Source organism: Ahrensia sp. 13_GOM-1096m, assembly GCF_000620605.1.
Classification (GTDB): Bacteria; Pseudomonadota; Alphaproteobacteria; order Rhizobiales; family Rhizobiaceae; genus Ahrensia; species Ahrensia kielensis.
In genome coordinates, this window is sequence record NZ_JIAX01000009.1 from 1 (window position 1) to 230686 (window position 230686).

Here is a 230686-nt window from a genome sequence, read left to right on the forward strand (position 1 = left end):
GGAACTCGTAGCTAATGTGATGGAACAGACGTCAACCTGTCCTGTGTCGCATTTCTAAATTGCCCAGACCGATGCATCTGTATCTTGCCCTAACATTGTATGTAGCGCCCATTTAGTAATGTCTCACTTTGAATCGTGCAGAAATTGTTGAGACTAAACGTCTTGATGCCGCACTTGAGGTGGTCGCAGCTATGCAGGCTGAACGTGATGTTAAACGCAGTGGCATTGCACCTCGAAGAACTGGGCAAACGGGTCATATGTTTTGATGTTCGGGATATACGGTATAGGCATATTGCTTTATCAAGTTATGATGAACCTAAACCTTATATAAAGACATCCATAAATTGAGTATGATTGAGACTTACCCTTATATAGTACATACAAACAGAGAATTAGAACTTATGTTGAAAGGCACGAAGCCTTTATCTGTGTTTTGTGTGGATAATATCCAAGGCAAAGAACAGTTTACAATTGAGATGGCGCAATCAAATCAAGACTTTAATAGCCATGTTGAAGCTGGAACGTTTTTCATGGATCGGATGAAATTAACGGAAACACGCCAAAGTGATGGTGTCGTTTTTGTTTCTGACTACTATGCATATACTTTAGTGGGAGAACGGTGGCGAGCACCGGCATATTTTGAACTTACGCGAATGTTGAAACAAAAACGTTGGTGTCAAAATCTCGAACGGTTTGAGGGTACTTTGTTGGGGTATACCGAAGAACAGAATAACTACCATATCAATCAAAAATATCCTGATAGCTGTAGCCAGAAAATGAATAACGGCTGAGGAGGCTAAAGCGAAGTGGTGCCATCCTCCCGTATCGGCGGGTACATTGGCTTTGACTCTTGCGGTCACGCCCATGCCCTGACCCGCCTCCACTAACTTGTGAAGTCACCAAGTGAGACATTTCTATTTAGCCCAAGGAGAGCCATTTCTAACTGGGTTTGACATTGTATGTAGCTGCAATACCCTGATGAATAAACGTAAGGATACTGATGTCAAAGAGCGTGAAACGTGTCGAACAAGCCATCCTTGATCTAAAGCTTGGTGCTTCAGTGCAGCGAATGCCAGAAACAACACGAACGGCAAAAGATGCTGCTGTAGCGTGCGATTGCAGTGTTGGGCAGATCGTGAAGTCCATGGTCTTCGAAGGTGTGGATACCGGTACGTTGAAGCTGCTTCTTGTCAGTGGCCAGCACGATTTTGATCTCAATAAGGCTCCGGAACTGTTTGGAGAACCATTGATGAGAGCCGACCCGAAGCGTGTCCGTTCAGAGACAGGTTTTGCAATTGGCGGTGTGTCGCCCATTGGCCATTTATCTGAAACAGAGACATGGATGGACGACAAGCTTTTGGACTATGAGATCGTTTGGGCAGCAGCGGGTGCGCCAAATGCTGTTTTCAGTGTTTCTCCTGCGGATTTGAGAATGGCCACGAAGGCTAAGACTTTTAAGATTGCCTGATTTCAATTGTTGATTTGAGCTCCCTCTCCTGCTTTTGAGCAAGCGTCACAAGAAGTTCGTCTAGGCGTTCCAATGTAGACTTCGATCACTAAGTTTCAAATTCTACATAATGGACGTTTGGGTTGACCCGTTGTTCAGGTCGATGAACTTGAGATTTTCATGAGAATGATCCCTGCCAAGATTAAAGCGCCAGCAGTCAATCGCATCGGTGTCACACTTTCTCCAAGTACCACGATGCCCACAATGAATGCGCCAACTGCGCCAATTCCTGTCCAAATGGTATAAGCAGTGCCCAATGGCAGTGAGCGCATTGCAATCGAAAGCAATGCAAAACTAGCGATCATTGTGATGATGGTGATCGTGCTGGGCACAAGCAGCGTAAAGCCTTCAGACTTTTTCATGAAGAATGCCCAAACGATTTCGAACAGCCCTGCCAATACCAGATATATCCAAGCCATTTTATACCCCTTAATTGATGGGGTCGTCCCCGAATATTTCTGATAAGGCGCAGGTCGTCCTGCGCGTCCTCATCATAAAAATGAATATTTAAATATTCAAGATGGTGTATGGTTTTAGCGGCGATAAGCCAGAATAAACCCAAAAGGCGGCCTTTTATATATCTTTGGATGATTTGCGCATCGTCGTTGCATCTAATTGTATTGTTTTTTAAGGGCCGTTAAAGATTGCTCAGCAAATAATTCTTTGGAGAATAAACGTCCATGACACAATCAAGCACTTTGAATGTCGCTGCTAACCCGCTTAACCTTCAACAAAGGTCCCTCGCCTGGCAAGTAACTGCCGTAGTCCTCGGTACGGTCTTTCTCGCGGTTTCTTCATATATCGAAGTGCCAATGGTGCCTGTTCCAATCACAATGCAAACATTCGCTGTCGCATTGGTTGGCGCTCTTTATGGCTGGCGCTTGGGCGCAATCACAGTCACAGCTTGGCTTGTTGAAGGCGCAATGGGTTTTCCTGTTCTTGCAGGTGGCGCGGGCGGTCTTGCTCATTTTGCAGGTCCAACAGCTGGCTATTTGTTTGCCTTTCCAATTGCTGCTGCGGCCGTTGGCTGGCTCGTTGAAAAAGGTTGGAACGGCAACCACTTGTTCCTAGCGTTTCTCGCTATGCTCATTAGCAATGCAATTTGCTTGGTGCTTGGCGCGACATGGCTGTCCTTTATGATTGGTGCGGAAAAAGCGATTGCTTTTGGCGTAACACCATTTTTGTTGGGTGCAGTGCTTAAATCAGGTTTGGGTGCAGCCACACTTAAATTCGCCACATGGGGCAGTGCTCGTCAACGCACATGACCGTTAGGCTTCGCTCACACCACCTCCTCTGCCTGCTTACCTATGTGGGCAAAGGATATAGCGATGCATTTATCGAAAATTACGATAAGATTGCAGAGCGGCTTTGTGATGGCGAAGATATTATAATCGTTGCGGGGCCAGATGATATTTGCGCCCCGCTTCTCGATGACACTGATGCCCATTGCTGGCGAGACAGTGTCGTTTTGCGCGATAAAGCGGCGGCCACAGCACTGACTGCAGAGCTCGGCACACCTGTTGAGGTTGGCGCAACGATTTCTCTTGAACCTTCAGCTTTGCGCAAAATGCGTGATGGCTTTGCCAAAGGCACAGTCAGGCAAGCATGCACCGAATGTGAGTGGTATGATTTGTGTACGAATGTCGCAGCATCAAATTATGAAAATGCCAAAGTCGACAGATAAAACTCAGACCGCTTTTGACGGCTTTTTTGTCTGCCTGAGTGCGAAGCCAATAAATCCAGTCGCGAGCAAGAGTGCCAAGCCGAATAGGCTTAAATGGTCGGGTACTGTGTCAAAAATGATGATTCCCAAAATAGTGGCAGAGAGCAATTGCACATAAACAAGCGGTGCTAGCCGTGATGCATCTGCCATTTTAGTTGCAGTTACATATAATAAATTTCCAATGGCTGAAAATGCTGCGCTTAAAAAGACAAGCATGCCTATATTAAAATCAATCTGCGGCGTTGCAGGAATTCCCCACGGTGCCAAGAGCACAGCACCAACGACAAGATTTGATAAAAGCAGGCTGCGTGAATTTGACAAATGGGAGAGCCATTTAGTTGAAACCAGAAAGCAGCCATAAAGCAGGCCAGCAGTGACAGCCCATACATGGCCGATTGTTAAACCAAATCCTGGCTTAACGACAAGCAACACACCGCAAAACCCGACAAAAAGAAGCGCTGTTCTTGTGCCCGATATAGGCTCTTTTAAAAGCCAGCCTGCTAGAAAATAAGAGATAATCGGCCCGATGAAAAATGCTGCGAAAACATCGGCAATGGGCGTCGTTGAAAGTGCGGTTAATATGCACACCACGCCAAGCATTAGAAAAATGCCGCGGAGCCAAATGCGCCAGTCGGTCATGATTTTAAAATCAAATTGGCGTCCTGCATAAGCTGCAATGATTAGAAGTGACCCAAGTGCAAAGCGGCTCCAAGCAACAAAAACCGGTGCAATAGCCCCCTGCTGCGTCATGCCTGATGTCATCCATTTGCCTGCGGTGTCACCGGCAGGAATAAACATCATGCCAAGGGACATTATGAGTGCGGCTTTGACCAACATTGTTTTATTCATCAGATGCCGCACGCTCACGCTGTTCTTGTAAAGCGCATTTTTGCCACATCAAAAGCAACTTTCACAAGGTCCATTAAACCTCATTCAGTACGCTCACAGCACATTGTAATGGCAAGCCCCATAGGTCTTTGGACAAACTGCGTTAGGGCGTGACAAACGCGTTAATTTCGTCAATCTAAGGATATGGAACCTTCAAATGATATAAAGCGTCTCATCGACATTATGGCGCGTTTGCGCGATCCGCAAAATGGCTGTGCTTGGGATGTTGAGCAGACCTTTGAAACAATTATGCCTTACACGATTGAAGAGGCTTATGAAGTTGCTGATGCCATTGAACGCGGCGACATGGATGATTTGGCAGACGAGCTTGGCGATCTGTTGTTGCAAGTCGTCTATCATGCACGGATAGCCGAGGAAGCAGGCTTGTTTGCCTTTGGCGACGTTGTTCATGCGGTCACAGACAAGATGATCCGCCGCCATCCGCATGTGTTTGGTCCAGAAAATACCCGCAGCATGACAATGGCCAAAGGTATGTGGGAGAAGGTCAAGGCGCAAGAAAAGGCTGCCAAAGCACAGCGACAACTTGAATCGGGCGCAATTGAGAAGCGCCCCTCTCTGCTGGATGATGTGCCACGCGTGCAGCCATCGCTGATGCGTGCTCTTAAAATGCAAAAGAAGGCCGCGACAGTTGGTTTTGATTGGTCCGAGGCGGAGCCTATTCTCGACAAGATTAGTGAAGAGATGGATGAGCTGCGCGAAGCAATGCAGAGCAAGGATCAGTCACATATTGCCGAGGAATATGGTGATCTTCTTTTTGCGATGGTCAATCTGGGTCGTCATCTGGGCATTGAGGCAGAGACAGCGCTTGCAGGAACGAATTTGAAATTTAGCAGGCGGTTTGCATTCATCGAAGATCAATTGGAGCAACAAGGCAAACCAATCAAAGATGCCAGCTTGGATGAGATGGAAACGCTTTGGCAGTTGGCTAAAACCGAATTGAAGCCTTTATAGGCCGCTCTTGGCTTTATCTTTGTTTCGAGCATCGTGCAGGTCAAAACCAGCTTCGATTAAAGCTGCCTGTACGATTGACCAAATTTGATCAGCGATTTCTTCGACGGTGCCTGATGCATCAACAACTTTGCAGCGTTCCGGTTCGGCTGATGCAATTTTTAAAAATGCTTCTCTGCGTGCTTGATGCTTTGCCAGCGTTTCGCGTTCAAAGCGATCAACATCAACATTGTCGTCTCGTCGTTCTGCTGCACGTGCCAGACCAATCGCAGGGTCCATATCTAAGATGAGCGTAATGTCAGGGCTTGTTTCATTGATTGCGACACGTTCCAGTGTTGATAAAAAGTCCTGATCTAAATCGTTGGATGCGCCCTGATAGACACGTGTTGAATCCATAAAACGGTCAATGATGACCACATCACCGCGTTTCAATGCTGGCTTAATGACGCTCTCGACATGGTCAAGGCGCGCAGCTGCAAAAAGCAATGCTTCCATTTGAGGGCCAAATGGTTCTGCGGCCGCTTTATCGAGCACGACATGGCGCACAGCTTCTGCACCTGCTGTGCCGCCCGGCTCACGCGAGATCGTTGGTGAGAAATCCAGTTCGGCTAAGCGCTGGGCAAGTTTGCGTATCTGCGTGGTTTTGCCAACGCCTTCGCCGCCTTCAAAGCTAATGAAAAAACCGGACCGTTTTCGTTTGTTTGTATTCTTGCTCAATTCTTGATCCAGCCAATCGCAAGTTCAGTGATCGCATCAAGCGCTTGTCTGTGAATTGGACCTTTGGCAATAGATTCAGCTGTAAACAGTGGTGCTTGTTGCGCCAATTGATCACCAATATAGACTTTCAAAGTCGCGATTTCGACGCCTTCTTCAACCGGAGATGCGATTGGTCCTTCATAGACAATGCGCGCTTTGAGTTTATCGCGATTTGTCAGCGGCACTAAGATCGTAACCTTGTCATGGGTCTTTAATGGGACATGAAGCTGCGCACCGCCATAAAGACGTGCCTGCCCTATGACTTCGTCCTTATTAAACAATGTGTAAGGCTCAAAGGCACGAAGCCCCCATTGAAGCATGCGGCGTGATTCTTCTGCGCGATCTCGATCACTCTCAAGGCCGCTCATGGCGACGATTAAACGGCGACCATCTTGCTTAATGGAACCAACGATTGCGTAGCCTGAATCTTCTGTAAAGCCTGTTTTAAGCCCGTCAGCGCCAATACCCATGTTGATCAATGGATTGCGGTTGCGCTGCCGTATCTTGTTCCAAGTGAATTCCGTTTGAGAATAATATTTGTAATATTCGGGATATTCCCGCTGAAGATGCAGCGCCAATTTTATCAAATCGCGCATAGAGGTTTTTTGATCTGTATGCGGCAAACCTGTCGAATTGTAGAATATAGAATCTGTCAGACCGATCTGTTTCGCGCGTTCGCTCATCAGGCCTGCAAAAGTTTCTTCTGATCCCGCCATCCCTTCCGCGATAATGATGCAGCCATCATTGGCAGACTGTACAATGACGCCTTGAATCAAATCTTCTAATGGAATGGAGGATTTGAGTTCTGCAAACATCGTTGATGTGCCCGATGGTGCCCCGCCTGTGCGCCAAGCGTTTTCGCTAACATAAAATTCGTCTGTTAGGCTCAGTCGGCCGGTTTTTAAGGCGTTAAAAACGACCTCCATCGTCATCAATTTGGCAAGTGATGCGGGCGGTATCTGTTCAGCTTCGTTTTTTGCGAAAAGAATAGAGCCTGTTTCAACGTCAATTAGCATTGCTTGTTTGGCGCGCGTTTCAAACAATTGCGCATGCGCCCCCGTAGAAACGGCAAAAAGCATGATTAAAGCGAGTGAAAGTGCCGCAACAAGCCTCTGCAAATGGCTGTTTGACGTTAGGAAACTAGATTTAAGTGAAGTAATCATAATTAATCAGGAACACTCTGAAGCACAGGAATGTCCCTTGTAGCGCGTGCCAGATCAGCATTGCAAATATCAATTTTAGTTTTGGTTAGTTGCGCGCGTTCATGCGTTTCCAAAGAAGGCTGGCTTTTTCGGTTTTATAAATGTCGAAAGCGGCACTAACGCGCTGTGTTGCGTAGGCAGATACAGGCACATGCGGGCGCGGTGCTGGTATATTCGAGCCAGATGCTGTCAGAACATTTGCATCAACGCCCGGCAAAGGCATAATCGGATTTCCGGGCAGTCCTTGCATAGAGGCCATCAAATAATCATCATCGCGGCCGTGCAATGGTGCTGGTCCGACATATTCGACTTTCACTTGAGCTGTGCCCAGAAGCGTGTAGTCCAAGATTTCGGCCGCGCGTTTTGAAAGATCGATTACGCGGTCGTTGGAAAATGGGCCGCGATCATTCACACGAACAATAACGGAATGACCATTTTTAACATTTGTTACACGGGCATAGCTCGGCAGCGGCATAGTTTTGTGTGCTGCCGTTAAATGGTTCATGTCATAGACTTCACCATTGGCTGTTTTGCGTCCGTGAAATGCTTTTCCATACCAAGAAGCACGCCCAAATTGAACTGGCTTTGGGGTTTCCGTCGGATGGTAGCGTCGGCCTTTTACAACATAGGACGAGCCGATTTTCAGATATCCGCCGCCCCTCGGTAATTTGGTGCCGGTTGCAACACGTGGGCTGGCAGAAACACCATAGGCGCTTTCGGTGAAGTTTTCTTCACCTGAAGTTGCGCCATTGTCGATTGCGCCGGGCGTTGCAAAGTCAATCTTTGTGCGCGGCGTACCGGATTTCGTGCCAATATGGGACGTGGATGATGTACACGCAGACAAAACGGCGCTGCCCAATATAAGGCATGCCCAAGATTTGATTCTATTTTTATATAATTTGTCCACCATCGATGGTTGGCATACACAAAAGCCTGTTTTTAGCCAAGTCTAAAAGACCACAGCTTAAATCACATTTTCTAACAGGGTTATTTTGTTATTAATGAGCAGCCATGCGCGCTTTATCCGTCTAGTCGCCTTCGCAAACTCATTTCAGTGCTCTCTTGGTTCTATATTCCAATGGAAATTTACCGCCAAGAGAATGATTCAAATGAATATTTTGCCAAATAAGAGGCTTTTAAAAGCCATGCCGCTCAATTGTTTGCCTGCATGTACTGTGTTGGTAAGCAAAATGATTCTCCAAAATGCGCTGGCCCCTGTAATTTCATTCAACATATGTCCGTTCAGTTGCGCATATTGGCAATATTTACGCCCTTAACACACTCCGGATCCTCTGGATTTGAAGAAAATCAAAAAAATCTTGCATCAATGGCGGATTGATCTTGCGGTCATCGAATTGTCATGCCATTAGGAGCGCGGTTTGGAGGGGTGGCCGAGCGGTTTAAGGCACCGGTCTTGAAAACCGGCGTGCGTGAGAGCGTACCGTGGGTTCGAATCCCACCCCCTCTGCCATTTATTTGGCAAACCAAAATCAAAGCGTCCTTCGGGGCGCTTTTTTTGTGCAATTTATCCATTGTGTGCAATCGTCCCGTTTACGCCCCGTAAAAGTCTGCCTGCTAAACAGGTTTGAATGTTATAAATGGTAGGAACGCAATATGCTAAGTAGCATTAGAACCGGCGCTTGGATTGATAAAGACAGATTGCTTTTCTATCCGGCAGTGATCGTCGTGTTTACGATTGCTGCAATGACATATGTGCTTGCTTCCAACGGGTGGATGTTGCCCAGCGGTGCACCTTATGGTTCTGACTTTATCAGCTTTTGGACTGCTGCGCGTGAGGCTGTTGCGGGCAATCCACTCGTTCCCTATGAGCGCTCATTGTTCGAGCCAGCTCAATTGGCCTTATTCCCCAAAAGCGTTTACTTCGCCTTTTTCTACCCACCGCATTACTTGATGTATTTAATGCCGCTTGGTGGACTGTCATATTATGCAGCTTTTGCGCTCTGGATGGTTGCAACATTTGGGGCTGCATTTTGGGTGCTTGTTCACATCGCAGGAAAACCCAAACATTTGTTTTTGCTGGCGCTCGCCTTCCCTGCAACTTTTTTGACAATCTCACATGGACAAAACGCGTTTCTTTCTGCGGCTTTGTTTGGCGGCGGACTTCTTTTGCTGGAGCGACGCCCCATTCTCGCAGGTGTGTTGTTCGGGCTTTTAACATTTAAACCGCAATTAGGTTTGCTTATTCCTATAATTTTACTCGCTGGCGGTCATTGGCGCGTGATTATTTCTGCCTGTGTCACGCTTGTTTTATTGATGCTTCTTTCAGCTCTTGTGTTTGGCATTGAGGTATGGGGATCGTTTTTTGCGCAGGCAGATTATGCCGTTTTGACAATGCGCGAAGGGCTCGTGAGCTGGGCAAAAATGATCTCTATTTATGCTGGATTACGCATCTTTGGGTTCGGTGATTCTATTGCCAGTATTTTGCATTGGCTTATCGCTGCCTTTGTCGCCGCGGTTACATTCTGGGCATGGTTGCCGCGCAACAAGGTTGATCACAGCCTTAAGAAAGCGCTGGTTTTAACGGCAGCTTTAATCGTGACGCCTTTCGGGCTTAATTACGATATGTTTTTGCTGGCACCGGCTATTGCTTTTGTTGTTGTGCACGGCATGGAAGCAGGTTTTATGCCTTATGAAAAATCAACATTAGCGCTGATATATTTCTCACCGATATTTGTTTTACTATCCATGGCAGGCGGCTTTTCACTCGCGCCAATCTTCCTAATTCTAATGTTCGCTCTGATTTTAAGAAGCATGCGTTCTGACGCCAAACATAACGCAGCAGAAGCAGTTTTATAGCGGCCAAATAAAAAGGCGCCGCACTTACTGCGACGCCTTTAAAATCAGATATATCTAAATCTTATTGCGGCAACTTATCGTCAACGCCCTTGATGTAGAAGTTCATGCCCAACAATGTTCCAACATCGGCTTTGTCGCCTTCTGCAAGCCATTCAGAGCCGTCTTGCTTTGTGATTGGGCCTGTAAATGGCTCCAATTCGCCAGACTTGATTTTCTCTTCAGTTTCTTTTGCCATCGCAGCGACATCATCAGGCATGTTGGCATATTCTGCCATGACAACATTGCCTTCAGCCAAGCCGTGCCACACATCCTGTGATTTCCATGTGCCATCAAGCACTGCACCAACGCGCTCTACATAGTATGGCGCCCAATCGTCAATAATCGCAGTTAGCTGTGTTTTCTTGCCAAATTCGATCATGTCTGATGCTTGACCAAATGCTTTAATGCCACGCTCTTCTGCAACTTGCATCGGTGCCGTTGAGTCTGTGTGCTGTGTGATAATATCAACACCTTGGTCGATGAGTGATTTTGCTGCGTCAGCTTCTTTGCCTGGGTCGAACCATGTGTTGGCCCATACAACTTTCACTTTGAAATCTGGGTTTACAGATTGCGCGCCCAACATGAATGAATTGATGCCGCGTACAACTTCTGGAATTGGGAAAGAGCCAATATAGCCTGCTTCACCTTTTTCAGACAATTTAGCTGCGATCTGGCCCTGAATGTAACGGCCTTGGTAGAATTTAGACGAATATGTCGCCACATTTTCTGTGTCGCGCTTGTAGCCTGTTGCATGTTCAAATTTCACATCAGGAAACTTTGCAGCAACCTTGTTGGTTGGGTCCATGTAACCAAATGATGTTGTGAAAATGATGTTACAGCCCGACCGTGCGAAACGCTCAATGGCGCGCTCTGCGTCAGCACCTTCTGGAACGCTTTCTAGGTAAGCCGTTTCAACTTTATCGCCATAGGCTTCTTCGACAGCCAAAAGACCTTGGTGGTGCTGATAGCTCCATCCGAAGTCGCCAATTGGTCCAACATAGATAAAGCAAGCTTTAGCATCGGCCGCCATCGCGCTGCTGGCGAATAAAGTAGCTGCTGCTGCTCCCAAAATTGTTTTTGTAATTTTTTTCATTTCAAACCTCTGTGGTATAATTTCATTTTGTATCAGTGCCTTACGGTTGCGGCTTTTGCCCTACCCCGTCTATCTCTTACCGATCAGGCACAAATGGCTTGCCCAGCGATGCTGGTGTGTTTTTCATCGTCATGCGCTTGTTCGTGGAAATCAAGACCAGAACGATAATTGTTGCGATATATGGTAAGGAAGAAAGCAATTGTGAAGGAATTGCAACACCTTGCGCCTGCGCATGGAACTGAGCAATCGTAACCGCGCCAAATAAATAGGCGCCTGCAACAATGCGAAGCGGTCGCCAAGATGCGAACACCACAAGTGCCAGCGCAATCCAGCCGCGCCCTGCGGTCATGTTTTCTGTCCATTGCGGTGTGTAAACCAGCGATAGATGCGCGCCAGCAAGTCCGGCGCAGGCACCGCCAAACATAACGGCCATGTAGCGCACTTTTAGCACATTGATGCCGAGCGCATGGGCCGATGTGTGATTGTCACCGACAGAGCGCAGCGTTAGCCCTGCCCGCGTTTTGAAGACGAAATACCAGATGGCAATTGTGAGCAAAATTGAAATGTAAAAAATCAAATCTTGAGCAAATAATAATCTGCCTATCACAGGAATATCGGAAAGAAACGGAATTTCGATAGCCTTGAGCTTAATGCCCGGTAATCCGATAAAGTTTTCGCCAATCATGCCCGATGCGCCAAGCCCTAAAAGGGTGAGTGATAGTCCCGTCGCAACTTGGTTGGTCGCAAGTGACAGCGTCAACACACCAAAGAGCAGCGAGAACAGTGCGCCGCAAATGATGGCCGCTAATAAGCCAAGATAGGCAGAACCGGTAATTTGCGCTGCGCCAAAGCCAGTAACAGCGCCCATAACCATCATGCCTTCTACACCGAGGTTGAGAACACCGGAACGCTCCACAACGAGTTCACCAAGCGCTGCAATTAAAAGCGGCGTCGCGGCTGTTGCGATTGTTAAGAAGATAGCTATCGCGATTTCAGGGGTCATAATGCCGCCTTTCCGCGCATGGTTTTGACGATTTTTATTTTGTAGTGGATGAGCGTGTCACAAGCCAACACTGAAAAGAGTAATAAGCCTTGGAACACTGCTGACACCTTATTGGAGACACCAATCGAAATTTGTGCTGCTTCACCGCCAAGATAGGAGAGCGCGAGAATAAGCCCTGCGGCGATGATACCGAGCGGATTAAGCCTTCCTAAGAAAGCAACAATAATCGCAGTAAAGCCGTAGCCAGGCGATATAACGGGACGTAGCTGGCCAATTGCGCCCGATACTTCGCTGATGCCCGCTAGTCCGGCAAGACCACCTGCAACAATGAATGCGGTGTAAATCATTTTGTTTTCGGAAAATCCTGCAAATCGCCCTGCCCTTGGGCTAAGGCCAAGCACACGCACTTCAAAGCCTTTGAGCGTTTTGTTCAAGACGAACCACATCAACACAGCGATAATAATGGCGAAGGCAAAACCCCAATGGGCGCGGCCAGAAGCAAACCAGATTTCTGGTAAAATTGCGTCTGCGTGAAAGCTACGTGATTCTGGAAAATTAAAGCCTTCTGGATTGCGCCAAGGACCACGCACCAGCCAATCTAAAAACAATTGAGCAACATAAACCAACATGAGGCTCGATAGAATTTCATTGGTGCTGAATTTTGCTTTCAGAAATGCGGGTATTGTCGCATAGGCGGCACCGCCAATAACGCCCATGATTAGCATGAGCGGCAGCACCATCGGGCCTGTAAATTCAGGATATAAAATAGGAAGTGCGGAGCCAAATATACCGCCTAGAATGAATTGCCCTTCGGCGCCAATATTCCAATTATTTGATAAAAAACAAATGGATAGCCCCGTTGCAATTAAGATGAGCGGCGCAGCTTTGATCATCAGCTCATGGATTGACCACATGTCGGTCAATGGCTCTATAAAATAGGAATAGAGCGCAGCTGTTGGCGATTTTCCAAGCAGCAAAAACATAATTGCACCAAGCGTCGCTGTAATTGCGAGCGCGATTAAGGGCGATGTGAGGCTAAAAATTGCCGAATGTTGAGCGCGTTTTTCAAGTTGAATACGGATCATGCCGCTTGCCCCGCATTTGCACCGCCCATCAAGAGCCCCAATGTTTCCCGCGTGACGGTGGATGCTTGTTGCGGTTCAGACATTTGCCCTTCGGACATAACGGCAATCCGGTCGCACATTTCCAACAATTCATCCAAATCTTGACTGATCACAACCACCGCTGAGCCAGATTTTGATAAATCGATCAATGATTGGCGGATACGGGCCGCAGCACCAGCATCAACACCCCAAGTGGGCTGGTCGACGATCAACAATGATGGTTGGCGATCAAATTCACGACCCAGAATGACTTTTTGTAAATTGCCGCCTGAAAGTGTTCCTGCATCTGGGTTTTCTCCAGATTTGCGCACATCCATTGCTTCTACAATACGCGACAGCGTTTTTCGCAAAGCACTTGGTTTGGCAATTTTCAACATACCGCCGGAAAGATAGACATTCGCATCGCTGGCATGGCGCGACAGCAAAATATTGTCGGCTAAAGATAAGGTGGCGATCGCGGCATGACCAAAACGCTCTTCTGGCGAGAAAGCTGCCCCAGATTTTCGGCGCTCATTGATTGTTTTATGGCCGATAGGATCATTGCGCAATGTGATCATCGCGGCATCTTTTTGCATCCGCTCGCCTGACATGGCTTCGAACAATTCGAACTGGCCATTGCCTGCAACACCTGCAATGCCAAACACTTCGCCTGAAGGAACGTCAAAGGAAATGTCCTTCAGCGCCGTTGAAAATGGCCCCGTTGGTTTCTGTGAAAGATTTTTAACAGACAGCACAATTTCGCGGTTCTTGTCTGTTTCATCAGCGACTTTGCGTATGGTATGGATGCTTTCACCCACCATCATCGCGGCAAGGCTTGAAGGCGTTTCGTCCGCTGGAATGCAATGACCAACCACTTTGCCGTGACGCAGCACTGTCGCGCGGTCGCATAGACGTTTTACTTCGTCTAGCTTGTGCGAAATATAAAGGATCGATTTGCCTTCACTGCGCAGCGTTTCCAGTGTTTCGAATAAACGGTCTGATTCCTGCGGTGTGAGCACCGATGTTGGCTCATCGAGAATGATCAGATTGGGTTTTTGCAGAAGACAGCGGATGATCTCGACGCGCTGACGCTCGCCGACGGACAGGTCGCCAACCATTGCCTCTGCATTGATAGAGAGGCCATATTTGTCCGCAACACGTTCAGCTTCTTCAGAAACTTTTGACAATGGTGTCGAGGCATCCAATGAAAGTGCAATGTTTTCGGCAACACTTAATGAGTCAAAGAGTGAAAAATGTTGGAAGACCATTCCAATGCCGAGTTGTCGCGCAAAAGAAGGCTTTGTGATAATTTGTGGTTTGCTGCGCCATAGGATTTGGCCGCCATCTGGTTGTAATGTACCGAAGAGCATTTTGACAAGGGTTGACTTGCCAGCGCCGTTCTCGCCTAGAAGTGCGTGAATCTCGCCTTCGTCAATATCGAAATCAACGCCGTCATTTGCTTTTAGTGTTCCGAAAACCTTTGTCAGATTTTCAACTGCTAAGAGTTGTTTTCTTTGCGCAATTTCTGATGCAGCCACACATGCTCTCCCTATCCCAAGCTACTTTAACCAAGTCTTGCACACACGCAATACGCATAAAAGCTCAAAAGACTTTTCCCCAAGCTAGATTGTATTTAAACGTAAAATTTAATGTGCGGCATCATGCCGGTGGACACTGCGCCGCTGCTGCACCATTTTAAACGCAGTTGAATAATGATGGAATAAGATACCATGTCCCATTCAAGTGCAGATATCGTTGTTGTTGGCGGCGGCCCCACAGGCATGGCTGCCGCACTTAAATGTGCCAGCCATGGACGCAGTGTCATTATTCTTGCGCCGTCGGGCTCACATGTTGATAGCGATGCGCGCACCACAGCACTTATGGTGCCGAGTATTGATCTCATTAAAGCCATGGGCGTTTGGAGTGACTGCGCGCCTCATGCTGCGCCCTTGCGCACATTGCGTATTGTCGATGATACCAAGCGCCTGCTACATGCGCCGACAACCGACTTTAAAGCCGAAGAGATCGGCGAAAATGAATTTGGCTTTAATATCCCCAACCGGATATTGAATGCAGCTTTGCAAAAAGCGATTGATGGCACGCCAACTATTCAGCAAATGGATATTTCCCTGAGCGCCGTTCACTACAGTGAGGATGCGGCAGAGCTGACATTGTCAGATGGAAATAAGATTACAGCTCAACTTGTTGTGGGTGCTGATGGCGCGCAATCTATCGTGCGTCAATCGGCAGGTATTGATGTTCGCCGCTGGGATTATCCGCAAACAGCGTGCGTTATGGCGTTTGATCATGCGCGCAGCCATAATTTTGTTTCATCTGAGTTTCATACTGTAGAAGGCCCGTTTACGCAGGTCCCTCTTCCTGGAAAGCGATCAAGTCTTGTGTGGGTTAGAAAGCCTGAAGAAGTGCAAACGCTCATGGCAATGGGCGATGATGAGCTTTGCCTCGCCATTGAGAAGCAGATGCAATCCATGCTTGGGAAAATCAGTAACCCGACCAAGGTTCAGGCTTGGCCGCTATCGGGTTCATTGGCGCATCAATTTGCTAAGCGCCGGTGCGTACTTGTTGGTCAAGCAGCACATGCTTTTCCGCCAATTGGCGCGCAAGGGCTTAACCTTGGTTTTCGCGATGTTGAAGATTTGGGCGCAGCTTTATCAAGCGAACCTAAGGATGCTGGCGCGAGCAGTGTGACAAGCCATTATGATCGCAAACGCCGCACTGATATTTATTTGCGTACTGGCGCGGTTGATTTACTCAACAGATCATTGCTGAGCGGGTTTGTTCCGCTTCATATGGCGCGTGCGCTGGGCATGGGCGCGTTGAAATATGGCGGCCCTCTTCGCGGTATTTTTATGCGCGAAGGCATTAAGCCGGGCAGCAGTTTTTCCAACGTCCTAAGCAGCTTGGTGGATAAGCGAAAAGCAGTGAGTAGTCCAAGTTAAGTGATTATCTTTACAGCGGAATTAAGTTGTTCTTTGCCAGATAAAGCAGTGCCGTGACTGTAAATACAGACAAAACGGTGGTGATAAGCACCATTGCTGACGCGCGTTCCACCCAGATATTATATTGCTGAGCGATAACAAAGACATTGGTTGCGCTTGGCAGTGCTGCCAAAAGCATTGCGCAATAAACCCAAATTGGCGGAAAATCGCCGATTGAAGTCACCAATATATATACGATTATCGGCTGTATGATGAGTTTCATCGGGGCGATAAATATCGCTTCTTGCGGCACACGTTTTAGCGGCCTGAGTGCGAGCGAAACACCCATGGCAAATAGTGCGCAGGGCGCAGCTGCATTGGCAAGATAATCAATCAATGTGCCGATGGCTATTGGCGGCTGGACTTCAAATATAGCGGCTAAAACACCGACAATTGTTGCCAAAATGAAGGGATGTAACAAAATGCGTTTTGCAACCTGCCCAACGAGTTGAAGCTTGGAGATATTTTGGTCGCCGCTGCCTGACAGTGCCATGAGCAAGGGCGCTAAAACAAAGTGTAATGTGTTATCAAAACAAAAAATTAGCGCGACAGGCACAACAGCAGCTTCGCCAAATGCCAGCAAAGCTAGGCCCGGTGCCATATAGCCAATATTGCCATAAGCACCTGCAAATCCCATAATCGCACTTTCGGCGACATTGCCTTTGCTGCGCCAAATGCCGAGCGCAAAGACCAATGAAAAAGCGATATAGGTGGAAAATGTCGTTGCTAGAATGTAACGCCACTGCGTTAATTCTTCGATGGGCGTCTGCGACAATAGCTTGAAAAACAATGCAGGCAGCGCAATATAGATGATGAACGTATTCATCCAACCAAGCGCTTCAAGCGGCTGTTTGGTCAAGCGTGCAGTTGCAAATCCGAGTGCTATCAGGCCAAAAAATGGCAGTACAAGCGCGATAATGCTTGCCATTATTGTTCCTCACAGACGAAAATACGGGCTATTTAAGGCTTAAAGCGCGCGCAGATTGATGGTCAAGCCCTTGAAAAGCCCGATTGAACAGGTCATTTAAACTATATGGGTAAAAGAGCTACAAAAATTGTTGAAACACGCTATGCAATCGGACAAGTCGTCAAACATCGGCTCTATCCGTTTCGCGGAGTTGTTTTTGATGTTGATCCGGAATTTGACAACACCGATGAGTGGTATGATTCAATTCCTGAAGACGTGCGCCCTTCAAAAGAGCAGCCTTATTATCATTTGCTCGCCGAAAATGACGATTCTGAATATGTCGCCTATGTTTCAGAGCAAAATTTGGTGCTGGATGAATCAGGCACGCCCGTTCGTCATCCGCAAGTTGAAGAGATATTTGACTGGAACTCTGAAAAAAACCGTTACATGACGCGCGACAATTTCGGACACTAAATGTTTGGGTGGAGGGCTTTTATAGCCCCTCACCGGCAGCAATCTTTTTAATCGCCATTGCCAATGTTTCTGGCGCTTGCGCACCCGAAACGCCGTATTTTCCATCAAATATAAAGCACGGTACGCCGCTCACACCGATTTGTTGTGCGTGGTCGATGGCTTGTCTCGTTTCCAAAAGACCATCTTCAGATTTTAATCTTGCGGCAATTTGCTTTGCGTCCATTCCAGCTTCAATCGCAATTTCGGTCAGAACAGCATGGTCACCGATATTTTTGCCATCTTGGAAATAGGCTTTGAACAGCAATTCGACCATTTGATTTTGCGGTTCATCGCCTTGCTGACCAGCCCAAGCAATTAAACGGTGTGCATCAAGTGTGTTGGGAGAGACTTTTATGGCATCAAAGTCGAAATCTATCCCCTCACCCTCGCCTGCTTGCTTTATCGTCTGGTAAAACTTGTCAGCATTTTCTTTTCCGCCAAATTTATCGGATAGATAAAGCTGTCGGTCTTTGCCCTCTGGCGGCAATGTTGCATCCAGCTGAAACGGCAGCCAGTTAATCTCGACACTAATATTCGGATCGGTATTTTCGAGTGCTTTTTCAAGTCGTCTTTTGCCGACAAAGCACCAAGGGCACATAACATCTGAAACGATGTCGAGTTTTACAGTATTTTCCGCAGCGCTCATTCTTCGATCCACCATGTTGGTAATTGGTAGCCGTATAGAGGGCTGTAATCCGGCTGTTTGATGCGTGATCTATGCGCCACGCGTTTTTCGCTGAGGTGGTATAGTGGGATCACATAATGTCCCGATATCAGTAAGCGATCATAAGCGCGCACGGAGGCTGCAAAATCTTCGCGTTCACGCGCATTCACAAGTGCATCAATCATCGCGTCAATGCCTTCAGATGAGCCACCGGAATAGTTAAATGTGCCTTCAGGTTCGACAGATTGTGAACCCCAACGCCAGATTTGTTCTGCGCCGGGTGACAGAGATGCCGACAGTGCACCTGCAACCATGTCATAATCCCATGTCTGGCGGCGCTTTTGAAATTGTGCATCATCAACAGCGCGAATGCCAACATTGATGCCTACGGCTTCAGCCGTGCGCTGATACGCCAACACCATGCGCTCGATTTCACTTTGTGATGCACCGGCGACACTGCCGATAAGCACTTCAAACGACAATTGCTTGCCGTCTTTCATCATCTTGCCGCCTTCAATTATGTATCCAGCCTCGCTGAGCTTTTTAACCACATCACGCATAATTTTGCGATCACGGCCCGAACCATCCGTTTTAGTTGGCGCATAGGTGCCATCCATAACACTTGGCAAAACATCACCCATGAAAGGTGCAAGTAGCTCTTTCTCTTTGTCATCCGCAGGGCGGCCAAGAGCAGATAGTTCTTTCGAATTTTGCCAATAGGAGCCAGTACGTGTGAAACGATCATTGAACAGGTTTTTGTTGACCCATTCAAAGTCAAACAGCATGGACAATGCTTCACGCACTTCGCGCTCTTTAAAAATTTCACGGCGTGTATTGAAGAAAAAACCAACCATCCGCTCAGGTTCATCGGATGTGAATGTGGATTTTATTATTTTGCCTTCGCTGACAGCTGGAAAATCATAATTGTTTTCCCATTTTCCTGGGTCCGTTTCAGGATAGATGTCAAACACACCTTTCTTGAAAGCTTCGAATTGCGCTGTCGTATCGCGGAAATATTCAACTTTGATTTCGTCATAATTATCGACCCCAACTTTTGATGGGATATCTTTGCCCCAATAGTCAGGGTTTCGTTTATAAGCGATGCTTGTGCCCGGTTTCACTTCACCCACCAGATATGGCCCGCTGCCAATTGGTGCTTCAAGTGTAGATTGCTCAAATGTTTCAGGGTCAATGGCGTGTTTTGGCAGAACAGGCGTTAGGCCAATAATGAGCGGATATTCACGGTTTGATTTTTCATTGAAGGTGAATTTAACTTTGCGCTCACCGGTTTTTTCAATCTTTTCGATACGGGCCATTCTACCATCATAAGGTGGGCGGCCCTTCTCGGTTAAGATTTCATAGGTGAAGATAACATCTTCTGGTGTGACAGGCACACCGTCAGACCATTTTGCATCTGCATTAAGCGTAAATTCGATCCATGTGCGCTCGTCGTCGGTTTCAACCTTCTCGGCTAGCAATCCGTACATGGTAAACGGTTCATCGTAATTGCGTTGAAGCAATGATTCATAAACAAGATTGCCGAATTCTGGATCCCATATGCCTCGCGCAGTTGTGCGCATGCTTTTTAACACAAAGGGGTTGAGGCTATCGAAAGTGCCAACGACACCATAAGCCATGGAGCCACCCTTAGGCGCATCTGGATTTACATATTGGAAGTGTTTGTAATCAGCGGGTAATTGTGGCTCTCCATGCATTGCAATGCCATGTTTAGGCTCGGCGACTGCGAATGAAGTTGTTGCAAGTAATATGGCGCCAACAGCTAAGCAGCTTTGAAATTTAGCAAGCAAAAGGTCTCTCCCAAGGCTGGTATTAATGAGTCGTAACACTATCATTGTGCAATTGTGCCGTCCAACCCAAGCGATAAATTCTATCAAGTCTATTTGTGGGGCTGGAAATTACGTGTCCATTTGTGTAAACGGGCGAGAACAAATGACATTTTGCGGCCTTATTTCAAGCCCAGAGCGTCGAGAACACAATTTGAAGTATCTAAAAGGACAAGCTCGCTTATGCGTTCACTCATGAATAAAACAGTTTTCGGTTTTGCTGCCCTCGCAGCTACTTCCATTATGACGCCTGCATCTGCACAAGATGCTGCTCAACAACAGCCGCAAGGTTGGTTTAAAGTATGTACTCAGCAAGGTGAAAATAACATCTGTAATGTACAAAACATTCGCCAAGCCAATACTGGCCAGCTTTTGACAGCCGTGAACCTCATCCAGATCACAGGTAAAACAAACCGTGCTCTCTTCCAGATTGCCGTTCCAACTGGCCGCGTTATTCCAGCCGGTGTTGGCATGCAAATCGACGGTGGCACAGCCAAGAAGATTAATTACTCAATCTGCTTGCCAGACCGCTGTGTTGCTGAAGCTCCATTGACACCGGAATTGGTTGCTTCTTTGAAGCGTGGCGGTGAATTGACATTGACGACTGTTAATTTCCAAAACCAGCCAAACCCAATCAAGATCACTTTGGAAGGTTTTACATCAGCATTTGATGGTGAGCCACTAAAGCAGTCTGAATTGCAAGATCGCCAGCAAGAACTTCAAGCTGAGATCGTAAAGCGCCGCGAAGAATTCCAGAAAAAGCTCAAAGATGAGCAGGAAAAAGCGAAAAGCGCGCAGTAAAAACTGCTTAAGTTTCTTTATTAAAAATCAAAGCCGCTGGATAAAACCAGCGGCTTTTTTGTATTTAGTTGTTTGAAGCTTCTGCGATTTTGGCCAGCTTATTGATGATGACCGCTGCCCCTTTGAGGCGTTTTTCTGCACTTGGCCAATCACGGGCAAAGACAATCGACTGATCCGGACGGATACGGGCCAAAGTGCCCTGCTCGCCAATCCATTTGACAAGACCTGCCGGATCCACAAACGTTTTCTCACGGAATGTAACAACTGCGCCTTTTGGCCCTGCGTCAATTTTCTCAACATTAGCCTTGCGGCAAAGTGCTTTGATATAAACGATTTTCAGTAAGTGCTCGACTTCGCTTGGTAGCGGACCAAAGCGGTCGACCATTTCAGCGCCGAATGCATCAATTTCCTGCAATTCTTCAAAATCACCAAGGCGCCTATAGAGCGACAAACGCAATGACAGGTCAGCAACATAGCTTTCCGGTATCATGACTGGTGTACCGATTGTAATTTGCGGCGACCATTCAGATGATTGCGGGCTGTTATCGCCTTTGAGTTCTGCGACCGCCTCTTCCAGCATTTGCTGATAAAGCTCAAAACCGACTTCTTTGATATGGCCGGATTGTTCATCGCCAAGCAAATTGCCCGCACCGCGAATATCCAAATCATGGCTTGCCAATTGGAAGCCAGCACCAAGCGTGTCCAGTGATTGCAAGACTTTAAGGCGGCGCTCAGCATTTTTCGTCAGCGTTTTATTGACCGGAAGCGTAAACAGCGCATGGGCGCGCAGTTTCGAGCGGCCAACACGTCCACGCAATTGGTAAAGCTGTGCAAGGCCGAACATATCGGCGCGGTGCACGATCAATGTGTTTGCAGATGGAATATCTAGTCCCGATTCGACAATCGTGGTTGCTAAAAGCACATCGTAAGAACCGTCATAAAACGCGTTCATGACATCTTCCAGCTCGCTCGATGCCATTTGGCCGTGGGCGATTGCAACGCGCAGTTCTGGAACATCGCTTTCGAGAAAAGCTTTCACATCAGCGATATCTGAAACGCGTGGGCAGACATAAAAGCTTTGGCCGCCGCGATATTTTTCGCGCAGCAACGTCTCGCGAATAATCAGCGAATCAAACGGCGACACGAAGGTTCGCACCGCTAAACGGTCAACGGGTGCCGTTGTGATAAGCGACAATTCGCGCACGCCCGTTAGCGCCAATTGCATGGTGCGCGGGATTGGTGTTGCCGATAGGGTCAGCACATGAATGTCTGATTTAAGCTCTTTTAAACGCTCTTTATGTTTCACACCAAAACGCTGCTCTTCATCGATAATAAGCACGCCAAGATTTTTAAAGCTGATGGTTTTTGCTAGCAGCGCATGGGTGCCGATCACGATATCAACAGTGCCGTCCGCAATGCCTTTTTTCGCTTCAGACAAAGCTTTGGAGCCTGCAAGCCGTGATGCATGCGCAACCTTGATGGGCAGGCCAGCGAAACGTTCAGAAATTGCTTTGTAATGCTGACGGGCAAGCAATGTCGTTGGTACAACAACCGCGACCTGAACGCCGTTCATGGCACCTAAAAAGGCTGCCCGCTGTGCAACTTCTGTTTTGCCAAATCCAACATCACCGCAAACCAAGCGGTCCATGGGTTTTCCAGCGCCTAGATCATCAATGACGGCATCAATGGCGCTCTGCTGATCTTCTGTCTCATCATATGGGAAACGTGCTGCAAATTCATCATAAAGACCATCTGGCGAGCGCAATATTGGCGCATCGCGCATTTGGCGTTCAGCGGCAATGGCAATGAGTTCCCCTGCCATCTCAAGCAGTTGCTTCTTAAGCTTGGCTTTGCGTGATTGCCATGCGCCGCCGCCTAGGCGGTCAAGCTGTGCTTCTGCGCTATCCGAACCGTAGCGCGATAAAAGCTCGATGTTTTCAACTGGTAGGAACAGGCGATCATCGCCGTGGTATCTAATTTCGAGGCAGTCATGCGGTGCGCCCGTCACATCAATGGTTTTCAGGCCTGCAAAGCGGCCAATACCGTGATCAACATGAACAACCAGATCGTCCACATTTAGCGATGCGACTTCGGAGATGAAATCAGAGGCGCGTTTTTTGCGGCGGCGGCGCACTAATCTGTCGCCCAAAATGTCCTGTTCGGCTAAAACAATTGTACTTGGTGTTTCAAAACCGTGTTCAATATTTAATACCGCAGTCGCAGTGACACCATTTTGAACATTGGCAATATCTGATGCGCGCTCAATGGGCTGAAAACCGCCCAGACCATGCTCTTCTAGTATCTGGCGCAAACGGCCAAGTGAACCGTCCGACCAACCGGTCAGCAGCGTGCGCTTATTATCTGCGCGACGATCTGCAATATAGCGCGCCGCAATTTCAAAGACATTTAGATTAGGCGTGGCGCGTTCAGCTGAGAAGTTACGGCCAGTTTTCGCATCTAGCGATACAATTGATCGTGTATCGCTTTCCGGCTCATCAAAAGGGGTGATGTTAATGCGTGTGCGGCCTGTTAGGCTGGATTCAAATTCACTCTTACCGACATAAAGCAGATCAGGATCAAGTGGTTTATAAGGCGTGCCCTGCCCACTTTTAGAATTTTCCAATGATGTTTTGCGCGAATCATAATGGTCATCGACCTGCGCTCTGCGCTCTGCAATCGAATCCTTCGCCAGATGCTCAAAAATGATCGGCGCGTCATCTAAAATTAACAGCGGTTCGTCCAGCACCTCATAAAAAAGAGGCAGCCAGTGCTCCATGCCAGCAAAACGGCTTTGCGCTGTAATGGCTTCATAAAGTGCATCGCCGCGCTGTGTGGCGCCAAATGTCTCCAAATAACCCGATCTGAAACGTGCAATCGTCTGCGCGTTGAGCGTGACTTCGCTCATAGGTTGGAGCGAGAATGATTTAAGCTGTGTAATTGTGCGCTGTGTTGCGGGATCAAATGAGCGAATTGTTTCCAGCGTATCGCCAAAAAAGTCCAACCGGACAGGTGCATCGCTGCCTGGTGCGAAAAGATCAAGAATACCGCCGCGCACAGCAAATTCACCAATTTCGCGCACAGTGCTAACCCGCTCAAAGCCATTGCTTGAGAGTTTGCGCGTGATTTCATCCATTGCGATAACGGAGCCGGGTTTGGCCGAAAACATCTGCTGTGCGACAGATTCAATCTTTGGAACGCGTTGCAAGACGGCGTTGGCCGATGTGATGATAATAGCCGCTTTGGGCGTTTCTTTTAACGCACCAATTGCTGCCAATGCCATCATGCGCTGCGCTGAGACTTCTGCGCTCGGTGACACGCGGTCATAGGGCAAACAGTCCCAAGCGGGAAAATTGATGACTTTCAAGTCCGGCGCTTCAAACGCAATAATCTGCGCGAGCTCAGCCATATGTGCGCCATCGCGCGCTACATAATAAACGGGCGCTTTGAGCGTCTGCGCATATCGGGCAGCAAATAGTGCTTCTATGCCATCAGCGGCATTGGCAAGTGTAACCTCGCCTGCATCTTTGGGAATATGCGGCAGGTCGAACAAAATAGCTTTATCGTTCATGACAGATCTATTTTATGAAAAGCACAAATTTTGTGAAACACAGGCGTGTTAAATTCGTCAGGCACTGGGCCTTCGCCTGTGAACCATTTGAAAAGATCACGGTCGAGACTATCCATCAAATCTTCAAGAATTGTCAGATCTGATTCTGATATATCGTTGATATGTGCATCGGCGTAACCGCCCAAGATCATATCCATCTCTTTCATGCCACGGTGCCAAGAACGAAATCGTGCGCGTTTGCGCCGTGCATCAAGTGATATTGCTTCGGTCATGCCTTGCCTTTAATTCGCTTTGATATGCTTTTTTCAATCTTTGCTAGAGTTGGCGGTATAACGCTACACTATTGGTTTGTCAGCCTTGATCTGTCAGCAATTTCGAAACAAAGATAAGTCATGCGCCCTTCTATTCTCGATCCATTGTTTGCACCCGTTACCACGCTTGAGGGCATTGGTAATAAAGTGGCTATTCTTTTGGGCAATCTGCTGGGTAACAGTGGAGAGCTTAATGTGCCGCGCGTAAGTGCCTTGGCATTTCATTTGCCGCACTCTTTGATTGACCGCCGCTCGCGCCCGGGCATTGCCTTTGCTGGCGGCGGCATCGTTACGCTTGCGCTTTATATTGACCGGCACCAGCCCACACCGCGCGGTCAGCCGCGTGTGCCATACCGTGTTTTTGGACATGATGAGACAGGCGAAATCAGCCTCACGTTTTTCAGAGCAAAAGGCAATTGGCTGGAAAATGCGCTGCCTGTTGGTGAAAGAGTCATCGTGTCTGGCCGTGTGGAATGGTTCAATGGTCGCGCTTCTATGGTGCATCCAGACTATATGGTGCTTGAAAGTAAATCGCATGAATTGCCATTAGTTGAGCCAATATATGGACTTACGGCTGGTCTTTCATCTAAAGTGTTACGAAAAGCTGTGACGCAATCTGTAGAACGCGTACCAGAAATGCCCGAATGGATTGACCCAACTCTTCTGGCGCGTGAACAGTTTCCGCCATTTAAGCAAGCACTTGAGACATTGCATAATCCTGATTCGGAGGCTGATCTTGCGCTGGATACTTTGCCGCGTCAGCGCCTTGCTTATGATGAATTGCTGGCAGGACAGCTCGCGTTGGCTTTGGTTCGCAAAACGATGAAGCGCAGTGCCGGACGTAAATTGGCTGGCGACAACACCATAAATCAGCGCGTTCTTGAGGCATTTCATTATCCGCTTACCGGTGCGCAAAAACGGTCAATTGATGAAATCAAAAAGGATATGGCGTCTGACGAGCGCATGCTTCGCTTGCTGCAAGGTGATGTTGGTAGCGGCAAAACGATTGTGGCTTTATCTGCGCTTAGCACTGCCGTTGAAGCGGGCACGCAAGGAGCTTTGATGGCACCAACTGAAGTGCTGGCGCGCCAACACTTTGCGACGATTAAGCCGATTGCAGAGCGTGCAGGCTTGCGCGTCGACCTGCTCACGGGCCGCGAAAAAGGTGTCGTGCGCCGCGATTTGTTGGCTGCGCTGGCTGCTGGCGAGCTTGATATTCTCATTGGAACCCATGCGATTTTTCAAGAAGGTGTTGTTTTTAAAGACCTTGGCCTTGCCGTTGTGGATGAGCAGCACCGTTTTGGCGTTCACCAACGCCTGCTCTTGGCGTCTAAAGGGCAAGCAACGGACATGCTGGTTATGACAGCAACACCGATACCGCGCACATTGGTTCTTACGCATTACGGCGATATGGATGTTTCACGGCTTGATGAAAAACCTGTTGGCCGCAAGCCGATTAAGACGGTTGCGCTGCCGCTTGGCCGGATTGAAGAAATTACCACCCGTATGGGCGATGCGATCAAAGAGGGACAAAAAATCTATTGGATTTGCCCTCTTGTGGAAGAAAATGACGATCTGGATCTGACTTCAGTGGAGCAACGGCACAAAGAACTGAGTAGCCGCTTTGGCGGCGATGTTGGACTTGTTCATGGGCAAATGAAGGGTGCAGAAAAAGACGCTGCAATGGCTGCGTTTAAATCTGGCGAAACGCGTATTCTTGTTGCAACAACGGTTATTGAAGTTGGCGTTGATGTGCCTGATGCAACGATTATTGTGATTGAACATGCGGAACGCTTTGGCCTGTCGCAATTGCACCAGCTGCGCGGCCGTGTTGGCCGCGGCGATCAAGATTCCAGCTGTTTGTTACTCTACAAAGATCCGCTCGGCGAAACATCGCGTGCACGCCTAGAAGTGATGCGGCAAACCGAAGATGGGTTTCGCATTGCTGAAGAGGATTTGCAGCTTCGCGGCGAAGGTGAAGTTTTGGGCACACGGCAGTCCGGAATGGCAGGTTTTCGCTTGGCACGAATGGAAGCGCATGGACATCTTTTGGAGATCGCACGCGACGATGCGCGGCTGATAATCCACAATGATCCAAAGCTGGAAACGCAGCGCGGCCAAGCGCTACGCACCCTGCTCTATTTGTTTGAGCGCGATAGCGCGATCCGGCTTTTGCAAGCAGGTTAGGTTTTCTTTGATGCTTCTTTCATCGCTTTGATACGCGCGCGTAATTTTACAGCCAGACCCAGTTTGGTTTCTTGACGTGCGCGGCCAAAACCAACGGCATCTACTGGAATATCATTCGTGATGACCGAACCTGACGCGATATAGGCATTGTCGCCGATTGTTAATGGCGCTACCAATGAGGAGTTGGAGCCGATAAATGCGCCCGAACCAATCGTCGTCTTGGCCTTATTCATGCCGTCATAATTGCAGGTAATTGTGCCTGCGCCGATATTTGCGCCAGCACCAATAGAGGCATCACCAATATAAGTTAGATGATTGACCTTCGCCCCTTCGGCAATGTCAGCATTTTTAACTTCGCAGAAATTGCCAACCTTAGCCTTTTCGCTCAAATTTGCCCCAGGCCGGAGGCGCGCAAAAGGTCCAACTTCGGCATTTGTGCCAATTTGAGCACCTTCCAGATGGCTAAAGGCACGAATCCTTGCGCCTTTATCAATGCTTACTTTCGGCCCGAAAAACACATTAGGTTCGATCACAACACCAGATTCGATTTTAGTGTCATGATGGAAGAAAACAGTATGCGGAGCGGTCATGCTGACCCCGTCTAGCAAATGTTTCTCGCGTATGCGCTCTTGCCAAATTTGCTCAACATTGGCCAGTTCTACGCGATTATTAACGCCAAGCACATCTTCTTCAGATGCAATCATTGCTTCAACATGCAGCCCTTGAGCATTGGCAACAGCAACAGCATCGGTCAGATAAAATTCACCCTTGGCATTTTTATTGTCGATCTTATCCAGCAGCCCGCCAAGTTTGCGGCCGTTAAATGCCATCAGCCCGCCATTGCAGAACGTAATTGCACGTTCAGCTTCATTGGCTTCTTTTTCTTCGACAATAGCGGTTAACTGACCCTCTTTGACAACCAAACGGCCATAACCGAATGGATTATCCGTTTCAAAGCCGATCACAACGACGTCGGCACCAGCTTTTAGTTTTTCACGTGCGTCAGCCAGTGTTTCAGGTTTTACCAATGGCGTATCGCCAAACATAGCGATGACATCATCAAAGCCTTCATCAATAACGCTGCGCGCTGCATCAACGGCATTGGCGGTGCCTAATTGTTCTTTCTGGATACATGTTTGCGCGTCCACACCGTGCGACTTCAGCGCCTCGTCAAGCAGTTCTGCGCCGTGCCCTGTCACAACCGCCAGCCTGTCCGTACCAGCTGTTTTTGCAGCATTGATCGCATGCATAACCATTGGTAGACCGCCAACAGGATGAAGCACTTTTGGCAAATCGGATTTCATGCGCGTACCCTTGCCTGCTGCAAGGATGATTGTGAGGCATTTTCGCGTCATATGGACGGCTCCATCGGTCGGATAGTCAATTATGACCATCATTTATAGGTGCGCCTTGATTTCATGGCAGGACACATAGCGCAAGATATGGCTTGAAGAATATTGTGTTGCGTGAGATTGCGCTAGAATGAGCACACAGTCTTCTTCAAATTGGTTCCCGATCATCGTGATGATCCTTGCGCCGGTTGCTTTCTCAACGAATCTTATTTTCGGGCGTTATGTTGCACCGGAATCGGACCCTTTTATATTGGCATTTATTCGCTGGGCGTGCGTTGCGATTATTCTTTTGCCATTTGCTATTAAAAGCGGCGGTGCGCAAATGGTGCGTTTAATGCGAACTGAGTGGCCCTTCTTCTTGTTTTTGAGCTTTTTGGGCATGGGGATTTCTGGCAGCGGCGTGTATTTAGGCCTTCAATCGACAACCGCGACCAATGCAACGCTGATTTATTCCACAGCGCCGATTCTCATCATTCTGCTAGAGCGTGTGTTTGCGGCACGTAAGTCCAACCCACGTGAAGGCTTGGGAATCGCCGTGGCATTTGTGGGCGTTGTTATTATTGTGGCTAAGGGTAGCTTTAATACGATTGCGCAGTTTGCGTTTAACCCTGGCGATTTGCTGATTGCTTTGGCCGCTTTGTCATGGGCTGGATATTCCATCCTCTATCGCTCTGAGCGCTTTAGCGGAGTTTCCAGTGTTACGCTTTTCGGGATAATCGCTATTTTCGGCGCGATCATCAACTTACCCGTTGCAGCCTATGCTTTTTATACAGGCGCGCAATTGCCTCACTCGGCTTCTGCATGGAGCGCTGTGGCAGGGATTATTGTTATTTCATCTTTGATTGCGTTTTCAGCTTATCAATATGGGGTGCGCGCGCTTGGTGCATCCATTGCCGGATTGTTTATGTATCTGATGACGCCTTACGGCGTGCTGATGGCAGTGATCTTTCTTGGCGAAGAATTGCTACCATTTCACATCATTGGCATTATTTGCGTCATGGTCGGCGTAACAATGGCGACTTTTCCCAAATCCATGCTTGATAAGTTTAAGCGAAAAGCAGCTTAACCAAGGCGTCCGAGCGCTGGAAACTCTTCAAGCAGCCAAAAGGCCATGCTTTGCATGCCGCCGGTCAAGAACAACACGCCGGCAATGATCAGAAGAACGCCCATTACTTTTTCGACCAAACCCATTTTGCTGCGAAAACGGCTCAAGAATCGCATGAATGCGCCAGAGAACAGTGCTGCAATTAAAAACGGGATGCCGAGACCTGCTGAATAGACCGCCAGCAGCATTGCGCCGTCTGCTACGCTGTCCTTTGCGCCTGCGAGCGTAAGGATTGGGCCGAGCACGGGCCCGATGCACGGTGTCCAGCCAAATGCGAAGGCAAGGCCCATAATATAAGACATGAAGGGATTGGCTGGTTTTCCTTGCGCTTGAAACCGTGCTTCGCGCGATAATATCGACAAGCGGAAAACGCCAAGGAAATTCAAGCCCATGATAATGATCACGACACCGGCCGCGATTGCCAGTTCTTGCTGATATGCACGCAAAAAGCCGCCGATCGTGCTGGCCCCTGCTCCAAGCGCCACGAATACGGTTGTAAAGCCTAAAACAAAGGCAAGCGAAGCGGTGATGAGTGCGCCGCGTATGACGATGGCTTTTTTCTCTGCCGCCTCACCGCGAAATTCATCCACAGTAACGCCGGCCATGTAGCACAGATAAGGTGGTACAAGCGGTAAAACGCATGGTGATAGAAATGATAAGGCGCCTGCACCCAGTGCCGTTGCGTAAGAAATGTCCAGTGCCATGCAGCTTAATCCGTGTGATTCTCTAATTTAGGGCTTAAGCGGCTTATTTGGTTTGTTTACAAGGTGGTTAAACCGCGCACCCTTTGAAATTAGGGGCACAAATAGGCTGTAAAACGATCACAAGCCAATCACCATTTCGCGTGTGTGGAAAAATACTGAATTTTTCTACATTTCAACGCAAAAACGCGGTTGACCGCGCGATAATGTATCCCTATACCTCGCGCCGACCAGAAGGATATTTTCTGATTTATCCAATCAAATTTGGTTTCCCTTTTGGGAGCGCGTAGCTCAGTTGGTAGAGCAACTGACTTTTAATCAGTAGGTCCAGGGTTCGAATCCCTGCGCGCTCACCATACTCTCTCATAAAATTACATTGATGAATGTTTGAGTGTTTCCATTGAGTTCGAATGGAATGCTAACGCGTTCTAATGTTTGCTTTGCGGAAACCTCAAATGCGTCCTCAGTAAACCTTTTATGGCTTAATTGTCCATTTTATCCGCGCTTTAGAGTTGTTTTGGCGTCTAGGTAGTAAATATCCCCGCTCAATCTTTTGTTATTAATACTAATACGCGTTATATTTATTCATGCGTTTTAATTCTATGTGTTTATGTTAACTTATATTAAATATAGTTCGAATTAATGCATAATTATATTAATCAGTATTTGATAATTTATATCAAACCTGTTTTATATTTCCGCCTGCGTTTGCGGAGCCTCATGACCACCCAGAAGCTCTACTTAATAGTAAGTACTTGGCATCTCTTAGCGCCATACCTTGCTTCTAAAGCTGCTTAAAAAGCGAAGATGATGGAAGCGTCATGATGGGCGGTCTGCACGCAAATTTTCTTGGGCGGGATATCTGCAGCTAAATAAAAGCGGGAACCACCGACATGATTTTAGTAACAGGCGCAACAGGTAATGTCGGCTCGAAATTAGTGCGGCGGCTGACAGACAAGAACATCGCCTTTAAAGCGCTTACACGCGATCCAGTGGCAGCAAAATCAGCATTTCCTGACGGTACGCAGATTGTAAAAGGGGATTATACAGATTTGGGCAGCCTCAAAGAGGCAACAATGGGTGTTGAGGCTGTCGTCCTCATTTCTCCTGCGCATCCCGATATGGTTGCTCACCAAACAGCTATTATTGATGCCGCGAAAGCCAATGGTGTAAAAGACATCATAAAATTGTCTGTTCTTGGCGCGAATCTTGGCGCGCCTATTCGACTTCCAAAACTTCATGCGCAAATAGAGATCTACGCCCTAGACAAAGGTTTGCGTGTCACAACAATACGTCCCAATCTTTTCATGCAAGCTCTGTTTGGCAATCAGGATAGTATTTCATCGACGGGAAAGATTTATGCCCCTGCAAGTGATGGCGCTATTTCCTTCACAGATGTTCGCGATATTGCCGATGTATTTATCGGCGTGATTCGAAAAGAGGCTTTGCGCGGCCAGATTCACGAAATTACTGGTTCCGAAGCACTGACTTATGCGCAAATCGCCAAGAAGATTGGCAAGGTAGCTCGCCATAATGTTGAGCATGTTGATGTGTCCGAGGACACCGCGCGCCAATCCATGCTGTCTATGGGGATGAACCCATGGGTGATTGAAGCCTTTCTTGAGCTTTTCGGCATTTATCGTGCTGGATATGGCGCTGCTATTCATGCGGACAACATTGCCAAAATAACGGGATCACCTGCCCGTAAATTTGATCAATTCGCGTTCGACTTCAAAGACAAATTTGCACTGCGTGTATAATAAATTCTGGCAAAATGAGCCTTATTATAGGCTCAAAAGTTGCGTAGGCATGATCTCCAACACCATTTAAATCGCGAGATATTCATTTCGTAATTGCTCATTCTCAAGCACGTCTTTAGCAAGGCCATCATATACGAGCGTTCCTGTGTCGAGAATAAGTGCGCGGTCAGCGAGTTTGAGTGCGGCAATGGCATTTTGCTCTACCAGAATGGTTGTCATGCCCTGATCGCGGATAATATTGAGGGTTTTTTCGATCTCCTGCACGATCACGGGTGCAAGGCCTTCGTAAGGCTCATCGAGCAACAACACTTTGATGTCACGGGCTAGCGCGCGCGCAATGGCCAGCATTTGTTGTTCACCGCCAGAAAGCGTTACACCCTCCTGTTTACGGCGTTCACCCAAGCGTGGAAACAGATCATATAGGCGCTCAATCGACCAGCCGATTGGTTCAACAATTTGCGCCAACTGCAAGTTTTCTTCGACAGTCAAGCCGGCAATAATGCGCCGATCTTCTGGCACAAGGCCGATACCGGCAACCGCAGCCTGATGGCTTTTCATCTGGTGCAGTGGTTTATGGTCGAGCCAAATTTCGCCGCGCCGAGCTTCGGGCGAATCGAGCCTTGCTATGGCTCTAAGCGTTGACGTTTTGCCTGCACCATTACGGCCCAGAAGAGCGATAATCTCGCCCTCATGAACGTTAAAGCTCACACCTTGAACGATGTAGCTCTCGCCATAATATGCATGCAGATCGTGAACAGACAGATAGGCTGGCGCCGTTGCAGCATGGTTGGCGTTTTTATCAAATTCCGGCATCGCGTTCATTACCTATAACCTTATTGTCAAATTGAGTGTGTCTGGCTTTAAGCCGCTGTCTCACCCAGATATGCTTCTTTTACTTTTGGATGGCCTTTGATTTTTTCAGGCGTATCCTCAACCAGTGGCCTGCCCTGCGCGAGTACGGTGATGCGCTGTGCAAGCGAGAAAACCACGTGCATATCGTGTTCGATAATTACCATAGTTATGTCGCGGCTGGCTTTGATTTCTTTTAAAAGCTCGATTGTGTTGTTTGTATCGGCGCGTGCCATGCCGGCCGTTGGCTCATCCAGCAGCAAAAGTTTTGGCTCTTGCACAAGACACATCGCCATTTCCAACCGGCGTTTATCACCGCGCGACAATGCACCCGACAAGACATCTTTCTTATCGAGCATATTCACATCATCGAGCATTTTTTTAGCCGTCGCCATGACGTCCGTTTCATTGCCGACGGTGCCAATTGCATTCATTCGAAACGAACCATCGCGTTTTGCAAAACACGGAATAAGCACGTTTTCCAACACGCTTAGATCACTGAAAATTTCAGGTGTCTGAAAGACGCGGCTAATGCCCAACTGGTTGATTTGGTGCGGTTTTAAGCCGAGCACTGGTTGACCATCAAAAGTGACCGAACCTGTGTCTGGTGCTAGTTTTCCAATCAGGCAGTTAAGCAGTGTCGATTTACCGGCCCCGTTTGGACCGATAATCGCGTGAACCGTGTTTTCTTGAATGTCCAGATTAACATCGCCCAGCGCTTGAAGACCGCCGAAGCGTTTATTGACGTTTTTAACTTCGAGAATACCCACGTTAAATCCCCCTATTCGGCTGGTGTTGCTGGAGCGGACAGGCCGCCATTGGTGTCTTTGGGCTTGCGCTTGAACATTGCGCCAATGCGTTGCCCGCCTTCAACAAGACCGCCAGGCAAGAAGATCACGACCATCATGAACATAAGACCTAGAGTGAGGTGCCAGCCCTTACCAATGAATGGGTGAACGATCGTGATGAGTAAATCTTCAAGACCATCTGGCAAAGCTGAGAACCATTGATGCAGAATATTGTCATTGATCTTGGAAAAGATGTTTTCAAAATATTTGATAAAACCTGCGCCAAGCACTGGACCAATCAATGTGCCCGCGCCGCCAAGAATAGTCATCAAGACCACCTCGCCTGATGCGGTCCACTGCATGCGTTCAGCACCTGCAAGTGGATCCATTGCCGATAGAAGCCCGCCAGCCAATCCGGCATACATGCCCGAGATGATAAAAGCTGCAAGCGTATAAGGCTTAGTGTTCAATCCGGTATAAATCATGCGTTGTTGGTTTGACTTCACCGCCCGCAACATCAAGCCGAATGGAGAGCGGAAGATGCGGATAGACAGGTAGAATGCTAAAATCATGATGATCGCGCACATGTAATAGCCAACGTTAAACTGGAAATCCCAGCCGCCAACCGTCAGTGTTTCTGTTGCGCGCATTGGCAAACCGAACAAATGCGGTGCATTTGGCGCGCTGGCTGATTGCAACCATTGCGGATCACTGGCGTAAACTTGCAAACCGGTTTCACCATTGGTGAGGTTAAAGGCCGGATTTGAAAGTACAGAATAAGCAATCGCGAATGACATTTGCGCAAAAGCAAGTGTCAAAATCGAGAAGTAAATGCCTGAACGCCTAAGACTGATAAAGCCGATCGCAACCGAGAATATGCCAGCCATAATGACGGAGAGCAAAATTCCTGGCACAACATTGTAGCTGAGCAGTTTGAACATCCACACACAGCTATATGAGCCAATACCTAAGAACGCAGCGTGACCAAAGGATAGATATCCGGTCAAGCCAAAGAGAATATTGAAGCCGATTGCGAAGATGCCGAAGATAACAAATCGTTGCATCAGGTCTGGGTAACCGGCATTGAACTGCGCCAAGGCACTGTCTGTCGGAAACGGATTTAAGATGAATGGTGCGAATAATGCCAGCACCATGACAATGAGAAGGAGGTTTAGATCCTTTTTATGTAGCCCCAACATGAGCCTATTCCTCCATAACGCCTTTGCGCCCCATGAGACCGCGCGGACGGGTCAAAAGCACAATAATAGCAACGAGATAAATGATAATTTGGTTGATTCCCGGCAGCATATTTGATGCCCAAGTTGTGGACGCAAAACTCTCCAGAATGCCGAGCAGGAAGCCTGCAAGAACGGCGCCCGGCAGTGAGCCCATACCGCCAACCACAACAACAACAAAACTAAGAACCAGAAAGTCCATACCCATATGGTAATTGGGTGAATTGATTGGCGTGTACATAACACCAGCCAGACCTGCGACAGCGGCGGCAATACCAAACATAATGGTGAAGCGCTTATCGATGTTGATGCCCAAAAGGCCAACAGTTTCACGGTCTGCCATGCCTGCGCGCACGACCATTCCAAATGTTGTAAATTGCAAGAAACAAAATACGGATGTGATGAGTACGCCAGCAAAGGCGAAGTAGATCAGACGCCAATATGGATAGATGATCGAGCTGCTTTGCATGCCGATCAAAGCGCCAAAGTCCAATGAGCCTTTAAATGCATCAGGTGCAGGCATTGGAATTGGGTTTGCACCAAAGAAATATTTCACAATTTCCTGTAGGACAATTGCTAAGCCAAATGTCACCAGAATCTGGTCGGCATGCGGCCGCTTATAAAAGTGCTTAATCAGGCCGCGCTCTATCGTAACGCCTATCAAAACCATGATCGGGATGGCGAATATTATTGATAAGGGAACAGACCAATCAATGATCCAAGCGCCAACCTCAGGACCAAACCAATCGCTCACATAAGGCATTTTCACCTTAAGCGGATTGCCTAGAAAATCAGTTTTTGTCTCATCGATTACAACATAGCTGATTTGAAACAGTCTTGATATGGTTACAGCGCAGAATGAGCCGAGCATGAAAAGCGCACCGTGGGCGAAGTTTACAACGCCAAGTGTGCCGAAGATCAAAGTCAAGCCAAGCGCAATAAGTGCATAGGCGCTGCCTTTGTCTAACCCGTTTAATATTTGAATAATGAGGGCGTCCATTGAGAGACCTGTCAAAGTGCTTGTTCAAAAGGGAAAATACAGTTCATCAAGGGGCCGCGCGGAAATATCCACGCGGACCAAAATGTAGAACTCATGGCCTAAGCCATTAAGTCTTATGCGCCTGGGTTACATTTACCCATGTCGCGTCCAGCGAAATCAGGGTGATCCAGTGCATACTCAACTTGAGCACGTGGTGTGATTTCCACAACTTCGAGCAAGTCGAACTCTGATGTTGGGTTTTCTTTACCCTTCACAACGAGAACGTCTTTAAAGCACTGGTGGTCGCCAGCGCGGTAAAGTGTTGCACCATTGCCCATGCCGTCAAACTCAAAGTCTTCCAAAGCTTCAGCAATGCCGCACGGGTTAAATGTGCCCGCACGTTCAGCAGCATCAGCATAAAGAATTGCTTGAACATAACATGTGTGTGCAGCCTGTGATGGCGGGTAGCCAAACTTTTCGCCAAAGGATTTAACGAATGCTTTTGAGCCTTCGTCTGTCAAAGACCAATGCCAGTTGGTTGAGCCAAAAATGCCTTTAGCAGCTTCACCAGCACCACGCGCCATCAGGCGAGAATAAAGTGGTACGATAATTGTGAAGTCTTTGCCGTTAACCTGCTTATCACGAAGGCCGAACTGAACAGCCTGTGTGAGCGAGTTCACCATGTCACCGCCGTAGTGGTTCAAGATGAGCGTATCGGCACCAGAGTTTAGAACGGGTGCGATATAGGATGAGAAATCGCCAGCACCAACGGGGGTTTTAACGGTCTCAACCGTTTCCCAACCAAGAGCCTCGGTATAGGTTTTCATCGAGCTTTCTTGTGAATAGCCCCATGTGTAGTCAGCTGTTAGGTGATACGCTTTACGGTCTTTACCGTAAGCTTTCTCTAAGATTGGGCCTAGCGCCGCACCAGACATTTCAGTGTTGAAGAAGTGGCGGAAACCGTTGGCTTTGCCGTCTTTACCAGTTGTGTCGTTTGAGTGTGTCAAACCAGCCATGAAGATAATGCCGGCTTCTTGGCAAAGACCTTGAACGCCAATCGCAACACCTGAAGATGATCCACCAGTGATCATAACAGCCTTATCTTTTTCGATAAGCGAACGTGCGGATGAACGGGCTGCATCTGTGTTGGTTTGTGTGTCGCCTGTTACATATTGTACTTTTTTGCCGAGAATACCGTTACCTTTGAGGGCTTTTGATGAGAATGTGTTCATCATGCCGCCGTCGCCAACACCGTTTAGATGCTCGACAGCCAACTCATAAGCACGAAGTTCGTCTAAGCCTTCGTCTGCATAGGCACCTGTTTGAGGTACGTTAAAACCGAAAGTAACGGTGCCGCCAGTTGGTGCATTTGTGTAACCTGCCTGCGTTTGTGCAAAAGCAGGTGAAATAATCGTAGGCATTGCCAAACCAGCGCCTGTAGCAGCCGCTGCCTTGATCAATCCACGACGTGTAAATTGAAAATTGGACATATAGTTCCTCCCTATGTTCCGCCATAACCCCTCCCGAGTTACAGCAGGCTAGATTCGTAGCCTTGGATGGAAGAAACCGCATTTCTAAAATAAAATCTATGCGACTTACGTTGTGGTTAGTCGCATTTTAACCACAAAAGTGCCGAATTGCGCCCGATCAGAGAACTGACAAGGCGCAAAATCAGTTAAACGAGCCTGCTTTGTTTCAACGCAGCTTCAATGAAACTGGAGAATAGCGGATGTGGCTCAAATGGGCGTGACTTTAATTCAGGGTGATACTGAACACCGATAAACCAAGGATGCACGTCTGTTGGATATTCGATGGTTTCCGGTAGTAAGCCATCAGGTGACATGCCAGAGAAGATAAGGCCTGCCTCTTCCAACTGCTCTTTAAAGTCCAGATTGACTTCGTAGCGGTGGCGGTGACGTTCGCTCACATCGTTTTTGCCATATATTTCAGCAATATGGCTGCCCTCTTTCAAAGGATGAGGATAGGCACCAAGGCGCATTGTGCCGCCAAGATCGCCAGCTTCTTCACGCTTTTCAAGGCGGTTTCCCTTGAGCCATTCCGTCATGATGCCAACGACATTTGTACCATTTTCATTGGTGTCAAATTCGCTGGAGCGTGCATCTTGAATGCCTGCCAAATTACGCGCAGCTTCAAGCACGGCCATCTGCATGCCGTAACAAATGCCGAAATATGGCACTTTATGCTCGCGTGCAAATTGTGCCGCTTTGATTTTGCCTTCTGCACCCCGTTCGCCAAAACCACCTGGTACGAGAATACCATGCACATTTTCGAGATGCGGAGACGGATCTTCTGATTCGAATACTTCTGATTCGATCCATTCGAGTTTTACACGGGCGCGATTCGCGATGCCGCCATGCGTCAACGCTTCCATCAGCGATTTATAGGCGTCTTTCAGGCCTGTATATTTGCCCACAATAGCAATTGTGACTTCCGCATCAGGGTTGTGAATACGGTCAGATATATCGTTCCAAACATCCATGCGTGGCTGCGGCGCAGGCTCAATGCCAAATGCAGACAGAACTTCTTGGTCAAGTCCCTCTTCATGATAGGCTTTTGGCACATCATAGATGGATTTCACATCAAGCGCCTGAATAACGGCTGATTCGCGCACATTACAGAACAAAGACAATTTACGACGTTCAGACTGCGGAATTTCGCGGTCTGCGCGCACAAGCAAAATATCCGGTGCGATACCAATTGAGCGCAGTTCTTTAACAGAGTGCTGCGTTGGCTTTGTTTTGAGTTCGCCCGCGGCCTGAATCCACGGCATAAGCGTTAGGTGCACATAGACAGCATTGCCGCGTGGCAAATCATTGCCCAGCTGGCGAATGGCTTCCATGAATGGCATCGCCTCAATGTCACCGGCAGTGCCGCCAACTTCGCACAACACAAAATCATAGTCATCATTGCCTGCCAGCACGAAGTCTTTGATTTCATTGGTAACGTGCGGAATAACCTGTACCGTTGCACCAAGATAGTCGCCGCGGCGCTCTTTGGTGATGATATCTTGGTAGATTCGGCCCGTGGTGATGTTGTCTTTCTGATTGGCCGAGCGGCCTGTAAAGCGCTCATAATGACCAAGATCAAGATCGGTTTCAGCCCCGTCATCGGTGACAAAAACCTCACCATGCTGATAGGGCGACATCGTGCCCGGATCGACGTTGAGGTATGGGTCCAGCTTTTTAAGCCGAACGGAATAACCCCGCGCCTGTAAGAGTGCGCCTAAAGCTGCAGCTGCAATACCTTTTCCAAGGGAAGAAACCACGCCACCAGTAATAAAAACATATCGTGCCATGGGAGTTAACGCTTAAAATGGTTTGTGTTGTTTGGCAAAGAAAAAATCAATTCTCAAAAAAAATGCCGGTGGAAAACCGGCATTTAAAAAAGTGTTTCGTGAAAATTATTCCGTTGGTACGGAGGAACCGCCTTCAGGAGCTGTTTGTGCGCCGCCAAGTTGATCAAGAATGCCGCCCTCTGTCGGGACACCACTTTGTGATTCAATTGGTGAATTACCAATACGGTCCAAAATATCTGTTGGGTTCGTGCCGTAACGGCCAACCACGCCCAATGCTACAGACGTAAAGAAAAACGCTGCGCCAAGGATTGCAGTTGTGCGGGTTAGCGTATCAGCTGCGCCGCGTGCGCTCATCATGCCGCCGCCACCGCCGCCGCCAATGCCTAGACCGCCGCCTTCAGAACGCTGAAGGAGTACAACGATCACCAGCGCGATAACGACGATCAGGTGAATGACTATAAGGACGTTTTCCATAAACTTATTCCGTTAGATTTCCGGCGCGTCCATACATGCTATATCCAAGCATGCCAAGGCGTAGCGGTAAGATTTATCGCAGATTGCGCTGACTTAACTGTTTGGTACTGCGTCACAGATGGCTAGAAAATCATCAGATTTCAAGCTCGCACCGCCAATTAGACCGCCATTGACGTTCTTTGTACGCAGAATTTCGGCTGCATTGGAAGGTTTTAGTGAGCCGCCATACAAAATGCGCATGTTTTCGCCTTCAACGCCGTAACGTTCTGACAATTTTTGTCTTATGTGCGCATGCATGTCTTCAATGTCGTGGTTTGACGGCACTAAGCCAGTTCCAATGGCCCATACTGGTTCGTAAGCAATAATTGTGTTTTGGCTGTTTGCATCTTTAGACATTGAGCCTTCTAGCTGCGTGCTGACGATTTCCATCGCCCGGCCCTCTTCGCGCTCTTGGCGTGTTTCTCCCACACAAATAATCGCGCACATGCCTGTTTCATAGGCCGCCAAAGACTTCTTAAGCACGTCCGTATTTGTTTCATCATGGTCAGCCCGGCGTTCAGAATGGCCCAATATAACATGGCTTGCGCCTGCATCTTTGAGCATGTCAGCCGAAATGTCGCCGGTATGTGCGCCGGATTGTTCAAAGTGACAATCTTGTCCACCGAGTAAAAGCGATGTGCCGTTGCATAGCCGCGTTCCGCGCTCAAGCATCGTTGCTGGCAAGCAAATCAGACCATCAAGTTTATCGGTATGTTTGCTTACACCCTCAGCAATTGTGCGTAATGCGGTTAGCCCGCTGGTGACGCCGTTCATTTTCCAATTGCCTGCAATGAGTGGTTTTGGAGTAGTAGCCATCTTTATTTTCATCCAATTATGGGCATTATTTTGCCTGTTTAGCGCAATTTATTGATAGCTAGCGTGTTTGTGATCAGCTTTAAAGCCCGAACCTCCTTGCTTCTGGCGCAAAGCATTCATAAAAGCATTGAACCAAATCAATTCGCTAGAGGTTTAAATGTTAAGTACGCTGCGTGATGCGTCCAAGGGCTGGGTTGCTAAAATATTGTTGTTGTTGCTGGTGCTCAGCTTTGCCGTTTGGGGCATAGCCGATCAACTGAATGGCAATATTGGCGGCACGACCGTTATTGAGGCTGGAAATACCAAAGTAACGGCGACCGAGTATCGTCTTGCATATGACCGACAAATTTCGGTTCTTTCGCAACGCCTAGGGCAGCGCATCTCAAATGAGCAAGCGCGCCTGTTCGGTATAGACGGACAAGTTCTTGGTCGTTTGGTCGGCGGTGCTGTTTTAGATGAGCAAGCCCGTGTGATGAAGCTTGGCCTCTCCGAAGACCGTCTTGCCAGTTTGATTGCCGAAGATGAAGCGTTTCAAGGTTTGAGCGGCCAGTTTGACCGCGGACAGTTTCGTGCTGTGCTCAACAATGTTGGCATGCGTGAACAAGATTACATTGTCAGCCGCCAGCAAGCTGCAATACGTCAGCAAGTCGCTGAAGCTGTTTCAGATGGCATGACAGCGCCTACAACATTCCTTGATGCATTGTTTCAGTTTCAGGGCCAGACGCGTGATGTGCAATATATTTCCATTGATGAGCAAAGCTTGGCTGAAATCGAAATGGCCGATGATGAAGCTTTGAAAGCGTTTTTCGAAGAAAATAAAGCCGATTACCGCGCGCCAGAATATCGTACATTCAAAGTTGTAACACTCACGGCGCAAACGCTTGCTAATCCAGATGATATTGCAATGGATGATGTGCGTGCTGAATATGACAATAATCAAGATCTGTATTCGACACCTGAAACACGCACTATTCAGCAGCTCGTTTTTGACGATAAAGAAGCTGCTAATGTTGCGCGTGAGCGTATTCTAGCTGGTGAAACATTTGAGGCAGCTGTTGAAGCTGCTGGCCGTTCAATGTCTGACGTAACGCTCGGTACGTTTTCTAAAGCTGATGCGCCAAGCACTGAAATTGGCGAGGCTGCTTTCGAACTTGCATCAACAACTGATATTAGTCCGGTGATTGATGGCCTGTTTGGACCAATTCTTATTCGCGTGTCGGAAATCATAAAAGAAGACGTTAAACCCTTCGCTGCTGTTAGCGATGAAATTCGCCGTGATATGGCGCTCGTTGAAGCGCAGGATATTTTGCTAAATGTTCATGATGGCTATGAGGATGCGCGTGCTGGCGGCGATTCGCTGGATGAAGCAGCTTCAAAACAAAAGCTTGAGGTCACAACCTTTGAATTGGTTGATCGCCAAGGTTTGAACAATAATGGCCAATCAGTCGATATAGGCGATGAAAAATCAGCTATTATCCAAGCGGTTTTCGAAGCTGAAGAAAATACTGAAAATCAGCCGCTTAATGCGGGACGTGATGGCTTTATTTGGTACGAAGTTACCAAGGTTGAAGAATCCCGTGATCGTGATTTCGATGAAGTCAAAGACCGCGTACAGGCCGATTGGCTGATTGCGGAAAAATCCAAACAATTAAGTGCAGAGGCAGAGCGCCTTGCATCCGCAATCCGCGATGGCGGTGATATGAACGCGCTTGCAGCGGAAAAGTCATACCCTGTTGAAAGCAAATTTGGCGTTGCGCGCAATGCTGATGATGCCGATTTTGGTAATGCGGGTGTGGGTGAAATTTTCGCCGTCGGCCCGCAAGGTGTTGCCGTTGCAGAAGCTGCGACAGGTAATCGCCGTTTGGTTTTCAAAATACAGGCGATCAATACTCCGCTTGGAAATGGTGAAACGCTCTCAGATCAAGAAACAGCAGCTGTAAATAGTGCTGTTGGCAATGATCTCCTCGACCAGCTTGTTGGCCGTTTGCAGAATGAATTTCCTGTTTCCATCAATCAATCAGCAATTCAAGCTGCGCTCCTTCAATGACCGGGCGCAGACTTAAAACAGATATTTAATTGAGAAGAATATGAGCGGCCTAAAACCTATCATCGCAAAAGTGGCAGACGGCGCTTCTTTAAGTGTTGAAGAGGCCCGTGAAGCGTTCGGTATAATGATGTCTGGCGATGCTACGCCGTCGCAGATTGCAGGCTTTTTGATGGCTTTGCGCGTGCGCGGTGAAACCGTTGAGGAAATCAATGGTGCGGTTTCCACGATGCGTTCTAAAATGCTGAAAGTGGATGCGCCTGAAGGTGCTGTCGATATTGTGGGCACAGGCGGCGATAATTCTGGCAGTTATAACATCTCCACCTGCGCGGCGATTATTGCAGCGGGTGCAGGCGTTAAAATAGCCAAGCACGGCAATCGATCCCTCTCCTCAAAGTCTGGCACTGCGGACGCGCTTTCTCATCTCGGTGTCAATATTGATGCGGACGCCAAAACCATTGGCCGTTCAATTGCCGAAGCAGGTCTGGGTTTTATGTTTGCGCCAATGCACCATGCAGCTATGCGCCATGTTGGTCCAAGCCGTGTTGAGCTTGGAACCCGTACAATTTTCAACTTACTTGGCCCGCTTTCAAATCCGGCAGGTGTGACCCGTCAACTGGTTGGCGTGTTCGATCCTAAATGGCTCTTACCCATTGCCCATGCGCTTAAGCAATTGGGCTCAAAACATGTTTGGGTGGTTTATGGTGACGGTCTTGATGAATTGACCACGGCTGGCACAACGCAAGTTGTGGAGCTTAAAGACGGTCAAATCACTGAGTTTGAAATCACACCAGAGGATGTTGGGCTTGCGCGCGTGACGATTGATGATTTGAAGGGCGGCGAACCAGCTTACAATGCAGCAGCGTTGATGGACGTTCTTAAAGGCGCGAAGAATGCCTACCGCGATATTGCGTGTTTGAATGCTGGTGCTGGTTTGGTTGTTGCTGGTCACGCATCTGATTTGAAGGACGGCATTGCGCAATCACAAAAGGCGCTCGATAGCGGCGCTGCTTTGAACGTTCTAAACAATGTGATCGCTGTTTCCAATGGAAAGGCTATGAGCTGATGGTTGATATTCTAAGCAAGATCGAAGCCTATAAGCTTGAAGAGATCGCCGCAGCAAAGGCTGTGCTGCCTCTTGGCGAGCTCAAGGCACAAATTGGCGATGTCGAAGCACCACGCGGTTTTTTAAACGCATTATATGCCAAACGTGATGCGGGAAATTATGGCCTAATCGCAGAAATTAAAAAGGCCAGCCCATCAAAAGGCTTGATTCGCGAAGATTTTGACCCGCCTGCTCTTGCAAAAGCCTATGAACAAGGCGGCGCTGCCTGTCTTTCTGTTTTAACAGACAAGCCTTCATTCCAAGGTGCACCTGAATTTTTGACCAATGCGCGTGCTGCGGTCAGTATTCCGGCGCTGCGCAAAGACTTTATGCATGATATTTATCAGGTTTATGAGGCGCGAAATTGGGGCGCTGATGCTATTTTGATCATTATGGCAAGTGTCAGCGATGATCTGGCAAAATCGCTTGAAGATACAGCATTCGCGCTTGGCATGGATGCGCTGATAGAAGTGCATGATGAAGCCGAGATGGAACGGGCGCTAAAGCTTGATTCCAAACTTCTTGGCATTAACAACCGCAATTTGCGCACCTTTGAAGTGTCTTTAGAGGTAAGCGAAACGCTTTCAAAAATGGTGCCGGATGACCGTTTGCTTGTTGGCGAAAGCGGCATCTTCACACCTGATGACTGTGCGCGGCTGAAAACATCAGGCATCACAAGTTTTCTTGTTGGTGAAAGCCTGATGCGGCAAGAAAATGTGACCGAAGCCACACGCACATTACTCACACAAACACGCGAAACTGCTGCGTAATGGCTGGCGATAAGCTCACCCACCTCACTGGCGACGGTTCGGCCCATATGGTGGATGTGGCGGACAAAAATGTAACGCGCCGAGAAGCTGTTGCCAGTGGCCGTGTCACAATGAGCGCTGATACGCTCGCCGCCATTTTAGCAGGTGACGCAAAAAAAGGCGATGTGATCGGCACGGCGCGTATTGCCGGTATCATGGCGGCAAAAAAAACGCATGAGCTTATTCCGCTCTGCCATCCGCTTATGTTGTCCAAAATCAATATCGATATAGATCAAGGTACTGATTTTACAGGTCTATCTGTAACGGCGACAGTGAGCCTATCTGGTAAAACAGGCGTTGAAATGGAAGCGCTAACGGCTGTTTCTGTTGCTTGTCTTACGATTTATGATATGGCCAAAGCGCTCGAAAAAGACATGGAAATTGGCGCTATTAAGCTGATTTCTAAAACAGGTGGCAAGTCCGGCACTTGGACACGCGGGGCGTAATGTCGGCTACTCGCAAACCGCTTTTACCTGTTGATGAAGCGCTTGCGCTGCTTTTGCATGGCGCTGAGCCGCTTGGCGTTGAGACCATTGCCCTAGAAGACGCCCATAACCGCATTCTTGCCTCCGACTTGTTTGCCAAACGAACACAGCCGCCCTTTGCCGCATCTGCCATGGATGGTTATGCCGTTCGTGCGCTTGATGCTGCCCATGCAGGTGCAACGCTCAAAGTGATTGGCGACGTTGCTGCCGGCTATATGTTTGACGGTGTGGTTGGCGCTGGCGAATGTGTGCGCATTTTCACAGGTGCACCGCTACCTGATGGTACGGATGCCATTCTTATTCAGGAAGATGCAGAGCCTGCAGGCGAAAGCCTTATCACAGTGACCGAAACTGTTACTAGCGGCACTTATGTGCGCCCTGCTGGTTTAGATTTCTCTGATGGTGATATTTTGCTTTCTCAAGGGCGCGTTCTTGATGCGGGGGCGTTATGCTTGGCAGCTTCTGGAAACCATGCATCCCTGCCCGTCTATAAAAAACCGCGCATCGGAATTTTAGCGACAGGTGATGAATTGCTTGCTCCCGGTTCAACTTTAAAGCCCGGACAAATCATTGCCTCAAACGCTTATGGTGTGGGCGCAATCGCGTCTGAATATCATGCAGAAGTCATCGATCTTGGCATTGCGCGCGATGACGAAAAGTCGCTTAAAAATGCTTTGCAGAGCGCCATTGATTCGCAATGTGATGTGCTAATCACACTTGGCGGTGCTTCTGTCGGCGAGCATGATCTGGTGCGCTCAGTCTTCATATCCGCTGGTATGGAACTTGATTTCTGGAAGATTGCCATGCAGCCCGGAAAGCCGCTGATGTTTGGCAAACTTGGCAATATGCGTATTCTCGGCTTGCCTGGAAATCCGGTTTCTAGCCTCGTTTGCACACATTTATTTGGTGTGCCGCTGATCTGCGCACTGGGTGGACGCAGCTATAATCAAGTTCGCCAGAAAGCAAAACTGACAGGTCCGATTAAAGCCAATGGCAACCGTGAGCAATATGCCCGCGCGATGATCAAGCGCACAGATTCAGGGTTTGAAGCGTCCGTTTTTGAAAATCAGGATTCTTCGATCATCTCTTTTTACGCCAATGCCAATGGTCTTGTTGTGCGCCCCATTGATGCGCCCGCAGCGATTGCAGGCGATGACGTTGAGTTCATTGCACTCACACCAATTGGTCGTTAAGCCAGCGTGAAAGCCTCAATAAATGCGTCCACGGCAGCATCGCTATCACCTGCAGCGTAGGCTTCCATGCTTACCGGTCCATTATATCCGATTTTGTTTAGTTTTTGCGCAACGGCCTTGTAGTTGATCTCGCCTGTGCCAGGTTCATATCGTCCCGGATTATCGGCGACTTGAACTTCTCCAATCCATGGCAGACATTTCTCGCACCAACGGATAAGATCGCCCTCGCCGATTTGCGTGTGATAAAGGTCAAGATTGATGCGCAATTGAGGACGGTTGATGGATGACACAAGTGCAAGAACATCCTTGGTTGAGCCAAACGGACAACCGGGGTGATCGAGAAAATTCAGGTTTTCAAGCGTAAACACCACAGATTCGTCGTCGGCTAAATCACAAATGCGGTTGAGTGTATCGCGGGCTTTGAGCCACATTGCCCCATCCGTCACATCGTGCTGCCAAATTGGAATGCCGCCGTCACCGAGCGCTGTGCCATGTAAATTTAGACGATCCACACCAAGGCGCTTGCCCACCTGCACAGTTTCACGAACCGATTTTAGCAGCAGATCAGCACCCTCATCGTCAGCCAGCCGTCCTTCAAGATAGCCATTCATGATGGTGTAGTTGGCACCGACAGATTCAAGCTTTTTCAAACAATGATTATTGTAGTTCCACAATCCGACCCCAAGCCCCCGTTCGTTCAAACGAGCGGCACGCCATTCAATGGGTTTATCAGTCCAAATCATTTCGGCGCAAACAGCGAGTTCGAAAGGCTGGGTCATTCTGGCTTCTTTCTAATTGGCTTGCAGCCCATTATTTCATCAAGTGTTCCACATTGGGTGCGGCAACAAAGCGCCATGCGCGGCGCGGTCCAGCCATGACGTTGAGATAATACATCTCAAATCCGTGTGGTGCGCCGCAAGGGTGATGGCCGCGCGGAACACATACAACATCATGATCATGCACAGCCATGGTTTCATTGAGGCTTAGATCATCGGTATAGACACGCTGGATGCCAAAACCATCAGCAGGGTTCAGGCGGTGATAATAAGTCTCTTCAAGATAGGTGATGCGCGGGAAATCATCTTCATCATGGCGGTGGCTTGGGTAGGATGACCAATTGCCAGCAGGCGTGAACACTTCTGTCACCAGAAGGCTATCGCAATAGTCTTCGTTTTCCATTGCAATATTATTGATGTGGCGGGCGTTTGAGCCTTCGCCGCGCTGTGTCAGTGTGATGCCATCTGGGCCAATGCGGCGTGCCTCATGCCCCGATTTTCCCGGTGCCTTACACACGGCAATGGTTGCATCAGTTGTGGTTTCAAGCGTCCAGTCACTGTCGTTTGGAACGTAAAGACAATGCGGCGGTGTCTTTTCAAACACATTCATCCTCTCACCCAATTCACCCCAGTTTTTTCCAGCTGCGTGAATTTTCGCCTTGCCTTCTACCATGACGAGGATGATCTCATCTTGCCCTGTAACATCTGCAACTGTCTCACCTGCCCGCAGGCGGTAAAGATCAAACCCCACATAACGCCAGCCCGCGCTTTGGGGCGTTATCTGGTGCACTTTTCCATGGGCGCCAAATGGATGTTTGAGAAGATCAGGCATGATAGAAGTTCCTTACTTTGGCTTAGATAAGTTGCGTTTCGCGTGCGAGACGTTTCAGCGTCGCCAGACCAAGGGTCTGATATAATAGTGGATTGCGCAATGCTGGGTCTTGCTCTGCTTCAATCACGATCCAGCCATCATAATTATGCTCTTTTAGTATTTGCAAAAGCGGTCCAAATTCCACGGCCCCCTCTTGATCGCCCGGCACTGTGAATACACCGCCGCGCACGCCTTCCATAAATGACCAGCCGTCACGCTCGACAACTTCGCGCACAGATGGACGCACGTTCTTGGCATGGAAATGACGTACACGACTAGCGTGTTTTTTGAGCACTTCGACGGGATCTCCGCCGCCAAAATAACAATGGCCTGCGTCAAACAAAAGCTTGGTTGCACCGCCAGCTGCCGCCGTTGCGGCCATAAATGCATCAATGTCTTCTGGGCTTTGCACCACGGTTCCCATGTGGTGATGGTACACCAAATCAATGCCCTGATCTGCACAATAGGCCGCAATTTCTTCCACGCGGTTAGCAAAATCGGTCATAGCTGCGGCATCTAATGTCGGGCGCTCAGATAATGGTTTAACCTCGCCTTGGATCGTGTTGGAAGTCTCGCAAGCGATACAGACTTTGCAGCCATTATATTTGAGCTTGTCGAGGTGTGGCTGAATAGCCAGCTTTTCATCCTCAATCGAATTGGTAAGCACATTGAGTGAATGCCAACCTGTAATGAATTGCAATCCATAGCTATTTAGCAGCTCTTTGAGGGCTTTTGGATCATCCTGCGGCCAACGGTGGCCATTCTCTATTCCATCAAAGAAAATTTGACGCCCCGCCTCCTCTAAGATTTGTGTCGTTGGAACATGCGCGCCAAGGCTTTGGTCATCATCATTCGCCCATGCAATAGGGTTCGTGCCAAATTGAATCATGGCTCTTGTCTCCGGAAATTGTGTGTTAATTGACGCGGCTCTGACGAGCAATTTGGTCAAGATATAAAAGGTAGCGCTCACGCTGTTCTTGGCGTTCAGAAACTTCAGGTACAGCGACATCCCAGAAGAAGCCGTGCGGACCTGCGGTTGTTTCTATCCCTGTTCCGGGAAAGTCTTTTGCCGTGGTATCGATGACAATCACGGTCGGAATATTACGGCTACGGGCCGCTTTAACTTCCGCCTCTAACATGTCGGTGCCTGATACTTTAACCGCATGCGCGCCCATGCTTGCTGCATGCGCCACATAATCAATGTTGGGCTGTGTCTCGATGTTGCAATCGACATACATATTGTTGAACGGCTCACCGCTACAGCCCAGCGTTTGCAAACGGTTGATACAGCCATAGCCCGCATTGTCTGTCAGCACGACCGTGAACCGAATCCCCCGCATAACGGCCGTTGCCAGTTCCGAGTTCGCCATCATGTAGGAACCGTCGCCGATAAAACAGATCACTTCACGCTCAGGTGCTGCAAGTTTGATCCCCATAGCGCCGGCGATCTCATAGCCCATGCATGAAAAACCGTACTCCATGTGATAACCGCCTTGAGCGGGTTGCCATAGGAGTTTGAGTGCGCCGGGCATTGTGCCAGCCGCACACATTACAACGGTCTTGTCAGTTGCTGCGCGTTGTACTGCGCCAATGACTTGGCCGTCTGTCGGTTTGGCCGCCTGATCTTCGGGGCGTGCGCAATAAACGTCTACAGCACGTAGCCAGTCTGCACGCGCATCCAAATTGGGTGTTTGTGCCTTGTAATCAGGAATAGCTTGCGAGAGCTTTTCAAGCGCGATTTTGGCATCAGCAACAAGGCTTTCTGAGGCGTGTTTAGCCGCATCATAGCCGTGAATATTAATCGACACGAGCGTTGCGTTTTCATTAAATAATGTGCGCGATCCCGTTGTGAAATCTTGCAAGCGTGTGCCAACACCAATCACAAGATCGGCCTCTGTCAAGGCTGCATTGGCAGCAGCAGATCCGTCTACGCCACTTGCGCCAAAATTCATTGGATGACTTTGTGCGAGAGCAGATTTACCTGCCTGCGTTTCAGTCACCGGAATGTTGTGCTTGACCGCAAATGCTGCAAGCGTCTCTTCTGCTTGAGCATAAATTACACCACCACCAGCAATGATTACGGGGTTTTTGGCCAATTTGATGAGATTTGCCACATGGGACAGCTCCTCTGCATCAGGTTCAGGGCGACGAATGCGCCATGACTTTTGATCAAAGAAAGCTTCAGGGTAATCATAGGCCTCTGTTTGTACGTCTTGGCAAAAGCTTAGCGTAACTGGCCCGCAATTAGCCGGATCGGTCAATACACGCATCGCACGTGGCAACGCCGTTAGAAGTTGTTCTGGCCGTGTAATGCGGTCAAAATAACGCGAAACTGGACGCAAGCAATCATTGGCCGAAACCGTTCCATCGTCGAAATCTTCGATTTGTTGCAACACAGGGTCGGGTCTGCGGTTGGCAAAGACATCGCTTGCTACGATTAGAACCGGAAGACGATTGACATGCGCAAGCGCTGCGGTTGTGACAAGGTTTGTTGAACCTGGGCCAATAGAAGATGTTAGAGCCATTGCGCGCGTGCGTTTTTTCGCCTTGGCATAGGCAATAGCCGCATGGCCCATTGTTTGCTCGTTTTGACCACGCCATGTAGGAAACACATCGCGATAGGCATGCAGCGCCTCGCCGATACCTGCGACATTGCCGTGACCAAATATGGCCCACATACCGTCAATATAGCGCTCACCCTCGGATGTCATTTGGACAGAGAGCCATTTGATCATCGCTTGGGCAGCTGTTAGTCGAATGGTTTTACTCATTTTGTCTCCTTAACCAGCCTTGTTCAGGCGGGCGTTTGATCGGGCAGTGTCCCACACTTTACACAATTGGCTATATCGAGCGCTCATTTGTTGAATAGCCGCGGCATCATCAATCTGGCCCGTCATCCAAGCGCGTGCTGCATCGCCAAAAATCGTGCGTCCAACGGCAAACCCTTTGACCAATGGATAGCTGGCAGCGATCTCAAAACTCTTTGCAAGCTCGGCTTCCGGGGCATCCAAGCCCAGAACCACAATTCCACGGGTGTGCATATCGTACTCTTCGATGGCAGCCACGGCGGCAGACCAGCCTTCCGCGTCTGCCATCGGTTCCAGCTTCCACCAGTCAGGATAAACACCTGCCTCGTAGAACTGCCGGATCAAGGTTGCGGTCGTGTCGGGAGTAACAGGCCCAACCTTGGATGGAATGACTTCCAGTAAGAATTCAAGATTATTGCGGCGTCCTGCATCAAACAGGCGTTTCACAGTTTCCTCTTGGTTTGCGCGTGTTTGTGCATCGTCGTCAGGATGGCAAAAGCATAGGCATTTGATCACGTTTTCACGCGGCCATTCGTTCAAACCGCCGAAATCAGAACCAAGCTCAGGCTCCAACGTCAATGGCCGTGATGCTGGCCATTCCGTAGGGCGTCCAATCCAAAGACCGGAACCAGAGGCAGCATGCAGCGCTGATTTGCCAATCCGGCTGTCACACAAGATGCCGTAGCCAGTTTCGCCGTTTTGCACGTCCAATGCAGCTTTTAAGCACAGCTCTTTAAAGGCGCCCGCTTTATCAATGGAATAGCCTTCCATTTCTTCAAGCTGCAGGCGGTGATCAAAGGCAAAAACCCGCATCGATGACCAATCGCCAGAATTACGTGTATGGCGCGTGGTAGACCAATGGATTTGTTCCAACACAGGATCGTTACGCAGATCCTTTTGCACAACGCCGCGCTCAAGGAAGAGATTAAGTTCCTCCACACTTGGATAGGCAGGTGTGCAGCCGTGACGCGATACCGCAAAGGCACCGCAGGCATTGGCGTATTTGAGCGCTGTTGGCCAATTCACCGTGTTAAGGCTATCCGCTTCCATCCAGCCTTTGAGCAAGCCTGAGAAGAACCCATCGCCTGCACCGAGCACATTGAAGACCTCAATGGGAAAGCCCTCACCTATCTGCCCATCATCAAGGCTGGCAGGGATTGCGCCTTCAAAAGCCGAAGCTCCAAGAGCGCCGCGTTTACACACCAGTGTGGCAGGAGATTTCGTGCGCACTGTGCGCAGCGCCTCAAGCGTATCGCTAGATCCACCAGCAATATGAAACTCTTCTTCGGTGCCAACAATCAGATCAAAATAATGTAGCGTCGCCAAAAGCTTGTCCGTGACAGCTTGGCTTTCGACAAAGCGGTTTTCGCCGTCGCCATGCCCTGCAACACCCCAAAGGTTTGGTCGGTAATCAATATCGAGCGCTGTGCGTATGCCATGTTCACGCGCTATCTTTAGCGCTTTGATCACAGCTGCGGCCGTGCGTGGGTTGGATAAATGCGTTCCGGTTACCACCAGCGCTCGCGCGCGTTTGATAAATGCCTCATCAATATCATCTTCGCACAGCGCCATATCGGCACAATTTTCACGGTAGAAAATCAGCGGGAATTGTTCCTCGTCGCGAATGCCCAAAATCACCAAAGCCGTCAGGCGTTCAGGATCGGTCACAACGCCGTCCGTACACACATTTTCACGCGCGAGTTGCTCTAATATGAAGCGTCCCATGTGCTCATCGCCGACGCGGCTAATCAGGGCTGTTTTCAAACCTAGCCGCGATGTGCCGCATGCAATATTGGTTGGTGATCCGCCGATATATTTCTCAAAGGAACCCATATCCTCCAAGCGTCCACCAATCTGCGCGCCATATAAATCAACGCTTGAACGGCCAATTGTAATTACATCTATATCTTTTGCCATGGTCTATCCAGAATAACAGGGCATCCTTGCGACGCCGACATTGCGTGAATGATCCGCTCAATTTCCAGCCCTTGCTTGAAATTCGGACCTACATTGTGATCGCCTGCAATTGCTGCAAGCAGATCGCGCGCTTCGACGATCTTTTGTTCGTTAAATCCAAAATTATGCCCTGATGCAGGGCAAAAATTTGCAAATTCAGGCTGTTCGGGACCGCTAAGATGGCGTGTAAAACCCGCATCACCCGATTTGTGGACCCACAATTCGTTCATATTTTCTTGGTCAAATATGATTGTGCCATCGGACCCATGTATTTCCCATTGCAGGCGGCATTTACGGCCTCTTGCTATACGTGATGTCGCAAATGATCCTTGTGCGCCGGACACAAACTTCAGCATAGCCATTGCGCTATCTTCATTCTCAACGGCTTTTGGACCATCAGGCGAACTGCGCTGAGGAATAGCGATATGTGATTGCGCTGTTAGCTCGGCAACTGGCCCCATTAAAGCAACCATTTGGCTTACAAGATGGCAGCCCAAATCACCGAGCGCGCCAAGGCCACCGCCTTCATGCGTCATACGCCAAGACCACGGCAGATCAGGGTCAGCAGAATAATCTTCGTCATACACGCCGCGAAAGGTGTGCAGAGCGCCGATTTCGCCTTTTTGAATCATGCTGCAAGCCGCTTTGAAGGATGGGCTGCGTAGGTAGTTGTATCCCAGCATGGTGATTTGGTCTGGATATTGCGCTGCCGTATCCATCATCGCTTGCGCATCTTCGAGCGTCAGTGCCATTGGCTTTTCGAGCCACACATGTTTGCCAGCTTTAAGTGCGGCTTCTGCCATCGGGCGGTGAAACCCGTTTGGCGTCGTAATAGATACGATATCTACATCTGGGTCAGCAAGCGCACCCTTCCAGTCTGTTGTGGCGCGCTCAAAACCGAATTGTTCAGCATGGTTGTTAGCTGCCGCCTTATTTACATCGCACAAAACCACAAGCCGTGGACGCGCGCCGCCAAAGACTGTCGACACATTGTTCCATGCCATGGCATGGCATTTTCCCATGAAGCCTGTACCGATCAGCGCAACACCGAGGGATTTTTTTGGCAAGTTTGACATGTTCATTTCCAGTGGCCAAGCGGCCCAATAGATGAAAAAAATGCAGCAACCCAACAAGACGCTGGGTTGCTATGCGTGTTTTTTAAATAGTGCCGCCCAATGAGCCTTCTAGCTTTGCTAGTTCTTGGCCACCTGCCATCAGGTCTTGCAACTCAGCCGACGTAATCTCATCTTTCTTGGCCGTACCAAGAGTTTGCCCACGGTTGAGAACGGTGAAACGGTCCCCAACAGCCATGGCATGCCGCACATTGTGCGAAATGAAGACCACGCCAATGCCTTGACCACGAACGCGGTCAATCGTTGAGAGCACGTTCGACGTTTGGCGCACGCCAAGCGCAGAGGTTGGCTCGTCTAAGATCAAGACTTTCGCCCCGAAATATACGGCACGCGCAATCGCAACCGTTTGACGTTCGCCGCCTGAAAGCGTGCCAACAGCTTGATCTGGTGCACGCAGGTTGATGCCCATTTTGCGCATCTCTTCCATGCAGATCTCATTGGCCGCATCCACATCGAACCGTTTTAAAAGACCTCTACCCTTGGTTGGCTCACGCCCCATAAAGAAGTTTCGGGTCACGCTCATTAGCGGGATCATTGCCAAATCTTGAAACACTGTGGCAATTCCAGCCTCCATTGCATCGCGCGGCGAGCCGAAGGAGAGTGGTTTGCCTTCAAATGTTATCGTTCCTTCGGTGGGCTTATGAACGCCCGACATGGTTTTAATGAAGGTAGATTTGCCCGCGCCATTATCGCCTAAAAGACAGTGGCATTCGCCAGAACTTACATCAAAGGTTACGCCATTGAGTGCAATAACATTGCCAAAATGCTTCTTGATGCCTTCCATATGAATGATCGTATTGGTCATATTAGTGCTCCCCTGTCACGCGTTTGCGGATAACGTTGTTGAACACCACGGCGAGTAAAAGCATGCCGCCTAAGAACACTTGGAACCAGTCTTGGTCGAAATCGGTGTAAGTTAGACCAATCGTTACCATGCCGAAAATGATCGCGCCGAAGAAGGCACCAATGGCCGAGCCATATCCACCTGTCAGCAAACAACCACCAATAACTGCGGTAATGATTGCTTCAAATTCTTTCATGAAACCGCGGCGAGCATCGGTAGAACCTGCATCAATAACGGTGATGATTGCGACAAGAGCAGCGGCCATTGCGGTCAACATAAAGAGTGAGATTTTCACTTTTTTGACAGGAACACCAGAGTTGGATGCCGCATTGGAATCACCACCTGTTGCGAATATCCAGTTGCCCGCTGGGGTGCGAAGCAGCACGTAAGTTGCGACAATTGCAAGAAGGATAAACCATAGGATTTCAACAGGAATACCTGGAATTTTTGCTGCGCCGTTCTGGAAGGTTTCAATATAACCTTTGCTTGCGAGGTAGCTGAAAATGCCTTCAAAGGCATCGCCAGAGAAAATCTCAAGTAAAGGATCACCTTCAACAGCATCGCGCACACCGCGCAACTGTGTGGAGCCGCCCGAAAAGAATTTTAGGCCAACAAGAGAGACGCCGCGAAGGATAAATAGACCAGCAAGCGTAACAATGAATGATGGTAATCCTGTACGGATAACGATTGTTCCGTTTACAGCTCCGACCGATGCAGCTGCTCCAAGCGTTAGCGGGATAGCCAATATCAAAGGTAGGCCGAAGTTAACGGTCAGGACGCCAAAAATCATACCGGCAAAAGCAATCATGGAACCGATCGAAAGGTCAAATTCGCCGCCGATCATCAGCATAGCCGCCGCAATACCCAGAATACCCAGTTGGGCTGCCGGTGTCATGAAATTCATGGTGCCCGATAACGTGAACATCGCGCTATCAGCGGTCATATAAAAGAAGATAGTCACGAGAATGACACCGCCCATGGCACCAAGCTCAGGACGTTTCATAAATTTTGTCACAAAAGACTCAGTTTTGACCCGTTCATCCGTTGTATTTGCAGCATTACTGTCCATATTCACCTCCCAGAGTTGCAAGCTAGGCCATGCTCATGCATGGCCTAGTAAGTGTTTTAGCGAATGCCTTGTGCAGACAATTCGATCACTTTGCCGGCTGCTTCTTGGGTCACAAGATTTGGGCCAGAAGGTACGTTGCCGCCAGGCATCAAGCCGTATTCAGCGTTGAGCGCCAAGAAAGCGACAGGTAGATAACCTTGCAAGAATTGCTGTTGGTCGATCGCGAAAGCTGCTTTGCCTTCTGAGACATATTTAAGGAAACCAGCGGAAAGATCGAACGTTGCGATCAGCACATCATCACGGCCCAAAGCTTGGGCTGCAGCAACAGCAGGCTCGCCAACGAGCGAGGCGCCTAGTCCAAGAACCGTATCAACATCAGGATCTGATTCGAGCGCAGCGCGAACCTTAGATTCAACTTCTGCTGGATCTGTTTGTGTTGGAATAACTTTGACTTCTTTACCAAAGCCTTCAGCAAACCCATCACAGCGCAAATCAAGCGCAACATTACCAACTTCTTGGTTTACGCAGATACCTTTTGTACCGCCCATAGCGGCAAGTTTCACACCTGCAGCTTTGCCTGCGTCAAATTCTGATTGGCCGACATGCAGCAAAATGCCAAGGCTTGCAGCGACTTCAGAACCAGAGTTCATGGAGATGACCGGAATGCCTGCTGCAACAGCGCGTTGGATAGCTGGTGCAAGTGCATCGGCGTCAGGAATAGAAACCACAAGACCATCTGGCTCTTGGTTTACGGCTGCATCAATGAGCTGTCCCATTGAGACCATATCGAATGTCTCAGGCGCGCGATACTGAACGTTGACGCCTGTGTCTTCGCCAGCTTTGTTAACGCCGTTTTTTACAACCGACCAAAAAGGATCGTTTGCTTGACCGTGGGTAACGACGATGATGTCAGTAGCCATTGCAGGGGCAGCAACTGCTAAAGTCGCAGCAACAGCAACGGATGCTAAAAGTTTATTCATGTGTTTTCCTCCCAAGGGATTGTAGGATGACTAAAATCAGTCACCTCTCCGATATCAGGCGATTCAAATCACCCGATCATTGATGCGGCTGGCGCAATCAGCGCCTCACGCAAATCTGTGTTAGTAGCTCACCTCAACGGCCGAGCCTGACTTGAAACTCTCTGTTGCAGCTTCGGCCATTGCCAATGCGGCAACACCGTCCTCCAGCGTCACAGGAATGTCCGCGCCATCAAGAACAGCGCAAACAAACGCCTCCCATTCGGCGATATAAGCGGGCATGTATCGTTCTAAGAAAAAATATGTCGGTTTGGCTGAAACAACGCCGGCGGCAGTTGATTTCACCATTGTGTTTTCAAGCATGTTTTGAACTTGAAGCAGCCCTTCAGAGCCCAGAAGCTCGACGCGTTGATCATAACCAAAGGTTGCACGGCGACTGTTTTTAATCACTGCGATACGGCCATCATCATAGGTCATGGTAACCACGGCTGTATCAACGTCTCCAGCTTTACCAATTTCAGGATCGACAATTGAACTGCCAACGGCACGAATTGTTGTAGGGCGCTTGCCCATCAAGAAATTAGCCATATCGAAATCATGAATCATCATGTCGCGAAACAGACCGCCCGATACTTTAATGTATGATACAGGCGGCGGTGCTGGATCAAACGAGGTGACAGACAGTAATTCTGCCTTGCCTATTTCGCCTGACGAAAAAGCCTTGCGCACAGCTGCAAAATTGGGATCAAAGCGCCTGTTAAAGCCAATCATAACCGGCTTGCCGGTGGCAGATACGGCTGAAAGGCAGGCCTTTGCACGTTGCAAAGACAGATCGACAGGTTTTTCACACAAAACCGCTTTTCCAGCAGCCGTGGCCGCCTCAATCAGATCGGAATGTGTGTCGGTAGAAGATGCAATAAGGACAGCATCAATGGCAGGATCAGCCAAAATTGATTCGACAGAGCGCGCTTCACATTGATGATCGGCCGCTAGTTTTTCGGCAGCCTGCTGGTTCACATCGGCAACCGCAACTAAAGTTGAACGCGCGTTTCCCGTGATATTGACTGCGTGAACCTGACCAATTCGTCCAGCTCCAAGTAAACCGACCTTAAGCATTCAAACCTCCCATTTTGCAGCTGTTATGCCGCCTTAGTTAAATCTATAAGCATTTTGCACACGTGTGCAAGATATTTTTGCACACGTGTGCAAAATACTGTGGTAGCTTGAATTGGTAGCGTTGCTATAATTATGAAAACACTATGAAAAATGGTCATTTCGACGTAGACACATGAAATCGGAAAATGGAGTTATTGGTTTGAAATCGTCGCCTTCGACTGGGTATGTTACCGCTGATGATGTTGCGACCGCCGCTGGTGTGTCACGGTGGACCGTGAATCGCGCTTTTAAAAAAGATGCTTCAATATCAGCGGCAGCACGAGCGAAGGTTCTCTTAGCTGCCGAGACATTAGGCTACGTTCCAGACCTTAGAGCTGCTTCGCTTGCGTCCGATCATTCCAATCTTGTCGCAATCCTAATTGATGATTTTGCAAACCCACATAAATTGGTCATGCTTGAGCGCCTCACCCGTGTGTTGCGCGGCCGTGGCTGGGATATGATGCTGGTTAACACCTTGGACCGAGATGATGCAGAGCCCGCACTTATGAATGCGCGCCGCCGCCGCGTCGATGCAACGATCCTTATCGGTATCCAGTTTGATGACGAGGTTTTAGAGGCGGCTCACAAAGCGCAGCATTTCAAAAAACTCATTATCTTTGCGCGCTCTTCTGAAAACAAAGACACGATCTCAATATCGGTCGATGACCGCGCGGCCACGCTAGAAATTGCTGAATATGTCCGTGATCGAGGCTATAAGACGCCCTTCTATCTCGCAGGTCCTCGCACGAACTCTGCACATCTATCTCGAAAAGAAACTTTTTTGGATTTTTGGGCCAAAGAGTTTGGCGTCACCTGCGATAGTGTTGCTGTTCCTGCATATGACTCTATCCTTGCCGCTGATATCATCTCTGAAACATTATCTAACAAGCCGGAAAATGAACGGCCCGATATCATTGTGTGCGAAAACGATGCGCTTGCCCTTGGTGCTATTGATGCCATTCGGCACCGCTTAGGACTTCGGGTTCCCGATGATATTGCTGTGATTGGTTTTGATGATGTGCCTCAATGCGAGAGCCCGAATTACCGTCTCACAACGTACCGCCAACCATTGATGGATATGGCCAACTATCTCGTTGATGTTTTGGAGAGTTCAGAAAATTCTCAGCTCGATAAAACTTTTATGGGGCGTTTGGTTGTGCGCGAAAGTGCGTAATCAGTTTCACAAATGTATGATTTTAAAAAGATATTGTTCCTTTCACAGGACTTGCCCTGTCATCAAATGAGCCTCAACTAAATCTTACTGGTTGCAGAACACAAATAGAACACGTATAGATGTTCTTGATTTGTTTTATTGATTCTGGAAACCGCCATGCTGACACGTAAGCAACTTGATCTTCTCGTCTTCATTAATGAACGACTGAAGGAGACCGGTGTTCCGCCTTCCTTTGATGAGATGAAGGAGGCGTTGGATCTGGCATCAAAATCCGGTATTCACCGCTTGATTACGGCTCTTGAGGAACGCGGTTTTATTCGCCGCCTGCCCAACCGTGCCCGTGCATTGGAAGTTATAAAACTGCCAGATGCTATGATGCCCGGTAATGGCGCACGCCAAGCATTTTCACCCAGCGTTATTGAAGGCAGTAAAGGCAAGGCCCCGACCCCAGTCAAATCATCGCCAGCGCATTTTAATGGTGCCAGCAATGATGATAGTGTCGGCATCCCTATGATGGGTAAAATTGCTGCTGGTGTTCCCATTTCTGCTATTCAGCACCAAACACGTTCTATTCAGATGCCACCGGATATGATTGGCAAGGGCGAGCATTACGCGCTTGAGGTGGAAGGCGATTCCATGATCAATGCCGGTATTCTGGATGGTGATACAGTCATTATTCGCCGCACTGATGTTGCCAATATGGGCGATATTGTTGTGGCTCTGGTTGATGATGAAGAAGCAACGTTGAAGCGCTTCCGCCGCAAAGGTGCATCCATTGCCTTGGAAGCTGCCAACCCTGCCTATGAAACACGTATTTTTGGGCCGGACCGTGTTCAGGTTCAAGGCCGCTTGGTTGGTTTGGTACGTAATTACTGATTAATCGCGTTGATAAGGCCCGAGATTTCGGGCTGAACGTGAATATTTGCGGTGTGACTGCCAAGGACGCGCCGCATCTCCTTGTGCAAAGACCGTTTGATATCGCAGCTTATTATTATCCGTTTCATGGGGTTTAAGGATATATATCTCGGCACTGCCGTTGAGTGCTAATTGCTGTGCTGTGATGATAATACTCTGCTGGTTTTTACATGTCGCTGTAAAGGGTGCGAATGCGGCGATTATAATGCCCTCTTGCCTGCAGACCGATGCCCATTGCGCCTTATTCGGTGCCTCAGTGAGATAGGTTACAGTGTAGCCGTGGCCATTGACCTGCCCTTCATAATCGCATCTTTGCTTGCTTTGGCACATAAAGCTGCCTTCGCCTTTATCCGGCAGTTTTAGTGTTTTTGCTTTATAGGCGGCTTGCCATTGCTCTATAATAAATGCGCTGGGGCGTTTACGGTTTACCTTTAACGCTCCGCCTTCTTCATCAATGATTGCAACTTGTTTTGCGTCCTCAGAAATAATCAGCTGCGGTATTTCAAGCGTTGATTGTGCCATATAGGCCGGTATCAGGCACAATAGCCCCAAATATCGAAGCTGCGAACGCAACAAACAGATAATCAGAATTGTCGCGCTCAACCAAATGAGAGCTGCTGGCGACAATGCGCCGGTAGAACCATCCGGTGTGATGTCGGAGACTATTTGGGCGATTTCGATGACAATTTTTACAGACCAGTTCATCGCCCTATAAACATAACCATCCAGCCCAAATGGAATGAGCAATGTGGCAATAATGGCAAGCGGCATTGTGATTAAAGACACAATCGGCATGGCCAATAGGTTTCCCAGCAATCCAAGCATGGCAATGCGCTGAAAATGATATGCTGCAAATATCCCCGTCGCAGTGCCTGCAACCATAGATGTCACAGATAAACCCGTTAAAAATCCTGCTGATGTACGCGTTATGTTTGCGGCCACGCTTTGGCTCTCAACAAATTCCCTGCCTGCTCGGTGGCTTGTCCACCAGGCATAAACGCCTATCAAAGCCAATGTTGCTGCAAATGACATCTGAAAGCTTGGCCCCAGCACAGCTTCCGGCGCGATAAGAATCACAATGATTGCGGCAATTGCCAGATTGCGCATTGTGAGGGCCGACCTGTCAGACAATAGTGCGCCCAACATCACAGCCAGCATGATAAAAGATCGCTGCGTGGCGACGCTTGCACCGGCCAGAAACAGATAGATAATAATTGCGCTAAAACCGGCAATTGCTGCGTATTTCTTGGTTGGCCGGCTTGCTGACCAATTGGGAGAAACTGCGAAAGCCGCGCGCAAAGCAAACATCACGGTGCCTGCAACCAAAGCCATATGCAGGCCAGAGATGGAAAGAATGTGCGCCAAGCCTGATATGCGCAACACTTCATTCGTCTCTTCAGGAATTGCAGCTTTATCGCCTGTGATGAGCGCAGCAGAAACGGCACTCACCGCACTTTTATTGTCGCCCCTTATTCTGTTCGCCAACCAGTAACGGGCACGCTCAACCAACAATATGGGAGTGTTTTTGGTATATTGCGCGCCCAGATCGTTTGTTTTGGGCTGTCCTAAAAAGAAACCATTGGCGCCAATGCCGCTAAAATAATTGTAATACGCAAAATCATAGCCCTGAGGTCTGACGGCACCGGATGGCGGGCGCAGGCGCGCATATCCATGAATTCCTTCTCCGATTTGCGCTTTTTGGAGCGGTTTTCTTGCGGTTAGACGTATGCGCTCTGGTGCGTAGCGCAGCTTTGGCCGCTCTGTTTTGGTCAAATCAATTGTGTAACGCACCGATCCGTTGGGCCGGTTTTCAATTGCCCTGATTTGACCTGTAATACGCGTTGAAACTTCTGAACCCAGCATAGGCGTTGCCAGCACATGCGTTCGCAACTGCATCAAACCCATTGCGCATAAAATGATAAGCGCGGCATTCATGGCAAAACGCATTAAGATTGGCGCATGGCGCAGCGCAATTCGCAAAGCGGCAAAAACAAATAGCGCGGCGGGTATGTTGTGAACGGCAGGTTCAACCGGCAGCGCCATATAGATTGTCACGCCAATAATCATGGTGACAGGAATGAATAGAAATGCTGTGCCCTGCCCGATTTCTATCTGAAGCTGCGCATCAAGCCATTCATGCAACCTTTGGCGAAGCGATAGAGCGCCATATTGTATGTTCTGCTTTTGAAGCTTTTTCGCACTTGGCGTTTTCTCTACAACAACATTGTCTTCAAGCGTTATAATATCGGAATGCAAAGGAATGTCTAAAGGCGTGAAATCATCAAGCTTTAACAACCAGCGTTCATCTGGCTCGAGCGATTTATCTTGTTTTAAATCCCCACGCATGGCGCATCATCCTGCACCGGCCACCCCAAATTATAGCCGCGGGCCGTAACCTAGCGTCAGTTTAGGATAAAACGCAAATTTATCCAGATATTGTCGCCCACGCTTGCACGACAAGGCGGCTGTGCTACATCACACACATCAAAGCGCATATGCTGCGCTCACCCAAATTTGGAGACGTTCTATGACAGCAGGTGTTGTGACCCGCTTTGCCCCTTCGCCAACTGGTTTTCTGCACATTGGCGGGGCGCGGACAGCGCTTTTTAACTGGCTTTATGCAAAACATACCGGCGGCAAAATGTTGCTGCGTATTGAGGATACCGACCGCGCACGCTCTACGGATGAAGCCGTCGAAGCCATTAAAGATGGTTTGACCTGGCTGGGTCTTGATTGGGACGGCGATGTAATTTCTCAATTTGACCGTGCTGATCGCCACCGCGAGATCGCAGAGCAATTGGTTGCCGATGGTAAAGCCTATTATTGCTATGCAACGCCTGAAGAATTGACCCAAATGCGCGAAGAACAACGCGCAGCGAAAAAGCCGCCGCGCTATGATGGTCGTTGGCGTGATCGTGATCCGAGCGAAGCGCCAGAAGGCGTTAAACCTTCAATTCGTATCAAAGCGCCGCAAACAGGTGAAACGCTTGTTGCAGATGCTGTTCAAGGTGATGTGCGTTTTCCCAATGCTGATCTTGATGATCTGGTAATCCTGCGCTCCGACGGCACACCTACTTATATGCTCGCTGTTGTGGTTGATGACCATGATATGGGCGTTACAGATATTATTCGCGGTGATGACCATTTGACCAATGCCGCACGTCAGCAAATTATCTATGATGCGCTTGGATGGCCTATCCCAAAAATGGCTCATATTCCGCTTATTCACGGTCCTGATGGTGCAAAATTATCCAAACGCCACGGCGCTCTTGGTGCGGAAGCTTACCGTGCGATGGGCTTCTTGCCAGTGGCTTTGCGTAATTATCTTGCGCGTTTGGGTTGGAGCCATGGCGATGATGAAATTATGTCTACCGAAGACATGATCTCATGGTTCCAAGTGAGCGACATTAACAAGGGCGCTGCACGCTTTGATATTCAAAAGCTTGAAGCTCTTAATGGTCATTATATTCGCGAAGCCGATGATATGTTTCTCGTTGATTCAATCGAGCAACTCTTGCCTTATCTTGAAGGCGGTGAAGATCTTTCAAAAAGCCTATTTGGACAAAACAAAGAGCGCCTTGTTGCGGCAATGCCAGGCTTAAAAAATCGCGCAAAGACTTTGTTGCAACTCATTGAAAGTACATATTATATTCACGCCTCAAGGCCGCTAAATTTTGATGAAAAAGCAGGCTCTATACTTGATGGCGACGCGCGCGCATTATTGGTTGATGCCCATACAGCTTTAAGCGCAGTAGATGATTGGACTGTTGAAGCTTTAGATGAAGCTGTGCGTGCTTTTGCAGATAGCAAAGAACTTAAACTTGGTAAGGTTGCTCAGCCAATTCGCGCCGCCTTAACGGGCCGTGCAACATCGCCGGGTGTGTTTGATGTTTTGTTCGTTTTGGGCAAGCAGGAAGCGTTAGCGCGTATTTCAGATCAAGCCTCCAACTAAGATATATGAACTTTATTGCATCGCACCAAATAACCCTTTGGGCTAGCTTGGCAGCTTGCCCGAAATGTTCTAGCAAGTGTGCACAGGACAACGGATCTTCGGGTTCGTGCATTGCATGAACCAACGAATGTCCATCATGACGAGGAGTATGAAAACGATGGCTGACAATAAGTCAAAGCTGAATGTCAATTCTAAGGATTACGAATACGAAGTTAAAAGCGGGACTATTGGTCCTGACGTAATCGATATTGGCAAGCTATACGCCCAAACAGGTATGTTTACGCTGGACCCTGGCTTTACATCCACCGCTTCATGTGAATCGCAAATTACCTATATCGATGGTGATGAAGGTGTTTTGCTGCACCGTGGTTACCCGATCGATCAATTGGCAGAACAAGGCGACTTCTTAGAAGTTTGCTACCTTCTTCTTTATGGCGAGTTGCCAACAAAAGCGCAGAAGAAAGACTTTGATTACCGCGTAACGCATCACACAATGGTGCATGAGCAGATGCAGCGCTTTTTCACTGGTTTCCGCCGTGATGCGCACCCAATGGCAATCATGTGCGGTGTTGTTGGCGCCCTTTCTGCGTTTTACCACGACTCAACAGATATTGCCGATGAGCACCAGCGTATGGTCGCATCATTGCGATTGATCGCCAAAATGCCAACAATCGCGGCTATGGCCTTCAAATATCATGTGGGACAGCCTTTCATATACCCACAGAACGATCTGGATTATTCTGCAAACTTCCTGCGCATGTGCTTTGCTGTTCCATGTGAAGAGTACAAAGGAAATCCTGTTCTTGCCAAAGCAATGGATAAAATCTTTATCCTTCACGCTGACCATGAACAAAATGCGTCAACATCAACCGTGCGTCTTGCTGGTTCTTCTGGCGCTAATCCTTTTGCTTGTATTGCTGCTGGTATTGCATGTCTTTGGGGCCCTGCTCATGGCGGCGCGAACGAAGCTGCGCTTAATATGTTGGCGGAAATTGGTCATGTTGACCGTATTCCTGAATTTATCGCCCGTGCGAAAGATAAGAACGATCCATTCCGCCTGATGGGCTTTGGACACCGCGTTTATAAAAATTACGATCCACGCGCTAAAATCATGCAGAAAACCTGTCATGAAGTTCTTACAGAACTTGGCATCAAGGACGATCCATTGCTCGACGTTGCGATGGAACTAGAAAGAATCGCGCTGACAGACCCATACTTCATTGAGAAGAAGCTTTATCCAAACATTGACTTCTATTCAGGCATCACGCTCAAAGCGCTCGGCTTCCCAACAACAATGTTCACAGTGCTGTTTGCATTGGCACGTACAGTTGGTTGGATTGCTCAGTGGAAAGAGATGATCGAAGATCCAGGCCAGCGTATTGGTCGCCCGCGCCAGCTTTATACAGGTTCAGCGCACCGCGATTATAAACCGGTCAATGAGCGCTAAGCGTTCGTTATAAACATTTAAAAAGCCCGGCTTAGACCGGGCTTTTTTTTAGTTCTTTTTACTGAGCAGTTTGGCGATGATTTCAGCTGAATGTTGGCTGGCACCTTTTTCGATGGCCATTTTTTTGCGCACTTCGCTGTACCCTTCCAGCACATATTGCCGCGCGAAAAGTTTTGGGTTCACCAGTTCTTCTATCGACCGTGCCAATACGCCGGCACGGACAAACTCTTCATAAAACTCTTTGATAATCGGCCTATCTACAATGATATTGGGCAATGCTGCCGACCATGTTGTGATCAATGATTTGGCAAGCCGCATGATAGGGTCAACACGGTAACAGCTGATTGCGGGTATGCCTGCTAAAGCCAGTTCCAGCGTCACAGTGCCAGAGGCTGCTAGCGCGACATCTGAACGCCTATAGGCATCAATCTGGCTTGCACGGTCTGTCGTTATCGTGGGCGATACGGGCCAGCTTGCCGTATATTGACGTATACGCGTTTCTAGCCGTGGTAAGGTAGGAAGACAAATATTGAGTTTGTTACCGCGCTCATGTAGCAAATGCACCGTTTTACCAAACTCGTCCATCAGCGCATTGATTTCGCCGCTGCGCGATCCGGGCAACACCAATAGGTTTATCGTATCGCTTTCAGGCATTACCTTATTGTAGTTGTGCTCCCACACGTTTTTCAGTGCAACATCCGATATAAGACGATGGCCCACATAATGGGTTTTGGGGCCGCCAAGCTTTTGCATGACTTCCGGCTCGAATGGTAAAATCGCCAGAATTTCATTGATATAGGATGCCATTTTTGCCGCACGTTCAGGCCGCCAAGCCCAAACGGTGGGTGCCACATATTTAACTATTGGCAAGTCCGGCAGCGTGGCTTTGACTTTTTTTGCCACGCGCAATGAAAAGTCAGGACTATCAATCAATAAAAGGCAGTCCGGCTTTTCTTTGATGATTGCATCTGCTGTTTGTTTAATGCGTGCAATCAGTTTCGGCAGTGTTTTGATGACAGCAGAAACGCCCGTAATAGCGATTTCAGCAGGGTCGAAGATAGATTTTAACCCCATGCTTTCGAGTCTTTCGCCGCCGACACCGATCAATTTTACGGGCTGATCAACAATCCCGTTGAGTGCGTCGATGAGTTCGCTGGCCAAGAGTTGTCCCGATTCTTCACCGGCAACAATTCCAATTTTATAGGGTTGGCCTTCAGTCATTTTGACTGCTCCCATAAGTACCATCAATGCCTATTATAAACATGTCAGCGGCATCAGCCTGTTTGATGACATCTTCAACATCAACAATCATTGCATTGTCGCCATGGACTGCAATGCCGTCGAGCATAGCCAGCGCTGCATTTTCAATGGTGGATTGACCAATGGTTGGCAAATCAACGCGTTTGTCCTGTTGGGGTTTGCACATTTTGACCAAAACGCCGCCGCGCGTATTTGTAAGGCGGCCATGTTGCTTCTGATCTGCAACACGTTGCAGCATCGCATCTGTGCCTTCAACGCCTTCTAGCGCAACGATATTGCGGCCGATGACAACGCAGCACTGTCCTGCATCAATCGCGCCTAGCGCTAAGGCGGCTTCAATGCCTCTTGCTATTGATGCTCTTTGAGAAGCCGTTGGCATAGAGCCGGCAATTTTGCCCATAGGCGCCAATAGCTGCGGCATCACATCATGCGCACCAACAACTTTGACACCGATTTCTTCGATTGTTTCCACGATTTTAGAAAGCAGTTCATTGTCACCGCTCACGAGACCAGAGACGAATCGACCGAGAAATTTCAGCGTGCTTAAATCAGGACGCAAATCTGTTATTTTCGGCCGTCTGCGAACACTGCCAATTATAACAACACGCTTGATTTGTTGCTCTTTCAGAACGGAAACCAGCTTGCCAATGGCCGCAACACTTATCTCTTCATGTTCGAAAGCATTAAGCGCCAGATCAGCTTCGCCTGCCAGCGTAATAATAAAAGGTTCTTGCTGATTTTGGCGCAAATAATGCGCGATCTGGACTGGCACTTTGCCGCCGCCTGCGATGATCGCAATGCGGCCGCCAGCGTTCGCATCGCCATTCAGGTCGCTGATTTTTGTACCGCGACCTGTCATGATTTAGATGCCTTCATGTTCACGGGCTTTGCGCCCTGTAATCGGCGTAATGAATTTGCGTTTACTGTCGGCAAGAATAAAGCCGAGCATGTCTTTTACCGCTTCGCTATTACTATATTCGGCCATCAATTCTGCAGCATTTTCTCGCAACGTGCCTGTGTTTTCTGCAAATAGCTTTTTGTAAGCACCACGCACAGCGTTGATTTCATCGCGGGCCATGCCGCCGCGTTTCATGCCAACAAGGTTCAAACCTGCTAAAAATGCGCGGCTGCCGACAACCATGCCGTAAGGAATAACATCATTTACCACAGCAGAAACACCGCCAATAAACGCATGATGGCCTACCGTGCAAAACTGGTGAATACCTGCGCCGCCGCCCACAATAACGCGGTCTCCGATGGTACAATGACCACCAATCATCACATTATTGGCAAAGGTTACATGTTCGCCCAAAATGGAATCATGGGCGACATGTGAATAGGCAAGAAACATACAATTATCGCCAACAATCGTCGTTCCACGCGCGTTACCAGTGCCGCGATTCATCGTAACGCCTTCACGCACAACAACGTTTTTACCAACGACCAGTGTGGTTTCTTCGCCCTTATATGCAGTGTTTTGTGCGTCAGATCCCAATACGGCATTTGGAAACACTTTCGTTCCCGCCCCTAGGGTCGTGTGGCCGATGACGCTGACATGGCTCATCAATTCGACATTTTCGTGTAGCTTCACATCGGCACCGACGTGACAAAACGGTCCGACCTTAACGCCAGATGCGAGTTCAGCCCCATCTTCAACATAGGCAGATGGATGCACTTCTACGGCAGTATTCGTCATTATTTGCTCCGGGACTTCGCATCTGACGGAGAAAGCATGGCTTGCACCTCGGCTTCGGCCACTTTTTCACCACCAACAATGCCAGTACATTCGTACTTGCAGATGCTGCCGCGCTGTTTGATGAGTTTAACGTGGTATTCCAGAACATCGCCCGGTACGACCGGCTTTCTGAACTTCACCTTGTCAATTGTCATGAAAAACACGAGCGCAGGCTTATCGAGTTTCAGATCGCGGATACCGATTGCGCCGGATGTCTGGGCCATGCCTTCAACAATCAACACGCCCGGCATAATTGGCTCGCCTGGAAAGTGTCCTTGAAAATGCGGCTCATTGAAAGTGACGTTCTTAATGCCAACAGCAGAACGATTGCCATCGATATTGATGATGCTGTCAACCAGCAGCAAAGGATAGCGGTGTGGCAAAAGGCGCATAATCTCGTGCAGATCGGCTTTTTCCAGCGCATTATCATGCGTCGTAACCTGATGTGTCATAGCAAGACTTTCCAAGTAGCGTTATTATTGAATTTTAAGCTTTATTTGGTTTCGCCAAGCGGCGCAATGTTGCTTGTTCACGAAAGAAAGCTTTGAATGGTTGCGCAGGCGTGCCAGCCCATTTTTCACCATCAGGAATATCGTTCATGACACTTGATGTTGCGGCAAGCTGAACGCCATTGCCCAGAGTGATATGATCGGAAATTCCCACACGGCCGCCAATAAGGCATCCATCGCCAATTTTAGCCGAGCCGGAAATGCCCGCAAAAGCTGCGATAGCACAGCTCCTGCCAATAACGACATTGTGTCCAATCTGAACCAGATTATCGATCTTGGTGCCCTCACCGATCACGGTATCGCTCAAAGCGCCGCGATCAATCGTGGTATTTGCGCCAATTTCAACATTGTCTTGAATGATAACACGGCCCAGCTGCGGCATTTTTTCAAGACCGCTATTCGATGCAACAAAGCCAAAACCGTCTTGGCCGATACGAACACCGGGATGTATCGAAACATCATCGCCGATCAATGCATATTGGACTGTCGCATTGGAACCAACCGAGGTGTTGCGGCCTATTTGACAGTTTTCGCCAATTGTTGCATTCGCACCAATGAAAGAACCAGCACCAATTGCGACACCTGCGCTGATAACAGCACCAGCACAAATTGTAACATCATCTTCAATCGTTGCAGTAGCATCGACGATAGAAAATTGCGAAATACCTGTTTCGACACGGCGATTGCCAAGACTATCTGGGTAAAGCTCGCGCGCTAAAGCAGCAAAGGATTGTTGTGGATTTTCAACAATAATCACCACCGGACCATCTGGCATTTGAGCTGCCAGCTTTTCCTGACAGATAACCGCGGCACATATGGATAGCGTGCTTAATTCCAGCCCTTTTGGGGACTGCACAAATGTAAGCATATCTGATTTGGGATTATTGGCTGCACAAAGGCCGAGGATCACATTGTCCTCTGCGCTCGAGCTTCCTTCGTCAACGCCTAGGAATGTCTTTATCCAGTTTAATGATGCTTTTTGAGTATCAAGTTTATGGAAGACTGGTGACGAATGGGACAATAGAGGACTCTCAACGAGCAAACACGCGATACAAGTGGAAAGTCCGGCACTTAGCCGGACTTTTTAATTTAGAATGCTGAAGACACAGAGAAGTTGAACTTCTGTACTTTGTCCGAGTCTTCTTTCGAAATCGGGAAAGCGTAATCAACACGCAGTGGTGCAAATGGCGACTGCCAAATCAAGCTAATACCGGCTGACGTACGGAATTTCATATCGTCAGTACCGGCTTTTACGCCAGCAAGGTCGCTTCCAAACACTGTACCTGCATCAGCAAACACAGCACCTTTAAAGCCTAGATCACGCGGGATAGCAGGCAGAGGAAACTGTGCTTCAGCAGTAAAGTTCAAATAGTTCTTACCACCGAGATGATTTCCAGCTGCATCAACAGGTCCGATACCATTATTGGCAAAACCACGAAGACGCGATGGTCCCATACGTAGATTGTCAAAGTATCGAATGTCTTCACCAAGGCCAGTAATGTTACCACCGCCTGCGCGCAAGAACCCGACAATGTCAGCCTCTTCAGAAAGCGTCTGATAATAGCGTCCATCAGCTGTTGTCTTGATGTAGCGTGCATCGCCGCCTAAACCTGCGACTTGCTGCTGAACCGTTACATAAATACCTTCATGCGGATCATTGCGATCATCAATTGAATTATAGACAAAGCCATAATTGATTGCGGAGCGTGTATATGGGTTTCGGCCTGCATCAAATTCCGTTTGAATGGAATCTGGCAAAGTACAGCTAGCAAGAGAATTATCGACGGCACCGGTTCCGGTAATACAATTGCCGTCGGCAGTATATTCGTCTTGCGAATAAGAATAACCGAAATTGGCGCTGAAATTATCCGTAATTGGCAAGCCGAAGCTTACTGAGCCGCCATTTGTCGCGCTATCGTAATCTTCATCTTTATAGGTGTTTGTGCTTCTAAACGCACGGAAAGTTGCCGACATGCGGTAGCCCAAGAAATAAGGCTCTGTGAAGGATACGTTATAAGTGCGGGTATCAACACCACCGCCAACAGCAAAGCGAATTGCCTGTCCGCGACCTTGGAAGTTACGCTGAGAGATTGAACCCTCAAAGTTTACGCCCTTATCAGATGTATCCGTGCTGCCGGTTGAGTAACCAACGCCGATACCAAACTCACCTGTTGGCTTGTCTGCAACTTGTACAACGATAACAACGCGGTCTGGCTGTGAGCCTGCGCGTGTTGTGATTTCAACGCGTTGGAAAAAGTCCAATGCTTCCAAGCGCTTCTGCGCACGGCGGATCAGAATCTGGTTGAAAGCATCGCCTTCTGACAGATCAAATTCACGGCGGATAACATAATCGCGTGTTGTTGTATTACCAACGATTTCAATACGTTCAACATAGGCGCGCTGGCCTTGGTCAACGATGTAGGAAACGTCGATTGTGTTGTTTTCGAAATTGCGGTTACCAACAGGCGTCACTTCCGCAAACGGAAAGCCTTTAGCGGCAAGCTTTTCAGACATTGCGATAAGCGTGTCTTCAACATCTTTTGCGCTGTATGTTTTGCCGTCGCGGGTTTCTACAGAGCGTTTCAGCTCCTCTGGATCAACGCCAGAAACCGTGCTGTCGATATCAATATTGCCGAATGCATAGCGCTCACCTTCATCAACTTCGAAGTTGATGGCGAGATTGCCTGTTTCAGGGTCAACATTCGCTGAAGAAGAAATCACACGGAAATCTGCATAGCCACGGTTAAAATAGAAGCGGCGAAGCTGTTCTTCGTCTGCGGCTAAACGCTGGTCGTCATAAACGTCCGTGCGTGTGAACCATGACAACAAGTTTGTTTTCTTGATTGAAATGATGCCTTGGAGGCGGCGATCACCAAACGCATTGTTACCAACAAAGTTGACCTGCGAAATTTTCGTTTTTCCGCCTTCAGCAATCTGGAAGATTACGTTGACGCGGTTTTCACCCAAATCAACAACGCTTGCGTTGACTTCAACGTCAGAACGGCCAGTGCGGCTGTAAGCCTCAACAATGGCGTCAACATCAGCATCAAGTGTTTCTTGGTCAAAACGTTCGCGTGAACGCAAACGCACAACCGCAGAAAGACGATCGTCTTTTAGCTTGCGGTTACCTTGGAAGAGCACCTGATTGACCGTGCCGTATTCAACAACACTGATAACCAGTGTTGAACCTGACGTCTTTACAGACACATCAGAAAATAGACCTGTACGGAAAAGTGCTTTAACAGCGCTGTCGATTTCAGAACCTGAAAAATTCTTTCCAGATTTATAGCCGACGAAATCAGCAATCGTTGCATCGGCAACACGTTGATTACCGCTCACTGAAATCGAGCGTACAACGGCTGCTTGTGCAGCAGATACGCTGACAGCCTGAAGAAGAATAGCGCCGCCAACAGCTGGTGTGACGGATAAGGCAAATATCGATGCCGCGTTTAGTAATTTTCTAGCCGCTCTCATGCGGTTACTTCCCCACTATTGTCTGTTTGTTCGCACGCACAGGCGCACCTATTCCACAGTTATCTAAGTCGTATTACAGTCTTTTTACATACACGCAAGCTTTAGGGTTAAAAAGCCTTTACCTTGTGCCGTTCCGTGACGTTTTAGCCACTAATTTCTCGTTCCTATGGTTAAAAAACCATGATTTTCACGTCAACTAGCGCTAAAAATGCGAGTCACGTCGTTCCACGTCGCAAAGACCATCAAACCAAGAATCAGCGCGAATCCAATCCGATATCCGAATTCCTGTGTTCGCTCTGAAAGTGGCTTTCCTAAGACAGTTTCACAAAGATAAAACAATAGATGGCCGCCATCAAGTACTGGAATCGGCAGCAGGTTCAAAAGACCGATTGAAACCGATAAAATCGCCGCCAGATTGAGTAAAGCTGCAAATCCAAGTGTGGCAACTTGCCCCGAAACCTGAGCGACGCGAATTGGACCGCCAATTTGATCTGCCTTTTCACGTCCTGTGACAACACCCGACAAATAACCGCCTGTACGCGCGATAACCCAGCCGGTTTCTTTCACGCCCATCCACAGCGACTCACCGATGCCATATTCGCGATTACGGAAATTGCCGACTTCCGAATTATTGGTCACGCCAATAATGCCCTGCTCCATTTTATTGCCGAAGCGATCTTCAATTTCCAAACGCTCAGGCGTAACGGTCAAATCAAGTTCTTCATCGCCGCGGCGCATACGCATGACAATCGGCGTCTCGGCGCGCGGTGCGACATAGCGCTGAACATCAGAAAATGTTTCAACAGCTGCACCGTCAACAGAAACAAAAATATCGCCAACTTCAATGCCAGCAGCTTCTGCCGCGCTTTGCGTACGCACTTCGGCAACAATGGGATCTGCAATTGTTCGGCCATATGTTGCTGTAATTACTGAAAATATTACGATGGCTAAAATAAAATTAGCAATCGGACCTGCTGCAACAGTTGCTGCGCGCCGCCATACTGCTTTGTTATGAAACGCGCGCGCTTGATCTGCTTCAGACAGTTTTGCATTCGGATCATGCTCGGTAGACGTCGTTGAGGCGGCATTCATATCGCCAACAAACTTAACATAGCCGCCAAGCGGTATGAGAGACAGGCGCCAGCGTGTGCCGCGCTTATCATTAATGCCGAATATCTCTGGGCCAAAGCCCACGGAAAATGTCGTCGCGCCAATACCGCATAAGCGCCCTACCCAGTAATGCCCAAGTTCGTGAATGAACACCACGATGGTCAACACGAAGAGGAAAGGCACAAGTGTGCCCAATATAAATCCATCTGTTGATATCAGGCTGGAGACAAATTCCATGAAAACTACCTATAATAGAATCGCGCTAACGCGTTAAACAAACAATGCTGTTGCTGGTGCAACCAGACCATTGATAACGACACTGAACACCCACAATACAATTGCAGCGAAAAGTAGGCCGTCGACCCGGTCCATCATACCGCCGTGCCCTGGGATGATATATCCGGAATCTTTAACGCCTGCGCGCCGTTTAATGCCAGATTCGAACAGGTCACCCATTTGGGAAACAGCCGAGAGCACAATGGCCAACAGCAATAAGCCGCCTTGGTTGTGCACCCCAGAAACAATGATAATGATCCATGCGCCAAATGCGGCAGCAATGATACCGCCCATTGCCCCTGACATTGTTTTATTAGGAGATATTGAAGGCGCAAGCTTGGGCCCGCCAACAAGTCTTCCCACAAAATAAGCACCTATATCTGTGAACCAGACGGTGACGCACAAATAAAGGATAGCAATCAATCCGGCTGTGCTTTCAAATCCGCCGCGCAGGCTCACCATCGCGATCAAAAAACCACCGGCATATAAAAGACCGGATACGCCGCGGGTTCCACCAGACCAAGATAGCAATAGGCTGCTTGCAATCCCGAATGCCGCAATAATTGTTATAAACAGAAACGTTCCTGAAAAGAATAACAAGGCGATCGTCATAATGGCGATACAGACAAACCCGACGAGCTTTGCGCGGTCATCCCCGTCGGGCAGCATAATATTGGTCCATTCAGACCAAATAATTGCCGACATAACGCCAATGAGAGCCGCAAAAAGCCAGCCGCCCATAAAGATGGCGAATAAAAACACAACGGCCATAACAATGCCGGAGACAACGCGTAAATAAAGTTCGCTCATAATATAGCGCCTTTTACGGCTTCAACACCGCCATAGCGGCGCTCGCGCCGTGTGAACTCTTGAATAGCCTCTTCCAAGTGGCTTTCGTCGAAGTCTGGCCACATGCAATCCAGAAACACCATTTCTGCATAGGCAACCTGCCAAAGCAAGAAATTAGACAAACGCATTTCACCGCTTGTCCTAAGAATTAAATCAGGATCAGGGCTGGCAACAGTATCCATGACGGCTGAAATATGTTGCTCGGTAACAGGTTTTCCGTTTGCGACGGGTCCAGACGGGTCGTCTATGATGGTTTGCATCGCGCGAACAATTTCATCACGCCCACCATAGTTAAAGGCGATATTCAAATTAAGTTCAGTATTATGCGCGGTTTTTTCTTCTGCAGATTCAATCAGCGCCAATATATCAGGGCGCAAACCTTCTCTGCGGCCGATGATGCGCACCCGAACACCGTTTGAAGCAAGTTCGGCCAAATCACGCCGAATATAAAGCTTGAGCAAGCCAAGGAGATCTTTGACCTCGTCGGCTGGCCGCGACCAGTTTTCAGATGAAAACGCATATAAAGTGAGGTGCTTGATGCCAAATTTTGGAACAGACTTTACGGTACGGCGCAAAGCCTCAACACCCGCTTTATGACCGAATGTACGCGGCATTCCGCGTGCGGCAGCCCAGCGCCCATTGCCATCCATAATAATGGCAAGATGGTTCACTGGCTGTGTCATGTTGGCGGGTGTGTCATTCAGCAAATCTGCAAAGCTCCTCTTTCATTTGGATTTGCGACTAAAATTAAGCCGCAAATGATCAAACCTGCAAAATTTCCTGCTCTTTTTCGGTCAACATTTTATCAATGCGCTCGATAAAACCGTCGGTTTGTTTTTGCACTGATTCAGATTCAGCGCGGGCTTCGTCCTTACCCAAATCGCCGTCTTTTTCCAGCTTTTTGAGGATATCCATACCGTCACGGCGCACATGGCGTACAGCAATACGCGCATTTTCCGCATATTGGTTGGCAACTTTCACAAGTTCGCGGCGACGCTCTTCGTTGAGCTCCGGCAATGGAACGCGCACTGTCGTGCCATCTGTCATCGGGTTAAGGCCGAGCGTTGATTCACGGATTGCTTTTTCCACAGCAGAAACCATGCCTTTGTCCCAAACATTAACGGCAAGCATGCGTGGTTCTGGCACTGTGACGTTGGCAACCTGCGTGATTGGCATTTGGCTGCCATACGCATCAATCATAATTGGATCGAGCAAGCTGGCCGAAGCACGCCCCGTGCGCAAACCTGCCAAATCACCGGAAAATGCATTGATTGCGCCTTCCATACGGCGTTTTAAATCCGCCAAATCATATTCATTACTCATCTGGCTAAACCCCTATAGTTATGCTTTCGCCCTGTGCATATAGTCCTGATTATACAGTCTATGTGCACCAATATTGATCAAAATGAGGACTACACCTCGGTTACAACTGTTGCGCGTCCGCGCCCATTCAAAATTTCGGCAAACATGCCTTTTTCGTGGATCGAGAACACGATAATTGGAATGTGGTTTTCGCGTGTAAGCGCAACGGCCGCGACATCCATGACGTTGAGGCCTTTATCCAAAACCTCTTTATGTGTCAGCTTATCAAAGCGCGTTGCTGCCGGATCTTTTTTCGGATCGGCTGAATAGATGCCGTCGACTTGCGTTCCTTTGAACAAGGCATCCGCGCCAATTTCTGCAGCGCGCAAAGCAGATGCAGAATCGGTTGTGAAATATGGATTGCCAGTACCGCCAGCAAAGATCACGACACGGCCTGTATTGATGTAAGCCATTGCTTTGCGCTGAGAAAAACTCTCGCAGATTTCTGGCATCGCAATCGCAGATAAAACAACGGCGTCAATGCCATGTTTTTGAAGTGATGTACGAAGCGCCACAGAATTGATCACAGTGGCTAGCATGCCCATATGGTCGCCGCTGACGCGGTCACCGCCGCGCGAGGCAACAGCAACACCGCGGAAAATATTGCCGCCGCCAATAACGATTGCAACTTCCACGCCTAAGTCGCGGGCTTGTTTGATATCACCGGCAATTCGGTCTGCAACAGAAACATCAATGCCGAAGCCTTGATCGCCCATCAATGCCTCTCCCGAGACCTTAATCAAAACGCGTTTGTAGAGAGGCGTGTCCGTCATCGTTCTATATTACTTTCAATGTGGGCGTGTGGATTCGTACTTTCGATACAACAAGGGCACCGCGTTGTCACGCGATGCCCTATAAATGTTCAATTCAAACCAAAGGTTTTCTTAACAAGATAACCAGCAGGAATTGTTTTAGCCTTTTGCAGCCGCTGCTACTTCTGCAGCAAAGTCGCTTTCTTCTTTTTCAACGCCTTCGCCAAGAGCGAAACGTACCATGCCAGTAATTTTAGCAGGTGCGCCGATTTCTTTTTCAGCTTCTTTAAGAGCAGCTTCAACAGAAAGATCAGGGTTGATAACGAATGCTTGGTTCAACAAGCAAACTTCACCGTAGAATTTGTTGATACGGCCTTCGACCATTTTCTCAATAATGTTGGCTGGCTTACCTGAAGCGGCTGCCTGCTCTGAGAAGATAGCGCGTTCACGCTCAACAACATCCTGATCAAGATCAGAAGGGCTGATTGAAAGTGGGTTAGTCGCTGCAACATGCATAGCGATTTGGCGGCCAATTGCTTGCGCAGCAGCTGCATCGCCAGTTGTTTCGATAGCAATAAGAACACCGAGCTTACCAAGATCAGTTGCAACAGCATTGTGCACATATGATGCAACAACGCCTGAACCAACGCTCAACTTTGCAGTGCGACGTAGGTTCATGTTTTCGCCGATTGTGCTGATAGCGTCTTTGATCGCGCCATCAACGCTTTTGCCGCCAAGGTCAGCTGCAAGAACAGCTTCAACTGAACCGTCTGTACCTATAGCTGCACCAGCAACACCAGTTACCAACGCTTGGAAGTCATCGTTGCGTGCAACAAAGTCAGTTTCAGAGTTTAGCTCAACAACAACGCCGTCAGTGCCTTCGCTCTTCACGCTAACAAGACCTTCAGCGGCTGTACGGCCAGCTTTTTTGTCCGCTTTCGCGATACCTTTTGTGCGAAGCCAGTCCATCGCGGCTTCAATATTGCCGTCGTTTTCCTGAAGTGCTTTTTTACAGTCCATCATGCCTGCGCCAGATGCTTCGCGCAGTTCTTTTACCATTGCTGCAGTAATCGTAGCCATTTTCATTACCTCTTGTGCCGCTCATGTAAAATACATGCGGCTTATTTTCGATCAGACCCTAAATAGGTGCTCTGAACGTGATTTTCATCAGTTTTATGAAAGTGCATGTGCGGAAGCTAATTTGCATCCGCACATGGCTTATAAATTCAAGCGTTTAACGCTTATTCAGCAGGTGCAGCTTCTTCAGCCAAAGCTTCTTCTACTGGTGCGTCTACCATGCCACCAATATCGATGCCTGATGCGCCGGCCTGACGTGCAATGCCGTCAAGCGCTGATTTAGCAATAAGATCGCAATAAAGTGAAATTGCGCGTGCTGCGTCATCGTTACCTGGAATTGGGAAGTCAACAACATCTGGGTTACAGTTTGAGTCAACGATCGCGATAACAGGAATTTTCAGGCGGTGCGCTTCTTGAATAGCGATTGCTTCTTTGTTGGTATCAACAACAAACATAAGGTCCGGCACGCCGCCCATGTCTTTGATACCGCCAAGTGCGCGGTTTAGCTTTTCACGCTCACGTGTGAGGTTCAAAAGCTCTTTCTTCGTAAAGCCTTGGCCTTCGCCAGCAAGCAATTCGTCTAGTTTACGAAGGCGCTGAATTGAATTGGAAATTGTTTTCCAGTTCGTCAACATGCCGCCGAGCCAGCGTGCGTTTACGTAGTACTGTGCTGAGCGCTCTGCAGCGTCTGCAACGATCTCAGAAGCCTGACGCTTTGTACCAACGAAAAGAACGCGGCCGCCGCCTGCAACAGTGTCAGACACCATTTTAAGCGCGTTTGAAAGAAGCGGAACAGTCTGTGAAAGATCGAGAATGTGAACGTTGTTACGGTCACCAAAAATGTACTTAGCCATTTTTGGGTTCCAGCGGTGTGTCTGGTGACCAAAGTGTACGCCTGCTTCTAGGAGCTGACGCATTGAGAAATCTGGCAATGCCATCGTATTTTCCTTTCCGGTTTAGCCTCCACGGAGAGAAGCAACATTATGTTGCAACCGGTGGTGCTTTGGGATTTCTCCCCAAAACACACAGACTCCGTGTGTGGAATGGCGCTGCCTTAACGCACAGCGCCTTTAAATGCAATAGAGCGTCGCAGAAACTAGCCTTCGCAGCTTTCCGCTTCAATCAACTCAAGGTCTGTAATCTTTCCTGTCAATGAAAATTCACCATAATCCATTTCCAAATCACGGGTCACGCCATTGTCGTAAAGTTTAAAAGCAATTGTATATTCCGGCAACGCTTCTTGTTTATCGGCCTTGTCAAAATAAGAGATTGTCACCTTGCGGTAATCATCATCTGCCATTGCGCCCAGCACAGTCTTGTCTTCATCTGCATTTGTCTGTTCAGAGCCAACGATGACTGTCGTTGAGAGCACACGGTCGCCGCCATCAGAACCGTCAAATATTGGCAGCTCAAAAAAGGTTTCACCCGCATCTGCGCGGTTGAGCAAGTCAACAATATGAGCCGTTGGGAACATCGCTGGCGACAATTCCAGATTAACCTCGTCAGGTTTTGCCAGTGCCACGGCCGTGTTGTCTTTTTTCGAAACAGCCCTGCCTTCGATCTCACGGTCTTTCTTGTCGTTTACATAGGTTTGCGTGACAAAGCGGAAATTTTCACCCTCAGCGTCTTCATATGTGGAGGTGCGTTGATCGGTAACATTTGATTCGCCGCGCGCCGTAACACGGTTCACAAATCTGAAACTCGTCGTGTAGCCCTCACAGGTTGAGCCACGAAACTCATAAACGATACGCCCGCTCATGCCATTTATACCGCTGCGTTCGGATGCTTCGTCTAAGTTGACGTCATAGACAGCGCGGTGCGGCACGAGATTAACCTCAGCAAAAGCAGTGTTTGCCGGCACAATAAAGCCCGCCAGTGCTGCACAAGATAAGGCAATTTGATACTTGGTAAAAATTGGACGCATAGGTTTCCTCTAAGATTTGACTTGAATATAGAATTTCTCGTGGCAGAAGCGAGGCAGAAGATATTTATTTACAATCAATTTTTGCATCAGGTTAACAGGAGCATTCAATGAGCGGTACAATTTCAGAACGTTTGGAAGCAATGGGCGTAACAATTCCAGAGGCTGCGGCTCCTGCTGCGAATTACTTGCCATGGATTCGCTCTGGTGAACTTTTACTGACATCCGGCCAGCTGCCGCTTGAAGATGGCAAGCTGATTGCAACAGGCAAACTTGGCAAAGACGTTGATCTCGAACTTGGTCAAAAAGCAGCACGCCAATGTGCAATCAATATTTTGGCACAGGCCAAAGCTGCCCTTGGTGATTTGGAAAACATCAAACGCCTTGTGAAAATCACAGTATTTGTCGCTTCTGATCCTGAGTTCAGCAATCAACACTTGGTTGCAAATGGTGCATCTGATTTTCTAGCAGAAGTCTTGGGTGATGCTGGCTTTCATGCGCGTTCAGCGGTTGGTGTTCCTGTGCTGCCTCTTAATGCTGCGGTTGAAATCGAAGCGATTATCGAAGTCAAATGAGCGATTTATCGTTTCTAACGCGCCAGCCAATTGCTCATCGTGGTTTGCACGATGGCAATAATGCTGTGTTTGAGAACTCAATGGGCGCAATGCTTGGCGCTGTTGAGCATGGCTATGCCATTGAACTTGATGTTCAGCTGTCAAATGATGACCGCGCAATGGTGTTTCATGACAGCACATTGGACCGCGTGACCGCAAGCCAAGGCGCCCTCAAAGCACTTGGCGCTTCTGATCTTGCTAAAATTAAGCTTGGCGGCACCAATGATGTCGTCAACACGCTTGAAGAAGTGCTTGGCGCTGTGGGCGGCAAAGTGCCGGTCGTGATCGAGATGAAGGGCGATGGCAATCAAGCCGATGCCATTCGTCTTGCCAATGCGGTTGCAGATGCAGTTCAGGATTATGATGGCGAGATAGCTGTTATGAGCTTTGAGCATGATTTGCTGCAAGCATTCCGCGATACAGGTTCAAAGCAGCCGCTGGGCTTAACAGCAATGGGCATGACAGAAGATGCATTAGAGAAACACCGTGCTGCGCTAGACTATGGAATTGAATTTGTTTCGTTCTACGTCAAAGAGCTGCCCAATGCGTTTGTTTCTGAAATGCGTGAAACGCACAAAATGCCTGTCATCACGTGGACGGTTCGCACACCGGAAGATGTTGAGCTGACTAAACAGCATGCAGATCAGATGACTTTTGAAGGCTTTTTACCGTAAATGCGTTTTCATGCCTTGCACATGTATCTCGCAGCCTTAAATCTGTCTGTATGAGTGAAACACCGCCTGCCCCCGAATCTAATTCGTCTTCTGACGCCGAGTTTATAATTCGGGTGCAGGAAAAGATCAGCGCAATCAGTGATCATGATTGGGCAAAGCTTTCTGGCGCTTCAAAAACTGAATCTAGTATTCCTTATAACCCCTTCATAAGTCACGATTTTTTGAGTGCGCTTGAAACGTCAGGCTGCGCTATTCGTGACACCGGCTGGTTGGGGCAGCATCTTGTTTTAGAAGATAATAAGGGAACCATACACGGCGTTGTGCCTGGCTATATCAAGTCACACAGCCAAGGCGAATATGTGTTCGATCATGCTTGGGCAGATGCCTATGAGCGCGCCGGTGGCCGTTATTATCCCAAATATCAGGCTTCTGTGCCTTTTACGCCCGCGACTGGCCCGCGCCTTTTGGTTTCCAATTCAGTCAATGTGGATGCGGAGCGTGCAGCCTTGGCGCAAGCGATTACGCAATTGACGCAGCAGCTTAATCTTTCATCCGCACATGTTACTTTTGGTGAAGAAGCCGATATTGCCGCTTTAAAGGCTACGGGTTTCTTGCACCGGATGGATCAGCAGTTTCATTTCCGCAATGATAATTATGCAACTTATGATGATTTTCTGGGCACGCTGGCATCACGCAAACGCAAAAACTTGAAGAAAGAACGTGCGAACGCGCTGCAAAACGGCATCACGATTGAATGGCTAACGGGCTCCGATATTACCGAAGAAGTCATGGATGCTTTTTATGTGTTTTATGAAGATACCGGTGAGCGCAAATGGGGGCGGCCCTATCTCAACCGTCAGTTTTACAGCCTCATTGCTGATACAATGGCGGATGATATTTTACTGATTATGGCAAAACGCGATGGCCAATATATTGCTGGCGCGATCAATTTTATTGGCGGCGATACGCTTTATGGCCGCCATTGGGGATGCACAGAAAATCATCCGTTTTTGCATTTTGAAGTTTGCTACCACCAAGCGATTGATTTTGCGATTGAGCGTGGGTTGAAATATGTGGAAGCTGGCGCGCAAGGCGAGCACAAGCTCGCACGCGGCTATATGCCAACCATCACGCACTCTGCGCATTATCTCCCCAATGAAAGTTTTAGCCGCGCTGTTGCGGATTACCTTGAACATGAGCGTGCAGAAGTGGCACATTTCGGAACGATTCTCAGCGATCACAGTCCTTTTAAAAAGAGTAGAAACGCATGACGCAGTATGATCCCAATAATATTTTCAACAAGATTATAGCTGGTGAAATTCCATCTCACAAAATCTATGAAGATGATGATACTTTTGCATTTATGGATGTGATGCCTGAATCAAACGGGCATTGTCTGGTTATACCGAAAACTGGATCGCGCAATTTGCTCGATGCTGCTCCTATGACACTCGGCGGCTTGATCGTTGTGGCGCAAAAGATCGCCGTTGCGGTCAAAAAAGCATTTGATGCGGACGGCGTTGCTATCCATCAGTTCAATGAAGAAGCGGCTGGCCAAACTGTCTTTCACCTGCATTTTCACATTATTCCACGTTATGAAGGCGTGCCGCTTAAACGTCATGCAGGTGAAATGGCAGATCATGAACTATTGGCTGGCCATGCAGAGAAAATCCGCAATGCGCTTTAGAGCGCTTTGAGGTCTTTTTTGAAACGTTTGGCATTTTGCACATAATTTACGGCAGAATCGCGCAGTTTTTGTGCTGAATTTTCATCCAGAGTTCGCACAACCTTGGCTGGAGAACCGACAATTAAGCTGTTGTCGGGAAATTCTTTGCCTTCTGTGACAAGCGCGCCAGCACCAACCAGCGAATTTTTGCCAATTTTTGCGCCGTTTAAAACAATTGCGCCAATGCCGATCAGCGAATTTTCGCCAATTGTGCAACCATGCAACATGGCGCGGTGGCCAATCGTGCACCCCTCGCCGATTGTCAGCGGATAGCCCATATCAGTATGCATGCAGACATGTTCCTGCACATTGGTACGCGCGCCAATATTGATTTGTTCATTGTCACCGCGCAGTACCACGCCAAACCAGATGCCAGTGTCTTGGCCCAGCACAATATCGCCGATAATTTGCGCGTCATCAGCAATAAATGCTGGTCCATCACCTTGAAATTCAGGCTTTTTGTCAGCCAAATTATATAGCGTCATTTGAGTGCTCCGAACCTGTTCAATGTGTGCTGTGTTACTAAGCCTAAATATTCAACAGCGACGGTTCAAGCGCAAGATAGGCTGAACGTGTTGCGATGAAGCCTAAAACGCCACTCCACAAAAGTGCAATCGTGCCATTTGCGATAAGTGCCAAGCCCCCTGACTTTTCTTCTCCATGTCGATTTTCATCGAAAAACCAGAGCTTTAAAACCAAAACGGGTCCGCAAAATGCAAAAACAAATGTTGAAAAGACAAGTCCTAGATTTTCAACAGTGTGAATATCCATATTAGGCTCGGCGGCGAATATGGCCGACAATAGAAAATATATTGCCAGCGCCACCGCCATTCCGGCGATAATCATCATCAAAACAAACATTACACGCACACTCTTTACTAACTATTTACCATGATACTGCTCAATAGAGGGTGTGCCTAGCACCTGATTCCAGACTCTATCGGAGTAGTTAATGTCCGCTCAGGCCATGAACCCATCGCAAGAAGTTATAAGCCACGGCCTGCCTCACATCGTTTGGCGGGTATTTACTGCCTTTGGCATTCTGGCTGTCTTGTCATTGGCGCTGTATTTATTTGGCCCGCTCTATGGCGAGCGAATGAGCCATGCAGGCCATTCAACGGATGAAACCACTTTGCCGATCAGCATTGGTAGCGATAGCTTTCAAATTCCGACCAATATGATCCGGCATGCGAACCAACGCATTGGCGGCAGCACGTCACGCATTGACCTTTATATCCATTGGCCTTCGCAAAGCGGCTACACTGTCGAACTTGCCCCTGCTTTTCGTGAAGCCAACCCAAAAGAAATTCAGCTGGTTTTGGCGAGCGTCACCAAGCGCCGCAGTTTTCTTGACATGGCGGATCGTTTTCAGCCCGTTTATCTCGATGCGATCGATCAAACGAAAATCAAGAAGATGAACAACGGCCTTTATGTTGCACCGCTGCTGAATGAATATGGTTATGTGAATGAAAAGCTTGTTTACGGCTTGGCGCAAGGCACAGATCGCCCAGAATTTATTGCGCGATGCCAAATGTCGACTGTCGGCGGCGACGGACTGCTTTTGCCGTGCGAGACAGATATATTTATCGGCAATACATCTGAAGCGAAATTTCGTTTTGCTACATCGCAGCTTGTCGAATGGCAGAGCTTCTCAAAAGAACTCAATGCATTTGCCGACCGCATATCAGCCGGCAAATAATTAGTTTAGAACGCTTAAAGATCTTCGAGGTCGAAATCCAAGATAGACATGGAAAGATCGTAAGAGGTTTCGCCCTCATCAACGATTTTCGTTACAATGCCCAAGAACTCCTCGCCCATATAAAGCTCAGCGGAATCTTTGATCTTAGGACGCGCTTTGACAGCCAATGTTGGGTTGTTAAATGTCTTGCGAAAATATTTTGTTAGCAGTGCTAATTCGTCAGCGTTCACGCTCATTCTCCGGCTATTTGTTATAAATTAAGTGATCGCTGTGAACCATGCTCGTTGATTCAGCGCAACCTCTTGGTACAAGGATTGTTTTGGATTACCCGATCAATTGGTCCATCGCGCGTGATGGTTCTGAACATCCGCTATCGCCAACAACTTTTGCAGGCACGCCAGCGACCGTTTTCATCGGCGGCACTTCAGCCAAAACGACAGAACCAGCGGCAATTTTTGAGCAATGTCCAATTTTGATATTGCCAAGAATTTTTGCGCCCGCGCCAATCAACACACCATTGCCAATTTTTGGATGGCGATCAGAGCCTTCTTTGCCCGTACCGCCAAGCGTTACAGCGTGCAAAATAGAAACATCATCACCAATTACCGCAGTTTCGCCAACAACCAGTCCGGTTGCATGATCAAGGAATATCCCTTTACCGATGCGCGCAGCCGGATTGATATCTGTTTGAAACACCGATGAAGAGCGGCTTTGAATATAAAGCGCCATGTCGCGGCGACCATTGTTTAAAAGCCAATGGGCAAGACGGTGCGCTTGTATGGCGTGAAAGCCTTTGAAATAGAGCACAGGCTCCAAATAGCGTTGGCAAGCTGGGTCACGGTCATAGATAGCTTGAATATCGACGCGCATAAAATGACCGAACTGATCATCGCTTTGCGCAAGTTCGCCAAATGCGTGGCGAATAATATCGGCAGGCACATCGGCATGATCAAGACGTTCAGCTATCCGGTGCGCAACGGCGTCTTCAAGCGTTTTGTGGTTGAGTATCGACGAATACATGAATGCGCCAAGCAATGTTTCATCTTTGATCGCGTCCTGCGCTTCATGGCGAATGGACGACCAGATGGGATCAACAGGGTTGATCTTTTCACGCGCGGCGCTTGGATTTGAAGATGACATTGTCAGTTCCATTATTCGTTGCAGCTCATTTTGAGCATCATTTAGAGCACAAAAGTAACACGGGAGCTAAATCAATCAAAGTTGATCATTTAAAAAGCTCAATGCAGTTTTTTTGAACGATGCATCGCCCACCGCTAGCATATGGTCTCGGCGTTCGATTTCAAAGGCTTGCGCATTGCTCATAAGTGCTGCCAGCGCGCCAGGATCGCCTGCAATATCGTCTTTTGTGCCAACGGCAATAAGCGCTGGTGCTTTTATTTTGGCGATATCATCTTCAGAAACCAATGTGCGCGATGCTTTTATGCATGCTGCTAGCGCAAATCGATCTGATTTTGTTTGGTCGGCAAATTTGCGGAAAGTACGCCCCTGCTCGTGTGTTACATCATCAAGCGAAGGCGCAAGCAGCGCATCAGCAATTGGGTCCCATTCGCCGACACCTTTGACCATGCCGATGCCAAGGCCGCCGAAAATCACGCTCTTTACTTTATCAGGATGACGGAGCGCCAAGAACGCCGAAATACGTGCGCCCATCGAATAGCCCATGACATGGGCCTGCGCGATATCAAGATGATCCAGCAAGGCTGCGGCATCATCGGCCATTTTTTCCGGCATATAGGCTTCTGGCTCATGTGGCTTGTCACTGCCACCATGACCGCGATTGTCTAGTGCAATCACGCGGTATCCGGCGCCCGTGAGCGTTTGCACCCAGCCGGGGCTTACCCAATTGACCCGTTTATTGGAGGCAAAGCCGTGAATCAGTAAAATCGGCGCACCGTCGCGCGGTCCTTCATCGAGGAATTCGAAGTTCAATTCGTCATGAATAAAGTCAGGCATTGTTGATCCAAGGTTGAGAAAGCCAATTTGCTATGTAGAAATTTTATTCAAGATTGGCTAGAGCATAGAAAGACAATAGCTTTTGAGCGATATAGCGGAGAATTTAGCATGGCTGGCGGCAAAACACCTCATTTCCATAATAGTGAAGGACATGCGCGCATTGAAGTTGGCGTGAAGGAATTCATGTGCATTGGTGCTTTACCACCTTATGACCATCCACATGTGTTTTTGGATATGGGTAGCGATTCAGAAAAAGTATGCCCTTATTGCTCAACACTTTACGTTTACAATAGCGCACTTAAGGCTGAAGAAACGACACCGCTAGGGTGTGCGTTTGATATTTCTAAAGCTGCTTAATGCGTAAGATCGCCATTGTTGGTGGCGGTATTGCGGGGCTTAGTTGCGCCCTTGCGTTGGCTGCGCGCGGCATTAGTTCAACAATTTTTGAACAAGCGACAGCTTTAAAAGAAGTTGGTGCTGGCATTCAACTATCGCCCAATGCGGTAAAACCGCTTCAAGCGCTTGGTTTAATGTCGGCAATCAATGGTTTTGCCAGTGCACCGCGTTCAATCGAGATTTATGCAGGCCGTTCGGGCAGCCATATCGTGCAATTGCCTTTGGGCGCATCAATCGAAAAACAATTCGGCGCGCCTTATCTGTCGGTTCACCGCGCTGACCTTCAATTAGCATTAGCGCAAGCCTGTGAGCGCTCGCCTCTCATTGCGATTAATCTTGGCGCACAAATAGAACGCGTGCCGCTTGAGAATGGCCAAGCTGATATATTCGGCGATTTTTTCGATCTTGTGATTGCGGCCGATGGTGTGAACTCCAAACTGCGCAAGCAATGTTTTGCGCTGGAACCCGTTGATACGGGCCTTATTGCTTGGCGTACGACAGTGCCGATGAACGAGCGGCCTCAAGCTTTCTCAAATCATTCAACGACTTTGTGTCTTGGACGTTCGGCGCATTTGGTAACATACCCCATCGCATCAGGCTTAGAGCTGAATGCGGTTGCGATTCTACCTGTCGGAACTCACATCAATGATGGTTTTGATCAATGGTCATCCAAATGGACGCCATTGTTTAAGGGCGACCAAGAATGGCTTGATTGGCCGCTGCGCGCTGCGCCGCGCTTACCCAGCCGCATAAGCGCTCCATTTGTGTTTATGGGTGATGCAGCGCATGCAATGCTACCTTTTGCAGCGCAGGGCGGCGCTATGGCGATCGAAGATGCTTTTACCTTGGCGACGGCCATCGCCAAATTGGACGATGATTCTCAATCATTGCAAAAATGGGCAAGCTTTCGCGGCAAGCGCTCAGAAAAAGTTGCGGCGCTGGCACGGCAAAACAAGCATATTTACCACCTGCCCGCACCGCTGGCGCTGGCACGCAATTCGAGCATGGCACTACTTGGCGCAAAACGTCTTATGGCGCGGCAAAACTGGATTTACGGCTTTGTTGCAACCGCTTGGAGCCCGAACTCAAGCGATTGAGATGTTGGTGTCCACACGCCTACGCCAATGCCAATTTCTCGCAAGCGTCTGCCCGTCCATGTATTGCAGCTTAGCCAAGGCGCAAAACGCCCCTTGCCTTTATAAAAGCGATCGCCAAAACCTTGTGTGACATCCAGTGGCTCCGTGCTTGCGAAGAAGCGTTTCATGTTTTCAAGCAAAGCTTCATATTGCGGCACAGATATTTCGAACGCATATACATTTTCCCCTGCCGCCAAAGCGCCAAGCGGCGTGATGTGCATGACAGATTCATCAAATGCGAGTGCTTTTGCAGCGATGCTAAGTGTTAAATCTGATACGGCCATCAAGCTGGTGTAAGCGGTTTTCGATCCCCAGCCAAAAGCCCAATATTCAACTTGGTCAAGTTGGACGGGATAATCATCTTCTATAAGGCCCAACCGTTCAAACGTGTCACCGCCAAGCCGCGGCACGGCGATATCTGAGTGAAAGCCGTTAGAAAGAACATAGATCGTGATGGTCTCATCGCCTTGAACATCATTACTGATGGTAGCAGGCAAAGGCACGGACCCAAGCAAAAGCGCCGCGATCAAGATGATCACGGCGCCCGCTAAATATTTAAAGATACGCAACAGCAATTAATGCAAGATCTGGCTCAAGAACAATTTTGTGCGTTCATGTTGCGGATTGTCAAAGAACTCATCTGGTTCGTTCTGTTCAACAATCTGACCTTGGTCCATGAAAATCACGCGGTTCGCAACCTGACGAGCAAAGCCCATCTCGTGCGTTACGCAAAGCATTGTCATGCCTTCTTCCGCAAGACCAACCATTGTATCGAGCACTTCTTTGATCATTTCTGGATCAAGCGCTGATGTTGGCTCATCAAACAGCATAATGCGTGGGTTCATACACAAAGAGCGTGCAATCGCCACACGTTGCTGCTGACCACCGGAAAGCTGGCCAGGATATTTATGTGCCTGCTCAGGAATTTTAACGCGCTCAAGAAAGTGCATTGCTGTTTCTTCAGCTTCTTTCTTGGGCGTTTTACGCACCCAAATTGGCGCCAAAGTACAGTTTTCCAAAATCGTGAGGTGCGGAAAAAGGTTGAAGTGCTGGAACACCATGCCAACTTCGCGGCGCACTTCATCAATCTTTTTCAAATCATTGGTGAGCTCAATTCCATCAACAACGATCTTGCCCTTCTGGTGTTCTTCCAGACGGTTGATACAGCGGATCATTGTCGATTTACCGGAACCTGACGGTCCAGCAATAACAATGCGCTCGCCGCGCATGACTTTTAGATTGATGTCTTTGAGCACATGAAAGTCGCCATACCATTTGTGCATACCGTCAATTTCAACGGCCACTTCAGTATCTGACACTTGCATTTTTGAGCGATCGACGCCCTTTTCGTCTTTTACGGCGTTATCAGTTGCCATTTTAGTAATCCTAACTTTTGTGGCCAGTGTCGAGACGACGTTCCATATACATGGAATAGCGTGACATGCCGAAACAGAAAATGAAGTAAATAATAGCTGCGAAGATCAAGCCTGTCGCAGGTGTTTTCGAAGAGGCCCAGTTCGCATCCGTGAAGTTAAGCTGAACAATGCCTAGAAGATCGAAAATACCAATAATCAGAACAAGTGTCGTATCCTTAAACAGACCAATAAAGGTGTTCACGATGCCTGGAATAACCAGCGTCAACGCCTGCGGTAAGATGATAAGACGTGTGCTCTGCCAAAATGTCAGGGCCATAGCGTCACCCGCTTCGTACTGACCTTTTGGAATTGCCTGCAACCCGCCCCGAATAACCTCTGCCATATAGGCTGAAGCAAACAGTGTCACACCGACCAATGCACGCAGCAATTTGTCGAAAGAAACACCATCGGGCAAGAAAAACGGTAGCATTACCGACGACATAAACAGCACCGTAATAAGCGGTACACCGCGCCAGAACTCGATAAAGATAATCGAGAGCATCTTGATGATTGGCATATTAGAGCGGCGCCCAAGCGCCAAGAATATGCCGAATGGAAACGAAACGACGATGCCGACAATGGCAACGACGAGCGTGACCAACAGGCCGCCCCATAGTGAGGTTTGAACCGGCTCTAGTCCGAATTTTCCCGTTAGCAAAATGAACGCCAAAATTGGGAAAATAATCAGAACAAAAATCGCGTTCCATTTTTTATAAGGCACAGATGGCATTGCGAGCGGAATTACGCCAGCAACCAAAAGGATACCTGTTAAATCAACGCGCCAACGCTCTTCGAATGGGTAACGCCCATACATAAATTGAGCAAATTTTGCATCGACAAAGGCCCAACAAGCGCCAGCACCTGGCACAATACAGGCTTCTCGGCTGTCACCCGTCCAAATCGCATCCGTAATCAGGAAGCGAAACATAGGCGGGATAATATAAACGAGCAGCAATAATGCAAAGATCGTGAATAATGTATCCGGGATTGTTGCAAAAAGGTTCTGACGCAACCAAGCGACAGGGCCTTTGGCGTTGATGGGTGCAGGTTGATCCTGCACCATTTCAGTTCTTATATATGCAAGTGAGTGATTTCGATCTTGTGCCATGGTTTATCTCTCCACCAGCGATACGCGGCTGTTAAACCAGTTCATGAAGGTCGATGTAATGAGTGAAATCGCCAGATAGACAAGCATTGTCATCAAAACAACCTCAACCGCTTGACCGGTTTGGTTCAGCACCGTACCGGAGAAAACAGCAACAAGATCAGGATATCCGATCGCAACCGCCAAAGACGAGTTTTTGGTAAGGTTCAAATATTGGCTTGTTAGCGGCGGAATAACCACGCGCATCGCCTGAGGCACAATCACTTTACGCATTGTAATGTTCGGACGAACACCCAGCGCGTAAGCAGCCTCTGTCTGACCTTTGGATACAGCCAAGATGCCGGAACGCACAATTTCAGCGATAAAGGATGCTGTATAAAGTGACAAACCAAGCAACAAAGCGACAAATTCCGGCAAGACAACCGAACCGCCATTGAAGTTAAATCCGCCAAGTTTTGGATTTTCAATTGTAAACGGGAAACCTGTTACAATAAGAGCGATCAACGGTAGGCCCACGATCAAGGCAAAACCAACCATAATCGTTGGAAATTGCTGCCCTGTCGCCATTTGGCGGCGTTTAGCCCATTTTCCGATAATCACAGCGGCGATTACACCAATAATCACAGCCCATAAAATGGCAGACGCACCTGCTTCTGGAATGAATTTTGGAATGGCAAGGCCACGGTTACTTAAGAAAATATCGCCGACTTGCATCGCATCGCGCACATTCGGCAACACACCCAATACGGCTTTGTACCAAAACAAAAGCTGTAAAAGTAGCGGTATGTTACGCAAAGTCTCGACGTAAATCATACAGATTTTACGGACGAGATAATTCTTAGAGAGACGACCGATGCCGACAGAAAACCCAATAATTGTCGCAAAAAATATGCCGAGAGCTGAAACGAGCAATGTGTTCGTCAAACCGACATAAAAGGCGCGTAAATAGGAACTGTCATTCGTATATTCTATCAATGACTGGCTTATATCAAAGCCGGCACGATCCGTCAGAAAGCCGAAGCCAGAGGCAACATTTGCTTTCTCAAGGTTTGTGATCGCATTGTTCACGCCGGCATAAACGAGCCAAGCAACAATAGCGACAGTCAGACATTGGAAAAATATAGAGCGTGCAACGGGATCGTATAAAAGCGAAGCTTTACTGCTTTGAGCATTGCTGTCGTTATTCATTGTTTCAATCACCAAACGCATGTGAATTTATAATACAAAATGGCCCATCCAAAGGGATGGGCCATGATATTTCGTAGCTCTTAACGGACTGGCGGTGCGTACTGCAAACCACCCTTAGACCACAAAGCGTTTGTGCCACGTTCAATTTTCAGCGGTGAACCAGCACCAACTGTTCTATCAAAAACTTCGCCGTAGTTACCGACAGTTTTGATGATGTTGTATGCCCAATCAGAGCTTAGGCCGATTGATTCACCGAAGTCGCCTTCTGCACCGAGCAGACGTTTGATGTTCGGGTTGTCGCTGTCTTTTTCAAGATCAACATTTTCAGATGTAAGACCAAGCTCTTCAGCGTTGACCATTGCATTATGTGTCCATTTTGCAATGTTGAACCACTGGTCGTCGCCCTGACGAACAACAGGACCGAGAGGCTCTTTTGAAATGATCTCAGGAAGCACTGTGTGTGCATCTGGATCTTCAAGTGTCAAACGGATTGAATAAAGGCCAGATGCGTCAGTTGTGTAAACGTCACAACGGTTCGCTGCATAAGCTGCGTTCACTTCTTCAAGTTTTTCGAAAACAACTGGCTTATATTCCATGTTGTTAGCTTTGAAGTAGTCAGTAAGGTTCAATTCAGTTGTTGTACCTGTTTGTACGCAAACTGATGCGCCTGAAAGTTCAAGAGCTGAGTTAAGGCCGAGAGCCTTACGAACCATGAAGCCCTGACCGTCGTAATAGTTTACGCCAGCAAAGTTCAAACCAAGCTGCGTGTCGCGGCTCATTGTCCATGTTGTGTTACGTGAAAGAACGTCGATCTCACCAGACTGAAGAGCTGTAAAGCGCTCTTTAGCAGTCAAAGCTGTGAACTTAACTTTCGTTGGATCACCGAAGACAGCAGCAGCAACACCACGGCAGTATTCAACATCAATACCAGACCATTCGCCGGCATCATCCGGAGCAGAAAAGCCTGCAAGTCCTGTGCTAACGCCGCACTGTACAAAGCCTTTAGCTTTAACATCGTCTAGCGTTGCAGCAGAAGCTGTTGATGCGCTTAGTGCGAGTGCAGCTGACGCAAGCATTCCTGTAAAAATTTTCGTTTTCATATGAGTTGAACCCCTTGGTTTCTCAAGTTGTGATTTACGGGCCTGAGTACTAAATAATTTATTGTGAATGTGATTGTATAATTTCGCGATGAGGCCCTCGCCAGATCACGAACAATTATCAGTACCTCCCAATACCCAAGACATATCCAAAGCTAAAACTACGTAACCGTCAAGTAAAAAACCATATTTTCTACATAGATAGCTAAATAGCGTACCATTATGGAACTGGGTCACCTTGCATTTGTACGATATAAAGGCATTGCGCACAGTGTTGCTGCAACACGACTAAAAAGAAGGCGTTTGCTCAATCATCTGCCATCGCAAACGAGACGTTCTCTTGAACGCGCATTGTGATTCGCAGCCACATTCAGAACGTTACCTAGGATAATCAGATTAGCATTTAAGAACGGGAAATAGCTCATTCGGCATGAGCCTGAACATTGCCGACCGGCTTGCCAGCCACCGCGCGAACACAAGCGTCATCATGGCGCCGATCAAATAACCAGCAATAACATCGGATAAATAATGTGCATTGGCCGCAACCCTTGCGAAGCCCAAAAATGAGAAAACGATCAATGCTGGCCAGCGAATTGCAGGCATATAAAGCGCGATAATCATACCAATCGAGCCGGCCGTTGCTGAATGCCCAGAGGGGAAACTTTGAAAGACGTGCGAGAATTCGAAAGGCGAGAAAATATAAGCGCCAAATTCATCAAATGTGCGCGGCCGTCCCCTTCCCACACATTGCTTGATAATATTTACAATTATGCCAGGCACTAAGATCGCAACAAAGATGAATGCCGCACGCTCATAAGAACGCACAAGCAGCTTTTGCCGTTGTAGATTACGACATCGCCAATCACACGACGAAATGATTACCATGATAAGCGCTGCTGGAATGAGATAATAATGCGCTTTTACCGCATCGGTGACATTGCGCAGGAACGCATAAAATTCGCTGTTCGTGTGACGCATATGAAGAGAGATTTGGCTGTCAAAATGACCTGCCAGAAAAACGAAAGCAGCGGCAACAACCACAAAGACAGTGAATTCATCAGGCCAAATTATTAAACTATTATTACGCCTTCTGCCGCAAGAACGCATCCACACTTTGTCTGCGGTCACGCTTATATTGAGCGCCGTGTCGTCAAACATCTTGGGACGGTTAATCTGCCTGACAGATTGATACACTCTTTCCAATTCTACCCCCACAATTTGACGAGCCCTGTAGGGCGAGCCATGAATTTGTGATGGTGGCTTAGCTTTGTTTTATGACAGCCGTTTAAATGCAGAACAGCTTTAATGGACGCTTTGCGCGGTCAACTTCGCCTTTGAAGCGCGGCACTGTGTGATCAACTAAGACATTTCAAAAGCAGGTACGCAACGGAGATCACCTTAACAAAAGATGGGTAACTTAGGTTCTTCCTTGAAAACGGCTTACTTCAAAATCATGTGGACGTTTCACCATATCATCTGCAACACCATAGAGTGTCATCACCAAAAAAGGTGTTTTGGGAGCCTGACGGTCTGTTTCTGTTGGATAACGCAATGGATAACCAGCTCCACCATGTAAGCTACCTAATTCAATTACATACTTGTCTATGAGTGTTAAAATTTCCTCATCTTTTGGTATGCCAAAAACGTATCCACGTGCATCATCACGAAGATCTGCTACCACACGGTGTGCATTTACAAATACATGCCCCCTTATTGGTTCACAAATATTGTCATGCCACATACTTACAATATCATGACCTTTTTTACCCTTAGTAACGGGGGCCTTATTATTTAAAAAGAAGCATGCCTTTAGCATCATTTCTAGCCCATGGCCTGCGAGCGCTAGAGTGGGTAAAAAAAGCGCCTTACCCTGATCTTTTTGCGCCTCATTCAATGTCATAGCTGCCAGTAAAAACTGGTTTGCTATGGCTGCGAAGTTTACACCCTGAGCAAATAGTTCACCTTTCACAAAAGTACTCCTCAATCGAATTCTGCGCAGAGATTGCACGAATTGCAAACGTGAAAAACGATACGATCGAATCCGGCAACTGTGTGCACTGACCGGCCTAAACAAACATATAGATTATTTTGCTTAAGCAAGAACTTGTTTCATGATGAATGCATCAAGATATTTGTATAGGTGGATACTAAATTTAATCACGTTAGGAGAAATGCTTGTAATTGAAGCTTGATATGAAGCACGAAAGGCTCTTCAACATCACCAATAAATCAGCATTTATAAAAAATTGGCGAACCCGGAAGGATTCGAACCTTCGACCTGATGATTAGAAGTCATCTGCTCTATCCAACTGAGCTACGGGTCCACACAAGCCATGCCTTAGCCATAACAATTGGCTTCGACAAGGCTGTTAGGCAATAAAATACTTAAATAGACGCACTAGTGCGTCCAAGGAACCTTACGGTCAAATTTGAAATTGTCTGAATAGGTCGAGTTACGGCGCTTTTGCTGCTTCGGCTCTTCCACGCGATAAGCCAGTCCTTGCTTTTGAGCATAGGCAACGGCTTCCTCTTTGTTGGTGAAGCGCAATTTGACCTGCGCTTGTGTGTCACCAGATGAAGTGTACCCCATTAAAGGGTCTATGCTTTTAGCAGAAGAACGATCAAACTCGACAAGCCACTCGCTTGCTTTGCCCTTGCCGGACTGCATTGCGGTTTTTGCGGGGCTATAAATGCGTGCGGTCATTAATCTTAATCCTAATTGAATAGAGTAAGCCGTTGGGAAAATGGTTGAAGCGGCAGGATTTAAAGCTTCGAATACCAGAGAAAACAAAGGTTGTTAAGCCGGAAAATGTGAGAACAATCCAAACGTCTGCCTTCTACACGACAACGTGATGCAGCATTTCGTGTTTCCTTCGGCAAGGAACCAGAACGCTACGCCAGCCTATGCTCTATCAGCACTCGCCTGGACGCAGGATGCGGTAGCCAGCGCTGCGCGCCGTGCAGGCATTGGAAAAGCTACGGACGGACCCTTTGCGCTGCGCACAGACCGGCGCAAACTCGCGCGTGCACACTTTCGAAGGACCGGTCGATTGCGTGCGGCATTTGCCTTGACTTACAGGACGGAAACCCTTGGCGCGCGCCATGCAGGCATTGGCGAATGTGCGCTGTTCCTTGCCATCTCGGGCGCAGACAGGGCTGTATTCCTTCGTACAAATTTGCGGGCGGTCGGGACGTGGTGGTCGCGGACGTTCTGCGCCCTCCTCAACAACAACGGTGCAGCTTGTCAGAATGACGGCGGCACCAAGGAGCGTCGCAGCCTTAGGAATTAAGTTTGACCAGAATGTCGGCATAGTTTCCCTCCCCAATGGCTGTACTACCAGCTAATCTATTTGCTTCTTCCACATTATTTCAGCGGTTCAGCGACAATTGATTTCATTTGTCTGAAGAATTTCATAGCTCACAAGTTGCAACTTGGCAATTTTGCACTCACGGGCAAATTTAAAAAGGCAGCGACGATATGAGAGAAGTATTGGAAATATTGGGAAGTAAATGGTCGGAGCGGCAGGATTCGAACCTGCGACCCTCTGGTCCCAAACCAGATGCGCTACCAGGCTGCGCTACGCTCCGACTTCGTGTTTCCACGTTGGCAGTCCACTACACGGCTGATTGGAAATGAGCAATACATAGAATGCAAAGATTCCAAATAAATTTGCTTTTTTTGCATTTTTTTATTGAGCAACGCCAATTACTGGATGTTTTAGCGTCTGCCCGACGTTGATCCCAAGCTTTTGTGAGAAACCTGCGTGAATTTCAAAGGCATATTGAGCCGGCGCGCGTGATGGAATCGGCGTTGTGGAAAACGGCGTGGTGTCGCGGGCAATGTGCACAATCACACCTTTGGCATCGGCATAAATGATATCCAGCGGTGTTGGCGTGTTTTGCATCCAAAAGAATCGCTGCGCCTCACCATCAAAGACAAAGAGCATGCCGCTGCTTTCAGGCAGATCCACTCTATGCATAAGGCCGGCTGACCTTTGCGCTTCTGTATGCGCAATCTCAATGTCAAACTGACCTAACATTTCTGCTTGATCATATACCGTAAGTTTTTCTGCGTGAACGTCCAGCCGCATTGGTTCTTGTGCGTTACCGCACGCGGCGGCAAAGAAAAACATGAGAAGGCTGATAAATATCTTCATAGGGTACACGCCTGTTAGAAAGGTGGTTACCCTATATCAATGTGATGCAGGCGGCTGCAATCCAATGTCAGGGTAAATTTCGGCGGCCATAAGGCCCTTATCCCCATTGCCAAAGCGCACGATAACCATTTGCCCAGGCCTTAGTTCGGTTAAGCCGAAACGGCGCAAGGTTTCCATATGAATGAAAATGTCTTCTGTTCCCTCGCCGCGCGACAAAAAGCCAAAACCTTTGGTTCGGTTGAACCATTTCACAAGCACACGCTCCAAACCACTGGTTGGAACAATATGCTCGTGGGTTTTCACTTCATTGCTGGCAGGATTAACCGCTGTGGACGTATCCATGGACAGAACGTGAAAAGCTTGAAGCCCGCGCTGGCCTCTATTTGCTTCGCAAACAATGCGCGCACCTTCTAGAGCTGTTTGAAAGCCGTCTCTTCTAAGACAAGTCACGTGAAGCATCACATCGCCATATTCAGCAATGTCAGGTGTTATAAAACCGTAGCCCTTACCAATATCAAACCATTTGATAGTGCCGGTAATCTCTACAGATACAACTGTATCGCCGTTATGATCGACGAATTCTGCGCTTTCTGGACTCTGCGACTTTTCACTCATTACAAACTACCCCTCGGAAACAGGTTTAACCAGATAGGTACAGGCCTGATTCGAATGGAGCATAACATCTGTCCGCACCTTAACGGAATAAACAAATGGTAAAGTTTTAATAAAAACACCCAGTTTTTTTGGTTGCCGCTTTAAATCATCGCCCTATTGTCGCATTAAACAAACATTGCGGCACAGATTCGCAGGTACAAATAGAGATTTTAGTTAGGAGCATTCAATGCGTTATCTTCACACCATGGTTCGCGTCAAAAACCTTGAGGAATCATTGGATTTTTACTGCAACAAATTTGGCCTTGAGGAAGTCGACCGCATCGACAATGAAAAAGGTCGCTTTTCACTTATCTTTCTTGCAGCACCTGAAGACAAAGCAAGTTTCCTAGAAGGTAAAGCACCAGCGCTTGAGCTTACCTATAATTGGGACCCTGAAGAATATGAGGGCGGACGCAATTTTGGCCATTTGGCCTATGTGGTTGATGATATCTATGCAATCTGCGCTAAATTGCAGGATGCAGGCGTGACAATCAATCGGCCGCCACGCGATGGACATATGGCATTTGTGCGCTCACCAGACGGCATTTCAATTGAACTTTTGCAAAAAGGTGAACGCTTAGAACCTAAAGAGCCGTGGGCTTCTATGGAAAACACTGGCAGCTGGTGAAGAGTACCTTAGAGTACTCAGTTCATTTTTCTGCCTCATTTGAATATTATCGCATTTATTATAATTTGTTACGGGTGGTGGTAAGGACTTTGTTTACCAACAAAGTCCATGTAAGAATTTTACGATTACCACAGGAATCGGGGGTATGGGCTTGAGACGCATAGCTAAGCGAAATCGATATTTGACGGCTAGCGTTGCGTCTTTATGTGGCTCTATTTTTCTGAGCGGCTGCGTAAGCTCCTCAATCAACACCCCTGAAGGCTTTGCTGCGGCACCTCAAATCCCGCAAACGTCTGATATTCTTGCGCTGAACGAAGATGATGTTCTTGAAGCGTCTGGCTCACAAGAAGTCGCCGATTTGGCCGATGAGTTCGATGAAGAAGAAGACGGTTCAGACGTTGCACTAACCGCTTTATCTGAAACAGAAGTACCGTCGCTCGCAACAGCTCGAATATCGGTAAACCCTGGTCAATCAGCCATTGTGGCGGATGCCCCGCAAGCTGTGATTGCAGAGGCAACAGGCGATATAAATGATGTTGCCACGCAGCGCATTACAGCGGCTGCTTCTGCGCCCGTTGGTAATTCCACATCGGGCATCAATCCTATGCCTGCCGATACGTCTATGACCGCAAGTATTGCAGGCACACCTTCTGCGACCATCACGCCATCTGCTCCTGTTGCAAGCGCATCGCTGGCACCCCAGATGGATACTAGACCTGCGAAAAATCGTCCAGGATTTTTAAGCGCGCTTTTTGGTAATGCGCCTAAAAAGCCAGCGGTTCCTGTTGGCGGCTCTCAAAAGATAGCCGCAAAGTCTGCCCCAGCGCCGCGGCGCGTCATTGCTACGGCTTCAGCTGCAGGCTCAAACTCAGCCCTGCCCGGTGTTAACCGTCAACGCGCCTTAGGCGTGAGCTCTTCTTCATCGAATGAGCCCATTCAAGTTGCGTCCGCTGCAGGCCTTGCACGTCTGGCGCCGAACGGACTTCAAACTCAAACCAGCAGCGTTGATGTTAAATGTTTGAAACCAGCGCTTGTGCGTGTGCTCAAACAGGTTGAACGAAAATATGGCAAGCCAGCGGTGGTAACATCAGGCTATCGCAGCCCATCACGCAATCAACGCGCGAGCGGTGCAAAGAATTCACTCCATATGTATTGTGCTGCGGCTGACATTCAGGTCGAAGGCGTTGATAAATGGGCGTTGGCTAAATATTTGCGCTCAATGCCTGGACGCGGCGGTGTTGGCACATACTGCCACACAAAATCTGTCCACATCGACATTGGCCCGAATCGTGACTGGAACTGGCGCTGTCGCCGTAAAAAATAATCTAAGCCGAAGCGACTCGGCTTTACGATTCTCTATAATCACACCTCACTTCAACATTTAAGCAGCAACTCACTGATATTTGGCACATTTGTGTCCTGTATTTTTCGGTGTGCATTTTAACTTGTGCATTTTTTTCAGTTCTCAACAGCCGATTTAGGCCCGTTTTCCGCTGTTTATCGGGCTCTTGTGAAATTCATTTAAAAAAAGATCATTCAGATGAAGAAACAGGGTTGCGGCCTTAAAATTTCTTGCATATATACCGCGCATCTTGGACGCGCCCTTCGTCTATCGGTTAGGACGCCAGATTTTCATTCTGGAAAGAGGGGTTCGATTCCCCTAGGGCGTACCAAGATATTTCCCCTAAAATCATTGCACTATTGTGACAGCATCCAGTTAAACGCTGCACGCCAATCGATCATACGAATTGGTGTTCCGTGCGTTCCTGTTTCAAAGCGTACCATGCGCACCGGAAGCCCATTGCTACGCGCGCGCGTATAAAATGATTCAACCTGTTGAATATCGAAAACAGTGTCATGGCTTCCATGCGCGATATAAAGCGGCACCTTGCGTTTACCTGCCGCAGAAGCAAACAGCGCGTCATTCCAAAACGACCCCAGCAAAGCGATTCCAGACAAGCGCTGTGCGATATTATTTTGATCTGCCAGCGCATAACAAACCGCGCCGCCCGCAGAGCCGCAAGCCAGCACAATTTTAGCGCTTGGCGAATTTGCTGCAGCCTGACCAATCAGGGTTTCAATCTTTGCTATATCGCTTGTTGTGAAATCACCGGCATCGGGTGATAGATACAGACCGTTATTTTTAAGCATCAACATTTTGATACGGTTGAAATTGCCGCCAAAACTATGGTCATTGACGCCTTGCTTGGCATTGCCGCCCTTGCCGTGAATATAGATTGTGATGAAACGCGCATTGCTGGTTTTTCCAGCGAACTGATAATTCAGCGCACCTGTTGGCGTTTCCAATTGTGCAGGTTTGGTTGCGCGCCTGCCTGCAAGATCGATATATTGGCGCTTAGCGCGTCTTTCAGGCACAGCGTCTCGCTCATTAATATCGCGTAGCTCGCGGTAATCGACTTTGAGATAAGCACCGCCATCGCGCTCTTCTAATGTTTGCGGATAGGCAAATAGACGATCTTTGAACGGCTTAAGTGTTTCTTGAGCGTTCGCGCTGACGGCGGAAAACAACAGCGCGAAAGTGACGGCAGAATTTCCAGTAATTCTCATTATGTTGCAACCCTTTGGCCTTGCTGCCGTCATTTAATAAATCAGTTCATCATCATAGGCATTTAGATCGGCGTGAAAAGACTGTCGATCTAGTGGACATTTGATCCAAATTGCATCATGGGAACATTATGGCTCATGTAAAACCCATATTACCGGAAAAAGATTGCGCGCATTGCGGGCGAGTCATGGTTTGGCGCAAAGCTTGGGCCAAGAACTGGGAAGATGTGAAATTCTGTTCGCAGCGCTGCCGCCGCGAAGCAAAATCCAGCAAAACACCAGATCAGCCGCGCAAATAAGCCTGATAAAGTTCGGGCGTGTCGATATCGACAAGAACACCGGCGCTACATTCAACATCCACAATGTGCCCTGCCTCAAAAATTGTGCGTGCGCCTTCATCGCCAATGAGCTGCGCTTTGAACTGCTCGGCAAAGCACAATGGCAAAATGACTGGGTTGCCATTCTTTCCATCATGCACGGCACGAATAATAGCATTGGGCGCTATTTTGCATTGCTCCATGAGCCTATTGATATCTTGCGCAGTAACATCAGGCATGTCGCCCAAAATTATCATAATGTGTGACGCAGATAGGGCGGCGGCATAATCCAACGCGGCTTTAACGCTATAGGCCATATTGCCGGATTTTATCGTGCGGTAGGCGATTTTTTCATGCGCCTTATTGATTGCGATTTCTCTGGCCTCATCCAGCAGCACAGCAATGGTCTCAAGCTTGGAGGCATCGGCGGTTGCAATCACTTCCTCTAAGATAGTCTGTCCGCCACGCGCAGCCAGCATCAGCTTATCTTTGCCCATGCGGCGAGACTGTCCTGCTGCGAGAATGGTGCCGATGATATTTTCTGCCTGCTTACTCAAAACCAAAATCCAAAGCTTGGAATTTCATTCAGTGAACCGCGTCCATGGCCGAATTTAATTATCACCCTATGCCCCATCCCTAAGGCGGAGCACTTGAATAATTTCTGCCATGATCGCCACAGCAATTTCTGCAGGACTTGCCGCTGCAATATCAAGGCCAATGGGTGATGATATGCGGCTAATTTTCTCTTGAGATATGCCTGCTTCAGTTAAACGCTCCACACGTTTACTGTGCGTTTTCCGGCTGCCGAGCGCACCGACATAAAGGCAATTGGCATTGAGCGCTTCAATGAGTGGTGCGTCGTCAATCTTTGGATCATGGCTTACAGCCACCAATGCGGTGTATGTATCAAGCGGATGTGCCGCCAGATAATCCTCTGGCCACTGTGCATAGACATCCACATCGGGAAAACGTTCCGGCGTTGCAAAGGCGGTGCGTGGATCAACAATATCAATTGTGTAATCAACCGCTTTTGCGATTTGTGCCAATGCTTGCGAAATATGCACGGCACCAATGACAACAATACGCAAAGCCGGCACATGGGCATTGATAAAAAAGTGCCGACCTTCTGTATCGAAAACTGACGATTTCCCTGAACGAAGGGCTGCCTGTATCGCATTACCGAGTGGGCCTTGAATGACTTCGCTACCCGCCTGCTTCACCAGTCGGTCACGCCCGTCGCCAAGGTCCGTTACAACGGCGCAAGCGCGCCGTGCTGCACGTTCTATATTGAGTTTTTTAAGAAGGTTCGGGTCCATGTCAGCCTACACGCTCCAGATAGACTTCAATGCGCCCGCCGCAGCTTAAACCCACGCGCCATGCTGTTTCATCGGCAACGCCGAATTCCAGCATTTTCGGTTCGCCGCTTTTCATCACCTCGGACGATTCTTCAATGACAGCGCCTTCAACGCATCCGCCAGACACAGAACCTTCAAATGTACCATCTTCGCAAATCACCAAATGACTACCAACGGGCCGCGGTGCAGAGCCCCATGTTTTAACGACAGTTGCGATGACAACTTCTTTGCCCTCAAGCATCCATCTCTCGGCATGGATGAGCGGATCTAGCATATTCATCATGCACCTTTCACGGTCGGTTTAGCCAAGCCTTATCATAGGGCTTTATGGGATTGCGACCACCCTGTTTCGAGTTTCCAATCAAGATTTTTAAAGCTGGCATGATCCATATAATGATCTTCGCAGCTTATGTAGACTTTCAATATTATGTCTTGCTCTGATCGCAATCCCGTTGCATCAAAGGCACATGAAATTGCAGCCTTTTAAAATCGCTTTGACCTGCACATTTATTTTCAGCGCCTTTACGGTCATGGCGCAAGAAATGCAGCTTATCGCGCCGATAAGTGGCACCAGCACATTTATTGGCAAGCAGATGGCCAAAGGTTCCAGCCAAGATGCTGCCGATGATTCCTGCAAAGCCGAAACGGCTAGTACCGCCACAGATACAGCGCTTAATAATGGTGCGCGCTTTATCTATGGTCTGCCCTGTATTGAGGCATTAGATTCTGCCGCAGATCGTGTCGTTGCCAGTGACGAAGATGCTATCATTTTGGCGCTGGGCGTTGAGGTTGATGACATTACCAATCGCGACAAACGTGCTCATTGGCCCGTATTTCGCCTTGGCCCTAAAACATCTAATGAAGCCGTCATTATTGGCGAATATTTGAAAGCATCATGGCGCGATAAACCTTTTGCGATCATTGATGATGGTACGCTTTATGGGCGGCAATTGGCGCAAGATGTGCGTGCGCTGCTTGAAGACGATAATTTGACACCCGTTTTTACCGACACTTACCGCCCACTGCTTGAGCGCCAAGCTGGCCTTGTGCGGCGCATTGTTAAATCCGGTGCAACACATGTGTTTGTTGGCGGCGATGCCTATGATGTTTCCATTATGGGGACCGATGCACAGGCGATTGGCGCTGATCTTGTTTTTGCAGGCGGCAGCGCTTTTCTTGCCCCGCCAGCGGATGGCACATTGCCTGAAGGCGCTCTATTTGCCGGACTATCTGATGTTTCCAAAAGCACAGACGGTGCTTATTTTGCAGCCTTGGCAAAGGCAGCCAGCCAGATCGGCACACAAGCTTTAAACTATGCCAAAGACAATGATACCACCATGGCGCGTGCGATGACGGCACAAGCATTTGAAACAGATTTAGGCTTAATCCGCTTTGCTCTAAACGGTGAAAACGACCGCCAATGGTTTAGCGTGTTTGAAGTCAAAGACGGCAAGCCAACACAAATACAGGAAAATAACGGATGATTACCCGCGGCCCCCGCAATCTAATTACTGATATCGATGGCTTGAGCGTTGGCAATGCGCAAGATTTAGCTTTGAAATCCGGTGTTACGGCCCTGATTTGTGACAAACCCTATACGGCGAGCGTGCAGGTACTTGGCGGCGCACCCGGCTCACGCGAGACAGATTTGCTTGCCCCGCAAAACACCGTCGGCGGTGTTGATGCGCTTGTTTTATCGGGCGGCTCTGCCTTTGGCCTTGATGCTGCATCAGGCGTTGCCAATAGCTTGAGAAGCCAAGGGCGCGGGTTTGAAGTTGGGCCAGTGCGCGTGCCAATTGTGCCTGCAGCGATACTTTTTGATTTGATCAATGGCGGCGATAAAAACTGGGGTGATCAGTCGCCCTATATGGCGCTCGGCGCTCAGGCAGCTCAAAATGCGGCACAAGATTTTTCACTTGGCTCCGTTGGTGCTGGCGCTGGTGCACTGAGCGCAAACATCAAAGGCGGACTTGGATCTGCATCCTCTGTGATTGAAGCACATGGCGTGACCATTGGCGCACTGGTTGCAGCCAACCCACTTGGCAGCACAATAATCGGCGATACACATCATTTCTGGGCGGCACCATTTGAACTTGATGATGAGTTTGGCGGTTGTGGATACCCCTCACCGATGCCAAAAGATGCCAAGGATATGCGCATTAAATTCCGTGATCGCGGTCCTGCGCAATCTGGCACCAATACGACCATCGGCATTATTGCAACGGATGCTAAGCTCAGCAAAGCCGAATGTCAGCGCCTTGCAATTGCTGCGCATGATGGGTTCACCCGCTCGATTTGGCCATCCCATACGCCGCTTGATGGTGACCTGATTTTTGGTGTTTCTACAGGCACTGTGGATTTGAAAGGCTCGCTTGATGCGATGATTGATATTTGTGCTGTTGCGGCCAGCACAATGGCACGAGCTGTGGCGCGCGGTATCTATGAAGCAACACCGCAAGACGGGGATATTATGCCTGTTTGGTCGTCTTTGCGTTGACTTGAGTGCGCTCAAAGGCCAATCAGAGCGCACCTTAATCATGCTTACGGAACTAAGATCATGACAGCGCACCGCCCTATTAAAATCGCCCCTTCTATTCTTGCCTCTGATTATTCAAAACTTGGACAAGAAATTCGTGATGTTACAGAAGCCGGTGCAGACTGGATTCACCTTGATGTGATGGATGGCCATTTTGTGCCAAACATATCTTATGGACCGGATGTGATCGCGAAACTTCGCCCGCATACGGATGCCGTGTTTGATTGCCATCTCATGATTTCGCCCGTTGATGTCTATCTTGAGAGCTTTGCAAAAGCAGGATGCGATATCATCACTGTTCATGCAGAAGCAGGACCGCATCTTCACCGTTCGCTGCAAGCGGTCCGCAACCTTGGCAAAAAAGCGGGTGTTGCGCTTAACCCTGCCACACCAATGAGCATTGTCGAGCAAGTGATTGATATGGTTGATCTTGTACTTGTGATGAGCGTGAACCCTGGCTTTGGTGGTCAGAAATTCATTCACTCGGTTACAGACAAAATGGCTGATCTCCACGCACTTATTGGTGATCGCCCAATTGATCTGGAAGTCGATGGCGGTGTTACCGCGCAAACGGCAATTGATTGCGCGAAAGCCGGTGCAAATGCGCTGGTGGCCGGTTCTGCTGTCTTCAAAGGTGGGACAATTGATTCCTACCGTGATAATATCAATGCGATTAGAAATGCAGCTGAGGCCAACCGCCCTTAACTTTCGAGGTTTACAATGAATATGATCCGTTTTTTGACACCCCGTATCGTCCCTGCTGCGCTTTTGGCATTGTCCAGTAGCGTTTCTTTTGCTGGTGATTTTTCAACGTTAAATGTGCTTGGATTTTCACAAGACGGTTCGATTTTTGCTTTTGAGGAATATGGCATCCAAGACGGTTCTGGTTTTCCTTATGCCAACCGCTTCTATATTGACACGGCAACCGACAGTTTTGTGAGCGGCTCGCCGATACGAAAACGTCTTGAGGATGAAAGTGCGAGCGTGAATGATTTGCGCGATATGGCAGCACAATCCGGCAGCGCAATCATTGAAGATGATGAATTGGTTGACGGCTTTGTTGCGGGCCAAAACAGCGTCACAGAAGAATCTGCTGACCCTTACCGTATGGCGGTGAATCCGCGCCCTGTGGTTCCGCCAATTGATGCTGAAGTTGAGTTTCGCTTGCAAGAACTACAATTTGCAGCATCTGGCAGTTGCGCTGGCATTACCGAATCGTCAGTTGGTTTTAAACTAACGCAAATCGCGACAGAGGCTGGCCAAAAAGCAAAAGTGCTTCATGAAGATGTAAGTATTCCCACTTCACGCAGCTGCCCGACAGGATATCGTATTGGCGGTGTTTACACCTATTACCCGCCTGCATCTAAGCCCGTCTATGCAGTTACGATTGCCGTTGAATCCTACGGGTTTGAAGGGCCAGACTATCGCTGGATGGCTGTGACGACACACGCTGAAGCCAGTGATTAAACCCAGAAAGCATTTATGTCCGCACTCAAAACGAGATTAGTACAAGCGCTGCCGCCTGCCTATGCGTCGCTTCTGCCTTGGGTTTTCTGGACCTTGGTTTGCGGCACCGCTTGTCTCGTCGCTTTGATTTATACGCGTGGCTGGGCGCTGGGCGAGCAAACCATTGCGGTTACATTGCTCTACGCGCTTGGTGCCGCGCTTGCCTTTTGGCCTTCGCTTTATTGCGCACGTCTGTTTGCGCCTAAAGCAGGCCGCCTTCGGTTTTTCTGGCTGATCGTGTTTTTAGCGGGCGGCACCATCTTTTTTACCAGTGTTTTGTTTGCTCTGCAGTTTCGCCTATATTTTTCACAATGGCATGGGCCTGCCTTTTCTAAGCTATGGATATGGCAGCAGTTTTTCACCGCAGGCAGCGCGGTCTATACCTATTTTGTGTTGGGTCTTCGGTTTTATTTCCCGATTGGCATTATCGGTCTTGCGATAACAAGCTGGTGGTTAAACCATCAGCCGGATTGAGAATTGCACCATCATCTGTTAGGCGGTGCAGCATAAATTAACGTAATGATGAGTTTTACCCATGATACCTCGCTATTCACGCCCGCAAATGGTCGATATTTGGTCGCCTGAAACCAAGTTTCGCATTTGGTTTGAAATAGAGGCGCATGGTTGTGATGCGCTTGCTGATCTTGGCGTTATTCCCAAAGACGCAGCCGCGACCATCTGGGAAAAAGGCAATGCTGCGACTTTTGACATTGACCGGATTGATGAGATCGAGCGCGAAACCAAGCACGATGTTATTGCGTTCCTCACCCATCTGGCCGAAATCGTCGGCGAGCCAGCACGGTTTGTGCATCAGGGCTTTACCTCATCTGACGTGCTCGACACGACGCTAAGTGTTCAGCTCATGCGCGCAACCGATCTTTTGCTTGAAGATATGGACAAGCTGCTTGCAGCAATCAAAAAACGTGCTGAAGAACACAAATATACAGTGTGTATTGGTCGCTCGCACGGCATTCACGCCGAGCCCGTTACATTCGGTCTTAAAATGGCGCAAGCCTATGCTGAATTTGACCGATGCAAAGCGCGCCTTCTTGCGGCACGTGAAGAAATCGCAACATGCGCTATCTCTGGCGCGGTTGGCACATTTGCCAATATTGATCCTGCAGTTGAAGAACATGTTGCTAAGTCATTGGGTTTGAAAGCAGAACCTGTTTCAACGCAGGTCATTCCGCGTGACCGTCATGCGATGTATTTTGCAGTTCTTGGTGTTGTGGCCTCGTCAATTGAGCGCCTTTCAACTGAGGTGCGTCATTTGCAGCGTACAGAAGTTTTGGAAGCTGAAGAGTTCTTCTCTAAGGGCCAAAAAGGTTCGTCCGCAATGCCGCATAAGCGCAACCCAGTGCTTACAGAAAACCTGACAGGCCTTTCACGCATCGTACGTGCATTCGTAACCCCTGCGCTTGAAAATGTGGCGCTTTGGCATGAGCGCGATATTTCGCACTCATCTGTGGAACGCATGGCTGCACCGGACGCAACTGTTACGCTTGATTTTGCGCTGGCGCGTTTGACCAATGTGATTGAAAATCTGGTTATTTATCCTGAACGTATGCTTGCCAATATGGATGCGCTTGGCGGTCTTGTGCATTCGCAGCGCGTTTTGCTTGCGCTCACTCAGGCTGGTGTTAGCCGTGAAGACAGCTACCGCCTTGTACAGCGCAATGCGATGAAGGTTTGGGATGCTTATCAGCAGCGCCTGCCGAACCCGCCAGTGTTCCTCGACGAACTGCTTGCCGATGAAGATGTACGCAAGGCGCTGAGCGAAGAGCAAATTCGTGATAAATTCGACATTGGTTATCATACCAAACATGTTGATACGATTTTCACTCGCGTCTTCGGCTAATGCCCGCCGCCCACATCGCGCTCGCCATTCTGGTGGCCGCGATTTATGGCACTGCCTTTGTTGCCATTCAATATGCCGTTCTTGAGATCCCGCCGCTTATGGCGACGGGGTATCGCTATGTTTTTACGGCGCTACCGCTGATTTTCTTTATACGCAAACCCAATGTTGCTTGGCTGCATTTAGCAGCTTACGGCATCATGCAGGCTGTCGTGATGTTCGGCATCATCTTTACGGCAATCAGAATGGGCATGCCGCCCGGCCTTGCCTCCATGGTGGTGCAGCTTCAAGTCTTTTTCACGGTCTTTTTTGCTTTCGCGCTTATGGGTGAAAAGCCAACACCTAAACAAATTTTAGGCGCTGCTATCGCTATTTTTGGTGTTGGTATTATCGGCTGGGGGCTTGGTGCATCCGCGCCGCTTGTTCCGTTTTTTATGACCATCGCGTCTGCTGCCGCATGGGGTATTGCCAATATCATCTCTAAAAAAGCAAAGCCAAATTCTATGCTTGGCTATGTGGTTTGGTCAGGTGCGTTTGCGCCGCTACCGCTTTTTGCGCTTTCTAGCCTGATCGAAGGCACCAATTTTGGAATATTACCGATCTGGCCGCCGAGCCCCATCGTCATCGCCTCGATCTTATATCTTGCCTATCCAACAACCGTATTGGCTTTCACAGCTTGGGTATTCCTGCTGCAAAAGCACAGCGCCGCGGCCGTGACACCGTTTGCTTTGCTCATTCCGATCTTCGGCATGGGATCAACGGCAATCATGTTTGGGGAACCATTGAGCGCAATAACGCTTCTTGGTGCAGCACTTGTATTTATCGGCCTTGCCGTTGCTGTGATTAGGCGACGAACAATTCGTGTATTCAAGCAATGATTTTTATTTGTCCCGTTGACATTTGTCTTTCAAACCCCACTTTGCTCCCATGAAAATACGTGATGCAAATATTCTGATTATTCCTGGTTACAAGGGTGCCGATGAAGACCATTGGCAATCGCGGTGGGAGGCTAAAATGCCGAACGCCACCCGTATCCATCAAGCTGAGTTTAACAAGCCAGTTTGTGAGGATTGGAAGAAGGAAATCGAAACCGCCATTCTTGCCAGCGACAAGCCTGCAATATTGGTTGCGCATTCGCTTGGCGTTGCGGCGGCTGTTCACGTTTTAAGTGAAAATGACGATGTCAAAAAGAAAGTCGTCGGCGCGTTTTTTGTCTCGCCGCCCGATGTTTCTAACCCGAAAATTCGGCCCAAGCACCTCATGACATTTGGCCCCTACCCAACGGGCCCAATGCCCTGCCCGACATTTGTGATCGGCAGCGTCAATGACAGTTTTTCTGATCAGAAACGCATGCAAGAAACAGCGGCAGATTGGGGCGCTTATTTTGTTGATGCTGGTGAAAGCGGGCATATTAACAGCGAAACAGGCCACGGGCCTTGGCCTGAAGGGCTTATGGTGTTTGCCGAATTTATGAAGCGCCTATAAATCAATAGCCGCCATCAAGTTTAGTTTCTTTGCCGCCTTTGGCTGCGGCAAGGAACTGTGTCGCGCCCGCGGTGATTAAGCCTGTTTCAAAGCCCAATGCGATGAATTGAAAACCCATTTGCGTAAATCGCGGCGTATCACTTGGATCGACCGAGAAGATACCTGCGAATTTATTGGCGGCCTTCGCCTTTTTAGCAATGAGCGCAATGGCTTCCATCATATCTTCACGCGTGGGATCAACACTATCGCCATTTGTCCACGCAATCGACAGGTCAGAAGGCCCAACAAAGACGCCATCAATGCCTTCGACGCTAAGAATATCATCCAGCGCTGCCAAAGCCTGTCGGGTTTCAATCATTGCAAGTGAAAGCGTGTCCTTGTTAGCGCTTTTTAAAAACGCATTGCCGCCTTCCACATCACGCAAAGATTGCGCGCGTGGCGCACCCCATGAGCGGTTGCCCAGCGGCGGAAATTTCATAGAATCAGCAAATGCTTTTGCATCCTCTACCGAATTGATCATCGGTGCGATAATTGCATCCGCGCCCATATCAAGCGCGCGCGATGCCATGTCGTTGCGGCCAACCGGAATGCGCACAACGGCACATTTTTGCCGATTGATTATCGCTAAAAGCCCATCCCAGACAGATTTTTCATCATGGCCGCCATGCTGCATATCGAGCGTGACAGCATCAAATTCAGTGGTTGCAAGCTGGTCAACCAAATCAACAGATGGCAGCGACGACCATGCTGTTAGAAGCGTGTCGCCGCGGGACAATTGTTGTACCATTTGATAGGGGTTAGCCATCTGGGAGGTAGTCCTTTAGTCGTTTTCGATCTGCTTAATAGCAAGTTCCATCAATTCGACCATTTTGGTACGAATATCGGTATCGCTGATTGCAATATTGGCCTGATCGAAATCGCCGCGCACCTTGCGGAACACATCTTCATCGCCGGCTTCTTCAAAATCAGACATAACCACTTCTTTTGCGTAAGCAGCAATTTCATCGCCTGTTTTGCCGAGTTTTTCTGCAACCCATTCGCCCAGCAATCTGTTGCGGCGTGCTTCGGCTTTGAAACGAAGTTCGGCATCATGCGCAAATTTGTTTTCAAATGCGTTTTCGCGATCTTCAAGGCTCATGTTTCTCTCCAAATTAGAAATGTTTATCTACTGTCATTAGATGCGATTTAACGCAGACAAAATCAATCACCGCGTCCAACTTTATAAAACATGTGTGTTTCTTAAAAAAACCGTGGCATTTCAGCCCATATCCACGACTTGGTGTTTGTACCTTGCCTATAATTGGTTTATCTGAGCGCATATTGTTTCAGTGGCCGACGTCGGCCCTCCCACACAAGCGAGCATTTGCATATGAAACAGCGCCGCCGCATTTATGAAGGCAAAGCCAAGATTCTCTATGAAGGACCGGAGCCAGGCACTCTCATCCAGTTCTTTAAAGATGACGCAACCGCGTTTAACGCCAAAAAGCACGATGTTATTGAAGGTAAAGGCGTTCTGAACAATCGGATTTCAGAACATATCTTCACGCGCCTTGGCGCACTTGGTATTCCGACGCACTTTATCAAACGGTTGAACATGCGCGAGCAGTTGATCCGTGAAGTCGAGATCATTCCGATTGAAGTTGTTGTGCGCAATGTTGCCGCTGGTAGCATCGCCAAGCGTTTGGGCCTTGAAGAAGGCACCGTTCTGCCGCGCTCCATCATCGAATTTTACTATAAAAACGATGAGCTTGATGACCCGATGGTCTCTGAGGAACATATCACGGCCTTTGGCTGGGCTAATCCGCAAGAAATCGACGACATGATGGCGATGTCCATTCGTATCAATGATTTTCTATCCGGCATGTTTATCGGCATTGGTATCCAGCTTGTAGATTTCAAAATCGAATTTGGACGTCTGTTTGAAAACGACACGATGCGCGTTGTATTGGCCGATGAAATTTCGCCAGACAGCTGCCGTCTGTGGGATGTGAACAGTCAAGAAAAGCTTGATAAAGACCGCTTCCGCCGTGATCTTGGCGGCCTTGTGGAAGCCTATACAGAAGTTGCACGACGCCTCGGCATCTTGAACGAAAATGACACACCGCGCCCAAGCGGACCAACATTGGTGAAGTGAGACTTTAGATGATCAAAGCACGCGTTATCGTAACCCTGAAAAATGGTGTTTTGGACCCGCAGGGCAAAGCTATTGAAGGTGCCTTGAGCGCACTTTCATTTAGCGGTGTCGATCAGGTTCGCCAAGGCAAAGTGTTTGATATTGCTGTTGAACATGATGACAAAGCCAAAGCTGAGGCAGACATCAACGCCATGTGCGAAAAGCTTTTGGCCAACACAGTGATCGAAGATTACAAGGTGGAGCTGGTTTAATGAAAACCGCAGTCATTCTTCTTCCCGGCCTTAACCGCGACCGCGATATGATTGCGGCAATCACCCATATTTCTGGCGAGCCGCCTGTTACTGTGTGGCAGACGGATACAACTATTCCCGATGTTGATTTGATCATCGTGCCGGGTGGTTTTTCCTATGGTGACTATTTGCGCTGTGGTGCAATTGCTGCGCGTATGCCTTTCATGAAGGCATTGAAGGAAAAAGCAGCCCAAGGCGTTAAAGTTATTGGCGTGTGTAACGGCTTTCAAATTCTGCTTGAGGCAGGTCTTTTGCCCGGTGCATTGATGCGTAACGCATCACTAAAATTCGTTTGCCGCGAAGTTGAACTGGAAGTGTCAAACGCTTCAACCGCGTTTACAAGCGGTTACAGCCAAGGCCAAATCATTCGCTGCCCTGTGGCGCATCATGACGGCAATTATTTTGTCGATGATGCAACGCTCAAAACACTTCAAGATGATAACCGAATCGCGTTCCGCTATGCCAATGGCACCAACCCGAACGGTTCAATCGACAATATTGCAGGCATTTTGAACGCTGAGGGCAATGTGCTTGGCATGATGCCGCATCCTGAGAATCTTATCGAACATGCCCATGGCGGCCTTGATGGCCGTGCCTTGTTTGAAAGCGCTCTTGGGCTTGTCGCCGCTTAATAATTATCTTTATTTTTGAGCGACTTATAATATTTTTGGCGTGACGCGTGGAACATATCTAAGTTCTGAAACAGCGCCGCGCCAAAATCGCAGATTTTGCTTCTTATTCCGCATCACATAATAATACGTGCCGCTATCAAGTTTTGTGCGAACACGATTGCTGTTTGCACAAAGCTGCGGCAACATAGTAAAAATTACCGCCGGACAATCATGCAAATGAACGGTCATGCGGATGTCTTCACCAACAAAACAACATTGCCACCATGCCTATTTGGCACTCTGGCTCTGATCAAAGGCAAGCTCTTTATGGTTCGATCTATTAGCTCAAATGCTCCGGCGAAACGGTTGGTGGAAAAAGCGCGCCTTTGGAAAAGCCTAGCGGCAATCTTGCCCGTCATGACGCTTGCGCTCGCTGGCTGCACAACGAGTGAACCTGTTGCAGGACCGCTATCAGGTGAATTTGAATCCAAAAATGCCACAGCGCTGCTTCAAAACATCAATTCATTGGGACTTAAATGTTGGATCAAGTCCGGGGACAAGGCATTTAGGGGGTTCGCCCTCGTCCCCGAACTCGATACGCGCAGCGGCACTCCGCGCATATTGATCGTGCATAAAGGCAAATCTCAAGGTTTGCCGCAGCTGGTGATTGAAGCCAGTGGAAGTCCTGTAAAGCTTCAAACATATGGCCCGCTAACATCGTCGCCAGTCTCAACCCGCATCAATAGCGACATCATCGCTTGGAATATGGGCAAAGATAAATGCTAGTCGGCGTATTAGCGTAATTTTGATCGGAAAACTGTTTCCGTTTCGCGGGAAAACCATTCGCCGGATGGTTTTCTAAGCCGCTCAACTTCCTGCAAATGCTCTAGCTGTCTGAACGCACATACATCGGAAAGGATTTGCGGATCTCAATATCCGCATCCTCAACCGAAATACCGATATCATGCAGACTATGATGATCGAGCTTCATCAAATTATAGCGCGTGCGGCGCTTTTGGAGCTTCGCAACAGACATCGCTACAGCCACTTTTCCCCATGTGCGAAATGGAACCATGTCCATTGCATCAAAATTTTGAGTGCCAATCCGTACAGATTGATCTTGAAAGCGCATTGTATCGATTGTACCCATTTTATTTCTCCAGTCTAAAAATTTGGGTTACATTGTTGCAGTATTTTGATATATTGAACTAATAATTGTATCAATATAGTGAATTGACACCATGACAAATTGGCTCCCTGAACTATCAGAAGACAAAGGACCGCTCTATGTGCGGCTTGCTGACGCGATAGAACGCGACATTAGTTCGGGTACATTGCCTGCTGGTTCCAAATTGCCCCCGCACCGCAATCTGGCTTTTGATATTGGCGTTACGGTTGGCACGGTGAGCCGTGCTTATGGTGTTGTGCGTGAACGCGGACTTGTCGCTGGCGAAGTTGGCCGCGGCACTTATATCAAGTCCCCTGCCGCAGACCGAAACTCCACATCCAACAGCTTGAGCCGCTACAATGGCTTGCTGCCCAAAGCGCATCCTGAATTAATTTTGATGAATTCGACCTCTGCGCCTGAAGTTGGTCAGGCAAAAATGATCGCCCGCATTTTCAGTGAAATTGCAGAAGAAGACCCCAAAGCGATCTCCGATTATTTGCGCCACATTCCCGATAGTTGGCGTGAAGCTGGTCGGCGCTGGGTCGAGCGCAATGATTGGTCGCCTTCGCTGGAAAACATCCTGCCTACGCAAGGCTCGCACGCGGCGCTTGTTTCTGTGCTCAACACCGTCACAGGTACTGGCGACCGAATTGCCTTTGAAGAACTGACCTATCCCGCCACGGTGCGCGCCAGCGCATTGATGGGCAGGCGCGCGATTAAAATTGCCACAACAGATCAGGGACTTGACCCTGATTCGTTTGAGCATGTTTGCGCCCAGCAGCACCCAAAGATCGCTGTCATCGTATCGACCTTCAACAATCCGACACTGACGACTATACCGCTCGAAAACCGATTGAAAATCGTTGAAAGCGCACGGCGTCACAATGTTCTTTTGCTGGATGACGATACTTACGGCGTACTTGATGTTGATGCACCGCCGCTCTTTTCTGAATTGGCACCGGAGCGCACTTTTCATGTGACGTCCTTATCCAAATCGGTTGCGGCTGGTCTTCGCTCTGGCTTTGTTGTGTGCCCAACGGGCTATGCAAACCGTGTGATGAATGCCCACCGTTTGATTACAGGCAGCGCACCGCGCGCAATCATGGAAATTTCAACACGGCTTATTTTGTCGGGTGAAGCCGATCAGATCATGGCTAAGGTTGCCATTGATACGGCAGCACGCATCGAAAAAGTACGTGCGGCGCTTGCTGGCTTTGAGTTTCGCAGCGATCCGCGCTGTCCTTTCGTCTGGTTGCGCCTGCCTGAACCTTGGCTTCCGAGCACATTTTGCAAGGCTGCCCGTGCGCAAAATGTTGTTGTGGAAGAAGCTGATGAATTTAAAGTTGGGCAAACGGAGTATGCTGTGCCGTTTGTGCGCGTTGGCATTACAGGTGAATTGGAAGCTGATCGGCTTGATGACGGGCTTGCTGTGCTCAAACAATTGCTTCAACAGCCTGCCCTTGCCTATGATACCATTGAATAAGCACGATTTAGCTGTGGCATCGTGCAGATAGGGCTGTAAACGCACGTCATGATCGGCTATCAGAAGGCCAATCAAAAACGCCCGAATTTGCTGGATTGTCATGAAAATCAACAATACCGCCCCGATTACCGAAGCCCTCATTGCTGCGCACGGTTTGAAGCCTGATGAATATGAACGGATTTTAAATCTGATCGGCCGTGAGCCGAGCTTTACCGAGCTTGGTATTTTCTCGGCAATGTGGAACGAACATTGCTCTTATAAATCGTCTAAGAAATGGCTACGCACGCTGCCAACAACTGGACCGCAGGTCATTCATGGCCCGGGCGAAAATGCCGGCGTTGTCGATATTGGCGACGGTGATTGCGTTATCTTCAAAATGGAAAGCCACAATCACCCGTCTTATATTGAGCCTTATCAGGGCGCAGCGACAGGTGTTGGCGGTATTTTGCGCGATGTCTTTACAATGGGCGCGCGGCCAATCGCTGCAATGAATGCGCTGCGCTTTGGCGATCCTTCCCATACAAAAACAAAGCATCTGGTCAATGGTGTTGTTGCTGGTGTTGGCGGTTATGGCAATGCGTTTGGCGTGCCAACTGTTGGCGGCGAAGTTGAGTTTAATGCGCGTTATAACGGCAACTGCCTTGTTAATGCGTTCGCAGCAGGTATTGCAAAAACTGACGCGATCTTTTTGTCGGAAGCCAAAGGCGTTGGCCTGCCGATCGTTTATCTTGGCGCTAAAACTGGCCGCGACGGTGTTGGCGGCGCGACAATGGCGTCTGCAGAATTTGACGAAACCATCGAAGAAAAGCGCCCTACCGTTCAGGTCGGCGATCCGTTCACTGAAAAGTGCCTTCTGGAAGCTTGCCTTGAATTGATGAAAACTGGTGCAGTGATCGCTATTCAAGATATGGGCGCGGCAGGTCTTACCTGTTCTGCGGTTGAAATGGGCGCTAAAGGCGATCTTGGCGTTGAACTTATCCTTGATGACGTGCCGATCCGCGAAGACCATATGACTGCTTATGAAATGATGCTTTCTGAAAGTCAGGAACGCATGCTCATGGTTCTCGACCCAAGTCGGGAAGAAGAAGCCAAAGCAATTTTTGTCAAATGGGGTCTCGACTTCGCCATCGTTGGTAAAACAACGGATGATCTGCGCTTCCGCGTTATGCATCAAGGCGAAGAAGTTGCCAATCTGCCGATTAAAGAACTTGGCGATGAAGCGCCTGAATATGATCGTCCGTGGATTGAGCCGGGCTTATGGAATCCGATGGCTTCTTCTGAATTTCCAGAAGTTGAGGATTACGGTCAGGCGATTTTATCAATGCTTGGCTCTGCCAACCTTTCCTCACGCCGCTGGGTGTGGGAGCAATATGACACGCTCATTCAAGGCAATTCTTTGCAACTACCTGGCGGTGATGCCGGTGTTGTGCGCGTTGAAGGCCATGAGACCAAAGCATTGGCTTTCTCATCGGATGTGACACCGCGCTACTGCGAGGCTGATGCGTTTGAAGGCGGCAAACAGGCTGTTGCTGAATGTTGGCGCAATATCACGGCCACAGGTGCCGAGCCTTTGGCATCCACCGACAATTTGAACTTTGGCAATCCTGAACGTCCTGAAATTATGGGCCAATTTGTCAAAGCAATTGAAGGCATTGGTGCTGCATGTTCTGCGCTTAATTTCCCAATCGTATCGGGTAATGTGTCGCTTTATAATGAGACATTTGGCGAGGCTATTTTGCCCACTCCAACGATTGCTGGTGTTGGCATATTGCCAGACTGGAACCAGATGGCACGTATTGGCACAATGCAAGACGGCGACCATGTGTTTGTGCTTGGCGGTGATGGCACGCATCTTGGCCAATCAATCTATCTCGACATTTTGCATGAGCGTAATGATGGCCCGCCGCCGCCTGTCGATCTCGCGATTGAAAAGCGCAATGGTGATTTTGTGCGCTCTGCCATCCGCAATGGTCAGGTAACAAGCTGCCATGATTTGTCCGATGGCGGCCTTGCTATCGCGCTTGCTGAAATGTGCATGGCATCTGGCAAAGGCATGAATGTTGATCCGGGCGAGGCTGAACTGCCGCACGCATTGCTGTTTGGTGAAGATCAAGCACGCTATATCGTGACGGTTCGCGATGAAGATGCAAACTTCTTTGCGATCAATGCGGAAACAGCAGGCGTTCCGTTCCGTGATCTTGGCGTTGTGGGCGGTGATACGCTATCATTGACGGGAATCGTATCGACCACCATATCAGTAGCAGACATGCGCAACGCACATGAAAACTGGTTCCCGCATTATATGAGCGCCGACCAAGCGCCGATGGCGGCCGAGTAGGAGAACACTCAATGCCAATGAACGCCAACGACATCGAAAAGATGATCAAGAACGCCATTCCTGATGCCACAGTTACGATTCGTGACTTGGCTGGCGATGGTGACCACTATGCCGCTGAAGTTGTATCGGAAAGCTTTCGTGGCCTTTCCCGTGTGAAACAACACCAGATGGTTTATGCAGCATTGGAAGGCAATATGGGCGGCGTTCTGCACGCTCTCGCCTTGCAAACATCTGCCCCTGACTAAGCAAATCATCTGGCGCGCTGTGCTGGCTGGCAGAAATGTCATCCAGCATTTGCAAGAAAGACGCATATCAAGGCTGGAATTTGCCTAAGGCCATCGCTACATTGCAGCTAAACAATTTAACGAACAGGAATATGCCATGAGCATGAACGATTTCATCGATAATGAAGTGAAAAACAACAACGTCGTGCTTTTCATGAAAGGCACACCGGATTTCCCGCAATGCGGTTTTTCAGGTCAAGTTGTTCAAATTCTTCAATATCTGGGCGTTGATTATAAAGGCATTAATGTACTTGCTGATGATGATCTGCGCGAAGGTATTAAATCATATTCTGATTGGCCAACTATTCCGCAGCTTTATGTTAAAGGCGAATTTGTTGGCGGCTGCGATATTATCCGCGAAATGTTTCAGGCAGGCGAGCTTCAAACGCATATGAGCGATGCAGGCGTGGAAGTAAAAGTAGCCAGCTGATCTACCATGAACATCCCGCAAACAAACTTGCTGGGAGAAGGTGCGGCCCTAGCGTTTGAGACGCAATCTCAGGCGTGCGGCCGAATGGGCTCGCCCTTCATGGAAAAGCTTTGTGCATTGATTGCTCAAAACGGCTTTGCGGCAGGCGCGGTTTTTGATCGCATCAATCATTGGAATGGCACCATTGGCAATGGCGGTGATGCCGTGCCGTTGCGTTTGGCGGGCGCGTTTCACAGACTTGTTCTTGGTGACGCAGATGCAGGCTTAAAGAGCGTTTATCCTCCGAACAATTCTAGCGATGCAGAATTGCTGTCAGCCGTTAATCAGGCTGTTATCAAACATGCCGATTTTATTCTTGAATATTTGAAATCCGCGCCGCAAACCAATGAAGTCGGCCGTTCAGCGCTGCTTCTGCCAGCCTTTCTGTCTTTGAATGCGCAATATGGAATGCCGTTTTCTCTGTTTGAAATTGGCTCTAGTGCCGGCTTAAACCAAAACTTGCCGCATTTTCATTATGACTATGGCTCTTGGCAGTGGGGCGATGCAGCCTCGCCGGTTCAATTAAACTGCGAATGGCGCGGCGAACAACCGCCCGTCACGAATGGTGATATTCACTTTTCAAAAGTTCAAGGCTGTGACTTAGCGCCCGTGCCTATTTCGACAGACAAGCAGCGCATGAAGCTTGCCTCCTATGTATGGCCAGATCAAACAGAGCGCTATGAACGCCTGTCCGGCGCGCTGGCGCTGGCAAGCAAATTTGCACCTGCGGTTGACGCATGCCAAGCAGCTGAATGGCTTGGCGAGAAACTTAGCACTGCACCTGAAGATGGCGTGCACAGTATAATCATGCATACCGTTATGTGGCAGTATCTATCAAAAGACGATCAGGCGCTTTGCGAGGCACACATTAATGCTTTTGGTGCGCGCGCTCATGCTCGAGCACCCGTATCATGGCTACGCTTCGAGGCAGACGACAATAGCCCTGGCGGTGCGCTCACACTCACCCATTTTGATGGAATGTCTAAGACACCGCGCACAAGCATTCTTGCGCGTGCTGATTTTCATGGGCGATGGATAGAGTGGTCATCAAATCTAGGCAAAGCTTGAACGCGCCATCGGGGCGCGTTTTGTTTTTGTCACAATTGAAATTGTCAGTAGACAGCGCCGCTGCATGCGGCATAGGCAAGCATTAAAGAGGAGTTCGCCAAATGAGCAAAACAGACAAGTGGAACATATATCTTTCCGGTGAAATCCACACAGATTGGCGCGAACAAATTCAAACCTCGGTGTCAGAAGCTGGACTACCTGTCACCTTCAGTGCGCCGGTAACGCACCATGAAGCATCGGATGATTGCGGCGTCGCGATCTTAGGCGCAGAAGAAAACAAGTTTTGGCATGACCATAAAGGCGCGCAGATCAACGCGATCCGCACCCGCACGCTCATCGGCAATGCTGATATTGTGGTTGTGCGTTTTGGCGAAAAATATAAACAATGGAACGCTGCTTTTGATGCAGGCTATGCCGCTGCACTTGGCAAGCCGCTTATCATTATTCATCAAGATGAACATGCCCACGCGCTCAAGGAAGTTGATGCAGCAGCGCTTGCTGTTGCTAAAACACCGGCACAAGTTGCTGATATTTTGCGCTATGTGATTGAAGGCAAGCTTGCTGGTTACAATGATAAGTGAACCGGTAAGATTTGCTGGCTTTGAAGAAAGATCGCTTAAGTTTTTGGCAGCGCTCGGTTTTCACCAAAACCGCGAATGGTTTCATGAAAACAAAGATCTTTATCTACAGCTTGTCAAAGAGCCTATGGGCTATCTTGTCGAGGCGGCATCCACACGCTTTGCTAAGCTTGATATTCCTTTGCATGGCACACGCAAAACATCGCTTTATAAAGTCAATCGTGATGTGCGCTTTGCAAAGAATAAAGATCCATACAACACCCATGCTTCTGCGGTTTTAACGCGCAATGGCACGAAGAAAGACGGCTCAGGCGCCTATATGCACTTTAAACCCGGCAATTGTCTTTTTGCTGCTGGTGTCTGGTATCCTGAACCTTTAGAGCTGCGCGCTTTGCGTGAAACGATCATTAAAAGGCGCGATGAATTTCTTGCAATCGAGCATAATCTGGCAAGCAAAGGCTTGTCTTTTGATAGCGAGAAGGCTCTAAAGCGCGTACCGCCTGCGTTCAAACATATTGAAGATTTGGACTTGCAGCGGCTACTCAAACAAAAGAGTTTTACGGTCACACGGCACGTTGAGGATGCAGATATCCAAAGCCCTGCTTTGATTGAAACTCTTATCGAATTGACCCAAGACACGATGCCCCTCATGCAGTTTTGCTGGCGGGCGATGGACCCGCTACGGGACCAGTAACGGAGTGACTTTTGACGGATTCTGTTCAAACTAAAACAGCCCCTGCTCAAGCCTTGAAAAGCGAGGAATTTATAGCAGGCACCCCAATCAAACGCCCGATGTTCATTGCAATGATTGCGATGTTGATGGCGCTCAATGCGCTCGCGATTGATGTTATTTTACCTGCTTTTCCTGCGATGCTTGACACTTTTGGGCAGGATATCGGCAATAAGGTGCAATATGTTCTATCAGCCTATTTGATCGGATTTGGTATCGCGCAGCTCTTTTATGGTCCGGTTACGGATCGCTTTGGCCGCCGCGCGCCACTCTTTTTCGGTATGGCGCTCTATATTATCTTCGCATTTGCGGCTGTCTTTGCACCAAGTTTTGAAATGCTGTTGTTTTGCCGTGTGATGCAAGGCGTTGGCGCAGCTTCAACACGTGTTATCGCCGTTGCTGTTGTGCGTGACACGCATTCTGGCCGCGCGATGGCATCGACTATGTCGCTTGTGATGATGGTGTTTATGGTGGTGCCTATTTTCGCGCCGATGATTGGACAAGGAATCATCATTTTCGGCGATTGGCATTTAATATTTCTGTTTATGGCAGCGATTTGTGCCGTTGTGCTTGTCTGGGCGGCGCTGAAAATGCCCGAAACTTTGCCCGTTGAAAAACGACGCGAGCTAACGCTAAAATCAGTTCTGATTTCTTTCAAACTGATTATCACCAACCGTCTTGCATTTTTCTATGCGCTTGCAACCGCATTCTTTTTCGGCGGTTTGTTTGGCTTTCTCAATGTCGCACAGCCTATCTACGGTGATGTTTACGGGCTTGGCTCATGGTTTCCCATTGCCTTTGGCTCAGTTGCTGTTTTGATGGCAATATCATCCTTTGCAAACTCCAAGCTCGTTGGCACATTTGGCCAGCGCCGTTTGGCACATAGCGCTCTATTGGCATTCTTTGGCGCAGCTGTGCTGCTTGTTGTCTCATCGATTGGTGGCAACCCGCCCTTCTGGGTATTCATGAGCATTCTTGCGCTTGCCATGCCGCTATTTGGGCTCATCGGTGCGAACCTCAACTCACTGGCGATGGAGCCGCTTGGCGCTGTGGCTGGCACGGCGTCTTCCGTGCTTGGCTTTATGCAGACGGTGGGCGGTGCGTTGGTTGGCGCAACAATTGGCCAATATTATTCCGGTCAGGTTTTAGACCTTGCAACCGGCTTTGCGCTGGTATCAGGCATTGCAATTGTGTTTGTTCTGGTTGCTGAAAAAGGCCTTTTATTTGGCACTGCGGCCGATATTCAAAGGGGCTAACGCCCCATTTTGCCGCGTTAATTATCGAGCGCAGTAAAATCAAACAATGTACGGTCAAGCAAATGGCCTGGCCGTACATGAGACAGCGCCCGCAAAATTGTATCTTTTCGCCCCGGTGCCCGTTTTTCAAGATCAGCTAAAAAACGCTTCATTGAATCGCGCTGCAAGCCATCCTGACTGCCGCAAAGATCACAGGGAATTATTGGGAACTGCATCGCCTGCGCGAACTTTTCAATATCAGGTTCAGCTGAAAAACTAAGCGGGCGAAGCACGGTCAAATCTTTTTCATCATTGATCAGTTTTGGCGGCATTGCCTCTAGCCGTCCGCCATGAAACATATTCATGAAAAACGTTTCAAGAATATCTTCGCGGTGATGGCCCAGCACCAATGAGGAACACCCCTCTTCGCGCGCGACACGGTACAAATGACCGCGCCGCAGCCTTGAACAAAGCGCACAATAGGTTTTGTTTTCAGGTATTTTATCCGTAACGATGGAATAGGTATCGCGGTATTCTATGCGGTGCGCAATGCCGTGCTTTTCAAGCCATTGCGGCAAAATATGTTTTGGAAAATTCGGCTGCCCTTGATCCAGATTGCAGGCAAGCAGGTCCACGGGCAATTCGCCACGCTTTTTCAAATCCAGCAAAATGGACAATAGCGCGTAAGAATCTTTACCGCCTGAAATACCCACCAGCCAACGTGCGCCCTCTTTGACCATTGAAAAATCATTCAATGTGGTTTGCACCTGACGCGTCAAACGTTTGCGCAGCTTGTTAAATTCTGTGGTGCTCGGCGCGTCTGCAAACAGGTCTTGCGCGGCACAATCTATAGCGATGTCAGGTGCAGTGTTCATAGTAATTGCAAGTATCGGGTGGCGTGTATTTTAGCAAGCACCATAGTGACTGCAATTATTATAAGGACCAGATACTAGTTAGTGGCGTCCACATCTTGGGCACATGGTGAAAACTTATCAACGGACAGCGCGTATCTTACATTTGAATTGACTTATATTCTTCTCGCAGATGAATATAAATGGGCAAGGTGGAGGTTTAAATGCCCCGAGTGCAGCCCTACCGCAACCTACGTCTTGTGTTCCTTTGACTGCATGAATGCCGAAGGCGACTGCCCCATCACGCGCCCAAATTCTCGGTTGAAATTAGATTTGGTGTTAAAGCCGCTGCTAAGCATCGCTTCAGTCACGGAGATACCTTGTTCCAGACTAGCACTGGCATTGCGGATACGAAATCCGTTCACATAGCGCGACACGTTTTCACCCTTGACCATGTTGATCGCTATCGAAAGCTGCTTGATGGGAACGTGAAGCCGCCGGGCAAGGCGAGCAAGCGTTAAATCTGGATCAAGATAAGGTTGGTCGTTTTCCATAAGGGTGTCTAAGCGCATGATGAGAGCGGTATATTCCTCTGAAGGGAGGCTTTGCTCAGCTTTAGTCTCGACAGGGTCCACTTCAGTTGTGCCTACTGCGTCACGCGAAAGGCTCAGTAGGCCGATACCAAGCAATGTGAACGACGTGAACACGCTAATGATTAGTGGTCGCCAATCAATATGTTCAAGCATAATGGCAATGGTGATAAGTATGTCTGACAAGAATGAGAGGATAAGGAGAACACCTATAGCCTTCCATATACGCGCAGGTAGCGGGCCAGCTTCAAGGCGGGCAAGCGGTAGCGCGTCATCCTGTCGAAGACGGATGAGGATCGCGATTCCGTAACCCAAAAATATTGAAGATACCACCACATCCAGCGTCAGAGGCGCAAAAAGCATGCAGAAAATCACGAAAACGGGAACGAGTAAATGCAATCCGTCACGTTTAGCATCAATCAAACCCGAGGTTGCCGATTGAAAAGTGAGCCAAGCCACGGGTGGGATGAGGCTCGCCGTGATTGGCTGGACCATTGCTAGCCATTGCACCCCGTAATGTTGAACCAATGACACGATCAAAGACTGGAACCCGCAAATCGCAAGTAGAGCCAGGAAAAGGTTCGACCGATCGCTCGCCAACATATAACGAAGAGTGAGAAAGCCCAGGATCAAAGCAACCATTAAGGGAATAGGAATTGTCAACATAGCCACCAAATAGACCAAGATCCGGTTCTGCGCGACCTAAAACCGGTTCGAGGACGCGCATGTATGCCGTATAAGCATATCAGAGGTCATCAACTCAACATTGGAGACCTGAAATGAGATCTATAATCTTCGCCTCTTCCCTCACCCTTTTTTCTGCATTCGCAGCCTATGCGGAACCCAAAGTCGGCTTCGACCGGTTTGTGGTTCAAGCCGCTCATCGCGCCGGGCCAATCGCTGCAGGGATCTGGTCGCCTATCGGCAGGGCAACCTATGTTGGTCAAGTCGGAGGCAACGCGGTGTTTGAGCACGTTGAAGCCTATATTGGAGCTGCCCTCCCGAATGAAAAAATGCCATTAATTGTCGTATCACATGGTTCCGGTAGCAGTATCGATGGTACAGCTTGGCTTGCTGCTGGCTTGGCTGAACGTGGCGCTTTGGTTCTCGTTCTGAATCATCCCGGCACGACAACTGGCGACAGTTCTCCGCGTCAAACAGTGCGCCTCTCCGAGCGTGCGGAGGATTTGAGCGCTGCACTCGACCATGTTCTGAACGATCCTTATTTCTCTAAGCATATAGATACAAATCGAATAACGGCTTTGGGCTTTTCGCTCGGCGGTTCAACGGTACTAGGGCTTGCGGGGCTACGTTTAGATTCTGACGCCTATCGCAACTATTGTGACAAGTTCGGGGAATCCGCCCAAGATTGCCTGTTCCTGATGCGCGGCGGGGTTGATTTCGATAACCTGCCTTTCGAGTTTTCGGCTGATATGGCGGATGCGCGATTTACCAGCTTTGTAGCGGTTGATCCCGGCTTCACCTATGCTGCGATCCCAGAAAGCGCAGCGGCGATTCAGAATCCTGTTCAACTTGTGACACTTGGCGATAGTTTCCCTTGGTTCGCAACGGACCTAAGAGCTGAAGGTAGTGGTCTGGTTGGGATGCTGCCGAATACGGAGCACGCCGTGATCCCAAATGCATTTCACTATTCATTTCTCCCAATCTGTACCGAAAATGCTGCGCAATTGCTGATTGAAGAGGGTGAGGATCCGATCTGTGACAATCCGGATGGTTGGGACCGATTAACGGCGCATAATGCTTCCATCCAAGCCATCGCGCAATTTTTGAAGCTTTGAACTTATCTTTTGATACCCCTCTTGCTTACATAACTGAGGGAACAAGGTCGTTCTTACTTAATGGTTCTTGGTGAGGCTAATTTTCCAAAACAGCATGGAAACGGCAGCTTTATCACACATCTACCCGTGTAACGCGCGCCTAATCGGCGGCAACGCTGTTACCTTCTGGCTGCCCAAATATAATATTGATAGGTGGATGGGCCGCCAGCACCTTTTAACGCATCAACTTGCAATGCAGGCAGGCTTGTGAGCTTCCAACCATCGTCCTGCCAATCTTTCACACAATTGGCCTCTTCACAGATCACAAGCAGTGCTTCACGCTTGAAGTCTTTCATATCAAGCCAAGGATTATGCGCAGGATTAGTCTGAAAGATAGTTTGCTTTTTTTCCTCGGCGGAAAATGCCATGCCGTAGGTTAGCGTTTTGTCACCGCCAAATGCAAGCAAACGATTATATCCTGCCTCATGCCAAATTGCTTCAGCTTGCTGCGCCAGTTCTTCATAAGGCATTAGGGAAATGCCTCTTGGTTTTGCAAGGTCCGCATCTTTTAAAAACGGTGAAGCGATCAATGCCACTGTGCAAAAAAGAGAAAAGACAATCGGCCCGACCCATGGCTTTGATTCAAATTTTTCCGCTGGTAAAAACAGCACAACCAAAAGCGGCGCGACGATATGAATGGGTAAGGACCAATTACTGGTTAGCGGCGTCCACATCACAAGAGCAATAAGCATTGTCGCAATGATTGGCCCAACAAAAGCGCAAAGGATGATGTTAACCATCGGGTTTTTAAACTTTTGCGGCACATGGGCAAAGTTGAAAATTTGCAGTCCTTCACTAAAGGACCGAAAAAACACCAATGCAACAAAGCCAGGAAGTAGATAGACAATCTGCCCAATGAAGAACTCTGCCTGCCTGTAGATAATATTGCTTATGCTGTCGTTACCTTGTTCACTTGCCGCAAAGACGAAGGGCCGGAAATCATTATCGATTAGCCAAATAATGTGCGGCAGTAAAACGGCGAGGAACACAGCTGTTGCCACCAGCCCAACACGCCCAAACACCATGGAACGCATATGCGGCATTGTCATCGCGTGAATAAACAATGTGATGATAAGCGTGGCGGAGAAATATTTTGACAGCATCGCCAAAGCAGCAACCAGCCCTAATGCTGTAGCATCGATCAGCCTGCTTTTTTCATACAATCGAATGTAGAAGAAAATGGTTGCAGCCCAATAGGGCAACATGGCCGCATTTGCATTGTAACGGATTGCCTGAAACCCAAGCAAAGGCATAAATAATGCGATCAGCAATGTGCAATCTTGCTGGCGTTCATTTAGAAAACGGCGCGCGATCGCAATCATAAACCCAAGGCTTATGGTCAAATTGAGCGCCGCAAGAAGCCAATAATTTAGTCTTGTTCTGGGAAAAAGCTCAAACCAAGCAGCGACCGTCCAGCCAAATAAGGGTGGGTGCGCATCATTGCCCCACTGCCATCTGATGCCCCAGACATAGTTTTCAAACATGTCGCCATAGCTGTCGAAGCTGACCTGCGAAAGCAGCGGGAAAATCGTCCAGAAGCCAAGCGTAGCTAACAGATAATAAAAAATGCGCGGCGATATGGGATACATATCGCCGCGCATTGAAATGGTTTTGTTCAAAGTAGAATTAACGTGAGTAGAATTCGACTACGAGGTTTGGTTCCATCATGACTGGGTATGGCACATCGCCCAATGAAGGAACGCGCACATATTTTGATGTCATTTTAGTGTGATCAACTTCGAGGTAGTCCGGTACATCGCGTTCAGCAAGCTGAGTTGCTTCAATAACAAAAGCAAGCTGCTTAGATTGTTCACGAACTTCAACAACATCGCCTTCTTTGAGGCGGTATGATGGAATGTTCACGCGTTGGCCGTTCACTTTAACATGGCCGTGGTTCACGAACTGGCGTGCAGCAAAGATCGTAGCAACGAACTTTGAACGGTAAACCATCGCGTCCAAACGGCTTTCAAGCAAACCGATCAAAAGATCAGGTGTATCGCCTTTACGACGTGATGCTTCGTCGAAAGTTTTACGGAACTGTTTTTCAGAAATGTCGCCGTAGTAGCCTTTAAGCTTCTGCTTGGCACGTAGCTGAACACCGAAGTCAGACAATTTGCCTTTACGGCGCTGACCGTGCTGGCCTGGGCCATATTCGCGGCGGTTAACAGGTGACTTTGGGCGACCCCAAATGTTTTCGCCCATACGGCGGTCTAATTTGTATTTTGTCGATTCGCGCTTGCTCATCGCATTTCCTTTCAAGTTTTATTGCCCAACACATAATGTCTTGGGTCAAGGAAACGCGCCCTCCTCTGATAGCTATTGCCATCTGACAGAACCAGTTACGCACGCATTGTATGTAATGGCTCACGGGACACGTAAAAAACCCCGCAGAAGCGGGATGGCTGCACTTATGATTATTTGCGCGATTTGTCAAACCTTATGCCGCACTAATCCTGATTATTCGGCATGCATGCCTTTGACTAGGCCAAAATCATTTAAACGGAAAGAATATGCTGATCGCAATTATGGAAACGATGCCGACAATAATGTTCATCGGAACGCCAATTTTGAGAAAATCAGTGAATTTATAATTGCCCGCACCATAAACGAGCGTGTTTGTTTGATAGCCAATCGGCGTTGCAAAACTGGCGCTGGCAGCAATCATAACAGCAACAAGAAATGGCCTTGGATCAACACCAAGCTGCGCGGTCAGTGAAATGACAATCGGTGTTAAAATAACTGCGACCGCATTGTTGGTGACAATCTCTGTTAGGAAGGACGCAATCACATAGACCGCGATCAGCGTTACCAAGAGTGGCAGGCCCGTCAAATACGGCACAATCGCAGATACAACCAGCTCAACAGCACCGGTTGCTTCTAATCCAGCACCGACAATGAGCATCGAAAAGATAAGGATGAGGATCGAGCCATCAATCGAGCTCCAAGCCTCATCATTATCAATGCAGCGCAGTAGTAGAATGCCGACAACACCGACGATTGCTAAAAGACTGATTGGCAAAATGCCCAATGCGGCAAAGGCGACAATGCCTACTAGCGTTAAAATGGCAATGGGTGCTTGCCTGCGGCGAAACGCGCGCGCGGTTGGCTCTGTTATTGATACAACATCGCCCGATGCCGCCAATGTCTGAAAACCAACCGTATTGCCTTGTAAGAGCAGCTTATCGGAGGGACGCAAACGCACGCTGGCAAGGTCAGAGCCTGCAATATGTTGAGGCCTGTATGCACCAAGCACACGCACCCCTGCACGGCGTCCTAAAGCAAGATCAGAAATACGTATACCGCGCTGCGAGCGCTGCGCTGTCACAATGGCCTCAGCGATATGCACATCTGAATCACTGTCGGCATCTGAAAAACTGCGCAATCCGACGCGCAAACCGGTTTCTTCGGCCAATGTTAGCAGTTCAGATGTTTTAGCAATCACAATGAGCGCATCGCCTTTTTGAAGCACGCAATCATTGATGTCGGATCTGCTTATCTTACCGCCGCGCCGAACACCTGTTGTGCGCACACCTGCGCGCTGCAAATCAGGAATATCTTTGATGGCTTTGCCGATACCAGCATAGCCCGCCAGCACGGTAATCTCGGATAGAAACGGTGTCTCCTGATCTTCTTCGTTTGCGCCGTCATGTTCACGGTTTGGCAAAAGGAAACGGCTTAAAATCACCATCGCAGCGCCGCCAAACAGTGATATGGCAAGGCCAACGGGTGCGATTTCAAAGATCGTAAAGGGTTCAATGCCGCTTTGCCGCGCAACACCATCAACGAGAATATTCGTTGATGTACCAATCAATGTGATGCTTCCGCCCAAAATAGCAGCATAAGAAAGCGGGATTAAAAGCCGTGTTGGTGCGAGGTTTAAACTTACCGCAAGACGGATAACAACCGGAATTAAGACCAGCACAACGGGCGTATTATTCATAAAAGCGGATGCGGCAATCGTTGCCAGAAAGAAAGCGACAATAGCAATCACAGGCCGCACAACGGCATATTCAATGATAAAATTGGCGATTGCGTCCAAAACACCTGTTCGAACGAGCGCGCCCGACACGACGAACATAGCGGCAATGGTAATCGGTGCCGAATTGGAGAAAACGCCCATAACATCGTCTGTGGGCACCAGTCCAAGAATGATAAAAAGTGCGGCAGCACCTGCTGCGGTTACTTCTGGCGGGTATTTTTCCCAAACAAAGGCGGCAAATAGCAATCCAAGGATCGCAAGTGCAATATAGGGAGCATATGGCGCTAGGTCTGCCGTCATATTACCTCTGCGAAATTTCCAACTGGTATATTTTCCCGCGATGCGCGTTCTGACTAACTATCATGCGGTAATATCGTTCCAAGTTATTCAGCCACCGATAGAATTAAAAAAACAGGTAAAATATTCCAATTTTTTAGGTTCAGCTTGATTTAATTACTAAGATTGATCGCGCCGACAACTTCAAGTCCGGCAAGTATAGAATCAACAGCAATCGTTGCGAGAACAATACCCATAACGCGGCTGACAACGCTCGCGCCTGTCGCGCCAATGATTTTATGAATTTTACTTGCCAGCAACAACAAAAGAAGCGTTAGCCCCAGTACAATCAGCAAGATTGTCGCTGTGACAGCCTGTTCTGGTATCGAATAACGATAATTATCGGTCAGGATAACCACACCAAGCATCGCGCCTGGTGATGCAATAGACGGCATGGCAAGCGGGAAAACCGCGCCGGAAAGATGGTCCTTTTCAGCCGCCTTTATTTCAGTGGAAGGCTTTGAATCACCAAAGATCATTTGCAGCGCAAACAGCAAAAGGATCAACCCGCCTGCAATCTGAAAGGCCCCGAGCCTCAATCCCAAGGCTTCGAGTAGAAACTGCCCACCAATCAAAAAAGCCATCAAAACAGCGGCGGATATAAACACAGCGCGAATAGCAAAGCGTCGATGCAAATGAGATGGCACACCAGCTGTTGCGTATAAAAAGACCGGCAATGAACCGATCGGATCAATCACCACAAAAATGGTGATAAAGTCTTTCAATATGGAAGACCAATCAATCATAATAAGCTTTTCTAATGGGGTGTTGTCGGCGAATATTCGTTATCATCTATGGATATGCCGTTCCGATCAACCCAAACCCAACAACCAAGCGCTGAATTTCTTTCGATACTTGATTGGATGTAAACAAAGCAATGTCCGGCAATGCGGCATCACGTTGTTTGAATGTCAAATCACTAGCTAACGACACGGCACGGCGCGCAATTGCCTCACAGGTGTCAATCCAATCGACGGGCCAAGGCGCAGTCTTGCGCAACCTGTTCACAAGGAATGGATAATGCGTGCAAGCAAGCACGACAATATCAGTGCGTTTGCCATCTTGCTTCACAAAACATGGCGCAGCTTCCGCCCTCACCGCAGCCTCATCAACAAAACCGGTGCGCATATAAGTTTCGGCCAATTGTGCAAGATTCTCGCTGCCAACCAACCGCACATGGCATTTGCTAGCATATTGCTTGATCAAATCGCGGGTATATTGCCGCTTCACTGTTCCGGGAGTCGCCAAAACTGAAACAAGTCCCGAATGCGTGCGTTCAGCCGCTGGCTTGATCGCAGGCACAGTGCCGACAAAAATCTGATCGGGATAGACTTTACGCAAATGATGGATCGCTAGAGTGGATGCTGTATTGCAGCCGATTACAATCATGCCCGGATTATGCCGTTCTATCAAAGCGGCAAACAGCTTGGTCATGCGCTCTAAAAGTTCTTGCTCTTCCCATGCGCCATAGGGGAACGCCGCATCATCGGCGACATATATATAGCGCATAGAAGGCAGGATAATGCGCATTTCTTTTAAAACGGAAAGACCGCCAATACCGCTGTCAAAAACCAATACGGACGCATCACGCGGTTCAGCCATTTTTGGCAGCCTCTTTTTGCGCCTTTCGGTGGGCATCATCATCAGGACTGCCTGCCCCGCGCGGCATTTTACGCGTAAACCGATCAAGCGATGAAATGACACCGCGCAGCACTTGGATTTCATCTTCTGAAAATCCGGGGCGGGTTAGCACAGCACGCAAGTTTTCAGTCAAGACTGGCTTTTTTTGCGGCGTTCTAAAATAACCACGCGCATCAAGCGCTTCTTCCAACTGATTAAACATTCCAAGCAAATGTTCTTTTGGCGCTTCTTCAAAGCTGGCACCAGCAAATGGCAAAATATCCGCCTCGACGTCTTTGGTTTTGAGAAACTCATAGGACATCAACAAAACGGCCTGCGCTATATTGAGCGATGCATAGGCTGGATTGACCGGAAATGTGACAATATCATCGGCAAGGCTAACTTCTTCATTGCGCAAGCCAATACGCTCACGCCCGAACAACAGACCGACTTTTTGATTTTTCACAAAGCGCGCACGCAAATTAAGGCTAGCCTCTTGCGGACCTAAAACTTGTTTGAACCCATCGCGCATACGCGCTGTTGTGGCGACAACATAGTTCAAATCCTCCATTGCCTCTCGCAAGGTTGGATAGATTGTTGCTTGTTCCAAAACATAAACCGCTCCGCTGGCAGCACTGTTGGCTTTCTCATTTGGCCAACCGTCGCGCGGATTAACAATGCGCAGATCAATAAGGCCAAAATTGGCCATTGCTCGCGCGGCCATGCCGATATTTTCGCCAAGTTGCGGCTCTACCAGAATGATGGATGGGCCTTCGGCCAAAAGTTCTTGTTTGTTGTCAGTGCCTGCCATTGGGCGTCGCTTAATCTTGTCACGGTTACAAATACTGGTCTTGTCATATTCAGAGCGGCCATCAAAGTCATCCCCAAATCAATAAATGGGATAAGATGATGCTTTCTGCTGCTTTTATATTTGTCGATGGTGCTCTGGATGAGGAGTTCTTTCGGTTGGACGGCCTTATTGAGCAAGCGGCAAAAGCAACCGATGGTTATCTTGGCGTCGAACGCTGGGTCGAACCTGAGGGTAAAAAGCGCAATTCCACCTATTACTGGCGCGACGATGCAGCCCTAAAGGCTTTTTCTAACAATCCGATTCACCTAGAAGCCAAGCGGCAATATCAAAAATGGTATGAGGGCTTTCATGTGATCATTGCGCGGGTCGAAAAAACCTATGGCGACGGTGCGCTGGATAGTTTTTTACCCGATAATCGCGCCAAATTCCGCAGCTGACACAAAAAACTATTATTAAACGAAAGACACTGGTTCAAAAGTTTGCGCAGTGTGAATGGCTTTGCTATAGCCCATTTCATAATCCGACGGATATGCGCGCTGGCGTATATTCACCACACCAAAAACTGAGGCATACATGGCTAAAATCAAAGTCGCCAATCCCGTTGTTGAGCTCGACGGCGATGAAATGACACGCATCATCTGGCACTTCATCAAAGAAAAGCTCATTCATCCTTACCTTGATATTGATCTAAAATATTATGATCTGAGCGTAGAATCGCGTGATGCGACGGATGACCAGATCACGATTGATTCAGCTAATGCGATCAAAAAATATGGTGTCGGCGTTAAATGTGCGACGATCACACCTGATGAAGGCCGTGTTGAAGAATTCAAACTGAAGAAAATGTGGCGTTCGCCAAATGGCACAATCCGCAACATTCTTGGCGGCGTGATTTTCCGCGAACCTATTATCTGTAAAAACGTACCGCGCCTTGTTCCTGGTTGGACAAAGCCAGTTATCGTTGGCCGCCATGCTTTTGGTGACCAGTACCGCGCTACAGATTTCCGCTTTCCGGGCAAAGGCAAACTGACAATGAAATTTGTCGGTGATGATGGCCAAGAAATCGAACACGAAATTTATGACGCGCCAGCAGCTGGTATCGCGATGGGCATGTACAATCTCGACGCTTCTATCGTCGATTTTGCCCGCGCATCATTGAATTATGGCTTGCAGCGCAAGGTTCCTGTTTATCTTTCTACAAAAAACACAATCTTGAAGGTCTATGACGGCCGTTTCATGCAGATTTTTGAAGAAATCTATCAGGCAGAATTCAAAGAGAAATTTGAAGAAGCCAAAATCTGGTATGAGCACCGCCTCATCGACGACATGGTTGCCTCTAACCTTAAATGGTCTGGCGGCTATGTTTGGGCATGTAAAAACTATGATGGTGACGTTCAGTCCGATACAGTTGCACAGGGCTTTGGTTCTCTTGGCCTGATGACATCTGTTTTGATGACGCCAGATGGTCAGACTGTTGAAGCTGAAGCTGCACACGGTACAGTGACACGTCACTACCGCCAGCACCAAAAAGGCGAAGAAACATCAACCAACTCAATCGCTTCGATTTTTGCATGGACACGCGGTCTTGCGCACCGTGCGAAACTCGACAGCAATGATGATCTGATGAACTTCTCGCTCACATTGGAAAAAGTTTGCGTTGATACCGTTGAAAGCGGCTTCATGACGAAAGACTTGGCACTCTTGATCGGTCCTGATCAGCCTTGGCTTTCAACAACAGGCTTCCTCGATAAAATCGACGAAAACCTGCAAAAGGCAATGGCTTCCAGCTAATATGGCCCATGGTCAACGCACCATATTAAGGGGGCTTGCGGTAATAATACGCCGCAGGCCCCTTCTTTCTTCTGCTTTTTTAGCAACCGCTGCACTGACCTTTATTTTTGGTCTTAAAGCTATTTTCTACTTAACTTATTGGACGGATCATCGGCAAAAACCGATCGCCTCATGGATGTCTATCAACCATATTGCGCGGGTCTGGAAAGTTGATGCGGATGCGCTCAACGGCGCTTTACAAATTTCTGATAGCGCGATGAATGGCGTATCAATCGCCCGCATAGCGCAAGAAAAAGGCGAACCGGTACAGGTCATTATAAAGCAAATAAAATCAGTCATTGAACAAGAACATGGCGAGCCTCCGTCATGATCGATACTGTTCTGACTTGGTTTGCTCTTTACGGCGTGCACACATTGTTCGTTGCGCTTTTTGCTGGGCAAACAGGCATCATTCCTGTTCCCACAACGATTATTCTTTTAACCGTCGGCACCATGCTGGTCGATAAAACCGTTGCCCCCATCAATGTGTTTTTGTCCTGCCTATCAGGCGCTGTTCTGGGTGACCAGTTCGGCTATGCTATTGGACGCGCTGGCGGGCCTGCATTTGCGGCTTATTTAGCCGATAGCCGCTGGGGCAAAATGTTCAAACGGGCCGAAATGTATTCTTTGAGATGGGGCGCGATTGGCGTTTTCTTTAGTCGTTGGCTGGTTAGCCCGGTCGGCCCATATTTGAATTATCTGGTTGGTATGACCGGCCTGCCTTGGCTGCGATTCACCGTCATGAGTATTTGCGGTGAAGCCATATGGATTGCTGGATTTTTGGCAATTGGCTATGGTTTCAGCGCGTCGATAACATCGATCGACAGCCTTGTTGCCAATGTCTCATTCTTTATTGGCGGCCTCGTCGCCACACTGTTTTTCTGGTCACGGGTCAAAAGGTCGCTTGCCAAATCGAAAGCTGGCAAGCGCCTTTGAGTTTTTAAAGCGCTGCCGCGATTGCTTCAATCGCTGCTTCTGCTTTTGCACCATCTGGCCCGCCAGCTTGCGCCATGTCAGGGCGTCCGCCGCCGCCTTTACCACCAAGCGCTTCAGAGCCGACACGCACCAATTCAACGGCGCTTTTGTCTGCTGTCAGATCATCAGAAACACCAACCACAATGCTGGCTTTGCCGTCTTCTGAAACGGCAATCAACGCGACAATGCCAGAACCAAGCCCTGCTTTTGCCTCATCAACCATGGGCTTTAGATCACGCGGTGAAACGCCGCTGACAACACGGCCAAGGAATTTGACCCCATTGATGTCGCGCACGCCATCATCGCCGCCGCTTGATGCAGGACCTGCAAGTGCAAGCGCTTTGCGTGCTTCGGTCAGTTCGCGTTCCATTTTCTTGCGCTCATCAAGCAAGCCTTCAACGCGGCTAACAACATCATCCGGTGATGTTTTAAGCAGGCCCGCCGTGCGGCGCATCATAGCATCTTGATTTTGCAAATAGTGACGTGCCGCCTCGCCTGTCAGCGCTTCAATGCGGCGAACGCCGGATGAAACTGCGCTTTCGCCAATAATTTGCGCAACGCCGATTTCACCTGTCGCCGCCACATGTGTTCCGCCGCACAATTCAAGCGAATATGTCTGGCCTTGCTTGTCGCCGTGCAGCGCTGTGCCCATCGATACAACGCGCACTTCGTCGCCATATTTTTCGCCGAACAACGCCATAGCGCCAGCGTCGCGCGCATCATCAACATTCATCAGACGTGTCGTAACAGGGCTATTTTGCAGCACGATTTCATTGGCAATATCTGAAACTTTGGACAGATCATCATCTGAAATCGGTTTGTTGTGCGAGAAGTCAAATCGCAGACGATCTTCTGCCACGAGCGAGCCTTTTTGAACAACATGCGTGCCCAGCACTTCGCGCAGCGCTTCATGCAGCAAGTGGGTTGCTGAATGGTTTGAGCGCAGCTTTGAGCGACGTTGATGATCAACAATCAGTTCAACCGATGCGCCTTTGGCGACGTCGCCGCTGACCACTTCACACACATGAACAAAAAGCCCGTTGGCTTTTTTCACCGTGTCGATAACGTTCAGTTCAAAACCATCACCTTTGATGATGCCGCGGTCGCCTTGCTGGCCGCCAGATTCACCATAAAATGGTGTCTGGTTCACGGTGACAGAAATTTTGTCGCCTTTGGCCGCGCTATCTGCAATGTCGCCATCTTTAACAATGGCGTTAATCACGCCTTCTGCTTTTTCGGTTTCATAGCCAAAGAATTCCGTTGCGCCGAATTCCTCGCGCAGGCCGAACCAGATTTTCTCATCGGCCGCATCGCCTGAACCGGACCAATTGGCACGGGCTTCAGCCTTCTGCTTTTCCATCGCCGTATCAAAACCGACAAGATCAACCTCGATATTGCGCGCGCGCAAAGCGTCCTGCGTCAAATCAAGTGGGAAACCATAGGTATCATAGAGTTTGAAAGCGGTATCGCCAGCAAGCGCATCGCCTTCTTTCAAATCCACAGTCGCTTCATTGAGCAAACCAAGGCCGCGCTCGAGCGTTTTGCGGAATTTTGTTTCTTCCAGCTCTAGCGTTTCGGTAATCAAACCGCGCGCCCGATCAAGCTCAGGATAGGCTGCGCCCATCTGCGTAATCAGTGACGGCACAAGACGGTGCATCAACGGGTCTTTTGCACCCAGCAAATGCGCATGGCGCATCGCACGGCGCATGATACGGCGCAGCACATAACCGCGCCCCTCATTGGATGGCAAAACGCCGTCAGCAATCAAAAAGCTGGTTGCGCGCAAGTGATCGGCAATCACGCGGTGGCTGGCCTTATTGGCACCATCGGCTTTTGTCGATGTTAGTTCTTCGGACGCACGAATAAGCGCTTTGAAAAGATCGATATCATAATTGTCATGAACACCCTGCATGACCGCAGAAATGCGCTCTAATCCCATGCCCGTATCAATTGACGGGCTTGGCAAATCATTGCGCACATCCGGTGAAATCTGCTCATATTGCATGAAAACGAGATTCCAGATTTCAACAAATCTGTCACCATCTTCTTCAGGGCTACCTGGAGGGCCGCCCCAGATGTGGTCGCCGTGATCGTAGAATATTTCTGAACATGGGCCACATGGCCCTGTGTCACCTGCCGACCAGAAATTATCGCTTGTCGCAATGCGAATGATTTTCTCATCCGGCAGGCCTGCAATTTTTTTCCAAAGGTCAAAGGCCTGATCGTCGGTGTGATAGATCGTCACCAGCAATCTGTCTTTGTCCAAACCATATTCTTTGGTGATCAGGTTCCACGCATGGGTGATTGCTTCTTCTTTGAAATAATCGCCGAAAGAGAAATTGCCCAGCATTTCAAAGAATGTGTGGTGGCGTGCTGTATAGCCAACATTATCAAGGTCGTTGTGTTTGCCGCCTGCGCGCACGCATTTCTGCGATGTGGTCGCGCGGGTATAATCACGGGTTTCAAGTCCCGTGAACACGTTCTTGAACTGCACCATACCGGCGGCCGTGAACATCAATGTTGGATCATTGTGCGGCACCAAAGAACTCGACGGAACTTTGGCATGGCCGTTTGAGCCAAAATAGTCGAGGAATGTATTGCGTATCTCGTTAACGCCGCTCATTGGAATACCTGCCTGATCATCAGCATTGATAGTTATTAAGTGCGTGTTGCATCATTGTTTTTCAACTTTGCGCATTGCACTTAACGTTCAGCGCATTGATTAGTCGAAACTATGGGTCAGTGTCCAGCGGTTGCGGGTCTTTGTGGGGTACAAAGCAACGAAAACCCGCCTCTTGGTAAAGAAGCGGGTTAAATCGATCAGATTATGCGACGAATTATCTTATTTGCCGCCGCTTGCTGCGTCGGGCAGATCGTCTTTTGAACCGTCAAAATCTTCGCCGGATTTTGCTTTGCCTGCCGTTTCATCATCATGCAGGAATTGTTCTGCAATCAATCCAGCATTCTGGCGCAAAGCCAATTCGATTTTGTCATAGACATCGCGGTTATCCGCAAGGAATTGCTTGGCATTTTCCCGGCCCTGTCCCAAACGCTGGCTATCATAAGAGAACCAAGAGCCGGATTTTTCAACGATGCCAGCCTTCACGCCAAGATCGACCAATTCACCGGTTTTAGAAATGCCCTGACCATACATGATGTCAAAGATTACTTCTTTGAATGGCGGTGCAAGTTTGTTTTTAACAACTTTAACACGGGTCTGGTTGCCCACAACTTCGTCGCGGTCCTTAACGGCACCAATACGGCGAATATCGAGGCGAACAGAAGCATAGAACTTCAAAGCATTACCGCCGGTTGTTGTTTCAGGCGAGCCGAACATCACACCGATTTTCATACGAATCTGGTTGATGAAAATAACCATTGTGTTGGAGCGTGAAATCGAACCCGTTAATTTACGTAAAGCTTGGCTCATCAAGCGCGCTTGAAGGCCAGGCAGTGAATCGCCCATTTCGCCTTCGATCTCAGCACGCGGCGTCAAAGCAGCAACCGAGTCGATAACAAGCACGTCACAAGCGCCTGAGCGCACAAGCGTGTCGGCAATCTCAAGCGCCTGCTCACCATTGTCTGGCTGCGAAATCAAAAGATCTTCAAGATCAACGCCCAATTTGCGCGCATAGACAGGGTCAAGCGCATGCTCGGCGTCTACAAAGGCGCAAATGCCGCCGCTTTTCTGGGCTTCGGCGATTGTGTGCAGCGCCAATGTTGTTTTACCTGAACTTTCAGGGCCGTAAATTTCAATGATGCGGCCTTTCGGCAAACCGCCAACACCAAGCGCAATATCCAAAGACAATGAACCTGTTGGAATTGTCTCAATCTCTACGATCTGTTCATTCGCCCCCAAGCGCATGATTGAACCCTTGCCAAAAGAGCGTTCAATCTGAGCCAAAGCGGCATCTAATGCTTTCGATTTATCCACTGATTTTCCTTCAACCAAACGCAAGCTATTCTGGGCCATATTTTCCACCTTTAGGTATCGCACAACTGGGGTACGAATTGTCAACGTGATTTATTTGTACCGTATTTGTTCTATTTTTGCAATGCGATCAACCTATTGTTTTTATGTATAAATTTAATTTTGTTCCACTTTCGTTTCGCCGAAACACTATTCCGCTCCAATCTCTTCATCACCAAAACACGGCCCACTTTTGCCAATTTAAGGGAATCGGTTGCCGCAATTGGTTCAAGCACTTAAGTAGATTTGAGAAACATCACTCATTTGCGGATATAAGATAAATGACACCTGAAGTGGTCAGGCTCCTTGCCGTTGGCGGCGCCCATATGGACCGAACCGCACGCATGATTGCGCCGCATATTGCTGGTGCGTCAAATCCTGTGACCTTTAGCGAGCATATTGGCGGCGGTGCATTTAATGTGCTGCGCGGTGCGCATATGCGCGGTGTCGGCCCTGCTGCCATGATGTCTGTGCGCGGCGGTGACAGCGTTGGTGCAGCTGTTGAGCAGGCGATTGAAGATGCCGGACTTGATGATTTCAGCGGGACATTTGTGGACCGTGCAACCCCAACTTACACAGCTATTTTGGATACAGACGGCGAATTAATCACCGCCTTGGCCGATATGGCGCTTTATGATGTTGGTTTTGACAGGCAGGTGCGCCGGATTGAAGGTCGTTCGCGCATTGCAGCAGCCAAGGCTCTATTAGTGGATGCCAATTTAAGCGCGACTGCGCTGATTAAAACGGCAGAACTTAGCGAGCAGCCCTTATATGCAATGGGCATATCGCCGGCTAAAGTCGCGCGGCTAAAACCAATTGCGCAGCGCATATCTGTGCTTTTTATCAATCGACGCGAGCTTAGGGCTTTAACCGGCAGCGATGATGCGAATGCGCTGACCTCTTTGGGGTTTCGCCGTGCGGTTATCACCGATGGCGCCAACAGCCTTCTAACTCTTGAAGACGGCGCTTTGTGCACGCATATCATTCCGGCAAGCGCGTCAATCGTGGATGTTACGGGTGCTGGCGATTCGCTGGCTGGCGGCACGATTGCTGCCTTAATCACACAGCGCGCAAACACATTGAAAGACGCAGTTAGATTTGGCATTGCCTGCGCACAAATGACCTTGCAGGCGAATGGTCCGGTGTGCCAAGCCCTCGCCAACGAAGAAGAATTTAACGCTGTCCACGCCCGCGTCCTTGCGGCGCAGTGATATCAGCGACCAACAGAAAGCATAAGACAATGGATATTCATTATACTGAAGAAGTCAGCAATGCGCTGAAAGAGAACCGTGCGGTCGTGGCGCTCGAATCAACCATCATCACGCATGGCATGCCCTACCCTGATAATTTGGAAATGGCCCGCTCAGTTGAAGCGATTATTCGCGACAATGGTGCCGTGCCTGCAACGATTGCCGTGATTGAGGGCAAGCTTCATGTGGGCCTTAACGACGATCAGGCAGAATGGCTTGCCCAGCAAAAAGGCACGATGAAGCTTTCGCGTGCTGATTTGGCATTTGCAATGGTGCGCGGCGCAACAGGCGGCACAACGGTTGCTGCCACCATGATGGCGGCGCAAGCGGCAGGCATTGCCGTGTTTGCCACGGGCGGTATTGGCGGCGTTCACCGCGGCGCAGAGGAAAGCTTTGATATATCGGCAGATCTCGACGAGCTTGGCCGCACGCCCGTTACCGTTGTGAGCGCTGGTGCCAAAGCTATTCTTGATATTCCAAAGACAATGGAAGCGCTGGAAACGCGCGGCGTGCCGGTGATTGCGTATGGCCAAGATGCGCTTCCGGCCTTCTGGTCACGCGATAGCGGTTTTGCAGCCCCTCTTCGCCTTGATACAGCGTCGCAGATCGCTGAATTCATGCAGATGAGAACGCAGCAGGAAATCTTTGGCCATGGCGGCATATTGATTACCAATCCGGTGCCGGAAAGCAGCGAGATCCCCTATTCGGAAATGGCGACGATTATTACCGTTGCGCAAAACGAGGCGGATCAGAAAAACGTATCTGGTAAAGCTGTCACGCCTTGGTTGCTCAGCCGCATTGTTGAAATTTCAGGTGGCAAAAGCCTTGAGACCAATATTGCGCTGGTGAAGAATAATGCTGATCTTGCAGCTAAAATTGCCGTTGCATTTTCAGCACTTAATTAAATTTTGATTCCGAGATCAAAATAAAATGCAAGCTTAGTTGCGAAAGTTTATGCAAATTCTTGCAATTGTCACAATTACAGCTTACGTTGTGCTTATCGAACTTGACGGACTATTGAATTGCCTGCCCAAACTATCGGTCGCGCACGTTTAAGAATTCTGAGAATTTCGAAATAAACCGGAGTTGAGGAAATGTTTTTTCAGCTCCACGCGAAGACGATAGTGAGAAGGAATTCACATCATGGCTACAGGCACAGTTAAATTTTACAACGACCAAAAAGGCTACGGCTTTATTGCACCAGACGATGGCGCGAAAGACGTATTCGTACATGCAACAGCTCTTGAACGTGCTGGCATGAGCGGCCTTACAGAAGGTCAAAAAATCAACTTTGAAACTGATGTTGATCAGCGTTCAGGTAAAACAGCAGTTTCTACAATCTCTGCTGCTTAAATAATTTAAGTTTCGCTTCATAGCGTTACGAGAGTTTCTTAAACCGCTGCATCAGCAATGATGCGGCGGTTTTTGTTTGTTGTGTGATTACCTACCAATTCCCCGTGAAATGTTTTGAATATGAACACCACTACTCCTTTAAAAATTCGTGAGACGGTTAAAGAACTGCTGGGCGTTGACTTTCAGCAGGTGAAACTTTCTTCGCATCCGCAGATCGTGTCCACGGATCAGCGTGCCCATGGCACAGCCAAAAGACTAAATTTCAAAGCACAAGATGGCAGCGACATTGCGGCCATACTGCTTGAGCCAACGGGCGCAAATTCAGAATCACCTAGCCCGGCTATTTTGTACTGTCATGCCCATGGCGCGCGTTACGATATAGGGATTAATGAACTTATCGACGGTCGCCCTGCACTTATAAATCCTTATGTCGATGATCTTTTAGCGCTTGGATTGGTTGTTCTGTGCTTAGAAATGCCTTGTTTTGGCGCGCGCGCTCACCCTGAAGAAAGCGCCGCATCTAAAACAGCACTGTGGTTTGGCAAAACATTATTTGGCCAAATGCTGGCAGAACTCTCCGCTGGTCTGGATTATCTTTGTGATCTTTCCCATGTGGATTGCGCACGTATTGGCACGCTTGGCATTTCGATGGGTGGCACACATGCTTGGTGGCTGACTGCGCTCGACACTCGCATTAAGGCGGCGGCGCATTTGTGCTGTTTTGCTGATCTTGAATCGCTCGTCAAATTAGGAAACCACGACAATCACGGGCATTACATGACTGTTCCTGGCTTGCTTGCAACCTGTTCTAGCGGGCAATTGGCGAGTTTGATTGCGCCGCGCGCGCAGTTTTGCGGTGTTGGCCTTCAAGATTGGAGCTCACCGCAAGATGCGTTCAAAATCGCACAGGATGAACTGATTAAAGCCTATGAAAACACGCCGACCATGCTGTCTTTTCATATTGAGCCTGACATCGGGCATGAGGAAACACCGGCGATGCGTGCAGCCGTACTAACTTTTCTTAAAAGACGCTTGATAGCGCGCGCGCTATAATCGCGTCACCAACCTCCACTGGTGACGCCAATGACAAGTGACTATTCAATCGCAAATTAGTGTTGATGGCTGCGAATTAAAGCCCGTTTCAGCCAGCGATCACTTCCATCGTGCTTTGCGGCAAAGGGGCTGCGCGAATGAACCATTCGTTTATTGTCAACGATGAGCAAGTCCCCAAAGCGCAGGCGAATAGATATGCGTTTCGCCAAAAGTGCGATTTCCAGCGCTCTGGCGGCCTCTTTTGCGTCGCCATCCATTGGCCGACACGTGTCGATATCAAAGCGCAGCAACCGCGACGTTTGTCGATCTATAATGGGTAGATATGGCAAGTTTTCTGAGTAACCATCCGTTACATTTTCATCCAGCAAGAATTGATAGGAAGGAGATGCCAAATCAGCACAATGATAAGCTGACAGAGCCGGCAGCGCGAACTGGGAATCGTATAAATGGGTTTCTGCTACTCCGGCTAAATCGGGCCGCACGCAATAAAGCATCAGATATTCAGGCGGACTTTCAACAAATGACAGTTCTGTATGCATTTCAAGCAGAACCGCCGAACTCCCAGAAGTCTGCCTATCTTTAAAAGCACTCAGAGGCATTATGTCATGAAACGGTCGGCCATTATGTTGATATGGCAATATTTGCACATCGCCAATGATTGTCGCAATAAATGACAATATAGCCTCGCCAAAATATGGCCCATCATAATTATCTTCCAATGACGTTGGGGTGGCTGGTGCAAAGTCATCAAGATCAGTTGCGATGACAGCATAGCCATCTCGGGCCAATGTCGATCTGATTTCAGTAATAATGCGGGGGCTTAAAGGTCCAGGGAAAGCTGCTTGCAAACATTCTTGATAATGCTTTGGCGCTACTGCTGGGTTTACATTCAGGTGGTTTTCGAAAGTTAAGAAAAAGTCTTTGACTTCAAGTGTTATCATGGTCCTACCGCTCTCTCCACATTGGTAGCCGAAAAACAAATATCAGCGTGTCTACATTGCTTAAATTCTGAACGCACTTAACAGGCCTACGGTGAACATCTAGCCAGCCGCACCAAAAGGTACGGCAATTTTTGCTACCATAGCGTGTATTTATTTTCAACGGAAAAGCTATAATATCTGCTGGCGTAGCGATATATTTTTATATTCATGCCACTGAAATATTTTTGATAACACCCATAGGTTGCAACTCTTGACCCCTATAAGGATTGAATCTCGCACCATCTGCGAAGTAGCTCATGACATTTGGCCACCAAACAGGGTCGGCTGAATATGAATTGACAGCCCAAGGGCAGCAAAGCGGACAGAGCTGCCCTTCACGGTATCCACTTGAGTTTCCGCATTGGGGACCTATGCGAGTCGGGACCAGCCCTATTTTGCTTGCTGCAGCCGCCCAGTTACCTCCTCCGAGGAGCAACGATACCAACTTTGTCCGCTGCCTCGCGGTCTTCAATCAAAGGCCGAAAAATAGAAGGCCCGCACAGATGAACCAGATCACCCAATGAGGGAGTTGTAGTATGCCTGCACCCGTTCGCTTAAGCCATTGCACTTGAACGAACCAAACAATTCCCCAACTGCAGAAGAGTGCAATCAGGCCTTTTAGGACTAAATCCTCGGCAGGACCCAAATCCCAGAGAGCAACTCCAAACAGCAGAAGCGCGATAGCCAACAGATCCACCGACAGCATCTGAAATGCGCCCATTGCTTGGACCCAGTGCCGGGTTAAGTTCTGGGCGGAAGGGTCAGGCGCAATACGGGCGGTTTCCCTTGTCCCACCAAAGACATGCGCGACAACTGCGATGGCCATGATACAGGCCACAATTAGGACTGGGATATTCATGCGATTGGTTCTCCATTGGTTTCATTGCCTCGAAAGACGGTCAGCAAACTCCACAAGAACCATACAGAACTGTATTGAACAAACAAGACAGTTCTGTATAGTAATCCTATGACCGACCGACTGACACGCAAAACTTGGATCGAACACGGCTTTGATGTGTTGCGGTATGAAGGGCATGAAAAGCTCAAGGCCGAGGTGATGGCCAAAGCGCTTGGTGTTTCTCGCGGGAGCTTTTACTGGCATTTTCCGTCGCTCGGAGATTTTCACGACGCGTTGTTGGCCACTTGGCGTGAAGAAAACACGCTGGACATTATTTCGCAGTTGGGAAAATTGTCGGGCGCGCAGGCTCAAATTTCTGCACTTATCCAGATGGGTATTGATGCGCCTCAACCGCTAGAGAACGGAATGCGCAGATGGGGTGGTGTCAACGATGAGGTCGCGGTCGCTCTGGCAGAAGTCGACCAGATACGGACAAGCTATCTGACCGAGCTATTGATCGAGACTGGTCTTCCCGAACAAGTAGCACGGGATCGGGCTGTGTTTTTGACGTGGGCCGCGATTGGTCGGGCCTTTGCCCCAGACCTTATCACCCAAACATCAGCATCGACCGGCCACGAACTCAGTAAGATTTTCGTGCCCTCGACATATGAGAAATGACCCGATGAAAACGATCAGACTGACCTGTGACTACCATCATTGAAGCGGTCTGCGCGTCGTGGAGTTTGGTTGCTGGCGCAATTCTTTGGACTGGTCACATTAACACGTCGAACGCCTTTTAGCGGACGTTCGTCTACTTTGCAGCATTCGGTACTTTGAGCTTCTTGCTGTCGTTCGCTGCGGACCACCCAGAGGGCAGCTATGGGCCGTTAGCGTCAATTTTGACCGACATAGCTTGCATTTACTTTCAACGGAAAAGCTACAATAGCTGCTAGCATAGCGAGATACTGTTATATTTATGTCACTGAAATGTTTTTGATCGCACTAAAAGGTCGCACTTCTTAAAACCTATAAGAATTGAATCTCGCACCATCTGCGAAGTAGCTCATGACATTTGGCCATCAGATAGGGTCGGCTGAATATGAATTGACAGCCCAAGGGCAGCAGGGCGGACGAAGTGACCCAGTTAAAGTTGGCTTTCAAAGTTGCAAAAGGGCGGAGAGCGGAAGTTCGCTACGCCCCGCACGAACTGCAGCTATGCGCAGAAATCTGCCGTTGCAAAATTGCGAACTTTGGTCGCCTTTCAAAACCTGATCGGCCCTTGGCGAGGTTCAGGCTTCATTGTGCAAATCAACGAGGAATTGTTCCTAATGCTGACAACCTGTGCTAGGCTTAATAACGGAGCAGCTTGGCGACAAGGTTAAAGGTGCGAGTCGCATCTGCCATTACGGAACCACTTGCTACGTGTGTCTGGCTGCTCCACCTTAAAGATTTTAAAAATGGCATTTAACTACGATTTACGGCGTATAAAAACAAAAGAGCAGCTTCTCACCTATATTGGTTTAGAAGAGATGTTTTTCGATAGAGCATTGACTTTCAACGTCGCGGAATATGAAGCGCTTATGGCAGAGCCAGTGGTTGAAATGGGTATCAAAGAACTCTATTTGCCCACCTTTTCTCTCCACGAAATTCCCAAGCGAAATCCAAAACGAGGAAAACGAACTGTCTGGGAAGCTAATTCACACATTAACGATGCACTCAAAGGCTTGTCCCGACGCTTAACACTGTTCTTTGAGACAGTCGTTCCAGGTTTTCCTCATCCTCAAAATTGTGGCTACGTGCGAGGCAGGAACATTCGTGAAAACGCTCAATTTCATATTGGAGCAAAATACCTTCTGAAAGCTGACATCGAGAACTACTTCCCCTCGATTTCAATTGGGCGCATCAGCACGTTTTTGGAACGTTTAGGGGTGGCTTCTGAAGTTGCGAAACTGCTTTCCAACTTTTTGTCTATTGACGGGAAACTACCCCTCGGCCTTCCTACAAGTCCAATTATCGCAAATGCGATCAGCCACATTATGGACATCGACCTCAATAGCTTGGCTGAGAAACATGGAGCCATTTACAGTCGATACGCTGATGATTTGACATTTTCCTCCGAGGGAGAGCTACCAACAGAAATGGCAATTTCAGAAATCGTTGAACTGCATGATTTCACGTTGGCGCTGGACAAAACGCGACTTAGCAAGCGAGGGCAGAACCACTATGTTACGGGTCTCAGTGTGTCAGCGACAGACGCGCCTCATGCACCTAAAAGAATGAAACGTAGCTTGCGGCAAGAACTCCATTTTTCGAAAAAATACGGATTGGATGATCATCTAGAACACTTAGGGCTTAGTCATCATTTTGCACGACAAAGTTATATCAACCACCTCGATGGACGCGTGAAATATATCGCTTTTCACGAGCCCAATTTAGCTTCCAAAATTGTCCCACTTTGGCAAGAAATTTTGGAGGAGAGTGGCGATTCTCCGAGCTTCAAACCCAAAAACCAAAATAGAAAGCCCTTTCAGTTCTATGTGGATGAAGCGGAGTTCGAATTAAATGGCATAAAATACTTAGCTCTGGGCATGAGTGGCACTCAGCATCAAGACCATTTAAACGACGTAACCGAAAAAGTTTTGGAAGATTATTTGGCCGACCCATGGTCCGATGGTAATCGAGAAAAAATTGATAAGAAGGGAATGCACTTTACAGATACAACTGAAGATTTGCGGAAAATCTACCTATCGGCACTTCAGCCTCTTCCGTTCAATGGTTACATTGTCTTTGGAAAGCTAACCGCCGACTACCAAGACTGCTATTTAGAGCTTTTGAGATTCGTCTTGAAGCGTCGACTAATGGCTGCCGAAAGTCGTGCGGCATATTTTCATTTTGAACAAACGAGCAAAGTTTCCAAAGATGCGATCACAAAAACAGTTGATGACGTGTGGAAAGAACTGCTCCGCGAAAATAACAGATGTCCAGAGTATGTCGTCATAGACATCGTCGACAAGAAGTATTTTGGCGTTGCTGTACCAGATTTCATGTTGGCTACTTTTTGCAGATACCTCACAACGAATCTGTCAGAAAATGACTACCGGCGAAAAGCCAACATGTTCGAAATGTTGCGAGATAAAATTCGGCTCATTGTGAACGCAGATACGGGCGAAGAATTCGGACGTCGAAATCCACTCGTCAATCCAGATATTGAAAACTTGTAGCTATCCGGAAAACCCGTTTGTGAGTTCGCCATGTGGTGAACGCGGCGATAACTCACGCGTCCGCATTGAGCGGTCATTAGACGCGATCCGCACCAAGGTCGGCTACGGCCAACTTACCAACTTTCTGCAGCGCAGTGAAAGTCATAATTGGGCTCCAAGGAGACATTCGGGCGCTTTCCCAAACCTTTGTTTGTAAAAACCTTTCTGTCGCACGCGAAATACTTCAAAACCTATTTCATATTCGCTTTCATATTCAAATATTCACATTCGGCTATCGTCGAAAATGCTTAGGGCGTCATTTCACACCCAGCTGGCCCTAAACAACCGATAGCGTATATTATCAACGTCACTGAACTAAATATGAGTTTTTTCCGGCAGGCTACGGCGCGCAAAGGCGGCAATCAGGTCTGTTTGCGTAACAATGCCAACGATGGAATTATCTTCAAGGATTGGTATTGCATCGACCTCACCTTGCGCCATTAATGGCAAAAGCTTGCCAATGGAAGTTGTCGGCGTTGCGCGCGGTCCATCAACATCCATCACCTCATGCGCCAATACGGGCCTATCTGATTTTTTGGTCAGCAAACGCGCCATAGCAGCACTAAATCTGAGTGTTGAATTATCCGCATCTTGCGTGCCGCGGCTAATAAGGTGAATTTGAAAAATCACCCCTAAATAATGGCCGTCATGATCGACAACAGGCAGTGCGGTAAATTTATGGCGGCGAAACAGCGCCGCAATGTCCGCCAGCACGGTGTCCGGTTTTACCGTCACAAGATTGCGCGACATAATATCATCGGCGCTGAGCGGCCCTGTTCTGTGGGTTGCGGCTTGCATTTCGGCCGCACCAACTAGCCGTGCCAAATCTTCAACACCCAAATTGAATGATTGCTTATAGCGCTCCAGAATTTCAACCAATTCATCCTCTGACAAACCAAGGCGTTCTATGGGCGCCGGATCTTGCGTGCCATAATTGTTAGGCTCATCAAACTGGCGAAATGGATATCGGCGGCCTGTTAATTTTGCATAAATCGTAGCCGTGATGACGAGGAATATTGTACCTGCGGCAACTGGCGTTAGCGCAAACTGAAATCCAAGCTCAGCCACCGCATCAGAATTCAAGGCAGCCGTCATAGCAACGGCACCTGCTGGCGGGTGAACCGCCCGAAACAAAGATGTCGCAACGATGGTTAGGCCAACAGCCAGAGCAATGCGCAAAGTAAGATCAGGCACGGACAGGCACACAGCAACGCCAACTAAAGCTGCAATTATATTACCAACAATTGCCGACCAAGGCTGCGCCAATGGACTGTTTGGAACCGCAAAAAGCAAAACAGCGCTCGCACCAAAAGGGGCAATCAAATAGAGACGCAGCTGCAAATCTATCGGCAGAAGCGAGAGAAAAAAACCTGCAAGTGCGAGGCCTAGCAACGCCCCAAAGCCTGCCCGAAGCGCTTCTCTTGGCGATGCAAGACCGATAGGCGGTCCAAGAGACCGCAGCATGTTGGATACAAATGTCATTGATAAAATCTATGTGCCCTGCGTTGCACAGCGCTTTGTCACATGCATTTTGAATTGTATAGGCAAGTATTTTTCAAATAAGTGCGAATATTGAATTATCATTCTACAACGATAAAATGAGTGCAAAAAAGGCGGCCATTGCTGACCGCCTGATTTTCTTAAAATAAGCTGAAATTTATTCAGCGTTTTTAGCAATCGCTTCACGCGCAGCTTTAACCAGCGCTGCGCCATCGACGCCTTTGCCATCCATTTCAGCAATCCAGTCCGCTTCAACTTCCGCACCGATTTTCATCCATGCTTCGCGCTGATCTTCCAGATCAATGATCGTATTGCCGGTTTCATCAGCTTTCGAACGGCCAACCTTATCCATATCATCCATGGCCTGACCAAAAAGTTTGGAGACTTCAGGACCGGAATTGTTGTCGATCACCGCTTTCAGATCATCCGGCAGGCTTTCATATTTTGCTTTGTTCATCGTCATGACGAATGTTGCTGTATAAAGGCCCGGCGCTTTGGAAAAACCAGAATGGTTTTTTGTCAATTCAGTCATTTTCAATGGTAATGTTACTTCCCAAGGAATAACCGCGCCATCGATAACCCCTTTTGAAACCGCTTCAGGCACAGCTGGAACCGGCATGCCAACAGGTGTCGCGCCAAGTTTACCGAGCAAGTTCGTGATCACGCGGGTTGGGCCACGCAGTTTTTGGCCCTTAACGTCTTCAATTGTTGCAACTGGTTTGTTGGAATGGATAAAGCCCGGTCCATGTGTGTGGAACACGATTGGATGCGAATCTGTGTATTCATCCAATGCATATTCATTGACGAATTCATGGAATGCTTTTGATGATGTGGCTGAATCGCCGCTCATGAACGGCAATTCAAACACTTCAGATTTCGGGAATCGGCCAGGCGTGTAGCCCACAACCGTCCACACAATATCGGCAACGCCATCCACCGCTTGGCTGTAAAGCGCAGGTGGTTTACCGCCCAATTGCATTGACGGGAAATGCTCGATCTTGATGCGACCCTCTGATTCTTTTTCAACCTTTTCAATCCATGGCTTGATCGCACCATTGGGGATTGATGCCTGTGCTGGCAGAAATTGGTGCAAACGCAGTGTGATTTCCTGCGCATAAGATGCAGTTGTACTCATCATTGCTGCAAGCGCTGCACCAATGATTAAATGACGTCTATTCATAAAAGCCTCCCGTTTATTTGTCGCCCTATCGGGCTTGGCGGTATAATGTCATGTAAAAAATGCGTTGCAACGTTTATTCGGCACCACACAAGCAAAAACAGGCGCCCTATTTCAGGACACCTGTTTGTTTTTTCAGTAATATTACCAATTAGCGCGTTATTATTCAGCCGCAAACTGGTTCATTGTGTTGTCTTTGCCGCCTGCTTTAAGTGCAGCTTCACCGGCAAAATATTCCTTATGATCGTCGCCCATATCAGAACCAGCCATGTTCTGGTGCTTAACGCAGGCGATACCTTGGCGAATCTCTTTGCGCTGAACACCTTCAACATAACCAAGCATGCCCTGCTCGCCGAAATATTCCTTGGCAAGATTGTCGGTCGACAATGCAGCCGTGTGGTAAGTCGGCAGCGTGATCAAATGGTGGAAGATACCCGCTTCACGCGCTGAATCTTTCTGGAATGTACGGATGCGTTCATCGGCCTCGATTGCCAATTCCGTTGTATCATAATCAACACTCATCAAACGGTCGCGCTGATAATCTGAAACATCCTTGCCCTGCTCCTGCCAAATATCGAAAACCTGCTGGCGGAAGTTAAGCGTCCAGTTAAATGACGGCGAATTGTTATAAACCAGCTTCGCATTAGGCATAACTTCGCGGATACGGTTCACCATGCTGCCAATCTGGCCGATATGTGGTTTTTCAGTTTCAATCCAAAGCAGGTCCGCACCATTTTGAAGCGACGTGATACAGTCAAGAACACAGCGATCTTCGCCCGTGCCAGCTTTGAACTGGAAGAGGTTTGAGGCTAAACGTTTTGGACGCAGCAACTTGCCATCGCGCTTGATAACAACATCCGATGAACGCAGATCGTCGGCTGTTACTTCTTCGCAATCAAGGAAGCTGTTATATTGGTCGCCAATATCGCCGTCTGTTGCAGAATAAGCGATCTGTTTTGTAAGACCCGCACCCAGCGAATCTGTGCGTGTAACGATGATGCCATCTTCAACGCCGAGTTCCATGAATGCATAGCGGCACGCGCGGATTTTCGCCAAAAAGTCATCATGGGGAACCGTAACCTTGCCGTCTTGGTGACCACATTGCTTTTCATCAGAAACCTGATTTTCGATCTGCAGCGCACAAGCACCCGCTTCAATCATTTTTTTGGCCAGCAAATATGTCGCCTCAGCATTACCGAAACCCGCATCAATATCCGCGATGATCGGAACAATATGCGTCTGGTGCTCGTCGATCTCTTTTTGAATCGAGGCAGCTTTCACCTGATCGCCGCTCTCTTTGGCGCTATCTAAATCGCGGAAAAGACCGCCCAATTCACGCGCATCGGCTTGGCGCAAAAAGGTGTAAAGCTCTTCGATCAATGCAGGAACCGATGTTTTTTCATGCATAGATTGGTCCGGCAATGGGCCGAATTCCGAGCGAAGCGCAGCAACCATCCAGCCGGAAAGATACAAATAACGCCCTTTTGTCGTGCCAAAATGCTTCTTGATAGAAATCATTTTCTGCTGGCCGATAAAGCCATGCCAGCAACCAAGCGACTGGGTGTAATTGGCAGGGTCGGCATCATAAGCCGCCATGTCTTTGCGCATGATACCAGCGGTGTAGCGGGCAATATCAAGACCGGTCTGGAATTTGTTCTGCGCACGCATACGGGCAACTGATTCCGCATCAATGCCGCTCCATGATGGGCCGTTTTTCGCGATTGTCGCTTTTGCTGCGTCGATTTCAGCTGTGTAGCTCATCTTACTTGCTCCTTGAGACGCTCTGCGCCTTTAGTTGTAAAAACTGTAACAACGAACGCATTCGCTGTGTTCATGGAGCAATGTCTAAAGAGTGCAGCGCAGCAAAAGCCAGATAAATCGTGTTTCACCGCACAATAATGATGTAAATCCGTGACAGAGAATTAGGAGAAGTTTTGTCGGGTTGTAAAAATTGTGACAACCCAGTTAGTCAAACCTTCTTTTTTCTCTTAGGTTTTTCCTTGGCCTTCTCCTCCAGAGGCGCGACCATTTTTTCATAAAGACCGAACAAATGCTCCACCCTCTCGCGCTCGCTTTCAAATGGTTTAGAGCGATAGAGTTTATCGACCGCCTTATCCAGCGCCGTATGCGCCTTGCGCAGAACAGGCGGCATTAAATCTGGATCGTACAAATCTGCGAGCGTAGAATCAGGAAATTGCGCGCGCGCATCCAAAACTGCTTGCGCCAAGGCGCCGACTTTCTCTTTAGCTTTATCGTTCATTTCGGGCCAAGGGAACGTGTTGTAGACTACACCGACAGAATACATGTAATCGCTTTTCATGCGCCCTGTAATTGCGCGCATCCAAGCCATGTGCATGGCTGAAGTAAGGATGGCGAATTGCACTTCTGAGGCATCAAGCAAGACACGCAATTTTTGGTTCGGTATTATTGGCGGTGTGACCCAACCGATTGGCGAATACTCTCTGCGCTCAGAACTAACATTCGGAATAGCAAGAAAAGGAGCAACTGGAACCACAGTCACGTGATAAATACTTGGTGTGTTGGCAATTGCTAAAGTTGGTTTGCTTTTACTATCTGATCTCCAACTAGAGACCGCCGATAAGCGCTCTTTTAGGAACTTTGAAGATTTTATTTCTGCTGGGGTCAAGTCTGCAAAATACAAAACCCATCGCGTCCAGCCATTGATGTATTCCTGTGCACCAATATATGGTCGAAGGGCTTTTGCAGCAACTTTGTCCTCTTTCATTACTAGGGCAGCTTCTTCTGCGCTTAATACAAAATGTCCTCCATCAAGTGGCTTTGATCCAGTAAGCAAGCGTGGAAGACCATTTATCGGCCTACTTTCTTCTTTTACAACGCGATAGCGGTTTGACGCATCATCAGCACCGAACAAATAGGCTGTTAGCGCTTTATGCGTTGTTTCTTCAGGTTCACTCTTAATTGTTTCATAGGAAAACAACCGCTTAACCGCAGGTTCCATGTCGCGGCGCGTGAGGCCGATAATCACCACATGTACATGGGCTTTGCCGCGCGCTTCGCTGCCCCACTCAAAGGTGCGGTGGCCAAAAATGATTTCCAGTTTGTAGCGGTCAAACATTAACGGCCAAAGCTGCGCTACCTGTTCACCTTGCACGATAGAGTTTGTTGTCACAAAGGCGAATTTGGCTTTTGTGCTATCCTGATTGACATAAGCGCCTGCATTCAAAAACCACGCGCACACGAAATCCAACGTGCCGCCTGAGCCGCCGAGCGCCGCAATATCGCGAACCTGTTGGCGTTGTTCCACTGATTGATATTTGGAGCCAATGAACGGTGGATTACCCATGATGTATGAACATTGATGGGCGGGCAGCAGGTCATTCCAGTCCATGGCCAGCGCATCGGCATGGGTTATGTGCGGCGATTTTTTAAGCGGTATGCGCGAATATACTTCGCCAAATAGATCACCAAGCTCTACATTCATAATGTGGTCCATCATCCACATTGCAACCTCGGCAATGCGTGCGGGAAATTCTTCCAATTCAATACCGTAGAATTGACTCACATCCACATCAGAAAGCGATTGTGCGCCCAACATGTCCTTGCCACCTACATTTTGCTTGCGCAGCTCCACAAGGCAATCAAGTTCAAGGCGGCGCAATTCGCGGTAGGCAATAATCAAAAAATTTCCGCACCCGCAGGCAGGATCTAAAAAGGTAAGTGTGCTCAAGTGCTTACGAAAGGCTTCTAACTTACTAAATTTTTCACGTCTTAAGGCTTTCAGCTTTGCGAATTCATCTCGCAGCTCATCAAGAAACAATGGCCCAATGAGCTTCATAATGTTCTTTTCAGTGGTGTAATGCGCGCCTTTTTTACGCCTTTCAGCAGGGTCCATGACAGATTGGAACAGAGAGCCGAAAATCGCGGGCGACACTTTTGACCAGTTAAAGCGACAAGCTTCTAAAAAAGTATCGCGCATGGCGCTGTTGAAATTTGCCGTGCGCAGTCTTTCGCTGAAAAGCTCCCCATTCACATAGGGGAATTTATTCAGATCCTCATCAAGGTTTTTCTGCCGCTCATCTTCTGGCGTGTCGAGAATTTCAAACACCTGCTGAATCCACAGCCCCAAATCGGAACCGTCTTCTTTAGTTCGGTTCTCGATGACATCAAGCATATGATCGCGCGGCTGAAAAATACCCGTATCATCGGCAAACAGCATGAACAGCAGCCGCACCAGATAACGCTCAAGATCATTGCCCTTATAGCCATTTTCCTCCAACTCATCATGAATTTTGCCCATGAGTTCGGACGCTTCAATGTTAACAGGATCTTGGTCTTGATAGGTACGTTTCTCACGCCCGATCATAAAGGCAAACAGATCAACTTTTTCCGGCAGTTCTGCTAGCGTGAATGACCAACTTTCACGGGTATCGCGGTCCAGTAATTCCCAATTTTGAAAATCGCAGAGCAATTGAAAGCGTGGTTTTTCACTGTCTTTGACCGCATCAAAATATTCGCCTGCTTGGTCGGCGGCAGCTTTCAGGTCACGACCAGCGCTTTTTTGTTCAACAAGCAGATGTTTGGGCCAAAAAAGATCAATAAAGCCCGTATTGCCTGATAGCTTTTTTATCTGCTCCTCATAGCGTGCCACTTGGCGGCGCTTGATGCCAAATACTTCGAAAAACTCATTGTAAAAGGTTTGGGTTTCGCCTTTCTCATAATGTGCATCAACAAAATCGGCGGCAAACTGCTTTGCGCGCACCCGTATTTCATTCCAGCTTAGTGACATGCTGATTCCCCCAATATCGCACAGAGGTTAGCCCCACTCTCGCAAAATCTAAAGTTTAGTCTTCATCAATGCCGTGAATTTACTTTCTATTTCTCATAGTCAGAGATTTTGGGCGAAGACTTATCCACCCCGCCGCTCCCGTCCTCATAATGTGCGCCAAACAACGGAGCGCGCATGAACATCGCCGTCGCCATAGAAAGAAACAGGATTGCGCTTTTGCGCATTGTTTTCTGCTGGCTAAGTGCGGCCTATTTTATCAATGTGCGCGCAGACAAGCCACTACCGCGCCGTTTGTCCGCATGGGCTCTCGATCTCATCATAAATGCTGAAAAAGCCGCCGGATGCTTGCTGGTCGCAATTTTTTATCATGGCCAAATTAAAAAGCGTTTTTCGCCGGACTATGAGAAAGCGGCCAGTGATTTTATGGCTTTCAACACCGCGTTCACGCTTGGCACGCTTACAATTGGTGGCATCATGAAGCGCCTCAAATCTCTGCGGCATATATTGCTTAATCTGCGCGCTATCGTGCGGCGATTGTCCAACATTATTGCTGCTCGTGCGCAGGTTGCAGCGATGAAACTTGCCGCGCAAAGCAATGCGTTTTCTGACGGCCTATCAATGATGCACCCTGCCCTTACGCTTGAAGACGCCATACCGCCCTGACGCCACTTACATTGTTGTGTCGTTTCAATTGCCTCAAACCAGAGTGCGATGATGCAGCTGCGCGAATATATCTCCGCGCGTCGCACCCTCTTGGTGATTGCTTCGCAATGTACCTATCGGGGAGCAGCTGGCTGAAGAGAAAGCAGCTTTCGTTTAAACCGATTTAAAACATTTAAATTTACCAAGCCTGTGAATTCTTTATGATTTCAATCGTTTAATAAATTTTTGGAGGGTTTCGTTTTTAAAAAAATTAAACTAAGTGGCGGCGAAGATGTGTGCGTTAGCACTAAAAATTGGAGATTTTTAATGACTATTCGTGTTGCCATTAACGGGTTCGGACGCATTGGCCGACTAACATACCGCGCCATTCAAGAGCTTGGATGCGATGATATTGAGGTTGTTGCGATCAACAATTCCGGTCCAGTTTCCACCCACGCACATTTGCTCCGCTATGATTCTGTGCACGGTCTATTTCCGGGTGAAATTACCGAAACTGAAAAAGGTTTTGATACGGGCCGCGGCTTTGTGCCGTTCTTTGCAGACCGCAATCCGGCGAACCTGCCTTGGGATGATTTGGGTGTTGATATTGTGCTGGAATGTACGGGCGCGTTTAATTCAACGGAAAAATCCATGCCGCATATTGAGGCTGGCGCAAAACGCGTGCTGCTTTCTGCCCCTGGCAAACCAGCCGACAAAACAATTGTTTACGGCGTCAATCACGAAGAAATAACGCCAGATGATTTGGTTGTTTCAGCTGCATCATGCACCACCAACTGCCTTGCGCCGATGGCTTATATTTTGAACAAGGCAATTGGCATTGAGCATGGCTTTATGACCACGGTTCACTCTTTTACCGGCGATCAGCCAACGCTCGACCGTCACCACAAGGATGTTTACCGCGCACGCGCCGCGGCCAACTCCATGATCCCCACATCAACCGGTGCCGCAAAAGCTGTTGGTCTCGTAATCCCTGAGCTTAACGGCAAATTGGACGGCTCATCTGTGCGCGTGCCAACGCCCAATGTTTCTCTGGTTGATTTGAAGTTTGTTGCCTCACGCGCCACATCCATCGACGAGATCAATGAGGCGATGCGCGTTGCCGCTGAAGGTCCGCTCAAGGGCATCGTGTCTTATGATCCTGCGCCAAAAGTTTCCATCGACTTTAACCACAACCCTGCATCATCATGCTTTGCCCCTGCGCAAACAAAAGTCATGAGCGACACAATGGTTCAGGTTATGGCTTGGTATGACAATGAATGGGGGTTTTCATGCCGCATGACTGATGTCGCGCGGCATATGGGAAAAGTCATGCAAGCGGCTCAGCCCGTTAAGGCTGATAGATTGGTTGCCGCGGCTTAGATCAGTTCAGATCGTCCACATCGCCTTTAGCGCCGTCAACTCTGGCGGCCAAGGCAGCCTCCATAAACGGGTCAAGCGCACCGTCGAGCACATCTTGAGGCGCTGTTGATTCAACGCCGGTGCGCAAGTCTTTGACCAGCTGATAGGGTTGCATCACATAAGAGCGAATTTGGTGGCCCCAGCCAATATCGGTTTTGCCATCATGGGAGGCAGCTGCCGCATCTTCGCGCTTTTTCATTTCCATGTCATAAAGCCGCGCACGCAATGCTTTCATACAGTTCGCACGGTTTTGGTGCTGTGATTTTTCTGATGAAGTCACAACGATGCCCGTTGGAAAGTGTGTGATCCGAACCGCGGAATCCGTTGTGTTCACGTGCTGACCGCCTGCACCGGACGAGCGGAATGTATCGATGCGAATATCCTTATCCAACACTTCAACTTCAATGTTATCGTCAATCACAGGATAGACACCAACGGAGGAGAACGATGTGTGGCGGCGATCATTGGAGTCAAATGGCGAAATACGCACTAAGCGATGAACGCCCGTTTCGGTTTTCAGCCAGCCATAGGCGTTGTGCCCTTTGACAAGAATGGTTGCGGATTTAATGCCAGCTTCATCACCGGCAGAATATTCCTGCAATTCCACTTTAAAGCCGCGGCGCTCTGCCCAGCGCGAATACATGCGGAACAGCATGCTCGCCCAATCTTGGCTCTCTGTGCCACCAGCACCGGAATGCACCTCAACAAAAGTATCGCTGGAATCAAGTTCGCCGGACAGCAAGGCTTCAATCGACATTTTTTCAATGTCGCCTTGCATGGCTTTAATGATCTCTTCGGCGTCGGTTACCGTGTCTTGGTCACCTTCTTCTTCGCCCATCGCAATGAGTTCAACACTATCGGCCAGATTTTGGTCAAATGCTTTGATTGCGCCTGTCATCTCTTCAAGGCGCTGGCGCTCTTGCATCAATTTTTGCGCTTCATCGGGGTCATTCCAAAGATCAGGATCTTCGGCGCGTGAATTTAGATAATCTAATCTTTTGGAAGCTGCATCCCAGTCAAAGATGCCTCCTCAACAGGGCGATCGCCTGCTTGATGTCATCGACAAGTGCCGAAATTTCCGCGCGCATAAATAAAGGTCCAAATTTGAAATGAGTTACAAATGATGTCTCAGGCTTTTAGGAAAAGCCTGAGTACAATGTAAAGGGGTCAATGGTTAGAAAAGTCCACCGGAGTTTGTTTCTACAGCGCGCTGTGCATTGGGTGAAATTGCCCGCTGGCGTTCGCGCTGCTGCGCTACTTCTTCACCAATCACGAAATAAGTATCCGCAGGACCAGTGCCAGGCTTAAAGGCTTCAGCGATAATATCGCCGCCAACAGGACCATCCGCCTGCAAACCAGTTTTGCGGTTAATGTTGATGATCGTCATGCCGTCCGGCACTTTGAAGCTCACGGGCGCTACGCCCTCAAGCGCTTCGGACATAAAGGCTTGGAATACGGGCGCTGCAAGTTCACCGCCTGTCGACCCCCTGCCCATCGCACGTGGACGGTCGAAACCGATATAGACGCCGGTTACCATATTGGGCGTATAGCCAACGAACCATGCGTCTTTTTCATCATTGGTCGTACCCGTTTTACCAGCGATCGGACGGCCGAGCGCTTGAAGTTTCGTGGCAGTACCGCGCAAGACAACGCCTTCCATCATTGATGTGATTTGGTAAGCCGTCATCGGATCAAGAATTTGGTCGCGTGTATCAACGAGTTCTGGCTCATCTTGGCCAACCCAGCGCGACGCGTTGCAGCCTTCACAAATCCGGCTGTCTTGCTTGTAAATCGTTTTGCCGTAACGGTCTTGAACGCGGTCGATAATTGATGGCTTAATCTGACGTCCGCCATTTGCAAGCACAGAAAAGGCTGAAACCATACGCATGACCGTTGTTTCACCAGAACCAAGCGACATCGCAAGAACCGGCAGCATTTTATCATAAATACCAAAATGCTCTGCATAATCAGCAACAAGGCGCATGCCCATATCTTTTGCAAGACGGACCGTCATCAAGTTACGTGAGCGCTCAATACCAAGACGCAATGTTGAAGGTCCAGCACCGCCGCCTGAATAGTTCTTTGGTTCCCAGACTTCACCGCCCGAAACAAGCTTAATAGGCGCATCTAAGATAACAGAGGCTGGCGTGTAACCATTATCAAGCGCAGCCGCATAAACGAACGGTTTGAATGATGAGCCGGGCTGACGATTGGCTTGCGTGGCGCGGTTGAACTGCGATTCATAATAAGAAAAGCCGCCCGCCATTGCCAATACACGTCCCGTATTTGGGTCCATAGACACTAAGGCGCCAGACACTTTGGGAACTTGGCGAAGATCATATTCGTTGCCCTCGCCTGATTTTTCGACAAAAATTACGTCGCCGGCTTTAAGAACGTCATCAATTGATTTGGCGGTTACGCGATTGCTTTCTTTGTCGCGCATGCGGAAAGCCCATTTTAAGCCTTCGGCTTTAATGAAGCCGCGCTTACGCTCACCGTCGACGGCACCTGAAACCTCTGTAGCTGGTCTAAGACCGATATCTGCGCCATTTTCAGACACGGATAAAACAGCGGCAACATCCCATTCTGGGCGATCTCGCAATGCTTTCTGTGCAGCAAGCGGGATACCCCAATCGCCAGATATGTCGATTGTCTTTTCTGCACCACGCCAGCCCCAACCGCGGTCATATTTGATCAAGGCAGATTGTAATGAGCGCCGAGCAATATCCTGCAAGCGAGGGTCAAGTGTTGTGCGAACCGATAAGCCGCCTTCATAAAGTGCATCTTCGCCATAGCGGTCGATAACTTCCTTGCGGGCTTCTTCGGTGAAATATTCAGCGGCAAAAACGTAAGAGCCAGATCGGCGATAATTAACGCCAAGGCCTTTGGCTTGCGCTAATTCAGCCTCTTCTCCCGTTACATAGCCGTTTTCGACCATACGTTCGATAATCCAGTTACGGCGTTCGGTTGCCGCTTCTGTGTCATCAAATGGGTCATAATTGCTCGGTGCCTTTGGCAAGGTCGCCAAATATGCAGCTTCATGCAAATCAAGCTCATTAACGGATTTGCCAAAATAGGTGAGCGACGCACCAGCAATACCATATGCACCTGCTCCAAAGAAAATCTCATTAAGATAAAGCTCAAGAATACGGTCTTTTGAGTAAGCCTGTTCGATTCGGAACGATAGAATCGCTTCTTTGATTTTACGATCAACTGTTCTGTCATTTGTAAGAAGGAAGTTTTTCGCGACCTGCTGCGTAATCGTGGAGGCACCAATCATACGTTTATCGTTGCGATAATTTTGTATGTTCGTCACCATAGCCCGCGCTAAGGCCAAAAAGTCTACGCCCTGATGCTGATAAAAGTTTTTATCTTCAGCAGAAAGAAAAGCTGCTTTTACACGATCCGGCACGGCCTGAATTGGTATGAACAAACGCCGCTGGCGTGCAAATTCGCCCATTAACTGCCCGTCGGAAGAGTGAATACGGGTCGTCACCGGAGGCTCATAACTGGCCAAAACTTCGTAATCAGGAAGATCTTTTGATAAGTCACCAATATAGATGAATACACCCGCCGCAACGAGTAAGAACATGACAACGCCTATGCCAAAAAAATAGCCTAGCAGTCTCAACATTATGAATTCACCTATTGAACCAGTGTCAAACGACACTCTTAAATCTTTATGTTTGCGCCTGAACGCCAAATTAGACGTTAAAATGGCAAGCGCCAATCCACGCCAGCTATTTTCCCCTACACTTCGCGCTATCGTTGCTATTGTGCAACAAAAACGACAAGGGATTTATTGTTCAGGTCACTCTTTCTCATTGGCCACTGAGAGTCTCCTGCCCGACAATTCAGCAAAACGACTCACAGATTCCGCAATTTGATTGACAATTTTTGCGCGCCAACTCGCTTGCGTTAGCTGCTTTTCATCTTCAGCGTTTGATAAATAACCAAGCTCAATCAATACAGATGGCACATCTGGAGCACGCAAAACTCTAAAACCAGCATGACGATGCGGGTTATTGATCATTTTTGTCTCTTCTTGGAGCTTTGATACAGCAAGCCGTGCGAACTGAACCGAAAAGCCCAGCGTTTCTCTACGTGCTAGATCGACAAGTATATCTGCCACATCTTCAGGTTCATCAGCAAAATTGATGCCGCCAATTTCATCGGCACGGTTTTCAGACTCAGCAATGCTTGCAGCAACACTATCCGATGCTTTGTCTGAAATTGTATAAACGGTCGCGCCGCGCACATAATTTTCACGAATAGAATCAGCATGAATAGAAATGAAGAGGTCGGCATTACTTTGGCGCGCAAACTGAACCCGATCATTAAGCGGGATAAATACATCGCTATCGCGGGTCAAAATCGCTTCGACATTACCTTCGGCATCAAATCTTGCCTTCAATTCTTTGGCAAAGGCGAGAACTATTTCCTTTTCCAACGTTTGGTGACGCCCAACCGCCCCAGAATCAATGCCGCCATGGCCAGGATCAAGCACAACTGTAAACTTTTTCGACACTACAGGCTTTGCAGAGACACCAAGACGATCTGATTTCGTGTCGCGCTGCACCACTGCATTCGTGCGCATATTGTCAATCATTGCCGCATTAAAAGTGTCGCTGTCGCTTTGCTTTAACGAAAGAACGAGGCTGAATGTATCGTTGCCTTTGTTTTCCTGCGCTTTGATTTCGGCAATACGGAAAGGTTTATCCATTTCAAAGATAATGCGCGAATTTACATCACTCATATCGCCCCACCGCATATCAGAGGCAAAACCGGACCAGTCTTTCTGGTCAATTTCAAACCCAAAGCCAAGGCGCTCAAAATCAAGCACCAAACGCCATGGATGATTAAGCAATTGCGGAACCATATCAACTTTGCGGTCAAAGATAAGCGTGATCGACATATCTTCATCGCCGCCCTCAACTTTTGCTGAAAGGGCAAGAGGCACATTGGTGTGCTGTGCATAAGCGACTGTTAGTCCGCCAATCAGCCAGCCGATAAGCAGTAGCAAGGCAAAAATTTTGCGCACAAAGACCATTTGCGTCCAATTTATTCGTTGATTTTGCTGCCGTGCTAACACGCAAACCATCCCGCTTGTTGGCATATACGCAATTACACGCATGATTGATCGCTATTTATCCTGCATTTTATGCATTTATGGTTAACCAGTGATTTACAAATAATATTGAGCGAGAACTTGGCCTCGCCCTAGGTTTTACAGCTTACCACAATAAGCATTACGTAAGAACAAGTATGCTGAGACAACAAATTCACACTAATCGTTCTTCTTATTGCGCCTCAGTGAATTAAATCACTTGCGACTTTGCATGCGAAAACCTAAGTTGAAGTAATCCACTGAGCGAATACGCGCCAGTGCGACAAAGAATTTACCGCTGTCCGATATGCTAGGTCAGAGGTTTTTAACAGGGACCAAGCGTCTTTAATTACGAGATTGCACGTCCTAGCCCGATAACGGGCATCATATCACCGACTGCTATATGCGGTCATAAATTGGAATGCCGACGGGCCATGAGAATGTACAAAAACGCCATGAGGAATGAGACAACGCTTCGCGCGTTGCCCCTCTTAGCGATCATCATGAAGCTTCGTCGCAGCCACATCACACAAAAATCAGTTCGCCTCGGCGCATTTACTTATCACCGCCTATCCGCAGTAGCGCATAGGCTTATAAGAGGTGTCACGTGGACTGTCGGAATAAACTACAATGTCCAACAAAATGCTTATCGATTCCTCCCACCCGGAGGAAACACGGGTTGTCGTCACTAAAGGGAATCGCCTCGAAGACTTCGATTTTGAATCACAACACAAACGCCAAATACGCGGTAATATCTATCTCGCAAAAGTAACGCGCGTAGAGCCATCGCTACAGGCTGCATTTGTCGATTATGGTGGCAATCGCCACGGATTTCTCGCATTCAGCGAGATACACCCTGATTATTATCAAATTCCGCTGGCAGATCGTCAGGCGCTTCTTGAAGAAGATGCCGCGATTGCGAATGCTGAAGAAGAAGATGATGACGCAGAAGCCGAAGCGCGCAGCCAAAACAAAGGTCGCGGACGCGGACGCCGTCGGCGTGGTCGTAAAGATGACCGCAACAGCAATGGCCGCAATCATCAGCCAAATGCACAAAAATCTGTTCCTGAAGCCGAACCTGTCGCATTTGATGCGCTGCTGGCTATCTATGAAGAACGGATGAAAGCCAATAATGGCGAGAACGCTTTTGTTGAAGCTGTCGTCAATGTTGCAGCCGCAATAAACAATAATGATGTCATTTCAGAAGAAGTCGATCTTGATACATCAGATGATGATGAAGATGACGCCAATGAAACTGATGATCAAAGCGACGAAGATGTCGATGTTGTTGCCGATGATGATGACGCGATTGAGGATTCACGCCCTCGCCGCCGGCCTTCGCGCAAACAATATAAAATTCAAGAAGTTATCAAACGTCGCCAAGTGATTTTGGTACAGGTTGTTAAAGAAGAGCGCGGCAACAAGGGCGCAGCTTTGACAACTTATATGTCGCTTGCGGGTCGCTATTCTGTATTGATGCCAAACACCGCACGTGGCGGCGGCATTTCTCGCAAAATCACAAGCGCGGATGATCGCCGCCGTTTGAAAGATATGGTCAAGGATCTCGAAGTGCCGAAAGGCATGGGCGTTATCTTGCGGACTGCAGGTGCAAACCGCACACGCGGCGAAGTCAAGCGCGACTATGAATATCTGATGCGCCTTTGGGATAATGTGCGCGATCTGACACTGTCATCTTCTGCACCGTCTCTGGTCTATGAAGAAGGCAATCTGATCAAGCGGTCGATCCGCGATCTGTTTAACAAAGATATTAGCGAAATTACGGTTGCTGGCGAAGAAGGCTTCCGTCAGGCAAAAGATTTCATGCGGATGTTAATGCCGGGCAGCGCAAAGCTGGTAAAACCTTGGCTTGATTCATCGCCCATTTTTGCCCGCACCGGCATGGAAGCGCAGCTTGATAAGCTGATGACACCGCAGGTGACGCTGAAATCCGGTGGTTACATTATTATCAACCAGACCGAAGCTTTGGTGGCCATTGATGTGAACTCGGGTAAATCGACCCGCGAGCACTCCATTGAGGAAACGGCGATAGCGACCAATCTGGAAGCTGCTGAAGAAGTTGCGCGCCAGCTACGCTTGCGTGACCTTGCCGGCCTTATCGTGGTCGATTTCATTGATATGGAAGAAAACCGCAACAACCGTGCGGTTGAAAAGAAGCTTAAAGACTGCCTGAAAAACGATCGCGCCCGCATTCAAGTTGGCCGGATATCGCATTTTGGTCTACTCGAAATGAGCCGTCAACGTATGCGCGCCAGCGTGCTTGAAAGCACAATGCAGATCTGTCCGCATTGTGAAGGCACTGGTCTCGTGCGCTCGTCGCAGTCTGTTGCTCTTCATGTTATTCGTTCAATTGAGGATTATTTGATCCGCAATGATAAGAATCACGTGACAGTGCGCACACCTGGTTCGACTGCGCTCTACCTTCTAAACGACAAGCGCGAATCGCTTATCGACATGGAGCAACGCTTTGGTCTCAAAATTACCGTTGAGATTGATGATAGTGTTGGCGCTGATATGGTCGCGATTGATCGCGGCGAGGTTTCAAACCTTCCAAAACGTGCGTCAACCCATGTGACCATTGATTACGACGACAGCGAAGACGAAAACTACGTCGAGATTGTTGAAGATGGTGATGACGAAATTCTCATTCAAAATGCGATTGGCGAAGAAACACCTGAAGCACCAAAGACTGAGGAAGAACAAGGCAATCGCAATAAGCGCCGTCGCCGCCGCCGTGGTGGTAAAAACCGCGACAGCAATGGTGATGAGACACAGAATGCCGCGTCTGATTCTGAAACTGAAGAAAGTGGCACTCAAGAAAACCAAGATGGTGACGATACCGACGATAATGACAGCAACAATGGTCGCGGTAAGCGCCGCCGTCGTTCACGTGGTCGTCGCGGCGGTCGTGGTCGCAAGAGCCGGTTTGACCGCGTTCCAAATGTTGAGCTCATCGGCCCTATGGTTGAGTTTGCGGCTGCTTGGGATGAAGCCAACCCGAAAGCTGAAAGCGAACAGCCTTCGGATAATGGCAACGATCAGCAGGACAATGGTTCACCGGAACAAGATGGTGATAATCAAGGCAACGCAAAAAGCCGTAACCGCCGAAATCGTGGACGTGGCCGCGGACGTAACCGCAATGAAAACGGGCGCGATAACACGGCCAATGGTTCCAGCGATAATGACGCTGATACCAAGAACGATAATGATAAAGCCGCCTCTCCTGAAGTAGAATCTCAGCCGGTTGCTGCACAAAGCAACAATGCGGTTCAAGTAACTGCTGCTCCCGTAGAGCCGCCAAAAGTTGAAGCAGCCGAAAAGCCTGTTCTGGCAAAGCGTGAAGAAGTGGCGGTTGAAGCTGCGGCCGAAACAACGCCGCCAAGTAACAGCGAAGAAGATGCGCCTAAGCGTGTTCGGGCAACAGAGGCCAATATCAACAATGATGTTGAACCGGTTGTTGTTTCTGAAACAAGCGACAAGCCGAAGCCTAAAAAAGGCGGATGGTGGGCACGCAAGCTGCTTGGCTAAAGCCTAACGATCTGAATCAAAAGCCCGCTCTATCTTATTGGTAGAGCGGGCTTTTTTGTATCTAGGATTTAAAAACTTGTCTTAGACAGATACCCAGTTTTTCATTCTCTCGATTGATTCAGCAATCGCATCATGATTTCCAGCATAGGAAAAACGCATAAAACGATTGCCATTTATCGGGTCAAAATCAACGCCCGGCGCAGCAGCGACAAAAATCTCACGCAGCATCGTTTTGGCAAAGACCATCGAATCATTGGTATGTTTTGACACATCGCACCACGCATAAAATGCGCCATCTGGCGGCGCAGCGAAAGTGATGCCCATTTTCGGCAGTTCTTCCATCAAAAGCGCACGATTGGCGCGATAACCGTCCTTAATCAGTTCCAAACTCGTGGTCGCTTCAAATGCTTTGGGTGCAGCAATTTGGCTAATTTCTGGCGCACAAATATAAAGGCTTTGGGCCAATCTTTCGACGGTTCTGACCATGTTTTGCGGCAGCACCATCCAGCCAATACGCCAACCCGTCATGCAATAATATTTCGAGAATGAATTGATGACGATCGCATCATCGCTGACCGACAATGCCGTTAGATCATCAGCCACATAGTTAAGGCGATGATAGATCTCGTCAGAAATGAAACTAATGCCTTCACGGTCACAGACCTCAATAATTTGCGTCAGCTCAGCTTTGCTCACCGTTGCGCCCGTTGGATTTGCAGGGCTAGCAATCATCAGCGCATCAATCTTCTTCGTCCTATGCGCAGCAAGAAGTGCATCCAGATCAAATACGCTGCTTGACGCATCACCAGATGGTATCTCGACAGCCTCAAGCGATAGCGATTTGATGATGTTGCGATAAGCTGGATATCCCGGCGCTGCAATGGCAATGCGCCCGCCCGGCTCTGTGATCGCTAAAAATGCCAGCATAAAACCAGCGGATGATCCTGTGGTAATCGCAATGCGGTCAGGCGAGACGCTTACGCCATAATGGTCCGCATAATGCTGTGCAATCGCTTCGCGCGTATCGGCACGGCCAAGCGCATCGGTATAACCAATGGGCGCATGGAGCGCTGCCTGCGCTGCCGCATCGCGCACACCTTGCGGGGCTGGCGACCCTGGCTGACCAACTGCCAATGATAAAACATTATTGCCTGCAGCTTTCAGACGGTTTGCTTCTGCAAGCACGTCCATTGCGTGAAAAGGTTCAACATTGCTTCTTGTAGAGAGTTTCGGTTGCACAGACTTTTCCTAATTTACTTTTCGCTTTTGCACTTCACGTTGACGTTAAGTGCCATGATTTTGCTTTGTTTGATGCTCAAATGACGGTACGAATGGATCAACACGAGGTAAGGCGTGTTTCATATGGAATCATTGGAAGGCTTTGCCAATTGATAAAAATCAGCTTTAAATCACTATGGCGCAAAAATATTGTCGCTGGCTTAATGCTGGTTGCTATTTCAATGGCACCCGTGAAGGCAGCCTACGCTCAATCAAACTTGCCGATTGTTCGCGATGCGGAAATTGAAGAGCTGCTGAATGATTATGTCGTGCCGCTTTTAAAGGTTGCAGGCATTCGGCGAAACCGCGTCGATGTGGTTCTTGTCAATTCCAAATCATTTAACGCTTTTGTTTCTGGCACCAAAATCTTTGTCAATCTGGGCGCTATTGTGGACTCAGATACGCCCAATGAATTGATCGGCGTTTTGGCCCATGAAATTGGCCATTTAGCTGGTGGCCACCAAGATAGGCTTCGCCAACAGCTTGACCGTGCGCAAACAATTGCCGTTGTGTCTTCTATTCTTGGGGCAGCAACCGTCGTTGCAGCAGCTTCACAAGGCAGCGGCGATGGCGCGAGAGCTGGCGCAGGCATAGCCATGGGCGGTGCGGAGCTGGCACAGCGCGGCCTGCTTTCATATCAGCGAACAGAAGAATTTGCCGCAGACCGCTCAGCCGTTGATTATCTGAATGCGACGAAACAATCGACCAAAGGTATTTTAATAACCTTTGAGCGCTTTCATAAAGATTTGTCGCTTGTGCGCGACCGCATCAACCCTTACCGCTTGAGCCACCCTCTGCCCCGCGAGCGCATTGCCGCACTTGAAATTCTGGCCAAGCAAAGCCCCTATTTTAACAAGCAAGATTCGTCGTCGCTGCAAGTGCGCCATGATAAGGTTCGCGCTAAAATTCTTGCCTATACCTATGGTCCAAATGCTGCGGAAAGCGCGTTTTCTGGCGCAAAAGGCTCTGTTGCTCACCAATATGGACAAGCCATATCCACCTTTCTGTATCGCAATCCGCGCAATGCTGTTCCGATGATTGATAAGCTCATCAAGAGCAGCCCGAACAATGCCTATTATCATGAAATCAAAGGCGAAATACTGCTGCGTGCGCAAGATGCCAAAGGCGCGGCAAAAGCTTTTTCTGATGCTGTACGCATTGATGGTGCCCGTTCGCCGAACATGATGGTGGGTTTGGGCCATGCGCTTGTGCTAAGCGGTACAAATGAAGATTTGCGCCGTGCTGTGGGTGAGCTAGAAGTCGCCATTTCGCTTGATCCAAACAATTCCAATGCGCACCGGCATCTAGCAATGGCCTATGGCCGCTTGGGCGATACTGGCAGCGCTAATCTTGCCACGGCTGAAGCGCAGTTCTATGCAGGCCAATATAAGTCTGCAAAACAATTTGCAGCACGTGCTAAGCAGGCATTTCCAAAAAATGCCCCGCAATGGTTACGTGCAGACGACATACTCCGATTCAAAAGTCCAAAAAACTAAACAGGATAATTATGACGCCAATTACACTTAAATCGACAGCGCAACGTATTCAATCCAGCGTTTCTGCTATGGCTTTCGCATCCTGTTTGGCTGCATCTGGCATCATGATGTCTATCGGCACTGCCTCAGCATTTGATCAAGCTGAAAAAGAAGAGATTGGGCAAATCGTTCGTGAATATCTGCTTGAAAATCCAGAGATCATGATCGAAGTTCAGCAGGCTCTCGAAACAAAGCAAGAGCAGGAATCGATAGAGCAAAAAAGCGAAATTCTCGCGCAATCTAGCGACGCTATTTTTAACAATCCATTTGATCCGGTTTTTGGTAATCCTGATGGCGATGTCACGATTGTCGAATTCTTCGATTATAATTGCGGTTATTGCCGCCGCAGTCTTCCCGACATGCAGCATATTCTCCAAACGGACCCAAATGTGAAATTCGTGCTTAAAGAATTTCCTATTTTCGGCCCGAATTCCATTGCCGTTCACAAGGTCGCCCTTGCCTATAAAAACACTGCGCCAGAAAAGTATTTTGATTATCACGTGGCAATGATGGGCCAAGACGAACAGCTTGACGAAGCGCTAGCGCTCAAAATTGCAGAAGATAGCGGCGTTGATATGGATGCTTTGCGTGATGAAATGAACAATCCGGCAATCATTGATAGCTTTCGCCAAACGGACAGTTTGGCCGGCGGTTTAGGCATTACCGGTACTCCATCTTATGTTATTGGTGGTGAAGTTGTGGTTGGCGCACGTGGTAAAGACTTGCTGATCGAAAAAATTGAAAATATGCGCAAATGCGGCAGTACAAACTGTTAAATACGATAAAAAATGCGATTTAATGTGGGTATAAGGTTGATTCTGCCCATAATTCAGGCACAAGCCTTGCAGCAAGGTTAAGGGCGTTCTACGCCTTTTACTCGTTGCGTTGGACAGGTAATATGAGCGCTAAAATACTAATCTTAAATGGACCTAACCTGAACATGCTGGGAAAGCGTGAACCAGGGGTTTATGGTTCCAAGACTTTGGACGATGTTATTTCAGCCTGTACGACCCTTGGTAATGAGGTTGGTTTGGCGGTTGAAAGCTATCAATCCAACCATGAAGGTGATCTGGTTACTCGTATTCAAGAAGCGGGTCAGGCTGGAACGCCTATCGTTTTTAACCCCGGCGCATACTCACATACTTCGATTGCCCTGCGTGATGCGATCACCAGTGCAAACGCGCATGTTATCGAGGTTCATATCTCGAATATTCATGCGCGCGAAGAATTTCGTCACGTGTCATATATTTCAGCGGTTGCCAATGGTGTGATTGCTGGATGCGGCACGGATGGTTATTTGATGGCAATTCGTGTAATCGCCAACCAGTTGCAACTTGCAGAACAGACAAAACAAGCTTAACCACGCCGCAGAGTAGTGGATATTGAGGATAAAATGGCAGAGAAAAAATCAGCGTTTGACAAAGAACTGGTCAGCGATCTGGCCAATATTTTGAACGATACAGATCTCACAGAGATTGAATTCGAACATGGTGAAATGCGCATTCGTGTAAGCCGCGAGCCAGCACAACAAATGGTTAGCTACGCAAACGCACCGGTTGCTCAAGCAGCGCCTGCACCTGTGGCTGCACCCGCAGCGGCAGATAGCGCCCCTGCCTCAAAAGCTGCATCAGGCAGTGAAGTCCCTTCTCCAATGGTTGGCACCGCTTATATGGCGCCGAGCCCAGATGCGGACAACTTTATTGCTGTTGGCACTAAAGTTAAAGAAGGTGACACATTGCTGATTATTGAAGCGATGAAAGTGATGAACCAAATTCCTTCGCCGCGTTCGGGCACTGTTACTGCTATTCTTGTAACAGACAGCGAGCCGGTCGAATATGGCCAAGCACTCGTCGTGATTGAATGATAATTCTGCCCAAAGGCAAACCATATGTTTAACAAGGTTCTTATTGCCAACCGCGGTGAAATTGCATTGCGCATTTTGCGCGCCTGCCGTGAGCTTGGTATCCCAACTGTCGCTGTTCACTCAACTGCTGATGAAATGGCGATGCATGTTCGTCTTGCCGATGAAAGCGTTTGCATTGGACCGCCGCCATCACGTGACAGCTATCTGAATATTCATCAGATCGTTGCTGCCTGTGAGATCACTGGCGCGGATGCTGTGCACCCAGGTTATGGCTTTCTTTCAGAAAATGCGAAATTCGCAGAAATTCTGGAAGCGCATAATATTACATTTATCGGCCCGACTTCCGACCATATCAAAATTATGGGCGACAAGATCGAGGCGAAACGCACAGCTGCCAAGCTTGGCATTCCGGTTGTACCGGGTTCTGACGGCGGTGTGAGCGATGTGAATGAAGCAAAGCGCATTGCCAAAGACATTGGCTTTCCTGTGATTATCAAAGCGACTGCCGGCGGCGGTGGACGCGGCATGAAAGTTGCTAAAAACGAAGCCGAACTTTCTAACGCACTCGACACAGCACGCCGCGAGGCAGAAGCTGCGTTTGGTAATGCGGAAGTTTATATCGAGAAATATCTCGGCAAACCGCGCCATATCGAAGTTCAAATTGTGGGCGACGGTAAAGGCAAGGCCATTCATTTGGGCGAACGCGACTGTTCATTACAGCGCCGTCACCAGAAGGTTTGGGAAGAGGCTAACTCCCCTGCTCTGAACTCAGAACAACGCCATGAAATTGGTATGATCTGCGCCAATGCGGTTGCCAAACTTGGCTATCGCGGTGCTGGTACAATTGAGTTTCTCTATGAGAACGGCGAATTCTATTTCATTGAAATGAACACCCGTCTTCAAGTTGAGCACCCAATCACCGAGGCTATTACAGGCATCGATCTGGTGCATGAGCAATTGCGCGTTGCATCTGGTGCTGGCCTTTCTGTTACGCAGGATGAAATCAAGTTCAATGGTCATGCGATTGAATGTCGCCTGAACGCGGAACATCACCGGACCTTTGTGCCTTCACCGGGAAAAATTACGCATTATCATGCACCTGGTGGCCTTGGTATCCGTGTTGATTCAGGCGTTTATGCCGGATACAGCATCCCGCCATATTATGACAGCTTGATCGGAAAACTGATCGTGCACGGCCGTAATCGGTTGGAATGTATGATGCGTTTGCGCCGTGCGCTTGATGAACTCGTTATTGACGGTATCAACACCACTGTTCCGCTGTTTCAAGAACTGATTGATTGTCCTGATATTGCCAATGGTGATTATGATATTCACTGGCTTGAACACTATTTAGCCGCGAAAGAATAATAGTAACGTTCTTTCAACGAGAGATATTTCATGTCCGGAAGCAATGAACACGATACGTTCATTACCCCGCAAATTCTGTTAAAGGCCTATTCTTTAGGCCTTTTTCCTATGGCAGAAAAAGCCGATGATCCAACCATATTTTGGGTGGAACCGGAATTCCGCGGCGTCATGCCACTTGATGCATTCCACATTCCGCGCAGCTTGAAAAAAGAGGTGCGGCGCGGCACCTATGACATTACGGTCAATCAAGCTTTCGACACGGTTGTAAAAGCGTGTGCAGAACCTGCACCTGGCCGCGAAGAAACATGGATCAACGATCCTATTCGCATGCTGTATAATGAATTACATGAAATTGGCCACGCGCACTCCGTTGAGGCTTGGTATGAAGACCAGCTCGTCGGCGGCTTGTACGGCGTCTCGCTCGGGCGTGCATTTTTCGGTGAAAGCATGTTCAGCCGTCGCACCAACGCATCCAAAGTTGCGCTAGTTCACCTTGTTGAGCGGCTAAAAGAACGTGGTTTTGTACTGCTTGATACGCAGTTCACCAATGAGCACCTTACGCAGTTCGGAACGATCGAAATACCGCGTGCTGAATATGAGGTTTTGCTGGAAGCAGCTTTAGAAGAAACAGCTGAGTTCAACTAAATGCTTTTCTAGCTTGGCGCTGGAACTTCTGATTCATTTTTGCAGCCCGTAAGCCACACATCATAAACAGCATGTTCAACAGCATTTAAGCCCGGACTATCGGCAAACATCCAGCCCGTAAAAATACGGCGGATTTTGCGCTCCAGCGTGATTTCGTCAACTTCAACAAAACTATTTGAACCGGGTGCTTCGTTGGCAGAGCGCGAATAGCAAACACGCGGCGTTATCTGCAGTGCACCAAATTGAACTGTCTCATCGATATAAACATCAAATGAAATGATCTTTCCGGTAATTTTATCAATACCGGAAAATTGAGCGATGGAGTTTTCTGCTTTTTCGGCACTAACGGGCGTTCCCATTACAGAAGCTGCCGTGACCAAACAAGCGAATATTATTTTCTTAAAGTTCTTCAAAGGCGCCCACACAATAGTTTGAACAGTAACACTGTTCTTTCCAGTATAAGCCACATATGGCCAAAACAGGGTCAACAATTAATTAATGCTGAATATCTGATTCTTGCGCTTTGGCCTATTAGTTGCCCGGTGTCCAAGCATCATAATCGCCAGACACTTCCGGACGTGGCTCAGGATTAAGCATTGAGCCCTTCGGACGATAAGCGCCGGCAGTGCCCGTCAAATTAGGCTGGTGTTCTTTTTGCCAAGCATGCGGCTTGTAATCTTCTTCAGATGGCGGTGTATCAACACGGTGATGCAGCCAGCCATGCCAACCAGAGCCAACCGCAGAACCTTCTGCTTCGCCAGCATAGATCACCCAGCGGCGTGTGTAGCCATCTACATCCTTGCCGCCTTCATAGTAGATATTGCCCATTTCATCTTCGCCAACTTTGGTGCCCGTGCGCCAAGTCCACAAGCGTGTTCCAAGCGTCTGTCCGTTCCACCAAGTGAAGAACTGCAAAAAGAAATTTTTCATAGGTCAATCCACATTCCGTTATATGTCCGCTTATGGCTTTGGTTTGCTGCAAATGCAAGGCAACAATGGGTATACACCCTTAAATTCAGGCAATTGGCCTTGTGTAATTTCGGCGCGGCCGCGCATGAATGCCAAATTTCTTGCACCTCAAGCCAACTCAGCAAAAGTATTGAATCTCACCATCGTTTGAGATGGTATATATTAACCACAGTATACGAGCGAGGAAACTAAATGATCCGATTACGCATAGCGCTTACTCTCTCATCGGTTCTGTTTGCCCTGCCCGCTATGGCTCAAGATGGCCCGCGCGGCATTGCTTTTGTTCAAGCACCTGAACAGGGCAGCGGTGTGGCAACAGGCGCAACAATGCAAGAAGCGTTTGGCAAAGCCACCGAGCAATGCATGGAATCAGGCGCATTGGCAGAAGATTGCATCAAAACGAATTGGTGTTATCCGGCAGGTTGGAGCGTTGATATTTTTGTTCAACACAGCGAAGGCCCGCATTGGCACGAAGTTGTCTGTGGCCTACCCTCAAAAGCTGCCGCACAAGCAACCGCCCTACACATCTGCGACCGCAATGAGCGCGATTACCTTATCGAGTGTTCACCTGTTCAATTCTACGATGAACAAGGTGTGGCGCAGATGGAAAACTAATCCCATCTGCGCACAATCTTTATTTACCAGATAACTTTTTCCATGATGACAGCCGGAATGCCGGAGCCTTTAACGCCGCAGTCGGGTGATGTACCGACCTTTTTAAAGCCATTGCGCTCATAAAATTTCATGGCACGATCATTGGCTTCTTCGACTTCCAGCCGAATTTTGCGTACATCAGGAAAACAGGCCTCAACCTCAATCAGAAGTTTTTCACCGAGACCCTGCCCTTGTGTCGATGGACGCACATAAAGCTGGTGAAGCATGGTTGTTTCATTATCAATTTGTGAGGCATAAGCCATAGCGCCGATTTCGGCGCCATCATCGCAAATAATGAATTCTGACCGCGGCTTATTCAGGCGTTGTTTAAGCGCTGAAACCGAGTGCCATTGTGAGGTGAGTTCGGCCACTTTTTCGCGGCCATAAATCTGATCATATGTATCATGCCACGTTTCCGTGAGCATGTTCGAGACGATTTCTAAATCTTGTTGTGAAGCCGAGCGGACCCACATAATTACTGTTCTCCTATAGTATTCGTGCAATATTCCACGATTTGAACAGCTTATACAAGTAACAGAATTTACAACGGAATCAACAAGTGTGCGCGGCCGCCCAATAGCGACCGCGCTTAACCATAATTATTCAACGCCGAGTTTAGATTTAACCAATTGCTGAACGGCTTGTGGGTTGGCCTTACCGCCGGTGGACTTCATCACCTGCCCAACAAACCAGCCAGCCAGTGCCGGCTTTTCTTTAACTTGCTCAACTTTTTCAGGGTTGGCAGCAATGATTTCATCGACAGCGGCTTCAATTGCGCCTGTGTCTGTGACCTGCTTCATGCCCCGCTCTTCAACGATTTTGGCAGGGTCGCCGCCTTCTTCGAAGATGATTTCGAAGAGGTCTTTTGCAATTTTACCTGAGATCGTGCCTTCCTTGATGAGATCAAGGATTGTGCCGAGCTGCTGCGGCGTAACTGTGGTTGTTACAATGTCCTGTCCGGCTTTGTTTAGCGCGCCCAGAAGATCATTGATCACCCAGTTTGCAGCCTGTTTTGTGTCGCGGCCTTCTGCCACTTTTTCAAAATAATCAGCAATCGCTTTTTCTGAAATAAGCACATTTGCATCATAGGCTGACAGGCCCGATTCGATAAAGCGCGCACGTTTTTCGTCTGGCAACTCCGGCAAATCTGCTTTCAGCGCTTCGATATAAGCATCGTCAAACTCAAGCGGCAACAAATCTGGATCTGGGAAATAGCGATAATCATGCGCTTCTTCTTTTGAGCGCATAGAGCGTGTTTCGCCCTTTACCGGATCGAACAGACGTGTTTCCTGATCAATCGATCCGCCATCTTCCAAAATGGCGATTTGGCGGCGTGCCTCATATTCAATTGCTTGGCCCATAAAGCGGATAGAGTTGACGTTTTTGATCTCGCAGCGTGTGCCGAAATCTTCGCCCGGACGGCGCACAGACACGTTCACATCTGCGCGCATGGAACCTTCATCCATATTGCCATCGCAGGTGCCAAGGTAGCGCACGATCTGGCGGATTTTCGTCACATAGGCTTTTGCTTCATCAGACGAGCGCATATCAGGTTTCGACACGATCTCCATGAGGGCGACGCCCGAACGGTTCAAATCCACATAGGACATGGTTGGATGCTGATCGTGCATTGATTTGCCCGCATCCTGCTCAAGGTGCAAACGCTCAATGCCGATTTCGACGTCTTCGAAATTACCTTTTTTGTCTGGACCGACAGAAATATGCACAACGCCTTCGCCAACGATTGGCTGCTGGAACTGTGAAATCTGATAGCCCTGCGGCAAATCTGGGTAAAAATAGTTTTTGCGGTCAAAAACCGATTTCTTGTTGATCTGTGCTTTAAGGCCAAGGCCGGTGCGCACAGCCTGCGCCACGCACTCTTCGTTGATGACTGGCAACATGCCCGGCATTGCTGCGTCAACCAATGACACATTGGCATTTGGCTCAGAACCAAACTGCGTGGAAGAACCGGAAAACAGCTTTGACTGCGATGTCACCTGCGCATGGATTTCCAAACCGATAATTAATTCCCAGTCGCCAGTGGCGCCAGGGATCAGGCGTTTTGCTTCGGTCGTGCGTGTATCTACAAGAGCGTTCATTGGTCTTCCATTTAAGCTTTGCGAAAAAGTCGCTTTTTACTCTGTGGGTTGGATAATCGAAGGGCTATGCCGATACAAGTGTTTCTATCGGTTTGTGGCTTATCTTCCATGCGAAAAGCTAGGAACGGATGATTGCGCGGCTGCTTTCCTCAATATTTTCGTTAAAATCACGCATATCCGGTATTCGGTTAAAGGCGATTTTGCCGCCCACATAGCCGCCCGGCATTTGATCAACGGGGCCAAGCGTCAGCGCCTTTGCGCCGAAGCGATCCCGCAGGGCATCCATTGTGTCGCTGGCAGCCTCCCATTTCCCATGGGTTTTAATGTCGTTTTGCGTATCAAAAAGATCCTCCATGAACCCCGCGCCGCCCTGATGTTCAGGCGCAACAAGACCGTGCAGTGTCACGCTTACCGACCTGATTTTATTAAACGGACGCTCTGCCTCAAAGCGGCGGTGCAGCGCCTGCATCGCATGCAAAAATGTTGCATCATCCCGCGCTGCCGTAAAACGTATATCAGCGGACCATTTTTGCCGCTCAAGCCCGCGCAGACCATAGCTTAAATTACACGCTCTGAAATTTTCGCGCCGTAGCCTTCGCGCAGCGCTGGTCATCAGCATTCGGGCGCAGGTGAAAGCACGCTGCGGCGAGCGCCAATCGCGCGGCAAGATACGGCCATGGCCAAACATGCGCCGCTTCGTCTCTTCGCGAATGGTTTCATAACCATGCAAGGACGCCCAGAATCGCTCGCCTTCCACATTGCCCCATATGGCACGCATATGTTTAGCGTCCAGCGCCCAAAGCTGCTTCACATCCATAATGCCTGATTGATGCAAGCGCCGCTCAATGCCCGATGAAATACCGGGCAAATCGCGCAAATCCAGTTCAAACAGACGGCCCGGCAGATCAGCCGGTTCAAACACGACAAAGCCGTTTGGCTTATTCATTTCAGCGGCGATTTTGGCAAGAAGTTCGGTGGGCGCAACGCCAATTGAACAGGGCAGCCCCTGCCCGATTTCAGCTTCAACACGCTGCTTAATGCGGGCGGCAAGTCCGGCAGCATCGCGGCTTTCAGACAGCATGAGATTGCAAACCATCTCGTCAATGGAGCGCGTTTTGCTGACAGGCACGCAGTTTTCCACCGCCGCCACAATGCGGTGATGCAGCCGCACATAAATATCGTGCCGCGCAACGACAAAGCGAATACCGGGGCACATTTCGCGCGCATCCTTCATCGACGTTCCGGTTTTAACACCAAATTTTTTGGCCTCATAGCTGGCCGCAATACAGCCTGAATAATCCGAATCGAGCGGAATTACCCCGACTGGCCGTCCGCGCAGTTCAGGGTTTAAATGCTGCTCGACGCTGGCAAAAAAACTGTCAAAGTCGATATATAATTTTTCGGCAAATTCCGGCTTACGCATCACGCACCTCACCAGAACATAATAGGAACTTTTACCTGTGCGGCGCAAGAGGGCGTGTGATTATTTTCCTAGGAAAATTCCCACAAGCGCGTCATGCTCGGGCTTGACCCGATTCCTGAATGTTTGCGGCTGCGCTGATTTCACGGAATGGATCCTAGGCTCAAGGCCTAGGATGACGGCGGTGTGTATGCGAATTAGGAAGAAGGCTGAGGCAGTAGCCTACACTACCACCACTTTGTCGCCGTAAATTTACCAGCCGCCTGTTCAATCACATGGGCCGTTTTGAACAGAGTTTCTTCATCAAACGGCTTGCCGATAAGCTGAAGGCCGAGCGGCAGACCCGTTGATGAAAGGCCTGCAGGCACCGCAATGCCCGGCAATCCGGCCATGTTCACAGTCACTGTAAACACGTCGTTCAAATACATTTTCACCGGATCGGCTTTCATGGCCTTGTCGCCAATGCCAAAGGCAGCGCTTGGTGTAGCTGGTGTCAAAATCGCGTCCACACCATCGGCAAACACGTTTTCAAAATCGCGCTTGATGAGCGTGCGCACTTTTTGCGCTTTCAAATAATAAGCATCGTAATAGCCAGCCGACAGCACATAGGTGCCGATCATAATGCGGCGTTTAACTTCCGCGCCAAATCCGGCAGCACGTGTCTGCTCATACATGTCTGTAATGTCTTTGCCCGGTACACGCAGGCCGTATTTTACGCCATCATAACGCGCAAGGTTTGACGATGCTTCGGCCGGTGCCACGATGTAATAGGCTGGCAATGCGTATTTGGTGTTAGGCAGCGAAATATTGACGATTTCTGCGCCTGCATCTTTGAGCCATTGAATGCCCTGCTCCCAAAGTGCCTGAATTTCAGGGTCGAGACCATCGACGCGGTATTCAGCTGGAATACCGATTTTCATGCCCTTCACAGAGCCGCCAAGCGCTGCTTCATAATCTGGCACAGGCAAGTCAACGCTGGTTGTGTCTTTAGCATCAACAGATGCCATGGATTTCAGCATAATTGCCGCATCGCGCACATCGCGCGTGATTGGTCCTGCCTGATCGAGCGAGGATGCAAAGGCTGCAACGCCCCAGCGTGAACAGCGGCCATAAGTCGGCTTAATACCGACGGTGCCTGTAAAGGCTGCAGGCTGGCGAATAGAGCCGCCCGTATCGGTTGCCGTTGCGCCAGCGCAAATATGTGCAGCAACTGCAGAGGCCGAACCACCTGACGAGCCACCTGGCACCAGATCAACGTCTGAGCCGTTCGCACGCCACGGGTTTTTGACCGGACCGTAATAAGATGTCTCATTGGAAGAGCCCATCGCGAACTCATCCATATTGAGTTTGCCGAGCATCACCGCGCCATCGTCCCAAAGGTTCTGCGTGACGGTTGATTCATATTTTGGCTTAAAACCATCGAGAATATGCGATGCAGCCTGTGTGTGCACATCATATGTGCCGAACAAATCCTTGATGCCGAGCGGAATACCTTCCAGCGCGCCTGCTTGGCCAGATGCATATTTTGCATCCGATGCTTTTGCCATGTCGCGGGCTTTTTCAGGTGTCAGCGCAACATAAGCATTGAGCGCGCCATTGGCGGCATCAATGGCAGAAATATAAGCATCGGTTAGTTCGACGGCTGTTATTTCTTTAGCGCGGAGTTTTTCGCGGGCTTCGGCAATCGTGAGGGCTGTCAGATCGGTCATAAATTGGTTCTTCTATGTCAAATATTTCGGTGCGGCGCAGGTCGGTTTATTCAACCACTTTGGGCACTTGGAAGAAGTTTTCGTCGCTGGCTGGCGCATTGGCAACAATGTCAGCGGCCTTGCTGCCGTCAGTGACTTCATCAATCCGCTTTTTCATATCCATTGCAACAACGGAAACCATCGGCTCCACATCGCTCACATCCACCTCATCAAGCTGTTCAACAAAGCCCAAAATGGTGTTGAGTTCGCTTTCAAGATTTTTTGCCTCATCATCTGTGACGGCAATGCGGGCAAGTTTGGCAACGCGCTTAACGGTAGCGGTATCGACGGACATTGGATTCTCCGGTGTTTTGTGTGTGCCCGCTATAGCGCTCGCAGCTTTGTGGTGCAATATGAGTTTGACCAATTCACCAAGCAGAAATGACGGAAACACTGTGAACGATCAAAAAGGCGAGATTATCGACGTTGGAACGCTAAACGCGCAATTGCCGCGTGGGGCACGTATAATTGGCCTTGATCTTGGCACCAAAACGATTGGTCTGGCGGTTTCTGATGCGAGGTTGACGCTTGCATCACCGCGCAAAGTCATCAAACGCACAAAGTTCATGGCTGATCTGGCGATCATCAAAACGCTGATAGAGGCTGAAAACATTGGCGCGGTTGTGCTGGGCCTGCCGCTTAATATGGATGGTTCTGAAGGGCCACGTGCACAAGCAACACGCGCCTTTGCGCGCAATATGATGCAACATGTGCCTTTGCCTGTCGTGCTTTGGGATGAGCGGCTATCGACGGTTGCTGCCGAACGCTCATTGCTTGAGCAGGATGTTAGCCGCGCAAAAAGGGCCGAGAGGATTGATTCCGCTGCGGCCTCATTCATTTTGCAAGGTGTGCTGGACCGGCTTTATTCAGCCGCGACGACGGACGATTCTTGATTTGCCTCATAATTATCATCTGATGATTTACGCTGCTGCCACCAAGCTTTGATTTGCTTGCGTTTGCGATAAGCAACAATCGCGCTGATGATGAATGAATCAAAGATACAGGCTTTGATAAAACCAGAAACAATTGTCTCATAATCTGTGCCTAAGAGATTCGCATAAATGCCAAAGACAAGATTGTGGATGTCACGGCTCAAAAACGAAAAACCGAAATTCATGTCGTAATAAGATAGACCAAACCACGCCCAAAAGAGCGACATCGGTATCAACCACAGACCAAGAAAATATTTCATAAGGTTTCCGTCAATTCATCGGTTGGAAGTTACGTTTTGGAACAAAGCGATTATTCCGATTTGCGGTCATATTTGCTCTCATATTTGTAGTCATGGCGAGGTTTGCATTCGGCCGCTGCATATTGCGCGCGCCAGCCAAGCCAAAGCCTTCGTTTGCAGGCACAGACATTTTGCGCCCTTCGGCCTCAATCACAAAGACACGGTGTGCGATTCCCGCCAAGATCGTGGCAAAGGATGCGATACAGACCATTGCGCTTAAAACCGCTGCACCTGTGTAAACCGCCAAAGCTAGAATGACGGCAAACACGCAAAGGCAGATGCCCATCGAAAGCATAATCACCAAATCCAGCTGATTGTTCTCTACACCGTTGGGTGCAGCGAAAATGATTGCAAGCAGCGCCCAAACAGCGGCGACCATCACGGTTAAAACGGCCGCATTGGTGAGTAATTTTGCTGTCATGGCTTGCAATTGCAAACCCGGCTCGCCGCTGAGTGTTTCATTCAGTGCTGCGATCATGCCGCCTGATCCATTTTCAAGACCAAGACCAACAATACCGAGCACGCAGAGCACTGCGAGCCAGTTCAACATTACAGCAATGGAAAAAAATCGATACATGCGGACCTCGTTGTGATGCGACTATCACAAGCAAGACCAGCGCCCGCAATATAAACCATTCATTAAGGTTAACGCGGTTGCTCAAATTGTGGATATCTCATTGCAGTGCCGTTCGATTTGCTTCAATAAAGCGACGAAAGGCTCCCACTATGCTCATCACGATTCAATCCATTCTGCCAATATTTCTTATCATCCTCGTTGGCAATTTGCTGCGCCAAGCTCCTGTTTTCACAAAAGAGTTTTGGATTGGCTTGGAACGCCTTGGGTTTTATGTGCTTTATCCTACGCTTTTATTTGTGATGATATTGGAAGCAGATTTTAGCGGGCTGTCACTTGGAAAAATTATTACTTCACTTGGATTGGCTTGGCTCACACTTTGCCTTTTAACGCTGGCTCTTTGGCCATTTGTGAAGAGAATCGGCATTGGCGGGCCGACTTTTTCGTCAATCTATCAATCAAGCGTGCGCTGGAATGGTTTTATAGCGCTTGTGGTTGCAGAAAACATGTTCCCGCCTGAAGGCGCTGCTTTGGTCGCGCTGGTGATGGCTGCGATCGTTATTCCCATCAACATTTCAACCGTTGCCGTTGTTGCTTGGTTTACCGACAGCCAGTCGGACATTCTTTCCGTATTCAAGCGCGTTGCGGTCAACCCGCTTATCATCGGCGCTGCACTTGGGCTGCTGTGCCGTTTAATTCCTGGCGGGTTGCCTGACTTCATGATGGACGGGCTTCAACTGGTTAGCCGCGCCGCGCTCGGCATGGGGCTTTTGGCAATTGGTGCTGGTCTGCGCATGAGCGATGTCTTTCGCCCCTCTGCCGCCGTTTTACTGCCTACATTTATGAAGCTCGCACTGTTTCCCGTTATCGTGCTTAGCTTTGCAATCGCATTTGGGATTACAGGCCTTGAGCTTCAATATCTTGCGCTTTGCGCGGCGGTTCCAACGGCGATGAATGGCTATGTTTTGGCACGGCAAATGGGCGGCGATGCAGAAAACTATGCCGTCACCGCGACATTGCAGACGCTGATTTCATTGTTCTCAATTCCGGCGGTGCTAACGCTTACAGCTTATGTGACTGGCGGATAAAGCGCGTCCAGTATCGTTTGATTGTCAAAGCGCTTACCAAGCATGCCGTAGCTTGCGCGCCAGTTGCCGCCTAAACGCGTATCGGCATAGGCATCCGCAAGCACGCCTGTTTCCAAGCGATAAAGTTCAGACGCTGCAGCGGCAATGGCCAATTGTTCAACCAAAATACGCGCCGCGCTTTCATCATCCTGTGCCAGATCAAAAGCTGCCCTTAAAACGCTGCTTGTATTTCTTGCTCTGTCACCAAGATTTACCTCAATGTCTTTTAAAATGACATCGAAAAGCTCCGGTGTTCGTTTGAGCACGCGGCACACTTCAAGCGCCATCATGTTGCCGGAACCTTCCAGTACCGATTGGTGCGGCGCTTCACGGTAATGACGCGGCAATACGCTGCTTTCAACATAACCATTGCCGCCCGTTGCCTCCATCGCCTCTGCAATAACGGTTGGTGCAATTTTAGATGTCAGATATTTAACAACCGGTGTCATGACATGGGCAAAAGCGCCTTCTGTGTCGTTTGACCGTGCACCATCAAATGCGCGCGCAAGGCGCATCGACAACGCTGTAGAAGCAGCAACATCAAGCGCAATATCGGTTAAAACGGCGCGCATGAGCGGTTGTTCGATGAGCAAACGTCCGCCAACTTTTCTGTGGCGCACATGATGTACCGCTTCGCTCAACGATGAATGCATGATCGCCGATGATATAAGCGCGCTATCAAGACGCATCAACGTTTGCATTTCATGGATCGCGCGGCTGCCCTCACCGTCGCGTCCAATCATTTGGGCAATGGAGCCGTTGATTTCAGCTTCTGCAGTCGCAGCAGACCTGTTGCCTAGCACATCCTTCAAACCAACAAGATTTATATGATTGTGCTCATCATCGGCTAGAAAGCGCGGCACCAAAAAACAGCTTGTGCCGTTGGGCGTCCGCGCAAGCATCAAAAAAGCATCAGCCATGGGCGATGATAAAAACCATTTATGGCCCGTTAGGCGAAACAAACCATTGCCAACGGTTTCGGCGCGTGTCGTGAGCGCTGTAAAATCTGTACCGGCCTGTTTTTCCGTTATGCCCATGCCGATTGTCAGGCAGGATTTATCCACAGGTGACTTGTGAGCGCTGTCATATTTACGCGTTGTAACGCGCGGCACCCATTCTTTGGCCAAATGCGGCGCTGTCATCAGGGCTGCAACCGCCCCATTGGTGCTGGAAAGGCTTGAAAGGTGCCCTGTATCGAGGCCTGCAAGCATGAAAAAGCGCACAGCGCGTTTCAAATGGCCATTATTATTGCCACGTGCTGCGTCTTCCCACACAGAACTACCAATGCCATAGCTCATCGAACGGCGCATAAGTGCGTGATAAGATGGATGAAATTCCACTTGATCCACCCGCCGCCCATAACGGTCATGCGCTTTTAATTGCGGCGCATTGCGGTTTGCCATTTCAGCAAGTTCTTGGGCTTCGCTCGATAATGAATATCGCCCGATCTGGTCAAAATCTTTCAATGTCTCAGCATTAGAGCTCGACGCGATCTGCAACAAAAGCGGATTGAGGCGAAATGCATTAAAACCAGACAGCGGCGGTGTCTGGTTGGTTACACGGTGATGATTTGTCGTCGCCATAATAGAAATCCGAATCGTGTTTTCTTATTCATATATCGAAATTATGGTGATGTGTTCACCTTAGAACGGTTTCCCCACCCGATAGTCCCGTAAAATTGTTCTGATGTTCTCTTTATTGCAATTGCGGACGTAAAACCGTTGTACACTTTTACTGCAATTGCTCTTATGCCTTGCAGACAGATGTTTTTGGCCCTATTGGACCACTTTAAGATGACAAATTTAGCGACCTTTCCCGTTTACCCGCATCGCCACTTGCTTGGCATAACCGGTTTGAACGTACCCGATATTGCGTGTCTGCTCGACCGCGCCGATGAAGCCGTAGCTCTTTCGCGTCAGCGCGAAAAGAAAAAGTCGGTTTTCAGAGGACTGACGCAGATCAATCTTTTCTTTGAAGCATCCACACGGACCCAAGCCTCATTTGAGCTTGCGGGCAAACGTCTTGGTGCTGATGTGATGAACATGTCTGTTGCCTCCTCATCGGTCAAAAAGGGTGAAACCTTAATTGACACGGCGATGACGCTGAACGCGATGCGGCCTGACATTCTGGTCATTCGCCATCAAGCGGCAGGCGCTGCAGCATTGCTATCGCAAAAAGTCGGATGCGCCGTTATCAATGCCGGTGATGGTGCCCATGAGCATCCAACACAAGCATTGCTTGATGCGCTCACCATTCGCCGCGCCAAGGGGCGTTTTGATGGGCTAACCGTTGCGATTTGCGGCGATGTTCTTCACAGCCGTGTGGCACGCTCTAACATTATATTGCTTAATACGATGGGCGCGCGGGTGCGTGTTGTCGGACCATCTACCCTCATGCCAAATGGTATTGAGCATATGGGCGTTGATGTTCACACCAGCATGGCAACTGGCCTTAAAGATGCTGACGTTGTGATGATGCTTCGTTTGCAGCGCGAACGTATGGCCGGTGCCTTTGTGCCTTCTATACGCGAATATTTCCGCCATTTTGGCCTTGATGCCGAAAAGCTCAGCTATGCCAAGCCTGATGCAATGGTTATGCACCCCGGCCCTATGAACCGCGGCGTTGAAATAGCCTCTGAAATTGCGGACGGTCCGCAATCTGTCATCGAAGAACAAGTCGAAATGGGGGTCGCGGTGCGTATGGCTGTCATGGAAGCGCTGCTTGATCCGGCAAAGAATATTGGCGGTGCGGCATGAGCGTGACACTTTCCACAGGCACACAAGTCTATAATAATGCACGCATCGTTGATCCATCGCGCGGCATTGATGAACTGGGCACATTAATCGTTGAAGATGGTGTGATCGTTGCATCTGGCTCTGATGCCAATAATCAAGGAACGCCTGAAGGCGCTGAAGTTCATGATTTGCGCGGCATGACGCTTATTCCAGGCTTGGTTGATATGCGGGTGCATATTGGTGAGCCTGGCGGCGAACACCGCGAAACCATAGCATCGGCCTCTGAAGCTGCTGCCGCTGGCGGTGTCACATCGCTGGTCATGATGCCGGATACAAATCCCATTATCGACGATGTTCAATTGGTTGAATTTATCCGCCGCACGGCTTCCGAGACGGCAATCACACGCATATTGCCGTCAGCCGCCATCACCAAAGGGCTTAATGGCGTTGAAATGACTGAAATGGGCATATTGCGCAATGCAGGCGCGATCATGTTTACCGATGGTCGTCAAACAATTGCCAATGCCGCTATTATGCGCCGCGCGATGACCTATGCGCGTGATTTTGGCGCGTTGATTTCGCACACAACACAAGATGCAGACCTTGCTGGCAACGGCGTGATGAATGAGGGATTATTTGCCTCATGGCTTGGCCTTTCAGGCATGCCGCGCGAAGCCGAGCTTTTGCCGCTTGAGCGCGATTTGCGATTGGCAAGGCTTACGGGCTGCGCTTATCATGCAGCTAAAATTTCCTGCGCGATGAGCGCTGATGCGATGCGCGCCGCAAAAGCCGAAGGGCTGAATGTGACCGCTGGCATTTCCATCAATCATCTGGCGCTTAACGAAAACGATATTGGCGAATACCGCACATTCTTCAAATTGTCGCCGCCGCTGCGTTCAGAAGATGATCGCCAAGCAATGATTAATGCGCTGGCTGATGGTACAATTGATGTGATCGTATCAGACCATGACCCGCAAGATGTGGACACCAAGCGCCTGCCCTTTGCAGAAGCAGCAGATGGTGCTGTTGGGCTTGAAAGCCTGCTTGCAGCGGGGCTTCGCCTCGTCAATGCGCAGCAGATCTCATTGCCCGTCTTAATCGGTGCCATGTCAACCAATCCAGCCAAAAGGCTTGGCATTGAAGCTGGCACGCTTGGCAAAGGCGCGGCCGCTGATTTTGCAATCATTGATCTTGATGAGCCTTGGCTTCTCAAGACTACCGATCTTAAGTCCAAATCAAAAAACACCGCTTTTGAAGATGCACGCCTAACGGGGCGCGTTCAGAAAACATTTGTTGCAGGTACTTGCGTTTATAGCATTTGAGCTTTTCAATACGGCGTTAAATAAGAATGGATCCCGTCGATACATTTTTTGAAATTACTCCGTCAGATTGGATGACAATGTTTGAAATCTTCGTAGCACTTATCGGCGGTTATCTGCTCGGCTCAATTCCATTTGGCCTATTGCTCACACGTGCCGCTGGCATGGGTGATGTGCGCGCTATTGGCTCTGGCAATATTGGCGCAACAAATGTGCTGCGCATGGGCAATAAAAAAATAGCTGCCGCAACGCTTCTGCTTGATGCATTAAAAGGCACATTTGCAGTTGTTTTGGCCAACCAACTGTTTGGTATGGACGCAGCAATGGCCGCAGCTTTTGGTGCCTTTATGGGGCATTTATATCCCGTGTGGCTAAAATTCAAAGGCGGCAAAGGTGTTGCAACTTTTGCAGGCATTTCGCTTGGCTTCTCATGGCATGTGCTGGCACCTTTCGCGATCATTTGGCTTTTGACAGCTTTTATCTCGCGCTATTCTTCTCTTGCGGCGCTCCTTGGCTCTGTTGCTGCAACCGCTGGCCTGTTCTGGGTCGAGCGCTATTCGCTTGGCTATTTATTCGTGGTTTTGACCGTGATTGTATTCTTTAAACATCGCGAGAATATTTCTAGACTGCTGAAAGGCACAGAAAGCAAAATCGGCAAAAAGGGATAAAATTTGAACCAGCCGACCCATAGCGACATTACGCCTGCACAGTTCGAACTCTCTGATCGGCAGCGGCTTTCATGGCTGAGGCTTTATCGGTCTGAAAATGTGGGTCCGGCAACATTCCGCGACCTGATTAATCATTGTGGTTCTGCCAGTGCGGCCCTTGAAATGCTGCCAGAAATGGCCTCACGCTCTGGCGGCAAGCGTTCTATTCGTATTGCCAGTCTTGATGATGTGGAGCGCGAACTAGAAGCCACTACGAAGTTCGGTGCGCGTATCATCGGGCTTGGCGAACCAGATTATCCTTATTTATTGCGCTACACAGAACTTGCTCCACCGCTTATCACCGTCATGGGTAATAGCAGTGCTCTGAATAGGCCTTCCATCTCTATTGTTGGGTCACGCAACGCTTCAATGGTTGGCATCAAAATGGCGCAGCAATTGGCAGGCGCGCTGAGTGAAGCTGGTCATGTGATTGTCTCTGGCCTTGCGCGCGGTATTGATCGTGCAGCGCATGAGGCATCACTGGAATATGGCACAGTTGCCGCTATGGCCGGCGGCATAGACCAGCCCTACCCGCCAGAAAACATTGCTTTGTTAAAAGACATCATCGCTTCTGGTGTGGGATGTGCCATTACAGATAAACCCTTTGGCTGGGAGCCACGCGCACGCGATTTTCCGCGCCGCAACCGTGTCATCGCTGCATTATCGATGGGGTTGATTGTTATAGAGGCGGCGCAAAGATCAGGATCTCTCATCTCTGCGCGTCTTGCCAATGAATTGGGGCGCACTGTGTTTGCAGTTCCAGGCTCACCGCTTGATCCACGCTCTCAAGGGACAAATAAGCTCATCCGTGAAGGTGCAACGCTTATTACATCTGCTGATGATGTGCTGGAGTCATTAAAGCCTGTCAGCGAGGCGCGCCAACATGCTGTTCAAAATCAGTTAGGACTTTTTGAAAAAGAAGAGTTCATGACCCTGCCGCCCAGCGATGATGCCCGCACAACCATTATGTCGCTTCTTAGCCCGTCTCCAACCGGTATTGATGATATTATCGCCCATAGCGGGTTTGCGCCTGCGCAAGTTGCACTCATTATATTGGAACTGGATTTAGCAGGCCAGATCGAGCGCCATTCAGCCAATAGAGTTTCCTTGCTTGGGACTGGCGATCGCTGACGGTTTGATTTCAACGGGCCGCTGTCCGTGCACAATATCATTGCTCTCTATATATGCCATCTCGATCATATAAGTGAGCATTTCACACCGTTCAGCTTGTGCAAGAGCACGCAACTCTCCCAAAAGCGCGTGAATATAACGAATGCGTTCCATTCGTGCTGTGTTAAGCTTATCTATCATATTGCATCAAGTCCGTTGTGCACCCTGCTCATCATGACCTCACGTCATGCGCGGCATAGTATATCGTTAAGGTTGTATTTCAATCTCATCTTTAGACATTTTTACAACCTATAAGGGTAAACGCAGAGAGGAATAATTTCTCAATCTTGCAAATTATGCTGTTTGGGCTTGACCAAAGCCCCTTGCGAAGCCATGTGCTGTCCAGTTATTTGATTGGTGCCCTAGGGCCCAAAACCTCAGGATATGTAATCATTATGGAAGTAGTAGTTGTTGAGTCACCCGCAAAAGCCAAGACAATCAACAAGTATCTAGGCCCGAATTATAAGGTGTTTGCATCCTTTGGTCATGTGCGTGACCTGCCGCCAAAAGACGGCTCTGTGTTGCCAGATGAAGACTTTGCAATGTCATGGCAGGTGGATACCGCATCCAATAAGCGCCTTAAAGAAATTGCTGATGCCGTAAAAACGGCCGATGGCCTTATTCTCGCGACCGACCCTGACCGTGAAGGTGAAGCCATTTCATGGCATGTGCTGGAAGTTCTGGCAAAAAAGAAAGTCCTGAAAGACAAACCAATTAGCCGCGTCGTCTTCAATGCGATTACGAAAAAAGCCGTTACGGACGCGATGGCGAACCCACGCGAGATCGATCAGCCGCTGGTTGACGCTTATTTGGCGCGCCGCGCATTGGACTATCTGGTAGGCTTTAATCTTTCGCCCGTTTTGTGGCGCAAATTGCCAGGTGCACGTTCTGCTGGACGTGTGCAATCGGTGACATTACGTCTTGTCACAGACCGCGAATCTGAGATCGAGCGCTTCAAGCCAGAAGAATATTGGAGTGTCATTGCACATCTGAAATCTGAGCAAGGTGCAAGTTTTGAAGCGCAGCTCAACACGATTGATGGCAAGAAAACCAACAAAATGACGCTCGCCAATGGCGAGGAAGCTGGTTCAATTAAGACAGCGCTTGAAGCTGCAAGCTTTGCGGTCACATCGGTTGAAGCAAAGCCTGTACGCCGCAATCCGCCGCCGCCTTTTACAACATCGAGCCTCCAACAGGCAGCCTCTGCCAAGCTTGGCTTTGCCCCTGCCCGTACAATGCAAATCGCGCAAAAGCTTTATGAGGGCATTGATGTGGGCGGTGAGACAACAGGTCTCATCACCTATATGCGTACAGATGGTGTGCAGATGGCACCAGAAGCGATTAGCAGTTCACGCGATGCGATCGGTCAGCGCTTTGGCGCAAACTTTGTGCCCGACAAGCCGCGTCATTACGAAACAAAAGCGAAAAACGCACAAGAAGCGCACGAAGCCATTCGTCCAACAGACTTTATGCGTGCGCCTGATGAGGTCAAATCAAAGCTCAATGACGAACAATACAAGCTTTATGATCTGATTTGGAAACGTTCTATCGCATCGCAGATGGAATCTGCGCAAATGGAGCGCACGACCGCTGAAATCGAAGCAAAAGGCGAAGGCCGCACGATTGGTCTTCGCGCCTCTGGCACCGTGGTCAAGTTTGAAGGCTTTTTGGCTGCGTACACAGAACACCAAGACGATCAGAAAAAAGATGATGATGACAGCGACGACGATAAACGTCTGCCGGAATTAAAATCTGGCGAAACATGCCAAAAAGAGAAAATAGACGCCGAGCAGCACCATACAACACCGCCGCCGCGCTACTCAGAAGCATCGCTTATCAAGAAAATGGAAGAACTCGGCATTGGCCGCCCTTCTACCTATTCAGCGACACTTTCAACGCTGCGCGACCGTGAATATGTGCGCCTTGAAAAACGTGCGCTTGTGCCCGAGGCAAAAGGCCGTTTGGTAACAGCGTTTCTGCAAGACTTCTTTGAACGTTATGTGGAGTTTGATTTCACCGCATCGCTGGAAGAAAAACTCGACAAGATTTCAGATGGCTCATTGCAGTGGAAAGACGTGCTGCGCCAATTCTGGGATGAGTTTTCTGCACAAATTGACAGCACAAAAGAACTGCGCATTACCAATGTTCTTGATGCGCTGAATGAGCGCCTTGAACCGCTTGTATTTCCGGTGCGTGAAGATGGTTCAGACCCACGCATTTGCCCGAAATGCGGCGAAGGTAATTTGAGCCTGAAACTGGGCAAGTTTGGCTCTTTTGTTGGCTGTTCAAACTATCCAGAGTGTAATTTCACCCGCCAGCTTGGCCAAGAAGGTGAAGGCAGCGCCGATGCGCTTGCCGATGGTCCAAAGGAATTGGGCGCAGATCCATTTACCGAGGAAATGATTACGCTTCGCACAGGGCGCTTTGGCCCTTATGTGCAGCGCGGCGAAGGCAAAGAAGCCAAACGTGCAGGCATTCCAAAAGGTTGGGATGTTGCAGAAATTGACCATGAAAAGGCATTGGCACTGCTTGCATTGCCACGTGATGTCGGCGAGCACCCTGAAACCGGCAAAATGATTTCAGCCGGACTTGGCCGCTATGGTCCGTTTGTTTTGCATGATGGCAAATACGCCAATTTGGAAAGCGCAGAAGAAGTATTCTCTATCGGTCTTAACCGCGCTGTATCCGTTATCGCTGATAAGGCGGCCAACCCTGGCCGTGGCCGTGCGGCTCCTGCAAAAGCGCTTAAAGAACTTGGCGAACATCCTGAAGTTGGCGGACCTATCTCTGTGAAAGACGGCCGCTATGGCCCTTATGTCAATCATGGAAAAATCAACGCGACAATTCCTAAGGGTACTGACCCGCAAAGCATTGATTTGGAAACAGCGGTTCGTATGATTGCGGAACGCGCTGAAAAAGCTGGCAAAAAAGTTGGCGGTGCAGCGACGAAAAAGAAAGCTGCACCAAAGAAAAAGCCAGCGGCCAAAAAGAAGGCACCCGCTAAGAAACCCGCTGCAAAAAAGCCTGCTGCTAAAAAAACAGCCGCCAAAACAGCTGATGAAGCATAATGGCTGAAACCCGCGCACAAAGACGGGCAAAGCTTGAGGCTAGAAAACAGGCACGCGCAGGTACTGAAACCTCGCGTGCCAAAGGCCGAAGCAAAACAACAAGTGGCGCTGCTGGCAAAAGCAGTATGAAAATGCCATCGCGCGATGCGCTTTTGGCTTTTATACGCGACAATCCTGACCGCGCCACCAAGCGCGATATTGCCAAAGCCTTCAATTTGAAAGGCGATGATCGCATCGCGCTCAAGCACTTCCTCAAAGAACTGGAAGAAAATGGTGCGTTTGAAAAACGCGGCAAACGCTTTGCAGAACCGGGCGCGCTGAACGGCACAACTGTTTTAGAAATTGTCTCGCGCGATAAAGATGGCGGCCTCATCGCCAAGCCACAAGATTGGGACGAAGCTGCAATGGGCGAACGCCCAAGCGTGTTTGTTTCAACACCGCATAATCCGCGTGCAAAAGTCATCATACCGGGCGTTGGAGAACGTATTCTTGCCCGTGTTGGCCGCAATGGCGACGGTGAATATACCGCACGTGTTATCAAACGCCTTGAACGTCCTAAAGCTGCAACGCTCGGCATCGTGCGCAAACTCAAAGATGGTAGCTGGCGCTTAGTGCCGATTGAACGCAAAGAGAGCGAACTTGATATTCAGCCTAATAATTTGGGCGATGCGCAAGACGGTGATCTGGTTGAAATCAGCACTGTTAAGACAGGTCGCTACGGATTGGCTTCGGCCAAGGTTTTGAATGTAATCGGTTCACTGTCTTCTGAAAAAGCAGTGTCTATGATTGCGATCCATGCGCAAGGCATACCGCATATTTTCCCCGATGCTGTCTTGGATGAAGCCGAAGCAGCCCTGCCGCCAAAGATTGCCGCCCCGCGCGAAGACTGGCGCGATGTGCCTCTCATCACGATCGATCCTGCCGATGCTAAAGACCATGATGATGCTGTTTATGCGCAAGCAGACCCTGACCATGAAGGCGGGTTTATTCTTTATGTGGCGATTGCCGATGTTGCCTATTTTGTGCGGCCGGGCTCACATATGGACCGCGAAGCTTTAAAGCGCGGCAACTCGGTTTATTTTCCTGACCGCGTTGTTCCAATGCTGCCTGAACGCATTTCAAATGATTTGTGCTCTCTGCGCGGCGGTGTGGACCGCCCTGCTCTTGCCGTTAAAATGTGGTTTGACGCTAAAGGCGAAAAAACCAAGCACACATTCCACCGCATCATGATGATGAGCCATGCCAAGGTTTCTTATCAGCAAGCACAGGCAGCAATTGACGGCGCAACAAATGAAGACACTGCGCCAATTATGGACAGTATTCTAAAGCCATTATGGGATTGTTATGCCTGCATGACGATTGGCCGCAAAAAGCGTGGCCCGTTAGAGCTTGATTTGCCCGAACGCAAAATCCTGCTGAAAGAAGACGGCACTGTCGACAAGGTTGTTGTTCCTGCACGTCTTGATGCGCATAAGCTGATCGAAGAATGCATGATCCAAGCCAATGTGGCAGCGGCAGAAACTTTAGAGCAAAATGAGCAAGTGCTTGTTTATCGCACCCATGATGCACCATCGCTTTCCAAGCAAGAATCGCTCCGCGAATTCCTGAAAACATTGGATATTCCGCTGGCGCATGGCGCGGCCCTCAAACCGCAAGCTTTCAACGGTATTCTTGAACGTGTCAAAGGCACAGATCAGGCTGATCTGGTAAACTCCGTTGTCTTGCGCAGCCAAAGCCAAGCTGAATATACGCCTGAGAACTATGGTCATTTCGGGCTAAATTTACGCCGCTACGCGCATTTTACATCGCCGATACGCCGTTATGCCGATTTGATTGTCCACCGCGCTCTGATCAAGGCTCTGGCGCTTGGTGATGGCAAAGATGCTTTGCCTGACATGGAAATGGATGATTTACGCGAGATTGCGACCAGCATTAGCCAAGCTGAACGCCGCGCAGTGCAGGCAGAACGCTCCACCATTGACCGGTTGATTGCCCAACATCTTGAAGATTGCATCGGTGATACTTTTGACGGCCGCGTTGCGGGCATGGCGAGCTCCGGCCTATTTGTCACACTCAATGTGACTGGCGCGGACGGTTTCGTTCCCATATCTAAGCTTGGTGATGACTATTATCATTTCGATGAAACCGCTCACGCCATGATTGGCGAAAAGTCTGGTCTTGGTTATCGTTTGGGTGACAGCGTCGAAGTGAAGGTCGTAGAAGTACAACCAATGGCTGGCGCCATGCGTTTTGAGATGATGTCTGAGCCTCGTGACTTGGGCATGGGAACACGTTCATTCCACAAAGCGCGGCGCAATAAATCAGCCAATAAGCCGTTTGGCAAAAGGTCCAAACGCGGCAAAAGATAGGAAAGCGAATGACCGAAGTTCAGGTTTTTGGCAATCACCCTGCTCAGGAAAAGCGCGCATTATGGCCAGCATTGAAAAATGGCATGCGCTGCAAATGCCCCAATTGCGGTCAAGGCAAGCTTTTTGGCAGCTTTGCCAAATCAGTGGATGTTTGCGAAAATTGCGGTGAGGAAATCTTTCATCACCGTGCGGATGATCTACCTGCCTATCTTAATCTTTTTATCGTCGGCCATATCGTTGTTGGTGCCTATTTATTGTTTGACCGCATTACGGATTTATCCGCATGGACAGAGGTTGTTCTTTGGACAATTATTGCGGTTATCATGACAATTATTATGATGCAGCCGGTTAAAGGCTTTGTCATTGCTCTTCAATGGGCCAACCGTATGCACGGTTTTGGCGGTGAAGGCGAAGATGGCACGTTAGACACGAATATAGACCCGACACATTATGGCTAAGAATACCGCACCTGACTTTGGCAATGGCCCTGCGCCTAAGCGCTATGCGAACACACGTCCAAAGCCTGCGGCTTCTCTGGTCCTTGTCGATAACTCCGGCTCATCTCCGCGCTTCCTGATGGGGCGGCGGTCTATGAAACATGTTTTCATGCCCGGTTTCTTTGTCTTTCCAGGCGGACGCTTTGAGCGCTCTGACAATTCTATTAAAGCTGGCCTGCCAAGTGAAGATGAGACGCTCATTCATGCGCAGGCGGCCAAAACGCCCAGCGCTGGCGCGCTGCTTGCCTGTGCCTTGCGTGAAACGCATGAGGAAACAGGCATAGAGCTGGAAAACGATGCGCTGAATGCGCGTTATCTTGCCCGTGCGATCACGCCGCCGGGACAAGTTCGCCGCTATGACACGCGCTTTTTTATCGGCCTGTGTGATTCGAGCGCATTGTCCCCGACCAGTTCCACTGATGATGAATTATCCAGCATTGCATGGATCGGTATGGATGAAATGCCCGAGGGGCGAATCCACCGCATCACTGAACTTGTTTTAAAGTCATCTTTAGAGCGCCTTGAGAGAGATCCTGCTCTATCTAAGACTGTGAAAACACCGACCTTCCGCTTTCGACACGGAAAACCCGTCATCGAGTACGACTAGCTTTTTACCTAATGTGGACGCAAAACTGCTGCGCGTTCCGCGGGAAAACCATTCACTGGATGGTTTTCTCGTCCGCTCAACTGCTGCGATCTCTCTGTTTGCCGCAATCGCGGACGCAAAACCGCTACACACTTTTGCTGCGATTGCTTTAACACTTGACATTGAGCGAGGGATAAGTAGGTTCGCACCAAATCTGGAGACGCGCCAACAGCGTGTGCCAGTCTTTTTTATTGAAAATATCAGGTGTTTCATCATGGCAAAAGCCACAACAATTAAAGTAAAAATGCTTTCCACTGAAGGCACTGGCTTTTTCTACACAGCCAAGAAAAACAGCCGTACAATGACCGAGAAAATGGTCATGCGTAAATATGATCCGGTTGTACGCAAACATGTTGAATTCAAAGAAGCTAAAATCAAGTAATCTTCTTTATATTTCAGTTTAAAAAGCCGCTGCAATGATATGATTTGCAGCGGCTTTTTTGTTTTAAAATTAGGCGGATGAGCATGGTCTACACTTTTGAAAATGCCCGTGAAGAACACTTAAACGACATTGTGCGCATTTGGCATGAAGGGTGGACTGATGCCCATGCTGCGATTGCGCCTGCTGAACTCACAAAGATGAGAACGATCGAAAGCCTTGAGACACGTGCCAATGATCGCTTAAATCTGATACGCGTCATGATGGTTGATGGTCAGGTGGCTGCGTTCCATATGATCAAGGATGACGAACTGGACCAGTTTTTCGTTGATCGCGCCTATCGCGGCAAAGGCGCCGCCAAAGCCTTGATGGCAGATGCAGAAGCGATCTTTTCAGGAAACAATATCAAAACCGCTTGGCTTGCCTGCGCTATCGGCAACGAGCGTGCTGCGGCATTCTACCGTAAAGCAGGTTGGCATTTCGTGCGCGTAATGCCCCTTTCCGCTCATGTTGAATCAGGAAGCTTCATCTTGGATATATGGCGATTTGAAAAACAGATAGCTTAGGCTGCTTTTGCAACAACCTTGTTACGACCGCCCGCTTTCGCCTCATAAAGCGCTGTATCAGCCTGCTTTAAGAGATCACTCATATTATCGTCGCTGTTGCGGTTAAGCGTGGCAACGCCCACGCTTGTCGTGACAGACAGCACTTGGTCGCCACTGGCAAAGCCCGCTTCTTCCACACTTTCACGTAGACGCTCCGCAACTTCAGCTGCCATCTGTGCAGATGTGTCAGGCATAACAATAACGAATTCTTCGCCGCCATAACGACACGCCAAATCCATGCCGCGCACATTCTGGCGCAGACGGTTGGCAAACTCGCGCAGCACATCATCGCCTGCCGCATGGCCATGCGTGTCGTTAATCCGCTTAAACTTATCAATATCCGTGATGAGCAAAGACAATTCGCGTCCGCGGTTTCGTGCGCGTTCGACAAGTGTTTGCAAATGCGTATCAAGATAGCGTCTATTATGCAGCCCCGTCAGGCCGTCGGTTATCGCTAGCTCAATCGATTCAGCCACATTGGAGCGCAAACCATCATGGTAATGTTTGCGGCGCACCTGCGTGCGCAGACGTGCTGTGAATTCATTGGCATCAATCGGGCGCACCACATAATCATTGACGCCAAGTTCGAGCGCGCGTGAAACCAGCGCGTCATTTTCCATATCGCACGCAAGGATAATCGGCAGGAACCGTGTGCGGTTGAGCGAACGAATCTGGCTGCACACACGCAAGGGATCAAATTCAGACAGGTTTGCGGACAAAATCACGCAATCATAATTGCCTTCGGCAGCAGCAAACAGGCCGTCTTGCGGGTTTGAAACATGGTGCAGTTTTGCAGATTTACGCAAGATTGACGAGAATCGCTCATAAACAGACACACGCTCATCAATCAGCAGAACATTCGGCTTTTCTTTTGTGAAATCTGCGCCTTTGGTCAGCAGCTCTTCAATCGCGATATCGCGCGTTGTAACAGCACGCAAACGAAGCTCATCGGTTAGCATTTTAAGACGCACGAGACTTTTGACCCGTGCCATGAGTTGCAATTCATTAACCGGTTTTGTCAAAAAGTCGTCAGCACCGCATTCTAAGCCGCGAACGCGGTCCTGAGATTGGTCTAAAGCCGTCACCATGACCACTGGAATGTGACTTATCGCCGGATTTGCCTTCATGCGTTTGCACACTTCAAAGCCATCAATGCCCGGCATCATAATGTCCAAAAGCACCAAATCGACAGGTTCGCTATCCAACGTTTCAAGCGCTGTTTTACCGTCAAAAGCGGTTAAAACCTCGAAATATTCCTGTTCCAAGCGTGTTTTTAGCAAATCCACATTTGGTTTAAGATCGTCAACAACGAGAATACGAGCGGTCATTGGATGCGTCTCCGGCTTTAATTATGCTCTTAGGCTTCACCAAGATACGACTTAATAGTTTCTATAAATTTAGGAACTGAGATTGGTTTTGAAATATACCCCTCACAACCGCCCTGACGGATGCGTTCTTCATCGCCTTTCATGGCGAAAGCCGTGACCGCGATAACCGGAATATGATGTAGATCATCGTCTTCCTTCAGCCATTTGGTGACTTCCAAACCGGAGACTTCCGGTAGCTGAATATCCATCAAAATCAGATCGGGTTTATTCGTGCGCGCAAGTTCAAGTGCTTCCAACCCGCTATAGGTGCGGATAGTCTCGAATCCGGTTGCCTCAATTATGTCGCGAAAGAGCTTCATATTCAGCTCGTTATCCTCGACAATCATTACACGTTTCGCCATGCTTTACCTCATTACGGTTGCGCTGGAGAATCAGCCCCGTTTTCGACATTGTGCCCCGTGGCACCTGATAAAAGCTATAGTGCTGAATTATTGAGATAAAACAAACGTGCGAGCAAAAATATGAATGATTCTGCTAATAGCGCTATGAATGCCGACCATGAATCGATTGCTATCGGTGCTTTGTCATGGATTGCATCGGATGGTGAATTGATGACGCGGTTTCTCGGTTTGACTGGTATTGAGCCCGATCAAATTCGTGATGTTGCCGCTGAGCCTGGCTTTCTTGCTGCTGTTTTGGACTTTTTGCTCGCGCATGAGCCTACACTCAACCGCTTTTGCGAGGACAATGGGCTAGAGCCAAAATTTGTCGCGCGGGCACGGCAGCGTTTCGGTGATCAATTTGTGCCCGGCCCCGGTGATTATACAGGCTAATAATGGAGCAAAGCATTTCATTAGGATTTTGCCGCGACTGCATGACACCGCGCAAAACATCTGCGCGGCGCTGTGTGAAATGCGGCAGCCCGAGAAAAGCAGAACATCCAGAACTCAACGAACTGGCCATTGCACATATCGATTGCGATGCGTTTTTTGCATCTGTTGAAAAGCGCGATAATCCTGACATACGCGACAAGCCGGTGATTATTGGCGGCGGCAAGCGCGGTGTGGTGTCCACATGCTGCTATATCGCACGCACATATGGCGTTCGCTCGGCAATGCCTGCGTTCAAAGCGCTGGAGCTTTGTCCCCATGCCGTTGTCATAAAACCAGATGGGGAAAAATATGCCCGCGTTGGGCGTCAAGTGCGCACCATGATGGAAGAGCTGACGCCTGCGGTAGAACCAATATCGATAGACGAAGCTTTTCTGGATCTGAACGGCACAGAGAAACTGCACAAAGATACGCCTGCCCGCACATTGGCAAAATTTGCCAAGCGAATTGAAGATGAAGTGGGCATCTCGGTTTCTGTGGGCCTTTCCTACTGCAAATATCTTGCAAAGATTGCGTCGGACTTTGAAAAACCGCGCGGGTTTTCAATTATCGGCAAAGCTGAGGCGCTTACATTCTTGGCAGACAAACCAGTCAAAATGATTTGGGGTGTTGGCCCTGCCTTTGAAAGAACGCTGCACAATGACGGCATAAAGCTGATCGGCCAACTTCAACAAATGGATGAAGGCACGCTAATGAAACGCTATGGCTCGATGGGCCAGCGGCTTTATAATCTTTCTCGCGGGATTGACCGCCGCACCATAGAGCGACGCGGCGGCGCGAAAAGCGTGAGCCATGAAACGACGTTCAATGAAGATCACGCAACAGCAGATGTGCTTGTTCCGGTTCTTCGTGCGCTCTCTGAAAAGGTTTCTGCGCGGCTTAAAGAAAAGAATATTGCTGGGCGCACAATTGTTCTCAAGCTTAAAGACAAAGAGTTTAAATCAATCACCCGCAACAAACAGCTTAGCGACCCGACGCAATTGGCTGACAAAATATTTAGAACCGCGATGAGCATGCTGGAGAAGGAAATCAACGGCACGAAATATCGCCTGCTGGGTGTTGGCGTATCGGATTTTGCTGATTCTGATCGCGCGGACCCGATGGATCTGGTCGATATTGATGGAACAAGGCGCGCTGAAATGGAACGTGCGATGGATAAATTACGCGGCAAATTCGGTGACCGCGCCGTCGAGACGGGCTATACGTTCGGTAAAGGTAACCGCGGAAGGCCAAAGAAAAGTGACAATGACTGAAACTGACACTATCACCACCCCGACTATCCTCATTGATGCGGACGCCTGCCCTGTCAAAGATGAAATCTATAAGGTCGCCGAGCGTTACGACCTTCAAGTCATCACTGTATCCAACAGCTATATGCGGGTGCCACGCGAAGATTTTATTCGGCAAGTCGTTGTTTCAGACAAATTCGATGCTGCCGACGATTGGATTGCAGAGCGCGCCACAGATTTAACCATTGTTATTACTGCTGATATTTTGCTCGCAGAACGCTGTGTGAAAGCTGGCGCGGCTGTTTTATCGCCTGCAGGTAAGCCTTTTACCGAAAACTCAATCGGCACCCAAGTTGCGACACGTGCCATCATGGCAGATTTGCGCGCTGGTGCTGTTGGACAGAATATCGGCGGACCGCCGCCTTTTTCTAAAGCGGACCGTTCGCGTTTTTTGCAGGCGCTTGATCTGGCTGTCACAAAACTGAAACGCAACAAAGTTTAAATAAACCCAATAAACGTATTGCATCAGCTCAATATATCAACTATTCATGATATATGGATATTAAGCAAACAACAAACGCCTTTGCGGCTCTCAGCCAGCCCACACGGCTTGAAGCATTGCGCATTCTTATCAAGTCTGGAACTGGCGGCATGCTTGCCGGTGATCTTGGTGATCTGATGGAAGTGCGCCAGAACACCATGTCTGCAAATCTTAGTGTTCTTTTACAGGCCGGCCTCGTGCGCAACGAACGCGAAGGCCGCTCCATCCGCTATTTTGCAGATTTTGAAGGACTACGCGGCGTTCTTGCCTTTCTCATGGAAGATTGCTGCGGCGGTTCGCCGGAAAAATGCCAACCCCTCATCGATGAAATTACATGCGCTTGCTAAGGAGCAACCCGAATGAGCGATCAAGTCTATAACGTCCTCTTTTTATGTACTGGAAACTCGGCTCGTTCTATTTTGGCAGAGGCCATTATGAACCGTGTCGGCCAAGGCCGCTTCAAAGCATATTCTGCCGGTTCTCAGCCCAAAGGTGAAGTCCACCCCAAAGCGTTAGCGCTGCTCAAAAACCTTAATTACAATACGGATTTTGCACGGTCTAAAGACTGGACCGAATTTGCAAATCCTGATTCTCCAAAAATGGATTTCGTTTTCACAGTCTGTGACAATGCGGCCGGTGAAGCGTGTCCCGTCTGGCCAGGCCAACCCATGACTGCTCATTGGGGCATTCCCGATCCAGCAGCTGCAACGGGTACAGAGGCTGAAATCGCATTGGCATTTGATGATGCCTACAGAATGATGAATGCACGACTATCAATTTTTACCGCATTGCCTTTGACTGGGCTCGACAAATTGTCATTGCAAAACCGACTAAACGAAATTGGCAAATCAAAATGACCACGAACAGTGAAACAATGAACACGTCCGCAGGCGGCATCGGCGTCTTTGAAAAATGGCTATCTTTATGGGTCGCGCTGGCGATTGTCGTCGGCATTGTGCTTGGGCAGGTTTTACCAGACGTATTTAGCGTGCTTGCTGCGCTAGAGATTGCCCACGTTAATCTGGTGGTCGCCGTGCTTATTTGGGCGATGGTTTACCCAATGATGGTGGGGGTCGATTTTGGTGCAATCCGGCATGTTGCCGATGAACCAAAGGGCTTGTTGATAACGCTGGTGATCAATTGGTTGATCAAACCATTCACCATGGCCGCATTGGGCGTGTTGTTTTTTAAATATGTTTTCGCCGGATTAATCACGCCAGCAGATGCTGACTCTTATATTGCAGGTCTTATTCTGCTGGGCGCAGCGCCCTGCACTGCGATGGTGTTTGTATGGTCACAGCTCACACGCGGCGACCCTAACTATACGCTTGTTCAGGTCAGCGTGAATGATCTTATCATGGTGTTTGCTTACGCACCTATCGTGGCGCTTCTATTGGGCGTGACAGACATTCCTGTGCCATGGAACACACTTGTCTTAAGCGTTGCACTTTATGTCGTAGTGCCGCTCGTTGCTGGTGCGCTCACGCGCCGCGCCTTGATGGCACGTAAATCGTCTGCGCATGCTGTCACAGCGTTCACAGATAGGCTAAAGCCCTTCTCGGTGATCGGCCTGCTTGCCACCGTGGTCCTACTCTTTGGATTTCAGGGCACCGTCATTTTAGCGCAGCCATTGTTAATCGTACTTATCGCTATTCCGCTTTTGCTACAGTCCTACGGCATATTTGCTGCAGCCTATGCAGCGGCCTATATGATGAAGGTGCCTTTTCGCATCGCGGCACCTTGCGCGATGATCGGCACATCAAACTTCTTTGAGCTAGCCGTCGCTGTGGCAATCGGGCTGTTTGGTCTTAACTCAGGTGCTGCTCTTGCAACCGTCGTCGGCGTTCTGGTTGAGGTGCCCGTCATGCTGTCGCTGGTCGCATTTGCCAACCGCACCCGCCGTCACTTTCCTGCTGGCTGAATTTAGATAAAAACAAAGGTATCACCATTATGAGTATTGTTATCCATCACAATCCAGCCTGCGGCACATCCCGCAATGTACTCGAAATCATTCGTAATTTTGTTGGTGAGCCGACAGTCATTGAATATTTGGATACGGGATGGACACGCCCGCAGCTGCAAGCGCTTTTTGCTATGGCAGGCATCACGCCGCGCGATGCATTGCGCACGAGTAAATCTCCGGCGCAAGAGCTTGGCCTAACCGATCCATCTATCACAGATGACGCGCTGCTTGATGCGATGATTGAGCACCCTGTTCTCGTGAACCGCCCTATCGTGTGCACGCCAAAGGGCGCCGCCCTGTGCCGCCCTTCTGAAAAAGTGTTTGATTTACTCGATATAAAATCCGGTGCCAGCTTTACAAAAGAAGACGGCGAAGTGGTCACTGCACCATGAATGACTTGCCTAATATTGATACCGACAGCTTGCAGCCGATTGACTTAAACGCACTTGGCGCACCACCGCAGCCCGATCACAAGCCCCGCATTTTGATGCTCTATGGCTCATTGCGCGAGCGTTCGTTTTCACGGTTTATGTCGGAAGAAGGCGCACGTATTCTTGAGGCGCTGGGCGCGGATGTTAAAATCTTCAACCCTGCTGGCTTGCCGCTGGTTGATGAAGCCAATCTAGACCATGACAAAGTGCAAGAACTGCGCGAATTATCGCTTTGGTCTGAGGGGCAAGTCTGGTCGTCGCCTGAACGCCACGGCGCTATGACCGGTGTGATGAAAACACAAATCGACTGGCTGCCGCTGGCTCCCATTGGCGGGGTTCGCCCAACGCAAGGACGCACATTGGCGCTCATGCAGGTTTGCGGCGGCTCGCAGAGCTTTAACACGGTCAATCAGATGCGTATTCTTGGCCGCTGGATGCGGATGATTACCATTCCCAACCAGTCTTCTGTTGCCAAGGCATGGAACGAATTTGATGATGAAGGCCGAATGAAGCCATCGCCGTATTACAACCGTGTTGTTGATGTGATGGAAGAACTCATGAAGTTCACGCTCCTCACCCGTGCGCAATCTGCTTATCTAACGGATCGCTATTCGGAACGCGTTGAAAGCCGCGAAGAACTATCAAAACGGGTTAATCAAAGCGCTATTTAAACCAGTTCTACGTCCACAACGCCCTCAATGGCTTTGATCGCGCTGGCAACAGGGCCGGATACGGCATATTTGCCCGGTAATTCGATTTCCACTTCGCCCTCACCGTCCGGCTTGATAACGATCAATGAAACCGGACTGCGACCGCGCCCTTGCAGCTGGCGTGCGATGCTTTTGGCGGGCTTTTGATCGCGCACAAACACACGCAGCAAATGCGCTTCACGTGCACCTTGATCTTCTGACAAGGCGGTCAAAGTATTCATTTGCAAGCTGACCGATTCATCATCGCGCACACGCACACCCACAGTCATAATGAAGCTCTTGCCCACTTCTAACTGATCGCCGAACTCTTCCAAGGCCTCCGAGAACAGCACAATTTCATATTGGCCGGTTGCATCAGACAGCGTGATAATGCCCATCTTGTTGCCAGTTTTTGTGCGCCGTATCTGCTTGGATGCAACAGTGCCGGCCAAGCGTCCTGCCTCTGCGCCGCGCTTAATGCCGATTGCAAAATCAGCATATTGCTGCACACGCATCTTCTCCAAAATCATCTGATATGCATCAAGCGGATGGGCTGAGAAATAAAAGCCAATGGATTGAAACTCTTTCATCAGCTTTTCCGAGTCAGACCATTCTGTGTTTTGGGGCAGTTGTAAACGCTCTGGTTCTGCAGCTGCCATTGTGCCAAAAATATCTGATTGTCCGCTGGCTTTTTCTTCTGAGGTGCGTTGCGCCAGACCAACGATGCGGTCCATACCGCCAACCAATGAAGCACGATCATGGCCAAAACAATCGAATGCGCCTGCGAATATCAAGCCTTCAAATGTGCGGCGATTGACCATTTTCGGATCAATGCGCGTTGCGAAATCTTCCAATGATTCAAATGGCTTATCACCGCGAACTTCAACGATATGATCAACGGCAGCTTCGCCTACACCTTTAATCGCGGCAAGTGCATAAAAAATCTTGTTTTCAGCAACTTCGAAACGTCTAAACGATGTGTTGACGGACGGAGAAATGACATCAATGCCAAGGCGAATGGCATCACGGCGAAAGTCGTTCAACTTCTCCGCATTTTGCATATCATAGGTCATGGATGCGGCAAGAAACTCGACCGGATAATGCGCTTTCAAATAGGCCGTATGGTACGACACCATCGCATAGGCCGCAGCGTGCGATTTGTTAAAACCATAGTCGGCAAACTTAGCAAGCAGGTCAAAAATCACATCAGCTTGCGGTTTTGTCAGATCGTTTTCTTTGGCGCCCTCCACAAAACGGGAACGCTGTTTATCCATCTCTTCACGGATTTTCTTACCCATCGCGCGGCGCAGCAAATCGGCTTCACCAAGCGAGTATCCCGCCAGAACCTGCGCGATCTGCATCACCTGTTCCTGATAGATGATAACGCCTTGGGTCTCCTCCACCAGATGGTCAACCATTGGGTGAATGGAGGCGATCTCCTCTTCGCCGTGTTTACGCGCATTATAGGTCGGGATATTTTCCATCGGCCCTGGGCGATAAAGCGCAACCAGCGCGATGATGTCCTCAATACAGTCAGGTTTCATACCCAAAAGGGCTTTGCGCATGCCCGGGCTCTCAACCTGAAATATACCGACGGTTTCGCCTTTGGCCATCATTTCATAGGTTGGCGCATCATCAACCGGCACCTGCTGCAGATCAATTTTGATACCGCGCCGCGCAATGAGTTTGACCGCCATATCCAAAACGGTCAGCGTTTTAAGGCCCAAAAAGTCGAATTTAACGAGGCCGGCTCTTTCCACCCATTTCATATTAAATTGGGTCACAGGCATATCCGAGCGCGGATCTCGGTACATGGGCACAAGGCGCGATAAAGGCCGGTCACCAATAACGATACCCGCCGCATGGGTAGATGCATGGCGATAAAGCCCTTCAAGCTTTAGCGACATATCAAGCAGCTGACCAACGATTGGCTCACGCTCGACTTCTTCTTCAAATTTTGGATCGCCCTCAATCGCTTTAGCAAGGGTTGTGGGCTGGGCTGGATTATTGGGCACCATTTTACACAGGCGGTCCACCTGCCCATATGGCATTTCAAGCACACGTCCCACATCGCGCAGCACCGCACGTGCTTGCAGCGATCCAAAGGTGATAATTTGCGCCACTTGAGCGCGGCCATAGCGCTCCTGCACATATTTAATCACCTCTTCGCGTCGATCCTGACAAAAATCGATATCAAAGTCAGGCATGGATACACGGGCAGGATTGAGGAAGCGCTCAAACAGCAGTGAAAAGCGCAATGGGTCAATATCCGTGATTGTTAAACACCACGCAACCAGAGAACCAGCACCCGAACCACGGCCCGGCCCGACTGGAATTTCATGGTCTTTGGCCCATTTGATGAAGTCAGCAACGATCAGAAAGTATCCCGGGAACTTCATATTCTCGATGATAGAAAGCTCGGTTTCTAAGCGCTCATCATAATCTTTGCGCGTATAGCCTTCGGCCATGCCCTGATTTGTTAGACGCTTTTCCAAACCTTCGCGTGCTTGGCGTTTAAGCTCATCCGACTCGGCCTGTAGCGCTTCTTCTTCGCTTGCACCTTCGGCACTTTTGGTAAAGCGCGGCAAAATAGGCGGACGTTCTAACGCATAATATACGCAGCGCTTGGCAATCTCGACCGTCGACTCCAGCGCCTCTGGTAAATCTTTAAACAGCGCGGCCATTTCAGCTTCGGTTTTTAGATAATTATCAGGCGTTAGCTGACGGCGATCATCGCGGGATACAACCGTTCCTTCAGATATCGCAATCAATGCATCATGCGCGTCATATTCATCGCGGGTTAGAAAGAAAGCCTCATTGGTCGCAACCAAAGGTACATCTTCATCATAGGCAAGAGCGATTTGAGCAGCTTCAATACGCTTGCTATATCCTGCAGGACGCTGCAATTCGATGTAAAGACGGTCGCCAAAGGTGGATTTCAAGAAAGCAAAGCGTTCCGCCAGTGCTTTTTGATCTTGGTTGGCAATCGCACGGCCCAAAGGCCCAAGCTCTCCGCCCGATAGGCAGATAATACCGTCGCTAAATCCGTCGAACCACTCAGGACGCAAATATGTGCCATCGGTTGATTCCATATCCAGATAGGCGCGGCTGACAAGCTCAACTAAATTGGCATAGCCCTGCTCGGTTGCTGCAATCAGAACAACAGGTTCAGGCGTAATGGTTTGGTTTTTATTCTGGCTGCCCTTTAGCGCTGCATTGGCATCACCATCAGAGTTTTTGGCAAAACGAATATCGAGTTGGCAGCCTATGATTGGCTGAATGCCCGCCCCCGTCGCTTTGACAGAAAACTCAAGCGCACCGAACAAATTGCCAGTATCCGTAATGGCAATTGCGGGTGCTTTTTGATCTTCTGCAAATTTAATAATTTTACCAACCTGCAGCGCGCCTTCCAAAAGGGAATAAGCCGAATGCGTGCGTAGATGGATGAATTTTGGCGACACATAGGCTTTGCCTGCCACATCCAAATTTGCATCATTTTCAGCCATAAACAGCACCCCAAAATCAAAACCGACTCTCTCATAAGAGAGTGAAAACACAAAGTTGGATTTTGAAGCAATTCGCGATGATGTCCACTGCTTGGCATCATCATCCCCTTGGTTCTTTTACCCAAAAAGGGGATGGTCGCGGCTCACAGCTTCGGGGGCAATGCTGTGTGCTGAATGGGGATGGGCAGAGCCGCGACCAATGGGGTATTATCGACCTATATAAAGTCGACAAAAATTGAAAATGTTGCAACAAAGGCAGCGATTGAGGCGAGAGAAGCGAGGTCTCGAACAAAGTCGGTCATGATGAACAGTCCTTATGTTTTGTCTATGGACCCATATTGTTCCATTTTTGTTCTCATGTAAACCCGTTTTGTTCTCATTTTGGCACAGGTCAGCCTTATGGGTAATAAAAAGTAAAGAAGCAGCCAGGATCAGCGCCTCTTTACCTTTAAAACCTGCATTTTGAATTGATTCTTGAAGTGTCTAAAGCGCAGCTTTAATCGCGGCCTTCACATCGAATGGCACAAGTTTTCCATCTTGCATCGTAATCGCACGGTCCATACGCGCAGCAAGAGCGTGGTTGTGAGTCGCAATTAACGCGCTCAATCCCGATTGACGCACCAAGGCTTCCAGCGCTTCAAACACATAGGATGACGTTTCAGGATCAAGGTTTCCGGTCGGCTCATCAGCAAGGAGCAATAAGGGTGCATTGGCCACGGCACGGGCAATAGCGACACGCTGCTGCTCGCCGCCAGATAGTTCTGCAGGGCGATGGGCTGCGCGCTGCCCTATACGCATATAATCAAGCAGCTCTTGCGCTCTGACTTTTGCGTCTGATTGAGACAGTCCGCGAATCATCTGCGGTATCATCACATTTTCGAGCGCTGAAAATTCAGGCAGCAAATGGTGGAATTGATAAACAAAGCCAATATCATTGCGGCGCCGCGCTGTGCGCTGGCGATCATTAAGGCCAGAACATGCTTGGCCTGACAGATAGACCTCACCGCCATCAGGGCGCTCCAACAGGCCAGCAGTATGCAGCAAAGTTGATTTACCTGCGCCTGAAGGGGCAACAAGGGCAACCATCTCGCCTGTCTCAATCACAAGGTTCGCGTCTTTGAGAACATCAAGACGTTTACCAACCTCATCATAATGGCGCTGGACGTTTTCTAATAATAAAACCGGTGCATTGCGTGCAGACATTATTCGTACCTCAAAGCTTCAACCGGATCGAGTTTGGCAGCGCGCCAAGCAGGTAATATTGCTGCAAGAAACGATAAAACGAGTGCTAGGATAATGACAGACATGGTTTCGACGAAATCCATTTGCGCGGGAATCTCGCTTAAAAAGCGTACCGTTGGGTCCCAAACATCCGTACCGGAAATCCAATTCATCACGCGTTGAATGCCGCGAATATTCAGGCAGATTAAGACGCCGAGCAATACGCCAGCAGCCGTGCCGGCCAATCCAACGCCAGTGCCTGCCATGATAAATATGCGCAAAATCGCATTTTGTGACGCGCCCATTGTGCGCAAAATCGCGATTCCGCGCCCTTTTTCTTTCACCAACATGATCAGCGATGAAATAATATTCAATGACGCGACGATCACCACGATAGACAAAATCAGAAACATTGCGTTGCGCTCAATCACAAGCGCTGAGAAAAACGCGCTGTTACGCTGCTGCCAATCGCTAATAACGAGTGGCCGTTCGGCTGCGGCAACAATATCTGTTTTATAAAGATCAACATTATCGGGATCATCGACAAACACTTCGATGACCTGCACGACGCCTTCTTGATTGAAATAAAGCTGCGCTTCTTCCAAATGCATGAAAACAATGGAGGTGTCATATTCCGACATGCCCATTTCGAAGATGGCTTCAACGGTATAGCTTTTGACACGCGGGGTGGTGCCAAACGGCGTTACATCGCCTTCAGGAGAAACCAAAGTCAGCTTATCGCCAACGAGCAGCCCCAGATTTTGTGCCATGCGAATACCAATCGCAACGCCATTACCCTCTTCGTATTTTTCCAAAGAGCCTTCTTTAATGTTTGTCGCGACGCTTTCCAGCCTTGCAAAGTCTTGCTTGCGCACACCGCGCACCAATGCACCAGTGCCAGCACCAACATTGCCAGAGGCAAGCGTTTGACCTTCAAGCAATGGCAGCGCCATTTGAACGCCATGCACTTCTTCAAGTTTTTTAGCCACGGCATCGTAATCATTCAGCGGCGTATCAGAAGCTTGGAGAATGATATGGCCGTTAAGGCCGAGGATTCGGTCCAATAGCTCTGCGCGGAAGCCGTTCATAACAGCCATAACGATAATCAGAGCCGCCACGCCAAGCATTACGCCCAAAAGCGAAATAACAGTAACAATCGACACCATGCGCTCTTGTTTGCGCGGCTTTAAAAAACGCCATGCAACAATGCGTTCAAAGGCTGAAAACGGCCTTGCTCGGCCATCCTCTTTGCCTGAGCTTGAAGATTTAACTGCTTCGTTCGCCGATGATGCGTTCAAGCTTATTCTCCTGCTGAAATCTTAGTGATGGCCGCCTCCAGCGTCATATTTTCTTTGGCGCCGGTTTTGCGGTTTTTAAGTTCGACTTCTCCAGACTTAACGCCGCGCGGGCCAATAACAAGCTGCCAGGGCACGCCGATCAAATCTGCGGTCGCAAACTTAACGCCTGCGCCTTTGTCTGTATCATCCAAAAGTGGATCAACACCTGCATTGGTGAGTTCGGTATATGCTTTTTGCGACCAGCTATCACAGCCCTCATCGCCAACACGCATATTGATAATCACGGCACCAAATGGGGCAACGGACGCTGGCCAAATAATGCCATTATCATCATGCGATGCTTCAATAATCGCGCCCAACAAACGGCTAACGCCAATACCATGGCTGCCCATGTGAACAGGCACGGGCTTGCCGTCCGGTCCTTGGACAACAGCCTTCATTGGTTCTGAATATTTTGTGCCAAAGTAGAAAATTTGGCCGACTTCAATGCCGCGCGCAGAACGTCTGCGCTCTTGCGGCACTTCGTTAAACAGCGCCTCGTCATGCGTTTCGTCTGTGCGCGCATATTTAGATGTGAATTCCTGCATGATCGCAGCGCATTGTTCGACATTGTCATAATCGATTTGGCGATCACCAAATGTAAGATCAGTCACCGCTGCATCATAGAAGACTTCACTCTCGCCAGTTTCAGCCAGAACGAGGAATTCATGTGTATCATCGCCGCCAATAGGGCCGCTATCGGCGCGCATTGGGATAGCCTGCAAACCCATCCGCTCGAAAGTGCGCAGATAAGTAACCAGATGACGGTTATATGCGTGCAGCGCATCTTCTTTTGTCAGGTCGAAATTGTAGCCATCTTTCATGAGAAACTCGCGGCCACGCATAACGCCAAAGCGCGGGCGGCGCTCATCGCGGAACTTCCATTGAATATGGTACAATGTGAGCGGCAAATCTTTATAGCTGGTGATATGGCTGCGGAAGATATCCGTGATCAGTTCTTCATTGGTCGGGCCATATAGCATCTCACGGTCCATACGGTCTTTGATCCGCAGCATCTCTTCGCCATAATCTTCATAGCGGCCGCTTTCGCGCCACAAATCAGCAGATTGAATGGTCGGCATTAACATTGGCATGTGGCCAGCGCGTTGCTGCTCTTCATGCACAATGTTTTCAATTTTTCGCAAAACCTTGTAGCCGAGCGGCAACCAGGAATAGATGCCAGCGCTTGACTGCTTGATCATCCCTGCCCGAAGCATAAGTCGGTGCGAGACGATTTCGGCTTCTTTTGGATTTTCTTTCAATATGGGTAGAAAGTATCTTGAAAGGCGCATTTATCTATTCCGTTGTGAATTGTTTGATATGCCCAGAATCAGACCGTCTTAAGGCAAATTTCTATGTGTGTTTAAGCGGTTGAACAAGGAATTGAAAGCGGCAAGACACACAGCTTTGAAAAATCCGCCTTGTATAAATAACAACGCATAAGTGCCAAAATGTTACTAATGTATTTTTTACGTGACAATGGCATTTCATCTTGTTACCAATTGCCAAGAAATTATGAGGCTTCATAATTTCTAACGGGTGTAAGTCTTGGGAGGATCTTGATTTTACGCGCTTTTTAGCTGCAAACCTTCGGGTTTATAAAATCACACTCGTTGAAAATGGCAGGACTTATGTCCTGCCATTTTTTATTTGTTATTTTCTAAAATCATTGTTTGGAAAAATCCGGCACAAATTGCGGAAAATCATCGATGCCAAAACCAAGCACGATGGTCAGGTAATAAAAAATCGCAAAGATAATAATGGCAATGCCCGTTGTTATAAGCAGCTTAAATTTCATGCGGGAATTTGATGGCGCTCCGCGCTCCGTGCCAAGGATTGTGTCTTCTGCTTCAACTTGGCTACGCACGCCGAACGGCAAAACAGTAAACAGTACCGTCCACCAAATGATGAAAAAAATCGCGAAAGCGGACAATAACTGCATGATATCAGACCTGTTCTAGTTCAATCAGCGTGCCGTCGAAGTCTTTCGGATGAAGGAAAAGCACAGGTTTACCGTGCGCCCCTATTTTCGGATTACCATCACCAAGCACACGAACACCATCTTCGATCAGCTTGTCACGTGCAGCCAGAATATCATCCACTTCATAACACATGTGGTGCATACCGCCTGACGGGTTCTTTTCCAAGAAGGCACCGATGGGCGAATTGTCGCCCAAAGGAAAAAGCAGCTCTGTCTTGGTGTTTTCCACCTCGACAAAAACGACGGTCACCCCGTGTTCTGGCAAATGTTGCGGCGCGGAGACTTTCGCACCGAGCACTTTTTCATATCGATTGATCGCCGCATTCAAATCGGGCACGGCAATCGCTACATGATTTAAGCGACCAAGCATTTCTACTCCTTAGAAAACTTCGCAATTCCGGACGCAAAACCGGTGTCCACTTTTGCTGGAATTGCTTTAAACCTTATCGACCATCACTGTTACGATTGGTTTCTTGCCCCATATATTACGAACCGTGCCACGCACTGCGCGGGTAACGCTATCCTCAATCAGATCAAGATCCTTGCGGCGGCCGCGCGGCATAGATTCAACCGCACTGACAACAGCATCATAGATGATATCTTCCATGTCGTTATCATTGTGATCGGTGGCAGGAATTCCCAAACATGACACTTGAGGATCAACCATCAATTCATTGCTTTTGTCCAAAATGACAGACACAGAGACATGCCCTGCGAACGACAAACGGCGGCGCTCGGTCACGCCAACAGCGTCGGCTGACCCGATGAATGTGCCGTCTTTGTAGATCTCGCCATGCGGCACATCATCAATGATCTCGGCTTTACCGGGTGCAAGGCGCACCAAATCGCCATTGCGAACATTAAGCACATCTTGAATACCGTTTTCACGCATCAATGCTGCATGGGCGGTTAAATGTGCAGCCTCGCCGTGAACCGGAATACCGATCTGTGGGCGTGTCCATTTATACATCTGGCGCAATTCATTGCGGCGCGGGTGACCAGACACGTGAACGAGTGAATCTGGGCCATCTTCAATAATTGTAATGCCCATATCAATCAGACGGTTCTTCGTCTCAAGAATAGGTTTTTCATTGCCTGGAATTGAACGCGACGAATAAACCACAGTATCGCCTGCGTTCAGCGCAACATCACGCATTTCATCACGTGATAGTTTCGCAAGCGCTGCCCTGCTCTCTCCTTGAGAGCCTGTCAAAATAATCACAACCTTGTCGCGCGGAATATAGCCATATTCATCTTCGGTAAGAAAATCTGGCACGCCTTCCAAATAGCCAAGTTCTGAGGCGACATCGACAACCCGCTTCATAGAGCGGCCAAGCAATAATGTTTGTCGCCCAGCATCGGCAGCAGCAAGTGCGATGGATTTAATACGCCCAACATTGGAAGAAAAAGTCGTGACCGCCACGCGGCCAGTCGCCTTTTCAATGACTTTGCGCAGACCTTCAGACACTTCTTGTTCGGATGGGCTTTCGCCGTCACGCATAGCATTTGTCGAATCGCAGATAAGCGCCAACAGGCCCTCATCACCAAGGCGCGTAAAGGCATTGCTGTCGGTTACCGGCCCCATGGATGGCGCAATGTCGTTTTTCCAATCACCCGTATGCAAAACAGTGCCAAGCGGCGTTGTGATTGCAATGGATACAGGCTCTGGAATTGAGTGTGTAACAGCCAGTGCGTGCAGCTTGAATGGACCAACCTCAAACGAGCCGCCCTGCTCAAATGTCGTCACCTTGATCTTTGGTGCGTTCTTTTCGCCAACCGCCTTGCTTTCCAGCATGCCGGAGCCAAATGGCGTCATATAAACAGGCACATTATCGCCCGGTGCAATGCGCGGATAAAGCGACAACAACGCACCATAATGGTCCTCATGGGCGTGAGTAATGATGATCGCTTTAATATTGTGTTTTTCGGATTCCAAGAAACGAATGTCGGGCAGCACGAGATCCACGCCCGGTAAATCCGGCCCTGGAAAAGTAACGCCAACATCCATGACAATCCACGAACGGTTATTGGCTGGCCCGTATCCATACATGGCCAAATTCATGCCGATTTCACCAACGCCGCCTAGCGGGACGAATACCAGCTCATTATTATTTTTTGTCATTAAGTACGATAGACCTTATTAAATTCTGTCTTCACTTGGCTAAAGCGGGAAGAAGACATCACCCGCAGAAATTTCTTTGACTGTGCCAGAAGGCAGACGCAGCGACAGCAAGCCGTCAGCATCAATGCCTTCAAAAACGCCCTCTAAGCGTTCATTAGCAAGATTGATAATGATTGCTTGGCCTATTCCGCGCGCATGCGCCACCCAATAGTCACGAATTGCGGCTTTGCCGCGTCCGCCATTCCATTCATCCAGCGTTCTTGCAAAATTTTCCGCTAAATATTGAAACATGCCCTGCGTCGTTAATGCTCGATTTTTTTCATTCAGATGCATTGCCGGATAAGGCGTATCTTGCGGATGTGCAACGATGTTCAGCCCGCAGCCAATAACGATATTGATAACGCCGCTTTGCTGATCCGATTCCATCAACATGCCGCAGCATTTAGCACCATCAACCAAAATGTCATTGGGCCATTTTATTTTGATCTCGGACTGTTTTTCATCCAGTGCTTCACTGATGGCACGGTGCAGCGCAACGGCACAAACGAGCGGGAAGAACCCAGTATCTTTGAGCGAGGCCGGATTTCGCAAATAGAGCGAAGCGTGAAGATTACCGTGCGGCGAAACCCATGTTCGACCGCGACGGCCTCGGCCTTGCAATTGCTCACCTGCAGAAAGCCAAAGCTTGTCCACATCATGGCCAGCACCTGCAAGTTCAATCAGATCAGCATTAGTTGAACCGGTGGAGGCAACATGGATCGCCCTCCATCCGGTTAAACCGATAATTGTCTGGCTATCTGCTAGCTCAAGCAATGTTTAAAAAAGCGCCTTTGCGGCATTTTCAGCATAAGCGGCAATCGGGCCACCAAAGACGATGTAGCCAACCACAAAGATACCTGACAGCCCCATAACCAAACGTAGTTCGCCAGCCGTTGAGACGAACTTACCTTCTGGCTCATCAAACCACATGATTTTGATGATGCGCAAATAGTAGAAAGCGCCAATAACAGATGCCACAACACCGATGATTGCTAGCGGGTATAGACCCGCTTCAACCGCGGCCAAGAACACATACCATTTACCCCAGAAACCTGCGAGCGGCGGAATACCAGCAAGCGAGAACATAAGGATCGTCAGTACCGTTGCCTGCAATGGGCTGTTTTGAGCGTAACCAGCTAAATCGGAAATGTTCTCGACATTGCCCTCATCTTTGCGGCGCATAGCCAGAATGAAAGCAAATGTACCAAGCGTCATCACGAGATAGATCGCCATATAGATCAACACGCCTTGAACACCTGCGACAGTGCCCGCAGCCAAGCCAACCAGTGCATAGCCCATATGGCCGATGGAAGAATAAGCCATCAAGCGTTTGATATTGTTTTGGCCAATCGCTGCAACCGCGCCCAAAACCATAGACGCAATCGAGATAAAGATGATGATCTGCTGCCAGTCACCTGTCACCGAGCCAAAGGCATCTGTGACAACGCGTACGAGCATAGCCATTGCCGCCATTTTAGGCGCACCGGCAAAGAAAGCCGTTACCGGCGTTGGCGCACCTTCATAAACATCAGGTGTCCACATATGGAATGGAACCGCTGAAATTTTAAATGCAAGACCTGTGAGCAAGAACACAAGGCCGAACAGAAGACCGACAGAGCGTTCTTCGCCAGACAAGGCTGCTGCAATTGATGCGAAATCGACATGGCCCGTAAAGCCATAGATCAACGAAATACCGTAAAGCATCATGCCTGACGACAAAGCGCCCAGTACGAAATACTTCAAACCAGCTTCAGTTGAACGCGCGCTATCACGGTTAATCGCCGCAATAACATAAAGCGCCAATGATTGTAGTTCGAGCGCCATATAGAGAGACAACAGGCTTGTTGCTGAAATCATCAGCATCATGCCAAGCGTTGCCAATATGATCAAAATCGGAAACTCAAAGCGGTCAAATTTTTCTTCACGGGCAAAGCCAACCGACATGACCAGCGCTACAATTGAGCCGATCAATGTGAGTATTTTGAAGAAATAGGCAAATGAGTCTTGAACGAAAGCACCGCCAAAGGCCGTGCCCTGCTCGTCAAAGAACACCATCCAGCCCAGAACACCAATCAACAGCGCCACGGCCAATCCTGTTACGGTTGAATTCGCACTATCCTTAGGCGCGAAAACACCGATCATCAGGAGAACCATAGAACCGACCGCCAGTGCCAGTTCTGGCGCTGCGATGTTCAAACTTTGGGTCAATTCAACGACTGTCATGACAGCAATCCGATTACTTAGCGTTCAGGGCAATATTCATTGCCGCTTTGGCTGCCTCATTGGCAGCATCATAATTCGTGACAAGTGCATCCACAGAAGCGCTGATCACATCAAAGACTGGTGCTGGATATACACCGAAGAAAATAGTCAGTGCGGCCAGCGGGTAAAGCATTGCTTTTTCACGGCCTGAAAGGTCGAGAAGTGCTTTCAAGCTTTCTTTTTCCAATGCACCAAATATCACACGGCGATACAGCCATAGCGCATAACAGGCAGACAAGATCACGCCGCTTGTTGCGAAGAATGCAAACCATGTATTGGCACGGAACATGCCCATCAATGTCAAGAATTCACCAACAAAGCCGGATGTTCCTGGAAGGCCAACATTGGCCATGGTGAAGAGCATAAACACCAATGCGTATTTAGGCATGTTGTGAACAAGGCCGCCATAAGCTGCAATCTCACGTGTGTGCATACGATCATAGATCACACCAACACAGATGAAGAGCGCAGCAGACACAAGGCCGTGCGACAACATTTGGAAGATAGCGCCCTGCAAGCCCTGCTCATTGGCAGTAAAGATACCCATCGTTACAAAGCCCATATGCGCAACAGATGAATAAGCAATCAGCTTCTTCATGTCTTCCTGCATCAACGCGACAAGCGATGTGTAGATGATGGCAATACAAGACAGCGCAAACACCAGCCAAGCCAGTTCAGCAGAAGCAACTGGGAACATGGAAAGCGAGAAGCGAATGAAACCGTAGCCGCCAAGTTTTAGCAACACACCAGCAAGAATAACAGATCCGGCTGTTGGCGCTTCAACGTGTGCATCTGGCAACCAAGTGTGGACAGGCCACATCGGCATTTTCACAGCGAATGACGCAAAGAATGCGAGCCATAGCCAGAATTGCATTTGCGGTGGGAAATCATATGCCAGCAATGCCGGAATAGAAGTCGTGCCTGCCTCCCAATACATTGCCATGATCGCAATCAGCATCAACACTGAGCCAAACAATGTGTAGAGGAAGAATTTGAAAGACGCATAAACACGGCGCGCCCCGCCCCACACACCGATGATAATAAACATCGGTATAAGGCCCGCTTCAAAGAAGACATAGAACAGCACGATATCAAGCGCAGTAAACACGCCGATCATGAGTGTTTCCAAAATAAGGAAAGCAATCATGTAGGCTTTAAGACGCTTGGTAACGCTCTCCCAGCCAGCAAGGATACAGAAAGGCATCAAGAAGGTTGTCAAAATGACAAACAACATTGAAATGCCGTCCACACCCATACGGTAGGTTAGCCCGCCACCGAGCCATTCAGCTTCTTCAACAAATTGGAAGCCAGGATTTGAATTCTCAAATCCAACCCAAATCATCAAAGATACGAGAAATGTAAAGATCGTCGTCAGTAACGCGACCATCCGAACGTTGCGTTTTGCCGCTTCTGTTTCATCATTGATAAACAGAATAACAAGAACACCAACCAAAGGAAGGAAAGTTACGAGCGAGAGGATTGGCATACCGTCCATTAGTGGATGCCTCCAAGCATAATCCAAGTCACGAGAGCAGCGACACCAATCAACATGGCGAACGCATAATGATAAAGAAATCCGGTCTGAACCTTCACAGCACGCTGTGCGAGGCCAGAAACACGTGCTGCGATATTGTTGGGACCAAACCCATCAATAAGCCAGCCGTCACCGCGTTTCCAAAGGAATGAACCAAGGCGTTTTGCAGGGCGCACGAACAAGAAGTCGTACAACTCGTCAAAATACCATTTGTTCAATAGGAATTTGTATAGGCCGCTATGCTGCTGCGCCAAAGAAACAGGCGTTTGCGGCGAACGGATATACATATACCAAGCACCCAATAAACCAAGCAACATTACAATTGTCGCGCTCCATTTGACCAAGAATGGTACGTTGTGGAACTCTTCAACAATGTTGTTATCTGGCAAGGTGAACAAAGCGCCTTTCCAGAACTCAGCATAGTGGTGGCCGAAGAAGTAATCATGGAAGACAAAGCCAGCCAATAGTGCGCCAACAGCCAAGATGAACAATGGCACGAGCATGACTGGCGGTGAGTCATGCACATGATGCATCACATCAGCCGTTGCACGCGGTTTGCCGTGGAATGTCATGAAGATCAGTCGCCATGAGTAGAAGCTGGTGAATAGCGCAGCCACAACCAACATCACGAATGCATAACCGGCAGCAGGGTTTTGTGCAACGAACGCACTTTCAATGATGGCATCTTTAGAGAAGAAACCGGCTGTTCCAAGCAATGTACCTGGAATGCCAACGCCTGTGAGCGCAACAGTACCGATAACCATCATCCAGTATGTTGTTGGAATGAGTTTACGCAAACCGCCCATACGGCGCATATCCTGCTCATCAGACACAGCGTGAATGACTGAACCGGCACCAAGGAACAACAAGGCTTTAAAGAAAGCATGTGTGAAGAGGTGGAATACCGCTGCGCCATAAGCGCCAAGGCCCAATGCCACAAACATGTAACCAAGCTGCGAACAGGTTGAATAAGCAATCACGCGCTTGATGTCGTTTTGAACAAGACCAACCGTTGCTGCAAAGAATGCAGTGGTTGCGCCAATGATGACAACAAATGTGAGTGCTGTTTGCGACAGTTCAAAGACTGGTGACATACGCGCGACAAGGAACACGCCAGCTGTAACCATGGTCGCAGCATGGATTAGCGCAGACACAGGTGTCGGGCCTTCCATCGCATCTGGTAGCCATGTGTGCAGCAAGAATTGCGCAGACTTACCCATAGCGCCCATGAACAACAGCAAGCACACCACTGTTACGGCGTGTGATTTATCCAATGAATAGCCAAGGAATGTTAGCACAGTGTCTGTGCTTCCCTCCGCGCCTTCTGCTGGCAGATAAGTCGCAGCATTTGCAAAAATCGTGTCGAAATTCACAGAACCGAACAGCACGAATACGCCAAAGATACCGAGAGCAAAACCAAAGTCACCCACGCGGTTGACGATAAATGCCTTCATTGCAGCAGAGTTCGCTGAAGGTTTTTTGAACCAGAAGCCAATGAGCAGATATGACGCTAGACCAACGCCTTCCCATCCGAAGAACATCTGAACAAGGTTATCAGATGTTACGAGCATAAGCATCGCGAATGTGAAAAGTGAAAGATAAGCAAAGAAACGCGGACGGTGCGGATCGTGGTGCATGTAACCGATAGAATAGATGTGAACGAGGGTCGAAACCGTGTTCACAACCACCAGCATAACAGCAGTTAGCGTGTCGATGCGGAAAGCCCAGTTCACATCAAGCGAACCGACCTGAATCCAGCGCATAATTTGAACAGTGGTTGAATGATCCTCATGGGCCATAGCAACAGTTAAAAACGCAATCCACGAAAGGACTGCGGCAATAACCATAAAGCCGCTGGTTACATATTCCGAAGCTTTGGCACCGATAGCACGGCCGCCAAAGCCGGCAACGATAGCGCCGAGTAACGGGAGAAAGACGATGGCGTGATACATGGGTCCAATCAGCCTTTCATCATGTTGACGTCTTCAACCGCGATGGAACCACGGTTCCGGTAGAAGACAACGAGGATAGCCAAACCGATAGCCGCTTCAGCAGCAGCAACGGTCAAAACGAATAGTGCGAAAACTTGGCCGACCATATCCTGCAAATGCGCAGAAAAGGCCACGAAGTTCAGATTGACAGCAAGCAAGATCAACTCAACAGACATCAAGATAACAATGACGTTCTTCTTATTGAGGAAAATGCCGAATATCCCAATGACCAGCAGTAGCGCTGACACGACGAGATAATGAGAAATCGTAATTTCCATTAGATCAAAGCCCCTTGCCTGTTTCGACTTCGACAATTTCAATCGAGTCTTCCACTTTACGTGCAACCTGCTGGCCCATGTTCTGGCGCTTAACACCAGGACGTGTTGGACGCAGCGTCAGCACAATCGCGCCAATCATAGCAACCAAAAGCACCAAGCCGGCAATCTGGAAGAAGAAGACATAGTCGGTATAAATAATATCGCCGAGCGCCGCCGTATTGGTACGCACTAACGGGTCCGGTGTCGGTGAAGCGACACTGCCAGGTTGCCCCACGCCAATGAACTGAGCGCCAAGCACGATCAATAGTTCAGATGCCAGCACAATACCGACCATGGCACCAATGGGTGCATAATCGAGTGCGCCACGCTTCATAGATGCAAAATCAACATCCAGCATCATAACAACAAACAGGAACAGTACTGCAACCGCGCCGATATAGACCACCAACAGGATCATGCCGAGAAATTCGGCCCCTGTGAGAATGAACAATGCCGCCGCATTGAAGAAGGTCAAAATGAGGTACAGCACGGAATGTACCGGATTGCGCGCAGAAATAACCATCACGGCAGACGCGATAGCTACAAATGCGAACAAATAAAAGAAGGCCGCGCCAAGTCCGGTCAACAGCATCGGTTCCCCCGAAATCCTTTGTTATCCTGCTGAGATTTCAGTCAGGATGTGTGCTCTGCCATCTTGCGATGACAGAACGATTAAAATTATCGATACGGCGAGTCGAGTGCGATGTTGCGCGCAATTTCGCGCTCCCACCGATCTCCATTCGCCAGAAGTTTGTCTTTGTCGTAGTATAGTTCTTCACGTGTTTCGGTCGCGAATTCGAAATTCGGTCCCTCAACAATTGCATCCACTGGACAGGCTTCCTGACAGAAACCGCAATAGATGCATTTCACCATATCAATGTCGTAGCGCACGGTACGGCGTGTACCGTCATTGCGGCGCGGGCCAGCTTCAATGGTAATTGCCTGTGCTGGGCAGATCGCCTCACACAATTTACAGGCGATGCAGCGCTCTTCACCGTTTGGATAACGGCGCAGTGCATGTTCACCGCGAAAACGTGGGCTTAAACGGCCTTTTTCATGCGGATAGTTCAATGTGGCCTTCGGCGCAAAGAAGCGCTTCATGGCCAAACCGAATGCAGAAATGAATTCCAGCAAAAGAAGTGATTTTGCAGCTTGTGCGATCGTGCTCATAGCGTGTTGTCCCTTCCCTTATGCCAAACCGGTGAATTTCAAGAATGATGCTGTCGCAACCACCATGAAGAGTGAAATTGGCAAGAACACTTTCCAGCCTAGGCGCATCAATTGGTCGTAGCGGTAACGCGGTACGATTGTTTTGACCATAGCGAACATGAAGAACACCATGCAGATCTTAAAGATGAACCAGAATACACCCGGTATCCAGTTAAGCGGTGCAACATCAATCGGTGGCAACCATCCGCCCAAGAACAGGATGACTGTTAGCGCGCACATCAACAGGATCGCGATATATTCGCCCAGCATAAACAAAAGATATGGCGTTGAAGAATATTCGATCATGTGACCGGCAACGAGCTCAGATTCAGCTTCAACAAGGTCAAATGGTGGACGGTTGGTTTCAGCCAATGCCGAGATGAAAAAGATCACGAACATTGGGAATAGGCCAAGCCAATGCCAATCAAGCAGTGAGTTCGTCAATCCGAGATGCGTTCCAAGGCCGTCTTTCTGGCTCAAAACAATGTCTGTCATGTTGAGCGAGCCAACACACAGAAGCACGGTCACGATCACGAAACCAATTGAGACTTCGTAAGAGACCATCTGCGCAGCCGAGCGCAACGCACCAAGGAATGGATATTTAGAGTTTGATGCCCAGCCCGCCATAATGACGCCATAGACTTCCAGCGATGATACCGCGAAGACAAACAGGATGCCGACATTGATGGATGCGATTGCCCACCCTTCACTTACTGGAATAACGGCCCAGCCAGCCAAAGCGAGTGCTGATGAAATCAAAGGCGCCAGCAGAAAGATGCCTTTGTTCGAGCCCGATGGAATGATCGGCTCTTTAATGACAAATTTCAAAAGGTCGGCAAATGATTGCAACAATCCAAAGGGGCCAACAACGTTTGGGCCTCTACGCGACATGACAGCAGCCCAGACCTTACGGTCAGCATAAAGTATGAACGCGGTAAAGATCAGCAATGCCACCAGAAGCACAACGCTCTGGAGCAAAATGATCAGACCTGGAAATATGTAGTCTTCAAACATCAGTTTAAGTCCAATTTACCGGTTCCGTGCTCTACTCTGCTGCCTCAGCAAAGCCCTTAATGGCTAAGCTTGAGCATTCTGCCATCACCGCAGAAGCACGGGCGATTGGGTTGGTCAAATAAAAGTCTTTCACGTTGGATGCAAATGCAGATTTGCCCAAACGCCCACCTTTCTTGGCTAATTGTGCAATTACAGCAGGATCACCGGCTTCAATTGCATCAATTGCCGCAAAATGCGGATGCGTTTCGTAAAGTTTGGCACGTAGTTGCGCCAGTGAGTCGAATGGAAGGCGCTGGCCCAGCACATCAGAAAGGGCACGCAAGATAGCCCAATCTTCTTTTGCTTCGCCCGGCGCAAATCCAGCACGATTTGTCATCTGAACGCGGCCTTCTGTGTTCACATATGTAGCTGACTTTTCAGTGTAAGTCGCAGCAGGCAAAATGATATCTGCATGATGCGCACCAATGTCGCCATGTGTGCCGATATAAATGGTTGTCGCGCCAGCCTTACGGCTACGCAAATCCAATTCATCGGCACCAAGAAGGAACAACACATCTGCGTCTTTAACCGCAGTCATAGCGTCCATACCCTCGCCTGATGGCACGAACCCAAGGTCCAAGCCGCCAACACGTGCAGCAGCTGTATGAAGAACAGCAAAGCCGTTCCACGCGCCTTTAACAACGCCTGTTGCATCCGCAAGTTTGGCAGCATTGGCCAGAACGGCTGCACCATCACCGCGCGCCAGAGCGCCCTGCCCGATGATGATCATCGGCTTTTTAGCGCGTTTTAAAACACCAGCAAATTTGTTTGTACCATCAACAAGCTCTTTGAGCGTTTCTGGTCCAGCGCCAAGCATTTCGTAATCATAGCGAAGGTCGCCCATATCGCCGATAACGCCAATTTTCATGCCGCTTGCACGGTATGCTTTACGAATACGCGCATTGAGCACTGACGCTTCAAAGCGTGGATTGGAGCCAATGATAAGCACAGCATCTGCGTCTTCAATGCCTTCAATCGTTGGATTGAAGATATAAGAAGAGCGGCCAAGTGCTGGATTAAGCGCAGCACCATCTTGGCGGCAATCAACGCTTGTTGAGCCGAGCGATGCGAGCAATTCTTTCATCGCATACATTTCTTCAACACCAGCCATATCGCCAGCGATTGAAGCAATCTGATTACCAGACTTGCCGTCCAATGCAGATTTGACAGCAGCAAAAGCTTGCGGCCATGTGGCAGGCTTCAGCTTACCGCTGGCATCGCGCACGAATGGGCGGTCAAGGCGCTGTGTGCGCAAACCATCCCAGACAAAGCGTGTTTTGTCTGAAATCCACTCTTCGTTCACCGCTTCATTGATGCGCGGCATAATGCGCATCACTTCACGGCCGCGCGTATCAACGCGGATAGCAGAGCCAACAGCATCCATCACATCAATAGATTCGGTTTTAGACAATTCCCAAGGGCGCGCCTGAAACGCATATGGTTTTGACGTCAAAGCGCCAACGGGACAAAGATCGATGACATTGCCCTGAAGCTCAGATGTCATGGCTTTTTCAAGATAGGTTGTGATCTCAGCATCTTCGCCGCGGCCAAGCAATCCAAGTTCAGAAATACCAGCAACTTCTGTCGTAAAGCGAACGCAGCGCGTGCAGTGAATGCAGCGTGTCATGATCGTTTTTACGAGCGGGCCAATATATTTATCTTCAACAGCGCGTTTGTTTTCTTGAAAACGCGACGAATCAACACCGTAAGCCATTGCCTGATCTTGAAGATCGCACTCGCCGCCCTGATCGCAGATTGGGCAATCAAGTGGGTGGTTGATAAGCAGGAATTCCATCACGCCTTCGCGGGCCTTTTTAACCATTGGCGTGTTGGTGAAAATTTCAGGTGGCTGACCTTCTGGTCCAGGGCGCAGATCTTTAACACCCATTGCACATGAAGCAGTCGGCTTTGGTGGGCCGCCCTTTACTTCAACAAGACACATACGGCAGTTACCAGCAATCGACAGACGCTCGTGGTAACAAAAACGAGGAATCTCGGCACCAGCCTCCTCACACGCCTGCAAGATCGTGTAGTGGTCTGGAACCTCTATTTCGTTGCCGTCAACTTTGACTTTCGTCATCGGTATCTTCCGTTCTTTTCGCTCATGCACAGCGCAGTTATATCTTCGGCGTTTAACCACCGCTAGGCCGTGCGGTAAAGACCTTAGTCGCCTCTAATGCACGTCCATCTGTTCTTTGTGACTGTTACCAGCCATTTTTCGCGCCTAGCAATCATTGACTGCCCATACACTTTAGTTAGTCGCAGGCATATTGCCTGTTTTAACGTCTTTATCCCGCACACGCATATGTTGATTGATATGCGCGATCAGCGACCACATAGGTTGGGCGTGAGCCCAATTTTGTTAAACCGTCTTTGCAAATGATTGATTTAGCAACATCATCATTGACGGCTTTAAATTCACTGGAATCATCAACAGGTTCTGACGCACCAGATTGTGCCGATGACATTACAGCAAAACGGCCACGGCTATCTGGAAAAGAATAGCTCACCAGAAAACGGTTATTCGATACAATCGAACCATAATCGATATCTGTGACATCCATCTGGAAAGACGATGTTTCCGATGAAGCAGACGCAGACGTTGATGCCGTTGTCGTTCCCCCGCTTGATGAACAAGCACCAAGCGCAACAAGACCGATTAATGCAAATGCAGAATTACGCATCATTCTGCCGCTACCATTACGGGCTGCACCTGATGTGCATTGTGAGAGAACTCATCAATACGGCGCTCAATTTCAGGACGGTAGTGACGGATAAGACCTTGAATTGGCCATGCAGCCGCATCACCAAGCGCACAAATTGTGTGGCCTTCGATCTGTTTTGTCACATCCAGCAACATGTCGATTTCACGCTTCTGCGCATTGCCTGCGACCATACGCTCCATAACACGCCACATCCAGCCTGTGCCTTCACGGCACGGCGTACATTGGCCGCAGCTTTCGTGTTTGTAGAAATAAGCAAGACGCGCAATCGCTTTGACGATGTCTGTTGATTTATCCATCACGATTACAGCCGCAGTACCAAGACCAGACTGTAAAGCGCGCAACGAATCAAAATCCATTGGGCAATCAATGATTTGTTCTGCAGGAACCAGCGGTACGGATGAACCGCCCGGAATAACACACATAAGGTTATCCCATCCGCCGCGAATACCGCCGCAATGACGATCAATCAATTCCTTGAAAGGAACCGACATTTCTTCTTCAAATGTGGCTGGCTGATTAACATGGCCAGACACACAGAAAAGCTTTGTGCCTGTGTTGTTTTCCTTACCGAAGGAAGCGAACCAGCCACCGCCGCGGCGCAAAATAGTCGGCGCAACAGCAATTGATTCAACATTGTTCACAGTTGTTGGACAACCATAAAGGCCAACATTGGCTGGAAATGGAGGCTTGAGGCGCGGCTGGCCTTTTTTGCCTTCAAGGCTTTCCAAAAGCGCTGTCTCTTCACCGCAAATATAAGCGCCTGCGCCATGGTGCACATAAACATCCATGTCCCAGCCGCATTTGTTGTTTTTGCCCAGAAGTCCCGCATCATAACATTCGTCAATCGCAGCCTGTAGCGCATAGCGCTCGCGAATATATTCGCCGCGCACATAAATATAAGCGACATGCGCATTCATGGCGAATGATGCCAGCAAGCAGCCTTCGATCAGCGTGTGCGGATCGTGGCGCATAATATCGCGGTCTTTACATGTGCCTGGCTCAGATTCGTCAGCATTGACGACCAGATAATGCGGGCGTTCGCCCACTTCCTTCGGCATGAACGACCATTTGAGACCTGTTGGGAAGCCAGCACCGCCGCGTCCGCGAAGGCCAGAGGCTTTCATCTCATTAATGATCCAGTCGCGGCCCTTTTGGACCAGCGCCTTTGTACCATCCCAATGGCCGCGTGACATTGCGCCTTTAAGCGACTTGTCGTGCACGCCATAGATATTTGTGAAAATGCGGTCTTTATCTTGCAGCATCTTGCTATCCTATCGCGGTTTCTTGCCGAATACTTTGATGTATTCTGCTTCGCCGCCTTTGGCCAAAGCCTTGGCTTGTTTTATCCAGTCGTCACGCTCGATGCGGCCTTTGAATGAAAGCTCATCATCTACAATCGCAACGTCGGATTTTTTCCATTTTGCAATCTGGCTGAAATGCCAGAAGCCGAGACCATTCAATGTTTGCTCTAATTTAGGGCCAACACCTGAAATCAGTTTCAAATCGTCTGCGGCACCTTGCGGCGCAGAAAGACGTTCAGGACCAGCTGCTTTCGCCGCTGCCGGTTTCTTTGCAGCAGAACTCTTGGTCGCAGGCTTTTTCGCTGTTGTTGTTTCAGCAGCTGCCGCTTTTTTCGCAGTACCTGGCGCTGGTGCAGCATTCTTTGCAGAAACTGAATCAGCTGATACGCGATTTTCTTTCGGGCTTTTGACAGTTCCATCAGAAAGCGATGTGCTCTGCTTTGGCTTGGCTGCCCGTGTTGGCTTATCCGCTGCTTTAGCGGTTTTTTCCTTAGCATTGCTATTGGCCGCTTTCGCGCTTTTACCAACAGGTTTGCCGTTCAATGTTGTCAAACCGCCAGCAGGCGCAGAGAAAATACGGTCGATCTGCGGGCCCGGTTTAATGCTGTCACCATTGCCGGCTTCAAATGCGTCAATGATTTCTTCAAGCCGCTCTGGCGTCAAATCTTCATAAGTGTCTTTGAACACCATGACCATTGGTGCATTCACACAAGCGCCCTGACATTCCACCTCTTCCCAAGAAAGAGTTCCCTCTTCGTTGAGTTCAAACTGGTTAGGGCTGATTTTTGACTTACAAACAGCCATCAGCTCTTCAGAACCGCGCAACATGCATGGCGTTGTGCCGCACACTTGAATGTGCGCTTTCGTACCAACAGGCTGAAGCATGAACTGCGTATAGAATGTAGCCACTTCCATCACGCGGATGAGCGGCATATTCAACATTTCTGCAATATGTTCGATGGATGCTTTAGTCACCCAGCCCTCTTGCTCTTGCGCAAGCATAAGCAAAGGTATCACAGCCGATTGTTCACGGCCTTTCGGGTATTTTTTAATCCAGACTTTCGCTTCCGCGCCAAGCGCACGGTTAAACTTAAAGCCTTCAGGCTGGACAGCATCTTCTGCTAAACGACGAACGGACATTAGCGGTCCACCTCACCAAATACGATATCAAGAGAACCAAGCACGGCAGATACATCCGCGAGCATATGGCCGCGGCATAGGAAATCCATTGCTTGAAGATGGGCAAAGCCCGGTGCACGCACCTTACAACGATAAGGCTTGTTCGTACCATCAGATACGACATAAACGCCGAACTCGCCTTTCGGTGCTTCAACAGCTGCGTAAACTTCACCTTCAGGCACTTTATAGCCTTCAGTGTATAGTTTGAAATGGTGGATCAATGCTTCCATTGAGCGCTTCATTTCGCCGCGTTTTGGCGGCACCATTTTACCGTCTGTCGAAGAAATTGGCCCTTGGCCTTCAGGCGCAAGCAGCTTTTCAACGCATTGGCGCATGATTTCAGCAGACTGGCGCATTTCTTCCATGCGGATGAGATAGCGGTCATAACAATCGCCATTTTTGCCGATTGGAATATCGAACTTCATCTCATCGTAACATTCATAAGGCTGGCTTTTGCGCAAATCCCATTTTGCACCAGAGCCGCGCACCATGACGCCAGAAAAGCCCCAAGCCCACGCATCTTCAAGTGCAACAACGCCAATATCAACGTTACGCTGTTTGAAGATTCGGTTGTTGGTCAAAAGGCCATCGATTTCTTTGACAACGCCCAAGAATGGGTCAATCCAGTCGCCAATATCGCGCACCAATTGTTCTGGCAAATCCTGATGAACACCGCCTGGGCGGAAATAAGCGGCGTGCAAACGTGCACCACAAGCGCGCTCATAAAACATCATCAGTTTTTCGCGCTCTTCAAAGCCCCAGAGCGGCGGTGTCAACGCGCCAACATCAAGCGCCTGCGTTGTGATATTCAGCATATGCGACAAGATGCGGCCGATTTCTGAATATAGAACACGAATCAACTGGCCACGGCGCGGCACTTCAATGCCAGCAAGTCTTTCAACAGCAAGCGCGAAAGCATGCTCCTGATTCATCGGCGCAACATAATCGAGGCGGTCAAAATATGGCACAGCCTGTAGATAGGTTTTGTGCTCGATCAGCTTTTCAGTGCCACGGTGAAGCAGACCGATATGCGGATCGATGCGCTCACAGATTTCACCATCCAACTCAAGAACAAGGCGCAAAACGCCGTGCGCCGCAGGGTGCTGCGGGCCAAAGTTGATGTTGAAGTTTCTGACGTTATGTTCGGTCATGGTCTATTGGACCCGCTCTATAAAAGTGGAATTGTCTTTAGAAAATGAGAAGTAAGTTTCAACGCGTTTGTCGCATCCAGCCAATGAAAATGATTTACGCAATCTGTCTCGGTCCTCAGCGTATTTCTTACCGTATTCGCTGTCAGCTTTTTGCACAGGAAGCGTCACCAATAAATTAAATGCAGACTTGTTTTCTGTTCTAATCTGAAAATGCGATGGGCAAGTCGTTAGCGCAATCTCATCATCAAGCGCAGTCTTTTGCAATTGCATCACGCAATCGCCAGCACTGTCTTCGGTAGCGCCCTCAGGCAAAGCACCATTGGCCAATTGAAGAATATTGGCAGCACTAATTGTATAGCTACAGCTCGGCACTTCTCGTGCAGATGCAGCATGCGCGCTAAGAAGAGCAGCAGCGCCAACCATTAGTGTTATGCTTACGCGCCCCTTCATCACTTGCTTTCTGCCTTTTCATCACCCGGAAGCACATATTCTGCGCCTTCCCAAGGAGAAAGAAAATCAAAGTCACGGAATTCTTGGCGCAAATGAACAGGCTCATAAACAACGCGTTTTGTTTCGTCATCATAACGCACTTCCACAAAGCCAGTCAGCGGGAAGTCTTTGCGCAATGGATGACCTTCAAAGCCATAATCTGTCAACAAGCGACGCAAATCTGGGTGGCCTGTGAACAAGATGCCATACATGTCGTATGCTTCGCGTTCGAACCAATTTGCACCGGGAAAAACATCTGTCACGCTTGCGATAGGCGTATCTTCATCGGTCTGCGCTTTAACGCGAATACGCTGGTTCAATGTTGGGCTCATCAAATGATACACAACATCAAAGCGTTTTGCGCGTGCTGGATAGTCAACGCCGCACATATCAATGAAAGAGATGAATTTCATCTGCACATCATCGCGCAACACTTTGAGTGTCGCTGAAATGTCCTCTGCTGCGACATTCACAGTCAATTCGCCAAAAGAAATTGAGAGCGAATGGTCAATATTGCCCAAGCCGTCGCTGACGGTGCTTGTCAAATCCTGCAAAGCGTCTTGCGCATTTTGTTTCGTTGATGTTGCCATCTTATTTCCCCTGCCCCTCACGGGACAATAAACCTAGCGTTCAATTGTACCTGTGCGGCGAATTTTTTTCTGCAGCATCAAAATGCCGTAAAGCAAAGCTTCTGCTGTTGGTGGACAGCCCGGCACATAAATGTCTACCGGTACAATACGGTCACAGCCGCGCACCACAGAATATGAGTAATGGTAATAACCACCGCCATTAGCGCATGATCCCATTGAAATCACATAGCGCGGCTCTGGCATTTGGTCATAAACTTTGCGCAGCGCCGGTGCCATTTTGTTGGTCAATGTACCAGCAACAATCATGACGTCAGACTGACGCGGTGATGCACGCGGCGCAACGCCAAAGCGTTCCGCATCATAACGCGGCATAGATGTGTGCATCATTTCAACAGCACAACATGCAAGACCGAACGTCATCCACATCAACGAGCCCTGACGGGCCCAGTTAATCAGATCATCCGTTGAGGTAACGAGAAAGCCTTTATCGGCTAGCTCATTATTCATCTCGCCGAAAAATGGATCATTCGCGCCAATCGGTTTTCCCGTAGACGGATCAATGATGCCCTTTGGCTGCGGCGCTACCAGCGTCTTGTTATCGCTTAATCCCATTCTAGCGCACCTTTTTTCCATTCATAGATGAAGCCAATTGTCAGAACGCCTAGAAAGACCATCATTGACCAGAAACCGAACATTCCCATTTCGCCGAATGAAACAGCCCAAGGAAAAAGGAAGGCAACTTCAAGGTCAAAAATGATGAACAAAATTGCGACCAAATAGAATCGCACATCAAATTTCATGCGCGCATCATCAAATGAGTTAAAACCGCACTCATAGGCAGACAATTTTTCAGGGTCTGGATTGCGGTAAGCAATCAAAAAAGGTGCGATCAAAAGCGCTGCGGCAATGCCAAAGCACACGACCAGAAATATGATTATTGGCAAATAGGAGGCGACGACTGCGTCCATCTTGTCTTTCCTAAACACTCTCGCTGCTTTTGCAGCATGCTTGTTAAGTGATTTTATCACGGGTCTTTTAGGCTGATCGCGCAAAAAACACAAACCAAAACCACAGTTTGTGTGGTGGGTTACTGCTATGTCGCACGTGGCGCAAGACCATATGAGAACAAAATGTGGAAGAACCTTTAAGTGCAGTAAAGATCGTGGGGAAAACAACACGCTAAGCGACACTTCGCCCCTGCGGTTAATTATGTAACACTTTGGAGGAAATGGAGAAAATGGCGCGAGTGACGGGGCTCGAACCCGCGACCTCCGGCGTGACAGGCCGGCACTCTAACCAACTGAGCTACACCCGCGCATCTTCTTCTTGCCAGCGTTTGCTGACGTGGCGGTGATTTAGGCGGTTCTCTTTCAAGTGTCAACGGCGAATATCAGACTTTTGCAAGATAATTGCATACAAAATAAAAAGTTCATTTCTATGACAAGAAGGGGTTGCGGAAATCGAAATAGATGCGTAGAAGCCGTTGCGTTGGGGCGATTAGCTCAGTTGGTAGAGCGCTTCGTTTACACCGAAGATGTCGGGAGTTCGAGTCTCTCATCGCCCACCAGCCCCTTCCCTTATAAAGTTAGACGCCTATCCTGCCAAAATGCAGGAATATAGGCGCTTTATAACGGTTTTAGCTCATATTTTTATGGAATCAGCACGGCAAACGGCATTAAATGCGCAGTTTCAAGCCTGCGCATAGTTTCAACATCCATGATTTCAGCAAGCTTTAGTCTTTTAAAAATGTCGCTTCTTCGATGCGTTTTTTCACCAAAGCCCATAATTCTGGGCTGGCATCTTTAATCGGTTGATTCTTTTCAAGCACTTTTGCGCGCCGAATATCGTGTGCGGTCCAGCTTTGACCGCCCGATTCTAAATTTTGTAGAACGGGCATTACGCGGTCACATGCTTTTGCAAATTTTGCTTCAGGCGTTTGTGCCTGCTCAAATTCATGCCAAAGCGCCAATAAGGGCTCGCCAATATTTGTGTCCAACATACCAAAGAGTCGCTCTGCAGCCTCAGATTCTGCCGCAAATGCCTCTTGCCTTGCCTGTTCATCATAAACAAAAACATCACCGGCATCGATTTC

General features: G+C 48.8%; 222 protein-coding genes and 7 tRNA genes (1 of these 229 cut by a window edge). 97 read left to right on the forward strand and 132 right to left on the reverse strand.

Annotated features, from left to right (window positions below):
• The first annotated feature begins 128 nt into the window (after window positions 1–128).
• The 3 genes from N530_RS19005 (at window position 129) to N530_RS0103875 (ending at window position 1468) form a co-directional block, all read left to right on the forward strand.
• On the forward strand, window positions 129–266 hold the full coding sequence (locus N530_RS19005) for a hypothetical protein (protein WP_155851910.1): 138 nt from the start codon (window positions 129–131) through the stop codon (window positions 264–266).
• 84 nt (window positions 267–350) lie between these two features.
• The gene (locus N530_RS0103870) at window positions 351–791 is read left to right on the forward strand and encodes a hypothetical protein (RefSeq protein WP_162150932.1); all 441 of its coding nucleotides are present in this window, start codon (window positions 351–353) and stop codon (window positions 789–791) included.
• A 209-nt stretch (window positions 792–1000) separates the two neighbouring features.
• A complete protein-coding gene (locus N530_RS0103875) occupies window positions 1001–1468 on the forward strand; it encodes a YbaK/EbsC family protein (RefSeq protein ID WP_026479644.1) in 468 nt (155 codons plus the stop codon).
• A 134-nt stretch (window positions 1469–1602) separates the two neighbouring features.
• On the opposite strand, the gene sugE is transcribed toward N530_RS0103875, so the two are convergent.
• Window positions 1603–1926, reverse strand: coding sequence for a quaternary ammonium compound efflux SMR transporter SugE (gene sugE / locus N530_RS0103880; protein WP_026479645.1), 324 nt, complete (start codon window positions 1924–1926; stop codon window positions 1603–1605).
• Window positions 1927–2187: 261 nt separating this feature from the next.
• Here sugE and N530_RS17375 point away from each other — a divergent pair, with 261 nt between their 5' ends.
• Together N530_RS17375 and N530_RS0103890 are read left to right on the forward strand one after the other, a co-directional pair.
• The gene (locus N530_RS17375; RefSeq protein WP_035266368.1) at window positions 2188–2772 is read left to right on the forward strand and encodes a biotin transporter BioY; all 585 of its coding nucleotides are present in this window, start codon (window positions 2188–2190) and stop codon (window positions 2770–2772) included.
• The gene (locus N530_RS0103890) at window positions 2769–3191 is read left to right on the forward strand and encodes a DUF1284 domain-containing protein (RefSeq protein ID WP_026479646.1); all 423 of its coding nucleotides are present in this window, start codon (window positions 2769–2771) and stop codon (window positions 3189–3191) included. The genes N530_RS17375 and N530_RS0103890 overlap by 4 nt, the downstream gene beginning before the upstream one ends.
• 3 nt (window positions 3192–3194) lie before the next feature.
• Here the strand turns inward: N530_RS0103890 and N530_RS0103895 are convergent, their stop codons facing one another.
• Window positions 3195–4079: a DMT family transporter gene (locus N530_RS0103895; protein WP_026479647.1), complete on the reverse strand. Its 885-nt coding sequence runs from the start codon at window positions 4077–4079 to the stop codon at window positions 3195–3197.
• 183 nt (window positions 4080–4262) lie between these two features.
• Here N530_RS0103895 and mazG point away from each other — a divergent pair, with 183 nt between their 5' ends.
• Entirely contained in the window at window positions 4263–5090 is an 828-nt protein-coding gene (gene mazG / locus N530_RS0103900; protein WP_026479648.1) for a nucleoside triphosphate pyrophosphohydrolase, read from the forward strand.
• Here the strand turns inward: mazG and tmk are convergent.
• The 3 genes from tmk to N530_RS19475 form a co-directional block, all read right to left on the reverse strand.
• Window positions 5085–5804, reverse strand: coding sequence for a dTMP kinase (gene tmk / locus N530_RS0103905; RefSeq protein ID WP_026479649.1), 720 nt, complete (start codon window positions 5802–5804; stop codon window positions 5085–5087). The two genes, mazG and tmk, sit on opposite strands and share 6 nt — an antisense overlap.
• Window positions 5801–6922 (reverse strand): D-alanyl-D-alanine carboxypeptidase family protein, encoded by a 1122-nt coding sequence (locus tag N530_RS0103910; protein ID WP_035266370.1) that lies wholly within the window; start codon window positions 6920–6922, stop codon window positions 5801–5803. The genes tmk and N530_RS0103910 overlap by 4 nt, the downstream gene beginning before the upstream one ends.
• A gap of 169 nt (window positions 6923–7091) precedes the next feature.
• Window positions 7092–7889 (reverse strand): septal ring lytic transglycosylase RlpA family protein, encoded by a 798-nt coding sequence (locus N530_RS19475; protein WP_371179690.1) that lies wholly within the window; start codon window positions 7887–7889, stop codon window positions 7092–7094.
• A 537-nt stretch (window positions 7890–8426) separates the two neighbouring features.
• On the opposite strand from N530_RS19475, the gene N530_RS0103930 reads away from it, so the two are divergent.
• Window positions 8427–8516, forward strand: a tRNA-Ser gene (locus tag N530_RS0103930).
• Between the two features lie 143 nt (window positions 8517–8659).
• A complete protein-coding gene (locus N530_RS0103935; RefSeq protein ID WP_026479651.1) occupies window positions 8660–9862 on the forward strand; it encodes a glycosyltransferase family 87 protein in 1203 nt (400 codons plus the stop codon).
• 61 nt (window positions 9863–9923) lie between these two features.
• On the opposite strand, the gene N530_RS0103940 is transcribed toward N530_RS0103935, so the two are convergent.
• The 4 genes from N530_RS0103940 to N530_RS0103955 form a co-directional block, all read right to left on the reverse strand.
• Complete coding sequence (locus N530_RS0103940) at window positions 9924–10994, reverse strand: BMP family ABC transporter substrate-binding protein (RefSeq protein ID WP_026479652.1); 1071 nt, start codon at window positions 10992–10994, stop codon at window positions 9924–9926.
• Between the two features lie 76 nt (window positions 10995–11070).
• On the reverse strand, window positions 11071–11997 hold the full coding sequence (locus N530_RS0103945) for an ABC transporter permease (protein WP_026479653.1): 927 nt from the start codon (window positions 11995–11997) through the stop codon (window positions 11071–11073).
• On the reverse strand, window positions 11994–13079 hold the full coding sequence (locus tag N530_RS0103950) for an ABC transporter permease (RefSeq protein WP_035266455.1): 1086 nt from the start codon (window positions 13077–13079) through the stop codon (window positions 11994–11996). Before N530_RS0103950 ends, N530_RS0103945 begins: the two co-directional genes overlap by 4 nt.
• A complete protein-coding gene (locus tag N530_RS0103955) occupies window positions 13079–14638 on the reverse strand; it encodes an ABC transporter ATP-binding protein (RefSeq protein ID WP_026479655.1) in 1560 nt (519 codons plus the stop codon). The genes N530_RS0103950 and N530_RS0103955 overlap by 1 nt, the downstream gene beginning before the upstream one ends.
• 192 nt (window positions 14639–14830) lie before the next feature.
• Here N530_RS0103955 and N530_RS0103960 point away from each other — a divergent pair, with 192 nt between their 5' ends.
• Complete coding sequence (locus N530_RS0103960; RefSeq protein ID WP_026479656.1) at window positions 14831–16060, forward strand: UbiH/UbiF family hydroxylase; 1230 nt, start codon at window positions 14831–14833, stop codon at window positions 16058–16060.
• Between the two features lie 10 nt (window positions 16061–16070).
• Here the strand turns inward: N530_RS0103960 and N530_RS0103965 are convergent, their stop codons facing one another.
• Window positions 16071–17027: an AEC family transporter gene (locus N530_RS0103965; RefSeq protein WP_026479657.1), complete on the reverse strand. Its 957-nt coding sequence runs from the start codon at window positions 17025–17027 to the stop codon at window positions 16071–16073.
• Between the two features lie 105 nt (window positions 17028–17132).
• On the opposite strand from N530_RS0103965, the gene hspQ reads away from it, so the two are divergent.
• Complete coding sequence (gene hspQ, locus N530_RS0103970) at window positions 17133–17480, forward strand: heat shock protein HspQ (protein ID WP_018687843.1); 348 nt, start codon at window positions 17133–17135, stop codon at window positions 17478–17480.
• A gap of 19 nt (window positions 17481–17499) precedes the next feature.
• Here the strand turns inward: hspQ and N530_RS0103975 are convergent, their stop codons facing one another.
• Together N530_RS0103975 and N530_RS0103980 are read right to left on the reverse strand one after the other, a co-directional pair.
• Window positions 17500–18165: a DsbA family oxidoreductase gene (locus tag N530_RS0103975; RefSeq protein ID WP_026479658.1), complete on the reverse strand. Its 666-nt coding sequence runs from the start codon at window positions 18163–18165 to the stop codon at window positions 17500–17502.
• On the reverse strand, window positions 18162–19991 hold the full coding sequence (locus N530_RS0103980; protein ID WP_202899015.1) for an extracellular solute-binding protein: 1830 nt from the start codon (window positions 19989–19991) through the stop codon (window positions 18162–18164). The genes N530_RS0103975 and N530_RS0103980 overlap by 4 nt, the downstream gene beginning before the upstream one ends.
• A 231-nt stretch (window positions 19992–20222) precedes the next feature.
• Here N530_RS0103980 and N530_RS0103985 point away from each other — a divergent pair, with 231 nt between their 5' ends.
• On the forward strand, window positions 20223–20828 hold the full coding sequence (locus tag N530_RS0103985; RefSeq protein ID WP_035266458.1) for an invasion associated locus B family protein: 606 nt from the start codon (window positions 20223–20225) through the stop codon (window positions 20826–20828).
• Window positions 20829–20892: 64 nt separating this feature from the next.
• On the opposite strand, the gene mfd is transcribed toward N530_RS0103985, so the two are convergent.
• Together mfd and N530_RS0103995 are read right to left on the reverse strand one after the other, a co-directional pair.
• Entirely contained in the window at window positions 20893–24396 is a 3504-nt protein-coding gene (gene mfd, locus N530_RS0103990) for a transcription-repair coupling factor (protein ID WP_051540749.1), read from the reverse strand.
• Window positions 24393–24668 (reverse strand): succinate dehydrogenase assembly factor 2, encoded by a 276-nt coding sequence (locus N530_RS0103995; RefSeq protein ID WP_018687838.1) that lies wholly within the window; start codon window positions 24666–24668, stop codon window positions 24393–24395. The genes mfd and N530_RS0103995 overlap by 4 nt, the downstream gene beginning before the upstream one ends.
• A gap of 120 nt (window positions 24669–24788) precedes the next feature.
• Between N530_RS0103995 and recG the strand changes: the two genes are divergently transcribed.
• Entirely contained in the window at window positions 24789–26894 is a 2106-nt protein-coding gene (gene recG / locus N530_RS0104000) for an ATP-dependent DNA helicase RecG (protein WP_026479662.1), read from the forward strand.
• On the opposite strand, the gene glmU is transcribed toward recG, so the two are convergent.
• On the reverse strand, window positions 26891–28291 hold the full coding sequence (gene glmU, locus N530_RS0104005; protein WP_202899016.1) for a bifunctional UDP-N-acetylglucosamine diphosphorylase/glucosamine-1-phosphate N-acetyltransferase GlmU: 1401 nt from the start codon (window positions 28289–28291) through the stop codon (window positions 26891–26893). The genes recG and glmU overlap by 4 nt on opposite strands.
• Window positions 28292–28376: 85 nt before the next feature.
• Here glmU and N530_RS17385 point away from each other — a divergent pair, with 85 nt between their 5' ends.
• Window positions 28377–29312, forward strand: coding sequence for a DMT family transporter (locus N530_RS17385; protein WP_051540750.1), 936 nt, complete (start codon window positions 28377–28379; stop codon window positions 29310–29312).
• Here N530_RS17385 and N530_RS0104015 read toward each other — a convergent pair.
• The gene (locus N530_RS0104015) at window positions 29309–30055 is read right to left on the reverse strand and encodes a cytochrome c biogenesis CcdA family protein (RefSeq protein WP_026479664.1); all 747 of its coding nucleotides are present in this window, start codon (window positions 30053–30055) and stop codon (window positions 29309–29311) included. The two genes, N530_RS17385 and N530_RS0104015, sit on opposite strands and share 4 nt — an antisense overlap.
• 277 nt (window positions 30056–30332) lie before the next feature.
• Between N530_RS0104015 and N530_RS0104020 the strand changes: the two genes are divergently transcribed.
• A tRNA-Lys gene (locus tag N530_RS0104020) sits at window positions 30333–30408 on the forward strand.
• Between the two features lie 537 nt (window positions 30409–30945).
• Complete coding sequence (locus N530_RS0104025) at window positions 30946–31812, forward strand: SDR family oxidoreductase (protein WP_026479665.1); 867 nt, start codon at window positions 30946–30948, stop codon at window positions 31810–31812.
• Between the two features lie 66 nt (window positions 31813–31878).
• Here N530_RS0104025 and N530_RS0104030 read toward each other — a convergent pair whose 3' ends face one another.
• The 8 genes from N530_RS0104030 to tpiA all read right to left on the reverse strand — a co-directional run bounded on the left by N530_RS0104030 (window position 31879) and on the right by tpiA (window position 40308).
• Window positions 31879–32634 (reverse strand): ABC transporter ATP-binding protein, encoded by a 756-nt coding sequence (locus tag N530_RS0104030; RefSeq protein ID WP_018687832.1) that lies wholly within the window; start codon window positions 32632–32634, stop codon window positions 31879–31881.
• Between the two features lie 38 nt (window positions 32635–32672).
• Window positions 32673–33431 (reverse strand): ABC transporter ATP-binding protein, encoded by a 759-nt coding sequence (locus tag N530_RS0104035; RefSeq protein WP_026479666.1) that lies wholly within the window; start codon window positions 33429–33431, stop codon window positions 32673–32675.
• An 11-nt stretch (window positions 33432–33442) separates the two neighbouring features.
• Entirely contained in the window at window positions 33443–34648 is a 1206-nt protein-coding gene (locus tag N530_RS0104040; protein WP_026479667.1) for a branched-chain amino acid ABC transporter permease, read from the reverse strand.
• Between the two features lie 4 nt (window positions 34649–34652).
• Window positions 34653–35684 (reverse strand): branched-chain amino acid ABC transporter permease, encoded by a 1032-nt coding sequence (locus N530_RS0104045; protein WP_026479668.1) that lies wholly within the window; start codon window positions 35682–35684, stop codon window positions 34653–34655.
• Between the two features lie 113 nt (window positions 35685–35797).
• Complete coding sequence (locus N530_RS0104050) at window positions 35798–37153, reverse strand: substrate-binding protein (RefSeq protein WP_018687828.1); 1356 nt, start codon at window positions 37151–37153, stop codon at window positions 35798–35800.
• Window positions 37154–37338: 185 nt separating this feature from the next.
• Window positions 37339–38979, reverse strand: coding sequence for a CTP synthase (locus N530_RS0104055; protein ID WP_026479669.1), 1641 nt, complete (start codon window positions 38977–38979; stop codon window positions 37339–37341).
• Window positions 38980–39084: 105 nt separating this feature from the next.
• Window positions 39085–39453 carry a preprotein translocase subunit SecG gene (secG, locus tag N530_RS17390; protein WP_035266375.1) on the reverse strand — a complete coding sequence of 123 codons (369 nt, stop codon included), beginning with the start codon at window positions 39451–39453 and terminating at the stop codon, window positions 39085–39087.
• Window positions 39454–39546: 93 nt separating this feature from the next.
• The gene (gene tpiA / locus N530_RS0104065; RefSeq protein ID WP_026479670.1) at window positions 39547–40308 is read right to left on the reverse strand and encodes a triose-phosphate isomerase; all 762 of its coding nucleotides are present in this window, start codon (window positions 40306–40308) and stop codon (window positions 39547–39549) included.
• A 157-nt stretch (window positions 40309–40465) separates the two neighbouring features.
• Here tpiA and N530_RS0104070 point away from each other — a divergent pair, with 157 nt between their 5' ends.
• The 5 genes from N530_RS0104070 to glp are packed head-to-tail and all read left to right on the forward strand — an operon-like array spanning window position 40466 to window position 45944.
• The gene (locus N530_RS0104070) at window positions 40466–42355 is read left to right on the forward strand and encodes a peptidylprolyl isomerase (RefSeq protein WP_026479671.1); all 1890 of its coding nucleotides are present in this window, start codon (window positions 40466–40468) and stop codon (window positions 42353–42355) included.
• Between the two features lie 40 nt (window positions 42356–42395).
• The gene (trpD, locus tag N530_RS0104075) at window positions 42396–43418 is read left to right on the forward strand and encodes an anthranilate phosphoribosyltransferase (RefSeq protein WP_026479672.1); all 1023 of its coding nucleotides are present in this window, start codon (window positions 42396–42398) and stop codon (window positions 43416–43418) included.
• Window positions 43415–44227: an indole-3-glycerol phosphate synthase TrpC gene (trpC, locus tag N530_RS0104080; protein WP_155851911.1), complete on the forward strand. Its 813-nt coding sequence runs from the start codon at window positions 43415–43417 to the stop codon at window positions 44225–44227. The genes trpD and trpC overlap by 4 nt, the downstream gene beginning before the upstream one ends.
• Complete coding sequence (moaC, locus tag N530_RS0104085; protein ID WP_026479674.1) at window positions 44227–44712, forward strand: cyclic pyranopterin monophosphate synthase MoaC; 486 nt, start codon at window positions 44227–44229, stop codon at window positions 44710–44712. The genes trpC and moaC overlap by 1 nt, the downstream gene beginning before the upstream one ends.
• Complete coding sequence (glp, locus tag N530_RS0104090) at window positions 44712–45944, forward strand: gephyrin-like molybdotransferase Glp (RefSeq protein WP_026479675.1); 1233 nt, start codon at window positions 44712–44714, stop codon at window positions 45942–45944. The genes moaC and glp overlap by 1 nt, the downstream gene beginning before the upstream one ends.
• On the opposite strand, the gene N530_RS0104095 is transcribed toward glp, so the two are convergent.
• The 10 genes from N530_RS0104095 to iolG all read right to left on the reverse strand — a co-directional run bounded on the left by N530_RS0104095 (window position 45941) and on the right by iolG (window position 57493).
• On the reverse strand, window positions 45941–46723 hold the full coding sequence (locus tag N530_RS0104095) for a TIM barrel protein (protein WP_026479676.1): 783 nt from the start codon (window positions 46721–46723) through the stop codon (window positions 45941–45943). The genes glp and N530_RS0104095 overlap by 4 nt on opposite strands.
• Window positions 46724–46754: 31 nt before the next feature.
• A complete protein-coding gene (gene iolB, locus N530_RS0104100) occupies window positions 46755–47552 on the reverse strand; it encodes a 5-deoxy-glucuronate isomerase (protein WP_026479677.1) in 798 nt (265 codons plus the stop codon).
• 22 nt (window positions 47553–47574) lie between these two features.
• On the reverse strand, window positions 47575–48480 hold the full coding sequence (gene iolE / locus N530_RS0104105) for a myo-inosose-2 dehydratase (protein ID WP_026479678.1): 906 nt from the start codon (window positions 48478–48480) through the stop codon (window positions 47575–47577).
• 25 nt (window positions 48481–48505) lie between these two features.
• On the reverse strand, window positions 48506–50362 hold the full coding sequence (gene iolD / locus N530_RS0104110) for a 3D-(3,5/4)-trihydroxycyclohexane-1,2-dione acylhydrolase (decyclizing) (protein WP_026479679.1): 1857 nt from the start codon (window positions 50360–50362) through the stop codon (window positions 48506–48508).
• Between the two features lie 9 nt (window positions 50363–50371).
• Window positions 50372–52315, reverse strand: a complete 1944-nt coding sequence (gene iolC / locus N530_RS0104115) for a 5-dehydro-2-deoxygluconokinase (RefSeq protein WP_026479680.1) — start codon at window positions 52313–52315, stop codon at window positions 50372–50374.
• Entirely contained in the window at window positions 52300–53430 is a 1131-nt protein-coding gene (locus tag N530_RS0104120; protein WP_026479681.1) for a Gfo/Idh/MocA family protein, read from the reverse strand. The genes iolC and N530_RS0104120 overlap by 16 nt, the downstream gene beginning before the upstream one ends.
• Window positions 53431–53512: 82 nt before the next feature.
• Window positions 53513–54292: an ATP-binding cassette domain-containing protein gene (locus N530_RS0104125; RefSeq protein ID WP_026479682.1), complete on the reverse strand. Its 780-nt coding sequence runs from the start codon at window positions 54290–54292 to the stop codon at window positions 53513–53515.
• Between the two features lies 1 nt (window position 54293).
• Entirely contained in the window at window positions 54294–55400 is a 1107-nt protein-coding gene (locus tag N530_RS0104130; protein WP_026479683.1) for an ABC transporter permease, read from the reverse strand.
• Between the two features lie 56 nt (window positions 55401–55456).
• A complete protein-coding gene (locus tag N530_RS0104135) occupies window positions 55457–56380 on the reverse strand; it encodes a sugar ABC transporter substrate-binding protein (protein WP_026479684.1) in 924 nt (307 codons plus the stop codon).
• 120 nt (window positions 56381–56500) lie between these two features.
• A complete protein-coding gene (gene iolG, locus N530_RS0104140; protein WP_026479685.1) occupies window positions 56501–57493 on the reverse strand; it encodes an inositol 2-dehydrogenase in 993 nt (330 codons plus the stop codon).
• 172 nt (window positions 57494–57665) lie between these two features.
• Between iolG and N530_RS0104145 the strand changes: the two genes are divergently transcribed.
• Both N530_RS0104145 and lexA read left to right on the forward strand, forming a co-directional pair.
• Window positions 57666–58706, forward strand: a complete 1041-nt coding sequence (locus tag N530_RS0104145; RefSeq protein WP_051540751.1) for a LacI family DNA-binding transcriptional regulator — start codon at window positions 57666–57668, stop codon at window positions 58704–58706.
• A gap of 156 nt (window positions 58707–58862) precedes the next feature.
• A complete protein-coding gene (gene lexA / locus N530_RS0104150) occupies window positions 58863–59582 on the forward strand; it encodes a transcriptional repressor LexA (RefSeq protein WP_026479687.1) in 720 nt (239 codons plus the stop codon).
• On the opposite strand, the gene N530_RS17395 is transcribed toward lexA, so the two are convergent.
• Window positions 59583–61967: a ComEC/Rec2 family competence protein gene (locus N530_RS17395; protein WP_051540752.1), complete on the reverse strand. Its 2385-nt coding sequence runs from the start codon at window positions 61965–61967 to the stop codon at window positions 59583–59585.
• A gap of 181 nt (window positions 61968–62148) precedes the next feature.
• On the opposite strand from N530_RS17395, the gene gltX reads away from it, so the two are divergent.
• Both gltX and gltA read left to right on the forward strand, forming a co-directional pair.
• On the forward strand, window positions 62149–63573 hold the full coding sequence (gene gltX / locus N530_RS0104160; RefSeq protein WP_026479688.1) for a glutamate--tRNA ligase: 1425 nt from the start codon (window positions 62149–62151) through the stop codon (window positions 63571–63573).
• A gap of 157 nt (window positions 63574–63730) precedes the next feature.
• Window positions 63731–65020, forward strand: coding sequence for a citrate synthase (gene gltA, locus N530_RS0104165; protein ID WP_026479689.1), 1290 nt, complete (start codon window positions 63731–63733; stop codon window positions 65018–65020).
• 48 nt (window positions 65021–65068) lie between these two features.
• Here the strand turns inward: gltA and lpxB are convergent, their stop codons facing one another.
• From lpxB to N530_RS0104240, 14 genes are all read right to left on the reverse strand, one after another.
• A complete protein-coding gene (gene lpxB, locus N530_RS0104170) occupies window positions 65069–66241 on the reverse strand; it encodes a lipid-A-disaccharide synthase (RefSeq protein ID WP_026479690.1) in 1173 nt (390 codons plus the stop codon).
• Window positions 66234–67139 (reverse strand): LpxI family protein, encoded by a 906-nt coding sequence (locus N530_RS0104175; protein WP_051540753.1) that lies wholly within the window; start codon window positions 67137–67139, stop codon window positions 66234–66236. Before N530_RS0104175 ends, lpxB begins: the two co-directional genes overlap by 8 nt.
• A gap of 3 nt (window positions 67140–67142) precedes the next feature.
• Window positions 67143–67976: an acyl-ACP--UDP-N-acetylglucosamine O-acyltransferase gene (gene lpxA / locus N530_RS0104180; RefSeq protein ID WP_026479692.1), complete on the reverse strand. Its 834-nt coding sequence runs from the start codon at window positions 67974–67976 to the stop codon at window positions 67143–67145.
• Entirely contained in the window at window positions 67976–68467 is a 492-nt protein-coding gene (gene fabZ / locus N530_RS0104185) for a 3-hydroxyacyl-ACP dehydratase FabZ (RefSeq protein WP_026479693.1), read from the reverse strand. Before fabZ ends, lpxA begins: the two co-directional genes overlap by 1 nt.
• A gap of 34 nt (window positions 68468–68501) precedes the next feature.
• Window positions 68502–69545 (reverse strand): UDP-3-O-(3-hydroxymyristoyl)glucosamine N-acyltransferase, encoded by a 1044-nt coding sequence (gene lpxD, locus N530_RS17400; protein ID WP_035266380.1) that lies wholly within the window; start codon window positions 69543–69545, stop codon window positions 68502–68504.
• A gap of 68 nt (window positions 69546–69613) precedes the next feature.
• Window positions 69614–71998, reverse strand: coding sequence for an outer membrane protein assembly factor BamA (gene bamA, locus N530_RS0104195; protein WP_026479694.1), 2385 nt, complete (start codon window positions 71996–71998; stop codon window positions 69614–69616).
• A gap of 192 nt (window positions 71999–72190) precedes the next feature.
• Entirely contained in the window at window positions 72191–73345 is a 1155-nt protein-coding gene (gene rseP / locus N530_RS0104200; protein ID WP_035266382.1) for an RIP metalloprotease RseP, read from the reverse strand.
• A gap of 33 nt (window positions 73346–73378) precedes the next feature.
• A complete protein-coding gene (locus N530_RS0104205) occupies window positions 73379–74194 on the reverse strand; it encodes a phosphatidate cytidylyltransferase (RefSeq protein WP_026479696.1) in 816 nt (271 codons plus the stop codon).
• Entirely contained in the window at window positions 74191–74916 is a 726-nt protein-coding gene (locus N530_RS0104210) for an isoprenyl transferase (RefSeq protein ID WP_018687796.1), read from the reverse strand. Before N530_RS0104210 ends, N530_RS0104205 begins: the two co-directional genes overlap by 4 nt.
• Before the next feature lie 79 nt (window positions 74917–74995).
• Window positions 74996–75556 carry a ribosome recycling factor gene (frr, locus tag N530_RS0104220; RefSeq protein ID WP_018687795.1) on the reverse strand — a complete coding sequence of 187 codons (561 nt, stop codon included), beginning with the start codon at window positions 75554–75556 and terminating at the stop codon, window positions 74996–74998.
• An 89-nt stretch (window positions 75557–75645) separates the two neighbouring features.
• Window positions 75646–76368, reverse strand: coding sequence for a UMP kinase (gene pyrH, locus N530_RS0104225; RefSeq protein WP_026317171.1), 723 nt, complete (start codon window positions 76366–76368; stop codon window positions 75646–75648).
• 138 nt (window positions 76369–76506) lie between these two features.
• Entirely contained in the window at window positions 76507–77427 is a 921-nt protein-coding gene (gene tsf / locus N530_RS0104230; RefSeq protein WP_371179691.1) for a translation elongation factor Ts, read from the reverse strand.
• Window positions 77428–77588: 161 nt separating this feature from the next.
• Window positions 77589–78362, reverse strand: coding sequence for a 30S ribosomal protein S2 (rpsB, locus tag N530_RS0104235; protein WP_018687792.1), 774 nt, complete (start codon window positions 78360–78362; stop codon window positions 77589–77591).
• 158 nt (window positions 78363–78520) lie between these two features.
• Window positions 78521–79348, reverse strand: a complete 828-nt coding sequence (locus tag N530_RS0104240) for a cell envelope integrity EipB family protein (RefSeq protein ID WP_026479698.1) — start codon at window positions 79346–79348, stop codon at window positions 78521–78523.
• Between the two features lie 107 nt (window positions 79349–79455).
• Between N530_RS0104240 and N530_RS0104245 the strand changes: the two genes are divergently transcribed.
• The 4 genes from N530_RS0104245 to N530_RS0104260 are packed head-to-tail and all read left to right on the forward strand — an operon-like array spanning window position 79456 to window position 82320.
• Entirely contained in the window at window positions 79456–79920 is a 465-nt protein-coding gene (locus N530_RS0104245) for a RidA family protein (RefSeq protein WP_018687790.1), read from the forward strand.
• Complete coding sequence (locus N530_RS0104250; RefSeq protein WP_026479699.1) at window positions 79917–80633, forward strand: glycerophosphodiester phosphodiesterase family protein; 717 nt, start codon at window positions 79917–79919, stop codon at window positions 80631–80633. The genes N530_RS0104245 and N530_RS0104250 overlap by 4 nt, the downstream gene beginning before the upstream one ends.
• Before the next feature lie 50 nt (window positions 80634–80683).
• A complete protein-coding gene (locus N530_RS0104255) occupies window positions 80684–81904 on the forward strand; it encodes a GNAT family N-acetyltransferase (RefSeq protein ID WP_051540754.1) in 1221 nt (406 codons plus the stop codon).
• Entirely contained in the window at window positions 81901–82320 is a 420-nt protein-coding gene (locus N530_RS0104260; protein WP_026479701.1) for an HIT family protein, read from the forward strand. The genes N530_RS0104255 and N530_RS0104260 overlap by 4 nt, the downstream gene beginning before the upstream one ends.
• Here the strand turns inward: N530_RS0104260 and N530_RS0104265 are convergent.
• A complete protein-coding gene (locus tag N530_RS0104265; RefSeq protein WP_026479702.1) occupies window positions 82317–82844 on the reverse strand; it encodes a gamma carbonic anhydrase family protein in 528 nt (175 codons plus the stop codon). The genes N530_RS0104260 and N530_RS0104265 overlap by 4 nt on opposite strands.
• A 43-nt stretch (window positions 82845–82887) precedes the next feature.
• A complete protein-coding gene (locus N530_RS0104270; protein ID WP_026479703.1) occupies window positions 82888–83220 on the reverse strand; it encodes a hypothetical protein in 333 nt (110 codons plus the stop codon).
• 91 nt (window positions 83221–83311) lie between these two features.
• On the opposite strand from N530_RS0104270, the gene N530_RS0104275 reads away from it, so the two are divergent.
• Entirely contained in the window at window positions 83312–84058 is a 747-nt protein-coding gene (locus tag N530_RS0104275) for a hypothetical protein (protein WP_026479704.1), read from the forward strand.
• A 14-nt stretch (window positions 84059–84072) separates the two neighbouring features.
• Here the strand turns inward: N530_RS0104275 and N530_RS0104280 are convergent, their stop codons facing one another.
• The 3 genes from N530_RS0104280 to N530_RS0104290 form a co-directional block, all read right to left on the reverse strand.
• Entirely contained in the window at window positions 84073–84294 is a 222-nt protein-coding gene (locus tag N530_RS0104280) for a DUF3126 family protein (protein WP_035266389.1), read from the reverse strand.
• A gap of 88 nt (window positions 84295–84382) precedes the next feature.
• The gene (gene cysE, locus N530_RS0104285) at window positions 84383–85198 is read right to left on the reverse strand and encodes a serine O-acetyltransferase (RefSeq protein ID WP_026479706.1); all 816 of its coding nucleotides are present in this window, start codon (window positions 85196–85198) and stop codon (window positions 84383–84385) included.
• Between the two features lie 75 nt (window positions 85199–85273).
• Window positions 85274–86032 (reverse strand): alpha/beta fold hydrolase, encoded by a 759-nt coding sequence (locus N530_RS0104290; protein WP_026479707.1) that lies wholly within the window; start codon window positions 86030–86032, stop codon window positions 85274–85276.
• Window positions 86033–86140: 108 nt separating this feature from the next.
• Here N530_RS0104290 and N530_RS0104295 point away from each other — a divergent pair, with 108 nt between their 5' ends.
• Together N530_RS0104295 and N530_RS17405 are read left to right on the forward strand one after the other, a co-directional pair.
• Window positions 86141–86389 carry a zinc-finger domain-containing protein gene (locus N530_RS0104295; RefSeq protein ID WP_018687780.1) on the forward strand — a complete coding sequence of 83 codons (249 nt, stop codon included), beginning with the start codon at window positions 86141–86143 and terminating at the stop codon, window positions 86387–86389.
• A complete protein-coding gene (locus N530_RS17405) occupies window positions 86389–87525 on the forward strand; it encodes an FAD-dependent oxidoreductase (protein ID WP_051540755.1) in 1137 nt (378 codons plus the stop codon). Before N530_RS0104295 ends, N530_RS17405 begins: the two co-directional genes overlap by 1 nt.
• Here N530_RS17405 and N530_RS0104305 read toward each other — a convergent pair.
• From N530_RS0104305 to N530_RS0104365, 13 genes are all read right to left on the reverse strand, one after another.
• Window positions 87480–88103: a DUF2459 domain-containing protein gene (locus N530_RS0104305; protein WP_162150933.1), complete on the reverse strand. Its 624-nt coding sequence runs from the start codon at window positions 88101–88103 to the stop codon at window positions 87480–87482. The two genes, N530_RS17405 and N530_RS0104305, sit on opposite strands and share 46 nt — an antisense overlap.
• A 36-nt stretch (window positions 88104–88139) precedes the next feature.
• A complete protein-coding gene (locus N530_RS0104310; RefSeq protein ID WP_018687777.1) occupies window positions 88140–88940 on the reverse strand; it encodes an amino acid ABC transporter ATP-binding protein in 801 nt (266 codons plus the stop codon).
• 10 nt (window positions 88941–88950) lie between these two features.
• Window positions 88951–90087: an amino acid ABC transporter permease gene (locus N530_RS0104315; protein ID WP_026479709.1), complete on the reverse strand. Its 1137-nt coding sequence runs from the start codon at window positions 90085–90087 to the stop codon at window positions 88951–88953.
• 3 nt (window positions 90088–90090) lie between these two features.
• Window positions 90091–91284: an amino acid ABC transporter permease gene (locus N530_RS0104320; RefSeq protein ID WP_371179692.1), complete on the reverse strand. Its 1194-nt coding sequence runs from the start codon at window positions 91282–91284 to the stop codon at window positions 90091–90093.
• A gap of 68 nt (window positions 91285–91352) precedes the next feature.
• Window positions 91353–92372: an amino acid ABC transporter substrate-binding protein gene (locus N530_RS0104325; protein ID WP_026479711.1), complete on the reverse strand. Its 1020-nt coding sequence runs from the start codon at window positions 92370–92372 to the stop codon at window positions 91353–91355.
• Between the two features lie 393 nt (window positions 92373–92765).
• Window positions 92766–93527: a phosphatase PAP2 family protein gene (locus N530_RS0104330; RefSeq protein ID WP_026479712.1), complete on the reverse strand. Its 762-nt coding sequence runs from the start codon at window positions 93525–93527 to the stop codon at window positions 92766–92768.
• Between the two features lie 259 nt (window positions 93528–93786).
• On the reverse strand, window positions 93787–94338 hold the full coding sequence (locus tag N530_RS0104335) for a hypothetical protein (RefSeq protein ID WP_026479713.1): 552 nt from the start codon (window positions 94336–94338) through the stop codon (window positions 93787–93789).
• 278 nt (window positions 94339–94616) lie between these two features.
• Window positions 94617–94693, reverse strand: a tRNA-Arg gene (locus tag N530_RS0104340).
• Window positions 94694–94767: 74 nt separating this feature from the next.
• A complete protein-coding gene (locus tag N530_RS0104345) occupies window positions 94768–95073 on the reverse strand; it encodes an ETC complex I subunit (RefSeq protein ID WP_026479714.1) in 306 nt (101 codons plus the stop codon).
• Between the two features lie 208 nt (window positions 95074–95281).
• Window positions 95282–95680 (reverse strand): Kazal-type serine protease inhibitor, encoded by a 399-nt coding sequence (locus N530_RS0104350; protein ID WP_026479715.1) that lies wholly within the window; start codon window positions 95678–95680, stop codon window positions 95282–95284.
• Window positions 95681–95880: 200 nt separating this feature from the next.
• Window positions 95881–95957: transfer RNA gene (locus N530_RS0104355), tRNA-Pro, on the reverse strand.
• A gap of 101 nt (window positions 95958–96058) precedes the next feature.
• A complete protein-coding gene (locus tag N530_RS0104360) occupies window positions 96059–96526 on the reverse strand; it encodes a DUF192 domain-containing protein (protein WP_035266392.1) in 468 nt (155 codons plus the stop codon).
• A 36-nt stretch (window positions 96527–96562) separates the two neighbouring features.
• The gene (locus N530_RS0104365; protein ID WP_026479717.1) at window positions 96563–97141 is read right to left on the reverse strand and encodes a cold-shock protein; all 579 of its coding nucleotides are present in this window, start codon (window positions 97139–97141) and stop codon (window positions 96563–96565) included.
• Window positions 97142–97367: 226 nt separating this feature from the next.
• Here N530_RS0104365 and N530_RS0104370 point away from each other — a divergent pair, with 226 nt between their 5' ends.
• The 3 genes from N530_RS0104370 (at window position 97368) to N530_RS0104380 (ending at window position 99481) form a co-directional block, all read left to right on the forward strand.
• On the forward strand, window positions 97368–97808 hold the full coding sequence (locus N530_RS0104370) for a VOC family protein (protein ID WP_026479718.1): 441 nt from the start codon (window positions 97368–97370) through the stop codon (window positions 97806–97808).
• Window positions 97809–97953: 145 nt separating this feature from the next.
• Window positions 97954–99132 carry a D-Ala-D-Ala carboxypeptidase family metallohydrolase gene (locus N530_RS19230; protein ID WP_081773887.1) on the forward strand — a complete coding sequence of 393 codons (1179 nt, stop codon included), beginning with the start codon at window positions 97954–97956 and terminating at the stop codon, window positions 99130–99132.
• Between the two features lie 274 nt (window positions 99133–99406).
• A tRNA-Glu gene (locus tag N530_RS0104380) sits at window positions 99407–99481 on the forward strand.
• 25 nt (window positions 99482–99506) lie between these two features.
• Here the strand turns inward: N530_RS0104380 and N530_RS0104385 are convergent.
• Complete coding sequence (locus N530_RS0104385; protein WP_026479720.1) at window positions 99507–100376, reverse strand: alpha/beta hydrolase; 870 nt, start codon at window positions 100374–100376, stop codon at window positions 99507–99509.
• Between the two features lie 128 nt (window positions 100377–100504).
• Between N530_RS0104385 and N530_RS18820 the strand changes: the two genes are divergently transcribed.
• A complete protein-coding gene (locus N530_RS18820) occupies window positions 100505–100672 on the forward strand; it encodes a DUF2256 domain-containing protein (RefSeq protein WP_081773888.1) in 168 nt (55 codons plus the stop codon).
• On the opposite strand, the gene N530_RS0104395 is transcribed toward N530_RS18820, so the two are convergent.
• The 3 genes from N530_RS0104395 to N530_RS0104405 form a co-directional block, all read right to left on the reverse strand.
• The gene (locus N530_RS0104395) at window positions 100657–101247 is read right to left on the reverse strand and encodes an NTP transferase domain-containing protein (RefSeq protein WP_155851912.1); all 591 of its coding nucleotides are present in this window, start codon (window positions 101245–101247) and stop codon (window positions 100657–100659) included. The genes N530_RS18820 and N530_RS0104395 overlap by 16 nt on opposite strands.
• 66 nt (window positions 101248–101313) lie before the next feature.
• The gene (locus N530_RS0104400) at window positions 101314–102006 is read right to left on the reverse strand and encodes an XdhC family protein (protein ID WP_026479722.1); all 693 of its coding nucleotides are present in this window, start codon (window positions 102004–102006) and stop codon (window positions 101314–101316) included.
• A 1-nt stretch (window position 102007) separates the two neighbouring features.
• On the reverse strand, window positions 102008–102328 hold the full coding sequence (locus tag N530_RS0104405) for an XdhC family protein (protein ID WP_026479723.1): 321 nt from the start codon (window positions 102326–102328) through the stop codon (window positions 102008–102010).
• Between the two features lie 184 nt (window positions 102329–102512).
• On the opposite strand from N530_RS0104405, the gene N530_RS18545 reads away from it, so the two are divergent.
• The 8 genes from N530_RS18545 to N530_RS0104445 all read left to right on the forward strand — a co-directional run bounded on the left by N530_RS18545 (window position 102513) and on the right by N530_RS0104445 (window position 109427).
• Entirely contained in the window at window positions 102513–103529 is a 1017-nt protein-coding gene (locus N530_RS18545) for an ABC transporter substrate-binding protein (RefSeq protein WP_051540757.1), read from the forward strand.
• Window positions 103526–104542 (forward strand): P1 family peptidase, encoded by a 1017-nt coding sequence (locus N530_RS0104415; RefSeq protein ID WP_026479724.1) that lies wholly within the window; start codon window positions 103526–103528, stop codon window positions 104540–104542. The genes N530_RS18545 and N530_RS0104415 overlap by 4 nt, the downstream gene beginning before the upstream one ends.
• 60 nt (window positions 104543–104602) lie before the next feature.
• The gene (gene rpe / locus N530_RS0104420; protein WP_026479725.1) at window positions 104603–105286 is read left to right on the forward strand and encodes a ribulose-phosphate 3-epimerase; all 684 of its coding nucleotides are present in this window, start codon (window positions 104603–104605) and stop codon (window positions 105284–105286) included.
• A 15-nt stretch (window positions 105287–105301) separates the two neighbouring features.
• Window positions 105302–106048 (forward strand): DUF2259 domain-containing protein, encoded by a 747-nt coding sequence (locus N530_RS0104425; RefSeq protein ID WP_026479726.1) that lies wholly within the window; start codon window positions 105302–105304, stop codon window positions 106046–106048.
• Between the two features lie 15 nt (window positions 106049–106063).
• Complete coding sequence (locus tag N530_RS17415) at window positions 106064–106561, forward strand: hypothetical protein (protein ID WP_051540758.1); 498 nt, start codon at window positions 106064–106066, stop codon at window positions 106559–106561.
• A 61-nt stretch (window positions 106562–106622) separates the two neighbouring features.
• Complete coding sequence (purB, locus tag N530_RS0104435; RefSeq protein WP_026479727.1) at window positions 106623–107945, forward strand: adenylosuccinate lyase; 1323 nt, start codon at window positions 106623–106625, stop codon at window positions 107943–107945.
• Window positions 107945–108820, forward strand: coding sequence for an EamA family transporter (locus tag N530_RS0104440; RefSeq protein ID WP_026479728.1), 876 nt, complete (start codon window positions 107945–107947; stop codon window positions 108818–108820). Before purB ends, N530_RS0104440 begins: the two co-directional genes overlap by 1 nt.
• Window positions 108821–108869: 49 nt before the next feature.
• Window positions 108870–109427: an alpha/beta hydrolase gene (locus N530_RS0104445; protein ID WP_026479729.1), complete on the forward strand. Its 558-nt coding sequence runs from the start codon at window positions 108870–108872 to the stop codon at window positions 109425–109427.
• A 1-nt stretch (window position 109428) separates the two neighbouring features.
• Here N530_RS0104445 and N530_RS0104450 read toward each other — a convergent pair whose 3' ends face one another.
• On the reverse strand, window positions 109429–110232 hold the full coding sequence (locus tag N530_RS0104450) for an HpcH/HpaI aldolase/citrate lyase family protein (RefSeq protein ID WP_026479730.1): 804 nt from the start codon (window positions 110230–110232) through the stop codon (window positions 109429–109431).
• A gap of 15 nt (window positions 110233–110247) precedes the next feature.
• Window positions 110248–110565, reverse strand: coding sequence for a DUF1476 domain-containing protein (locus N530_RS0104455; protein WP_026479731.1), 318 nt, complete (start codon window positions 110563–110565; stop codon window positions 110248–110250).
• 231 nt (window positions 110566–110796) lie between these two features.
• Here N530_RS0104455 and purC point away from each other — a divergent pair, with 231 nt between their 5' ends.
• The 4 genes from purC (at window position 110797) to N530_RS0104480 (ending at window position 113248) form a co-directional block, all read left to right on the forward strand.
• Window positions 110797–111561 (forward strand): phosphoribosylaminoimidazolesuccinocarboxamide synthase, encoded by a 765-nt coding sequence (gene purC / locus N530_RS0104460; protein WP_018687750.1) that lies wholly within the window; start codon window positions 110797–110799, stop codon window positions 111559–111561.
• Window positions 111562–111569: 8 nt separating this feature from the next.
• Entirely contained in the window at window positions 111570–111812 is a 243-nt protein-coding gene (gene purS / locus N530_RS0104465) for a phosphoribosylformylglycinamidine synthase subunit PurS (protein ID WP_018687749.1), read from the forward strand.
• The gene (gene purQ, locus N530_RS0104470; RefSeq protein ID WP_026479732.1) at window positions 111812–112483 is read left to right on the forward strand and encodes a phosphoribosylformylglycinamidine synthase subunit PurQ; all 672 of its coding nucleotides are present in this window, start codon (window positions 111812–111814) and stop codon (window positions 112481–112483) included. Before purS ends, purQ begins: the two co-directional genes overlap by 1 nt.
• A gap of 216 nt (window positions 112484–112699) precedes the next feature.
• Window positions 112700–113248: a hypothetical protein gene (locus N530_RS0104480; RefSeq protein ID WP_051540759.1), complete on the forward strand. Its 549-nt coding sequence runs from the start codon at window positions 112700–112702 to the stop codon at window positions 113246–113248.
• A 100-nt stretch (window positions 113249–113348) separates the two neighbouring features.
• On the opposite strand, the gene N530_RS0104485 is transcribed toward N530_RS0104480, so the two are convergent.
• Window positions 113349–113612 (reverse strand): DUF1127 domain-containing protein, encoded by a 264-nt coding sequence (locus tag N530_RS0104485; RefSeq protein WP_018687746.1) that lies wholly within the window; start codon window positions 113610–113612, stop codon window positions 113349–113351.
• Window positions 113613–113703: 91 nt separating this feature from the next.
• On the opposite strand from N530_RS0104485, the gene N530_RS0104490 reads away from it, so the two are divergent.
• The 8 genes from N530_RS0104490 to N530_RS0104525 all read left to right on the forward strand — a co-directional run bounded on the left by N530_RS0104490 (window position 113704) and on the right by N530_RS0104525 (window position 121836).
• Complete coding sequence (locus tag N530_RS0104490) at window positions 113704–115113, forward strand: PLP-dependent aminotransferase family protein (protein ID WP_026479735.1); 1410 nt, start codon at window positions 113704–113706, stop codon at window positions 115111–115113.
• Window positions 115114–115213: 100 nt separating this feature from the next.
• Window positions 115214–117451 (forward strand): phosphoribosylformylglycinamidine synthase subunit PurL, encoded by a 2238-nt coding sequence (purL, locus tag N530_RS0104495; RefSeq protein WP_026479736.1) that lies wholly within the window; start codon window positions 115214–115216, stop codon window positions 117449–117451.
• An 11-nt stretch (window positions 117452–117462) separates the two neighbouring features.
• On the forward strand, window positions 117463–117696 hold the full coding sequence (locus N530_RS0104500) for a BolA family protein (RefSeq protein ID WP_018687743.1): 234 nt from the start codon (window positions 117463–117465) through the stop codon (window positions 117694–117696).
• A gap of 136 nt (window positions 117697–117832) precedes the next feature.
• Entirely contained in the window at window positions 117833–118165 is a 333-nt protein-coding gene (gene grxD / locus N530_RS0104505) for a Grx4 family monothiol glutaredoxin (RefSeq protein WP_018687742.1), read from the forward strand.
• Between the two features lie 6 nt (window positions 118166–118171).
• Window positions 118172–119272, forward strand: a complete 1101-nt coding sequence (locus N530_RS0104510; protein WP_051540760.1) for a DUF2332 domain-containing protein — start codon at window positions 118172–118174, stop codon at window positions 119270–119272.
• 101 nt (window positions 119273–119373) lie between these two features.
• On the forward strand, window positions 119374–119853 hold the full coding sequence (locus N530_RS0104515; RefSeq protein WP_026479738.1) for a YtoQ family protein: 480 nt from the start codon (window positions 119374–119376) through the stop codon (window positions 119851–119853).
• The gene (locus tag N530_RS0104520) at window positions 119843–120544 is read left to right on the forward strand and encodes a DUF2461 domain-containing protein (protein ID WP_026479739.1); all 702 of its coding nucleotides are present in this window, start codon (window positions 119843–119845) and stop codon (window positions 120542–120544) included. Before N530_RS0104515 ends, N530_RS0104520 begins: the two co-directional genes overlap by 11 nt.
• Before the next feature lie 11 nt (window positions 120545–120555).
• Complete coding sequence (locus N530_RS0104525; RefSeq protein WP_155851913.1) at window positions 120556–121836, forward strand: multidrug effflux MFS transporter; 1281 nt, start codon at window positions 120556–120558, stop codon at window positions 121834–121836.
• A gap of 17 nt (window positions 121837–121853) precedes the next feature.
• Here N530_RS0104525 and ttcA read toward each other — a convergent pair whose 3' ends face one another.
• Both ttcA and N530_RS0104535 read right to left on the reverse strand, forming a co-directional pair.
• Window positions 121854–122690, reverse strand: coding sequence for a tRNA 2-thiocytidine(32) synthetase TtcA (gene ttcA / locus N530_RS0104530; protein WP_026479741.1), 837 nt, complete (start codon window positions 122688–122690; stop codon window positions 121854–121856).
• 227 nt (window positions 122691–122917) lie between these two features.
• Window positions 122918–123751, reverse strand: coding sequence for an AraC family transcriptional regulator (locus N530_RS0104535; protein WP_202899018.1), 834 nt, complete (start codon window positions 123749–123751; stop codon window positions 122918–122920).
• Window positions 123752–124035: 284 nt separating this feature from the next.
• On the opposite strand from N530_RS0104535, the gene N530_RS0104540 reads away from it, so the two are divergent.
• On the forward strand, window positions 124036–125055 hold the full coding sequence (locus N530_RS0104540; protein WP_026479743.1) for an alpha/beta fold hydrolase: 1020 nt from the start codon (window positions 124036–124038) through the stop codon (window positions 125053–125055).
• A 158-nt stretch (window positions 125056–125213) separates the two neighbouring features.
• On the opposite strand, the gene N530_RS0104545 is transcribed toward N530_RS0104540, so the two are convergent.
• From N530_RS0104545 to N530_RS0104570, 6 genes are all read right to left on the reverse strand, one after another.
• Complete coding sequence (locus N530_RS0104545) at window positions 125214–126713, reverse strand: glycosyltransferase family 39 protein (protein ID WP_155851914.1); 1500 nt, start codon at window positions 126711–126713, stop codon at window positions 125214–125216.
• A gap of 7 nt (window positions 126714–126720) precedes the next feature.
• Entirely contained in the window at window positions 126721–127338 is a 618-nt protein-coding gene (rpsD, locus tag N530_RS0104550; RefSeq protein ID WP_026479745.1) for a 30S ribosomal protein S4, read from the reverse strand.
• Window positions 127339–127585: 247 nt separating this feature from the next.
• Window positions 127586–129373 (reverse strand): SLC13 family permease, encoded by a 1788-nt coding sequence (locus N530_RS0104555; RefSeq protein WP_026479746.1) that lies wholly within the window; start codon window positions 129371–129373, stop codon window positions 127586–127588.
• A 149-nt stretch (window positions 129374–129522) separates the two neighbouring features.
• Window positions 129523–130155 (reverse strand): MarC family protein, encoded by a 633-nt coding sequence (locus N530_RS0104560; RefSeq protein ID WP_026479747.1) that lies wholly within the window; start codon window positions 130153–130155, stop codon window positions 129523–129525.
• A gap of 46 nt (window positions 130156–130201) precedes the next feature.
• Window positions 130202–131011, reverse strand: a complete 810-nt coding sequence (gene murI / locus N530_RS0104565; RefSeq protein WP_026479748.1) for a glutamate racemase — start codon at window positions 131009–131011, stop codon at window positions 130202–130204.
• Window positions 131004–131840 (reverse strand): RNA methyltransferase, encoded by an 837-nt coding sequence (locus tag N530_RS0104570; RefSeq protein WP_018687731.1) that lies wholly within the window; start codon window positions 131838–131840, stop codon window positions 131004–131006. The genes murI and N530_RS0104570 overlap by 8 nt, the downstream gene beginning before the upstream one ends.
• 95 nt (window positions 131841–131935) lie before the next feature.
• Here N530_RS0104570 and N530_RS0104575 point away from each other — a divergent pair, with 95 nt between their 5' ends.
• From N530_RS0104575 to N530_RS0104595, 4 genes are all read left to right on the forward strand, one after another.
• Window positions 131936–132277: a monooxygenase family protein gene (locus N530_RS0104575; protein WP_081773889.1), complete on the forward strand. Its 342-nt coding sequence runs from the start codon at window positions 131936–131938 to the stop codon at window positions 132275–132277.
• 136 nt (window positions 132278–132413) lie between these two features.
• Window positions 132414–133631: an NADP-dependent isocitrate dehydrogenase gene (locus N530_RS0104585; protein WP_018687729.1), complete on the forward strand. Its 1218-nt coding sequence runs from the start codon at window positions 132414–132416 to the stop codon at window positions 133629–133631.
• 1 nt (window position 133632) lies between these two features.
• A complete protein-coding gene (locus N530_RS0104590) occupies window positions 133633–134001 on the forward strand; it encodes a hypothetical protein (RefSeq protein ID WP_026479750.1) in 369 nt (122 codons plus the stop codon).
• The gene (locus tag N530_RS0104595; RefSeq protein WP_026479751.1) at window positions 133998–134606 is read left to right on the forward strand and encodes a DedA family protein; all 609 of its coding nucleotides are present in this window, start codon (window positions 133998–134000) and stop codon (window positions 134604–134606) included. The genes N530_RS0104590 and N530_RS0104595 overlap by 4 nt, the downstream gene beginning before the upstream one ends.
• A 4-nt stretch (window positions 134607–134610) precedes the next feature.
• Here N530_RS0104595 and alaS read toward each other — a convergent pair whose 3' ends face one another.
• Window positions 134611–137268 (reverse strand): alanine--tRNA ligase, encoded by a 2658-nt coding sequence (gene alaS, locus N530_RS0104600; protein ID WP_026479752.1) that lies wholly within the window; start codon window positions 137266–137268, stop codon window positions 134611–134613.
• A gap of 219 nt (window positions 137269–137487) precedes the next feature.
• Window positions 137488–138618, reverse strand: a complete 1131-nt coding sequence (recA, locus tag N530_RS0104605; protein WP_018687725.1) for a recombinase RecA — start codon at window positions 138616–138618, stop codon at window positions 137488–137490.
• Between the two features lie 278 nt (window positions 138619–138896).
• Here recA and N530_RS0104610 point away from each other — a divergent pair, with 278 nt between their 5' ends.
• The 4 genes from N530_RS0104610 (at window position 138897) to N530_RS0104635 (ending at window position 142271) form a co-directional block, all read left to right on the forward strand.
• Window positions 138897–139826 carry a carbohydrate kinase family protein gene (locus N530_RS0104610; RefSeq protein WP_026479753.1) on the forward strand — a complete coding sequence of 310 codons (930 nt, stop codon included), beginning with the start codon at window positions 138897–138899 and terminating at the stop codon, window positions 139824–139826.
• Window positions 139827–139855: 29 nt separating this feature from the next.
• Window positions 139856–140770 (forward strand): pseudouridine-5'-phosphate glycosidase, encoded by a 915-nt coding sequence (locus tag N530_RS0104615; RefSeq protein WP_035266400.1) that lies wholly within the window; start codon window positions 139856–139858, stop codon window positions 140768–140770.
• A gap of 238 nt (window positions 140771–141008) precedes the next feature.
• Window positions 141009–141218 (forward strand): cold-shock protein, encoded by a 210-nt coding sequence (locus N530_RS0104625; RefSeq protein WP_026479755.1) that lies wholly within the window; start codon window positions 141009–141011, stop codon window positions 141216–141218.
• A gap of 120 nt (window positions 141219–141338) precedes the next feature.
• Window positions 141339–142271 carry a S9 family peptidase gene (locus tag N530_RS0104635; RefSeq protein WP_035266403.1) on the forward strand — a complete coding sequence of 311 codons (933 nt, stop codon included), beginning with the start codon at window positions 141339–141341 and terminating at the stop codon, window positions 142269–142271.
• Between the two features lie 56 nt (window positions 142272–142327).
• Here N530_RS0104635 and N530_RS0104640 read toward each other — a convergent pair whose 3' ends face one another.
• Window positions 142328–143212 (reverse strand): TauD/TfdA family dioxygenase, encoded by an 885-nt coding sequence (locus tag N530_RS0104640; RefSeq protein ID WP_026479757.1) that lies wholly within the window; start codon window positions 143210–143212, stop codon window positions 142328–142330.
• A 511-nt stretch (window positions 143213–143723) separates the two neighbouring features.
• Window positions 143724–144110, reverse strand: a complete 387-nt coding sequence (locus N530_RS0104645) for a hypothetical protein (protein WP_026479758.1) — start codon at window positions 144108–144110, stop codon at window positions 143724–143726.
• A 108-nt stretch (window positions 144111–144218) separates the two neighbouring features.
• On the opposite strand from N530_RS0104645, the gene N530_RS17420 reads away from it, so the two are divergent.
• Both N530_RS17420 and N530_RS0104655 read left to right on the forward strand, forming a co-directional pair.
• Entirely contained in the window at window positions 144219–144767 is a 549-nt protein-coding gene (locus tag N530_RS17420; RefSeq protein WP_051540761.1) for a TetR/AcrR family transcriptional regulator, read from the forward strand.
• A 779-nt stretch (window positions 144768–145546) separates the two neighbouring features.
• Entirely contained in the window at window positions 145547–147310 is a 1764-nt protein-coding gene (locus tag N530_RS0104655; protein ID WP_026479759.1) for a reverse transcriptase family protein, read from the forward strand.
• Window positions 147311–147664: 354 nt separating this feature from the next.
• Here the strand turns inward: N530_RS0104655 and N530_RS0104660 are convergent, their stop codons facing one another.
• The 4 genes from N530_RS0104660 to N530_RS0104675 form a co-directional block, all read right to left on the reverse strand.
• Entirely contained in the window at window positions 147665–148831 is a 1167-nt protein-coding gene (locus N530_RS0104660) for an HPP family protein (RefSeq protein WP_026479760.1), read from the reverse strand.
• A 175-nt stretch (window positions 148832–149006) separates the two neighbouring features.
• Window positions 149007–150029: a TRAP transporter substrate-binding protein gene (locus tag N530_RS0104665; protein WP_026479761.1), complete on the reverse strand. Its 1023-nt coding sequence runs from the start codon at window positions 150027–150029 to the stop codon at window positions 149007–149009.
• 159 nt (window positions 150030–150188) lie between these two features.
• Window positions 150189–151787, reverse strand: coding sequence for an isocitrate lyase (locus N530_RS0104670; protein ID WP_026479762.1), 1599 nt, complete (start codon window positions 151785–151787; stop codon window positions 150189–150191).
• Window positions 151788–151995: 208 nt separating this feature from the next.
• The gene (locus tag N530_RS0104675; RefSeq protein ID WP_026479763.1) at window positions 151996–154794 is read right to left on the reverse strand and encodes a DNA methyltransferase; all 2799 of its coding nucleotides are present in this window, start codon (window positions 154792–154794) and stop codon (window positions 151996–151998) included.
• 174 nt (window positions 154795–154968) lie between these two features.
• On the opposite strand from N530_RS0104675, the gene N530_RS0104685 reads away from it, so the two are divergent.
• Both N530_RS0104685 and gap read left to right on the forward strand, forming a co-directional pair.
• A complete protein-coding gene (locus N530_RS0104685) occupies window positions 154969–155457 on the forward strand; it encodes a hypothetical protein (RefSeq protein WP_026479764.1) in 489 nt (162 codons plus the stop codon).
• Between the two features lie 306 nt (window positions 155458–155763).
• Entirely contained in the window at window positions 155764–156816 is a 1053-nt protein-coding gene (gene gap / locus N530_RS17425) for a type I glyceraldehyde-3-phosphate dehydrogenase (protein WP_051540763.1), read from the forward strand.
• Window position 156817: 1 nt separating this feature from the next.
• Here gap and prfB read toward each other — a convergent pair.
• From prfB to N530_RS17430, 3 genes are all read right to left on the reverse strand, one after another.
• Window positions 156818–157943, reverse strand: a protein-coding gene (prfB, locus tag N530_RS0104695; protein ID WP_155851915.1) for a peptide chain release factor 2 whose coding sequence is annotated in 2 segments (ribosomal slippage) — window positions 156818–157873 and window positions 157875–157943 — 1125 coding nt in all. Because the reading frame shifts where the segments join, the coding sequence is not laid out codon by codon here.
• Between the two features lie 86 nt (window positions 157944–158029).
• Window positions 158030–160489: a penicillin-binding protein 1A gene (locus N530_RS0104700; protein WP_026479766.1), complete on the reverse strand. Its 2460-nt coding sequence runs from the start codon at window positions 160487–160489 to the stop codon at window positions 158030–158032.
• A 177-nt stretch (window positions 160490–160666) separates the two neighbouring features.
• Complete coding sequence (locus tag N530_RS17430; protein WP_051540764.1) at window positions 160667–161989, reverse strand: N-acetylmuramoyl-L-alanine amidase; 1323 nt, start codon at window positions 161987–161989, stop codon at window positions 160667–160669.
• Between the two features lie 603 nt (window positions 161990–162592).
• Between N530_RS17430 and N530_RS0104710 the strand changes: the two genes are divergently transcribed.
• Window positions 162593–165508, forward strand: a complete 2916-nt coding sequence (locus N530_RS0104710) for an Rne/Rng family ribonuclease (protein ID WP_026479767.1) — start codon at window positions 162593–162595, stop codon at window positions 165506–165508.
• An 81-nt stretch (window positions 165509–165589) separates the two neighbouring features.
• On the opposite strand, the gene N530_RS0104715 is transcribed toward N530_RS0104710, so the two are convergent.
• Window positions 165590–166699, reverse strand: coding sequence for a pyridoxal phosphate-dependent aminotransferase (locus N530_RS0104715; RefSeq protein WP_051540765.1), 1110 nt, complete (start codon window positions 166697–166699; stop codon window positions 165590–165592).
• A gap of 251 nt (window positions 166700–166950) precedes the next feature.
• Between N530_RS0104715 and N530_RS0104720 the strand changes: the two genes are divergently transcribed.
• From N530_RS0104720 to aat, 6 genes are all read left to right on the forward strand, one after another.
• A complete protein-coding gene (locus tag N530_RS0104720; protein ID WP_247869167.1) occupies window positions 166951–168282 on the forward strand; it encodes a M48 family metalloprotease in 1332 nt (443 codons plus the stop codon).
• Between the two features lie 11 nt (window positions 168283–168293).
• Window positions 168294–169097 carry a DsbA family protein gene (locus N530_RS0104725; RefSeq protein ID WP_155851916.1) on the forward strand — a complete coding sequence of 268 codons (804 nt, stop codon included), beginning with the start codon at window positions 168294–168296 and terminating at the stop codon, window positions 169095–169097.
• Between the two features lie 122 nt (window positions 169098–169219).
• Window positions 169220–169681 carry a type II 3-dehydroquinate dehydratase gene (gene aroQ / locus N530_RS17435; RefSeq protein WP_035266406.1) on the forward strand — a complete coding sequence of 154 codons (462 nt, stop codon included), beginning with the start codon at window positions 169220–169222 and terminating at the stop codon, window positions 169679–169681.
• 33 nt (window positions 169682–169714) lie between these two features.
• Entirely contained in the window at window positions 169715–170185 is a 471-nt protein-coding gene (gene accB, locus N530_RS0104735; protein WP_018687704.1) for an acetyl-CoA carboxylase biotin carboxyl carrier protein, read from the forward strand.
• 24 nt (window positions 170186–170209) lie between these two features.
• Window positions 170210–171553: an acetyl-CoA carboxylase biotin carboxylase subunit gene (gene accC / locus N530_RS0104740; protein ID WP_026479771.1), complete on the forward strand. Its 1344-nt coding sequence runs from the start codon at window positions 170210–170212 to the stop codon at window positions 171551–171553.
• A gap of 30 nt (window positions 171554–171583) precedes the next feature.
• The gene (gene aat / locus N530_RS0104745) at window positions 171584–172198 is read left to right on the forward strand and encodes a leucyl/phenylalanyl-tRNA--protein transferase (RefSeq protein ID WP_026479772.1); all 615 of its coding nucleotides are present in this window, start codon (window positions 171584–171586) and stop codon (window positions 172196–172198) included.
• Between the two features lie 8 nt (window positions 172199–172206).
• Here the strand turns inward: aat and N530_RS0104750 are convergent, their stop codons facing one another.
• The gene (locus N530_RS0104750; RefSeq protein WP_371179693.1) at window positions 172207–172578 is read right to left on the reverse strand and encodes a DUF2155 domain-containing protein; all 372 of its coding nucleotides are present in this window, start codon (window positions 172576–172578) and stop codon (window positions 172207–172209) included.
• 151 nt (window positions 172579–172729) lie between these two features.
• Window positions 172730–173128, reverse strand: coding sequence for an NADH:ubiquinone oxidoreductase subunit NDUFA12 (locus N530_RS0104755; protein WP_026479774.1), 399 nt, complete (start codon window positions 173126–173128; stop codon window positions 172730–172732).
• A gap of 231 nt (window positions 173129–173359) precedes the next feature.
• Between N530_RS0104755 and N530_RS0104765 the strand changes: the two genes are divergently transcribed.
• Window positions 173360–173782, forward strand: coding sequence for a hypothetical protein (locus tag N530_RS0104765; RefSeq protein ID WP_026479775.1), 423 nt, complete (start codon window positions 173360–173362; stop codon window positions 173780–173782).
• Between the two features lie 23 nt (window positions 173783–173805).
• Here the strand turns inward: N530_RS0104765 and N530_RS0104770 are convergent, their stop codons facing one another.
• From N530_RS0104770 to gatC, 5 genes are all read right to left on the reverse strand, one after another.
• On the reverse strand, window positions 173806–174294 hold the full coding sequence (locus N530_RS0104770) for an N-acetyltransferase (RefSeq protein ID WP_026479776.1): 489 nt from the start codon (window positions 174292–174294) through the stop codon (window positions 173806–173808).
• A gap of 126 nt (window positions 174295–174420) precedes the next feature.
• On the reverse strand, window positions 174421–175920 hold the full coding sequence (gene gatB / locus N530_RS0104775; protein WP_026479777.1) for an Asp-tRNA(Asn)/Glu-tRNA(Gln) amidotransferase subunit GatB: 1500 nt from the start codon (window positions 175918–175920) through the stop codon (window positions 174421–174423).
• Between the two features lie 118 nt (window positions 175921–176038).
• The gene (locus N530_RS0104780; RefSeq protein WP_026479778.1) at window positions 176039–177343 is read right to left on the reverse strand and encodes a type VI secretion protein ImpB; all 1305 of its coding nucleotides are present in this window, start codon (window positions 177341–177343) and stop codon (window positions 176039–176041) included.
• A 224-nt stretch (window positions 177344–177567) separates the two neighbouring features.
• Window positions 177568–179049, reverse strand: a complete 1482-nt coding sequence (gene gatA / locus N530_RS0104785) for an Asp-tRNA(Asn)/Glu-tRNA(Gln) amidotransferase subunit GatA (RefSeq protein WP_026479779.1) — start codon at window positions 179047–179049, stop codon at window positions 177568–177570.
• A 46-nt stretch (window positions 179050–179095) separates the two neighbouring features.
• Window positions 179096–179383, reverse strand: a complete 288-nt coding sequence (gene gatC, locus N530_RS0104790) for an Asp-tRNA(Asn)/Glu-tRNA(Gln) amidotransferase subunit GatC (protein WP_018687693.1) — start codon at window positions 179381–179383, stop codon at window positions 179096–179098.
• 64 nt (window positions 179384–179447) lie between these two features.
• Between gatC and ruvX the strand changes: the two genes are divergently transcribed.
• A complete protein-coding gene (gene ruvX, locus N530_RS0104795; protein ID WP_026479780.1) occupies window positions 179448–179981 on the forward strand; it encodes a Holliday junction resolvase RuvX in 534 nt (177 codons plus the stop codon).
• Here the strand turns inward: ruvX and N530_RS0104800 are convergent.
• Both N530_RS0104800 and N530_RS0104805 read right to left on the reverse strand, forming a co-directional pair.
• Window positions 179951–180280 (reverse strand): DUF6105 family protein, encoded by a 330-nt coding sequence (locus tag N530_RS0104800; RefSeq protein WP_026479781.1) that lies wholly within the window; start codon window positions 180278–180280, stop codon window positions 179951–179953. The genes ruvX and N530_RS0104800 overlap by 31 nt on opposite strands.
• Window positions 180281–180290: 10 nt before the next feature.
• Entirely contained in the window at window positions 180291–180896 is a 606-nt protein-coding gene (locus N530_RS0104805; RefSeq protein ID WP_026479782.1) for a hypothetical protein, read from the reverse strand.
• 149 nt (window positions 180897–181045) lie between these two features.
• Between N530_RS0104805 and N530_RS0104810 the strand changes: the two genes are divergently transcribed.
• Window positions 181046–181981, forward strand: a complete 936-nt coding sequence (locus N530_RS0104810; protein ID WP_026479783.1) for an AEC family transporter — start codon at window positions 181046–181048, stop codon at window positions 181979–181981.
• Here the strand turns inward: N530_RS0104810 and N530_RS0104815 are convergent.
• On the reverse strand, window positions 181963–183603 hold the full coding sequence (locus N530_RS0104815; RefSeq protein WP_026479784.1) for an acyl-CoA dehydrogenase family protein: 1641 nt from the start codon (window positions 183601–183603) through the stop codon (window positions 181963–181965). The genes N530_RS0104810 and N530_RS0104815 overlap by 19 nt on opposite strands.
• A gap of 210 nt (window positions 183604–183813) precedes the next feature.
• Between N530_RS0104815 and N530_RS0104820 the strand changes: the two genes are divergently transcribed.
• The 10 genes from N530_RS0104820 to N530_RS0104865 all read left to right on the forward strand — a co-directional run bounded on the left by N530_RS0104820 (window position 183814) and on the right by N530_RS0104865 (window position 195476).
• Entirely contained in the window at window positions 183814–184776 is a 963-nt protein-coding gene (locus N530_RS0104820) for an aspartate carbamoyltransferase catalytic subunit (RefSeq protein WP_026479785.1), read from the forward strand.
• The gene (locus N530_RS0104825) at window positions 184773–186077 is read left to right on the forward strand and encodes a dihydroorotase (protein ID WP_026479786.1); all 1305 of its coding nucleotides are present in this window, start codon (window positions 184773–184775) and stop codon (window positions 186075–186077) included. Before N530_RS0104820 ends, N530_RS0104825 begins: the two co-directional genes overlap by 4 nt.
• A gap of 71 nt (window positions 186078–186148) precedes the next feature.
• Window positions 186149–186742, forward strand: coding sequence for a glycerol-3-phosphate 1-O-acyltransferase PlsY (plsY, locus tag N530_RS0104830; RefSeq protein WP_026479787.1), 594 nt, complete (start codon window positions 186149–186151; stop codon window positions 186740–186742).
• Between the two features lie 3 nt (window positions 186743–186745).
• Window positions 186746–187912, forward strand: a complete 1167-nt coding sequence (dprA, locus tag N530_RS0104835; RefSeq protein WP_081773890.1) for a DNA-processing protein DprA — start codon at window positions 186746–186748, stop codon at window positions 187910–187912.
• Between the two features lie 434 nt (window positions 187913–188346).
• Complete coding sequence (topA, locus tag N530_RS0104840) at window positions 188347–191019, forward strand: type I DNA topoisomerase (RefSeq protein WP_026479789.1); 2673 nt, start codon at window positions 188347–188349, stop codon at window positions 191017–191019.
• On the forward strand, window positions 191019–193388 hold the full coding sequence (gene rnr / locus N530_RS0104845) for a ribonuclease R (RefSeq protein ID WP_026479790.1): 2370 nt from the start codon (window positions 191019–191021) through the stop codon (window positions 193386–193388). The genes topA and rnr overlap by 1 nt, the downstream gene beginning before the upstream one ends.
• An 8-nt stretch (window positions 193389–193396) precedes the next feature.
• The gene (locus N530_RS17440; RefSeq protein ID WP_035266410.1) at window positions 193397–193846 is read left to right on the forward strand and encodes a DUF983 domain-containing protein; all 450 of its coding nucleotides are present in this window, start codon (window positions 193397–193399) and stop codon (window positions 193844–193846) included.
• Entirely contained in the window at window positions 193839–194492 is a 654-nt protein-coding gene (locus tag N530_RS17445; protein ID WP_018687680.1) for an NUDIX hydrolase, read from the forward strand. Before N530_RS17440 ends, N530_RS17445 begins: the two co-directional genes overlap by 8 nt.
• Before the next feature lie 253 nt (window positions 194493–194745).
• Entirely contained in the window at window positions 194746–194913 is a 168-nt protein-coding gene (rpmG, locus tag N530_RS0104860; RefSeq protein ID WP_018687678.1) for a 50S ribosomal protein L33, read from the forward strand.
• An 83-nt stretch (window positions 194914–194996) separates the two neighbouring features.
• The gene (locus tag N530_RS0104865) at window positions 194997–195476 is read left to right on the forward strand and encodes a GNAT family N-acetyltransferase (protein WP_026479791.1); all 480 of its coding nucleotides are present in this window, start codon (window positions 194997–194999) and stop codon (window positions 195474–195476) included.
• Here N530_RS0104865 and N530_RS0104870 read toward each other — a convergent pair.
• Together N530_RS0104870 and N530_RS0104875 are read right to left on the reverse strand one after the other, a co-directional pair.
• Window positions 195473–196843, reverse strand: coding sequence for a PleD family two-component system response regulator (locus N530_RS0104870; RefSeq protein WP_026479792.1), 1371 nt, complete (start codon window positions 196841–196843; stop codon window positions 195473–195475). The two genes, N530_RS0104865 and N530_RS0104870, sit on opposite strands and share 4 nt — an antisense overlap.
• 29 nt (window positions 196844–196872) lie before the next feature.
• The gene (locus N530_RS0104875) at window positions 196873–197244 is read right to left on the reverse strand and encodes a response regulator (RefSeq protein WP_018687675.1); all 372 of its coding nucleotides are present in this window, start codon (window positions 197242–197244) and stop codon (window positions 196873–196875) included.
• A gap of 120 nt (window positions 197245–197364) precedes the next feature.
• Between N530_RS0104875 and N530_RS0104880 the strand changes: the two genes are divergently transcribed.
• Genes N530_RS0104880 through arsH form a run of 8 tightly spaced genes read left to right on the forward strand, consistent with a single transcriptional unit; the run spans window position 197365 to window position 202568 of the window.
• Window positions 197365–197676, forward strand: a complete 312-nt coding sequence (locus N530_RS0104880; RefSeq protein ID WP_018687674.1) for a DUF3572 domain-containing protein — start codon at window positions 197365–197367, stop codon at window positions 197674–197676.
• Window positions 197677–197678: 2 nt separating this feature from the next.
• Complete coding sequence (locus N530_RS0104885) at window positions 197679–198986, forward strand: DNA polymerase IV (RefSeq protein ID WP_035266412.1); 1308 nt, start codon at window positions 197679–197681, stop codon at window positions 198984–198986.
• Complete coding sequence (locus tag N530_RS0104890) at window positions 198979–199464, forward strand: YaiI/YqxD family protein (RefSeq protein WP_035266413.1); 486 nt, start codon at window positions 198979–198981, stop codon at window positions 199462–199464. The genes N530_RS0104885 and N530_RS0104890 overlap by 8 nt, the downstream gene beginning before the upstream one ends.
• A 53-nt stretch (window positions 199465–199517) precedes the next feature.
• Entirely contained in the window at window positions 199518–199850 is a 333-nt protein-coding gene (locus N530_RS0104895; RefSeq protein WP_026479795.1) for a helix-turn-helix transcriptional regulator, read from the forward strand.
• Between the two features lie 12 nt (window positions 199851–199862).
• Complete coding sequence (locus N530_RS0104900) at window positions 199863–200360, forward strand: arsenate reductase ArsC (protein WP_026479796.1); 498 nt, start codon at window positions 199863–199865, stop codon at window positions 200358–200360.
• Window positions 200357–201424: an ACR3 family arsenite efflux transporter gene (gene arsB, locus N530_RS0104905; protein WP_026479797.1), complete on the forward strand. Its 1068-nt coding sequence runs from the start codon at window positions 200357–200359 to the stop codon at window positions 201422–201424. Before N530_RS0104900 ends, arsB begins: the two co-directional genes overlap by 4 nt.
• Before the next feature lie 29 nt (window positions 201425–201453).
• A complete protein-coding gene (gene arsC / locus N530_RS0104910; RefSeq protein WP_026479798.1) occupies window positions 201454–201858 on the forward strand; it encodes an arsenate reductase (glutaredoxin) in 405 nt (134 codons plus the stop codon).
• Complete coding sequence (gene arsH / locus N530_RS0104915; RefSeq protein WP_026479799.1) at window positions 201855–202568, forward strand: arsenical resistance protein ArsH; 714 nt, start codon at window positions 201855–201857, stop codon at window positions 202566–202568. Before arsC ends, arsH begins: the two co-directional genes overlap by 4 nt.
• Here arsH and dnaE read toward each other — a convergent pair.
• The 25 genes from dnaE to N530_RS0105040 all read right to left on the reverse strand — a co-directional run bounded on the left by dnaE (window position 202565) and on the right by N530_RS0105040 (window position 229909).
• Window positions 202565–206092 (reverse strand): DNA polymerase III subunit alpha, encoded by a 3528-nt coding sequence (gene dnaE / locus N530_RS0104920; protein WP_051540767.1) that lies wholly within the window; start codon window positions 206090–206092, stop codon window positions 202565–202567. The two genes, arsH and dnaE, sit on opposite strands and share 4 nt — an antisense overlap.
• A 483-nt stretch (window positions 206093–206575) precedes the next feature.
• Window positions 206576–207295, reverse strand: coding sequence for an ABC transporter ATP-binding protein (locus N530_RS0104925; RefSeq protein ID WP_018687665.1), 720 nt, complete (start codon window positions 207293–207295; stop codon window positions 206576–206578).
• Window positions 207295–208611 (reverse strand): lipoprotein-releasing ABC transporter permease subunit, encoded by a 1317-nt coding sequence (locus N530_RS0104930; RefSeq protein ID WP_018687664.1) that lies wholly within the window; start codon window positions 208609–208611, stop codon window positions 207295–207297. Before N530_RS0104930 ends, N530_RS0104925 begins: the two co-directional genes overlap by 1 nt.
• Window positions 208612–208613: 2 nt before the next feature.
• A complete protein-coding gene (gene proS, locus N530_RS0104935; RefSeq protein ID WP_018687663.1) occupies window positions 208614–209942 on the reverse strand; it encodes a proline--tRNA ligase in 1329 nt (442 codons plus the stop codon).
• A gap of 374 nt (window positions 209943–210316) precedes the next feature.
• Entirely contained in the window at window positions 210317–210592 is a 276-nt protein-coding gene (locus N530_RS0104940) for a DUF1467 family protein (RefSeq protein ID WP_026479801.1), read from the reverse strand.
• 4 nt (window positions 210593–210596) lie between these two features.
• Window positions 210597–211001, reverse strand: coding sequence for a methylmalonyl-CoA epimerase (gene mce, locus N530_RS0104945; protein WP_018687661.1), 405 nt, complete (start codon window positions 210999–211001; stop codon window positions 210597–210599).
• A 66-nt stretch (window positions 211002–211067) separates the two neighbouring features.
• Window positions 211068–212753, reverse strand: coding sequence for a ribonuclease J (locus N530_RS0104950; RefSeq protein WP_026479802.1), 1686 nt, complete (start codon window positions 212751–212753; stop codon window positions 211068–211070).
• Window positions 212754–212792: 39 nt separating this feature from the next.
• Window positions 212793–213566 carry a biotin--[acetyl-CoA-carboxylase] ligase gene (locus tag N530_RS0104955; RefSeq protein ID WP_051540768.1) on the reverse strand — a complete coding sequence of 258 codons (774 nt, stop codon included), beginning with the start codon at window positions 213564–213566 and terminating at the stop codon, window positions 212793–212795.
• A gap of 3 nt (window positions 213567–213569) precedes the next feature.
• A complete protein-coding gene (gene nuoN / locus N530_RS0104960; RefSeq protein ID WP_018687658.1) occupies window positions 213570–215015 on the reverse strand; it encodes an NADH-quinone oxidoreductase subunit NuoN in 1446 nt (481 codons plus the stop codon).
• A 13-nt stretch (window positions 215016–215028) separates the two neighbouring features.
• Window positions 215029–216549, reverse strand: a complete 1521-nt coding sequence (locus N530_RS0104965; protein ID WP_026479804.1) for an NADH-quinone oxidoreductase subunit M — start codon at window positions 216547–216549, stop codon at window positions 215029–215031.
• The gene (gene nuoL / locus N530_RS0104970) at window positions 216549–218540 is read right to left on the reverse strand and encodes an NADH-quinone oxidoreductase subunit L (protein ID WP_026479805.1); all 1992 of its coding nucleotides are present in this window, start codon (window positions 218538–218540) and stop codon (window positions 216549–216551) included. Before nuoL ends, N530_RS0104965 begins: the two co-directional genes overlap by 1 nt.
• Window positions 218541–218548: 8 nt before the next feature.
• On the reverse strand, window positions 218549–218857 hold the full coding sequence (gene nuoK, locus N530_RS0104975) for an NADH-quinone oxidoreductase subunit NuoK (protein ID WP_018687655.1): 309 nt from the start codon (window positions 218855–218857) through the stop codon (window positions 218549–218551).
• A gap of 4 nt (window positions 218858–218861) precedes the next feature.
• Window positions 218862–219485: an NADH-quinone oxidoreductase subunit J gene (locus N530_RS0104980; RefSeq protein ID WP_026317150.1), complete on the reverse strand. Its 624-nt coding sequence runs from the start codon at window positions 219483–219485 to the stop codon at window positions 218862–218864.
• Window positions 219486–219574: 89 nt separating this feature from the next.
• Window positions 219575–220066 carry an NADH-quinone oxidoreductase subunit NuoI gene (gene nuoI, locus N530_RS0104985; RefSeq protein ID WP_018687653.1) on the reverse strand — a complete coding sequence of 164 codons (492 nt, stop codon included), beginning with the start codon at window positions 220064–220066 and terminating at the stop codon, window positions 219575–219577.
• A gap of 18 nt (window positions 220067–220084) precedes the next feature.
• Window positions 220085–221119 (reverse strand): NADH-quinone oxidoreductase subunit NuoH, encoded by a 1035-nt coding sequence (nuoH, locus tag N530_RS0104990; RefSeq protein WP_018687652.1) that lies wholly within the window; start codon window positions 221117–221119, stop codon window positions 220085–220087.
• Between the two features lie 31 nt (window positions 221120–221150).
• Window positions 221151–223238, reverse strand: a complete 2088-nt coding sequence (nuoG, locus tag N530_RS0104995; protein WP_026479806.1) for an NADH-quinone oxidoreductase subunit NuoG — start codon at window positions 223236–223238, stop codon at window positions 221151–221153.
• A 208-nt stretch (window positions 223239–223446) separates the two neighbouring features.
• Window positions 223447–223845, reverse strand: a complete 399-nt coding sequence (locus tag N530_RS0105000) for a hypothetical protein (RefSeq protein WP_155851919.1) — start codon at window positions 223843–223845, stop codon at window positions 223447–223449.
• Window positions 223842–225146 carry an NADH-quinone oxidoreductase subunit NuoF gene (gene nuoF, locus N530_RS0105005; protein ID WP_018687649.1) on the reverse strand — a complete coding sequence of 435 codons (1305 nt, stop codon included), beginning with the start codon at window positions 225144–225146 and terminating at the stop codon, window positions 223842–223844. Before nuoF ends, N530_RS0105000 begins: the two co-directional genes overlap by 4 nt.
• A 9-nt stretch (window positions 225147–225155) precedes the next feature.
• Window positions 225156–226325: an NADH-quinone oxidoreductase subunit E gene (locus N530_RS0105010; protein WP_026479808.1), complete on the reverse strand. Its 1170-nt coding sequence runs from the start codon at window positions 226323–226325 to the stop codon at window positions 225156–225158.
• Window positions 226325–227515 carry an NADH-quinone oxidoreductase subunit D gene (locus N530_RS0105015; protein WP_018687647.1) on the reverse strand — a complete coding sequence of 397 codons (1191 nt, stop codon included), beginning with the start codon at window positions 227513–227515 and terminating at the stop codon, window positions 226325–226327. The genes N530_RS0105010 and N530_RS0105015 overlap by 1 nt, the downstream gene beginning before the upstream one ends.
• 3 nt (window positions 227516–227518) lie before the next feature.
• Window positions 227519–227938: a hypothetical protein gene (locus N530_RS0105020; protein ID WP_162150935.1), complete on the reverse strand. Its 420-nt coding sequence runs from the start codon at window positions 227936–227938 to the stop codon at window positions 227519–227521.
• Window positions 227939–227964: 26 nt separating this feature from the next.
• Window positions 227965–228594, reverse strand: a complete 630-nt coding sequence (locus tag N530_RS0105025; RefSeq protein ID WP_026479810.1) for an NADH-quinone oxidoreductase subunit C — start codon at window positions 228592–228594, stop codon at window positions 227965–227967.
• Between the two features lie 33 nt (window positions 228595–228627).
• On the reverse strand, window positions 228628–229206 hold the full coding sequence (locus tag N530_RS0105030; protein WP_018687644.1) for an NADH-quinone oxidoreductase subunit B family protein: 579 nt from the start codon (window positions 229204–229206) through the stop codon (window positions 228628–228630).
• Window positions 229197–229562, reverse strand: a complete 366-nt coding sequence (locus N530_RS0105035; protein WP_018687643.1) for an NADH-quinone oxidoreductase subunit A — start codon at window positions 229560–229562, stop codon at window positions 229197–229199. Before N530_RS0105035 ends, N530_RS0105030 begins: the two co-directional genes overlap by 10 nt.
• Window positions 229563–229832: 270 nt before the next feature.
• Window positions 229833–229909, reverse strand: a tRNA-Asp gene (locus N530_RS0105040).
• 176 nt (window positions 229910–230085) lie between these two features.
• On the opposite strand from N530_RS0105040, the gene N530_RS0105045 reads away from it, so the two are divergent.
• Window positions 230086–230161: transfer RNA gene (locus N530_RS0105045), tRNA-Val, on the forward strand.
• 165 nt (window positions 230162–230326) lie between these two features.
• Here the strand turns inward: N530_RS0105045 and N530_RS0105050 are convergent.
• Window positions 230327–230686, reverse strand: the 3' portion of a protein-coding gene (locus N530_RS0105050) for an HD family hydrolase (RefSeq protein ID WP_026479811.1). Its footprint extends 207 nt past the window's final position; 360 of the gene's 567 nt are visible here — the last part of the coding sequence; the start codon falls outside the window, past its right edge; its stop codon occupies window positions 230327–230329.

Coding starts and splice junctions, on each gene's coding strand:
- N530_RS0103870 (WP_162150932.1), top strand. CDS start 351: ATGATTGAGACTTACCCTTATATAGTACATACAAACAGAGAATTAGAA.
- N530_RS0103875 (WP_026479644.1), top strand. CDS start 1,001: ATGTCAAAGAGCGTGAAACGTGTCGAACAAGCCATCCTTGATCTAAAG.
- sugE (WP_026479645.1), bottom strand. CDS start 1,926: ATGGCTTGGATATATCTGGTATTGGCAGGGCTGTTCGAAATCGTTTGG.
- N530_RS17375 (WP_035266368.1), top strand. CDS start 2,188: ATGACACAATCAAGCACTTTGAATGTCGCTGCTAACCCGCTTAACCTT.
- N530_RS0103890 (WP_026479646.1), top strand. CDS start 2,769: ATGACCGTTAGGCTTCGCTCACACCACCTCCTCTGCCTGCTTACCTAT.
- N530_RS0103895 (WP_026479647.1), bottom strand. CDS start 4,079: ATGAATAAAACAATGTTGGTCAAAGCCGCACTCATAATGTCCCTTGGC.
- mazG (WP_026479648.1), top strand. CDS start 4,263: ATGGAACCTTCAAATGATATAAAGCGTCTCATCGACATTATGGCGCGT.
- N530_RS0103910 (WP_035266370.1), bottom strand. CDS start 6,922: ATGCTTTTTGCCGTTTCTACGGGGGCGCATGCGCAATTGTTTGAAACG.
- N530_RS0103935 (WP_026479651.1), top strand. CDS start 8,660: ATGCTAAGTAGCATTAGAACCGGCGCTTGGATTGATAAAGACAGATTG.
- N530_RS0103940 (WP_026479652.1), bottom strand. CDS start 10,994: ATGAAAAAAATTACAAAAACAATTTTGGGAGCAGCAGCAGCTACTTTA.
- N530_RS0103945 (WP_026479653.1), bottom strand. CDS start 11,997: ATGACCCCTGAAATCGCGATAGCTATCTTCTTAACAATCGCAACAGCC.
- N530_RS0103960 (WP_026479656.1), top strand. CDS start 14,831: ATGTCCCATTCAAGTGCAGATATCGTTGTTGTTGGCGGCGGCCCCACA.
- N530_RS0103965 (WP_026479657.1), bottom strand. CDS start 17,027: ATGGCAAGCATTATCGCGCTTGTACTGCCATTTTTTGGCCTGATAGCA.
- hspQ (WP_018687843.1), top strand. CDS start 17,133: ATGGGTAAAAGAGCTACAAAAATTGTTGAAACACGCTATGCAATCGGA.
- N530_RS0103975 (WP_026479658.1), bottom strand. CDS start 18,165: ATGAGCGCTGCGGAAAATACTGTAAAACTCGACATCGTTTCAGATGTT.
- N530_RS0103985 (WP_035266458.1), top strand. CDS start 20,223: ATGAATAAAACAGTTTTCGGTTTTGCTGCCCTCGCAGCTACTTCCATT.
- mfd (WP_051540749.1), bottom strand. CDS start 24,396: ATGAACGATAAAGCTATTTTGTTCGACCTGCCGCATATTCCCAAAGAT.
- N530_RS0103995 (WP_018687838.1), bottom strand. CDS start 24,668: ATGACCGAAGCAATATCACTTGATGCACGGCGCAAACGCGCACGATTT.
- recG (WP_026479662.1), top strand. CDS start 24,789: ATGCGCCCTTCTATTCTCGATCCATTGTTTGCACCCGTTACCACGCTT.
- glmU (WP_202899016.1), bottom strand. CDS start 28,291: ATGATGGTCATAATTGACTATCCGACCGATGGAGCCGTCCATATGACG.
- N530_RS17385 (WP_051540750.1), top strand. CDS start 28,377: ATGAGCACACAGTCTTCTTCAAATTGGTTCCCGATCATCGTGATGATC.
- N530_RS0104015 (WP_026479664.1), bottom strand. CDS start 30,055: ATGGCACTGGACATTTCTTACGCAACGGCACTGGGTGCAGGCGCCTTA.
- N530_RS0104025 (WP_026479665.1), top strand. CDS start 30,946: ATGATTTTAGTAACAGGCGCAACAGGTAATGTCGGCTCGAAATTAGTG.
- N530_RS0104030 (WP_018687832.1), bottom strand. CDS start 32,634: ATGAACGCGATGCCGGAATTTGATAAAAACGCCAACCATGCTGCAACG.
- N530_RS0104040 (WP_026479667.1), bottom strand. CDS start 34,648: ATGTTGGGGCTACATAAAAAGGATCTAAACCTCCTTCTCATTGTCATG.
- N530_RS0104045 (WP_026479668.1), bottom strand. CDS start 35,684: ATGGACGCCCTCATTATTCAAATATTAAACGGGTTAGACAAAGGCAGC.
- N530_RS0104050 (WP_018687828.1), bottom strand. CDS start 37,153: ATGTCCAATTTTCAATTTACACGTCGTGGATTGATCAAGGCAGCGGCT.
- N530_RS0104055 (WP_026479669.1), bottom strand. CDS start 38,979: ATGGCACGATATGTTTTTATTACTGGTGGCGTGGTTTCTTCCCTTGGA.
- secG (WP_035266375.1), bottom strand. CDS start 39,453: ATGGAAAACGTCCTTATAGTCATTCACCTGATCGTCGTTATCGCGCTG.
- tpiA (WP_026479670.1), bottom strand. CDS start 40,308: ATGGCTACTACTCCAAAACCACTCATTGCAGGCAATTGGAAAATGAAC.
- N530_RS0104070 (WP_026479671.1), top strand. CDS start 40,466: ATGTTAAGTACGCTGCGTGATGCGTCCAAGGGCTGGGTTGCTAAAATA.
- trpD (WP_026479672.1), top strand. CDS start 42,396: ATGAGCGGCCTAAAACCTATCATCGCAAAAGTGGCAGACGGCGCTTCT.
- moaC (WP_026479674.1), top strand. CDS start 44,227: ATGGCTGGCGATAAGCTCACCCACCTCACTGGCGACGGTTCGGCCCAT.
- glp (WP_026479675.1), top strand. CDS start 44,712: ATGTCGGCTACTCGCAAACCGCTTTTACCTGTTGATGAAGCGCTTGCG.
- N530_RS0104095 (WP_026479676.1), bottom strand. CDS start 46,723: ATGACCCAGCCTTTCGAACTCGCTGTTTGCGCCGAAATGATTTGGACT.
- iolB (WP_026479677.1), bottom strand. CDS start 47,552: ATGCCTGATCTTCTCAAACATCCATTTGGCGCCCATGGAAAAGTGCAC.
- iolE (WP_026479678.1), bottom strand. CDS start 48,480: ATGATTCAATTTGGCACGAACCCTATTGCATGGGCGAATGATGATGAC.
- iolD (WP_026479679.1), bottom strand. CDS start 50,362: ATGAGTAAAACCATTCGACTAACAGCTGCCCAAGCGATGATCAAATGG.
- iolC (WP_026479680.1), bottom strand. CDS start 52,315: ATGGCAAAAGATATAGATGTAATTACAATTGGCCGTTCAAGCGTTGAT.
- N530_RS0104120 (WP_026479681.1), bottom strand. CDS start 53,430: ATGTCAAACTTGCCAAAAAAATCCCTCGGTGTTGCGCTGATCGGTACA.
- N530_RS0104125 (WP_026479682.1), bottom strand. CDS start 54,292: ATGACCAATACGATCATTCATATGGAAGGCATCAAGAAGCATTTTGGC.
- N530_RS0104130 (WP_026479683.1), bottom strand. CDS start 55,400: ATGGACAGTAATGCTGCAAATACAACGGATGAACGGGTCAAAACTGAG.
- N530_RS0104135 (WP_026479684.1), bottom strand. CDS start 56,380: ATGAATAAACTTTTAGCATCCGTTGCTGTTGCTGCGACTTTAGCAGTT.
- iolG (WP_026479685.1), bottom strand. CDS start 57,493: ATGCTTAAGGTCGGTTTACTTGGAGCTGGACGAATTGGTCAGGTTCAC.
- N530_RS0104145 (WP_051540751.1), top strand. CDS start 57,666: ATGAAATCGGAAAATGGAGTTATTGGTTTGAAATCGTCGCCTTCGACT.
- lexA (WP_026479687.1), top strand. CDS start 58,863: ATGCTGACACGTAAGCAACTTGATCTTCTCGTCTTCATTAATGAACGA.
- N530_RS17395 (WP_051540752.1), bottom strand. CDS start 61,967: ATGCGTGGGGATTTAAAACAAGATAAATCGCTCGAGCCAGATGAACGC.
- gltX (WP_026479688.1), top strand. CDS start 62,149: ATGACAGCAGGTGTTGTGACCCGCTTTGCCCCTTCGCCAACTGGTTTT.
- gltA (WP_026479689.1), top strand. CDS start 63,731: ATGGCTGACAATAAGTCAAAGCTGAATGTCAATTCTAAGGATTACGAA.
- lpxB (WP_026479690.1), bottom strand. CDS start 66,241: ATGACTGAAGGCCAACCCTATAAAATTGGAATTGTTGCCGGTGAAGAA.
- N530_RS0104175 (WP_051540753.1), bottom strand. CDS start 67,139: ATGACAGGTCGCGGTACAAAAATCAGCGACCTGAATGGCGATGCGAAC.
- lpxA (WP_026479692.1), bottom strand. CDS start 67,976: ATGACGAATACTGCCGTAGAAGTGCATCCATCTGCCTATGTTGAAGAT.
- fabZ (WP_026479693.1), bottom strand. CDS start 68,467: ATGACACATCAGGTTACGACGCATGATAATGCGCTGGAAAAAGCCGAT.
- bamA (WP_026479694.1), bottom strand. CDS start 71,998: ATGAGAGCGGCTAGAAAATTACTAAACGCGGCATCGATATTTGCCTTA.
- rseP (WP_035266382.1), bottom strand. CDS start 73,345: ATGGAATTTGTCTCCAGCCTGATATCAACAGATGGATTTATATTGGGC.
- N530_RS0104205 (WP_026479696.1), bottom strand. CDS start 74,194: ATGAGCGAACTTTATTTACGCGTTGTCTCCGGCATTGTTATGGCCGTT.
- N530_RS0104210 (WP_018687796.1), bottom strand. CDS start 74,916: ATGACACAGCCAGTGAACCATCTTGCCATTATTATGGATGGCAATGGG.
- frr (WP_018687795.1), bottom strand. CDS start 75,556: ATGAGTAATGAATATGATTTGGCGGATTTAAAACGCCGTATGGAAGGC.
- pyrH (WP_026317171.1), bottom strand. CDS start 76,368: ATGACGGACACGCCTCTCTACAAACGCGTTTTGATTAAGGTCTCGGGA.
- tsf (WP_371179691.1), bottom strand. CDS start 77,427: ATGGCTACGATTACTGCAGCAATGGTAAAAGAACTGCGCGAAGCATCT.
- rpsB (WP_018687792.1), bottom strand. CDS start 78,362: ATGGCATTGCCAGATTTCTCAATGCGTCAGCTCCTAGAAGCAGGCGTA.
- N530_RS0104240 (WP_026479698.1), bottom strand. CDS start 79,348: ATGCGTCCAATTTTTACCAAGTATCAAATTGCCTTATCTTGTGCAGCA.
- N530_RS0104245 (WP_018687790.1), top strand. CDS start 79,456: ATGAGCGGTACAATTTCAGAACGTTTGGAAGCAATGGGCGTAACAATT.
- N530_RS0104250 (WP_026479699.1), top strand. CDS start 79,917: ATGAGCGATTTATCGTTTCTAACGCGCCAGCCAATTGCTCATCGTGGT.
- N530_RS0104255 (WP_051540754.1), top strand. CDS start 80,684: ATGAGTGAAACACCGCCTGCCCCCGAATCTAATTCGTCTTCTGACGCC.
- N530_RS0104260 (WP_026479701.1), top strand. CDS start 81,901: ATGACGCAGTATGATCCCAATAATATTTTCAACAAGATTATAGCTGGT.
- N530_RS0104265 (WP_026479702.1), bottom strand. CDS start 82,844: ATGACGCTATATAATTTGGCTGACAAAAAGCCTGAATTTCAAGGTGAT.
- N530_RS0104270 (WP_026479703.1), bottom strand. CDS start 83,220: ATGTTTGTTTTGATGATGATTATCGCCGGAATGGCGGTGGCGCTGGCA.
- N530_RS0104275 (WP_026479704.1), top strand. CDS start 83,312: ATGTCCGCTCAGGCCATGAACCCATCGCAAGAAGTTATAAGCCACGGC.
- N530_RS0104280 (WP_035266389.1), bottom strand. CDS start 84,294: ATGAGCGTGAACGCTGACGAATTAGCACTGCTAACAAAATATTTTCGC.
- cysE (WP_026479706.1), bottom strand. CDS start 85,198: ATGTCATCTTCAAATCCAAGCGCCGCGCGTGAAAAGATCAACCCTGTT.
- N530_RS0104290 (WP_026479707.1), bottom strand. CDS start 86,032: ATGCCTGACTTTATTCATGACGAATTGAACTTCGAATTCCTCGATGAA.
- N530_RS0104295 (WP_018687780.1), top strand. CDS start 86,141: ATGGCTGGCGGCAAAACACCTCATTTCCATAATAGTGAAGGACATGCG.
- N530_RS17405 (WP_051540755.1), top strand. CDS start 86,389: ATGCGTAAGATCGCCATTGTTGGTGGCGGTATTGCGGGGCTTAGTTGC.
- N530_RS0104310 (WP_018687777.1), bottom strand. CDS start 88,940: ATGGCAACTGATAACGCCGTAAAAGACGAAAAGGGCGTCGATCGCTCA.
- N530_RS0104315 (WP_026479709.1), bottom strand. CDS start 90,087: ATGGCACAAGATCGAAATCACTCACTTGCATATATAAGAACTGAAATG.
- N530_RS0104325 (WP_026479711.1), bottom strand. CDS start 92,372: ATGAAAACGAAAATTTTTACAGGAATGCTTGCGTCAGCTGCACTCGCA.
- N530_RS0104330 (WP_026479712.1), bottom strand. CDS start 93,527: ATGTTTGACGACACGGCGCTCAATATAAGCGTGACCGCAGACAAAGTG.
- N530_RS0104345 (WP_026479714.1), bottom strand. CDS start 95,073: ATGACCGCACGCATTTATAGCCCCGCAAAAACCGCAATGCAGTCCGGC.
- N530_RS0104350 (WP_026479715.1), bottom strand. CDS start 95,680: ATGCCGACATTCTGGTCAAACTTAATTCCTAAGGCTGCGACGCTCCTT.
- N530_RS0104360 (WP_035266392.1), bottom strand. CDS start 96,526: ATGAAGATATTTATCAGCCTTCTCATGTTTTTCTTTGCCGCCGCGTGC.
- N530_RS0104365 (WP_026479717.1), bottom strand. CDS start 97,141: ATGAGTGAAAAGTCGCAGAGTCCAGAAAGCGCAGAATTCGTCGATCAT.
- N530_RS0104370 (WP_026479718.1), top strand. CDS start 97,368: ATGCGTTATCTTCACACCATGGTTCGCGTCAAAAACCTTGAGGAATCA.
- N530_RS19230 (WP_081773887.1), top strand. CDS start 97,954: ATGGGCTTGAGACGCATAGCTAAGCGAAATCGATATTTGACGGCTAGC.
- N530_RS0104385 (WP_026479720.1), bottom strand. CDS start 100,376: ATGAGAATTACTGGAAATTCTGCCGTCACTTTCGCGCTGTTGTTTTCC.
- N530_RS18820 (WP_081773888.1), top strand. CDS start 100,505: ATGGCTCATGTAAAACCCATATTACCGGAAAAAGATTGCGCGCATTGC.
- N530_RS0104400 (WP_026479722.1), bottom strand. CDS start 102,006: ATGGACCCGAACCTTCTTAAAAAACTCAATATAGAACGTGCAGCACGG.
- N530_RS0104405 (WP_026479723.1), bottom strand. CDS start 102,328: ATGATGAATATGCTAGATCCGCTCATCCATGCCGAGAGATGGATGCTT.
- N530_RS18545 (WP_051540757.1), top strand. CDS start 102,513: ATGAAATTGCAGCCTTTTAAAATCGCTTTGACCTGCACATTTATTTTC.
- N530_RS0104415 (WP_026479724.1), top strand. CDS start 103,526: ATGATTACCCGCGGCCCCCGCAATCTAATTACTGATATCGATGGCTTG.
- rpe (WP_026479725.1), top strand. CDS start 104,603: ATGACAGCGCACCGCCCTATTAAAATCGCCCCTTCTATTCTTGCCTCT.
- N530_RS0104425 (WP_026479726.1), top strand. CDS start 105,302: ATGAATATGATCCGTTTTTTGACACCCCGTATCGTCCCTGCTGCGCTT.
- N530_RS17415 (WP_051540758.1), top strand. CDS start 106,064: ATGTCCGCACTCAAAACGAGATTAGTACAAGCGCTGCCGCCTGCCTAT.
- purB (WP_026479727.1), top strand. CDS start 106,623: ATGATACCTCGCTATTCACGCCCGCAAATGGTCGATATTTGGTCGCCT.
- N530_RS0104440 (WP_026479728.1), top strand. CDS start 107,945: ATGCCCGCCGCCCACATCGCGCTCGCCATTCTGGTGGCCGCGATTTAT.
- N530_RS0104445 (WP_026479729.1), top strand. CDS start 108,870: ATGAAAATACGTGATGCAAATATTCTGATTATTCCTGGTTACAAGGGT.
- N530_RS0104450 (WP_026479730.1), bottom strand. CDS start 110,232: ATGGCTAACCCCTATCAAATGGTACAACAATTGTCCCGCGGCGACACG.
- N530_RS0104455 (WP_026479731.1), bottom strand. CDS start 110,565: ATGAGCCTTGAAGATCGCGAAAACGCATTTGAAAACAAATTTGCGCAT.
- purC (WP_018687750.1), top strand. CDS start 110,797: ATGAAACAGCGCCGCCGCATTTATGAAGGCAAAGCCAAGATTCTCTAT.
- purS (WP_018687749.1), top strand. CDS start 111,570: ATGATCAAAGCACGCGTTATCGTAACCCTGAAAAATGGTGTTTTGGAC.
- purQ (WP_026479732.1), top strand. CDS start 111,812: ATGAAAACCGCAGTCATTCTTCTTCCCGGCCTTAACCGCGACCGCGAT.
- N530_RS0104480 (WP_051540759.1), top strand. CDS start 112,700: ATGAACGGTCATGCGGATGTCTTCACCAACAAAACAACATTGCCACCA.
- N530_RS0104485 (WP_018687746.1), bottom strand. CDS start 113,612: ATGGGTACAATCGATACAATGCGCTTTCAAGATCAATCTGTACGGATT.
- N530_RS0104490 (WP_026479735.1), top strand. CDS start 113,704: ATGACAAATTGGCTCCCTGAACTATCAGAAGACAAAGGACCGCTCTAT.
- purL (WP_026479736.1), top strand. CDS start 115,214: ATGAAAATCAACAATACCGCCCCGATTACCGAAGCCCTCATTGCTGCG.
- N530_RS0104500 (WP_018687743.1), top strand. CDS start 117,463: ATGCCAATGAACGCCAACGACATCGAAAAGATGATCAAGAACGCCATT.
- grxD (WP_018687742.1), top strand. CDS start 117,833: ATGAGCATGAACGATTTCATCGATAATGAAGTGAAAAACAACAACGTC.
- N530_RS0104510 (WP_051540760.1), top strand. CDS start 118,172: ATGAACATCCCGCAAACAAACTTGCTGGGAGAAGGTGCGGCCCTAGCG.
- N530_RS0104515 (WP_026479738.1), top strand. CDS start 119,374: ATGAGCAAAACAGACAAGTGGAACATATATCTTTCCGGTGAAATCCAC.
- N530_RS0104520 (WP_026479739.1), top strand. CDS start 119,843: ATGATAAGTGAACCGGTAAGATTTGCTGGCTTTGAAGAAAGATCGCTT.
- ttcA (WP_026479741.1), bottom strand. CDS start 122,690: ATGAACACTGCACCTGACATCGCTATAGATTGTGCCGCGCAAGACCTG.
- N530_RS0104535 (WP_202899018.1), bottom strand. CDS start 123,751: ATGGTCCAGCCAATCACGGCGAGCCTCATCCCACCCGTGGCTTGGCTC.
- N530_RS0104540 (WP_026479743.1), top strand. CDS start 124,036: ATGAGATCTATAATCTTCGCCTCTTCCCTCACCCTTTTTTCTGCATTC.
- rpsD (WP_026479745.1), bottom strand. CDS start 127,338: ATGAGCAAGCGCGAATCGACAAAATACAAATTAGACCGCCGTATGGGC.
- N530_RS0104555 (WP_026479746.1), bottom strand. CDS start 129,373: ATGACGGCAGACCTAGCGCCATATGCTCCCTATATTGCACTTGCGATC.
- N530_RS0104560 (WP_026479747.1), bottom strand. CDS start 130,155: ATGATTGATTGGTCTTCCATATTGAAAGACTTTATCACCATTTTTGTG.
- murI (WP_026479748.1), bottom strand. CDS start 131,011: ATGGCTGAACCGCGTGATGCGTCCGTATTGGTTTTTGACAGCGGTATT.
- N530_RS0104570 (WP_018687731.1), bottom strand. CDS start 131,840: ATGGCAGGCACTGACAACAAACAAGAACTTTTGGCCGAAGGCCCATCC.
- N530_RS0104575 (WP_081773889.1), top strand. CDS start 131,936: ATGATGCTTTCTGCTGCTTTTATATTTGTCGATGGTGCTCTGGATGAG.
- N530_RS0104585 (WP_018687729.1), top strand. CDS start 132,414: ATGGCTAAAATCAAAGTCGCCAATCCCGTTGTTGAGCTCGACGGCGAT.
- N530_RS0104590 (WP_026479750.1), top strand. CDS start 133,633: ATGGCCCATGGTCAACGCACCATATTAAGGGGGCTTGCGGTAATAATA.
- N530_RS0104595 (WP_026479751.1), top strand. CDS start 133,998: ATGATCGATACTGTTCTGACTTGGTTTGCTCTTTACGGCGTGCACACA.
- alaS (WP_026479752.1), bottom strand. CDS start 137,268: ATGAGCGGCGTTAACGAGATACGCAATACATTCCTCGACTATTTTGGC.
- recA (WP_018687725.1), bottom strand. CDS start 138,618: ATGGCCCAGAATAGCTTGCGTTTGGTTGAAGGAAAATCAGTGGATAAA.
- N530_RS0104610 (WP_026479753.1), top strand. CDS start 138,897: ATGACACCTGAAGTGGTCAGGCTCCTTGCCGTTGGCGGCGCCCATATG.
- N530_RS0104615 (WP_035266400.1), top strand. CDS start 139,856: ATGGATATTCATTATACTGAAGAAGTCAGCAATGCGCTGAAAGAGAAC.
- N530_RS0104625 (WP_026479755.1), top strand. CDS start 141,009: ATGGCTACAGGCACAGTTAAATTTTACAACGACCAAAAAGGCTACGGC.
- N530_RS0104635 (WP_035266403.1), top strand. CDS start 141,339: ATGAACACCACTACTCCTTTAAAAATTCGTGAGACGGTTAAAGAACTG.
- N530_RS0104640 (WP_026479757.1), bottom strand. CDS start 143,212: ATGATAACACTTGAAGTCAAAGACTTTTTCTTAACTTTCGAAAACCAC.
- N530_RS0104645 (WP_026479758.1), bottom strand. CDS start 144,110: ATGAATATCCCAGTCCTAATTGTGGCCTGTATCATGGCCATCGCAGTT.
- N530_RS17420 (WP_051540761.1), top strand. CDS start 144,219: ATGACCGACCGACTGACACGCAAAACTTGGATCGAACACGGCTTTGAT.
- N530_RS0104655 (WP_026479759.1), top strand. CDS start 145,547: ATGGCATTTAACTACGATTTACGGCGTATAAAAACAAAAGAGCAGCTT.
- N530_RS0104660 (WP_026479760.1), bottom strand. CDS start 148,831: ATGACATTTGTATCCAACATGCTGCGGTCTCTTGGACCGCCTATCGGT.
- N530_RS0104665 (WP_026479761.1), bottom strand. CDS start 150,029: ATGAATAGACGTCATTTAATCATTGGTGCAGCGCTTGCAGCAATGATG.
- N530_RS0104670 (WP_026479762.1), bottom strand. CDS start 151,787: ATGAGCTACACAGCTGAAATCGACGCAGCAAAAGCGACAATCGCGAAA.
- N530_RS0104675 (WP_026479763.1), bottom strand. CDS start 154,794: ATGTCACTAAGCTGGAATGAAATACGGGTGCGCGCAAAGCAGTTTGCC.
- N530_RS0104685 (WP_026479764.1), top strand. CDS start 154,969: ATGAACATCGCCGTCGCCATAGAAAGAAACAGGATTGCGCTTTTGCGC.
- gap (WP_051540763.1), top strand. CDS start 155,764: ATGACTATTCGTGTTGCCATTAACGGGTTCGGACGCATTGGCCGACTA.
- N530_RS0104700 (WP_026479766.1), bottom strand. CDS start 160,489: ATGTTGAGACTGCTAGGCTATTTTTTTGGCATAGGCGTTGTCATGTTC.
- N530_RS17430 (WP_051540764.1), bottom strand. CDS start 161,989: ATGCGTGTAATTGCGTATATGCCAACAAGCGGGATGGTTTGCGTGTTA.
- N530_RS0104710 (WP_026479767.1), top strand. CDS start 162,593: ATGTCCAACAAAATGCTTATCGATTCCTCCCACCCGGAGGAAACACGG.
- N530_RS0104715 (WP_051540765.1), bottom strand. CDS start 166,699: ATGGACGTGCTTGCAGAAGCAAACCGTCTGAAAGCTGCAGGCAATAAT.
- N530_RS0104720 (WP_247869167.1), top strand. CDS start 166,951: ATGCTGGTTGCTATTTCAATGGCACCCGTGAAGGCAGCCTACGCTCAA.
- N530_RS0104725 (WP_155851916.1), top strand. CDS start 168,294: ATGACGCCAATTACACTTAAATCGACAGCGCAACGTATTCAATCCAGC.
- aroQ (WP_035266406.1), top strand. CDS start 169,220: ATGAGCGCTAAAATACTAATCTTAAATGGACCTAACCTGAACATGCTG.
- accB (WP_018687704.1), top strand. CDS start 169,715: ATGGCAGAGAAAAAATCAGCGTTTGACAAAGAACTGGTCAGCGATCTG.
- accC (WP_026479771.1), top strand. CDS start 170,210: ATGTTTAACAAGGTTCTTATTGCCAACCGCGGTGAAATTGCATTGCGC.
- aat (WP_026479772.1), top strand. CDS start 171,584: ATGTCCGGAAGCAATGAACACGATACGTTCATTACCCCGCAAATTCTG.
- N530_RS0104755 (WP_026479774.1), bottom strand. CDS start 173,128: ATGAAAAATTTCTTTTTGCAGTTCTTCACTTGGTGGAACGGACAGACG.
- N530_RS0104765 (WP_026479775.1), top strand. CDS start 173,360: ATGATCCGATTACGCATAGCGCTTACTCTCTCATCGGTTCTGTTTGCC.
- N530_RS0104770 (WP_026479776.1), bottom strand. CDS start 174,294: ATGTGGGTCCGCTCGGCTTCACAACAAGATTTAGAAATCGTCTCGAAC.
- gatB (WP_026479777.1), bottom strand. CDS start 175,920: ATGAACGCTCTTGTAGATACACGCACGACCGAAGCAAAACGCCTGATC.
- N530_RS0104780 (WP_026479778.1), bottom strand. CDS start 177,343: ATGCGTAAGCCGGAATTTGCCGAAAAATTATATATCGACTTTGACAGT.
- gatA (WP_026479779.1), bottom strand. CDS start 179,049: ATGACCGATCTGACAGCCCTCACGATTGCCGAAGCCCGCGAAAAACTC.
- gatC (WP_018687693.1), bottom strand. CDS start 179,383: ATGTCCGTCGATACCGCTACCGTTAAGCGCGTTGCCAAACTTGCCCGC.
- N530_RS0104800 (WP_026479781.1), bottom strand. CDS start 180,280: ATGAAATATTTTCTTGGTCTGTGGTTGATACCGATGTCGCTCTTTTGG.
- N530_RS0104805 (WP_026479782.1), bottom strand. CDS start 180,896: ATGTATCGATTTTTTTCCATTGCTGTAATGTTGAACTGGCTCGCAGTG.
- N530_RS0104810 (WP_026479783.1), top strand. CDS start 181,046: ATGCTCATCACGATTCAATCCATTCTGCCAATATTTCTTATCATCCTC.
- N530_RS0104815 (WP_026479784.1), bottom strand. CDS start 183,603: ATGGCGACGACAAATCATCACCGTGTAACCAACCAGACACCGCCGCTG.
- N530_RS0104820 (WP_026479785.1), top strand. CDS start 183,814: ATGACAAATTTAGCGACCTTTCCCGTTTACCCGCATCGCCACTTGCTT.
- N530_RS0104825 (WP_026479786.1), top strand. CDS start 184,773: ATGAGCGTGACACTTTCCACAGGCACACAAGTCTATAATAATGCACGC.
- plsY (WP_026479787.1), top strand. CDS start 186,149: ATGACAATGTTTGAAATCTTCGTAGCACTTATCGGCGGTTATCTGCTC.
- topA (WP_026479789.1), top strand. CDS start 188,347: ATGGAAGTAGTAGTTGTTGAGTCACCCGCAAAAGCCAAGACAATCAAC.
- rnr (WP_026479790.1), top strand. CDS start 191,019: ATGGCTGAAACCCGCGCACAAAGACGGGCAAAGCTTGAGGCTAGAAAA.
- N530_RS17440 (WP_035266410.1), top strand. CDS start 193,397: ATGACCGAAGTTCAGGTTTTTGGCAATCACCCTGCTCAGGAAAAGCGC.
- N530_RS17445 (WP_018687680.1), top strand. CDS start 193,839: ATGGCTAAGAATACCGCACCTGACTTTGGCAATGGCCCTGCGCCTAAG.
- rpmG (WP_018687678.1), top strand. CDS start 194,746: ATGGCAAAAGCCACAACAATTAAAGTAAAAATGCTTTCCACTGAAGGC.
- N530_RS0104865 (WP_026479791.1), top strand. CDS start 194,997: ATGGTCTACACTTTTGAAAATGCCCGTGAAGAACACTTAAACGACATT.
- N530_RS0104870 (WP_026479792.1), bottom strand. CDS start 196,843: ATGACCGCTCGTATTCTCGTTGTTGACGATCTTAAACCAAATGTGGAT.
- N530_RS0104875 (WP_018687675.1), bottom strand. CDS start 197,244: ATGGCGAAACGTGTAATGATTGTCGAGGATAACGAGCTGAATATGAAG.
- N530_RS0104880 (WP_018687674.1), top strand. CDS start 197,365: ATGAATGATTCTGCTAATAGCGCTATGAATGCCGACCATGAATCGATT.
- N530_RS0104885 (WP_035266412.1), top strand. CDS start 197,679: ATGGAGCAAAGCATTTCATTAGGATTTTGCCGCGACTGCATGACACCG.
- N530_RS0104890 (WP_035266413.1), top strand. CDS start 198,979: ATGACTGAAACTGACACTATCACCACCCCGACTATCCTCATTGATGCG.
- N530_RS0104895 (WP_026479795.1), top strand. CDS start 199,518: ATGGATATTAAGCAAACAACAAACGCCTTTGCGGCTCTCAGCCAGCCC.
- N530_RS0104900 (WP_026479796.1), top strand. CDS start 199,863: ATGAGCGATCAAGTCTATAACGTCCTCTTTTTATGTACTGGAAACTCG.
- arsB (WP_026479797.1), top strand. CDS start 200,357: ATGACCACGAACAGTGAAACAATGAACACGTCCGCAGGCGGCATCGGC.
- arsC (WP_026479798.1), top strand. CDS start 201,454: ATGAGTATTGTTATCCATCACAATCCAGCCTGCGGCACATCCCGCAAT.
- arsH (WP_026479799.1), top strand. CDS start 201,855: ATGAATGACTTGCCTAATATTGATACCGACAGCTTGCAGCCGATTGAC.
- dnaE (WP_051540767.1), bottom strand. CDS start 206,092: ATGGCTGAAAATGATGCAAATTTGGATGTGGCAGGCAAAGCCTATGTG.
- N530_RS0104925 (WP_018687665.1), bottom strand. CDS start 207,295: ATGTCTGCACGCAATGCACCGGTTTTATTATTAGAAAACGTCCAGCGC.
- proS (WP_018687663.1), bottom strand. CDS start 209,942: ATGCGCCTTTCAAGATACTTTCTACCCATATTGAAAGAAAATCCAAAA.
- N530_RS0104940 (WP_026479801.1), bottom strand. CDS start 210,592: ATGCAGTTATTGTCCGCTTTCGCGATTTTTTTCATCATTTGGTGGACG.
- mce (WP_018687661.1), bottom strand. CDS start 211,001: ATGCTTGGTCGCTTAAATCATGTAGCGATTGCCGTGCCCGATTTGAAT.
- N530_RS0104950 (WP_026479802.1), bottom strand. CDS start 212,753: ATGACAAAAAATAATAATGAGCTGGTATTCGTCCCGCTAGGCGGCGTT.
- nuoN (WP_018687658.1), bottom strand. CDS start 215,015: ATGACAGTCGTTGAATTGACCCAAAGTTTGAACATCGCAGCGCCAGAA.
- N530_RS0104965 (WP_026479804.1), bottom strand. CDS start 216,549: ATGGACGGTATGCCAATCCTCTCGCTCGTAACTTTCCTTCCTTTGGTT.
- nuoL (WP_026479805.1), bottom strand. CDS start 218,540: ATGTATCACGCCATCGTCTTTCTCCCGTTACTCGGCGCTATCGTTGCC.
- nuoK (WP_018687655.1), bottom strand. CDS start 218,857: ATGGAAATTACGATTTCTCATTATCTCGTCGTGTCAGCGCTACTGCTG.
- nuoI (WP_018687653.1), bottom strand. CDS start 220,066: ATGAGCACGATCGCACAAGCTGCAAAATCACTTCTTTTGCTGGAATTC.
- nuoH (WP_018687652.1), bottom strand. CDS start 221,119: ATGTTTGAAGACTACATATTTCCAGGTCTGATCATTTTGCTCCAGAGC.
- nuoG (WP_026479806.1), bottom strand. CDS start 223,238: ATGACGAAAGTCAAAGTTGACGGCAACGAAATAGAGGTTCCAGACCAC.
- N530_RS0105000 (WP_155851919.1), bottom strand. CDS start 223,845: ATGATGCGTAATTCTGCATTTGCATTAATCGGTCTTGTTGCGCTTGGT.
- nuoF (WP_018687649.1), bottom strand. CDS start 225,146: ATGCTGCAAGATAAAGACCGCATTTTCACAAATATCTATGGCGTGCAC.
- N530_RS0105010 (WP_026479808.1), bottom strand. CDS start 226,325: ATGTCCGTTCGTCGTTTAGCAGAAGATGCTGTCCAGCCTGAAGGCTTT.
- N530_RS0105015 (WP_018687647.1), bottom strand. CDS start 227,515: ATGACCGAACATAACGTCAGAAACTTCAACATCAACTTTGGCCCGCAG.
- N530_RS0105020 (WP_162150935.1), bottom strand. CDS start 227,938: ATGGTTGGCGCTGCTGCTCTTCTTAGCGCGCATGCTGCATCTGCACGA.
- N530_RS0105025 (WP_026479810.1), bottom strand. CDS start 228,594: ATGGCAACATCAACGAAACAAAATGCGCAAGACGCTTTGCAGGATTTG.
- N530_RS0105030 (WP_018687644.1), bottom strand. CDS start 229,206: ATGGGATTAAGCGATAACAAGACGCTGGTAGCGCCGCAGCCAAAGGGC.
- N530_RS0105035 (WP_018687643.1), bottom strand. CDS start 229,562: ATGGACGCAGTCGTCGCCTCCTATTTGCCAATAATCATATTTCTGGTC.